Source organism: Shinella sp. NM-101 (assembly GCF_021401195.1).
GTDB lineage: Bacteria > Pseudomonadota > Alphaproteobacteria > Rhizobiales > Rhizobiaceae > Shinella.
The window spans coordinates 1-227682 of record NZ_JACBFT010000005.1 but is presented as its reverse complement, the minus strand read 5'-3'; the positions used below and the strand labels follow the sequence as shown (position 1 = coordinate 227682).

At 66.5% G+C, this 227682-nt stretch carries 204 protein-coding genes, 1 tRNA gene, 1 pseudogene and 3 riboswitches; of the genes and pseudogenes, 132 read left to right on the top strand and 74 right to left on the bottom strand.

Annotation, left to right across the window (positions count from 1 at the left end; all coding sequences use genetic code 11):
- Positions 1 to 79: 79 nt before the first annotated feature.
- Positions 80 to 300, top strand: a pseudogene (locus L0976_RS28775) (chloride channel protein); the annotation flags it as partial.
- 147 nt (positions 301 to 447) lie between these two features.
- Here L0976_RS28775 and L0976_RS12440 read toward each other — a convergent pair.
- Positions 448 to 3909, bottom strand: a complete 3462-nt coding sequence (locus L0976_RS12440) for an autotransporter outer membrane beta-barrel domain-containing protein (RefSeq protein ID WP_234187602.1) — start codon at positions 3907 to 3909, stop codon at positions 448 to 450.
- A gap of 382 nt (positions 3910 to 4291) precedes the next feature.
- Here L0976_RS12440 and L0976_RS12435 point away from each other — a divergent pair, with 382 nt between their 5' ends.
- The gene (locus tag L0976_RS12435; RefSeq protein ID WP_203316887.1) at positions 4292 to 5359 is read left to right on the top strand and encodes an AraC family transcriptional regulator; all 1068 of its coding nucleotides are present in this window, start codon (positions 4292 to 4294) and stop codon (positions 5357 to 5359) included.
- 61 nt (positions 5360 to 5420) lie between these two features.
- On the opposite strand, the gene L0976_RS12430 is transcribed toward L0976_RS12435, so the two are convergent.
- On the bottom strand, positions 5421 to 5963 hold the full coding sequence (locus tag L0976_RS12430; protein WP_234187600.1) for a GNAT family N-acetyltransferase: 543 nt from the start codon (positions 5961 to 5963) through the stop codon (positions 5421 to 5423).
- A 249-nt stretch (positions 5964 to 6212) separates the two neighbouring features.
- Here L0976_RS12430 and L0976_RS12425 point away from each other — a divergent pair, with 249 nt between their 5' ends.
- Positions 6213 to 7835 (top strand): ABC-F family ATP-binding cassette domain-containing protein, encoded by a 1623-nt coding sequence (locus L0976_RS12425; RefSeq protein WP_234187598.1) that lies wholly within the window; start codon positions 6213 to 6215, stop codon positions 7833 to 7835.
- A 24-nt stretch (positions 7836 to 7859) separates the two neighbouring features.
- Here the strand turns inward: L0976_RS12425 and L0976_RS12420 are convergent, their stop codons facing one another.
- A complete protein-coding gene (locus L0976_RS12420) occupies positions 7860 to 8261 on the bottom strand; it encodes a cupin domain-containing protein (RefSeq protein WP_203316884.1) in 402 nt (133 codons plus the stop codon).
- Between the two features lie 99 nt (positions 8262 to 8360).
- On the opposite strand from L0976_RS12420, the gene L0976_RS12415 reads away from it, so the two are divergent.
- On the top strand, positions 8361 to 9575 hold the full coding sequence (locus L0976_RS12415) for a TIGR03862 family flavoprotein (protein ID WP_234187596.1): 1215 nt from the start codon (positions 8361 to 8363) through the stop codon (positions 9573 to 9575).
- A gap of 5 nt (positions 9576 to 9580) precedes the next feature.
- Here the strand turns inward: L0976_RS12415 and L0976_RS12410 are convergent, their stop codons facing one another.
- Positions 9581 to 10366: an IclR family transcriptional regulator gene (locus L0976_RS12410; RefSeq protein WP_234187595.1), complete on the bottom strand. Its 786-nt coding sequence runs from the start codon at positions 10364 to 10366 to the stop codon at positions 9581 to 9583.
- Between the two features lie 223 nt (positions 10367 to 10589).
- On the opposite strand from L0976_RS12410, the gene L0976_RS12405 reads away from it, so the two are divergent.
- From L0976_RS12405 to L0976_RS12370, 8 genes are read left to right on the top strand one after another with little or no spacing between them, the layout of a single operon-like run.
- Positions 10590 to 11660 carry an ABC transporter substrate-binding protein gene (locus tag L0976_RS12405; protein ID WP_234187594.1) on the top strand — a complete coding sequence of 357 codons (1071 nt, stop codon included), beginning with the start codon at positions 10590 to 10592 and terminating at the stop codon, positions 11658 to 11660.
- Positions 11661 to 11679: 19 nt separating this feature from the next.
- Complete coding sequence (locus L0976_RS12400) at positions 11680 to 13188, top strand: sugar ABC transporter ATP-binding protein (protein WP_234187593.1); 1509 nt, start codon at positions 11680 to 11682, stop codon at positions 13186 to 13188.
- On the top strand, positions 13185 to 14150 hold the full coding sequence (locus L0976_RS12395) for an ABC transporter permease (RefSeq protein ID WP_234187592.1): 966 nt from the start codon (positions 13185 to 13187) through the stop codon (positions 14148 to 14150). The genes L0976_RS12400 and L0976_RS12395 overlap by 4 nt, the downstream gene beginning before the upstream one ends.
- Positions 14147 to 15088, top strand: coding sequence for an ABC transporter permease (locus L0976_RS12390; RefSeq protein ID WP_234187591.1), 942 nt, complete (start codon positions 14147 to 14149; stop codon positions 15086 to 15088). Before L0976_RS12395 ends, L0976_RS12390 begins: the two co-directional genes overlap by 4 nt.
- Positions 15085 to 16020 carry an amidohydrolase gene (locus L0976_RS12385; protein ID WP_234187589.1) on the top strand — a complete coding sequence of 312 codons (936 nt, stop codon included), beginning with the start codon at positions 15085 to 15087 and terminating at the stop codon, positions 16018 to 16020. The genes L0976_RS12390 and L0976_RS12385 overlap by 4 nt, the downstream gene beginning before the upstream one ends.
- Positions 16013 to 17323 (top strand): alanine racemase, encoded by a 1311-nt coding sequence (locus tag L0976_RS12380; protein WP_234187587.1) that lies wholly within the window; start codon positions 16013 to 16015, stop codon positions 17321 to 17323. Before L0976_RS12385 ends, L0976_RS12380 begins: the two co-directional genes overlap by 8 nt.
- A 38-nt stretch (positions 17324 to 17361) precedes the next feature.
- Positions 17362 to 17706 (top strand): RidA family protein, encoded by a 345-nt coding sequence (locus tag L0976_RS12375; protein WP_234187585.1) that lies wholly within the window; start codon positions 17362 to 17364, stop codon positions 17704 to 17706.
- Positions 17707 to 17736: 30 nt separating this feature from the next.
- Positions 17737 to 18750: a succinylglutamate desuccinylase/aspartoacylase family protein gene (locus tag L0976_RS12370; RefSeq protein WP_234187583.1), complete on the top strand. Its 1014-nt coding sequence runs from the start codon at positions 17737 to 17739 to the stop codon at positions 18748 to 18750.
- On the opposite strand, the gene L0976_RS12365 is transcribed toward L0976_RS12370, so the two are convergent.
- Positions 18740 to 19927 carry a hypothetical protein gene (locus L0976_RS12365; protein ID WP_234187581.1) on the bottom strand — a complete coding sequence of 396 codons (1188 nt, stop codon included), beginning with the start codon at positions 19925 to 19927 and terminating at the stop codon, positions 18740 to 18742. The genes L0976_RS12370 and L0976_RS12365 overlap by 11 nt on opposite strands.
- Positions 19928 to 20299: 372 nt before the next feature.
- On the opposite strand from L0976_RS12365, the gene purU reads away from it, so the two are divergent.
- Complete coding sequence (purU, locus tag L0976_RS12360) at positions 20300 to 21184, top strand: formyltetrahydrofolate deformylase (RefSeq protein WP_203316873.1); 885 nt, start codon at positions 20300 to 20302, stop codon at positions 21182 to 21184.
- A gap of 167 nt (positions 21185 to 21351) precedes the next feature.
- On the opposite strand, the gene L0976_RS12355 is transcribed toward purU, so the two are convergent.
- Together L0976_RS12355 and L0976_RS12350 are read right to left on the bottom strand one after the other, a co-directional pair.
- Positions 21352 to 22635: an FAD-binding oxidoreductase gene (locus L0976_RS12355; protein WP_234187580.1), complete on the bottom strand. Its 1284-nt coding sequence runs from the start codon at positions 22633 to 22635 to the stop codon at positions 21352 to 21354.
- A gap of 164 nt (positions 22636 to 22799) precedes the next feature.
- Positions 22800 to 23693, bottom strand: coding sequence for a LysR family transcriptional regulator (locus tag L0976_RS12350; protein WP_234187579.1), 894 nt, complete (start codon positions 23691 to 23693; stop codon positions 22800 to 22802).
- 116 nt (positions 23694 to 23809) lie between these two features.
- Here L0976_RS12350 and L0976_RS12345 point away from each other — a divergent pair, with 116 nt between their 5' ends.
- Genes L0976_RS12345 through L0976_RS12330 form a run of 4 tightly spaced genes read left to right on the top strand, consistent with a single transcriptional unit; the run spans position 23810 to position 29421 of the window.
- Positions 23810 to 25207, top strand: coding sequence for a VOC family protein (locus L0976_RS12345; RefSeq protein WP_234187577.1), 1398 nt, complete (start codon positions 23810 to 23812; stop codon positions 25205 to 25207).
- An 11-nt stretch (positions 25208 to 25218) separates the two neighbouring features.
- Positions 25219 to 26637, top strand: a complete 1419-nt coding sequence (locus L0976_RS12340; protein ID WP_234187575.1) for an FAD-binding oxidoreductase — start codon at positions 25219 to 25221, stop codon at positions 26635 to 26637.
- 21 nt (positions 26638 to 26658) lie between these two features.
- A complete protein-coding gene (locus L0976_RS12335; RefSeq protein WP_234187574.1) occupies positions 26659 to 28182 on the top strand; it encodes an aldehyde dehydrogenase family protein in 1524 nt (507 codons plus the stop codon).
- Positions 28183 to 28188: 6 nt separating this feature from the next.
- Complete coding sequence (locus tag L0976_RS12330; RefSeq protein ID WP_234187573.1) at positions 28189 to 29421, top strand: pyridoxal phosphate-dependent aminotransferase; 1233 nt, start codon at positions 28189 to 28191, stop codon at positions 29419 to 29421.
- 149 nt (positions 29422 to 29570) lie between these two features.
- Here L0976_RS12330 and L0976_RS12325 read toward each other — a convergent pair whose 3' ends face one another.
- Positions 29571 to 30671 (bottom strand): saccharopine dehydrogenase family protein, encoded by a 1101-nt coding sequence (locus L0976_RS12325; RefSeq protein WP_234187571.1) that lies wholly within the window; start codon positions 30669 to 30671, stop codon positions 29571 to 29573.
- Positions 30672 to 30784: 113 nt separating this feature from the next.
- Here L0976_RS12325 and L0976_RS12320 point away from each other — a divergent pair, with 113 nt between their 5' ends.
- Entirely contained in the window at positions 30785 to 31225 is a 441-nt protein-coding gene (locus L0976_RS12320; RefSeq protein ID WP_234187569.1) for an Lrp/AsnC family transcriptional regulator, read from the top strand.
- Between the two features lie 227 nt (positions 31226 to 31452).
- On the opposite strand, the gene L0976_RS12315 is transcribed toward L0976_RS12320, so the two are convergent.
- Together L0976_RS12315 and L0976_RS12310 are read right to left on the bottom strand one after the other, a co-directional pair.
- A complete protein-coding gene (locus L0976_RS12315; RefSeq protein WP_234187568.1) occupies positions 31453 to 32706 on the bottom strand; it encodes an FAD-binding oxidoreductase in 1254 nt (417 codons plus the stop codon).
- Positions 32707 to 32782: 76 nt separating this feature from the next.
- Complete coding sequence (locus L0976_RS12310) at positions 32783 to 33436, bottom strand: GntR family transcriptional regulator (protein ID WP_234187740.1); 654 nt, start codon at positions 33434 to 33436, stop codon at positions 32783 to 32785.
- A gap of 182 nt (positions 33437 to 33618) precedes the next feature.
- Between L0976_RS12310 and L0976_RS12305 the strand changes: the two genes are divergently transcribed.
- Together L0976_RS12305 and L0976_RS12300 are read left to right on the top strand one after the other, a co-directional pair.
- Positions 33619 to 34968, top strand: coding sequence for a glutamine synthetase family protein (locus L0976_RS12305; RefSeq protein WP_234187567.1), 1350 nt, complete (start codon positions 33619 to 33621; stop codon positions 34966 to 34968).
- Positions 34968 to 36272: an FAD-binding oxidoreductase gene (locus L0976_RS12300; protein WP_234187565.1), complete on the top strand. Its 1305-nt coding sequence runs from the start codon at positions 34968 to 34970 to the stop codon at positions 36270 to 36272. The genes L0976_RS12305 and L0976_RS12300 overlap by 1 nt, the downstream gene beginning before the upstream one ends.
- 63 nt (positions 36273 to 36335) lie before the next feature.
- On the opposite strand, the gene L0976_RS12295 is transcribed toward L0976_RS12300, so the two are convergent.
- Positions 36336 to 37535, bottom strand: a complete 1200-nt coding sequence (locus L0976_RS12295) for an MFS transporter (RefSeq protein WP_234187563.1) — start codon at positions 37533 to 37535, stop codon at positions 36336 to 36338.
- 106 nt (positions 37536 to 37641) lie between these two features.
- Between L0976_RS12295 and L0976_RS12290 the strand changes: the two genes are divergently transcribed.
- The 6 genes from L0976_RS12290 to L0976_RS12265 all read left to right on the top strand — a co-directional run bounded on the left by L0976_RS12290 (position 37642) and on the right by L0976_RS12265 (position 42809).
- On the top strand, positions 37642 to 38463 hold the full coding sequence (locus tag L0976_RS12290; protein ID WP_234187561.1) for a helix-turn-helix domain-containing protein: 822 nt from the start codon (positions 37642 to 37644) through the stop codon (positions 38461 to 38463).
- 132 nt (positions 38464 to 38595) lie between these two features.
- On the top strand, positions 38596 to 39369 hold the full coding sequence (cobF, locus tag L0976_RS12285) for a precorrin-6A synthase (deacetylating) (protein ID WP_234187559.1): 774 nt from the start codon (positions 38596 to 38598) through the stop codon (positions 39367 to 39369).
- On the top strand, positions 39366 to 40691 hold the full coding sequence (gene cobG, locus L0976_RS12280; protein ID WP_234187557.1) for a precorrin-3B synthase: 1326 nt from the start codon (positions 39366 to 39368) through the stop codon (positions 40689 to 40691). The genes cobF and cobG overlap by 4 nt, the downstream gene beginning before the upstream one ends.
- Positions 40688 to 41320: a precorrin-8X methylmutase gene (locus L0976_RS12275; protein WP_234187556.1), complete on the top strand. Its 633-nt coding sequence runs from the start codon at positions 40688 to 40690 to the stop codon at positions 41318 to 41320. The genes cobG and L0976_RS12275 overlap by 4 nt, the downstream gene beginning before the upstream one ends.
- Positions 41317 to 42048 carry a precorrin-2 C(20)-methyltransferase gene (locus L0976_RS12270; protein ID WP_203316856.1) on the top strand — a complete coding sequence of 244 codons (732 nt, stop codon included), beginning with the start codon at positions 41317 to 41319 and terminating at the stop codon, positions 42046 to 42048. Before L0976_RS12275 ends, L0976_RS12270 begins: the two co-directional genes overlap by 4 nt.
- A complete protein-coding gene (locus L0976_RS12265; protein WP_234187555.1) occupies positions 42045 to 42809 on the top strand; it encodes a precorrin-3B C(17)-methyltransferase in 765 nt (254 codons plus the stop codon). Before L0976_RS12270 ends, L0976_RS12265 begins: the two co-directional genes overlap by 4 nt.
- Here L0976_RS12265 and L0976_RS12260 read toward each other — a convergent pair.
- Positions 42773 to 43543 carry a cobalt-precorrin-6A reductase gene (locus L0976_RS12260; protein ID WP_234187553.1) on the bottom strand — a complete coding sequence of 257 codons (771 nt, stop codon included), beginning with the start codon at positions 43541 to 43543 and terminating at the stop codon, positions 42773 to 42775. The two genes, L0976_RS12265 and L0976_RS12260, sit on opposite strands and share 37 nt — an antisense overlap.
- On the opposite strand from L0976_RS12260, the gene cbiE reads away from it, so the two are divergent.
- Both cbiE and cobM read left to right on the top strand, forming a co-directional pair.
- Complete coding sequence (cbiE, locus tag L0976_RS12255; protein ID WP_234187551.1) at positions 43527 to 44795, top strand: precorrin-6y C5,15-methyltransferase (decarboxylating) subunit CbiE; 1269 nt, start codon at positions 43527 to 43529, stop codon at positions 44793 to 44795. The genes L0976_RS12260 and cbiE overlap by 17 nt on opposite strands.
- 2 nt (positions 44796 to 44797) lie before the next feature.
- Positions 44798 to 45559, top strand: a complete 762-nt coding sequence (gene cobM / locus L0976_RS12250; protein ID WP_203316853.1) for a precorrin-4 C(11)-methyltransferase — start codon at positions 44798 to 44800, stop codon at positions 45557 to 45559.
- Here the strand turns inward: cobM and L0976_RS12245 are convergent.
- Positions 45556 to 46449, bottom strand: coding sequence for a LysR substrate-binding domain-containing protein (locus L0976_RS12245; protein WP_370643647.1), 894 nt, complete (start codon positions 46447 to 46449; stop codon positions 45556 to 45558). The genes cobM and L0976_RS12245 overlap by 4 nt on opposite strands.
- Positions 46450 to 46524: 75 nt before the next feature.
- Here L0976_RS12245 and L0976_RS12240 point away from each other — a divergent pair, with 75 nt between their 5' ends.
- A complete protein-coding gene (locus L0976_RS12240; RefSeq protein ID WP_234187549.1) occupies positions 46525 to 47559 on the top strand; it encodes a YeiH family protein in 1035 nt (344 codons plus the stop codon).
- Positions 47560 to 47563: 4 nt separating this feature from the next.
- Here L0976_RS12240 and metH read toward each other — a convergent pair whose 3' ends face one another.
- Both metH and L0976_RS12230 read right to left on the bottom strand, forming a co-directional pair.
- Positions 47564 to 51355: a methionine synthase gene (metH, locus tag L0976_RS12235; RefSeq protein WP_234187548.1), complete on the bottom strand. Its 3792-nt coding sequence runs from the start codon at positions 51353 to 51355 to the stop codon at positions 47564 to 47566.
- Positions 51356 to 51438: 83 nt separating this feature from the next.
- Entirely contained in the window at positions 51439 to 51654 is a 216-nt protein-coding gene (locus tag L0976_RS12230; RefSeq protein ID WP_234187546.1) for a hypothetical protein, read from the bottom strand.
- Positions 51655 to 51747: 93 nt separating this feature from the next.
- A riboswitch (cobalamin riboswitch) is annotated at positions 51748 to 51967 on the bottom strand.
- A 405-nt stretch (positions 51968 to 52372) separates the two neighbouring features.
- On the opposite strand from L0976_RS12230, the gene L0976_RS12225 reads away from it, so the two are divergent.
- Together L0976_RS12225 and L0976_RS12220 are read left to right on the top strand one after the other, a co-directional pair.
- The gene (locus L0976_RS12225) at positions 52373 to 60859 is read left to right on the top strand and encodes a GH36-type glycosyl hydrolase domain-containing protein (protein ID WP_234187545.1); all 8487 of its coding nucleotides are present in this window, start codon (positions 52373 to 52375) and stop codon (positions 60857 to 60859) included.
- A 26-nt stretch (positions 60860 to 60885) separates the two neighbouring features.
- Positions 60886 to 62055, top strand: a complete 1170-nt coding sequence (locus L0976_RS12220; protein ID WP_234187544.1) for an OpgC family protein — start codon at positions 60886 to 60888, stop codon at positions 62053 to 62055.
- A 6-nt stretch (positions 62056 to 62061) separates the two neighbouring features.
- On the opposite strand, the gene L0976_RS12215 is transcribed toward L0976_RS12220, so the two are convergent.
- Positions 62062 to 63819 carry a glucan ABC transporter ATP-binding protein/ permease gene (locus tag L0976_RS12215; protein WP_203316847.1) on the bottom strand — a complete coding sequence of 586 codons (1758 nt, stop codon included), beginning with the start codon at positions 63817 to 63819 and terminating at the stop codon, positions 62062 to 62064.
- A 304-nt stretch (positions 63820 to 64123) separates the two neighbouring features.
- On the opposite strand from L0976_RS12215, the gene L0976_RS12210 reads away from it, so the two are divergent.
- The 3 genes from L0976_RS12210 (at position 64124) to L0976_RS12200 (ending at position 69116) form a co-directional block, all read left to right on the top strand.
- A complete protein-coding gene (locus L0976_RS12210; RefSeq protein ID WP_234187542.1) occupies positions 64124 to 64864 on the top strand; it encodes a LuxR family transcriptional regulator in 741 nt (246 codons plus the stop codon).
- Positions 64865 to 64978: 114 nt separating this feature from the next.
- A complete protein-coding gene (pyc, locus tag L0976_RS12205) occupies positions 64979 to 68437 on the top strand; it encodes a pyruvate carboxylase (protein ID WP_234187540.1) in 3459 nt (1152 codons plus the stop codon).
- Positions 68438 to 68564: 127 nt separating this feature from the next.
- Entirely contained in the window at positions 68565 to 69116 is a 552-nt protein-coding gene (locus tag L0976_RS12200) for a GNAT family N-acetyltransferase (protein WP_234187539.1), read from the top strand.
- An 88-nt stretch (positions 69117 to 69204) separates the two neighbouring features.
- On the opposite strand, the gene L0976_RS12195 is transcribed toward L0976_RS12200, so the two are convergent.
- The 9 genes from L0976_RS12195 to ccmA all read right to left on the bottom strand — a co-directional run bounded on the left by L0976_RS12195 (position 69205) and on the right by ccmA (position 77605).
- Positions 69205 to 70710: a M48 family metalloprotease gene (locus L0976_RS12195; protein ID WP_370643646.1), complete on the bottom strand. Its 1506-nt coding sequence runs from the start codon at positions 70708 to 70710 to the stop codon at positions 69205 to 69207.
- Positions 70711 to 70924: 214 nt separating this feature from the next.
- Entirely contained in the window at positions 70925 to 71644 is a 720-nt protein-coding gene (gene thiQ / locus L0976_RS12190) for a thiamine ABC transporter ATP-binding protein (RefSeq protein ID WP_234187538.1), read from the bottom strand.
- Positions 71637 to 73262, bottom strand: a complete 1626-nt coding sequence (gene thiP, locus L0976_RS12185; protein ID WP_234187537.1) for a thiamine/thiamine pyrophosphate ABC transporter permease — start codon at positions 73260 to 73262, stop codon at positions 71637 to 71639. Before thiP ends, thiQ begins: the two co-directional genes overlap by 8 nt.
- Before the next feature lies 1 nt (position 73263).
- On the bottom strand, positions 73264 to 74271 hold the full coding sequence (thiB, locus tag L0976_RS12180; protein ID WP_234187536.1) for a thiamine ABC transporter substrate binding subunit: 1008 nt from the start codon (positions 74269 to 74271) through the stop codon (positions 73264 to 73266).
- Positions 74272 to 74310: 39 nt separating this feature from the next.
- Positions 74311 to 74422: riboswitch (TPP riboswitch) on the bottom strand.
- A gap of 261 nt (positions 74423 to 74683) precedes the next feature.
- Positions 74684 to 75298, bottom strand: a complete 615-nt coding sequence (locus L0976_RS12175; RefSeq protein ID WP_234187535.1) for a DsbE family thiol:disulfide interchange protein — start codon at positions 75296 to 75298, stop codon at positions 74684 to 74686.
- Entirely contained in the window at positions 75295 to 75462 is a 168-nt protein-coding gene (ccmD, locus tag L0976_RS12170) for a heme exporter protein CcmD (protein ID WP_203316838.1), read from the bottom strand. Before ccmD ends, L0976_RS12175 begins: the two co-directional genes overlap by 4 nt.
- Complete coding sequence (locus L0976_RS12165; RefSeq protein WP_234187534.1) at positions 75459 to 76229, bottom strand: heme ABC transporter permease; 771 nt, start codon at positions 76227 to 76229, stop codon at positions 75459 to 75461. The genes ccmD and L0976_RS12165 overlap by 4 nt, the downstream gene beginning before the upstream one ends.
- A gap of 72 nt (positions 76230 to 76301) precedes the next feature.
- Positions 76302 to 76961 carry a heme exporter protein CcmB gene (gene ccmB / locus L0976_RS12160; protein ID WP_203316836.1) on the bottom strand — a complete coding sequence of 220 codons (660 nt, stop codon included), beginning with the start codon at positions 76959 to 76961 and terminating at the stop codon, positions 76302 to 76304.
- Positions 76958 to 77605, bottom strand: a complete 648-nt coding sequence (gene ccmA, locus L0976_RS12155) for a heme ABC exporter ATP-binding protein CcmA (protein ID WP_234187533.1) — start codon at positions 77603 to 77605, stop codon at positions 76958 to 76960. Before ccmA ends, ccmB begins: the two co-directional genes overlap by 4 nt.
- Before the next feature lie 266 nt (positions 77606 to 77871).
- Here ccmA and acnA point away from each other — a divergent pair, with 266 nt between their 5' ends.
- The 13 genes from acnA to L0976_RS12085 all read left to right on the top strand — a co-directional run bounded on the left by acnA (position 77872) and on the right by L0976_RS12085 (position 94216).
- Entirely contained in the window at positions 77872 to 80565 is a 2694-nt protein-coding gene (acnA, locus tag L0976_RS12150) for an aconitate hydratase AcnA (protein ID WP_234187532.1), read from the top strand.
- A gap of 161 nt (positions 80566 to 80726) precedes the next feature.
- Positions 80727 to 81482, top strand: a complete 756-nt coding sequence (locus L0976_RS12145) for a thioredoxin family protein (protein WP_203316833.1) — start codon at positions 80727 to 80729, stop codon at positions 81480 to 81482.
- A gap of 337 nt (positions 81483 to 81819) precedes the next feature.
- Positions 81820 to 82194 carry a DUF2794 domain-containing protein gene (locus L0976_RS12140; protein WP_203316832.1) on the top strand — a complete coding sequence of 125 codons (375 nt, stop codon included), beginning with the start codon at positions 81820 to 81822 and terminating at the stop codon, positions 82192 to 82194.
- A gap of 213 nt (positions 82195 to 82407) precedes the next feature.
- A complete protein-coding gene (locus L0976_RS12135) occupies positions 82408 to 83067 on the top strand; it encodes a thiamine diphosphokinase (protein ID WP_234187736.1) in 660 nt (219 codons plus the stop codon).
- 3 nt (positions 83068 to 83070) lie between these two features.
- On the top strand, positions 83071 to 84897 hold the full coding sequence (locus tag L0976_RS12130; protein WP_234187531.1) for an ABC-F family ATP-binding cassette domain-containing protein: 1827 nt from the start codon (positions 83071 to 83073) through the stop codon (positions 84895 to 84897).
- A 67-nt stretch (positions 84898 to 84964) separates the two neighbouring features.
- Positions 84965 to 85042: riboswitch (SAM riboswitch) on the top strand.
- Positions 85043 to 85101: 59 nt separating this feature from the next.
- Complete coding sequence (metA, locus tag L0976_RS12125; protein ID WP_203316830.1) at positions 85102 to 86025, top strand: homoserine O-succinyltransferase; 924 nt, start codon at positions 85102 to 85104, stop codon at positions 86023 to 86025.
- 3 nt (positions 86026 to 86028) lie between these two features.
- Positions 86029 to 86481: a GNAT family N-acetyltransferase gene (locus L0976_RS12120; protein ID WP_234187530.1), complete on the top strand. Its 453-nt coding sequence runs from the start codon at positions 86029 to 86031 to the stop codon at positions 86479 to 86481.
- A 90-nt stretch (positions 86482 to 86571) separates the two neighbouring features.
- On the top strand, positions 86572 to 87588 hold the full coding sequence (locus L0976_RS12115; protein WP_234187529.1) for an aldose epimerase family protein: 1017 nt from the start codon (positions 86572 to 86574) through the stop codon (positions 87586 to 87588).
- An 817-nt stretch (positions 87589 to 88405) separates the two neighbouring features.
- Complete coding sequence (locus tag L0976_RS12110; RefSeq protein WP_203316827.1) at positions 88406 to 89212, top strand: ABC transporter substrate-binding protein; 807 nt, start codon at positions 88406 to 88408, stop codon at positions 89210 to 89212.
- A 72-nt stretch (positions 89213 to 89284) separates the two neighbouring features.
- A complete protein-coding gene (locus L0976_RS28700; RefSeq protein ID WP_304951717.1) occupies positions 89285 to 90859 on the top strand; it encodes an amino acid ABC transporter permease/ATP-binding protein in 1575 nt (524 codons plus the stop codon).
- A gap of 22 nt (positions 90860 to 90881) precedes the next feature.
- Positions 90882 to 92189: an FAD-binding oxidoreductase gene (locus L0976_RS12095; RefSeq protein ID WP_234187528.1), complete on the top strand. Its 1308-nt coding sequence runs from the start codon at positions 90882 to 90884 to the stop codon at positions 92187 to 92189.
- A gap of 22 nt (positions 92190 to 92211) precedes the next feature.
- A complete protein-coding gene (locus L0976_RS12090; protein ID WP_234187526.1) occupies positions 92212 to 92835 on the top strand; it encodes a VOC family protein in 624 nt (207 codons plus the stop codon).
- Between the two features lie 49 nt (positions 92836 to 92884).
- Positions 92885 to 94216 carry an FAD-binding oxidoreductase gene (locus tag L0976_RS12085; protein WP_234187525.1) on the top strand — a complete coding sequence of 444 codons (1332 nt, stop codon included), beginning with the start codon at positions 92885 to 92887 and terminating at the stop codon, positions 94214 to 94216.
- On the opposite strand, the gene L0976_RS28770 is transcribed toward L0976_RS12085, so the two are convergent.
- The 3 genes from L0976_RS28770 to L0976_RS12070 all read right to left on the bottom strand — a co-directional run bounded on the left by L0976_RS28770 (position 94213) and on the right by L0976_RS12070 (position 96785).
- The gene (locus L0976_RS28770; protein ID WP_234187524.1) at positions 94213 to 94803 is read right to left on the bottom strand and encodes a CGNR zinc finger domain-containing protein; all 591 of its coding nucleotides are present in this window, start codon (positions 94801 to 94803) and stop codon (positions 94213 to 94215) included. The genes L0976_RS12085 and L0976_RS28770 overlap by 4 nt on opposite strands.
- Before the next feature lie 162 nt (positions 94804 to 94965).
- Complete coding sequence (locus tag L0976_RS12075) at positions 94966 to 95988, bottom strand: four-carbon acid sugar kinase family protein (protein WP_234187523.1); 1023 nt, start codon at positions 95986 to 95988, stop codon at positions 94966 to 94968.
- Complete coding sequence (locus L0976_RS12070) at positions 95985 to 96785, bottom strand: DeoR/GlpR family DNA-binding transcription regulator (protein ID WP_234187521.1); 801 nt, start codon at positions 96783 to 96785, stop codon at positions 95985 to 95987. Before L0976_RS12070 ends, L0976_RS12075 begins: the two co-directional genes overlap by 4 nt.
- Before the next feature lie 220 nt (positions 96786 to 97005).
- Between L0976_RS12070 and L0976_RS12065 the strand changes: the two genes are divergently transcribed.
- The 5 genes from L0976_RS12065 to aldA all read left to right on the top strand — a co-directional run bounded on the left by L0976_RS12065 (position 97006) and on the right by aldA (position 103138).
- Complete coding sequence (locus L0976_RS12065) at positions 97006 to 98070, top strand: ABC transporter substrate-binding protein (protein ID WP_234187520.1); 1065 nt, start codon at positions 97006 to 97008, stop codon at positions 98068 to 98070.
- A 61-nt stretch (positions 98071 to 98131) separates the two neighbouring features.
- Complete coding sequence (locus L0976_RS12060; RefSeq protein WP_234187519.1) at positions 98132 to 99616, top strand: sugar ABC transporter ATP-binding protein; 1485 nt, start codon at positions 98132 to 98134, stop codon at positions 99614 to 99616.
- Positions 99604 to 100581, top strand: a complete 978-nt coding sequence (locus tag L0976_RS12055) for an ABC transporter permease (protein ID WP_234187518.1) — start codon at positions 99604 to 99606, stop codon at positions 100579 to 100581. The genes L0976_RS12060 and L0976_RS12055 overlap by 13 nt, the downstream gene beginning before the upstream one ends.
- 8 nt (positions 100582 to 100589) lie before the next feature.
- Positions 100590 to 101630 (top strand): 4-hydroxythreonine-4-phosphate dehydrogenase PdxA, encoded by a 1041-nt coding sequence (gene pdxA, locus L0976_RS12050; RefSeq protein WP_234187517.1) that lies wholly within the window; start codon positions 100590 to 100592, stop codon positions 101628 to 101630.
- A 26-nt stretch (positions 101631 to 101656) separates the two neighbouring features.
- Entirely contained in the window at positions 101657 to 103138 is a 1482-nt protein-coding gene (gene aldA / locus L0976_RS12045; RefSeq protein ID WP_234187515.1) for an aldehyde dehydrogenase, read from the top strand.
- A gap of 886 nt (positions 103139 to 104024) precedes the next feature.
- Here the strand turns inward: aldA and L0976_RS12040 are convergent.
- Positions 104025 to 104099 (bottom strand) — tRNA-Gly (locus L0976_RS12040).
- 215 nt (positions 104100 to 104314) lie between these two features.
- On the opposite strand from L0976_RS12040, the gene L0976_RS12035 reads away from it, so the two are divergent.
- From L0976_RS12035 to L0976_RS12020, 4 genes are all read left to right on the top strand, one after another.
- On the top strand, positions 104315 to 104824 hold the full coding sequence (locus L0976_RS12035; RefSeq protein WP_203316814.1) for a prolyl-tRNA synthetase associated domain-containing protein: 510 nt from the start codon (positions 104315 to 104317) through the stop codon (positions 104822 to 104824).
- Positions 104825 to 104881: 57 nt separating this feature from the next.
- Positions 104882 to 105844 (top strand): thioredoxin, encoded by a 963-nt coding sequence (trxA, locus tag L0976_RS12030; RefSeq protein ID WP_234187513.1) that lies wholly within the window; start codon positions 104882 to 104884, stop codon positions 105842 to 105844.
- Positions 105845 to 105968: 124 nt separating this feature from the next.
- The gene (locus L0976_RS12025; protein WP_234187511.1) at positions 105969 to 106649 is read left to right on the top strand and encodes an LON peptidase substrate-binding domain-containing protein; all 681 of its coding nucleotides are present in this window, start codon (positions 105969 to 105971) and stop codon (positions 106647 to 106649) included.
- A gap of 9 nt (positions 106650 to 106658) precedes the next feature.
- On the top strand, positions 106659 to 106847 hold the full coding sequence (locus tag L0976_RS12020; RefSeq protein WP_203316812.1) for a Trm112 family protein: 189 nt from the start codon (positions 106659 to 106661) through the stop codon (positions 106845 to 106847).
- Positions 106848 to 107297: 450 nt separating this feature from the next.
- Here L0976_RS12020 and L0976_RS12015 read toward each other — a convergent pair whose 3' ends face one another.
- On the bottom strand, positions 107298 to 108518 hold the full coding sequence (locus L0976_RS12015; RefSeq protein WP_234187731.1) for a ubiquinone biosynthesis hydroxylase: 1221 nt from the start codon (positions 108516 to 108518) through the stop codon (positions 107298 to 107300).
- A gap of 109 nt (positions 108519 to 108627) precedes the next feature.
- Between L0976_RS12015 and tesB the strand changes: the two genes are divergently transcribed.
- The 6 genes from tesB (at position 108628) to L0976_RS11985 (ending at position 116104) form a co-directional block, all read left to right on the top strand.
- Positions 108628 to 109506 (top strand): acyl-CoA thioesterase II, encoded by an 879-nt coding sequence (gene tesB / locus L0976_RS12010; protein WP_203316811.1) that lies wholly within the window; start codon positions 108628 to 108630, stop codon positions 109504 to 109506.
- 229 nt (positions 109507 to 109735) lie between these two features.
- Positions 109736 to 110074: a P-II family nitrogen regulator gene (locus tag L0976_RS12005; protein ID WP_203316810.1), complete on the top strand. Its 339-nt coding sequence runs from the start codon at positions 109736 to 109738 to the stop codon at positions 110072 to 110074.
- Between the two features lie 29 nt (positions 110075 to 110103).
- Complete coding sequence (locus L0976_RS12000) at positions 110104 to 111465, top strand: ammonium transporter (protein ID WP_234187510.1); 1362 nt, start codon at positions 110104 to 110106, stop codon at positions 111463 to 111465.
- Positions 111466 to 111703: 238 nt separating this feature from the next.
- On the top strand, positions 111704 to 114376 hold the full coding sequence (locus tag L0976_RS11995) for a DNA translocase FtsK (RefSeq protein ID WP_234187509.1): 2673 nt from the start codon (positions 111704 to 111706) through the stop codon (positions 114374 to 114376).
- Between the two features lie 124 nt (positions 114377 to 114500).
- Positions 114501 to 115160: an outer membrane lipoprotein carrier protein LolA gene (locus tag L0976_RS11990; protein ID WP_234187508.1), complete on the top strand. Its 660-nt coding sequence runs from the start codon at positions 114501 to 114503 to the stop codon at positions 115158 to 115160.
- A 137-nt stretch (positions 115161 to 115297) separates the two neighbouring features.
- A complete protein-coding gene (locus L0976_RS11985; protein WP_234187506.1) occupies positions 115298 to 116104 on the top strand; it encodes an exodeoxyribonuclease III in 807 nt (268 codons plus the stop codon).
- A gap of 215 nt (positions 116105 to 116319) precedes the next feature.
- Here the strand turns inward: L0976_RS11985 and L0976_RS11980 are convergent, their stop codons facing one another.
- Positions 116320 to 116775: a cyclic nucleotide-binding domain-containing protein gene (locus L0976_RS11980; RefSeq protein WP_203316805.1), complete on the bottom strand. Its 456-nt coding sequence runs from the start codon at positions 116773 to 116775 to the stop codon at positions 116320 to 116322.
- A gap of 19 nt (positions 116776 to 116794) precedes the next feature.
- On the bottom strand, positions 116795 to 117478 hold the full coding sequence (locus tag L0976_RS11975; RefSeq protein WP_119257820.1) for a response regulator transcription factor: 684 nt from the start codon (positions 117476 to 117478) through the stop codon (positions 116795 to 116797).
- A 110-nt stretch (positions 117479 to 117588) separates the two neighbouring features.
- Between L0976_RS11975 and L0976_RS11970 the strand changes: the two genes are divergently transcribed.
- Together L0976_RS11970 and L0976_RS11965 are read left to right on the top strand one after the other, a co-directional pair.
- Positions 117589 to 118134: a L,D-transpeptidase gene (locus L0976_RS11970; RefSeq protein ID WP_234187504.1), complete on the top strand. Its 546-nt coding sequence runs from the start codon at positions 117589 to 117591 to the stop codon at positions 118132 to 118134.
- 108 nt (positions 118135 to 118242) lie between these two features.
- Positions 118243 to 119073, top strand: a complete 831-nt coding sequence (locus tag L0976_RS11965; RefSeq protein ID WP_234187502.1) for an aldo/keto reductase — start codon at positions 118243 to 118245, stop codon at positions 119071 to 119073.
- Between the two features lie 233 nt (positions 119074 to 119306).
- On the opposite strand, the gene L0976_RS11960 is transcribed toward L0976_RS11965, so the two are convergent.
- On the bottom strand, positions 119307 to 119819 hold the full coding sequence (locus tag L0976_RS11960; protein WP_234187500.1) for a histidine phosphatase family protein: 513 nt from the start codon (positions 119817 to 119819) through the stop codon (positions 119307 to 119309).
- Between L0976_RS11960 and L0976_RS11955 the strand changes: the two genes are divergently transcribed.
- Entirely contained in the window at positions 119818 to 119994 is a 177-nt protein-coding gene (locus L0976_RS11955; RefSeq protein WP_234187499.1) for a hypothetical protein, read from the top strand. The genes L0976_RS11960 and L0976_RS11955 overlap by 2 nt on opposite strands.
- A gap of 72 nt (positions 119995 to 120066) precedes the next feature.
- Here the strand turns inward: L0976_RS11955 and leuC are convergent, their stop codons facing one another.
- The 9 genes from leuC to ffh all read right to left on the bottom strand — a co-directional run bounded on the left by leuC (position 120067) and on the right by ffh (position 127988).
- Positions 120067 to 121476 carry a 3-isopropylmalate dehydratase large subunit gene (gene leuC / locus L0976_RS11950; RefSeq protein WP_234187497.1) on the bottom strand — a complete coding sequence of 470 codons (1410 nt, stop codon included), beginning with the start codon at positions 121474 to 121476 and terminating at the stop codon, positions 120067 to 120069.
- 246 nt (positions 121477 to 121722) lie between these two features.
- Positions 121723 to 122538, bottom strand: a complete 816-nt coding sequence (locus L0976_RS11945) for an amino acid ABC transporter permease (protein ID WP_234187496.1) — start codon at positions 122536 to 122538, stop codon at positions 121723 to 121725.
- Between the two features lie 9 nt (positions 122539 to 122547).
- Positions 122548 to 123345 carry a basic amino acid ABC transporter substrate-binding protein gene (locus tag L0976_RS11940; RefSeq protein ID WP_234187495.1) on the bottom strand — a complete coding sequence of 266 codons (798 nt, stop codon included), beginning with the start codon at positions 123343 to 123345 and terminating at the stop codon, positions 122548 to 122550.
- Between the two features lie 148 nt (positions 123346 to 123493).
- On the bottom strand, positions 123494 to 124012 hold the full coding sequence (rplS, locus tag L0976_RS11935; RefSeq protein ID WP_203316797.1) for a 50S ribosomal protein L19: 519 nt from the start codon (positions 124010 to 124012) through the stop codon (positions 123494 to 123496).
- Positions 124013 to 124331: 319 nt separating this feature from the next.
- On the bottom strand, positions 124332 to 125027 hold the full coding sequence (trmD, locus tag L0976_RS11930; RefSeq protein WP_234187494.1) for a tRNA (guanosine(37)-N1)-methyltransferase TrmD: 696 nt from the start codon (positions 125025 to 125027) through the stop codon (positions 124332 to 124334).
- 1 nt (position 125028) lies between these two features.
- Entirely contained in the window at positions 125029 to 125604 is a 576-nt protein-coding gene (gene rimM, locus L0976_RS11925) for a ribosome maturation factor RimM (protein ID WP_234187492.1), read from the bottom strand.
- A gap of 111 nt (positions 125605 to 125715) precedes the next feature.
- Positions 125716 to 126081: a 30S ribosomal protein S16 gene (rpsP, locus tag L0976_RS11920; protein ID WP_203316794.1), complete on the bottom strand. Its 366-nt coding sequence runs from the start codon at positions 126079 to 126081 to the stop codon at positions 125716 to 125718.
- Positions 126082 to 126112: 31 nt separating this feature from the next.
- Positions 126113 to 126433: a chorismate mutase gene (locus tag L0976_RS11915; RefSeq protein ID WP_203316793.1), complete on the bottom strand. Its 321-nt coding sequence runs from the start codon at positions 126431 to 126433 to the stop codon at positions 126113 to 126115.
- A gap of 10 nt (positions 126434 to 126443) precedes the next feature.
- On the bottom strand, positions 126444 to 127988 hold the full coding sequence (ffh, locus tag L0976_RS11910) for a signal recognition particle protein (protein WP_234187490.1): 1545 nt from the start codon (positions 127986 to 127988) through the stop codon (positions 126444 to 126446).
- Between the two features lie 368 nt (positions 127989 to 128356).
- Here ffh and dapF point away from each other — a divergent pair, with 368 nt between their 5' ends.
- From dapF to L0976_RS11890, 4 genes are all read left to right on the top strand, one after another.
- Positions 128357 to 129256 carry a diaminopimelate epimerase gene (gene dapF, locus L0976_RS11905; protein WP_234187489.1) on the top strand — a complete coding sequence of 300 codons (900 nt, stop codon included), beginning with the start codon at positions 128357 to 128359 and terminating at the stop codon, positions 129254 to 129256.
- The gene (gene mtaB / locus L0976_RS11900; protein ID WP_234187487.1) at positions 129253 to 130542 is read left to right on the top strand and encodes a tRNA (N(6)-L-threonylcarbamoyladenosine(37)-C(2))-methylthiotransferase MtaB; all 1290 of its coding nucleotides are present in this window, start codon (positions 129253 to 129255) and stop codon (positions 130540 to 130542) included. The genes dapF and mtaB overlap by 4 nt, the downstream gene beginning before the upstream one ends.
- 11 nt (positions 130543 to 130553) lie before the next feature.
- Positions 130554 to 132137, top strand: a complete 1584-nt coding sequence (gene ftsY, locus L0976_RS11895; RefSeq protein WP_234187485.1) for a signal recognition particle-docking protein FtsY — start codon at positions 130554 to 130556, stop codon at positions 132135 to 132137.
- 104 nt (positions 132138 to 132241) lie between these two features.
- The gene (locus L0976_RS11890; protein WP_370643651.1) at positions 132242 to 132892 is read left to right on the top strand and encodes a septation protein A; all 651 of its coding nucleotides are present in this window, start codon (positions 132242 to 132244) and stop codon (positions 132890 to 132892) included.
- Between the two features lie 3 nt (positions 132893 to 132895).
- Here L0976_RS11890 and L0976_RS11885 read toward each other — a convergent pair whose 3' ends face one another.
- The 8 genes from L0976_RS11885 to L0976_RS11850 all read right to left on the bottom strand — a co-directional run bounded on the left by L0976_RS11885 (position 132896) and on the right by L0976_RS11850 (position 141035).
- Entirely contained in the window at positions 132896 to 133756 is an 861-nt protein-coding gene (locus tag L0976_RS11885; RefSeq protein ID WP_234187483.1) for an RNA polymerase factor sigma-32, read from the bottom strand.
- Positions 133757 to 134087: 331 nt separating this feature from the next.
- The gene (locus L0976_RS11880; protein WP_234187482.1) at positions 134088 to 134657 is read right to left on the bottom strand and encodes a CarD family transcriptional regulator; all 570 of its coding nucleotides are present in this window, start codon (positions 134655 to 134657) and stop codon (positions 134088 to 134090) included.
- A 410-nt stretch (positions 134658 to 135067) separates the two neighbouring features.
- Complete coding sequence (gene fdxA, locus L0976_RS11875) at positions 135068 to 135406, bottom strand: ferredoxin FdxA (protein WP_203316785.1); 339 nt, start codon at positions 135404 to 135406, stop codon at positions 135068 to 135070.
- A gap of 190 nt (positions 135407 to 135596) precedes the next feature.
- Positions 135597 to 136016: an RNA-binding S4 domain-containing protein gene (locus tag L0976_RS11870; RefSeq protein WP_203316784.1), complete on the bottom strand. Its 420-nt coding sequence runs from the start codon at positions 136014 to 136016 to the stop codon at positions 135597 to 135599.
- Positions 136017 to 136020: 4 nt separating this feature from the next.
- Positions 136021 to 139062 carry a helicase-related protein gene (locus tag L0976_RS11865; protein WP_234187727.1) on the bottom strand — a complete coding sequence of 1014 codons (3042 nt, stop codon included), beginning with the start codon at positions 139060 to 139062 and terminating at the stop codon, positions 136021 to 136023.
- A gap of 245 nt (positions 139063 to 139307) precedes the next feature.
- Entirely contained in the window at positions 139308 to 139661 is a 354-nt protein-coding gene (locus L0976_RS11860) for a hypothetical protein (protein WP_234187481.1), read from the bottom strand.
- A 65-nt stretch (positions 139662 to 139726) separates the two neighbouring features.
- Positions 139727 to 140308 carry an RNA 2',3'-cyclic phosphodiesterase gene (thpR, locus tag L0976_RS11855; RefSeq protein WP_234187480.1) on the bottom strand — a complete coding sequence of 194 codons (582 nt, stop codon included), beginning with the start codon at positions 140306 to 140308 and terminating at the stop codon, positions 139727 to 139729.
- An 82-nt stretch (positions 140309 to 140390) separates the two neighbouring features.
- Complete coding sequence (locus L0976_RS11850; RefSeq protein ID WP_203316781.1) at positions 140391 to 141035, bottom strand: arylesterase; 645 nt, start codon at positions 141033 to 141035, stop codon at positions 140391 to 140393.
- Between the two features lie 59 nt (positions 141036 to 141094).
- Here L0976_RS11850 and L0976_RS11845 point away from each other — a divergent pair, with 59 nt between their 5' ends.
- The 6 genes from L0976_RS11845 to ispG all read left to right on the top strand — a co-directional run bounded on the left by L0976_RS11845 (position 141095) and on the right by ispG (position 148779).
- Positions 141095 to 141808, top strand: coding sequence for an ABC transporter ATP-binding protein (locus L0976_RS11845; protein WP_234187479.1), 714 nt, complete (start codon positions 141095 to 141097; stop codon positions 141806 to 141808).
- The gene (locus L0976_RS11840) at positions 141805 to 144357 is read left to right on the top strand and encodes an ABC transporter permease (protein WP_234187478.1); all 2553 of its coding nucleotides are present in this window, start codon (positions 141805 to 141807) and stop codon (positions 144355 to 144357) included. Before L0976_RS11845 ends, L0976_RS11840 begins: the two co-directional genes overlap by 4 nt.
- 187 nt (positions 144358 to 144544) lie before the next feature.
- Positions 144545 to 145288 (top strand): Bax inhibitor-1/YccA family protein, encoded by a 744-nt coding sequence (locus L0976_RS11835; RefSeq protein WP_203316778.1) that lies wholly within the window; start codon positions 144545 to 144547, stop codon positions 145286 to 145288.
- Positions 145289 to 145420: 132 nt separating this feature from the next.
- Complete coding sequence (locus L0976_RS11830) at positions 145421 to 146212, top strand: DeoR/GlpR family DNA-binding transcription regulator (protein WP_203316777.1); 792 nt, start codon at positions 145421 to 145423, stop codon at positions 146210 to 146212.
- A gap of 27 nt (positions 146213 to 146239) precedes the next feature.
- Positions 146240 to 147433: an MFS transporter gene (locus L0976_RS11825; RefSeq protein WP_234187476.1), complete on the top strand. Its 1194-nt coding sequence runs from the start codon at positions 146240 to 146242 to the stop codon at positions 147431 to 147433.
- Between the two features lie 92 nt (positions 147434 to 147525).
- Entirely contained in the window at positions 147526 to 148779 is a 1254-nt protein-coding gene (ispG, locus tag L0976_RS11820; protein WP_234187474.1) for a flavodoxin-dependent (E)-4-hydroxy-3-methylbut-2-enyl-diphosphate synthase, read from the top strand.
- On the opposite strand, the gene L0976_RS11815 is transcribed toward ispG, so the two are convergent.
- From L0976_RS11815 to L0976_RS11805, 3 genes are all read right to left on the bottom strand, one after another.
- Positions 148780 to 149424, bottom strand: coding sequence for a LysE family translocator (locus tag L0976_RS11815; protein ID WP_234187472.1), 645 nt, complete (start codon positions 149422 to 149424; stop codon positions 148780 to 148782).
- A 232-nt stretch (positions 149425 to 149656) separates the two neighbouring features.
- On the bottom strand, positions 149657 to 150712 hold the full coding sequence (gene hisC, locus L0976_RS11810) for a histidinol-phosphate transaminase (protein ID WP_234187471.1): 1056 nt from the start codon (positions 150710 to 150712) through the stop codon (positions 149657 to 149659).
- A gap of 4 nt (positions 150713 to 150716) precedes the next feature.
- Entirely contained in the window at positions 150717 to 151634 is a 918-nt protein-coding gene (locus L0976_RS11805) for a polyprenyl synthetase family protein (RefSeq protein ID WP_234187469.1), read from the bottom strand.
- A 136-nt stretch (positions 151635 to 151770) separates the two neighbouring features.
- On the opposite strand from L0976_RS11805, the gene mtgA reads away from it, so the two are divergent.
- From mtgA to L0976_RS11785, 4 genes are all read left to right on the top strand, one after another.
- Positions 151771 to 152517 carry a monofunctional biosynthetic peptidoglycan transglycosylase gene (mtgA, locus tag L0976_RS11800; protein ID WP_234187467.1) on the top strand — a complete coding sequence of 249 codons (747 nt, stop codon included), beginning with the start codon at positions 151771 to 151773 and terminating at the stop codon, positions 152515 to 152517.
- A gap of 70 nt (positions 152518 to 152587) precedes the next feature.
- On the top strand, positions 152588 to 153235 hold the full coding sequence (locus L0976_RS11795; protein WP_234187465.1) for a glutathione S-transferase family protein: 648 nt from the start codon (positions 152588 to 152590) through the stop codon (positions 153233 to 153235).
- A gap of 148 nt (positions 153236 to 153383) precedes the next feature.
- The gene (gene rpmF / locus L0976_RS11790; protein WP_203316769.1) at positions 153384 to 153569 is read left to right on the top strand and encodes a 50S ribosomal protein L32; all 186 of its coding nucleotides are present in this window, start codon (positions 153384 to 153386) and stop codon (positions 153567 to 153569) included.
- Between the two features lie 154 nt (positions 153570 to 153723).
- Complete coding sequence (locus L0976_RS11785) at positions 153724 to 154131, top strand: hypothetical protein (protein WP_234187463.1); 408 nt, start codon at positions 153724 to 153726, stop codon at positions 154129 to 154131.
- A 37-nt stretch (positions 154132 to 154168) separates the two neighbouring features.
- Here the strand turns inward: L0976_RS11785 and phaR are convergent, their stop codons facing one another.
- The gene (phaR, locus tag L0976_RS11780; RefSeq protein WP_203316767.1) at positions 154169 to 154747 is read right to left on the bottom strand and encodes a polyhydroxyalkanoate synthesis repressor PhaR; all 579 of its coding nucleotides are present in this window, start codon (positions 154745 to 154747) and stop codon (positions 154169 to 154171) included.
- A gap of 292 nt (positions 154748 to 155039) precedes the next feature.
- On the opposite strand from phaR, the gene L0976_RS11775 reads away from it, so the two are divergent.
- The 4 genes from L0976_RS11775 to L0976_RS11760 all read left to right on the top strand — a co-directional run bounded on the left by L0976_RS11775 (position 155040) and on the right by L0976_RS11760 (position 157877).
- On the top strand, positions 155040 to 156221 hold the full coding sequence (locus L0976_RS11775; protein ID WP_234187460.1) for an acetyl-CoA C-acetyltransferase: 1182 nt from the start codon (positions 155040 to 155042) through the stop codon (positions 156219 to 156221).
- Between the two features lie 89 nt (positions 156222 to 156310).
- The gene (locus L0976_RS11770; protein WP_234187459.1) at positions 156311 to 157036 is read left to right on the top strand and encodes a beta-ketoacyl-ACP reductase; all 726 of its coding nucleotides are present in this window, start codon (positions 156311 to 156313) and stop codon (positions 157034 to 157036) included.
- A gap of 70 nt (positions 157037 to 157106) precedes the next feature.
- Complete coding sequence (locus L0976_RS11765; protein ID WP_234187457.1) at positions 157107 to 157415, top strand: 4a-hydroxytetrahydrobiopterin dehydratase; 309 nt, start codon at positions 157107 to 157109, stop codon at positions 157413 to 157415.
- A 72-nt stretch (positions 157416 to 157487) separates the two neighbouring features.
- On the top strand, positions 157488 to 157877 hold the full coding sequence (locus tag L0976_RS11760) for a YkvA family protein (RefSeq protein WP_234187455.1): 390 nt from the start codon (positions 157488 to 157490) through the stop codon (positions 157875 to 157877).
- Positions 157878 to 157950: 73 nt separating this feature from the next.
- Here the strand turns inward: L0976_RS11760 and L0976_RS11755 are convergent, their stop codons facing one another.
- Positions 157951 to 158199: a hypothetical protein gene (locus tag L0976_RS11755; protein ID WP_234187453.1), complete on the bottom strand. Its 249-nt coding sequence runs from the start codon at positions 158197 to 158199 to the stop codon at positions 157951 to 157953.
- 70 nt (positions 158200 to 158269) lie between these two features.
- Between L0976_RS11755 and L0976_RS11750 the strand changes: the two genes are divergently transcribed.
- The gene (locus tag L0976_RS11750; RefSeq protein WP_203316762.1) at positions 158270 to 158773 is read left to right on the top strand and encodes an invasion associated locus B family protein; all 504 of its coding nucleotides are present in this window, start codon (positions 158270 to 158272) and stop codon (positions 158771 to 158773) included.
- 63 nt (positions 158774 to 158836) lie between these two features.
- On the opposite strand, the gene L0976_RS11745 is transcribed toward L0976_RS11750, so the two are convergent.
- On the bottom strand, positions 158837 to 160237 hold the full coding sequence (locus L0976_RS11745) for an MFS transporter (protein WP_234187451.1): 1401 nt from the start codon (positions 160235 to 160237) through the stop codon (positions 158837 to 158839).
- Between the two features lie 135 nt (positions 160238 to 160372).
- Here L0976_RS11745 and L0976_RS11740 point away from each other — a divergent pair, with 135 nt between their 5' ends.
- The 5 genes from L0976_RS11740 to L0976_RS11720 all read left to right on the top strand — a co-directional run bounded on the left by L0976_RS11740 (position 160373) and on the right by L0976_RS11720 (position 165714).
- The gene (locus tag L0976_RS11740) at positions 160373 to 161275 is read left to right on the top strand and encodes a LysR family transcriptional regulator (protein ID WP_234187450.1); all 903 of its coding nucleotides are present in this window, start codon (positions 160373 to 160375) and stop codon (positions 161273 to 161275) included.
- Positions 161276 to 161432: 157 nt separating this feature from the next.
- A complete protein-coding gene (gene rlmN, locus L0976_RS11735; protein ID WP_370643650.1) occupies positions 161433 to 162662 on the top strand; it encodes a 23S rRNA (adenine(2503)-C(2))-methyltransferase RlmN in 1230 nt (409 codons plus the stop codon).
- Positions 162663 to 162966: 304 nt separating this feature from the next.
- Entirely contained in the window at positions 162967 to 163920 is a 954-nt protein-coding gene (locus tag L0976_RS11730; protein WP_234187448.1) for an ABC transporter substrate-binding protein, read from the top strand.
- A 121-nt stretch (positions 163921 to 164041) separates the two neighbouring features.
- On the top strand, positions 164042 to 164920 hold the full coding sequence (locus tag L0976_RS11725) for an ABC transporter permease (protein WP_203316757.1): 879 nt from the start codon (positions 164042 to 164044) through the stop codon (positions 164918 to 164920).
- Positions 164920 to 165714, top strand: a complete 795-nt coding sequence (locus L0976_RS11720) for an ABC transporter ATP-binding protein (RefSeq protein ID WP_234187447.1) — start codon at positions 164920 to 164922, stop codon at positions 165712 to 165714. Before L0976_RS11725 ends, L0976_RS11720 begins: the two co-directional genes overlap by 1 nt.
- Before the next feature lie 48 nt (positions 165715 to 165762).
- On the opposite strand, the gene L0976_RS11715 is transcribed toward L0976_RS11720, so the two are convergent.
- Entirely contained in the window at positions 165763 to 166614 is an 852-nt protein-coding gene (locus L0976_RS11715) for an SDR family NAD(P)-dependent oxidoreductase (RefSeq protein WP_234187446.1), read from the bottom strand.
- Between the two features lie 183 nt (positions 166615 to 166797).
- Here L0976_RS11715 and L0976_RS11710 point away from each other — a divergent pair, with 183 nt between their 5' ends.
- Complete coding sequence (locus L0976_RS11710; protein WP_234187444.1) at positions 166798 to 168021, top strand: argininosuccinate synthase; 1224 nt, start codon at positions 166798 to 166800, stop codon at positions 168019 to 168021.
- 61 nt (positions 168022 to 168082) lie between these two features.
- On the opposite strand, the gene L0976_RS11705 is transcribed toward L0976_RS11710, so the two are convergent.
- Together L0976_RS11705 and L0976_RS11700 are read right to left on the bottom strand one after the other, a co-directional pair.
- Positions 168083 to 169300, bottom strand: coding sequence for a multidrug effflux MFS transporter (locus L0976_RS11705; protein WP_234187442.1), 1218 nt, complete (start codon positions 169298 to 169300; stop codon positions 168083 to 168085).
- A complete protein-coding gene (locus L0976_RS11700; RefSeq protein ID WP_234187440.1) occupies positions 169297 to 169782 on the bottom strand; it encodes a MarR family winged helix-turn-helix transcriptional regulator in 486 nt (161 codons plus the stop codon). Before L0976_RS11700 ends, L0976_RS11705 begins: the two co-directional genes overlap by 4 nt.
- Before the next feature lie 176 nt (positions 169783 to 169958).
- On the opposite strand from L0976_RS11700, the gene L0976_RS11695 reads away from it, so the two are divergent.
- Complete coding sequence (locus L0976_RS11695) at positions 169959 to 170600, top strand: LysE family translocator (RefSeq protein WP_234187439.1); 642 nt, start codon at positions 169959 to 169961, stop codon at positions 170598 to 170600.
- On the opposite strand, the gene L0976_RS11690 is transcribed toward L0976_RS11695, so the two are convergent.
- The gene (locus L0976_RS11690) at positions 170597 to 171985 is read right to left on the bottom strand and encodes a sensor histidine kinase (RefSeq protein ID WP_234187437.1); all 1389 of its coding nucleotides are present in this window, start codon (positions 171983 to 171985) and stop codon (positions 170597 to 170599) included. The genes L0976_RS11695 and L0976_RS11690 overlap by 4 nt on opposite strands.
- The gene (locus L0976_RS11685) at positions 171982 to 172656 is read right to left on the bottom strand and encodes a response regulator (protein ID WP_234187436.1); all 675 of its coding nucleotides are present in this window, start codon (positions 172654 to 172656) and stop codon (positions 171982 to 171984) included. The genes L0976_RS11690 and L0976_RS11685 overlap by 4 nt, the downstream gene beginning before the upstream one ends.
- A 77-nt stretch (positions 172657 to 172733) precedes the next feature.
- On the opposite strand from L0976_RS11685, the gene L0976_RS11680 reads away from it, so the two are divergent.
- From L0976_RS11680 to L0976_RS11660, 5 genes are all read left to right on the top strand, one after another.
- Positions 172734 to 173801 carry an ABC transporter substrate-binding protein gene (locus tag L0976_RS11680; RefSeq protein WP_234187433.1) on the top strand — a complete coding sequence of 356 codons (1068 nt, stop codon included), beginning with the start codon at positions 172734 to 172736 and terminating at the stop codon, positions 173799 to 173801.
- A gap of 210 nt (positions 173802 to 174011) precedes the next feature.
- Positions 174012 to 174956, top strand: coding sequence for a tripartite tricarboxylate transporter substrate binding protein (locus L0976_RS11675; protein ID WP_234187432.1), 945 nt, complete (start codon positions 174012 to 174014; stop codon positions 174954 to 174956).
- The gene (locus tag L0976_RS11670; RefSeq protein WP_234187431.1) at positions 174953 to 175441 is read left to right on the top strand and encodes a tripartite tricarboxylate transporter TctB family protein; all 489 of its coding nucleotides are present in this window, start codon (positions 174953 to 174955) and stop codon (positions 175439 to 175441) included. The genes L0976_RS11675 and L0976_RS11670 overlap by 4 nt, the downstream gene beginning before the upstream one ends.
- A 10-nt stretch (positions 175442 to 175451) precedes the next feature.
- A complete protein-coding gene (locus L0976_RS11665) occupies positions 175452 to 176969 on the top strand; it encodes a tripartite tricarboxylate transporter permease (RefSeq protein WP_203316745.1) in 1518 nt (505 codons plus the stop codon).
- Positions 176970 to 177122: 153 nt separating this feature from the next.
- On the top strand, positions 177123 to 177287 hold the full coding sequence (locus L0976_RS11660; RefSeq protein WP_234187430.1) for a hypothetical protein: 165 nt from the start codon (positions 177123 to 177125) through the stop codon (positions 177285 to 177287).
- A gap of 126 nt (positions 177288 to 177413) precedes the next feature.
- Here the strand turns inward: L0976_RS11660 and L0976_RS11655 are convergent, their stop codons facing one another.
- Entirely contained in the window at positions 177414 to 178520 is a 1107-nt protein-coding gene (locus tag L0976_RS11655) for a DUF475 domain-containing protein (protein ID WP_234187429.1), read from the bottom strand.
- A 382-nt stretch (positions 178521 to 178902) separates the two neighbouring features.
- Here L0976_RS11655 and L0976_RS11650 point away from each other — a divergent pair, with 382 nt between their 5' ends.
- The 4 genes from L0976_RS11650 (at position 178903) to L0976_RS11635 (ending at position 185508) form a co-directional block, all read left to right on the top strand.
- Complete coding sequence (locus L0976_RS11650; RefSeq protein WP_234187428.1) at positions 178903 to 180963, top strand: M3 family metallopeptidase; 2061 nt, start codon at positions 178903 to 178905, stop codon at positions 180961 to 180963.
- A 328-nt stretch (positions 180964 to 181291) separates the two neighbouring features.
- Positions 181292 to 182854 carry an alkaline phosphatase gene (locus L0976_RS11645; protein WP_234187427.1) on the top strand — a complete coding sequence of 521 codons (1563 nt, stop codon included), beginning with the start codon at positions 181292 to 181294 and terminating at the stop codon, positions 182852 to 182854.
- 116 nt (positions 182855 to 182970) lie between these two features.
- Positions 182971 to 184797, top strand: coding sequence for a translational GTPase TypA (gene typA, locus L0976_RS11640; RefSeq protein WP_234187426.1), 1827 nt, complete (start codon positions 182971 to 182973; stop codon positions 184795 to 184797).
- 204 nt (positions 184798 to 185001) lie between these two features.
- The gene (locus L0976_RS11635; RefSeq protein WP_203316740.1) at positions 185002 to 185508 is read left to right on the top strand and encodes a GNAT family N-acetyltransferase; all 507 of its coding nucleotides are present in this window, start codon (positions 185002 to 185004) and stop codon (positions 185506 to 185508) included.
- Between the two features lie 3 nt (positions 185509 to 185511).
- Here the strand turns inward: L0976_RS11635 and L0976_RS11630 are convergent, their stop codons facing one another.
- Complete coding sequence (locus L0976_RS11630) at positions 185512 to 186132, bottom strand: hypothetical protein (protein ID WP_234187425.1); 621 nt, start codon at positions 186130 to 186132, stop codon at positions 185512 to 185514.
- A gap of 134 nt (positions 186133 to 186266) precedes the next feature.
- Here L0976_RS11630 and ppa point away from each other — a divergent pair, with 134 nt between their 5' ends.
- On the top strand, positions 186267 to 186800 hold the full coding sequence (ppa, locus tag L0976_RS11625) for an inorganic diphosphatase (RefSeq protein WP_203316738.1): 534 nt from the start codon (positions 186267 to 186269) through the stop codon (positions 186798 to 186800).
- 106 nt (positions 186801 to 186906) lie between these two features.
- On the opposite strand, the gene L0976_RS11620 is transcribed toward ppa, so the two are convergent.
- The 8 genes from L0976_RS11620 to hemC form a co-directional block, all read right to left on the bottom strand.
- Positions 186907 to 187221 carry a DUF167 domain-containing protein gene (locus L0976_RS11620; protein ID WP_203316737.1) on the bottom strand — a complete coding sequence of 105 codons (315 nt, stop codon included), beginning with the start codon at positions 187219 to 187221 and terminating at the stop codon, positions 186907 to 186909.
- Positions 187218 to 187514 carry a YggT family protein gene (locus L0976_RS11615; RefSeq protein ID WP_203316736.1) on the bottom strand — a complete coding sequence of 99 codons (297 nt, stop codon included), beginning with the start codon at positions 187512 to 187514 and terminating at the stop codon, positions 187218 to 187220. The genes L0976_RS11620 and L0976_RS11615 overlap by 4 nt, the downstream gene beginning before the upstream one ends.
- A 103-nt stretch (positions 187515 to 187617) precedes the next feature.
- Positions 187618 to 188334 carry a glutamine amidotransferase gene (locus L0976_RS11610; protein ID WP_234187424.1) on the bottom strand — a complete coding sequence of 239 codons (717 nt, stop codon included), beginning with the start codon at positions 188332 to 188334 and terminating at the stop codon, positions 187618 to 187620.
- Positions 188335 to 188337: 3 nt separating this feature from the next.
- On the bottom strand, positions 188338 to 188823 hold the full coding sequence (locus L0976_RS11605; RefSeq protein WP_234187423.1) for a TerB family tellurite resistance protein: 486 nt from the start codon (positions 188821 to 188823) through the stop codon (positions 188338 to 188340).
- Positions 188824 to 188847: 24 nt separating this feature from the next.
- Entirely contained in the window at positions 188848 to 190458 is a 1611-nt protein-coding gene (locus L0976_RS11600; protein ID WP_234187422.1) for a heme biosynthesis protein HemY, read from the bottom strand.
- 11 nt (positions 190459 to 190469) lie between these two features.
- Entirely contained in the window at positions 190470 to 191717 is a 1248-nt protein-coding gene (locus tag L0976_RS11595; protein WP_234187421.1) for a COG4223 family protein, read from the bottom strand.
- A 97-nt stretch (positions 191718 to 191814) separates the two neighbouring features.
- The gene (locus L0976_RS11590) at positions 191815 to 192540 is read right to left on the bottom strand and encodes a uroporphyrinogen-III synthase (RefSeq protein WP_234187420.1); all 726 of its coding nucleotides are present in this window, start codon (positions 192538 to 192540) and stop codon (positions 191815 to 191817) included.
- Positions 192541 to 192542: 2 nt separating this feature from the next.
- Positions 192543 to 193472, bottom strand: a complete 930-nt coding sequence (hemC, locus tag L0976_RS11585; protein ID WP_234187419.1) for a hydroxymethylbilane synthase — start codon at positions 193470 to 193472, stop codon at positions 192543 to 192545.
- Between the two features lie 73 nt (positions 193473 to 193545).
- On the opposite strand from hemC, the gene tsaD reads away from it, so the two are divergent.
- The 5 genes from tsaD to L0976_RS11560 are packed head-to-tail and all read left to right on the top strand — an operon-like array spanning position 193546 to position 197079.
- Entirely contained in the window at positions 193546 to 194640 is a 1095-nt protein-coding gene (gene tsaD / locus L0976_RS11580; RefSeq protein WP_234187418.1) for a tRNA (adenosine(37)-N6)-threonylcarbamoyltransferase complex transferase subunit TsaD, read from the top strand.
- A gap of 2 nt (positions 194641 to 194642) precedes the next feature.
- Positions 194643 to 195623: an NAD(P)H-dependent glycerol-3-phosphate dehydrogenase gene (locus tag L0976_RS11575; RefSeq protein WP_234187725.1), complete on the top strand. Its 981-nt coding sequence runs from the start codon at positions 194643 to 194645 to the stop codon at positions 195621 to 195623.
- Between the two features lie 15 nt (positions 195624 to 195638).
- Positions 195639 to 195932, top strand: coding sequence for a YciI-like protein (locus L0976_RS11570; RefSeq protein ID WP_234187417.1), 294 nt, complete (start codon positions 195639 to 195641; stop codon positions 195930 to 195932).
- Between the two features lie 6 nt (positions 195933 to 195938).
- Entirely contained in the window at positions 195939 to 196370 is a 432-nt protein-coding gene (locus L0976_RS11565) for an EVE domain-containing protein (protein WP_203316727.1), read from the top strand.
- A 43-nt stretch (positions 196371 to 196413) separates the two neighbouring features.
- A complete protein-coding gene (locus L0976_RS11560; RefSeq protein WP_234187416.1) occupies positions 196414 to 197079 on the top strand; it encodes a methyltransferase in 666 nt (221 codons plus the stop codon).
- Between the two features lie 12 nt (positions 197080 to 197091).
- Here the strand turns inward: L0976_RS11560 and L0976_RS11555 are convergent, their stop codons facing one another.
- Positions 197092 to 197523 carry a hypothetical protein gene (locus L0976_RS11555; protein WP_234187415.1) on the bottom strand — a complete coding sequence of 144 codons (432 nt, stop codon included), beginning with the start codon at positions 197521 to 197523 and terminating at the stop codon, positions 197092 to 197094.
- A 299-nt stretch (positions 197524 to 197822) separates the two neighbouring features.
- Here L0976_RS11555 and sdhC point away from each other — a divergent pair, with 299 nt between their 5' ends.
- The 17 genes from sdhC to L0976_RS11470 all read left to right on the top strand — a co-directional run bounded on the left by sdhC (position 197823) and on the right by L0976_RS11470 (position 215309).
- Positions 197823 to 198215 (top strand): succinate dehydrogenase, cytochrome b556 subunit, encoded by a 393-nt coding sequence (gene sdhC, locus L0976_RS11550; RefSeq protein WP_234187414.1) that lies wholly within the window; start codon positions 197823 to 197825, stop codon positions 198213 to 198215.
- Between the two features lie 10 nt (positions 198216 to 198225).
- Positions 198226 to 198606, top strand: a complete 381-nt coding sequence (sdhD, locus tag L0976_RS11545) for a succinate dehydrogenase, hydrophobic membrane anchor protein (protein ID WP_203316723.1) — start codon at positions 198226 to 198228, stop codon at positions 198604 to 198606.
- A 6-nt stretch (positions 198607 to 198612) separates the two neighbouring features.
- Positions 198613 to 200454: a succinate dehydrogenase flavoprotein subunit gene (gene sdhA, locus L0976_RS11540; protein ID WP_234187413.1), complete on the top strand. Its 1842-nt coding sequence runs from the start codon at positions 198613 to 198615 to the stop codon at positions 200452 to 200454.
- Between the two features lie 18 nt (positions 200455 to 200472).
- Positions 200473 to 201252, top strand: coding sequence for a succinate dehydrogenase iron-sulfur subunit (locus L0976_RS11535; RefSeq protein ID WP_203316721.1), 780 nt, complete (start codon positions 200473 to 200475; stop codon positions 201250 to 201252).
- 141 nt (positions 201253 to 201393) lie between these two features.
- Positions 201394 to 201939 carry a protease inhibitor Inh/omp19 family protein gene (locus tag L0976_RS11530; protein ID WP_234187412.1) on the top strand — a complete coding sequence of 182 codons (546 nt, stop codon included), beginning with the start codon at positions 201394 to 201396 and terminating at the stop codon, positions 201937 to 201939.
- A 32-nt stretch (positions 201940 to 201971) separates the two neighbouring features.
- Positions 201972 to 203153, top strand: coding sequence for a cell division protein ZapE (gene zapE / locus L0976_RS11525; protein WP_234187411.1), 1182 nt, complete (start codon positions 201972 to 201974; stop codon positions 203151 to 203153).
- A 177-nt stretch (positions 203154 to 203330) separates the two neighbouring features.
- A complete protein-coding gene (gene mdh / locus L0976_RS11520) occupies positions 203331 to 204293 on the top strand; it encodes a malate dehydrogenase (protein ID WP_203316718.1) in 963 nt (320 codons plus the stop codon).
- Positions 204294 to 204309: 16 nt separating this feature from the next.
- Positions 204310 to 205503, top strand: coding sequence for an ADP-forming succinate--CoA ligase subunit beta (gene sucC / locus L0976_RS11515; RefSeq protein ID WP_203316717.1), 1194 nt, complete (start codon positions 204310 to 204312; stop codon positions 205501 to 205503).
- Between the two features lie 18 nt (positions 205504 to 205521).
- Positions 205522 to 206424, top strand: a complete 903-nt coding sequence (sucD, locus tag L0976_RS11510) for a succinate--CoA ligase subunit alpha (RefSeq protein WP_203316716.1) — start codon at positions 205522 to 205524, stop codon at positions 206422 to 206424.
- Positions 206425 to 206563: 139 nt separating this feature from the next.
- Entirely contained in the window at positions 206564 to 209560 is a 2997-nt protein-coding gene (locus tag L0976_RS11505) for a 2-oxoglutarate dehydrogenase E1 component (RefSeq protein ID WP_234187410.1), read from the top strand.
- A gap of 109 nt (positions 209561 to 209669) precedes the next feature.
- The gene (gene odhB, locus L0976_RS11500) at positions 209670 to 210896 is read left to right on the top strand and encodes a 2-oxoglutarate dehydrogenase complex dihydrolipoyllysine-residue succinyltransferase (RefSeq protein ID WP_234187409.1); all 1227 of its coding nucleotides are present in this window, start codon (positions 209670 to 209672) and stop codon (positions 210894 to 210896) included.
- Between the two features lie 75 nt (positions 210897 to 210971).
- Positions 210972 to 211397 (top strand): MAPEG family protein, encoded by a 426-nt coding sequence (locus L0976_RS11495; protein WP_234187408.1) that lies wholly within the window; start codon positions 210972 to 210974, stop codon positions 211395 to 211397.
- Between the two features lie 32 nt (positions 211398 to 211429).
- A complete protein-coding gene (locus tag L0976_RS11490) occupies positions 211430 to 212071 on the top strand; it encodes a LysE family translocator (protein WP_234187407.1) in 642 nt (213 codons plus the stop codon).
- Positions 212072 to 212074: 3 nt separating this feature from the next.
- Entirely contained in the window at positions 212075 to 212560 is a 486-nt protein-coding gene (locus tag L0976_RS11485; protein ID WP_234187406.1) for a hypothetical protein, read from the top strand.
- Positions 212557 to 213309, top strand: coding sequence for an SDR family oxidoreductase (locus tag L0976_RS11480; protein ID WP_234187405.1), 753 nt, complete (start codon positions 212557 to 212559; stop codon positions 213307 to 213309). Before L0976_RS11485 ends, L0976_RS11480 begins: the two co-directional genes overlap by 4 nt.
- Positions 213310 to 213332: 23 nt before the next feature.
- Positions 213333 to 214739 carry a dihydrolipoyl dehydrogenase gene (gene lpdA / locus L0976_RS11475; protein WP_234187404.1) on the top strand — a complete coding sequence of 469 codons (1407 nt, stop codon included), beginning with the start codon at positions 213333 to 213335 and terminating at the stop codon, positions 214737 to 214739.
- An 81-nt stretch (positions 214740 to 214820) separates the two neighbouring features.
- On the top strand, positions 214821 to 215309 hold the full coding sequence (locus L0976_RS11470; RefSeq protein WP_234187403.1) for a DUF2867 domain-containing protein: 489 nt from the start codon (positions 214821 to 214823) through the stop codon (positions 215307 to 215309).
- 3 nt (positions 215310 to 215312) lie between these two features.
- On the opposite strand, the gene L0976_RS11465 is transcribed toward L0976_RS11470, so the two are convergent.
- A complete protein-coding gene (locus tag L0976_RS11465) occupies positions 215313 to 216395 on the bottom strand; it encodes a TraB/GumN family protein (RefSeq protein WP_234187402.1) in 1083 nt (360 codons plus the stop codon).
- Between the two features lie 63 nt (positions 216396 to 216458).
- Complete coding sequence (locus L0976_RS11460) at positions 216459 to 217394, bottom strand: tyrosine recombinase XerC (protein WP_203316706.1); 936 nt, start codon at positions 217392 to 217394, stop codon at positions 216459 to 216461.
- Between the two features lie 149 nt (positions 217395 to 217543).
- Here L0976_RS11460 and L0976_RS11455 point away from each other — a divergent pair, with 149 nt between their 5' ends.
- From L0976_RS11455 to L0976_RS11415, 9 genes are all read left to right on the top strand, one after another.
- Positions 217544 to 218680: an AAA family ATPase gene (locus L0976_RS11455; protein WP_234187401.1), complete on the top strand. Its 1137-nt coding sequence runs from the start codon at positions 217544 to 217546 to the stop codon at positions 218678 to 218680.
- Between the two features lie 58 nt (positions 218681 to 218738).
- Complete coding sequence (locus L0976_RS11450; protein ID WP_234187400.1) at positions 218739 to 220943, top strand: primosomal protein N'; 2205 nt, start codon at positions 218739 to 218741, stop codon at positions 220941 to 220943.
- A gap of 104 nt (positions 220944 to 221047) precedes the next feature.
- Positions 221048 to 221431, top strand: a complete 384-nt coding sequence (locus tag L0976_RS11445) for a DUF4345 domain-containing protein (protein ID WP_234187399.1) — start codon at positions 221048 to 221050, stop codon at positions 221429 to 221431.
- A gap of 261 nt (positions 221432 to 221692) precedes the next feature.
- Positions 221693 to 222259, top strand: a complete 567-nt coding sequence (locus L0976_RS11440; RefSeq protein ID WP_203316702.1) for a F0F1 ATP synthase subunit delta — start codon at positions 221693 to 221695, stop codon at positions 222257 to 222259.
- The gene (gene atpA, locus L0976_RS11435) at positions 222259 to 223788 is read left to right on the top strand and encodes a F0F1 ATP synthase subunit alpha (RefSeq protein ID WP_203316701.1); all 1530 of its coding nucleotides are present in this window, start codon (positions 222259 to 222261) and stop codon (positions 223786 to 223788) included. The genes L0976_RS11440 and atpA overlap by 1 nt, the downstream gene beginning before the upstream one ends.
- A 115-nt stretch (positions 223789 to 223903) precedes the next feature.
- On the top strand, positions 223904 to 224785 hold the full coding sequence (locus L0976_RS11430; RefSeq protein WP_234187398.1) for a F0F1 ATP synthase subunit gamma: 882 nt from the start codon (positions 223904 to 223906) through the stop codon (positions 224783 to 224785).
- Between the two features lie 26 nt (positions 224786 to 224811).
- Complete coding sequence (atpD, locus tag L0976_RS11425; protein ID WP_234187397.1) at positions 224812 to 226404, top strand: F0F1 ATP synthase subunit beta; 1593 nt, start codon at positions 224812 to 224814, stop codon at positions 226402 to 226404.
- 70 nt (positions 226405 to 226474) lie between these two features.
- On the top strand, positions 226475 to 226882 hold the full coding sequence (locus tag L0976_RS11420; protein WP_234187396.1) for a F0F1 ATP synthase subunit epsilon: 408 nt from the start codon (positions 226475 to 226477) through the stop codon (positions 226880 to 226882).
- Positions 226883 to 227102: 220 nt separating this feature from the next.
- Positions 227103 to 227682 (top strand): sugar phosphate nucleotidyltransferase (locus L0976_RS11415; protein WP_234187395.1); only part of this gene is annotated, 580 nt, incomplete at its 3' end.

Sequence of the window (227682 nt, the reverse complement as noted above, 5' to 3'; positions counted from 1 at the left end):
CGTGTTCTCTCGGAAGCGTTTTCCGCTTGGGCGGTAGCGGGCCGTCTTGCGGTCTGGTGCAATCGCGGTTGGCGTGGCGAGCATCGCTCCTGGCGCAATCCTTGGGATGGCGACTACTTCTTCGGCGGCCTGCAAGGGCTGATGGCGGCGTTCGTTGTCGTTCTGGAGCGACCGTCGAGCGGTTGTGCCGATCGTGGCCGTGTCCATGATCGGCTATGTCGCGTTGCGAATTCTGTCGTCCTGTATCCTGGGCGGTCACGAGCCTTCATGGCGGCTGTGATCCGCATGCCTGCCAGGTGATGCAGGAGTGCCAAGGCGACCGACTTGGACTGCTGTCCCGAAGCGTTTCGCCGGGCAGAAACGGGTGCGGCGGCCCGGGGGGAGCCGCCGCTTTATCATCTGCCGCTCGCTTGGGTGGATGCGGGAGATGAACTTTCCGGGCTGCGGTCAGAACTTGACCGACAGCCGGACATTTCCGCCGATGGTGGCGACCTTTTCGGCAAAGTCGCTATAGACGGAAGCGTCGAGGTCGACCTTCCCGGCCAGCCTGCTCCTGACCCCGGCGGCAACCGAGCCGAAGAGGGCATCGGTCTTGCCGCTGGCTTCCGTGCCGAAGGCGGAGAGGCTGCGTTCGGCATGCGCCCACTTAACGCCGGTGCCCACGAAGCCCTGCATCGCCTCGCTGAGGTCGTGGATGTACCTCGCGGTCAGGCCAAGGGTCGCGATCCTGTTGTCCGACCCGTCGACGACGATGCCGGTGCTGTCGGTAAATCCATTGCCGTCGACGGTGCCGTAAGAGGCGAAGCTGCGCAGATCGAGATAGCCGTCGGCACCGGCGGGCATGACATAGCCGGCGGCGGCGGTGCCGGCGAAGGCGAGGGAGGATTGGTCGGCGGTGGAGGCGAAGATGGAGTTCGTCAGGTTTGCCTTCGCCCAGGATACGGCGCCGAGTGCGGTGGCGTAGAAGCCGGTGTCCGACGAATAGCGGACGTAGCCGCCGGCGAAATAGTTGTGCATCGAGGAGCTGCCCGTCGCCCAGTCGATGCCGGCATGGCCGATCCCGCCGAAGAGGCCCGCGGCGAACTGCCCGCAAGCTGCCCCGGAAACATCCGACAGGTCACGCTCGATGCCGAATGAAGCAGAGGCGCTCTGGCCGCTCGAGCCGCGGCCCGTCAGCAGGTTGCCATCGGTCTGCGTCCAGGCATTCAGCGCGTGTTGGCCATCGCAGCTCCGGTCTTCCGAGGTGCCGAAGCGGTTGGTGTTGAAGGCCGCCCGGTCGCCGATCGCGCCGGTCGCCCCGCCGCCGTTCAGGCCGCCCATTCCACCGATGCCGCCGATGCCGGAGAAGGCCGAAGCGGCGAAGGCGATCGCGCTGCCCGGCGAGACCGGATCCGACAGATCACCGCCGGCGAATGCGCCGAGGGTCGCACCGGTGAGGTTCGGCAGCCATTGCAGATAGACGCCGCCCATGCCGTCATCGACGAGGTGATAGGCCGTCGCGGCGCTGACGAGATCGCTTGTGCCGAAGATATAGTAGCTGGAGTCCGTGACGTGCCCGCCGGGAACGGGCGTCGCCACGCTGCCGCCGTTTGCCGCGATGAGGGCGACCGAACCCCACTTGCCGGTGGCATCGCCGTTCAGCGCGTTGATGTTGACGATCGTGCCGGCCGTCGGCGTTGCGATGCCCGAAACGACGATCGTGTCTGCCGTTCCCATCCCGTCCTCGGAAATGTCGGAACCGGCGGCGGCGTTGTTGGCCGCCGCCGCGTCGAAGTCGAAGGTGAACTGCGCCCCGGCCTCGGTCGCGAGGTTGACGACGGTCAGCGTGTCCAGCGCGCTCCTGGCATAGGACGGGCTCGCCAGACCAATGGCCGGGTTGCTGTAGCTCATGGTGACCAGGCCCGTCGCCGTGTTGAGGAAGCTTTCAAGGCCGTTGAAGGCGGTGTTGCCGCTGCGGATATAGATGGTGCCGGAATTGTTCAATGCGTCGTCGACATTGTTGAAGTCGTTGCCGCCGCTGCCCGCATACCACGAGCCCGAATTGTTGAAGGTCAACTGGCCGCCGTCCGCATCCACCTGGCCGATGATCGTGCCGGTGTTGTTGAGTACCGTGGCGCCGTTGTCGCTGAAGAAGGCGACCTCGTCCGTCGTGTAATCCGGCGCGCCGGTATCGGGCAGGTTGCGGATCGTGCCGGCGTTGTTGACGGTCGAGCCCCCGGTTCCCGAGAAGACGACCATGCCGAAATCGTCGCCGGCGACGGTTGCGGCCGAGCCGACGTCGATCTTCACCGTGCCGCTTCCGGCTGCCGTCGCCACGATGCCGCGGGTATCGGTTCCCGTGACGTCGTGGTCGACGGCGATCGTCACGGAACCGGTTCCGGTCGTGTAGGCTTCGATGCCGTCGTCCTTGCCGGAGATCGCGCCGAGGCTGGCCGTATCGCCGATGTTGATGTCGCCGTTTGCATCGGCATTGGCGTAGATGCCGTCGCCGGTGCTGGAGGTGATCCCCCCGCCGATGCCCTGGATGGAGATGTTGCCGAAGTCCGCATCGGCATAGATCGCCGTGGCGACGCCGCTGACGGTCGCCCCGCCCGTGCCGGCGATGCTGATGGCTCCGGTGTTTTCCGTATGCGCGTAGATGCCGTTGCCGGACGTGCCGGTGAAGGTGGCGTCGTGGAGGTCCATGACGATCCCTCCCTGTTGCGCGAAGGCTCCGATGGCCCGCTCGCCCGTCACGTCGGCCGCCTGGTCGATCGTCGTCACGCCGGTACCGTAGGAGGAGGCGACGATACCGTAGCCCGAGCTGACGTCGATCGCGCCATTGCCGCGGATCGTCACGCTGCCGTTTCCGGTCTCGGCGCTGGCGTAGATGCCGGCCTCGTCGACCGCCGTGATCGGGCCGTTGTCCAGGATGGACAGATCGCCGCCATTGCTCAGGGCGTAGATGCCCCAGCCGCGGCCGTCGATGGTGTCGAAGCCGGAGATTTCCACATCCCCGCCGTCGCTCTCCGCGCGGATGCCGACATCGTCGCCGACGACGGCCGAACCGGCGATGCCCGCAACGGCGATGCGGCCGGTCGTCGTATAGGCGTCGATGGCGTTCGTGTTGGTGGCCTCGACGGTGCCGCCGTCCACGGTAATGTTCATCGCGCCCTGTTCGCCGCGCGCATAGATGCCCATGTCGCGGGCCGTCACCCTGCCGGCCTTGATCGTCGTCGTACCCGTGCCGTTCGTGTAGGTCTCGATGCCGTCGTCGCCGCCGGTGACGGCGCCGATCGCGGTCGTCCCGCCGATATTTATATTGCCGCCGTCCTTGGCGTCGACATAGATGCCGTCGTCGGCCGAGCTTGCGTCGCCGACCTGCCCGATGCCCTGGATCGAGACATTGCCGTTGTTGCTGTCGATGTAGATCGAGCGGTTGTTGCCGACGATGGAGGAGAAGTTCGTGATCGAAACGTCGGGGCTTCCGCCGAAAATGGAGATGCCGTAATCGGCACCGTCGATCGTTCCGCTGCCCCCGCCGTCGATATTGACCGCGCCGTTCACGTCGATGATCTGGACTGCCGTGGCGCCGGTCGAGACATTGGCGCCTGTCGCCGTGACGTTCACGTCCGACGGGGCGGCCGTGTTGTCGTTGCTGTCGATCCCGATCGCCCAGCCCGTCGCGTTGATGTCGGCGGACGAATTGACGTCGATCGACCTGGTCGACGTAGCGTAGACCCCGTTGCCAGAGGCCGGCGTCGCCGGCGTTCCGATGGCGGTGTCGACGGTGATATCGATCGCTCCCGAATCATTGGCGACCGACACCTGCCCCGTGGTCGGACTGACGTAAGAGGCGCTCACGTCCGTTCCGCCGACCGTCACCGAATTGCCCGCCCAGGAGGGTGCGCCGGGCGAAATCGCGATCACGGCCAGCGCTACCGATGAAAGCCAGAACCTTCTGCGACGATTTGCTCCGAGGTCGCTATGCGCCAGCCGCCGAGTATTGGAAGTTCTCATTCTGAAGCCCCCTTGGACAACAAGTTCGTGCAAATCGTAGTTAAGGACTTGCAAATCAATAATGAGCTTTTAGTAACAATCAATGATTAATGGAAGTATAATATTACAAGTAACGTCTAATTTTTACATGTTAATGTTTCGGATATAGGAATTTTATATATCTAATCTGCGAACTTATTATGTAATGTCCTTGTTTTTATCTTTAAGTACTTCAATATTTAATATTACAGGACAGGAAAAGCAAAGTTTCAACATCTTGCGCACCTTGCGTTTCTGGGGCATTTGACAGTGCATGATCTCCAACGGAAGCTACATACGCGCCTGCGCGCTGATCGGCTTTGTCGAGCTTGCGAGGAAGCTCGGCGGTGATCCCGATTCGCTGCTTCTCGAGGCCGGCCTTTCCCCGTCCATCCTCAAGGACGTGGACATGCTGGTCTCGTTCCGGCGTTGCGCCATCCTGCTCGAGCTTTCCGCCCAGCGCCTCGGCAGGCCGTCCTTCGGGCTGGAATGGGCGATCGCGTCACAGCCGCATTTCCAGAACCTCGGCCCGCTCACCCTGCTCGAATTCGTGACGGCCGATTTTCGCGAATGGCTGGATCTCGGCCTTAGATCGCTCACCTACCACACCAATGCCTATGTGCTGCGGCAGGTCGAGCCGGACCGGCCGGGGGAGGTATGTTTCCGCTATACGTGCGATTCCTTCGCGCTGACATCGCGCCAGCAGACCGAGCATATATTCGCGCTCATCGTGATGCTCGCGCGCAAGGCCTGTAACAGGCCGGACGAACGTCCCTCGCTCATCCGTTTCAGCCACAAGAAGCCGGCCGATCTTTCCCTGCACGAGAACATCTTCCGCTGCCCGATCGAGTTCGACGCCGCCCATGACGAGTTCGTCTTCCCCGACGCGCTCCTCCAGCTCAGGACGAGCGGCAATTTCCGCCTGTTCCAGCCGCTGGTGAACCGCTTCATCCGTTACCGGATCGATCAACTGCCGGTCTACGACCAGTCGGCCACCGTAACCGTGGAGCTGACGATCCCGAGCGTCATCGGCACCGGCAACTGCAATATCGAGCTGGTTGCCGAAGCCCTGGGCACCAACGTCAAGCGGTTGCAGCGAACGCTGGCGAGCGAAAACACCAGCTTTTCCGAAATACTGGAAAAGGTGCGGCAGAACATGGCCCTGCGGCTGCTGACGGAATCCGATGCTCCGATCGAGCGGATCGCCGGACTGCTCGACTATTCGTCGACGCCGCCCTTCACGCTCGCCTTCAAGCGCTGGAAGGGGATGTCGCCGCTGCAGTATCGCAAGAAGGTGCGGTCGGGGCACAATGCGGCCAGCGCCGCCCTTGCGCGGACCTGAGGCAGGATATCCCCGCCGGGGTCGGCCGGCATTCGCATCGATCGCTCAGGAGACGGTGCGGTCAGGCGCTGGCCGCCTCCGGCTTCCACTCCCGGCGCAGAACGGCATATTGCATGGTGTTCTCATAGATCGGATTGCCGGCATCGTCGCTGGTGAACGAGACGAATTCCACGAACAGCCCTTCCTTGCGCATTCCCAGCCTTTCGCAGAGGCGTTGCGAGGGCGCGTTGTGGTCCTCGACATAGGCGTAGAGGCGGCGCGCGCCGCCTTTCTCGAAAAGATGGCGGAACAGGGCCCTTGCAGCTTCGAGCGCATAGCCGTGTCCGCCGAAATCGGGATTGAAATTCCAGCCGACCGAGAAAGTGTCGCTTTCGGCCACGGCGAAGAGGTCGCCGATGAGGCGGCCCGTGGCTTTCAGGCAGACGGCGATATGCTCGCCGTCCGCGCTTCTCTTCTCGGCCTCGGCTTCAGCTTCCTCCATGTCCGCCAGCCTGAGCGACAGGAAGCAACTGGCGCCGGGTTCACGCAGATAGGCAAGGAGGTCGGCGGCGTCATCCCTGCGGAAGGCCCTGAGAACGAGGCGATCGGTTTCGATGGGTTCCATTTTTCAGCACCTCGCAAGGAAAGGCCTTCCGGGGCGGCCGATCCTCGGCGCGCCCGTTTGCGATGGAATATCAGGGCGGAGAGGTTTGCAAGGGCGGCCGCCGCGAACGGGCGAGCACAGTTGCAGGTCGGCTCGCGTCGGTTTTTCCGCGAGCATTCCCCCTCTCGAAGACAATGCGGCCGGCGAAGCCGGTGGACTTCCTGCGGCGCGTCATGGCATAGGGCGCCGGACACGACGAGGCCTCCTTCCATGATCCGCATCGAGAATATCAGCAAGTCCAACAGCCACCGCATCCTCTTTATCGAGGCCTCCGCCGCGCTGAACCGCGGGGAGAAGATCGGGCTGGTCGGCCCGAACGGGGCGGGCAAGACGACGCTCTTCCGCATGATCACCGGGCGGGAGCTGCCGGACGAGGGGCAGGTTTCCGTCGAGAAGCACGTCTCCATCGGCTATTTCAGCCAGGATGTTGGCGAGATGGCGGGGCGCAGCGCGGTCACCGAGGTGATGGACGGGGCGGGGCCGGTGAGCTCCGTCGCGGCGGAGTTGCGCGAACTCGAGGCGGCAATGGTCGATCCCGACCGGCTGGACGAGATGGACGCGATCATCGAGCGCTACGGCGAGGTGCAGGCGCGCTACGAGGAGCTCGACGGCTACGGGCTGGAGAGCCGGGCGCGCGAGGTGCTGGCGGGCCTCAGCTTCAGCCAGGATATGATGGACGGCGATGTCGGCAAGCTCTCGGGCGGCTGGAAGATGCGCGTCGCGCTCGCCCGCATCCTGCTCATGCGGCCGGATGTCATGCTGCTCGACGAGCCGAGCAACCATCTCGACCTCGAAAGCCTGATCTGGCTGGAGCAGTTCCTCAAGGGCTATGACGGGGCGCTGCTGATGACCTCGCACGACCGCGAGTTCATGAACCGCATCGTCAACAAGATCATCGAGATCGATGCCGGCTCGCTGACCACCTATTCCGGCGACTACGGCTTCTACGAGCAGCAGCGCGCACAGAACGAGAAGCAGCAGCAGGCGCAGTTCGAGCGCCAGCAGGCGATGCTCGCCAAGGAGATCAAGTTCATCGAGCGCTTCAAGGCGCGCGCCTCGCATGCCGCGCAGGTGCAGAGCCGGGTGAAGAAGCTCGACAAGATCGAGCGCGTCGAGCCGCCGCGTCGGCGCCAGACGGTGATGTTCGAGTTCCAGCCGGCGCCGCGCTCGGGCGAAGACGTGGTCAGCCTCAAGAATGTCGGCAAGGCCTATGGCAGCCGGGCGATCTATCGGGATTTCACCTTCCTGGTCCGCCGCCGGGAACGCTGGTGCGTGATGGGCATCAACGGCGCGGGCAAGTCGACGCTGCTGAAGCTCGTCGCCGGTGCCGCGGCGCCCGATGCCGGCAGCGTGACGATCGGGGCGAGCGTCAAGGTCGGCTATTTCGCACAGCATGCGATGGATCTGCTCGACGGCGACCTGACCGTGTTCGAATGGCTGGAGGCGGAGTTTCCGCGGGCGGGGCAGGGGCCGCTTCGCACGCTGGCCGGCTGCTTCGGCTTTTCCGGCGACGACGTGGAGAAGAAGTGCCGGGTGCTGTCCGGCGGCGAGAAGGCGCGGCTCGTCATGGCGGCGATGCTGTTCGATCCGCCGAACTTCCTCATCCTCGACGAGCCGACCAACCATCTCGATCTCGACACCAAGGAGATGCTGATCAAGGCGCTGTCGGAATACGAGGGCACCATGCTCTTCGTCTCGCACGACCGCCATTTCCTCGGCGCGCTGTCGAACCGGGTGCTGGAGCTCAACGGCGACGATATCCACCAGTATCCGGGCGGCTATACCGAATATGTCGCCCAGACCGGGCACGAGGCGCCGGGCCTTTCCGGCTGAGGCACCTTCATCCGCGGGCTTGGGCTAGCCTTTGCCGAGATACTGTTCGTCCGTCACCGGTTCCAGCCAGGTCACCGGCGTGCCGTCCTGCGATTCGGCGATGGCCACATGGGTCATGGCGGTCCGGTCGGTGGCGCCGTGCCAGTGCTTTTCGCCCGGCGGGAACCAGACGACGTCGCCCGGGCGGATCTCCTCGACGGGTCCGCCCTCGCGCTGTGCCCAGCCGAGACCGGACGTGACGATGACGGTCTGGCCGAGCGGATGGGTGTGCCATGCGGTGCGGGCGCCCGGCTCGAAGGTGACGATCGCGCCGCCGGCACGGCCGGGCGCTTCGGCCTTGAAAGGCGTGTCGAGCCGCACGGTACCGGTGAAATAGGCGGCCGGGCCTGCCGTCGAGGGGCTGGTGCCGTTGCGCGTGATCTCCATGTCCGTCTCCTTGCTGTCTCGAACGAGCATACACCGGCTGGCGGAGCCGGCGGAGACGATTTATGAGGGCAGGGAAGGTTTTCAACGCGCGGGAACGAGATGGCAGGGCGGATCGGGATCGTCGGCGGCGGGCCGGCCGGGCTGATGGCGGCAGAGATGCTGTCCGCGCGGGGCCATGCCGTGACGGTGCTGGAGGCGATGCCGACGGTCGGGCGAAAGTTCCTGCTGGCCGGCAAGTCGGGCCTCAACATCACCCATTCCGAACCCTATGAGCGCTTCGCCATCCGTTTCGGCGCGGCGAACGGGCATCTGCGCGCGGCGCTCGATGCCTTCCCGCCGGACGATCTGCGGGATTGGGCATCCGGGCTCGGTACGCAGACCTTCGTCGGATCGTCCGGCCGGGTGTTTCCGACCGTGATGAAGGCCTCGCCCTTGCTGCGCGCCTGGCGGGCGCGGCTGGAAGGGCAGGGGGTCGATATCCGCGTGCGCCATCGCTGGACGGGCTTCGCGCCGGAAGGGCTGGCGGTCGGGACGCCCGGCGGCGCGGTGACGATGGCCTTCGATGCTGTCCTCCTGGCGCTCGGCGGGGCGAGCTGGCCGCGGCTCGGCTCGGATGCCGCCTGGGTCGGTGCGCTTGCGGAAAGGGGCGTCGATATCGCGCCCTTCCGGCCGGCCAATTGCGGTTTCGATGTCGATTGGCCCGCGTTCTTCGTGGAGAAATTCGCGGGCGCTCCGGTCAAGGGCGTCACGGCGCGCTCGGCGGCCGGGACGATCCCCGGCGAATTCGTCATCTCGGCCTCGGGCGTCGAGGGCAGCCTGATCTATGCCCATGCGGCAGCGCTGCGCGATGCGCTGGACGGGGCCGGGACGGCGATCCTGGCGCTCGATCTCGCGCCGGGCCGCACGGCGGAACGGCTGGCTGCGGATCTCGCGCGGCAGGGCGGCAAGGCGAGCTTTTCCACCCGGCTGCGCAAGGGCGCCGGGCTCGACGGGGTCAAGGCGGCGCTGCTGCGGGCCTGCGTTTCCGATGCGGCCGGGCTGGCTCCCGCAGCTCTGGCGGCGGCGATCAAGGCGGTGCCGCTCCGTCCCGTGCGCCCGCGGCCGATTGCCGAGGCGATCTCGTCGGCGGGCGGCGTGAGGTTCGACGCCATCGACGAGGGCTACATGCTCAAGGTGCTGCCCGGCGTCTTCGTCGCCGGCGAGATGATCGACTGGGAGGCGCCGACCGGCGGCTACCTGCTGACGGCGTGTCTTGCCACCGGCCGTGCGGCCGCGCTCGGGATGGATCGCTGGCTATCCAACCGGGACGGATAGGCGGGTCAGGCGCGTTTTGCCCGTGCCGGAACGTGGCTGAGGCCGGCGGCGGCGTCTCTCAGGCAGGCGAGGTAGCGGTCGCGATTGGCAAGGCCGTCGGCGCGCGGGGCGACGAGGCAGAGCGTCGCGGCGGCATGGCCTTCCTCGTCCATGACGGGCACGGCGAAGCAGTGGGTGAAACTGTCGACGATGCTGTTGAAGGTGAAGAAGCCTTCGGCCGCCGATTGCCGAACCTCCGCCAGGAACGCCTGCGGATCGAGCCATTCGCCACCCGGCAGGCGAAAATCCTCCGGGGGGATGAAGGCGAGGATCTCCGCATCCGTCATATGGGCGACCAGAAGCCGGCCCGAGGCGGTCCACGGGATCGGCACCGACTGGCCGATGTCCGTGGAGATGCGGAAGGGTCGTGCGCCCTCGCGCATGCGCACGACCGTGTATTTGTTGCCGTCCAGCATGCAGAACTGCGCGGTTTCGCGCGTCTCGTCGGCGAGCCGGTCGAGTGTTGCCTCGCATTCGCGGGTGAAGTCGAAATGGTTCTCGTAGGCCGCGCCGAGGAAATAGAGCTTGCGGCCGAGATAGACGCGGCCCTCGCCGCCGGTGAATTCCAGGATGCCGTTGCGCAAGAGGAGGTTCACCAGCTCGTAGACCGATGAGCGCGGCGCGCCGATCTGCGCGGCGATCTCGTTCGGCTTCAGCGGCTGGCGCTTCTGGCGCAGGAAATCGAGGATCTCGAAGGCCCGGTCGAGCCCCCGGGCGCGCTTGCCGCCTGCATCGTCCGCAATTGCATCCATTCGCGTGGGTCCCCGCTGTTCGTCGCGCCAGCTTGTCACGCCGGCCGCGACATCTGTCAATCCGCTCGTTTTCCGTCCCCGGCAGGGAAATTTTCATGCCCCTCTTGCGAGGCAGGAAAATGGGCATAAGATCGCGCCGTCCGGTATAAAGATCATATGTACATTATATTGGACATATACGGATGGCAAGCCCGTTCCTGCTGCCGCACAAAAGGGGATCGACATGAACATTTCCAAGCACCGCCCGTCCGCCTCGCTGCGCAGCCGCCTTCTCGCGGGTGCCGCTGCCGCCGCGGCTCTCCTCGTCTTTGGCGCCGGCACGGCGTCGGCCGCCGCCAACTGCATCAAGGGCGATCGCAAGGCGCCCTACACGATCGGCTGGGCCAACATCTATTCGGTGCCGACCTGGATGAAGCAGACCGAAGGCACGATTGCCGCCGAGGTCGAGACGCTGAAGAAGGACGGCCTCGTCAAGGACCTGATGATCACGGACGCGCAGGGCAACGCCCAGACGCAGATCCAGCACATCCAGTCGATGATCGACGCCAATGTCGACGCCATCGTCGTCATCGCCGGCTCGTCCAACGCGCTCGACCGCGTCATCTCGGATGCCTGCGACAAGGGCATCGCCGTCGTGAACTTCGACAGCCTCGTCAACACCGACAAGGTGACGGCGAAGATCAACACCGATTCCAACGAATGGGGCGCGGGCGCCGCCAAGTGGCTTGCCGACCAGCTCGGCGGCAAGGGCAGGATCATCGTCATGAACGGCCCGGCCGGCATCTCGGTCAGCGACGACCGCCGCAAGGGCGCCCAGCCGGTGCTCGACGCCAATCCGGGCCTCGAGATCATCACCGAGACGAACACCGAATATAACGTCGCCCCGGCGCAGGAAGCGATGACGAGCCTGCTCTTCGCCAATCCGGAGATCGACGGCGTGCTCTCGCTCGGCGGCGCGCTTTCGGCCGGTTCCGTCATGGCCTTCGACCGCCAGGGCCGCGAGCAGGTCCCGATCACCGGCGAGAATGCCCGCCAGTTCCTGGAACTGTGGAAGGAAAAGGGCCTGAAGGGCTGGGCGACGATGCAGCCGAACTGGCTCGGCGCGCTTTCCGTCTACACGGCCGTGCAGGCGCTGGAAGGCAAGGACGTTCCCGCCTTCATCAAGGTGCCGCTGCCGGTCATCGACGACAGCTCGATCGACAGCTACCTCGCCCGCGCCGACCAGTTCCCGGCCGACGGCTACATCTATTCGGATTACGACCAGGCGCTGTTCGACAAGCTGATCGCGCAGTAAAGCCGAAGAGGACGCCGTCATGACGGAATCAAGGCCCCTGCTGGAAGCCCGGCAGGTGTTCAAGGGATTTTTCGGCAATCCGGTTCTCAAGGGCGTCGATATCGCCCTTCTGCCGGGCAGGGTTCATGCCCTGCTCGGCGAGAACGGCGCGGGAAAATCCACGCTGATCAATCTGCTGTCCGGCGCTCTCCAGCCGGACAGCGGCACGATTTCCGTCGACGGCAAGCCGGTCGGGCGCTTCAGCCCGGCCGCCGCCCGCGCGGCCGGCATCGCCGTGGTGCAGCAGGAGCTGAGCCTGACGGCCGACCTGTCGATCGCCGAGAATATCGGCCTCGGCGCCTTCCCGCGCCGCTTCGGCCTCATCGATTATGCCGCGCTCCACCGCGGCGTGCGGGAGGTCTGCGACATGGTGGGTCTCACCGAGCCGCTCGACATGCCGGTCGCCGACCTCGCGCTCGGCCGCCGCCAGATGGTGGAGATCGCCAAGGCGCTCTTCCGCAAGCCCCGCGTGCTCATCCTCGACGAGCCGACCTCCTCGCTCTCCGCCCATGAGGCCGGCATCCTCGCCCGCCTCATCGAGACGCTGCGCGACCGCGGCACGGCGCTGCTCTATATCTCCCATCGCCTCAACGAGGTGCAGGCGCTCTGCTCCCACGTCACCGTGCTGAAGGATGGCGGCGTCACGGCCGACCAGTCGCTCGCCGGCATCGACGGGGAGGGGCTGGTGCGCCTCATGGTCGGCCGCGAGACGGGCGATCTCTTCCCGCCGCGCCGTGATCCCGCTCCCGGCGCGCTGCGCATCGGCGTCGAGGGCTTTTCCGCCGGCCTCGTGCGCGACATCGGCTTTTCCGCCCATGCGGGCGAGATCGTCGGCATCGGCGGCCTTGTCGGGCAGGGGCAGGAAGACCTGCTGCTCGGCCTCTATGGCGCGATCCCCGCAAGGGCCGACATGGCCGAGGTCTCGGGCAGGAACGGCCTGCCCATCCATGTCGAGGCGGCCAATGCGGCCGGCATCGTCTATGTGCCGGCCGACCGCAAGCACGAGGGGCTGGTGCTGCCGCATTCCATCGCCTCCAATCTCATCCTGCCCTCCCTCGGCCGGCTTGCGCGCGGGGGCCTGCGCGACAGGGCCGCGGAAACCGGGCTGATCGCCGATCTCGCCCGCCGGCTCACCATCAAGGGCGACGTCGCCCGTCCGGTGCAGGCGCTTTCGGGCGGCAACCAGCAGAAGGTGGCGCTCGCCAAGTGGCTGCCGCTCGACCCGTCCGTGCTGCTGCTCAACGATCCGACGCGCGGCGTCGACATCGAGACCAAGCGCGAGATCTACCTCATGCTGCGCGCCTTCGCCGCCGAGGGCCGGCTCGTCATCCTCGCAAGCTCCGATACGCCCGAGCTCGTGCATTTGTGCGACCGCGTCGTAGTGCTGCGCGAGGGCCGCGTCGCGGCGACGCTGTCGGGCGACGCCATCAGTGAAGAGGCCATCGTCGGCGCGGCCATGGGCATCGACAGAAAGGGAGCGGCCGCATGAGCGCTGTTTCATCCTCCGGCTGGCTCTACGGCGCCGTCCAGCGCCGCCGCAACCGCGGCCTCGGCGGTCTCTACCTCGTCGTCGCCGCCTTTCTCATTCTTTATGCCGTGCTCTTTCCGGGCATCCTTTCCGTCGGCGGCTTCTCCAAGTTCACGCAGAACTGGTTCCCGCTGGCGCTCGTCACCATGGCGCAGGCGCTCCTGATGCTGAACGGCGGCATCACGCTCGCCATCGGCCCGCTCGTCAGCCTCGGCGCGGTGATCGCCGCGACCACCATGGAGGGCGTCCTCGGCGTGCCGGGCGGCTTCCTCGCCGTCGCCTTCACCGGCCTTGCCATCGGCGCCGTCACCGGGGCCATCGTCGCGCATCTGCGCCTGCCGGCGATCATCGTGACGCTGGCCGGCTCCTTCATCATCACCGGCGTCGCGCTGATCCTCCTGCCGCGCCCGGGCGGCTTCATCCCGGACTGGCTCTCGACGACGCTCGCCGGCCACACGCCGGTCGCCTTCCTGCTGCTCGTCGCCGTCCTCGTGCTCTGGAAGGCGTTTCTGGCAACGCCGCTCGGCCTCGGCATCTATGCGGCGGGCGACAATCCCGTCGGCGCCTTCCGCTCCGGCGTTCCGGTCGAGCGGGTGAAGATCGTCTCCTTCGCGCTTTCCGGCCTGCTGGCGGCGCTGGCCGGCCTCTTCGTCGCGGCGCAGACCGGCTCGGGCGACCCGGTCATCGGCACGCCCTTCACGCTGAACTCGATTGCCGCGGCCGTGCTCGGCGGCGTCGGTTTCCTCGGCGGCAAGGGCACGATGCGCGGGGCGATCTGCGGCAGCCTGCTGCTCTCGGTCATGATCAACGTGATGTTCTTCCTCGGCTTCCCGCCCGTCGCGCAATATGTCGCGCAGGGCCTGATCATCGTCGGCGCCGTCGCGGTGCCGGAACTTCTCGGCGTCTGGAGGGCAAGGCGATGAATGCAGTGCGATCCCTGTTCCGCAACCCGCCGCTCCTGACCTTCGTGCTGGTGGCGCTCGTCTGGCTCGTCGCCGGCCTCACGCTGCGCGGCTTCGGCGCCTACGGGCACCTGCGCTACCTTCTGGAGCTTGCGGCCGTCATCGGCATCGCGGCGGCCGGCCAGACGCTCGTCATCCTGATGGGCGGCATCGACCTTTCGGTTGGCGCGGTCATCACCGTCACGGCGATCCTCCTGCCGTTGATCTCGCCCGCCTCAGACCCGACGGGCCTCGTCGGCATCGTCCTGGCGCTGGCGATTGCCGCCGGCATCGGCTTCCTCAACGGCGCGGGGGCGGCCTATCTCCGCGTGCCGCCGATCATCATGACGCTCGCCATGGCGACCTTCCTGCAAGGCCTGCTCGTCATCGTCGCCGGCGGCAGCGCGGTCACGGTCAGCAATCCGGCCGTCATCCTCCTCGGGCAGGCCCGGCCGCTCGGCGTTCCCGCCGGCGTGATCCTCTGGGTCGTCGTCTCGGCCGGCGTGCTGCTGCTCATCCACCGCATGCCCATCGGCGCGCGCTTCCTCGCCCTCGGGGCCAATCCGCTGGCGACGCGGCTTTCCGGCGTCAGCGTCACGCGCAACACGCTGATCCTTTATGCTCTCTCGGGCTTCTTCGCGGGCCTTGCCGGCATCCTGGTGCTCGGCATGAACCGGCAGGGCTATGTCGGCATCGGCGATCCCTATCTCCTGACGTCGATCGCGGCCGTCGTGCTCGGCGGCACTTCCATCCTCGGCGGGCGCGGCACCTATGCCGGCACCATTCCCGGCGCGATCCTGCTCGTCACCACGACGGCGCTGATCACGGTGGTCAATGCCTCGCCCGGCTGGCGCTCGATCATGTTCGGCACGCTGATCCTCGCGCTGCTGCTCATTTCCGGCCGCGAGGCGCGGCGATGAACATGCGCTACGGCGGGCCGGTCATCGACCCGCACCACCATCTCTGGGACCTGTCGCTCGGGCGTCATCCCTGGCTGGAAAGGGCGCGGGCGACCGGCGGCGAGATGGTCTATGGCAGCCTCGCGCCGATCCTGAAGGACTATGGCATCGCCGAATATCGCGCCGATGCCGCGCGGCAGGACATCGTCGCCACGGTGCATGTCGAGGCCGGCTGGTCGGACGCGCATCCGCTGGAGGAAAGCCGCTGGCTGGACGGGCTCGACCGCTCCTGCGGCACTGCGCGGCGCTATGTCGCCCGCGTTCCCCTCGACAGTCCCGATGTCCTTCGCCTGCTCGAAACGGAGGCGGCCAATCCGAACGTCGTCGGCATCCGCGATATCGTGAGCTGGCACCCGGAGCCGGCGAAAAGTTTTGCGCCTCGTCCGCATCGCATGGCCGACCCCGCCTGGCGCCGCGGCCTTGCCCATCTTGCCCGCCTCGGCCTTGTCTTCGACCTGATGCTCTATCCCTGGCAGATGGACGAGGCGGTCGATCTCGTGCGCGCCTTTCCCGACACGCTCTTCGTGCTCAACCATGCCGGCAGCCCGGCGGACCGGAGCGAGGCGGGCATGGCGTTCTGGAGGAGTGGCCTGCGGGCGCTCGGCCGCGAGCCGAACGTGCGGCTGAAGATCTCCGACCTCGTCGCCTATGACAACGACTGGACGCTCGAAAGCCTGCGGCCGGTCATCGAGCACGGGCTCGACTGCTTCGGGCCGGCGCGCGCGATGTTCGCCAGCGATTTCCCCGTGGCCGGCTTGCATGCCTCCTTCGACGAGGTCTACGCGGTCTTCCGCACCGTCGCCGCGCCTCTTTCGCTCGACGAGCAGCGCGCCCTTTTCTTCACGACCGCCAACGAGACCTACCGCCTCGGGATTAGAGAACACCATGTCTGACCTTCATGCCGCCACCGACAATCCGCTGGTCGACGACCGCATCCGCGGCTTTCCGCCGGGCCATGCGCCGCTTGCGCTCGATGCCCTTGGCAGGCAGGGCTGGAAGCCCTTCGACGGCAATATGGCGCTGCCGCTGATCTCGCTCGACCGGCAGGCCTTCGCCGCCAATGTCGACCTGATGATGGCCTATGTGAAAGGCCAGGGCGTCGAGATCGCCCCGCATGCCAAGACGCCGATGTCGACGGCGATTTCCGGCGCGCTGCTCGCCGCGGGCGCGTGGGGCACGACCGTCGCCGATATCCGCCAGGCCGCCGTGCTGCTCAAGGCCGGCCAGCGCCGGCTGCTGCTTGCCAACGAGATCGGCGGCCTTGCCGCCGCCCGCCGCCTCGCCGCGCTGCTCGCCGGCTATCCGACGGCCGAGGTGCATATTTTTGTCGATTCGCTCCCGCTGGCCGAGGCGCTGCGCACGGCCTGGCAGGAACGCGGCGACCTGCCGCCGCTCGGCCTCCTCGTCGAGTTCGGCGCCGGCCGTGCCGGTGCGCGCAGCGCCGAGGCCGTCGGGGCGATCCTCGACGCGATCCTTGCGGCGGAAACGCCAAACTTCCGGCTGACCGGCATCGCCGCCTATGAGGGCGCCGCCGCGACCGCCGATGCCAACGAGACGCTCAGCCGGATCGACGGCCTGATGCGGCTCACGGCGGATTTCCTGCCGAAGGTGCGCGCCGGTATCGGCAACGAACGGCCGCTCTTGGTGACGGCGGGCGGTTCGGTCTTCTTCGACCGGGTCGTCGCCGGGCTTTCCGCCGCCGTCAGGGCCGATCCCGATTGCCTGATGGTGCTGCGCTGCGGGGCGATCTTCTTCCACGACCACGGCATCTACGAGCGCGGCCTTGCCGGCCTCGATGCGCGCGGCGGCTTCCGTATCGGCGAGGAGACCGCGTCGGCCTCCGCCGGCTTCCAGCCGGCGCTCAGGGTCTGGGCGGAGGTGCTGTCGCGCCCCGAGCCGGGCCTTGCGATCTGCGGCATGGGCCTTCGCGACGTCGCCATCGACCAGGGCCTGCCGCGGCCGCTGGCGCTTTACCGGAACGGCGTGCGGCTTGGCGATTTCACCGGCGCCGAGGTGCTGCGCCTCAACGACCAGCACGCCTTCGTCGCCCTGCCGGGGGCAGGCGACGTTGCCGTCGGCGACGTTGTCGAGTTCGGCATCTCGCATCCCTGCACCTGCCTCGACCGGCACGCCATCCTCTACGGCCTCGACCCGGACCATACGGTGACGGCCGCCTATCTCACCAGCTTCGGCTGATCCTCCCCAAGCAAGCATAAAGAAAAGGAAAACACGCGATGATCCAGCGTTACCAGAAGGGTTCGCGCATGAGCCAGGCCGTCAGCTATGGCGGTCTCGTCTACATTGCCGGCCAGGTCGCCGAAGACCGCAAGGCCGGCATCGAAGCCCAGACGCAGGACGTGCTCGGCAAGATCGACGCCCTTCTGAAGGAAGCCGGCACGGATCGCTCGAAGCTCCTGGCCGTCAACGTCTTCCTGCCGGCGATCGTGGATTTCGATGCGATGAACGGCGTCTATGATGCGTGGATCGATCCGGTCAACCCGCCGGCCCGCGCCTGCGTCGAGGCCCGCCTTGCCGATCCCGACCTTCGCGTCGAGATGACCGCCGTCGCCGCCCTCTGAGGGCGGCCCCTGCCCGGACTGGAGACCCCCATGCACAGCGGACTTGTCAACCCGATCGATTTCGCGCTGGACGGCCGGCAGGCCGGGCATCTCGCCATTCCCTATTCGGTCGACCGCTCGCCCTATTACCAGATCCGCATCCCGATCCTGCGCCTGAAGAACGGCGCGGGACCGGGCCTTCTGCTGATGGCGGGCAATCACGGCGACGAATATGAGGGCGAGCTTCAGCTCGGGCGGCTGATGCGGCTTCTCGATGCCGCGAAGATCCGCGGCGCCGTCACCATCCTGCCGATGGCGAACCTGCCGGCGGTGATGGCGGCGAAGCGCTGCTCGCCCTTCGACGGCGGCAATCTCAACCGCGCCTTTCCGGGCGATCCCGCCGGCATGCCGACGGCGCGGCTGGCGCATTTCCTCGAGCACACGCTGTTCCCGCAACACGACGCGGTGCTCGACCTGCATTCCGGCGGCACCTCCATGGCGCATCTGGCCTGCACGCTCATCGAGCGGCAGGCCGATGCCGCGCGCTTCGAGCGCTCGCTCGACCTGATGCGGGCGATGGGCGCGGCCCATGCCTTCATCGCCGACAACGGACCGGCGGCGCCGACCTCGATGGGTGCGGCCGGCCGGGCCGGCACGATCGGCCTTTCCGGCGAATTCGGCGGCGGCGGAACGGTAACGCCGGACAGCATGGCCTTCACGGCGGCCGCCATCGACCGGCTGCTCCTGGCGCTCGGCATCGTCGAGAAGCCCGTCCTGTCGCGGCAGGCCCTGCCCGCGCCGCCCGCGCTTCAGCTTCTCTCGCTGTCGCGGCACAGCCAGGGCATCTATGCCAGCCGGCGCGGCTGGTTCGAGCCGGCCGTCGCGCTCGGCGCGCATGTCGCCGCCGGCGACCTTGCCGGCTGGTATCACGACCTGGAGCGGCTGGACGACGGCGAGGAGACGCTGCGCTTTGCCGAGGGCGGCATCGTCATCTCCCACCGGCTGCACACGGACAGTGAGGCCGGCGACTGCCTGATCCAGGTGGCCGAGCCGATCAGCGGCTGATCGCCGCCACCGCCTCGCCCACCCAGTCGAGGCGCCTGGCCGGAATGAGCCCGTAATTATAGAAATTGACGCCGTCGACGCCCGCTTCGACGGCGTTTTTCACGCGCGCCGTCAGGATGTCCGGGCCATCGACCTCGGGATAGAAGACGCGAAGGCCGAGCCCGAGGAACTTGTCCGGCCCGAGCAGCGCCCGGCCGGTGCGGATGACCTCGCCGACGGCCTCGGGCGTCATGTCGTAGCAGCAGAGGATCGCCCCGTCGCAGAGCCTGCCGACGGCGGCAAGATCGACGCCGCCGAGCCAGCCGTCCTTGAGGTCGATCAGCACGATGCGCGTCGCCGGGTCGGCGGCGGCCCTGATCTCGCCGATCAGGCTCGTCACCGGCTCGCTGCGCCAGGCAAGGAAGGCGTGAAGCTCGGGATGGGCGCGGAAGGCGTCGATGCCGGCCTCAGGGAAATCGGGGAACTGCCGCTCCGGCACGGCGCGTTCGCAAAGCTCGGCGATGAAGTGGGCGACAGTCTTGCGCGCGCCCTCCACCGGCACGCCGGCCTTTTCGGCCCGCGCGGTGCAATGGTCGCAGAAGCAGAGCGAGAGCAGGAAGTCGTCCTCGGCATTGAGGCCGACGCCGTCCTTCTCGTGGTGGTATTCATGGGCAAAGCCCATGAAGTTCGGGCTCTCCAGCTCCAGCATGTCGGGCTTGTGGTTCGTCGTGATGTCGCGGACGAGGGTCACGACATAGTCGCGCGCGGCGGGACTGGAGGGGCAGAGATTGTAGTAGTTGGCATTGCCGAAGGCGTTGCGGGTGACATGCCCGGGATGCAGCATGCCGAGGCGGCTGTTGTGCAGGCAGACCGTCCAGCAGGAGACCTTGAGGCCGGTCTGCGCCCGTGCCTTTGTCAGCGCTTCCAGCATGTCGCCGCGCTCGGCGACGTTCTGCGCCATGAGGGGGCGGATCGTCTTGTCCTGCCAGAGGCTTTCGTCCGGCCGGAAATAGACCGTGCCGTCCTCCGGGAAATAGGCCTTCTGCCGCGGGCTGCGCGGCTGCAGGAAGCGGCCGGCATGGTAGGAGGTGGCCATGCTGACCATGTTCAGCCCGGCGCGGCCGGCAAGGTCGGCGGCGAGCGCCTCCAGTCCCTGGTCCTGGATGTCCCAGGGATAGGTCCACATGGAAAGATGCATGGCGTGCTCCCGTCGAATCTGTCCATTTTATAGAACATGTGTCCATAATAGTGTCCAGATGGATTCTTGTCGGTGTCCCGGCCGTCTCGCATTTCTGAAAGAAAACGCCGGCTGCCTCCCTCAGGCGGGATCACCACAGGCCGGACGGCAGGGGCGAACGGGCGTCCGCAGCGGGCCGCTTGGCATTTTCGACGCATTGGATGTCGCGAACCGGAGGGATTCCTTGCAAGGGTCGGCGTAGCTTCTCGCCATTGCAGGGGCTTGCGCAGCCGCAGGCGGCCTGAAATATGCGTCGAGCCGCGAATGCGGCCGCATCAAAAGGGGATCGCCGTTGCCTGCCCGCAGCACCGGCCGAACGCGAGATTGAAACCGATGAAAAGCCACGTCCTGACCGTATCCTGCCAATCGACCCGCGGCATCGTCGCTGCGATCACCGGCTACCTCGCCGAGAAGGGGTGTTACATCTCCGATTCCTCGCAGTTCGACGACCTGGAAACGGGCCTGTTCTTCATGCGCCTGACCTTCCTGTCCCAGGAGGGCGTGTCGGAGGACGAGATCAAGTCGGGCTTCGCCCCGGTCGCCAAGAAATTCGCCATGACCTGGCGCTTCAACGACAGCGACGAGCGCATGAAGGTGCTGCTGATGGTCTCGCGCTTCGGCCATTGCCTCAACGACCTGCTCTACCGCTGGAAGATCGGCGCCCTGCCGATCGACATCGTCGGCGTCGTCTCCAACCACTTCGACTACCAGAAGGTCATCGTCAACCACGACATCCCCTTCCACCACATCAAGGTGACGAAGGACAACAAGCCGCAGGCCGAGGCGCGGCTGATGGAGGTGGTCGAGCAGTCCGGCGCGGAACTCATCGTGCTGGCCCGCTACATGCAGGTGCTGTCGGATGCCGTCTGCAAGAAGATGTCGGGGCGGATCATCAACATCCACCACTCGTTCCTGCCGTCCTTCAAGGGGGCGAACCCCTACAAGCAGGCCTTCGAGCGCGGCGTGAAGCTGATCGGCGCGACGGCGCACTACGTCACCGAGGACCTCGACGAGGGCCCGATCATCGAGCAGGACGTCGCGCGCATCACGCATGCGCAATCGGCCGAGGACTATGTCTCGATCGGCCGGGACGTCGAGAGTCAGGTGCTCGCCCGCGCGGTGCACGCCCACATCCATCACCGCGTCTTCATGAACGGCAACAAGACCATCGTCTTCCCGCCGAGCCCGGGAAGCTACGCTTCCGAGCGCATGGGCTGACAGGGCGCAAATGACAAAGGCCGGCGGAAACGCCGGCCTTTCTGTTCATGCGGAGCGGGGAGCGCTTAGAGCATTTCCGCTTTTCTTCGAATCGCGAAAATGCTCTATCCTTTTGTTTCTATGCAATTCCGGACGCAAAACCGCTGCGCACTTTTGCTGGAATTGCTCTAGAGGCGCGCGCCGGCGAAGTGGGCGATCTGGGCGCCGAGTTCGTAATAGCCTTCGCGCATCGAGCGGAAGGACTGGGCCTCGGGATCGGTGACCGGCAGGGGCAGGTCCATTTCGGCGATCTCGCCGGAGACGAGCTGGGCGAGGGTGCGGCCGAAGACGGTGCCGGGCGCGATGCCGCGGCCGTTATAGCCGGAAAAGCCGATGACGTTCTCGCCGAGGCGGTGGAAGCGCGGCAGGTTGTCCGCGGTCATGCCGATCTTGCCGTACCATTCGGCCTCGAAGGCGACGTCGCCGATGGCGGGGAACAGTTTCTTCAGGGCGCGGCGCGCCCACTCCTTGTGGATGACCGCGCCGGTGCCGCGCAGCGCCCCGACGCTGCCGAAGACCAGCCGGCCGCGCTTGTCGAAACGGAAGGAGGAAAGCACTTCCTTCGTGTCCCAGGCGCCCTGCCGTTCCGGCAGGATCTTCGCCTGCATCTCCGCCGACAGCGGCACGGTGGCGAAGTTGAAATAGGGAAGGTGCACGAGTTCGGCGCGCACCTCGCTCCACGGGGCGACCGTATAGGCATTGGTGGCGACCACCACCCAGTCCGCCGTCACGGAGCCGCGCGGGGTGTTGACCGTCCAGCGCTTTCCGGTCCGCTCGGCGCCCGTCACGGGGCTGCCGGTGAAGACATGAGCGCCGGCGGCGATGGCGGCGCGGGCAAGGCCGCGCGCATAGGCGAGCGGCTGGATCGTGCCGGCGCGCATGTCGAGCAGCGAGCCCGCATAGGCCTCGGTGCCGACCTTCGCGGCCGTTTCGGCAGCGTCGAGCAGGCGCACCGGCGCGCCGCGGCGCGCCCATTGCTCGGCGCGCTGCTTGAGTTCGTCGAAGCCGGACTGGCCGACGGCGCAATGCAGCGTGCCGGCCGGGTTGATCTCGCAGTCGATGGCGTGTTTCCCGACGAGGTCGAAGACGAGGCGCGGCGCATTGCCGAGAAGCTCCAGCAGGCGGCTGCCATAGAGGTCGCCGAGCACGCCGGGCAGTTCGTCGGGCATGACCCACATGCCGGCATTGACGAGACCGACATTGCGGCCCGAGCCGCCATAGCCGATTTCCGCGCCTTCCAGCAGGATCACCCGCGTGCCGCGCTCGGCAAGGTGCAGCGCGGTGGAAAAGCCGGTATAGCCGCCACCGACGATCACCACATCCGCCTCCGCCTTGCCGGAGAAAGCGGTGGTTTCGGGGGCCGGCGGAGCGGTCATCTCCCAGAGGCCATGGGAGCGCGGGTCGTTGAGCATGGTGGTCTGTCTTTTCGGAAGGAGGATGATCGTCGCACCATCGACGATGCGGTGTCATCACTAAAGCAAAAAATCAGAACCGGGTCATGCCTTGCCCGCATGAAGCGGATGAATTTGTTCCGGGCTGCGCGACGCCGGGCCGGCAGGTATCCTTGCCGGGCAGGTCAGGGCACCTGCCCGGCGATCCAGGCGCGAAAGGCCTGGCTCAGCGGGTTTTCCAGCTTTCCCTCCGGCACGACGAGATAATAGCTGTTCTCCGTCTCCATCGGCCGGTCGAAGACGACGGCGAGGCGGCCGTTCGCAAGCTCCTGCTCGATGAGGTATTTGGGCAGCAGCGCGAAGCCGAGGCCCGCGACGGCCGATTCGATCACCATGGAGAACTGGTCGAAACGGTGGCCGCGGTAGGCCGTGTCGGCGGATGCGCCGTTCAGCTCGAACCATTGCGCCCAGAGCTTGGGGCGCGTGGCAAGGTGCAGCAGCGGCGCCTGCTCCAGGTCCTTCGGCTCGCAGAGGTTCCAGGACTTCAGAAGCGCGGGGTTCGCGGCGGGAAGAATCTCCTCGCTGCACAGATAGGAGCAGGCCGCGCGCGCCCAGACGGGCTGGCCGTAATGGATCGCGAGGTCGAAATTCTCCTCGTCGAAATCGAACGGCGCCGAGCGGGAGGCGATGTTGATGATGGTGCCGGGATGTTCGGCGAGGAAGCCGGGAATGCGCGGGGTGAGCCATCGGCTGCCGAAGGTCGGCAGCGTGGCGATGGCGAGGCTGTGCTCGGAGGAGGCAGACGCCATGGCGCGCAGCATGGTCTCTTCCGTCTGGTGCAGCAGCTTGCGCACTTCCGGCAGGAAGCGCCGGCCGTCGTCGGACAGCACCACGCGCTGGCGCACGCGCTCGAAGAGCAGCACGCCGAGCTGCTCTTCGAGGTCCTTGATCTGTCGGCTGACGGCGCTCTGGGTGAGGTTCAACTCGTGCGCGGCCTGCGTGAAGCTGCCGTGGCGGGCAGCACATTCGAACGCCTGCAGCGTGGTGACGTCCGGGATCAGCCTGCGACTAAGCTTCATTCTTTCCTCGCATCAACATAGTCAGAACGGTCGCGATCGCGTTGAGAAACGATCCGGTATTATCCGTTTTGAGAATGAACAGGGCCTCCCACCCTTGTAAGATGAGACCGCTTCCCATGAAAGCAAATTCGTACATTTGCGCCGACGAGATCCGCTCGGATTTTTCCTCGGCCATGTCCGCCATGTATCGCGACGAGGTTCCAGCCTATGGCACGCTGATGTCGCTGGTCGCGGATGTGAACGAAGACACGCTCGCCGCCGACCCGCACCTGAAGGCGCGTCTCGACGCGACGGATTCGCTGGAGCGCATTTCCGAGGAGCGCCACGGCGCCATCCGCCTCGGCACGCCGGCAGAGCTTTCCATGATGCGCCGCGTCTTCGCCGTCATGGGCATGTTCCCGGTCGGCTACTACGATCTCTCCACGGCCGGCGTGCCGGTCCATTCCACCGCCTTCCGCCCGGTCGGCGCGGAAAGCCTCAGCCGTAACCCGTTCCGCGTCTTCACCTCGCTGCTGCGCCTCGACCTCGTCGCCGATGCCGCGCTGCGCGAAGAGGCGGCCGCTGTTCTGGCCGCGCGAAAGATCTTCACCGATGAGGCGGTCGCGCTGGTCGAAAAGGCCGAGCGTGACGGCGGTCTCGATGCGGCCGATGCCGCCCGCTTCGTCGCGCAAGTGCTGGAAACCTTCCGCTGGCACGACCACGCCATCGTCAGCGCCGACATGTACAGGCGCCTGCATGACGCACACCGCCTGGTCGCCGACGTCGTCTCCTTCAAGGGGCCGCACATCAACCATCTGACGCCGCGCACGCTCGACATCGACAAGGTGCAGGCGCGCATGCCGGAAGAGGGCATCGCCCCGAAGGCCGTCGTCGAGGGACCGCCGACCCGCAAATGCCCGATCCTCCTGCGCCAGACCTCGTTCAAGGCGCTGGAAGAGGCCGTCTCCTTCATCGGCGAGGACGGACGCTGGCAGGAGGGTTCGCACACCGCCCGCTTCGGCGAGACCGAGCAGCGCGGCGTGGCGCTGACGCCGAAGGGCCGCGCGCTCTACGACCGCCTGCTGAACGAGACGCGCGCCCGCGTGCGCCCGGCCGCCGACGGCTCCAATGCCGGCGAATACGAAGCGGCGCTCGCCGCCGTCTTCAAGGCCTTCCCGGACGACTGGGACGGCATCCGCAAGGCGGGCCTCGGCTATTTCCGCTATTCGCTGACGGAAAAGGGCAAGTCTGTCTCCGGCCGCAACGCCGATCTGGAAACCGCCATCGAAGCCGGCCTCATCCAGTTCGACCCGATCGTCTACGAGGACTTCCTGCCGGTCAGCGCCGCGGGCATCTTCCAGTCGAACCTCGGCGACGATGCGACGCAGGACTTCGTCGCCAGCCCCAACCAGGTGATGTTCGAGCGCGATCTCGGCGGCGCGGTGCTCGATGAATTCGCGCATTATGCCGGCATCCAGCGCGCCTCGCTTGAAATGTGCCTCGGCATCGTCAACATGGCGGCCGCCGCGGAATAATGGACGCCAGCATGATCGAGGCAGGGCATATCGAAGCGCTGAAAAGCCTCGTCGGTGAGAAGGGTCTTCTCACCGGGCCCGCCGACATGGCCGCATACGAGACCGGCGCGCGCTACGACAAGGGCCGCGCCGCCTTCGTCGCCCGCCCGGCGACGACCGCCGAGGTCTCCGCCGTCGTTTGCTACTGCGTGCGGAACGCCATCGCCCTCGTGCCGCAATCCGGCAATACCGGCCTCGTTTCCGGCTCGACGCCTGATGGCAGCGGCCGGCAGGGCATCCTCAGCCTCGACCGGCTGACTGCGCCCTTCGAACTGGACCGCGTCAACCGCACGGTGAAGGCAGGCGCGGGCCTGCGCCTTTCCGATCTCAACGGCAGGCTGGAGGAAACCGGCCTCTTCTTCCCCATCGACCTTGGCGCCGATCCGCGCCTCGGCGGCATGATCGCGACGAATACCGGTGGCTCGCGCTTCCTGCGCTACGGCGATGTTCGCCGCAACACGCTCGGCCTCACCGTCGTTCTCGCCGACGAGGCGGGCACTGTGCTCGACCTCTCGTCCGGCTTGCGCAAGAACAATACCGGCGTCGACTGGAAGCAGCTCTTCATCGGCACCTCCGGCGCCTTCGGCATCGTCACCGAATGCGTCTTGAACCTGGAGCCCGCACCGAAACAGTCGGCGACGGCGCTCCTCGTGCCGGCCTCGGAAGAACAGGTCGCGACCCTGCTGGTCGCCATGGAAGATGCGCTCGGCAGCTATCTTTCGGCCTTCGAGGGCATGTCCGGCAATGCCGTCCGCGCTGCGCTCGATCATGTGCCCTCGCTGCGCAATCCCTTCCAGGGTGGCATCGTGCCGGATTTCGTGATCCTTGCGGAAATCTCCCGCTCCACCCCGCCGCGCGAGGGCGAGCAGCCGCTCGACGCGGTGCTGGAAGAGGTGCTGGCCGCGATCTGGGAACGGGAGGACGCGCCGCTGGCCGACGCCTTCGTCGGCCCGCCGCACGAGATCTGGGCATTGCGCCATGCGCTGTCCGAGGGCGTGAAGCATAGCGGGCGATTGATCGCCTTCGATCTTGCCTTCCGCCGGGGTGACATCATGCCCTTCCTCGCCCATATGAAGGCGGAGATGCCTGATCACTTCGAGGATGTGACGATCTGCGACTTCGGCCATATCGGCGATGGCGGCGTGCACTTCAACCTCGTCGTCGCGAAGGACGATCCGCGGCTTGCCGATCCCGATTTCGAGGCGGACCTGCGCGAATGGGTCTTCACGGTCGCGGTCGAGCAGTTCGAGGGAAGCTTTTCCGCGGAGCATGCCATCGGCCGCAAGAACCAGGCCTTCTACGACAGATACACCCCGGACGAGATCCGCAGGCTTGCGGCCGGGTTGAAAACCATCACTTCGCCGGGCCCGCTCGGCACCATCACCTTCTGAGAGACAACAGGGAGATACCCGATGACGAAAGTCGACGTGAAAACCGAAACCGCAGCCCTTCTCGACAAGCTCGGCGTTGCTCGCGCCGCCTGGCAGGGCGGCGACATGGCCTCCTTCAGCCCCGTCAGCGGCGAGGAGATCGGCAAGCTGAAGACCGTTTCGGCCACTGACACCGACAAGGCCATCGACGCCGCCCATGAAGCCTTCAAGGCCTGGCGCCTCGTTCCGGCGCCCAAGCGCGGCGAGCTGGTCCGCCTGCTCGGCGAGGAGCTGCGCGCCGCCAAGGCCGATCTCGGCCGCCTCGTTTCCATCGAAGCCGGCAAGATCACCTCCGAGGGCCTCGGCGAAGTGCAGGAAATGATCGACATCTGCGATTTCGCCGTCGGTCTTTCCCGCCAGCTCTACGGCCTCACCATCGCCACCGAGCGCCCCGGCCACCGCATGATGGAAACCTGGCATCCGCTCGGCGTCGTCGGCATCATCTCGGCCTTCAACTTCCCGGTCGCCGTCTGGTCGTGGAACGCCGCTCTGGCGCTCGTCGCCGGCAACGCCATCGTCTGGAAGCCCTCGGAAAAGACCCCGCTGACGGCGCTAGCCTCGCAGGCCATCTTCGAGCGCGCGCTCGCCCGCTTCGGCGATGCGCCGGCGAACCTGTCGCAGGTCCTCATCGGCGACCGCGCCATCGGCGAAGCCCTCGTCGACAACCACAAGGTCGCGCTCGTCTCGGCCACCGGCTCCACCCGCATGGGCAAGGAAGTCGGCCCGCGCCTCGCCAAGCGCTTCGCCCGCTCGATCCTCGAGCTCGGCGGCAACAATGCCGGCATCGTCTGCCCGTCCGCCGACCTCGACATGGCGCTGCGCGCCATCGCCTTCGGCGCCATGGGCACCGCCGGCCAGCGCTGCACGACGCTGCGCCGCCTCTTCGTGCATGACAGCGTCTACGACCAGCTCGTTCCGCGCCTGAAGAAGGCCTATACCAGCGTTTCCGTCGGCAACCCGCTGGAGACCTCCGCCCTCGTCGGCCCGCTGGTCGACAAGCAGGCCTTCGACGGCATGCAGAAGGCGCTGGAAGCCGCCAAGGCCGAGGGCGGCATCGTCACCGGCGGCGAGCGCGTCACCGAAGCCGGCAAGGAAACGGCCTACTACGTCAAGCCCGCCATCGTCGAAATGCCGAAGCAGGCCGGCCCGGTCCTCGAAGAGACCTTCGCGCCGATCCTCTATGTCATGAAGTATTCCGACTTCGACAAGGCACTGGAAGACCATAACGCCGTTTCGGCCGGTCTCTCCTCGTCGATCTTCACGCTCAACGTCCAGGAAGCCGAGCGCTTCCTGTCGGCCGACGGTTCGGACTGCGGCATCGCCAATGTCAATATCGGCACCTCGGGCGCCGAGATCGGCGGCGCGTTCGGCGGCGAGAAGGAAACCGGTGGCGGCCGCGAATCCGGCTCCGACGCCTGGAAGGCCTATATGCGCCGCGCCACCAACACGGTGAACTATTCGAAGGCGCTGCCGCTCGCCCAGGGCGTCTCCTTCGATATCGAGTAAGCGGCCATGAACGACCAGACCAAGATCGAGGAGGCGGGCTTCACGCCCGCCTCGCGCATCGCCGCCATCGGTGTTTCGAAAATCCTGCAGATCGGCGCCCGCGCGAGCGCCATGAAGAAGGAAGGCCTGCCGGTCATCATCCTCGGTGCCGGCGAGCCCGACTTCGACACGCCCGACAACGTCAAGGCCGCCGCCAAGGCCGCCATCGACCGGGGCGATACCAAGTACACCGCGCTCGACGGCACGCCGGAGCTGAAGAAGGCGATCTGCGAAAAATTCCGCCGCGAGAACGGCGTCGATTACGCGATCGACGAAGTCACCGTCGCGACGGGCGCCAAGCAGATCCTCTTCAACGCCTTCATGGCGACGGTCGATCCGGGCGACGAGGTGATCATCCCGACGCCTTACTGGACGTCCTATTCCGATATCGTGGAGATCTGCGGCGGCGTGCCGGTTCTGATCCCCTGCGACGCGGAAGCCGGCTTCCGCCTGAAGGCCGAGCAGCTCGAAAAGGCGATCACGCCGAAGACCCGCTGGGTGCTCTTCAACTCGCCGTCCAACCCGTCTGGCGCCGCCTATAGCGAAGCCGACTACGGCCCGCTGCTCGACGTGCTGCTGCGCCATCCGCATGTCTGGCTGATGGTCGACGACATGTACGAGCACATCGTCTATGACGGCTTCAAATTCGTGACCCCGGTCGCCATCGAGCCGCGCCTGAAAAGCCGCGCGCTGACGATCAACGGCGTCTCGAAGGCCTATGCGATGACCGGCTGGCGCATCGGCTATGCCGGCGGCCCCAAGGCGCTGATCAAGGCCATGGCCGTGATCCAGAGCCAGGCGACCTCCTGCCCGTCGTCGGTCAGCCAGGCCGCCTCGGTCGAGGCGCTGAACGGTCCGCAGGACTTTTTGAAGGACCGCCAGGCGAGCTTCAAGCATCGCCGCGACCTCGTCGTCTCCGCGCTGAACGCCATTCCCGGCCTTGCCTGCCGAACGCCGGAGGGCGCGTTCTACACCTTCTCCGGCTGTGCCGGCGTGATCGGCAAGGTGACGCCGAAGGGCAAGTGCATCGAGGCGGACAGCGACTTCACGGACTACCTCCTCGAAGACGCCCACGTCGCCGTCGTCCCGGGCTCGGCCTTCGGCCTCTCGCCCTATTTCCGCATCTCCTACGCCACGTCGGAAGCGGAACTGACGGAAGCGCTGAAGCGGATCGCGGACGCCTGCGCGCGGCTTTCCTGATCTGCGCCATCAGTACGGTAAAAGAAAAGGGGCCTCGCAAGAGGCCCCATTTTTATCGTCCGCGCCTTTTGGCGTTCTCTCTTCCCCGCGGCCAGGCCACAGATGCGACAACGCCCCGGTTCCTGCCGGGGCGCTGAAAGGGGACAGGATCAGGCGGCGCGGGCGCCGTGGTGTTCCTGGGCGTAGTAATGGCCGAAGCGGTTGGCGAGGAAGGCGTCGAGGGCGATTTCTTCCTGGCGGACGAAGCCTTCGGCACGCAGCGAGCCATCGGCCAGCATGTCGAGCACGGCGCAGATCGAGCCGGCCGTCGTGATCTGGATGGCGGAATGCAGCACGCCGGCGACCGGGGCGCTGTAGACCTTGTTGGCGTAGGTTTCCTGGATCAGGCGGCCGCCCTTGCGGCCGGAAACGGTCACGAAGATGATGACGACGTCCTGCGTGGTGGTCGGCAGGGCGTTTTCGAAGATGTCCTTCAGGACTTCGCGACGGTGGCGCAGACCCAGGTCGTTCAGCAGCGCCTTCATGATGGCGGCGTGGCCCGGATAGCGGATCGTCTTGTAGTTCAGGGTGCGGACCTTGCCCTTCAGCGATTCGCAGAGCGTGCCGAGGCCGCCCGAGGTGTTGAAGGCCTCGTAGGTCACGCCGTCGAGCGAGAACTCCTCGCGCTCTTCAAGCGCCGGCACCTCGATCAGCGCGCCTTCGACGATGGCTTCGCAGGGCTCGATATATTCGTTGATGACGCCGTCCGTGCTCCAGGTCAGGTTGTAGTTGAGGGCGTTGGACGGGTACTGCGGCAGCGCGCCGACACGCATGCGCACGCTTTCGAGCGTGTCGAAGCGGCTGGCGAGGTCGTTGGCGACGATGGAGATGAAGCCCGGGGCGAGGCCGCACTGCGGGATGAAGGCCGTCTTGGCGTTGGCGGCGATGCGCTTGACCTGGCGGGTGGATTCGACGTCTTCCGTAAGGTCGAGATAGTGCACGCCGGCAGCGGCAGCGGCCTCGGCGATGGCGACGGTGAGGTGGTAGGGCGCGGCGGAGAGAACGGCGAACTTGCCGGTAAGCAGCGCCTTCATGGCGCCGGCGTCGGCGATGTCGACGACGGCGGTCGAAACGGCGGCGTGGCGCTCGATGGCGGCGAGCTGCTCGTCCGAGCGGTCGGCGACGGTGACGCGGTAGTCCCCGCTATGGGCCAGCATGCGCGCGATGGTCGAGCCGATCTTGCCTGCGCCGATGACGACGATGTCCTTCATGTTGATTTCCCTCCGGCATGAATTGATGCGTCTATTTTGAGGGCAGGACCTGTCGATTTAAAGCGCCGTATCTGGCATAATGCGTTATCGGTATCGGCAGAATGACGGTAAAAATGAGCATTTCGACGCTAGCCCTCAAGGATCGCGAGCTTCTCTCCATCCTCAGCGAGAACGCCCGCGAGCAGACCGCGACCATTGCCCGCAAGCTGGGCCTGTCGCGCACGACCGTGCAGGCGAAGATCGACCGGCTGGAGCGCGACGGGGTGATCGCCGGCTACGGCGTGAAGCTCTCCGACGCCTATGAGAGCGGCATGGTGAAGGCGCATGTGCTGATCACCATCGCGCCGAAGACGCTCGCGCGCATCACGACGGAGCTGCACGCCATCTCCGCCGTGCGCACGCTGCACTCGGTCAGCGGCAGTTTCGACCTCATCGCCGTGGTCGAGGCCGCGTCGATTGCGGAGCTGGACCACCTGATCGACCGCATCGGTGTCATCGACGGCGTGGAGCGCACGCTGTCCTCGATCATCCTGTCGACGCGGATCAGGCGGTAGGCGAGGGGTGTGGAGCGGATGACGGGGGGAGCGCTATCAAGAGGCTGTCATCGCTCAGCCGTCTCAGCCTACGATTTTCTGCATCCCCCTCTCCGTCGTCATCCTCGGGCTTGACCCGAGGATCCACCCACGCGGCAGGTGAGAGTTCGGGGTATGATCCTCGGGTCAAGCCCGAGGATGACGACGGTGGGTGCTGCCGGCGTCACCGTATCCAGGGGATACTCACTTCAAGCGATGAACCGCTCCGGCCGGTACGGCCCGATATTGATCGTCGTCCGCTCGCCGAGCATCTTCTCCGCCAGGACGCGGCCGGTGACGGGGCCGAGGGTCATGCCGTGGTGGGCGTGGCCGAAGGCGAACCAGAGGCCGGCGTGGCGCGGGGCCTTGCCGATGACCGGCATCATGTCCGGCGTGCAGGGGCGGGCGCCCATCCAGGGTTCCTCGTCGCGGCGTTCGGCGAGCGGGAAGAATTCGCGCGCCACCTTTTCGGCGCGGCGGAGCTGCACCGGCGTCTTGCGCGCGTCGCGCTTGGCAAATTCCGCGCCGGTGGTGAGGCGGATGCCGCGCAGCATGGGCGCGAGGAAATAGCCGCGCTCGGCGTCGAGCACCCAGTTGTTGAGCGTCGCGCCTTCCGCCGCGCCGTAGTGCATGTGATAGCCGCGCTTGACGGCGAGGGGGAAATGGTAGCCGAGCTTGCGCGTCACCGTATCGGCCCAGGGGCCGAGCGCCACGACGACGTCCTTCGCCTCCAGCGGGCCTTCGGGCGTCGCGATGCGCCAGCCCTCGCCTTCCAGCACATGCTCGATGGTTGCCGCATCGCCCGATTTCAGCGCACCGCCGAGCGACTGGAAATAGGCGAGATAGCGCTTCAGCAGGCTCTGCGGGTCGCGGATCGACCACGGGTCGGTCCAGCGCAGCCCGCCGGTCAGGTCTGCGCGGATATGCGGCTCGGCGGCGGCGACCTCGGCGGTCGTCAGCTTCTGGTGGTTGACGCCGAAATTGGCCGAGAGCTTTTCCGCCTCCGCATAGGCCGCGTCGCGCGTCTTCTCCGTGCGAAAGACCTTCATCCAGCCGTCCTTGCGGATGAGGTCGTCGGCGCCGGAGGCGGCGATCAGGTCGGCGTGCTCGCTGATCGAATGCTCGATGAGCGGGGCATAGAGATGGGCGATGCTCTGGTGCTGGCGGAAGCCGGAATGCCACCAGTAGCGGGCGAGGAAGGGGATGATGCCGGGGATCGCCGAGGGGTGGTAATGCGCGTCGATCGTGTTGTTCAGCGCGTAGCGGAAGAGCGCGCCGAAATCGTGCGGGAAGCCGTAGGGATAGACGCCCTCGCGCTGGATGAGGCCGGCATTGCCGTAGGAGGTCTCCTCGGCAACGCCCCGGCGGTCGACCAGCACCACCGACTTGCCGCGCCGCGCCAGATGGATCGCCGCCGAAATGCCGACAACGCCCGCGCCGAGAACAATGACATCCGTCTTCATCTTAATGCCCCAAGGGAGAATCTGCCGTGCCCATCAATGCATGGGCGTTTTGCGCAAGGCAACACCCCGCACGCGGCTACTGGCCGGCGAGCCGCAGCAGGTTCTCGATGGCCGCGCGCTCGAAGCCGCCGATGCCCTCAGAGATGTCGGCGCGGATCGCGGCGGCCACGGCGTCCTCGTCGCGCTTGCGCAGGGCCGCGATCGCCTCCTGGTGTCGGTCGACGACATAGAGCTGGGCGACGTGCTCCATGGCGATGCCGAGGAACGGGCCGAGCTGAAGCCAGACGCTCTCGACCATCGGCATGATCACCTGCTCGGGATTGGCGGTGTATAGCGTGCGATGGAATTCCTGGTTCAGCAGCAGCGCGGTCGCGTCGTCCTTGCGCGAGATCGCCTCGTCCTGCGCCTTGTCGATCTCGGCGAGACGGTCGATGCGGCGTTCGGTAATGTGCGGGACGGCGCGGCGGGCGGCGTGCTGCTCGAGGACGGCACGCAGCGAGATGAGCTCGCTGAACCGGTCCGCCGTCATGCGCGGCACCATGATGCGGCGGTTGTCGAGCACGCGCAGCGCGCCCTCGGAGGAAAGCCGCCGCAAGGCCTCGCGCACCGGCGTGGGGCTGCTCTCCATCGCCTCGGCGATGCCGCGGATGGTCAGCGCCTCGCCCGGCCGGATCGAGCCCACCATGATCGCCTGGCGCAGGCGCCGATGCGCATATTCATGCGTCGTCATGCCTTCCGGCCGCTCCAGCGGCTCAAGCGCCAAGTTGCCCAATCCATCCCTCCTGTGACAGGCTGTCGATTGCCATCCTATGCCTTGTGACAGGTTCTAGCAGCTTGACCCATGACAAAAAAGTGTGCATATCTTGAAAATGTGATCACAAAAATAATTATGTGATATGGAATGAGGGGATCATGACGCCGAACGACGATTCCGACTGGCTCATCAATGCCGACGGCGTGGAAAGCATCCAGGCCGTCGTCTGCGACCTCAACGGCATCCTGCGGGGCAAGCGCGTGCCCGTCGGGCAGGCGCAGAAGGTGCTGAAGGGCGGCATCCGCATGCCGCTTTCCATCGTCGGCGTCGACGTGTGGGGCGAGGACATCGTCGGCTCCAGCCACGTCTTCGCCTCGGGCGACATGGACGGCATCTGCGCGGCGACCGGCCGCGGCGCGCTGCCCGTGAGCTGGACGCTGAAGCCCTCCGCCGTCGTGCCGCTGTGGCTGTTCAAGGAGAGCGGCGAACCCTTCCTTGCCGATCCGCGCCAGGCGCTCGCCCATATCGTGCGGCAGTACAACGAACTCGGCCTTCGTCCCGTCGTCGCCTCGGAGATGGAATTCTACCTGATCGACGCCGAGCCCGACCATGCCGAGCCGCCGATCTCGCCCTATACCGGCAAGCGCCTCGATTCCGACGCGATCCTCTCCATCGACGAGCTCGACGACTTCGGCCAGTTCTTCTCCGACGTCTATGCGGAATGCGAGCGGCAGAACGTGCCGGCGGATTCGGCGGTGGCGGAAAACGGCATCGGCCAGTTCGAGATCAACCTCGTCCATTCCGACGATCCGCTGAAGGCGGCGGACGACGCGCTGTTCTTCAAGCGCATCATCAAGGGCGTCGCGCGCAAGCATGGCTTTGCCGCCACCTTCATGGCCAAGCCCTACGGCATGCGCTCGGGCAGCGGCATGCACATGCATTTCTCGGTGATCGACGAGGACGGCAACAACGTCTTCGACGACGGCACGCCCGAGGGGTCGGCGATCATGAAGCATGCCGTGGCGGGCCTGACGCGCGGAATGGCGGAATCGACCCTGCTCTTCGCCCCGCACTACAATTCCTACCGGCGCCTCCGCCCCGATACCCACGCCCCGACCTCGATCTCCTGGGGCTACGAGAACCGCACCGCGGCGATCCGCATCCCCGGAGGCGACAACAAGGCGCGGCGCATCGAGCACCGCGTCGCCGGCGCCGATGCCAACCCCTATCTGGTCATGGCCGGCATCCTCGGGGCCGCCCTTGTCGGCATCCGCAACAAATGGGAGCCGCCGAAGCCCGTTTCGGGCCGGGCCTATCTCTCGCAACTGCCGCGCATCCCCAGCGAATGGGGCTCGGCCGTGACCGCCTTCGAGAACGGCTCGATCATCTCGGAAATCTTCGACCAGGACCTCCGCTCCATGATGATCGCCTGCAAGCGGCAGGAAATCGCCGGTTTTGCCGAACAGGTCACCGACTTCGAATTCAGCGCCTATCTGGAAATCGTCTGATGGCCAACAAAGCTTCCTATGCCGGCAACGGCGCCTATCCCGACAGCTACTACGCCGCTTCCCGCAACATCATCCGCACGCCGAAGGTGCTGGAGGGCGCGGTCACGGCCGACGTCGCCGTGCTCGGCGCCGGCTATTCCGGTCTTTCCACCGCCATCCACCTCGCCGAAAAGGGCTACAAGGTCGTGATGGTGGAAGGCGCGGGCATCGGCTGGGGCGCCTCCGGGCGCAATGGCGGCCAGGTCGTCAACGGCCTCAATGCCAGCCTCGACACGATCAAGCGCCGCTACGGCGACCAGGCCGGCGCCTTCGTCGGCAGCCTGGTGCAGGAAGGCGGCAGGATCATCCGCCGTCTCGTCTCGCAATACGAGATCGACTGCGACCTGAAGAACGGCAGCATCTACGCCGCCTACACGCCCGCCCACATGAAGGAGCTGGAGCACAAGAAGGCGCTGTGGAAGAGCTACGGCATGGACGACCACCAGATGCTGGACAAGGCAGCCATGCGAAAGCTGGTGGACACCGACGCCTATATCGGCGGCATGCTGGACACGACCGGCGGCCACTTGCATCCGCTCAACCTCACCCTCGGCGAGGCGAAGGCACTGGAGACGCTCGGCGGCGTGATCTACGAGCAGTCGCCCGTCATCCGCGTCGAGCACGAGGCGGAAAAGCCCGTCATCCATACGGAAAAGGGGAGCGTCACGGCTAATGTCGCCGTGCTCTGCGGCAATGCCTATCTCGGCCACGTCGTGCCGAAGCTCGTCTCGCGCGTCATGCCGGTCTCGACGCAGATGATCGCCACCGAACCGCTCGGCGCGCGCGCCGACGCGCTGATCCCGAGCGACATGTGCGTGGAGGACGTGCGCTACATCCTCGATTATTTCCGTCTTTCGGCCGACAAGCGCATGATCTTCGGCGGCGGCACCGTCTATGGCGGCACCGATCCGGCGGATGTGCGCGCCAAGATCCGGCCGAACATGGAAAAGGTCTTCCCGTCGCTCAAGGGCGTGAAGATCGACTATGCCTGGAGCGGCAATTTCGCGCTTTCCTTCTCGCGCGTGCCGCAGATGGGCAAGATCGGCAAAAACACCTATTTCGCCCATGGCTACAGCGGCCACGGCGTCACCGGCTCGCATCTCTTCGGCAGGATCCTCAGCGAGGCGATCGACGGCGACCTGTCGCGCTTCAGCCAGTTCGAGAAGCTGCCGTGGATCCCCTTCCCCGGCGGGCGCATGTTCCGCGCGCAATATTCCACCATCGGCTCCTGGTGGTATCAGTTCAAGGACGCCTTCGGGCTCTGACAACGCCGCCCGAAACGAAAACGCCCGGCTCTCGCCGGGCGTTTGCTTTTGAGGTGGGGGGTTTCAGTGCTTTGCCGGCAGGCGCGGCAGGAAGATGGTGAGGATGCCGAGGAGCGGCATGTAGGAGCAGATCTTGTAGACGAACTCGATGCCGTGGCTGTCGGCGACGCCGCCGAGCAGGGCCGCGCCGAGGCCGCCCGCGCCGAAGGCGAAGCCGAAGAAGATGCCGGCGATCATGCCGACGCGGCCCGGTATCAGTTCCTGCGCGAAGACGACGATGGCGGAGAAGGCCGACGAGAAGATCAGGCCGATCAGCACCGTCAGCACACCCGTCCAGAAGAGGTTCGCATAGGGCAGCATCAGCGCGAACGGGATGACGCCGAGGATCGAGAACCAGATGACGAAGCGCGTGCCGAGCCGGTCGCCGATCGGGCCGCCCATGAAGACGCCGAGCGCGGAAGCGCCGAGGAAGAGGAACAGCATGAGCTGCGCCTGCTGCACGTCGAGGCCGAAGCGGTCGATCGTATAGAAGGTGAAGTAGCTGGAAATGCTGGCGAGATAGGCGTTCTTCGTCGTCGTCAGGAGGACGAGGACGGCCAGCGCCCAGGCGACCCTGCCGCGCGGCAGCGGCAGCGCGCGGCTGGCGGCCGGGCGGCCGGCCGCAAGGCGGCGCTCGCCGGCATACCAGTTGCCGACCCAGGTGAGGATGACCATGCCGAGAAGGGCGACCGCCGAGAACCAGGCGACGCTCGACTGGCCGAAGGGCAGCACGATGAAGGCGGCCAGCAGCGGGCCGAGCGCCGTGCCGGCATTGCCGCCGACCTGGAACATCGACTGTGCCAGGCCGTGCCGCCCGCCGGAGGCGAGGCGCGCGACGCGCGACGATTCCGGGTGGAAGATCGCCGAGCCGAGGCCGATCAGGCAGGCACCGAGGACGAGCACCGGGAAGGAATGCGCATAGGCGAGCATGATCAGCCCGACGAAGGTGCTGCCCATGCCGACCGGCAGCGAGAAGGGCATCGGCCAGCGGTCCGTCACGATGCCGACGGCCGGCTGCAGCAGCGAGGCCGTCACCTGGAAGGCCATGGTCAAAAGGCCGATCTGCACGAAGTCGAGCGCATAGTTCTCCTTGAGGAGCGGATAGAGCGACGTCAGCAGCGACTGCATGATGTCGTTCAGCATGTGGCACGCGCTGACGGCGACGATGATGGAATAGGTGGCAGTGGCAGCGCCGCGCGGCGCCGCGGGAACGACAGTCGACATATGGGCCTCGAAATGAACCGCCAGCTTGGCGTTTTTGCTGAAATACAAGTATTGCCGGCGGCCTGCTTTTGTGGTGAGGTCCATTTCTTACGCGATTGGGCCAAAGATGGAAAAACTCAACGCCGCACGGCTGAAAGCGCTGGATGCCGACCACATCAGCAACCTCGCCCGCATGGAGCAGTCGAACGAGGACATTCTCGTCCACAGCTCGGAGATTCCGGGTGGCTATATCGTGCCGCGGCACCGTCATCGCCGCACGCAGTTCCTCTGCGTCTTCTCGGGCGTCGTGCTGGTGGCGACCGATCGCGGCCGCTGGATGATCCCGCCCGGCCATGCCCTGCTCATTCCCCGCGGGCTGGAGCATTCCGTCGAGATGTACAGCGATGTCAGCATGCGTTCGGTCTATATCTATTCGCCGGTCGGAAGGGCGGCCTCGCTGGAGCCGACCGTCCTGGAGGTGACGGACCTCGCGCGCCAGCTCATCGCCGAGGCCGTGCGCAAGGGCGCGCTGGCGGAGGAGCATGCGCGGGCGGAGCTGATCATGGCGCTCCTCATCGACGAGATCGGCCGCCTGCCGGAGCGCCGGCTGGGCCTGCCCTTTCCGGTGAGCGGCCGGCTTGCCGGCCTCTGCCGGGACTTCGTCGACCAGCCATCGCCCACGGCGAAGATCGACGACTGGGCAAGGCGGCTCAACATGAGCCGGCGCACCTTCACGCGCTTCTTCCGGCAGGAAATGGGCATCAGCTTCGTCACCTGGCGCCAGCAGGCCTGCCTCTTCGCCTGCCTGCCGCGCCTTGCCGCCGGAGAACCGGTGACGCGCGTCGCCCTCGATGCCGGCTATGAGAGCGTGCCGGCCTTCACCACCATGTTCAAGCGCATGTTGGGCGCCTCGCCGCGCGCCTACCTGACGAGCCGCAAGGCCGCGTGAGCCCGCGTCTCAAAAAGACCGGCAAAGGACGCGATCCGGGGACTGTTTTCCGCCGGCATTTGGGATTAGGAAAGGGTGCGGGACCCAAGTCGGGCCGCGAACCGGGAGCGCCAGCCGCACGGGAGACGGACGTTGAGAAAGATACTGGTCATCGGGATCGGCGCGGGCAATCCCGAGCACATGACCGTTCAGGCCATCAAGGCGCTGAACCGGGCGGATGTGCTGCTCATCCCGACCAAGGGCACGGAAAAGGCCTACCTTGCCGAGGTGCGCCGCGAGATCTGCGACCGTTTCCTCGAAAACCCCGCCTGCCGCATCCTCGACTATGCCGTGCCGGTGCGCCGCGCCGACGGGTCCTACGAGGACGGCGTCCACGACTGGCACCGCGCCATCGCCGGCATCTACGAGCGCACGCTGCTTGACGAGCTCGGCGAGGACCAGGCGCTCGGTCTCCTCGTCTGGGGCGATCCGATGCTCTACGACAGCACGCTGCGGATCGTCGGGCATGTGCGCACCGCCGGCCGCGTCGCCTTCGAGACGGAGGTCATTCCCGGCATCACCAGCGTGCAGGCGCTGTGCGCGGGTCACGGCATCGCACTCAACCGCATCGGCCTGCCCGTCGAGATCACCACCGGCCGCCGCCTTGCCGAGGGCTGGCCGCAATCTTCCCGCGATGCGCTCGTCATGCTCGACGGCGTGCAGGCCTTCCGCACGGTAACGGACCCTGAAGCGGAGATCTGGTGGGGCGCCTATCTCGGCACGCCGCACGAAATCCTCCTCTCCGGCCGGCTCGCCGACATGGCCGAGACCATCACGCAAACCCGGGCCAAGGCGCGCGCGGAGCACGGCTGGATCATGGACACCTACCTGATCCGCCGCCCGGCCGGCGAGGAGGACGCGGCATGACGGCCTTCACACCGGACACCCTGCGCCGCGGCGCCTGCCCGTCGCTTTCCGCGCCGATGCAGACCGGCGACGGCCTGCTCGTGCGCCTGCGCCCGGCCGCTGCGGCGTTGACGGGCGAAGACCTGCTCGCGCTTGCCGGCCTCGCCCGCGAACACGGCAACGGCCTCATCGAGATCACCGCCCGCGGCAATCTCCAGCTTCGCGGCCTGACGGAGGCCTCGGTGCCGCGCCTTGCCGCCGGGCTTTCCGCCGCCGGCATCGTGCCGCAGACGGGTGTCGCCATCGAGATCCCGCCGCTGTCCGGCATCGATCCCTCCGAGACCGCCGATGCGACGCCTGTCGCCAATGATCTGCGCAAGGCCATCGCGGCGGCATCGCTCGCGCTTGCGCCAAAGCTTGCTATCGTCGTCGATGGCGGCGGCGTGCTTTCCCTTGCCGACATGGTCGCCGATATTCGGCTCGATGCGCTGGCCGATGGTTCGGCATGGCGGCTTTCGGTCGGCGGCGACCGGCAGACGGCGCGGCCGGTCGCGGTGCTTGCGGCGGATCGCGTCATCGATGGCGCGATGGCCGTTGTTTCTGCCCTTGCCGCGCTCGGCTCGGCCGCCCGGGGGCGCGATCTCGACGCTGCGGCGCTTGCCGCACGGTTCGGCACTGTTTCGCAACCCGCCGCCGAGGATGCTGTTTCGCACCATCCGCTCGGCATTCACCGCATCTTCGGGGAAAGCCTGCTCGGCGTTGCGCCCGCCTATGGCCAGGTGCATGCCGACAGGCTTGCCGCCCTCGTCAAGGGCCTTGCCGCCTGCGGCGCTTTCGAATTCCGCCTCGCACCGCACCGGACGCTTCTGGTGCGCGGCCTTTCCGAAGACGCGCTTGTGGCTGCGCAGGCCTGTGCGGTCCGCGAAGGCTTCTGGTGCACGCAGACCGCCCCCGGCCGGGCCGTTTCGATCTGCGCCGGTGCCGCCGGATGCGCCTCGGCGCGCTTCGATACCCATGCGGCGGCCGACGCCGTGGTGGCGGCGGCGGGAGGCCTGCTGGACGGCTCGATCGACGTGCACATTTCCGGCTGCCCGAAGGGCTGCGCCCATCCGGCGCGCGCCGCCGTCACACTATGCGGCACGGCCGCCGGCGTCGGTCTCGTCCTTGGGGGACGGGCAAGCGACGCCCCTGCCGCCACGCTGCCTGCCGGCGACCTCAAGCCGGCGATCCAGCGCCTCGGCACCCTCCTCAGCGCGCGCCGCATGGAGGGCGAGACGGCGAGGAACCTTCTCGACCGCACGGCGCCCGCTACACTCGTTTCCGCATATCAAGGCCAGCAATGACACAGTACGACTACATCAAGGATGGTACGGCCATCTATGAGAAATCCTTCGCGATCATCCGCGCCGAGGCGGATCTTTCGCGCTTCTCCGAGGCGGAAGCCGATGTCGCCGTGCGGATGATCCATGCCGCCGGCCTCGTCGAGGCGGCGGCGCATTTCGTCTTCTCGCCGGACTTCGTGGGCGCGGCCCGCGCCGCGCTTCAGGCCGGCGCGCCGATCTTCTGCGATGCCGAAATGGTCGCCCGCGGCGTCACCGCCGCCCGCCTGCCGGCGGAGAACGACGTGATCTGCACGCTGCGCGATCCGCGCACGCCAGACATCGCCAGGGAGATCGGCAACAGCCGCTCGGCCGCCGCCATTCGCCTCTGGCTGGAGCGCATGGCCGGCTCGGTCGTCGCCATCGGCAATGCGCCGACGGCCCTCTTCTACCTGCTCGAACTCCTGCGCGACGGCGCGCCGAAGCCGGCGGCGATCCTCGGCATGCCGGTCGGATTCGTCGGCGCGGCGGAATCGAAGGACGCGCTGGCGGAGAATGCCTACGGCGTGCCCTTTGCCATCGTCCGCGGCCGCCTCGGCGGCAGCGCCATGACGGCCGCCGCCCTCAATTCGCTGGCAAGGCCGGGAGTATGACCATGACGGGACGACTTTACGGCGTGGGCACCGGCCCGGGCGACCCGGAACTCCTGACGCTGAAGGCCGTGCGCGCCATCGGCGAGGCCGATGTGCTTGCCTACTTCGCCAAGGCCGGCCGGCCGGGCAACGGGCGCACCATCGTCGAGGGCCTGCTCAAGCCGGGCATGGTCGAGCTTCCGCTCTACTATCCCGTCACGGTCGAGATCGAGAAGGAGCACGACGACTACAAGAGCCAGATCACGGCCTTCTATGACGCCTCCGCCGCGGCGGTCGCCGAGCATCTTGGCGCCGGCCGCACGGTCGCGATCCTGTCCGAAGGCGACCCGATGTTCTACGGCTCCTACATGCACCTGCATGTGCGCCTTGCCGGCCGCTTCCCGACGGAGGTCATTCCCGGCATCACCGCCATGTCCGGCTGCTGGTCGCTCTCCGGCCTGCCGATCGTGCAGGGCGACGACGTGCTCTCCGTCCTGCCGGGCACGATGGGCGAGGAGCAATTGTCGCGCCGGCTGGTGGATACCCAGGCGGCCGTGATCATGAAGGTCGGCCGCAACCTGCCGAAGATCCGCCGGGCGCTTTCCAGTGCCGGCCGGCTCGGCGAAGCGGTCTATGTCGAGCGCGGCACCACGCCGGCCGGCAAGTCCATGCGTCTCTCGGAAAAGCTCGACGATACCGCGCCCTATTTCTCGCTGGTGCTCGTGCCCGGCTGGAGTGGCCGTTCATGACCGGCCGGCTGTATGTGATCGGCACCGGCCCCGGCAATCCGGACCAGATGACGCCCGAGGCGCGTCGCGCGGTCGAGGCCTCGGCCGAGTTCTTTGGCTATTTTCCCTATATCGACCGGCTGAATCTCCGGCCGGACCAGGTCAAGGTCGCCTCGGACAACCGCGAGGAGCTGAACCGCGCCGAGGCGGCGCTGGCGCGGGCCGCGGCGGGCGTGACTGTCTGCGTCGTCTCGGGCGGCGATCCCGGCGTCTTCGCCATGGCCGCGGCGGTCTGCGAGGCCATCGATGCCGGGCCGGAGGAGTGGAAGTCCGTCGATCTCGTCGTGGTGCCCGGCGTCACCGCCATGCTGGCGGTTGCCGCCCGCATCGGCGCGCCGCTCGGCCACGATTTCTGCGCCATCTCGCTCTCCGACAACCTGAAGCCCTGGGAAATCATCGAGAAGCGGCTGAGCATGGTCGCAGAGGCCGGCCTCGTCATCGCGCTCTACAACCCGATCAGCAAGGCGCGGCCGTGGCAGCTCGGCAAGGCCTTCGAGATATTGAGGGAAGTCCTGCCGGCGCAAACGCCGGTCATCTTCGGCCGTGCCGCGGGCCGGCCGGACGAGCGCATGCTGGTGATGCCGCTCGGCGGAGCCGAGGCCGAGCGCGCCGACATGGCGACCTGCGTCGTCATCGGCTCGCCGGAGACCCGCGTCATCGCGCGCCCGGGCCTGCCGGACCTCGTCTACACGCCCCGCTTCCTGAAGGCGCCGAGCAGATGATCGGCGAGCCGCAACGCCTCCCCGACCGTCCCGGCGCGGTGGCCATCGTCCGCTGCCGCCCGTTCGACCAGAACGACCGGCAGGCCGAGGATGCGCGCGGCGACGATCTTTCCCTGCGTGGCCTCGCCGCCGGAATTCTTGCTGACGATGACCTCGATGCGGCGGTCCTGCAGCAATTCCACCTCCGCCTCGACGGCGAAGGGGCCGCGCGCGAGCAGGTATTCCACATCGGGCGCATCCAGCGGCGGGGTGACCGGATCGACGCTGCGCACGAGATAGCGATGCTGCGGGGCGGCGTCGAAGGCCTTTGCCTCCTGCCGGCCGATGGCGAGGAAGACGCGGCGCGGCTCTTCGCCCAGCGCCGCGACGGCCCCGGCGATCGAGGCGACGCGCGTCCAGCGGTCGCCCTGCGTCTCCTCCCAGCCGAGGCGTTCCAGCCGCAGCAGGGGAATGCCGGCGGCGTGGCTCGCAGCGCGGGCATTGGCGGAAATCTGCCTTGCGAAGGGGTGGGTCGCGTCGATGAGGAGATCGACGGCCTCCTCGTGGAGATAGGCGGCAAGTCCTTCGACGCCGCCGAAGCCGCCGCTGCGCACCGGGACGGGCTGCGGCGCGGGGTCGAGCGTGCGGCCGGCGAGCGACAGCGTGACGTCGAGATCGGCCCGTCCGGCAAGCCGGGCCGCAAGGTCGCGGGCCTCCGTCGTTCCGCCCAGTATGAGGATGCGTCCCTTGTCCACGCCTGATCCAGCTCCCTTGCCCGCCCCGTGGCTCACCATCGTCGGTATCGGCGAGGACGGTCTAGCCGGTCTCGGCGACGAGGCCAAGTCTGCCATCGCCGCAGCCGAACTCATCTTCGGCGGCGCGCGGCATCTGGAGCTTGCCGATGCGGCGATCCGCGGCGAACGGCACGCCTGGCTCAGCCCCTTCGAGCGCTCCGTCGAGGCGGTGCTGGCGGCGCGGGGGCGTCCCGTCGTGGTGCTCGCCTCGGGCGATCCCTTCTTCTACGGCGTCGGCGTCACGCTCTCGCGCCGTATCGCGCGGGTGGAAATGCGCGTCTTCCCCGCGCCCTCCTCCTTCAGCCTCGCCGCCTCGCGCATGGGCTGGGCGCTGCAGGATACGGCCTGCGTCTCCCTGCACGGCCGCCCCATCGACCTCATCCGCCCGCATCTCCATCCCGGCAGCCGTATCCTCGCGCTCACCTCGGACAGTGGCGGCCCGGCCGCGCTCGCGGCCTTGCTGGCCGAAAGCGGATTCGGCGCATCGCAGCTTACCGTGCTGGAGGCGCTTGGCGGTGGGCGGGAGCGGGTGAGCAGCCATCGGGCCGACCGTCTTGCGCTTGCGCTTGCGGATGCGGACATGCTGAATGTCTGCGCCGTGGAGGTCGCGGCCGGCGAGGGGGCGCGCATCCTCGCCTATACGCCGGGGCTCGATGACAGTCTTTTCGAGCATGACGGCCAGATCACCAAGCGCGAGGTTCGCGCGCTGACGCTCTCGGCGCTCGCGCCCCGGCGCGGCGAGCTTTTGTGGGACATCGGCGCGGGCTCCGGCTCCATCGGCATCGAGTGGATGCTGGCCGATCCCTCGCTGCGCGCCGTCGCCGTCGAGGGAACCCCGGAGCGTGCCGCCCGCATTCGCCGGAATGCGCGAGGCTTCGGCGTGCCGGGGCTTTCCGTCGTGGAGGGCACCGCGCCTGGCGCGCTGGCCGGGCTTGCCGCTCCCGACGCCGTCTTCATCGGCGGCGGCGGCAGCGAGGCGGGCGTGATGGCCGCGGCGCTTGCGGGGCTCAAGCCCGGCGGACGGCTCGTCGCCAATGCGGTGACGACGGAAATGGAAGCGGTGCTTCTCGCCCATCACGCCCGGCTCGGCGGGTCGCTCATCCGCATCGACATCGCGCGGGCTTCGCCCGTGGGGCGGATGACCGGCTGGCGGCCGGCCATGCCGGTGACGCAATGGAGCTGGGTGAAGCCGGCTAAACATATCGAGGAATGACAATGACCGTTCACTTCATCGGCGCCGGCCCGGGTGCCGCCGACCTCATCACCGTCCGCGGCCGCGACCTCATCGGCAGGTGCCCGGTCTGCCTCTATGCCGGTTCCATCGTCTCGCCGGAACTGCTGCAATATTGCCCGCCCGGCGCGCGCATCGTCGATACGGCGCCGATGTCGCTGGACGAGATCGAGGCGGAGTATGTCCGCGCCGCCACGGCCGGCGAGGACGTGGCGCGGCTGCATTCCGGCGACCTCTCGGTCTGGAGTGCCGTCGCCGAACAGATCCGCCGGCTGGAGACGCACGGCATCGCCTATACGATGACGCCGGGCGTGCCCTCCTTCGCCGCCGCCGCCGCCGCGCTCGGCCGCGAGCTGACCATCCCGGCCGTCGCGCAGAGCCTCGTGCTCACCCGCGTTTCCGGCCGGGCCTCGCCCATGCCGAACCGCGAGACGCTGGAAGGGTTCGGCGCGACGGGGGCGACGCTCGCCATCCATCTCGCCATCCACGCCCTCGACAAGGTGGTCGAGGACCTGACGCCGCTCTATGGAGCCGACTGCCCGGTCGCCATCGTGGTCAAGGCCTCCTGGCCGGACGAGCGGATCGTGCGCGGCACGCTCGCCGACATTGCCGCAAGGGTCGCGCAAGAGCCCATCGAGCGAACCGCGCTGATCTTCGTCGGCCGCACGCTTTCCGCGGCGGATTTTCGCGAGAGCTCGCTCTACGATCCCGCCTACCAGCGCCGCTTCCGCGGCCGCGGCGACTAGGGCCGGCCGGCATCCGGCCTTGCCGTTCGGTCCCCAAGCAATGCCTCGAAGGCGAGCGCGGCCCTGGAGCGGTAGCGCTCCTTGTGCCGCACTAGGCGGAAGGCGCGCTCGGGCAGCTCGAATGCAACGGGCACGAGCCGGCCCGCCGCCAGATCGTCCCGCACCACATATTCCGAAACGGCCGTCAGCGCGTCGCCCGCCAGCACGGCGCTGCGCACCGCCTCGTTGGAAGGCAGCGACAGGGCTATCTCCAGTGCCGTTTCGTCCAGCACCGAGGTTAGCGCGCTGCGCGTGCCGGAGCCGGGTTCGCGCAGCACCCAGCGGGCGCCCGTCATCTCCTGCGGCGTGACCGGCCGGCCGGCGAGCGGGTGGCCGGCCGGCGCGACGACGAGTACCCGGTCGCGGGCGACGATGCGCTGCGACAGGGCCGGGTGGTTCACGTCACCCTCGACGATCCCCAGCTCCGCCCGTCCCTCCAGAACGGCCTCGGCCGCCTGCTCGGTATTGCCGCCCGTCATGCGGATTCCGATGGCCGGGTAGGCTTCATGGAAGCGCATCAGGAACGGCGGCAGCCAGTAGCCGCCGACCGTCTGGCTCGCGGCGATGGCGAGCATGCCGCGCCTGAGGCCGCCGATCTCGGTGAGGAAAAGGTCCGCGCTCGTCGCGCGCGCCAGCGTCGCCTTGGCCTCCGGCAGGAAGGCAAGGCCTGCCTCCGTCAGCTCGATCCGCCGGCCCGTGCGGTGGAAGAGGGCGATGCCGTAGCGCTCCTCCAGCACGCGGATCGCCGAACTTGTGGCCGACGGCGTGAGGTGCAGCGCCTCGGCGGCGCGGGTGAGGTGCTCGCGCTCCGCCACGGCGACGAAGATGCGGAGCTGCTCCAGCGTCATCATTGTTCGATCCAATCGAATGAAATGTCAGATATTTGCCGATGGATCGAATATTTTTTCAAGCGCATTGATCTTCGCATGGAAAAAATAACCAGGAAACATCCGATCCGTGGAATTCGCGCACTGGTGCCGGGCGTCGTCCTCTCGGTGCTGGTCTCCGGCCTCGCCGTCGTCGCGGAGTGGCTGGAAGTGCGGCTGACGGGCGGTGCGTGGATCGAGGCGCTGGTGCTGGCGATCCTCGTCGGCGCCGTCGTCCGCCTCTTGCTTCGCCGCTCGGAGCGCTTCGATCCGGGCATCGCCTTTTCGGCGAAGTACTTCCTGGAGATCGCCATCGTGCTGCTCGGCGCGAGCGTCAGCGCGGCGGCGATCAGGGGCATGGGCCTGCCGCTGGTCGGGGCCATCGCGGTGGTGGTGGCCGCGGTCCTGACCGCCAGCTACGGGATCGGCCGGGGGCTCGGGCTGTCGCGCCGCGTCGCGCTGCTGGTTGCCTGCGGCAATTCCATCTGCGGCAATTCCGCGATCGCCGCCACGGCGCCGGTGATCCGCGCGGATGCGGAGGATGTCGCCTCCTCCATCGCCTTCACCGCCGTCCTCGGCATGGTGACGGTGCTGCTCCTGCCGGCGCTCGTGCCGCTGCTCGGCCTGTCGGCGACGGGCTATGGCGTGATGGCGGGCATGACGGTCTATGCGGTGCCGCAGGTCTTGGCCGCCACCGCCCCGGTCTCCGCCCTCAGCATCCAGATCGGCACCTTCGTCAAGCTGGTGCGCGTGCTGATGCTCGGGCCGGTCGTCTTCGTGCTGTCGCTTGTCTCCGGCACGGCGGGCGGCCGCCGGCCGGCGCTGCACCTGATGGTGCCGTGGTTCATCCTCGGCTTCCTCGCCCTGCTTGGCGCGCGCAGCTTCGGCCTCATCGAGGCGGGACTGGCGGAGACGATGGGCAAGGCCGCCACCGTGCTGACCATCCTCTCCATGGCCGCGCTCGGCCTCGGCATCGACGTCAGGCGCGTCCTGCGCGCCGGGCCGCGGGTGACAGTGGCGGTCGTGCTCTCGCTCGGCCTGCTGGTCGCCGCCAGCTACGCCATGGTGCTGCTGCTCAACCTCGCGACGGCCTGAGGCCTCAGGCCGCGTTTTCCCGCACGGTGGTCGGCACGTAGTTGAGCACGGGGCCGAGCCAGCGCTCCACCTCCGGGACCGCCATGTCCTTGCGACGCGCATAGTCCTCCACCTGGTCGCGCTCCACCTTGGCGACGCCGAAATAGTAGCTTTCGGGCGAGGCGATGTAGAGGCCGGAGACGGAGGAGCCGGGCCACATGGCATAGCTTTCCGTCAGGGTCACGCCGATTTCCCTTTCCGCGTCGAGCAGGCGGAAAAGCGTCGTCTTTTCCGTGTGGTCCGGCTGGGCGGGATAGCCCGGCGCGGGGCGGATGCCGGCATAGGGCTCGCCGATCAGCTCGCCGGGCGAGAAGGTCTCGTCGGCCGCATAGCCCCACAATTCCTTGCGGACAACTTCGTGCATGCGCTCGGCGAAGGCTTCGGCGAAGCGGTCGGCCAGCGCCTTGACGAGGATCGAGTTGTAGTCGTCGTTCGCCCGCTCGAAGCGCTCGGCGATGGCGATCTCACCGATGCCGGCCGTCACGACGAAGCCGCCGAGATAATCCTTCCGGCCGCTGTCGACGGGCGCGACGAAGTCGGAGAGCGCCACGTTCGGCCGGCCGTCGCGCTTGGAGAGCTGCTGGCGGAGCGTGAAGAAGGTGGCGAGCTCCTTGCCCCGCGCCTCGTCGGTGAAGAGGCGGATGTCGTCGCCGACGGTGCCGGCCGGCCAGAAGCCGACGACGGCCTTCGGCGTGAACCACTTTTCCGCGATGATCTTCTCCAGCATCGCCTGCGCGTCGGCGAAGAGCTGGCGGGCGGCGACGCCCTGCTTCTCGTCGTCGAGGATCTTCGGATAGACGCCCTTCAGTTCCCAGGTCTGGAAGAAGGGCGTCCAGTCGATGTAGCGGGCAAGCTCGGCAAGGTCCCAATCCTGGAAGACGCGGGTGCCGAGGAAGGACGGTGTCTTCGGTTCATAGGCCGACCAGTCGGCCCGGAAGGCATTTTCCCGGGCCCGGGCGAGGGGAAGGCGCTGCTTTTCCGCTTCGCTGCGCGCATGGGCATCGGCCACCTTGCGGTATTCCGCCTTCAGCGTCTCGACATAGCCGGGCTTCATCTCCGCCGACAGCAGGCTGCCGACGACGCCGACGGCGCGGCTCGCGTCCGTGACGTAGACGGTCTGGCCACGCTCGTAGCGCGGGTGGATCTTCACCGCCGTATGCACGCGGCTCGTCGTCGCCCCGCCGATGAGGAGGGGGATGTCGAAACCCTCGCGCTCCATCTCGGCGGCGACATGCACCATCTCGTCGAGCGAGGGGGTGATGAGGCCGGAAAGGCCGATGATGTCGACCTTCTCCGCCTTTGCCGTCTCGAGGATCTTCGTCGCCGGCACCATCACGCCGAGGTCGATGATCTCGTAATTGTTGCAGGCGAGCACGACGCCGACGATGTTCTTGCCGATGTCGTGCACGTCGCCCTTGACGGTCGCCATCAGGATCTTGCCGGCGCTCTCGCGTTCCCCGCTGCCGCCGTTGGCGCGCTTTTCCGCCTCCATGTAGGGCAGCAGCACGGCGACGGCCTGCTTCATCACGCGGGCCGATTTCACGACCTGCGGGAGGAACATCTTGCCCGCGCCGAAGAGGTCGCCGACGACGTTCATGCCGGCCATCAGCGGGCCTTCGATGACGTGCAGCGGGCGCTCGGCATTCTGCCGCGCCTCCTCCGTGTCGATCTCCACGAATTCGGTGATGCCGTTGACGAGCGCGTGTTCCAGCCGCTTCTCCACCGGCCAGTCGCGCCAGGCAAGGTCCCGTTCCTTCGCTTCCTTGCCGGCCGCGCCCTTGAAGCGCTCGGCGATGTCAAGCATGCGCTCGGTGGCGGTGCCGCCGGCTTTCGGCGCGCGGTTCAGCACCACGTCCTCACAGGCCTCGCGCAGCTCGGGCTCGATCGTATCGTAGACGGCGAGCTGGCCGGCGTTCACGATGCCCATGTCCATGCCCGCCTGGATGGCGTGGTAGAGGAACACGGCGTGCATCGCCTCACGCACCGGCTCGTTGCCGCGGAAGGAGAAGGAGAGGTTGGAGACGCCGCCGGAGATGTGGACGTGGGGCAGGCTCGCGGTGATCTCGGCAGTCGCCTCGATGAAGTCGACGCCGTAATTGTCGTGCTCCTCGATGCCGGTGGCGACGGCGAAGATATTGGGGTCGAAGACGATGTCCTCGGGGGCAAGGCCGGCGACCTCGGTCAGGAGCTTGTAGGCGCGGGTGCAGATCTCCACCTTGCGCACCTTCGTATCGGCCTGGCCTTTCTCGTCGAAGGCCATGACGACGACGGCGGCGCCATAGGCGCGCACGAGCTTCGCGTGGTGCAGGAAGGCCTCCTCGCCCTCCTTCAGCGAGATCGAGTTGACCAGCGGCTTGCCCTGCACGCATTTCAGGCCCGCCTCTATCACCTCCCATTTCGACGAATCGATCATGACGGGCACGCGGGCAATGTCGGGCTCGGCGGCAATGAGGTTGAGATATTCCGTCATCGCCTTGGCGGAATCGATGAGGCCCTCGTCCATGTTGATGTCGATGATCTGCGCGCCGTTCGCTACCTGGTCGCGCGCGACGTCGAGCGCGGCCGCGTAGTCGCCGGCCGTGATCAGCTTGCGGAATTTCGCCGAGCCGGTGACGTTGGTGCGCTCGCCGACGTTCACGAAGGGGATGGCCTCGGTCAGCGTGAAGGGTTCGAGGCCGGAAAGGCGCATGTGGCGGGGAATGTCGGGGATTTCGCGCGGCCTGTGGCGGGCTGCGGCCCCGGCGATGGCGCGGATGTGGTCCGGCGTCGAGCCGCAGCAGCCGCCAACCACGTTGACGAGGCCGTCGCGCATGAAGCCCTCGATCTGCGCGGCCATCTCCTCGGGGCTCTCGTCATACTGGCCGAAGGCGTTCGGCAGGCCGGCATTCGGGTAGGCGCAGACGAAGGTCTGCGCGACGGAGGCGATTTCGGCGAGATGGGCGCGCATCGCATTGGCGCCGAGCGCGCAGTTGAGGCCGATGGAGAAGGGGGCGGCATGGCGCACCGAGTTCCAGAAGGCCTCGGGCGTCTGGCCGGAGAGCGTGCGGCCGGACAGGTCGGTGATCGTGCCCGAGATCATGATCGGCAGCTCGATGCCCTTTTCCTCGAACACTTCGCGCGTGGCGAAGATCGCGGCCTTGGCGTTCAGCGTGTCGAAGATCGTCTCGATGAGGATGATGTCGGCGCCGCCGTCGACGAGGCCGCGCACCTGATCGGCATAGGCGAGCCTCAGGTCGTCGAAGGTGACGGCACGGTAGCCGGGATTGTTGACGTCGGGCGAGATGGAGGCGGTGCGGTTGGTCGGGCCGAGCGCGCCGGCGACGAAGCGGCGCCTGCCGTCCTTCTCCTGCGCCCTCAGGCCGGCGCGGCGGGCAAGGCGCGCGCCGTCGCGGTTCAGCTCATAGACCATGTCCTCCATGCCGTAGTCGGCCTGGGCGATCGACGTGGAGGAGAAGGTGTTGGTCTCGAGGATGTCGGCGCCGGCGAGCGCATAGCGGTAGTGGATGTCCTCGATCGCGCCCGGCTGGGTCAGCGTCAGCAGGTCGTTGTTGCCCTGCTGGTGGCAGGCGCAGTCGCCGAAGCGTGTTCCCCGGAAATCCTCCTCCACCAGCTTCAGCGTCTGGATTTCCGTGCCCATCGCGCCGTCGAGCACGAGGATACGCTGGCGGGCGGCGGCTTCGAGGGCGGCGCGGATCTCGCTTCCGTCCCGTTTCGGCAGTTCGGGGCCGAACAGGGTATCCAGGTGAGAATTGGCCATGGCGAAGCCCTCCGGTGCGCAACATATCACGCCGGAATTCACATAAACGTATCTTTATGTCAATATGTCTTTATGCGATTGACCTAGTGCAGCGGCCCGTTCGCGCCGGCGAGCGAGGCGAACAGGGCCTTGAGCCGTGCGATGTCCGGATCGGGGTTTTCATAGCGGGAAAGCTTCTGCACCTCCTTCAGCGCCTCGACCGCGAGGTCCGCGCCGCGCGGCTGCCAGAGCAGCCAGGAGATGAAGACGGATTCCGGCTTCCCGTTGCCGGAAGGCTGGTTTTCGATGAATAGAGACATTTCTTCCCCAATCGGAATTGGGGGATGGCCGGACGCACGCTGCTGGAATTCGCCGACGGCGAGCAAGCGCACCCTTGGGACACCCCGCCCATGGACGTTACGAACTGTCGGGGCAGGTCTCCTGGCTTGCGGGTCGTCGCTTCTGCCGCGCCTTCCCGGTGCTTTCGCGCCAGTGGCATCGATCGACAGCAGCTCGCCGTTCACAGTTGCGGGGGCAGCGCCGGCCTTGGCGCTCCTTTCGGAGCATCGCACCGGCTTCCCTCTTAGCCTCCGGCCGTTTTCGACTCGGAAGACCCTGACGCCGGCAGACTGGCGCCACGGGCCGGCCAAGTCAATGGCGTGCCTTATCGAGAGAGGCCGGGAACTTTTGTTGTCCCCGCGCATTTCCGCTTCCGCCTGCATCCTGTTCAGGCTCGCCCCGTCGGGGAGGGGCGATTCACCAAAACCGCAGATGAGGGCTTCATGCTGCGCCGTCCGGTCCTGTTGACATGTTGCAAGTCTCTGTCCTTACGGCTAAAAAATGCCGTTTTCATGCACCACGCGGCCAGGATGCCCATCAGCGTGTCGCTTGAGCCATATCGATCCGTGAGGCGCCATGAGGGCGCGGTCCGGTGTCATGGCTGACCGCGGCGCCGAGAAGAAGCCTGTCCGCGAAAAACCCTCCGGCGCCAAGGCCGCCGCCGGATGGCTCAACATGGCCGGATCCAGAATCAGAAACATGCCCCTTCAAAATACGCCGCAAGCCCCGCGCGATGCCGACGCAAAGCAGATCGACTACAACGATTCGATCCGCGCCACCTATCTGACGCTGGAGGAGCTCGCCGCATGCGGCGAGGCGCTCGCGCACGACAGGACCGTGTCCCTGCCGGGCTACCAGCCCTTCGAGTTCCGCCCCCGGCACAAGGAGAACGAGAAGGAGATCTTCCGCGTCTACCAGGCGACGGCCAAGGACGTGGAGGCCGGCGCGCAGATCACCCCCGCCGCCGAATGGCTGCTCGACAACTACTACGTCATCGAGGAGGCGATCCAGGAGGTCCGGCGCGACTTCCCCCGGCGCTTCCTGCGCCAGCTTCCGACCATGGAGGTCGACGGACAGGCGATCCCGCGCACCTTGGCGCTCGCCTGGCTCTATGTCGCCCATACGCACAGCAGCATCTCCGAGGAGAGCCTGACGGCCTTCGTCCAGGGCTTCCAGAAGGTCGACGCGCTGAAGATCGGCGAATTGTGGGCGCTGCCCTCCTTCGTCCGCTTCGTGCTGCTGGAAAACCTCCGGCGCATTTCCAGCCGCGTCGAGCGCTCGCGCAAGATGCGCTTCAAGGCGAACGAGGTGGCCGACGAGCTGATCCGCCTCAACGATCCGGAGAAGGGCATCGCGTATCTGCGCTCGATGGAGAGCTTCGTCGAGGACAACACCTTCGTCATCCAGCTCCTCTACCGCCTGCGCGACGGCCTGCAGGCCTCCGGCGCGGTGCTCCAGTGGCTGGAGCGCAAGATCGAGAGCCGCGGCAGCGACCTGGAAGAGCTGATCGTGGCGGAGAACAACCGCCTTTCCTCGGGCAATGTCACGATGAGCTCGCTCATCAAGAGCCTGCGCACGGTGGACGACACGGAATGGCCTGTCTGGTTCGAGAGCGTCAGCCGCCTCGACGAGGCGCTGCGCCAGCGTTCGGACTACAGCGACCTCGATTTCGGCTCGCGCAACAAGTACCGCAACACGATCGAGCGCTTCGCACGCCGGTCCGGCAAGACCGAGCTCGAGGTCACCGAGACGGCGCTTGCCATGACGGCGGAAGACGCCGCCGCCCATGCCGACGACCCGGACTACGAGGCCAATGTCGGCGCCTTCCTCGTCGGCAAGAAGCGCAAGCTCCTCGAAAGGCGCATCGGCTACCGCCCCTCGCTCGTCCAGCGCATCGTGCGCCTCACCCGCAAGCTGGACTGGTTCGCCATTGCCGGCCCGAACATCGCCCTGACGCTGCTTGCGATGGTCGCGGTCTATTATTTCCTCGACCAGCTCGACATTCCGAACGGCGCATGGCTGATCATGCTCGTCCTCTTCGCGCTGCCGGCCTCGGAAGGTGCGACGGGCCTCTTCAACACGCTGGTGACGTTCTTCGTCACGCCGTCCCGGCTCGTCGGCTATGAATTCAAGGACGGCATTCCCGAGGATGCGCGCACGCTTCTCGTGGTGCCCTGTCTCATTTCCAAGCGCGACCATGTCGACGAGCTCGTGCGCAACCTCGAGGTCCATTACCTCGCCAATCCGCGCGGCGAGATCTATTTCGCCCTCATCAGCGACTGGGCCGACAGCCCGTCCGAGGAGACGCCCGCCGACCTCGAGGTCCTCGACTATGCCAAGCGCGAGATCGCCGCGCTTTCCGCCCGCTATGCCTATGACGGGCGCATGCGCTTCTACCTCCTGCACCGCCGCCGCCTCTACAATCCGTCGGAAGGCGTGTGGATGGGCTGGGAGCGCAAGCGCGGCAAGCTGCACGAGCTGAACCTGCTCCTGCGCGGCGACGGCGACACGACCTTCCTGCCGGGCGCCAATGTCGTGCCGGCGGGCGTCAAATACGTCATGACGCTCGATTCCGACACGCGCCTGATGCGCGACGCGGTGACCAAGCTCGTCGGCAAGATGCACCATCCGATCAACCGCCCCGTCATCGACGAGGCGACGGGCGAGGTCGTCGCCGGCTACGCCATCCTCCAGCCGCGCGTCACGCCGTCGCTGACGACGGGCAAGGAGGCGTCCACCTTCCAGCGCATCTTCTCCGCCGACCGCGGCATCGATCCCTATGTCTTCACGGTTTCCGACGTCTACCAGGACCTCGTGGGCGAGGGCACCTTCACCGGCAAGGGCCTCTACCATGTCGACGCCTTCGAGGCGGCGGTGAAGGGGCGGATCGGCGAGAACGCGGTGCTCAGCCACGACCTGCTCGAAGGCTCGCTCGCCCGCTGCGCGCTGGTGACGGACCTCGAACTCGTCGAGGACTTCCCGACCCGCTACGGCGTCGAGACGTCGCGCCAGCATCGCTGGGCACGCGGCGACTGGCAGCTCCTGCCCTATCTCTTCAGCCCGTCGAGCGGCATTTCCATGCTCGGCCGCTGGAAGATGTACGACAACCTGCGCCGCAGCCTCATCCCGATCGGCTGGCTCGTCGCCTCCGTCATGGGCTGGTACTACATGGAGCCGCGCCAGGCGCTCGTCTGGCAGCTCGTGCTGATCTTCCTGCTCTTCGTCGCCCCGACGCTGTCGCTGATCTCCGGCATCATGCCGCGCCGCAACGACATCGTGGCGCGCGCCCATGTCCACCGCGTCTTCTCCGACATCCGCGCGGCCAATGCGCAGGTGGCCCTGCGCATCGCCTTCATCGCCCATTCGGCGGCGCTGATGGCCGATGCGATCGTGCGCTCGCTCTACCGCACCTTCGTCAGCCGCCGGCTGATGCTGGAATGGCGCACGGCCGCGCAGGCCGACAGCGCGGCGCGCGGCGGCATCCTCGCCCATTACAAGTCGATGTGGCAGGCCCCGGCGCTGGCCGTTCTCTCCGTGGCGCTCGCCATGGTCTCGAAGACGGGCCTGCCCTTCATCGGCGTTCCCTTCGCCCTCGTCTGGATGCTTTCGCCCGTCATCGCCTGGTATGTCAGCCAGACGGCCGAGACCGAGGACCAGCTCGTCGTGTCCGACCACGTCTCGGCCGAGCTGCGCAAGTTCGCCCGGCGCACATGGCGCTACTTCGAGGAGTTCGTCACCGCCGAGCAGCATTTCCTGCCGCCGGACAATTTCCAGGAAACGCCGCAGCCGGTGCTCGCAGAGCGGACTTCGCCCACCAATATCGGCGTCTACCTGCTCTCGGTCATCTCGGCGCGCGATTTCGGCTGGGTCAGCTTCGAGGAAACGGTCCGCCGCCTCGAGCAGACCATCTCAACCGTCGACGGCATGCCGAAATACCGCGGCCACCTCTTCAACTGGTATCGCACCAACACACTGGAAACGCTCGGCCCGCGCTATGTCTCGGCGGTCGACAGCGGCAACCTCGCCGGCCACCTTATCGCCGTCTCCTCCATGTGCCGCGAATGGGCCGAAGCCCCCTCGGCACATCTCCAGGGCAGCCTCGACGGCATCGGCGACGTCGCCTCGATCCTCTCGGAGACGCTGAAGCAGCTTCCGGACGACCGCAAGACCGTGCGTCCGCTGCGCCGTCTCATCAAGGAGCGCATCGACGGCTTCCACAACGCGCTCGCCGCCGTCAAGCGCGAGCACGAATTCGCCTCCATCCGCGTCATCAACCTTGCGGTGCTGGCGCGCGACGTCAACAAGCTCATCGTCAACCTCGACCACGAGATCAAGTCGGCGCAGAGCGGAGAGGTCGTGCACTGGGCGGGCGCGCTGGTCTCGACCTGCGAGGCGCATATCGCCGACAGCGTCTTCGACCTCGGCAGCATCGAGGCGCTGCGCGACCGGCTCGTCGTGCTGCGCGACCGGGCGCGCGACATCGCCTTCTCGATGGATTTCGGCTTCCTGTTCCGCCCGGAGAGGCGCCTCCTGTCCATCGGCTACCGCGTCGAGACGAACGAGCTGGACGAAGCCTGCTACGACCTGCTCGCCTCCGAAGCCCGCCTTACCAGCCTTTTTGCCATCGCCAAGGGGGATTTGCCCACCGAGCACTGGTACAAGCTCGGCCGGCCGGTCGTTCCGGTCGGCTCGCGCGGGGCGCTCATCTCCTGGTCGGGCTCGATGTTCGAATACCTCATGCCCCCGCTCGTCATGCAGGAGCGCCAGGGCGGCATCCTCAACCAGACCAACAACCTGGTGGTTGTCGAGCAGATGAACCACGGCCGCCGCCTCGGCACGCCCTGGGGCATCTCGGAGGCGGCCTTCAACGCCCGCGACCACGAGCTGACCTACCAGTACACCAATTTCGGCGTGCCGACGCTCGGCCTCAAGCGCGGCCTCGGGCAGAACGCCGTCATCGCGCCCTATGCCTCGCTGCTCGCCACGCAATATGCCCCGAAGGCGGCGCTGGAGAACCTCGAGCGGCTGCGCAAGCTCGGCGCGCTCGGCGTCTACGGCTTCCACGACGCCGTCGACTTCACGCCGACCCGCGTGCCGGAGGGCAAGACCTGCGCCGTCGTGCGCAACTACATGGCGCACCACCACGGCATGTCGATCGCCGCCGTCGCCAATGTCGTCTTCAACGGCGCGCTGCGCGAACGTTTCCATTCGGATCCCGTGATCGAGGCGGCCGAGCTGCTGCTGCAGGAAAAGGCGCCGCGCGACATTCCGGTCATCAACGCCAAGCGCGAGCCGGAGACCGTCGGCAGCACGCAGGCCGACCTGCTGCGCCCGGAAATCCGCATCTTCAAGGATCCGGTCGCGCGCGAGCGCGAGGCCGTGTTCCTGTCGAACGGGCACTATTCCGTGATGCTGACGGCGACGGGCGCGGGCTATTCGCGCTGGAACGGCCAGGCCGTCACCCGCTGGAAGCCCGATCCGACGGAAGACCGCTGGGGCTCCTTCCTCTTCCTGCGCGACACGGCGACGAACGAATGGTGGTCCGCCACCGCCGAGCCGAAGCGCATCGAGGGCGAGGAGACGAAGACGCAGTTCGGCGACGACAAGGCGGAATTCCTCAAGACCGTCGGCACGCTGACGAGCGAGGTCGAGTGCATCGTCGCCACCGAGCACGATGCCGAAGGCCGCCGCCTGACGCTGCTCAACACGGGCACCGAGGACCGCTTCATCGAGGTGACCTCCTACATGGAGCCGGTCATCTCGACCGACGATGCCGACAGCGCCCACCCGCTCTTCTCGAAGATGTTCATCCGCACCGAGATCGGCAAGCGCGGCGACGTCGTGCGCGCGGAGCGGCGCAAGCGCCACCCGAACGAACCGGACATGGCGATCGCCCATCTCATCGTCGACAATGCCGGTCCCTCGCGCCGCACCGAGATCGAGACGGACCGCCGCCGCTTCATCGGCCGCGGCCGCTCGCTGGCGACGGCCGCCGCCTTCGACCCCGGCGCGCAGCTCTCCGGCACGGACGGCTTCACGCTCGATCCGGTCATCGCGCTGCGCCGCGTCGTGCGCGTTCCGGCCGGCAAGAAGGTCAAGGTGATCTTCTGGACCATCGCGGCGCCGAGCCGGGCCGAAGTTGACGCGGCCGTCGACCGCTACCGCCACCCGGACAGCTTCAACCACGAGATGATCCATGCCTGGACGCGCTCGCAGGTGCATATGCGCCATGTCGGCGTGACCTCGCAGGAGGCGGCGAGCTTCCAGACGCTCGGCCGCTACCTTACCTATCCCGACATGCACCTGCGTGCCGATGCCGGCACGATCCAGGCGGGGCTCGCCCCGCAGTCCTCGCTCTGGCCGCTGGCCATTTCCGGCGACTTCCCGATCTTCGTCGTGCGCATCAACGACGAGATCGACCTCGACGTCGCCCGCGAGGCGCTGCGCGCGCAGGAATATCTGCGCCACCGCGGCGTGACGGCAGACCTCGTGATCCTCAACGAGCGCGCCACCTCCTATGCGCAGGACATGCAGCACACGCTCGACCAGATGTGCGAGAACCTGCGCATGCGCGGCCAGTCCGACGGCGTGCGCCAGCATGTCTTCACGGTGCGCCGCGACCTGATGGAGGTTTCCACCTGGCAGGCGTTGCTGGCGACCGCCCGCGCCGTCTTCCACGCGCGCAACGGCTCGCTTGCCGACCAGATCGCCCGCACCGTCTCGCTCTTCGCACCGCCGCGCGGCGAGGAGGAGGGGAAGGCGGAAACGCCGCTGCCGAAGCTTGCCGCGCCGGACGGTGCGCCTGTCGCGATCGACGGCGATGGCCTGTCCTTCTGGAACGGCTTCGGCGGCTTCAACGAGGACCGCCGCGAATATGCCGTGCGGCTGCGCGGCGGCGAAGCCACGCCCCAGCCGTGGATCAACGTAATCGCCAACCGCGAGTTCGGCTTCCATGTCTCGGCGGAGGGCGCCGGCTTCACCTGGAGCCGCAATTCGCGCGACTTCCAGTTGACGCCCTGGACCAACGATCCCGTCGTCAACCGCCCCGGCGAAGCCTTCTACGTGCGGGACCGCGACCGCGGCACGGTGATGACGCCCTTTGCCGCTCTTTCGCGCAAGTCCTCGGTCAAGTTCGAGACCTGGCACGGCCTCGGCTACACCGCCTTCAGAAGCTGGGAGGACGGCATCGAGCTCGACCTCGTGCAGACGGTCGATCCCGAGGATCCGGTCAAGTATTCGCGCCTCGTCGTGAAGAATACCGGCGACACGGCGCGCAGCCTCTCGGTCTACGGCTATGTCGAATGGGTGCTGGGCAACAATCCCGCCCGGACCGCGCCCTTCGTGCTGACCAGCCACGACGAGGAGAGTGGCGCACTGCTCGCCACCAATCCCTACAGCCTCGATTTCGCCGGCCGGACCAGCTTCTTCGCCGTCGATGCGCCGCTTGCGGGCTTCACCGCGCGCCGGCGCGACTTCATCGGCCGCACCGGCGACGTCGGGCTGCCGGCAGCGCTTGCGACGGGGCAGGCGCTTTCCGGCAATACCGACGGCATCGGCGACCCCTGCGCGGCGCTTGCCGTCGACATCACGCTGAAGCCCGGTGAAAAGCGCGCGCTCGTCTTCGTGCTCGGCGACACGGCCGATGCCGACAGCGCCCGGGCGCTCGCCGACAAGAGCCGCGCGGCGGATTTCGATACCGTCATGGCGTCGGTCCGCACCTTCTGGGAGGGCTTCACCGGCACGTTGCAGGTCAAGACGCCGGATGCGGCGCTCGACCGGATGGTCAACGACTGGCTGCCCTACCAGGCGCTCGGCTGCCGCATCATGGCGCGCTCGGCCTTCTACCAGGCGAGCGGGGCCTATGGTTTCCGCGACCAGTTGCAGGATACGCTCGCCTTCGTGCTGCATCGCCCGGAGCTTGCCCGCGGGCAGATCCTCAATGCGGCCCGGCGCCAGTTCGTCGAGGGCGACGTGCAGCACTGGTGGCTGCCGGATACCGGTGCCGGCGTGCGCACGACGATCTCGGACGACGTCGTCTGGCTCGCCCATGCGGTGGAATACTATTGCCGGGCCACCGGCGACCATGGCGTGCTCGACGAGACGCTCGCCTTCATCGAGGGCCCGCCGCTCGCCGAAGGGCAGCACGATTCCTTCTTCAGGCCGGGCCGCTCGCCCGAGGAGGCGTCGCTCTACGACCATTGCGCCCGCGCACTCGACCTTGCGCTCCGGCGCACCGGCGAGAACGGCCTGCCGCTCATCCTGGGCGGTGACTGGAACGACGGCATGAACCGCGTCGGCGAGGCCGGCCGCGGCACCAGCGTCTGGCTCGGCTGGCTCCTTGCCGGCACGTTGCGGGGCTTCGTACCGATCGCCCGCGCGCGCGGCGACCACGGCCGCGCCGATGCCTGGGAAGGCCATCTCGGCCGCCTCGGGCAAGCGCTGGAAACCGCCGGCTGGGACGGCGGCTATTATCGCCGCGGCTACTACGACGACGGCACGCCGCTCGGCTCCTCGGAAAGCGCGGAATGCCGCATCGATTCCATCGCACAGAGCTGGAGCGTGCTGTCCGGCGAGGGGGATGAGGCGCGGTCGCGCCGGGCGATGGATGCCGTCCTTGCCGAACTCGTCGACCGGGAAAACGGCATCATCCGCCTGTTCACCCCGCCGCTCGCCGAGACCCCGCAGGATCCCGGCTACATCAAGGCCTATCCGCCCGGCGTGCGCGAGAACGGCGGCCAGTATACCCATGCGGCGACCTGGGTCGTGCTGGCGCTCGCGCGCCAGGGCCGGGGCGACGACGCCTATGCCTGCTTCGACCTCCTCAATCCGATCCGGCACGCGCTCGATCGGGACGGCGCAGAGCGCTACCGCGTCGAGCCCTATGTCGTGGCGGCCGACGTCTACGGGGTGGGCGAGCGCACCGGGCAGGGCGGCTGGAGCTGGTATACGGGCTCGGCCGGCTGGCTCTACCGCGCGGCCGTCGAGGGCATCCTCGGCATCCGCAAGGAGAACGGCCGCCTCTTCGTCGAGCCGGCCCTGCCGGCCGCGTGGAGCGGCTACACCGCGACGCTCGTGCTCGACGGGAAGAAGCTCTCCATCCGCGTCGACCGCGCGGATGACGGCGGATGGCAGGCGACCGTGAACGGCATCGTCATCAAATCTTCAAACGAGGGCTATTTGCTCTGATCCACCTATGTGAATCAGAGCGTATCATGACAGACAAGACCAGACCGGCAGGCGCCGTGCCGCGCGAACGCGACACGCGCCTCGACGTCTTCCGCGCCCTCGCGCTCCTGACGATCTTCGTCAACCACGTCCCGGGCCAGTACCTGGAGCACCTGACGCACAAGAATTTCGGCTTTTCCGATTCGGCCGAGGCCTTCGTGCTGATCTCCGGCATGTCCGTCGGGCTCGCCTACGGGTCGCGTTTCGCCGTCGGCGAGCGGCTGGCCGTGACGCTGCGCATCCTGCGCCGGGCGCTGACGCTCTATGTCGCCCATATCATGACGAGCATCATCACCTTCGCCATCTTCGCGGGCGGGGCGCTGTGGTTCGCCCGGCCGGACCTGCTGTCGGAAATCAACCTGCGCGCGGTCGTCGACCGCACCGACGAGGGCGTCGTCAGCATGGTGCTGCTCGGCCACCAGTTCGGCTACAACAACATCCTGTCCATGTATGCCGCGCTCTTCCTGATGCTTCCGGGCTTCCTCTGGCTCTACCGGCGAAGCGCCCGCCTGCTCCTTGCCGTCTCCGGCACGATCTGGCTCTGTGCCGGCATCTGGCGGATCGCGCCGTCGAATTTCCTCGACGACGGCTACTGGTTCCTCAACCCGCTCTCATGGCAGTTCCTGTTCGTCATCGGCTTCGTCGGCGTGCTGCGGGCAAGGACGAAGGGTTTTCCGCGCAGCCCTGTTCTGCTTGCGCTTTCGGCGGCCTATCTCGTCGTCTCGATGTTCTGGGTGGTGTTCTCCTGGTGGAGCATCGACTTGTCCTACGGATTGCCCGCCGTCCTGACCGGCTTCGACAAGACGTTCCTGTCGGCCACCCGGCTCCTGCATGTGCTGGCCGGCGCCTATCTCGTGGCGACGATCCCGGCCCTGTCGACCTGGGCGGCGCTGCCCCTGTCGCATCCGCTGGTGGCCGTCGGCCGGCATTCGCTGGCCGTCTTCATCTTCGGCACGATCCTCGCCATGGCCGGGCAGGTGCTGATGTTCGTCACCGGGAAGAACCCGGTGCTCGGCACGCTCTACGTGATCCTCGGCATCGCGCTGCACTTTGCCTATGCGCGCTATCTCGACTGGCAGGCAACCGTCATCGCGAATGCAAAACGGCAGGGCCTGCAGGCCCTGCCGGTCAAAGGCGGCGATCCGCGCAAGCGGTGACGTCGCTCAGGCAGCCGTGTGGCTCTTGCGCACGTCGTCATCCGTCAGGATGCCGCTCGCTCTCAGGAGCGCGGCGAAGCGACCGTTGCTCTGGCTGAGGTCGTTGAACGTGCCCAGCTCGGCGACCTGGCCGTGATCCATGAAGACGACGAGGTCGGCCTCGCGCACCGTCGACAGGCGGTGGGCGATGATGAAGGTCGTGCGGTTGCGGCGCAGCGAATCGATCGCCGCCTTGACGCGCGCCTCCGTCTCCACGTCCAGCGCGCTGGTCGCCTCGTCGAGCACGAGGATGGGCGCGTTCTTCAGGATGGCGCGGGCAATGGCGATGCGCTGGCGCTCGCCGCCGGAAAGCCGGTTGCCGCGCTCGCCGACATGCGTGTCGTAGCCGCTCTGGCGCGAGGCGATGAAGTCGTTCGCCGCCGCCGCCTCCGCCGCCGCGACGATCTCCTCGTGCGTCGCGCCCTCGCGGCCGAGACGGATATTGTCGGAGATCGAGCGGTTGAGCAGGCCCGCATCCTGGAAGACGGTTGCGATCGAGCGGCGCAGCGACTTGCGCGTCACCGTGGAGATGTCGATGCCGTCGATGAGGATCTGGCCGGATTGCGGCTCGTAGACCCGCTGGAGCAGATTGACGAGCGTTGTCTTGCCGGCGCCCGTCGGGCCGACGATGGCGACGGTCTGGCCCGCCTCCACCGTGAAGGAGACGTCGCGCACGCCCTGCGTGGCATTGGCGAAGTCGAAGCCGACATTGCGGAACTCGACCTTGCCCTTCACCTCGCCGAGCTCGCCGGCACCGACTGGTTCCTCGCGTTCCTTCACGGCGTCTTCGAGCGTGAAGAAGTCTTCCAGCTTGGCGCGCGCCTCGAAGATCTGCGTGGCGAAGGCCTTCATCTGGTCGAGGCGCCCGATCAGCAGGCCGGCAAAGCCGATGAAGGCGATGACGTCGCCGACCCGGATCTCGCCGCGCTGCACCAGAACCGTGCCGATGACGAGGATCGTCATCATGGAGATCGTGGACGCGATGCGGTTGAGGGCGCTTGCGAGCGCCCACCAGTCGAGCACCGGGAACTGCGCATTGATCAGCCGTTCGGCAAAGCGCTTCAATTCGCGCGTCTCGGCCTCGATACGGTTGTAGCTGTGCACGACGGAGACGTTGCTGATCGAGTCCGAGACGTGGGAGAAGACCGTGTGATAGTGGTTCTCCACCGAGGCCTGGCCTTCGCGGGTGCGGTTCATCACCACCTTGCCGATGACGACGTAGAGCGCGCCAAGGACGACGAGTACCAGCGACAGGCGATAGTCCATCGCAAAGGCCGTCGGGATCAGCAGGACGAGCGCGACGGCGGTGGCAAGGTGCGTGCGCATGAATTCCAGCCAGAGGCCGAACAGCGTCTCGCAGGCGCGCAGCAGCGTGTGCAGCGCGTTCGAGGTGCCGCGCTGGCTGTGCCAGGACAGCGGCATGGAGATGATGCGTCCGAAGGCCTCCGTCAGGAGGCTCGCGCGGCGGCCATGGGCCAGCCGGTCCGCCTCGCGCGCGACGAGCACGTAGGCGATGGTGTTGAACAGGCCGAAGCCTGCCCACATCAGGAGCATCGGCGTGACGTCGCCCTTGCTGGAGATGGCGTCGATGATGCGGCCGAACAGGATCGGTTCGGCGATGGTGATCACCGCAAGAACGATATTGGCGGCCACCACCAGGCCGACGCGAAGCTTGTAAGTACCGAGATAGCTGAGGGCTCGTGCATAGACCTGAAACAAAGACACGGCAATGGGGCCTTTCCGGCGATACCTGTTGTGCGGTGCAGCGAGTGCACCTTCAGTCCCTTCGCTGCGGGTATTAATCAGCGGAAGAGGCAAAAGTTCTTCCGGGTCAAGCAAATTTCGTGACCGGGTTGAAATCTTGCGTGATTTTGTGAACTCAACCCGCTCACGCATGCAAAACGATTGATTTCCAACATGCGATCCTGCCAATTGTAAGGCAGGGAATGCGAGTGGAGCGCTTGGGCCGGTTGTCGGTCGGGTTCAGCTTTATCAGTTGGTTAAACGAAGCCAGACAAGCGCGGGGCACATGAAGATCAACTTGCTGGTGCAATTCCTTGCACTGATCGACGAGTTGCGCGGCCGGGACGAGACGACGGCCGAGTTCGAGCGCCTGCTGGCGCTTTACGGTTTCGATTATTACGGGCTCATCAAGGCGCTGCGGCCCGTGGAGGGGCCCGAGAACCTGCTCCTTGCCGGCCACTGGCCGGTGGGCTGGCCGGAAACCTATCTGCGCAAGCGCTACATGCACGTCGATCCGACCGTGCGCTATCTCGGCTATGCGCAGGCGGGGTTTCGCTGGCGCGACACGCTCGGCGCCTTCCGTGCGAGCCCGCACCGCAAGCGCATGGAGCGCATGATGGTGGATGCGCGTCACAACGGGCTGGAGGACGGCTACATGTTTCCCGTCCACGGCCGGCGCGGGCTCATCGGCAGCCTCAGCCTCGGCGGCAGGCCGGTCGACCTGGAAGGCGTCGAGGTGGCGCTTTTCGAGGGCATCGCCCGGCGGCTCTACTGGAAGCTCGTCCAGGCGGCCGATCCGGACACGGCCGCACGCCTTTCGGCCGTCGTCGATGTCGAGCTGACGCGCCGGGAGATGGAGGCGCTGAGCCTGCTGGCCGAGGGCATGACCTCGCACGACATCGGCCGCGTCCTCGGCATCTCCAGCCACACCGTCGACTGGTACATGAACGGCATCCAGGAGAAGCTCGGCGCGCGCAACCGGCACCACGCGATCGCCATCGCTTTCAGGCTCGGCCTGGTTTCCTGACGGCGCAAATCTTTCGCCCGATGACGAAAGCAAAATTGAACTTTGGAAATTACCCGCTAATAATCCCTTCGCGGGTGCAGCATTTCCCGCGTCCAAGTCATTGAGGAGCTCGACTTGCCCATTTCCAAGATCCTTGTCGCCAACCGTTCAGAAATCGCCATCCGCGTGTTCCGCGCGGCCAATGAACTGGGGCTGAAAACGGTCGCGATATGGGCGGAGGAGGACAAACTGGCGCTGCACCGCTTCAAGGCGGACGAAAGCTACCAGATCGGCCGCGGCTCCCATCTTGCGCGCGACCTCGGCCCGATCGAGAGCTATCTTTCCATCGACGAGGTGATCCGTGTCGCCAAGCTCTCGGGCGCCGACGCGATCCATCCCGGCTACGGCCTTCTGTCTGAAAGCCCCGAATTCGTCGATGCTTGCGATGCCGCCGGCATCACCTTCATCGGCCCGCGGCCGGATACGATGCGCCAGCTCGGCAACAAGGTCGCCGCGCGCAACCTCGCCATTTCCGTCGGCGTGCCGGTCGTGCCCGCCACCGATCCGCTGCCGGACGACGAGACGGAAATCCACCGGCTTGCCGCCGAGATCGGCTATCCCGTCATGCTCAAGGCATCCTGGGGCGGCGGCGGACGCGGCATGCGCGCCATCCGCGACCCGAAGGACCTGATCCGCGAGGTGACGGAAGCCAAGCGCGAGGCCAAGGCCGCCTTCGGCAAGGACGAGGTCTATCTGGAAAAGCTCGTCGAGCGCGCCCGCCACGTCGAAAGCCAGGTCCTCGGCGACACCCACGGCAATGTCGTGCATCTCTTCGAGCGTGACTGTTCGGTCCAGCGCCGCAACCAGAAGGTCGTCGAACGCGCGCCGGCTCCGTATCTCAGCGAGGCCCAGCGCCAGGAACTGGCCGCCTATTCCATCAAGATCGCCAAGGCGACGAACTATGTCGGCGCCGGTACGGTCGAATACCTGATGGATATGGACTCGGGCAAGTTCTACTTCATCGAGGTGAACCCGCGCATCCAGGTCGAGCATACCGTCACCGAGGTCGTGACCGGCATCGACATCGTGAAAGCCCAGATCCACATCCTCGACGGCCATGCCATCGGCACACCGGAATCGGGCGTGCCCGCGCAGGCGGACATCCGCCTCAACGGCCACGCGCTCCAGTGCCGCATCACCACGGAAGATCCCGAGCAGAACTTCATCCCGGACTACGGCCGCATCACCGGCTATCGCTCGGCCTCGGGCTTCGGCATCCGCCTCGACGGCGGCACGGCCTATCCGGGGGCGGTAATCACCCGCTTCTACGATCCGCTGCTCGTCAAGGTCACCGCCTGGGCGCCGAGCCCGCTGGAGGCGATCAACCGCATGGACCGGGCGCTGCGCGAGTTCCGCATCCGCGGCGTCGCGACCAACCTCACCTTCCTCGAGGCGATCATCAGCCACGAGAAGTTCCGCGACAATTCCTACACCACACGCTTCATCGACACCACGCCGGAGCTCTTCCAGCAGGTCAAGCGCCAGGACCGCGCCACCAAGCTGCTCACCTATCTCGCCGACGTCACCGTCAACGGCCATCCGGAGGCCAAGGGCCGGCCGAAGCCGCCGGCCGACGTCGCCCGGCCCGTCGTGCCCTTCATCGAGGGCGAGATCGCCCCCGGTACCAAGCAGAAGCTGGACGAACTCGGGCCGAAGAAGTTCGCCGAATGGGTGCGCGGCGAGAACCAGGTCTTCCTGACGGACACGACCATGCGCGACGCGCACCAGTCGCTACTCGCCACCCGGATGCGCACGCATGACATCGCGCGTGTCGCCGGCACCTATGCCCGCGCCCTGCCGCAGCTCTTCTCGCTGGAATGCTGGGGCGGCGCCACCTTCGACGTCTCCATGCGCTTCCTGACGGAAGACCCATGGGACCGCCTTGCCCGCATTCGCGAGGACGCGCCGAACCTGCTGCTGCAGATGCTGCTGCGCGGGGCGAACGGCGTCGGCTACAAGAACTATCCCGACAATGTCGTGAAGTATTTCGTGCGCCAGGCGGCCAAAGGCGGCATCGACGTCTTCCGCGTTTTCGACTGCCTCAACTGGGTCGACAACATGCGCGTCTCGATGGACGCCGTCGCCGAGGAGAACAAGATCTGCGAGGCGGCGATCTGCTATACCGGCGACCTCCTGAATTCGGCCCGCCCGAAATACGACCTCAAGTACTACACCGCCCTTGCGGGCGAACTGGAAAAGGCCGGCGCGCACATGATCGCGGTGAAGGACATGGCGGGCCTGCTGAAGCCCGCCGCCGCACGCGTGCTCTTCAGGGCGCTGCGCGAGGCGACGGACCTGCCGATCCATTTCCACACCCACGACACCTCGGGCATTGCCGCCGCCACGGTGCTCGCCGCCGTCGAATCCGGCGTCGACGTGGTCGATGCGGCGATGGATGCGCTCTCCGGCAACACGTCGCAGCCGTGCCTCGGCTCGATCGTCGAGGCACTGAAGGGCTCGGAACGCGATCCCGGCCTCGATCCCGAATGGATCCGCCGCATCTCCTTCTACTGGGAGGCGGTGCGCTTCCAGTATGCCGCCTTCGAAAGCGACCTCAAGGGGCCGGCTTCCGAAGTCTATCTGCATGAAATGCCGGGCGGCCAGTTCACCAACCTCAAGGAACAGGCCCGCTCGCTCGGCCTGGAAACCAAGTGGCACCGCGTCGCGCAGGCCTATGCCGACGCCAACCAGATGTTCGGCGACATCGTCAAGGTGACGCCGTCCTCCAAGGTGGTGGGCGACATGGCGCTGATGATGGTCAGCCAGGACCTCACGGTCGCCGATGTCGAGAATCCGGGCAAGGACATCGCCTTCCCTGAATCGGTCGTCTCGATGCTGAAGGGCGATCTCGGCCAGCCCCCGGGCGGCTGGCCGGCCGGCCTGCAGAAGAAGGCGCTGAAGGGCGAGCAGCCCTATACCGCGGTGCCGGGCTCGCTGCTGCCGCCGGCCGATCTTAATGCCGAGCGGAAGGCCATCGAGGACAAGCTGGAGCGCAAGGTCGACGACTTCGAGTTCGCCTCCTACCTCATGTATCCCAAGGTCTTCACCGACTATGCGCTCGCCGCCGACCTGTACGGCCCGGTCAGCGTGCTGCCGACGCCGGCCTATTTCTACGGCCTGGCGCCCGGCGAGGAGCTGCAGCCGGAGCTGGAAAAGGGCGTTTCCCTCGTCATCCTGCACCAGGCGAAAAGCGAGCCGGATGCGCAGGGCATGGTCAAGGTGTTCTTCGAGCTCAACGGCCAGCCGCGCCTCATCAAGGTGCCGGATCGCAACCGCGCCGCCACCTCGGCCGTGCGCCGCAAGGCCGATGCCGGAAACGCCGCCCATCTCGGCGCGCCGATGCCGGGCGTCATCTCCACGGTCTCGGTCTCGGCCGGCCAGGCGGTCAAGGCCGGCGACGTACTGCTGTCCATCGAGGCGATGAAGATGGAGACGGCGCTGCATGCGGAGAAGGACGGCATGATCTCGGAAGTCCTCGTCAAGGCCGGCGACCAGATCGACGCGAAGGACCTTCTCATCGTCTACGGCGCCTGACCGGACCGACGGCGGAAAGCATGGCAGGGGATGGGGGATGGCCCCGTCCCCTCTTTATGCTTGCCTTTCGGGCGATTCCGGCCGCAAAACGCTGCGCATCCCGTCGCAACCGTTCCTGCAGGCATCCATGAGCTTCGTCATCCGCACCGCCGTGCCCGGCGACATCGCCGCCTTTACCGAAATCTACCGGGAATCCGTGCTGAACGGCGTGGCGAGCTACGAGATCGACCCGCCGTCGCTCGACGAGATGGCGGCACGGTTCGAGGCTATCGCTGGCAAGGGCTATCCCTATATCGTGGCCGTCGAGCAGACCGGCCTCATCCTCGGCTATGCCTATGCCTCCGCCTTCCGCACGCGCCCGGCCTATCGCTGGCTGGTGGAGGACTCGGTCTATCTCGCGCCGGACGCACGCGGCAAGGGCGTCGGCAAGGCGCTGCTGGCGGAGCTCATCCGCCGCTGCACGACTCTCGGCTTCCGCCAGATGGTCGCCGTCATCGGCGGCGCGCACCCGGCCTCCATCGCCGTGCACGCCGCCGCCGGCTTCGAACACAGCGGCCGCATGACCGCAACCGGCTTCAAGCACGGACGCTGGCTCGACACCGTCTTCATGCAGCGCCCGCTTGGCGAGGGCGCCCAAACCGAGCCGCCGGCGACGGATTATCCGGCGACGATGGCGTAGGCCGGGAAGGCGGGCCGGGGTTCGCACAGGCGGGCTCGGCGCGGAAATCCACGGAAGCATCCCGCCTTCGAACGAGAGGCGGCCGGAATCACTCGGCGATGATCTTGAACTTCTCGCCGGGCTTGACCGTGCTCGTCGCGGTCATGGCATTGATCAGCCGGAAGAGGTCGAGCTTGCGGTCGGTGCCCATCATGCGGCCGGCAAGCGAGGCGACGGTGTCGCCCGGGCGGGCCGTGACGACGCGCACGCGCAGCGGTTTCAGCGAGGCCGTTTCCGCTGCCGTCAGCTTGCGGAACGAGCCCTTGAGGATCGCCGCCGTCGGCTCCAGCGCCTTGGATCCTGCCGGCACGGCGGTCAGGAAGCGGTAGATCTGGCTGTCGATGCGCACCACGGTGACGTCGAATTCCCAGCGGTCGGCGGCGGCCCGGGCGGTGGCGCCCGGCAGGCCGTTGATCGTGATGGGCCGGATGGTCTCGGGCTTGAGGCCCGTCACCCAGCCGCTCGAGATGTAGTTGACGAGGTCCTGGCCGCGGCTGTCGGCGACGCCGTCGAAGCGGATGGCGACGTCGCCGGGACCGGTCGCCAGGACCGCATCGGCCTTGTTGTCGATCTGGAAGCCTTCCGGCACGTCGAAGCGGATGCCGAGCTTGCCGTGCAGGAAGGTCTCGCCGCGCACATAGCCCTCTTCCGGCGCATCGCCGTAGAGCAGGCCGTCGATGCCGGCGAGGTAGTAGTCGCGGCCGCGGTCGCCGATCGTGCCCTCCGCCCCGAAGGCGCGGGCGTGCAGGCGCGCAAGCTCGACGCGCTGCGGCGCGTTCGGGTGGCTCGACAGGAAGTCGAGGCTCTGGTCGGCGTCGGGATCGACCGCGGTGAAGCGGGCATAGGCGGCCATGGAATCGAGGAAGCGCGCCGCGGCATAGGGATCGTAGCCCGCCTCGCCCAGCATGCGCACGCCGATGACGTCGGCCTGGAGCTCCTGGTTGCGCGAGAAGGCGGCAAGGCGCAGCTTGCCGCGCGCCAGCGCCTGCTTGCCGGCGATGTTGCTGGACAGCACCTCGGCGACGACGCGGCTCGCGATGACCTCGGCCTCTTCCTTCTTCTGCCGCTCGATGCCGTGGTTGGCGGTGACGTGCGCCATTTCATGCGACAGCACGGCGGCCACTTCCGAGGCGTCGTTGGCGAGCGCCAGCAGGCCGCGCGTCACATAGAGATAGCCGCCCGGCAGCGCGAAGGCGTTGATGGCCGGGGAATTCAGGATGGTGATGCGGTAGGACTGGTTCGGGTTTTCCGAAACGGCCGTCAGCGCGCCGGTGATGCGGGCGACGAGCCGCTCCGTCTTGGCGTCCTTGTATTCGCCGCCGTAGCTCGCCACGATGCGCGGATGCTCGCGGGCGCCCATCTGGGCGCGCGGATCGTTCTTCTGCACCTCTTCGACGATCTGCGGGTTGGAAGAGGGCGAGACCGTCGGCTCATAGCTCTGCTCGATGAGGGACTGGCAGCCGGCCAGCAGCGTGCCGGCAAACAGCAGGGCCGCGACGGGCCTTGCGACCCCGCGTCCGGATACCGTTGCAGCTTCCTGCGTTGCCTTCGCCATGTCTCTTGCCCAAGCCCCTTGATGGGTCCGCGCCCGTGCCACAGCCCTCGGCTGCGGTGCGAACGCGCATCGTCGCGCCTTCGAACGGATGAGATAGACGCGCCATACCCGGCCGGCAACTCCCGATTCGACAAACGGTTTTCCTGTGGCTCCGGTGACACAGGGGGGCGACCAAATTGTGGCGCCCCGCCCCGCCAAATCGCCCCTCCCCTCGCTAAATGCCGGAACGGCCGAGGAATTTTGCAACGGCAGGTGGATCGTTGCGTGCAAGGAAATCCGCCGCCGGTACATCGAGGAGGATCGAGCCGGCCTCCAGGAACAGCACCCGCTCGGCAAGGCGGCTGATGTCCTCGGGCTGGTGGGTGATGAAGAGGAGCGTGCTCTTCGTCTCGGCATGAAGCTCCGCGATGAGCCGCGCCATGTCCGCCCGCATGGCCGGATCGAGCGCGGCGAAGGGCTCGTCGAGCAGCAGGATCGGCCGGCGGCGCACCAGCGCGCGGGCGAGCGCCACGCGCTGCCGCTCGCCGCCGGAAAGCGAGCCCGGCAGGCGCTTTTCGTAGCCGGCAAGGCCGACGCGGGCGAGCGCGGCGCCGATCGCCTCACGGCCCGCCGCATCCAGCCTCAGGCCCGGATCGATGCCGAGGCCGATATTGTCGGCGGCGGAAAGGTGGGCGAAGAGGTTGTTGTCCTGGAAGACGACGGAGACCGGCCGCTCCGCCGGATCGCGGCCGGCCATGTCCTTGCCGAACAGCGCGACGCTGCCGCTTGCCGGCCTCTCGAAGCCGGCGATGACGTTGAAGAGCGTCGACTTGCCGGCGCCCGAGGGGCCGGCGACGGCGACGGCGGCCCCTGCCGGAATGGCGCAGTCGAAGGCGAGGCGCTTTTGCGCGAAGCGCACGGTGACGTCGGCAAGGGAAATGGCGGGATCAGGCATCGGAGCCGGGTCTTTCGGTTTGGCGATCAGTGGCGGTCGAGGGCAGCGTCAGCAGCAGGCACAGCACGCCGAGGATCAGCGCGATGCCCGCGGCATCGGCCGTGCGGTAGCTCGCCATGCGGGAATAGAGCAGCCAGGGCAGCGTGACGAAGCCCTCCGCGCCGAAGATGGCGACGGCGCCGAGATCGCCGAGCGACAGCGCCATGGCGAAGGCGAAGGCGGTGAGGAAGGGTTTCTTCAGCGCCGGCCAGTCGATGCGCAGGAAGCGCCGCCAGCCGGTGACGCCGAGGCTGAGCGCGAGGCGCGCGGTGCGGGAAAGATGCGTGCGATAGGCGGGCTCCAGCACGCGGATGACGAAGGGCAGCGCCATCAGCGCGTTGAGCACGGTGACGACGAAGGGCGCGAAGCGGCCCGTCTCGCCGAAGGTGCGCAGCATCAGGAACCAGCCGGTGGCAACGACGACCGGCGGCACCAGCAGGATCAGCGAGCCGACCGCCGGCAGCGCGCGGCCCATCAGCCGCGTCGCCGCCCCGCCGTCGCCGCTTTCGGCAAGGCGCGGCACCAGCACGACGGGAAGGGCGACGGCAAGGCTGAGGGCGGCGGAGGCGAGCGAGATGGCAAGGCTGGTGGCGAGCGCGCGGTGGAGCTGCGCATCGGCCGCCAGCCGGCCGAAATCGGCGGCAAGGCCGGAGACGAGGGTGGCGGCGAGCGGGGCGGCGGTGAAGAGCGTGAAGAGGAGGATGACGAGGCCATCCGGAACGCGCCGCCGGCGGCCGTCGAAGCGGCGGATGGCGCGGCCGGCGGTCATGCCTTCCTCCGGCGGGCGGCCGAAGAGCGAGATGAGCCAGAGCAGCGCCGCCGTCACGGCGATCTGCAGGAAGGCGAGCAGCACGGCGCGCTGGGGATCGAAATCGAAGCGCAGCGCCTGGTAGATCGCGACCTCGATGGTGGTAGCCGCCGGCCCGCCGCCGAGGGTGAGCACGATGGTGAAGCTCGTCGCGCAGAGCATGAAGACGAGGCCGGCGATGCCGGGCAGCACGCGGCGGATGACCGGCCATTCGATGAGCCGGAAGACCGCGCCGGAACCCATGCCGAGATTGGCCGAGGACAGCCAGTATTCCGGCGGGATGCGGTCGAGCGCGGCGAGCAGGAAGCGCGCGGCGAGCGGCAGGTTGAAGAAGACATGGGCGATGAGGATGCCGGCAAGCCCGTAGACACTAACCGGGCTTTCGAGGCCGGCAAGGCGCAGGAGATCGTTGACGACGCCCTGCCGCCCCCAGATTCCGACGACGCCGAGCGCGGCGACCAGCGCCGGCAGGCCGAGCGGCACGACGGAGAGGCGGACGATCCAGACGCGGCCGGGAAAAGTTCGTTGCCGGGCAAGCGCCCGGGCGACAGGGATGGCGAGCAGGATGGAAAGCAGCGTCGAAAGCGCCGCCTGCACCAGCGTGAACCGCGCGACGCGGCCGATATAGGCATCGAGGAGCGGCGCGCCACTGCCGCCGCCCGCATGGGCGAGCAGCAGGGCGGTCGCCGCGCCGACAAAGAGCAGCACGCCGCCGAGGGCAAGGCCCCCGGCGATGTCCAGCGTCCGTCGTTCGGCGCGGGCGAAGATCATGCTACTTGGCACTCATCGCGCCGAGCCATTCGTCGATCCAGGCCTTGCGGTTCGCCGCGACCTCGTCCGACGACATCAGGAAGGTCTTTTCCGGCTTCACCAGCGCGTCGAAGGCGGCCGGCAGCGGATCGCGGGTCCTGGCGGCCGGCATCATCCAGTTGGTTTCCGGGATGATCGACTGGAAATCCGGCCCCGTCATGAAGGTGAGGAACTGCCGGGCGAGGTCCTTGTCATGGGAGGTGCGTGTCAGGCCGGCGACCTCGATCTGGATGTAATGGCCCTCGGAGAAGGCGGCGGCCTTGTAGCGCTCGGTATTCTCGGCGATCACATGATAGGCCGGCGAGGTCGTGTAGGAGAGCACCATCGGCGCCTCGCCCTTGGTGAAGAGGCCATAGGCTTCCGACCAGCCGGGGGTGACGGTCAGCACGCGGTCCTTGAGCTTGGCCCAGGCTTCCGCCGACTTGTCGCCATAGACGGACTTCACCCAGAGCAGCAGGCCGAGGCCGGGCGTCGAGGTGCGCGGGTCCTCGATGACGATCTTCTCCGACGGGTCGCCCTCGACCAGCTCCTTGAGGCTTGCCGGCGGGGTCTTCAGCGCCTCCGTGTCGTAGACGACGGCGAAGTGGCCGTAGTCGTAAGGCAGGAACGTATCGTCGGAGAAGCCGCCGGGAACTGTGAGGCCTTCCGGCTTCAGGCCGTGCGGTTCGAAGAGGCCGGTCGCCTTGGCTTCCGAGATCAGGTTGGTGTCGAGGCCGAGCACCACATCGGCCTTCGTGCCCTCGCCTTCCAGCTTGAGGCGGGTCAGCAGTTCCACGCCGTCGGCGACGCCGACCCATTCGACCTTGCAGCCGCAGGTCTTCTCGAAGATCTCCTTGACCTTCGGCCCCGGGCCCCATTCGGCAACGAAGCTCTCATAGGTGTAGACGGTCAGCGTCTTTTCCTGTGCGAAGGCAGGAAAGGCCAACGATACGGCGAGCGCCGTGATGGAAGAAAGAAATGCCGTGCGCATCAGCGCCTCCTTGTCTGGTCACAAACGGGAATAGGGCGCTGGATTGAGCCGTCTAATCCCTCCGCCGGTACGAGCCGGATCAGGTTCTTCGGGTTGGCGAACGCCTCTCAGCCGGCAGGTCGGAACCTGCGGGGCACCCCGTTAGAGCGGAAGAAGGCATAATCCCGTGCGCTTCGGCGCGCAAGGGGTGGCGGCGGAAACCGTGCGGCATCTTGCGCGGCGGCGGTCGTGCAGCGGGGCTGCCCGTCACCTTGAGCCTTTCCCCGCAAGCGGGGAGGGGACTTGCCCAGCGCATCGTTGCGGGTTCAGGAAAACGGCGCGGCATATCCCCTTCGCCGCGCAGCCAAGGAGCAAGTGGCCGGCAGGCCGGATGAGGGGCGAACGCTTCCGCGATTGCCCTAGGTCATGGAGATCAGCCGCCCGCAGCGGGCGTCCCGAGCGCCTTCTCGATCGCCGGATAGAGCCCATCTTTCAAACTCTTGTCATCGAACGGACCGACCCGCTTGTAGAGGATCGTGCCATCAGGCCCGACGAGGTAGGATTCCGGGATGCCGTAGACGCCCCAGTCGATCGCCATCTTGCCGACGGGATCGAGGCCGATGGCCGAGAAAGGATTGCCGAGCTCGCCGAGGAAGCGCAGCGCATTCTCGCTGCCGTCCTTGTAGTTGACGCCGACGACCGTGATGCGCGGGTCCTTCGACAGCGCCAGGATGACCGGGTGTTCCTGCCGGCAGGGCACGCACCAGGAGGCCCAGAAATTGACGAGCGTCAGCTTGCCCGCGGCCGTTTGCGCCGTCAGCGCCGGCACAGGCGTGCCGTCCTTCGTGGCGCCGGCGAGCGGTTCGAGGTCGCGGAAGGGCGCCTTGGTGCCGATCAGCGCGGAGGGGATTTCCGAGATGTCGCGGCCGGAATTGAGCTGCGTCCAGAAGATCAGTGCAAGGCCGAGGAAGATCGCGAGCGGCAGCGCGGCAAGGATCAGGCGCGTGCGCTTGCCCGCGTCCCCGGCATTGCCCTCGTTCTCGCTCATCGTGCGTCCTCGCTGCGCGCGGAGCGGCGGCGGATGCCGGCGGCTTCGAGCTGCTCCAGCTCGCGGCGTCGGCCGCGGTGGTCGATGAAGACCCAGAGCACGAGGCCGAGCGTGACGGCGAAGGCCGAGACATAGGATGCGGTGACGTAGAAGGCGTGGCTCATGCGGCGCCTCCCGCGCGGCCGGCGGCACGGGCGGCGTGTCGCCGCAGCACCGCGATGCGCCGGCGCAGGATCTCGTTGCGCATGGCAAGGATGTGCAGCGTGAAGAACAGCATGGTGAAGGCGACGGCCATGACGAGCAGCGGCCAGAGGAATTCCGGGTCGATGGTCGGGCCGTCCATGCGGATGACGCTCGCCGGCTGGTGCAGCGTGTTCCACCACTCGACCGAGAACTTGATGATCGGGATGTTGACGAAGCCGACGAGGATCAGCACCGCGCTGACCTTGGCGGCGCGCGTCGGGTCGTCCATGGCGCGGCCGAGGGCGATCAGGCCGAGATACATCAGGAACAGCACGAAGACGGAGGTCAGCCGCGCATCCCATACCCACCATGTGCCCCACATCGGCTTGCCCCAGAGCGAGCCGGTGATGAGCGCGACGAGCGTGAAGCAGGCGCCGATGGGGGCGGCCGCCTTGGCCGAGACGTCGGCGAGCGGATGGCGCCAGACGAGCGTGCCGAGCGCGGAGAGCGCCATGACCGAATAGCACATCATCGAGAGCCAGGCCGTCGGCACATGCACATACATGATGCGCACCGTCTCGCCCTGCTGGTAGTCACCCGTCGTCGCGAAGGAGAGGTAGAGCCCGACCGCAAAGAGACAGAGCGTCAGCCCGGCAAGCCACGGCCAGACGATGGCGACCAGCGCCAGGAACCGCGTGGGGTTGGCGAGGTCGGTGAATTTGCGGATGGCAAGGCTCGGTTCGCTCATGATGGTTCTTTAACGCGGAAGCACCCGGTCTTCAATTGATCTGCCGCAATCGCCTTCTGTCAATTTGACGCGTCAGTCGCTGGAAAGGCGAAGGGCCGCGGCCGCCGCGACCGGGCCGATGACGGCAAAGAACAGGTTGAGTGCGACAAGAATGAGGAAGGGCGGCAGGAAGGGGGCGGGATCCTGGATCGCCGCATAGACCGCGCTCACCCCGAAGATCAGCACGGGAATGGCGAGCGGCAGCACGAGGATGGAGACGAGCAGGCCGCCGCGCGGCAGCGCCACGGCCACCGCCGCGCCCGCCGCGCCGATGAAGGTGATGGCGGGCGTGCCGGCCAGAAGGGTCAGCGTCGTCGCGCCGATGGCCGTCTCGTCCATGTTCATGAAGAGGCCGAGCAGCGGCGAGGCGAGGACGAGCGGCAGGCCGGTCGCGATCCAGTGGGCGAGGCACTTGACGAAGACCGTCAGCACCAGCGGCGTCTCCTGCATGAGGAGAAGATCGAGCGAGCCGTCCTCGCGCTCGGCCTGGAACAGCCTGTCGAGGCCGAGGAGGGAGGCGAGCAGCGCGCCGATCCACAGGATGGCGGGGCCGATGCGGGCGAGGAGATTGAGATCCGGCCCCACGCCGAAGGGAATGACGGCGACGACCGTCATGAAGAAGAGGACGCCGACCAGTGCGCCGCCGCCGGCGCGCACGGAGAGTTTCACGTCGCGGAGGAGGAGGGAGATCATGCCCACTCTCCCGCATAGGAGGCAGGCTCGAAGCCCTTCATGTGCAGTTCCTTCACGTCCTCCAGCCCGAGCGGCTGGTGCGTTGCGGCAAGCGCGATGCCGCCGCGGGAAAGGTGGGCGTTGACGAGGCCGGCGAACATGGTCTCGGCGGCGGCGTCGAGGGCCGCGGTCGGCTCGTCGAGGATCCAGACCGGGCGCCAGGAAACGAGGAGCTTGGCCATGGCCATGCGGCGCTGCTGGCCGGCCGAGAGATAGCCGAAGGGAAGGTGGGCGATGCTGCCGAGGCCGACCGCCTCGACCGCTTCGTTGACCGAAACGCCCGTGCCGCCGGCAAGGTCGCCGAAGAAGGTTTTCCAGAAGGAAAGGTTCTCCTCGACGGTGAGTTCCCGCTTCATCGCGTTGCGGTGGCCGAGATAGTGCGCGGCCTCGCCGAGCCGCCCGACCGGTTGCGCTGCAGCAAGGAGTTCCGCGGTCCCCGAATGGGCCGGCAGGAGGCCCGCCAGGACACGCAGCAGCGTGGACTTGCCGGAGCCGTTCGGCCCCTTGACGACAAGCGCTTCACCGCCATCGATTTCAAAGGAAATATCTTGGAAAATCAGGTCCTCGCCGCGTCTGGCGCTCAATGCTTCGGCGACGAGCCGCATGTCACTTCACTTTCCCTTTACGACCTTGGTCGCAATGCAAAAAAATTGTCCCGATTTACCGCCGGGCAGTCTGGATCGTTTCTTAGAAATTATCTATAACGCCCGCAACACGCCAGCGGTCGGCGTGAATTTCATCCAAGCGCCGAACACGGGAATGATTTCCGCGTACGGACAGCGGAAATGACCGCACCCGCATCCCATACGCGCTAAACGCGCACGGGCGTTCGTACGTCAGCTTTCTGGCGCCAGACGAGACGGGGTAAAAGATGTCCAAGTCCCTGGATAGTTTCAATTGTCGTTCGGTCCTTACGGTCAACGGCACCGACTATGTGTATTACAGCCTTCCGAAGGCCGAAGCGAACGGCCTTGCCGGCGTCTCGAAGCTGCCCTACTCGATGAAGGTGCTTCTTGAGAACCTGCTGCGCTTCGAGGACGGCCGCTCGGTCACCAAGGAGCACATCCTTTCCGTCGCCGAATGGCTGACGAACAAGGGCACGGTCGAAAACGAGATCGCCTATCGCCCGGCGCGCGTTCTGATGCAGGACTTCACCGGCGTTCCCGCCGTGGTCGACCTTGCGGCGATGCGCGACGCGATGGTCTCTCTTGGCGGCGACCCGGAGAAGATCAACCCGCTCGTGCCCGTCGATCTCGTCATCGACCACTCGGTCATCGTCGACGAATTCGGCACGCCGACCGCCTTTGCCCGCAACGTCGAGCTGGAATACCAGCGCAACGGCGAGCGCTACCGCTTCCTCAAGTGGGGACAGCAGGCGTTCAAGAACTTCCGCGTCGTTCCCCCGGGCACCGGCATCTGTCACCAGGTCAATCTGGAATATCTGGGCCAGACGGTTTGGACCAAGGAAGAAGACGGCGAGATCGTCGCCTACCCGGATACCTGTGTCGGCACGGACAGCCACACGACCATGATCAACGGCCTCGGCGTTCTCGGCTGGGGCGTGGGCGGCATCGAGGCGGAAGCCGCCATGCTCGGCCAGCCGGTCTCCATGCTTCTGCCCGAGGTCATCGGCTTCAAGCTGACCGGCAAGCTCAAGGAAGGCGTCACGGCGACCGACCTCGTGCTGATGGTCGTACAGATGCTGCGCAAGAAGGGCGTCGTCTCCAAGTTCGTCGAATTCTTCGGCCCCGGCCTCGACAACATGACGCTCGCCGACCGCGCGACGATCGGCAACATGGGCCCGGAATACGGCGCGACCTGCGGCTTCTTCCCGGTCGACGGCGAGACCGTCAACTACCTCACCATGTCCGGCCGCGAAGAGCAGCGCATCGCCCTCGTCGAAGCCTATTCGAAGGCTCAAGGGATGTGGCGTGACGGCGACGGCTCCGACCTCGTCTTCACCGACACGCTCGAACTCGACCTCGGCGACGTGGTTCCGGCCATGGCCGGCCCGAAGCGCCCGGAAGGCCGCATCCCGCTCGAAAACATCGCCTCCGGCTTCGCCGCGTCGATGGACAACGACTACAAGAAGCCCGGCCAGCTTGCGAACCGCTACGCGGTCGAGGGCACGGACTACGACCTTGGCCATGGCGACGTCGCCATCGCCGCCATCACGTCGTGCACCAACACGTCCAACCCGTCGGTCCTCATCGCCGCCGGCCTTCTCGCCCGCAACGCGGTCGCCAGGGGCCTGAAGACGAAGCCCTGGGTCAAGACGTCGCTGGCGCCGGGATCGCAGGTCGTCGGCGAATATCTCGCCAAGTCGGGCCTGCAGGCCGACCTCGACAAGCTCGGCTTCAACCTCGTCGGCTTCGGCTGCACGACCTGCATCGGCAATTCCGGCCCGCTGCCGGCGCCGATCTCCAAGACGATCAACGACAAGGGCCTGATCGCCGCCGGCGTCCTCTCGGGCAACCGCAACTTCGAAGGCCGCATCTCGCCGGACGTGCAGGCGAACTACCTCGCCTCCCCGCCGCTCGTCGTCGCCTATGCGCTCGCAGGTTCGGTCCAGAAGAATCTCACCAGCGAGCCGCTCGGCGAGGACCAGGACGGCAATCCGGTCTACCTCAAGGACATCTGGCCGACCTCGCAGGAAATTCAGGAGTTCATCCTGAAATACGTCACCCGCGCGCTCTATGCCGCCAAATATGCCGACGTCTTCAAGGGCGACGAGAACTGGCAGGCCGTGCAGGTGCCGGCGGGACAGACCTACGCCTGGGACGACCAGTCGACCTATGTGCAGAACCCGCCCTACTTCGTCGGCATGGGCAAGACCGGCTCGGGCCTCAAGAACATCGAGGGCGCGCGCGTCCTCGGCCTCTTCGGCGACAAGATCACCACCGACCACATCTCGCCTGCCGGCTCGATCAAGGCGGCCTCGCCGGCCGGCGCGTATCTTACGGGTCACGGCGTCGCGGTGGCGGACTTCAACCAGTACGGCACGCGCCGCGGCAACCATGAAGTCATGATGCGCGGCACCTTCGCCAATATCCGCATCCGCAACCACATGCTCGGCCCGAACGGCAAGGAAGGCGGCTACACGATCCACTATCCGACCAAGGAAGAGATGTCGATCTACGACGCGGCCATGAAGTACAAGGCCGAGGGCGTTCCGCTCGTCATCTTCGCCGGCGTCGAATACGGCAACGGCTCCTCGCGCGACTGGGCGGCCAAGGGCACCAACCTTCTCGGCGTCAAGGCCGTGATCGCACAGTCCTTCGAGCGCATCCACCGCTCCAACCTCGTCGGCATGGGCGTCGTGCCCTTCGTCTTCGAGGACGGCACGACCTGGGCCTCGCTGGACCTCAAGGGCGACGAGATCGTCACGATCGAGGGCCTGGAAGGCGACATCAAGCCGCGCGAGAAGAAGATCGCCAGGATCACCTATTCCGACGGCACGGTGAAGGAGGTTCCGCTCCTCTGCCGCATCGATACGCTGGACGAGGTCACCTACATGAACAACGGCGGCATCCTGCAGACCGTTCTGCGCGACCTCGCAGCCTGAGCGGGTTCAGCCCGAGAAACGAAGTGCCGGGGCCGAAAGCCCCGGCATCTTTCGTTTTCGGCCGGAAAAATCTCACTCCATCGTGACTTCCTGTTGAAGCGGCAAGGGCGTAAGACGGGCCCGAAAGGCTGGCCATGGCCGGCGCTCCATTGGGAATGACCATGCCGAGACCGCACATACCGGAATGTCTGGCGATCCTGCTGGCGCTCGGGGCCGGCGCCGCCCATGCGCAGGACGCGGGCGCGCCGAAGGGCGTCGTCGAGCTTTTCACCAGCCAGGGCTGCTCCTCGTGCCCGCCCGCCGACAAGGCGCTCGAAACGCTGGCGCGCGAAGGCAAGGTCGTCGCCCTTTCCTATCACGTCGACTACTGGAACTATCTCGGCTGGACGGACACGCTCGCCTCGAAGGACAATACCGATCGGCAATATGCCTATGCCCGCATGTTCGGCCGCAACGGCGTCTACACGCCGCAGGCCGTGCTGAACGGCCGCGAGCACATCAACGGCGCCGACATAACAGGCATCCGCGCGCGCATCGCCTCCATGCCGGATGAGGGCAAGGGGCTGAAGGTGCCGGTCGACGTGGAGGTGAAGAACGACGAGCTGCGCATCCGCGTGGGCCCGGGCGAGGGCAAGGCCAACATCGTCATCGCCTATTTCGAGCAGGAACGCACGATCGACATCGACAAGGGCGAGAACCGCGGCAAGACGGTGAACTACTGGCACTCCGTGACGGACATGGAAACGATCGGCATGTGGGAAGGCAAGGAGACCAACCTGGTGCTTCCCGCCGACATGCTGAAGAAGAAAAAGAAGGCCGGCGGCTGCGCCGTGCTGATCCAGCGCATGAAGAGCGCCGACACGCCCGGCGCCATCCTCGGCGCGAGGGTGCTGACGGGCGAGCGCGCTTCCCGCTGAGCAAACCTCCCCGATGGGGAGGTCCGGTCCGGCTTCTTCGAGGGGCTGGGGCTTGAGGGTTCGAAGAAACACGAACCGGACCGGGACGAAGCTGCCGGCAACGGAATACAGGGCAGCCTCGACAGACGCTTGCCATACCAGACCGGCTTCCCGCACAGGCAGCCGGCCGGCATGGCGGCGACGGGCGAACTCTCTCCTTTAATTCGGGCTTCTGTTTGTCTGAAATGCGGCGATACGGATTTTTGCGAAAACGCATGCCCTGCCCCCTCCGCCTTGCATTTCGGCGCCGGTCAGGCACACTGTCACCGTGCCGTCACAGACGAGGTGCGGAGATTCGATGACCGATCAGCCGGATTTGCAGGCGCCCAACGTGGTGGTCGACCTCAGGGAATACCGGGACAGCAGGGACCCGCTGCCGGTGACCTTCCATCGCCGGGAACTCGATGCGATCCTCTGGGTCTACGGTCGCATGGTCGGCGAGGGTGAGTGGCGCGACTACGCCATCGACCACCTGCGCGACAGGGCGGTCTTCTCCGTCTTCAAGCGCTCCGGCGAAATGCCGCTCTACCGCATCGAGAAGAACCCGAAGCTCGCCGCCAAGCAGGGTGCCTACAGCGTCATCAACCAGCACGGCACCATCCTCAAGCGGGGCCACGAGCTGAAGCAGGTGCTGAAGGTCTTCGACAAGGTGCTCCGTCTCGTCGAGACGTAAGGCTTCCGTCTCGCGATCCCCGCCCGCCGCCGCTGTCCCGGGGTTAACCCGAGGATCCGCCGCCCGGCACACCCTTGCTTTCCTAGGGAGCATCCGGCATTTGCCCGAGCGGGAGCCGCGCGCGGACGAATGCGCCATGTGCCGTCCGCCGGTTCCGGCCGCCAAAATCTTTCCCTTTCCCGGAAACATGCGCTAAGGGCATCAGCCATGACCATGCCGGCAACCACAGACCAGACCTTCGTCGTCCTCCTCGGCGGCGCGCTCACCGTGACGCCGCGTCTTCGCGCGGACATGGCCGGCGCGCGCGTCGTGGCGGCGGATGGCGGCATGCGGCACGCGGCCTGCCTCGGTGTCACGCCGGAACTGTGGGTCGGCGATTTCGATTCCACCCCGCCCGAACTCATCGCTGCCTGGCCGGATGTCGAGCGGCAGCCCTGGCCGGCCGCCAAGAACGAGACGGACGGTGCCATCGCGGTCTCCGCCGCCGCCGAACGGGGTGCGCGCAGGATCGTCCTTGCCGGCGCGCTCGGCGGCGAGCGCAGCGATCACGCCATGATGCACCTCGTCCATGCCGTCTTCCTGGAGGAGGAGGGCTTTTCCATCAAGCTCACCTCGGGCGAGGAGGAGGCGTGGCCGCTGCTGCCGGGCACGCGCGAGATCGACCTGCCGAAGCACAGCCTCTTCTCCGTCCTCGGCCTTTCGCCGCTCTCCGGCCTCTTCATCGACAACGTGCGCTATCCTCTCGCCGATTTCTCGCTGCCCTTCGGCTCGTCCCGCACCATCTCCAATGTCGCGGAAGGCCCGATCCGCCTTTCGCTCGCCTCCGGCCGCGCGCTCCTCATCGCCCGGCCCTATGACTTTTCAGGAGCCTGACCCTTGGCACCGCCCATTCTCAAACTCGACGACATCTTCCTCAGCTTCGGCGGCACGCCGCTGCTGTCAGGCGCGAGCCTGCAGGTGGAGCCGGGCGAGCGCATCTGCCTCGTCGGCCGCAACGGTTCCGGCAAGTCGACGCTGATGAAGATCGCCGCCGGGCTTGCCGAGGCGCAGTCGGGCGAGGTCTTCCGCCATCCCTCCGCGACGATCCGCTACCTGCACCAAGCCCCCGATTTCGACGGCTACGACACCGTCGCCGCCTATGCCGAGGCGGGCCTCGGCCCGAGCGACGACCCTTACCGCGTCACCTATCTCCTCGAACATCTCGGCCTTTCCGGCAACGAGGACCCGAAGTCGCTTTCGGGCGGCGAGGCGCGCCGGGCGGCGCTCGCCCGCGTCATGGCGCCGGAGCCGGACATCCTGCTCCTCGACGAGCCGACCAACCATCTCGACCTTCCCACCATCGAATGGCTGGAAGGCGAGCTGCAATCGACCCGCTCGGCCCTCGTCGTCATCTCGCACGACCGCCGCTTCCTGGAAAAAGTCTCCAACGCCACCGTCTGGCTCGACCGCGGCCAGTCGCGCCGTCTCAATCGCGGCTTTGCCCATTTTGAGGCCTGGCGCGACGAGGTGCTGGAGGCCGAGGAGCTGGAACAGCACAAGCTCGGCAAGGCCATTGAGCGCGAGGAGCACTGGCTGCGCTACGGCGTGACGGCCCGGCGCAAGCGCAACATGCGCCGCCTCGGCGCGCTGCACGACCTGCGCGCCCGCTACCGCGGCCACAAGGGCCCGCAGGGCAGCGTGCAGGCGAGCGCCTCCGACGCGCAGGAATCCGGCAAGCTGGTCATCGAGGCGGAGAAGATCACCAAGAGCTACGGCGAGCGCACCATCGTCGCGCCCTTCTCGATCCGTGTCCACCGCGGCGACTGCATCGGCCTCGTCGGCCCCAACGGCGCCGGCAAGACGACGCTGCTGAAGATGCTGACCGGTGAACTCGCGCCCGACAGCGGCTCGGTCAAGCTCGGCACGAACCTGGAAATCGCCACGCTCGACCAGCGCCGCGAGGACCTGAACCTCGACGACACGCTCGCCCACTACCTCACGGACGGGCGCGGCGAGACGCTCCTGGTCAATGGCGAGCAGCGTCATGTCACCGGCTACATGAAGGAATTCCTGTTCCAGCCGGAACAGGCCCGCACTCCCATCCGCAACCTGTCGGGCGGCGAGCGTGCCCGGCTGATGCTGGCCCGCATCCTCTCGCGCCCGACGAACCTGCTCATCCTCGACGAGCCGACCAACGACCTCGACATCGAGACGCTGGACCTCTTGCAGGAACTCGTCACGGGCTTTGCCGGCACGGTCCTCCTCGTCAGCCACGACCGCGACTTCCTCGACCGCACCGTCACCTCCACCATCGCGCCGGCCGATCCGGAAAACCCGGATGGACGCTGGATCGAATATGCCGGCGGCTACACGGACATGATGGCCCAGCGCCGCGGCGCGATCGAGGAGAAGCGCAAGGCGGAAAAGGCCGAGAAGGCGAAGGTTGCCGATACGCCCTCCGCCGGTCCCACGGACGGCAGGGGCAAGGCAAAACTCTCCTACAAGCAGAAATTCACCCTCGAAAACCTGCCGAAGGAGATGGAGAAGGCGGAGAAGGAGATCGCCGCCCGCGAGGCGAAGATGGCCGATCCGAACCTCTTCGCCAAGGACCCCGCCACCTTCAATCGGCTCGCCGCCGAGATGGAGACGCTGCGCGACGGCCTGACGAAGATGGAAGAGGAATGGCTGGAGCTGGAAATGCTGCGCGAGGAGCTGGAGGGCTGAGGAGCCTCGTCCCGCCCGCCGCCGGCAGAAAGCTGCCGGATTGATTCGCGCGCGCAGGAGCGTTATCTAGGAACCTCGTGGTGATTTGGCCGGCCGGCTTGCAGCCACGTTAAACAAGTCGCTAAAGGGCCGCGCGAGGAAGAGCCTTACGTGGACCGGTTGCGACATCGTTGCGGCCGGTTTTGTTTTGGATCGAGTTGAAACATGCCCATCAAGATTCCTGATACGCTCCCTGCCTTCCAGACCCTCGTCGACGAGGGTGTGCGGGTGATGACCGAAACGGTGGCGATCCGGCAGGACATCCGCCCGCTGCAGATCGGGCTGCTCAACCTCATGCCGAACAAGATCAAGACGGAAGTGCAGATGGCGCGCCTCGTCGGCGCCTCGCCGCTGCAGGTCGAGCTGTCGCTGGTGCGCGTCGGCGGCCACCGCGCCAAGAATACGTCGGAAGACCATCTGCTCGCCTTCTACGATACGTGGGAGGAGGTGAAGCACCGCAAGTTCGACGGCTTCATCATCACCGGCGCGCCGGTGGAGACCCTCGACTACGAGGACGTCACCTACTGGGACGAGATGAAGCAGATCCTCGACTGGACGAAGACCAATGTCCATTCGACGCTCAATGTCTGCTGGGGCGCCATGGCGGCGATCTATCATTTCCACGGCGTGCCCAAGCGCACGCTGGAGGAGAAGGCCTTCGGCGTCTACCGCCACCACAACCGGAAGCCCTCGTCGGTCTATCTCAACGGCTTCTCGGACAATTTCGAGGTTCCCGTCTCGCGCTGGACGGAAATCCGCATCGAGGACATCCGCGCGGTGCCGGAACTCGACATCCTGCTCGATTCCGACGAGACGGGCGTCTGCCTCGTGCAGGAGAAGGCGGGCAACCGGCTCTACATCTTCAACCACGTCGAATATGATTCGACCTCGCTCGCCGAGGAATATTTCCGCGACGTCTCGGCCGGCGTGCCGATCAAGCTGCCGAAGAACTATTTCCCGCACAACGATCCGTCGCTGCCGCCGCAGAACCGCTGGCGCGGCCACGCGCACCTGCTGTTCGGCAACTGGATCAACGAGATCTACCAGACCACGCCCTACGACCTTGAAGAAATCGGAACGGGAGCCTGACCCATGAGCCGCATCGTCATTCGCCCCCTGCATGAAGACGATGAAGGCGAATGGCGGCGCCTGTGGACCGCCTATCTCGCCTTCTACGAGACGGTGCTGCCGGATGAAATCTTCGCCAGCACCTTCGCCCGGCTGACCGGCGTGGCGGCGGAAGGCGAATATCGCGGCCTCCTCGCCACGCTCGACGGCAGGCCCGTCGGCCTTGCGCATTACCTCTTCCACCGTTCCTGCTGGACCATCGGCAACATCTGCTACCTGCAGGATCTCTATGCCGACCCCGAGGTGCGCGGCAGCGGCATCGGCCGGGCGCTGATCGAGGGCGTCTATGCCAAGGCGAAGGAAGCAGGCGCGCCGGAGGTCTACTGGATGACGCAGGAATTCAACGCCACCGCCCGCCGTCTCTACGATCGCATCGCCGACAAGACGCCCTTCATCGTCTATCAGAAGACCTTCTGAAGGCGGCTAAAAAGTATGATTTTTTAGTTGCGGGCCTGCGGGAATCGCAGCAGGCTGGCAGCGCAAGTTCGCTGGCGAGGAGACAGAGGCGTGGATGCAGGAAATGAAATCTTCGGGCGCCTCGAAAAGGGCGGGGCGGTCGAGCGCATCGCGATCTCCGGTGGCGGGCTGACGGCGCATGTGCTGACCTTCGGCGCCATCATCCAGGACCTCAGGCTTGCGGGGCACGATGCTCCGCTCGTGCTGGGTTTCGAGGATCTCGCCTCCTATCTCGACCATTCCCCCTATTTCGGCGCGACGCCGGGCCGCTGCGCCAACCGCATCGGCGGCGGCCGGTTCTCCATCGACGGCATTGCCTACCAACTCGAATGCAACGAGCGCGGCGTGACGCACCTGCACGGCGGCAGCGACGGAACCGGCCGGCAGACCTGGCAGGTCGCGCAGCAGGGCGCGGATTTCGTCACCCTGACGCTGACCGATCCGGCCGGCCGCGCCGGCTATCCCGGCAATTGCGCCATCGCCTGCACCTACCGGCTACCCGGCGACGGCGTGTTCTCCGTGACCTACGAGGCGACGACGGATGCGCCGACGCCCGTCAACCTCTGCCAGCACAGCTATTTCATCCTCGACGGCAGCGCCGACGCGCTCGGCCACGACATCCGCCTTGCCGCCGATCACTACCTGCCCGTCGACGAGAACCTCATCCCGACCGGCGAGATCCGCCCGGTCGCCGGCACGCCTTTCGACCTCACAGGCTGGACGCCGATGCGCCGCCAGGTCGAGCCGGGCGGCGTCGCCTTCGACCACAATTTCTGCCTCTCGCGGGAGCGGCAGGCAAAGCGGCCGGTGGGTGCGGTGCGCAGCCCCCTCTCCGGCATCTCGCTCGAGGTCCTGACCACCGAACCCGGCGTGCAGCTCTATACGGGCGCGAAGGTGAACCCACCCGCCCCCGGCCTCGGCGGCCGCCGCTACGGCCCCTTCGCCGGCTTCTGCCTGGAAACCCAGGTCTGGCCGGACGCCGTCAACCACGAGAACTTTCCGCCCGCGGTGCTGCGGCCGGGCGAGACCTTGCGGCAGGAAACGGACTACATCTTCCGCCGCGCATGAGCGTGCTCGGCCCGCGTAGTCAGGACAAGGCTGGCCCCCACCATCCTCGCGGATGACCATGCCGGTACTTCAAGGTGGTCGGAAGATCGCGAGCCCACTGCGCGAGCGGCAGCCGCATTGCGATCGAGAAGCTCGGAAAAAGATGCTCGCGACTGAGATGGAGGGTGAGCATCCCACCGGCCTCGCCGCCATCCGCTTCCTGCTGACCGGCTCCTGTACGGGGGCTTGGATTGAAACGTGCCCGGCTGGCCGAGGATGCGGGTGCGATCCGCATTCCCGACCCCAGCGATGTGCGACCCGTATTATCATCGGGTTGGCGGCCGAGTTGCTTCTGGCCAAGTCCAGCCGATGATCAAGCGTGGCCCGTGCTCTCGGAGAATTTAAGAGGGTGAACTGCTCGTCCGTCAGGCGCGGAGGACCTGTCCTGCTCGGCTTGACGTCCTCCGGGCCTTCGCGTCGGAGCTTTTGCCGATGCTACATCCATGGCGGCCTCATCTTCGCTGCGGCGACTTGCGAACCAGCCGGTGGCAGGATCGCGTGACATAAGAACCGCTTCCGCTGCTTCGAGGGTCTCACTGCGCTGACCGCCGGATAGTTCGACCGCGTCACCATGAAGGACGATGCGCCACTTCCGGCTCCTGCATGCGTCGGGCTTTTCCGGTGGATTTTCAGGCCATGCAGGACCGCGAAAACGACATCGGAATGTAATTATCAATTATTGACACACTAATTACAAATGCTAACGTCGGGATGGCTCGCACGGCCGAGGCCGTGATCGCAGCAGCCACCGCACGCCATCAAAAAGGGGAATACGCACATGGCAAGCAATGGACTCCTTCGTCTCGCAGCCGGCACGATCCTGGTCGCCTGGTCCGGCCAGGCTCTCGCTCAGGGCACGGATCTGGAACTGAACAATCCCGGCACGCTGTCCGTCTGCGTTACCGATGCGAATGCGCCGATGTCGTCGGTCATCGATGGCGAAATGCAGGGTTACGAAGTGTCCTTCACGAAGGACATCGCCCGGCGGCTGGACCTGAAGGCGGAATACCGCATCTCCGTCTTCGAGGGCATCTTCGCGGCGGTCGCCAACCATGTCTGCGATATCTCGGCCGGCTCGCACTCCATCACGATCCCGCGCAAGGAGATCATCAATTTCTCCAGCCCGCATTTCGTCGGTTCCTACACGATCCTGACGCCCTCGGATTCGGGCATCAAGGACGAGGCAGGCCTTGCCGGCAAGCGTCTCGGCGTCATCGCCGCGAGCATCCAGGAAACCTATGCCAACGAGACCTACAAGGATACGCAGATCGTTCCGTTCCCGGATTCAGCCGCGCTCCTCATCTCGCTGCAGTCCGGCCAGGTCGACACGGCCTTCTTCGACGGCGGGCTGGCGGCGACCTATGTCGCGTCCTCGCAGCGTCCGCTCTCGGTCGTGGTCTCCATCCCCAACGACGACCAGCCGGCCGGCATCGGCGTGGCCAAGGATCGCCCGAACCTGCTGGCCGCCGTCAACAAGGCGATCGCCGACATGATCGAGGACGGCACCTACGCGAAGATCTACAAGGAATGGGTCGGGGAAAGCGTTCCCACGCTGCCCGGCCCGGACTTCATGCCGACCCGCTGATCCTCGCATTACGACGGCCACGCCCGCGCGGGGCCGTCGTACGATACGATGCCCGTTCCCGCAGGAGACCACATGTCAGGGATTCTCGATACATTCTTCAATCTCTCCTACATGTTGCAGGTGGTCCCCGATATCCTGCGCGTCGGCTACTACAACACCCTCACCATCTCCCTCTATTCGACGATCATCGGCATCATCATCGGCGCGCCCCTGTCGCTGATGGCGATCTCGCAGGTGACGGTCGTGCGCGTCGCCGCCAAGGTCTATATCGATATCTTCCGCGGCCTGCCTGCCATCGTCACGATCTTCATCGTCGGGCAGGGCCTGCCCTTCGCCGGTTTCCGGCCCTTCGGGCAGAATCCCTATCCCTACGGCATCATCGCGATCAGCATCGTCGCCAGCGCCTATATCGCGGAAATATTGCGCGCCGGCATCCAGAGCGTCGACAGGGGCCAGACGGAAGCGGCCCGCTCGCTCGGGCTCGACAAGCACCGCACGATGTACCGCGTGATCTTCCCGCAGGGCATCCGCCGGGTCATTCCCGCGCTGACCAACCAGTTCATCAACATCATCAAGGATTCGAGCCTGATCTTCGTGCTCGGCCTGATGGTGAGCGAGCGCGAGCTCTATCGCATCGGCCAAGACATTTCCCAGCGCACCGGCAACCTGTCGCCGCTGGTCGCCGTCGGTATCGCCTATCTCGTCATCACCGTCCCGATGACGCATCTGGTGAACTATCTTGACAAGGAAATGCGCAACGGCCGGCCCGTCCTGCCCGCGGCATTGCGCGCGTTCTTCGCCCGCAGGCGGCAGGCGGAGGCCGCCGCCCCCGCCGTCGAAAGCGCGGAAACGCCGGCTCTACCGGTATCACAGGCGGCGCGCCGGACTGCCGCTGCCGGCGAGGTGCTGGTGGAGGCGAAGGACCTGACGGTCGATTTCGGCCATTTCCGCGCCCTCGACCATGTCAGCTTCGAGATCAGGACCGGCGAGGTCGTGTGCGTGATCGGACCGTCCGGCTCGGGCAAGTCCACGCTGCTGCGCTGCATCAACGGGCTCCAGCCGGTGGATGGGGGCACGCTTGACATCTTCGGCCAGCCCTTCCCGACCAGGGAGGGACCGCTGAATGCCCTGCGCGCCGATGTCGGCATGGTGTTCCAGAGCTTCAACCTGTTCCCGCACATGTCGGCCCTCAGCAACGTCATGTTCGCACTGGAGCAGGTCCGCCATATCGACCACGAGCAGGCCCGGCAGATCGCCATCCGCGCGCTCCGCAGCGTGGGTCTCGGGGAGAAGCTGGATTCGCTGCCCGCCCGCCTGTCGGGCGGCCAGCAGCAGCGTGTCGCCATCGCCCGGTCGCTCGCCATGAGCCCGAGGATCATGCTCTTCGACGAGGCGACATCCGCGCTCGACCCGGAACTGGTCAAGGGCGTGCTGGAGATCATGGAAAGCCTCGCCCGCCGCCCCTCCGCGGATGGCAGCCCCATGACCATGGCGGTCGTCACGCACGAGATGGGCTTTGCCCGCCGCGTCGCCGACCGCGTCGTCTTCATGGACCAGGGCCGCATCATCGAGCAGGGCACGCCGTCGGAGATTTTCGACAATCCGAAGTCCGATCGCCTGAAACTGTTCCTCGATCAGATCCTCTGATCGCTCCCGCCGGAAAGAGAAAATGTCATCCAAACAACTGAAGCGTGTTGATGTCGCAATCGTCGGCGGAGGCATCATCGGATGCGCCATCGCCTGGTATCTGAGCGGCAGGGGCCTTTCCGTCGGCGTCTACGAGAAGGGGCGGATCGCGGGCGAGCAATCGGGCAAGAATTCCGGCTTCGTGCGCAAGCAGGGCCGCGACCGCCGCGAAATGCCGCTCATCAAGCGCAGCCTCGATCTGTGGAACCGCATCGACGCGGAGATCGGCGACGTCACCGGCTTCCGCGCCAGCGGCATCATCGCGCTCGCCTCCGACGAGGACAAGCTCGGCCGGATGCGCGACTGGCTGGAGATCGCGCGCGAATTCGACGTGGACAGCACGCTTGTCGCCTCGTCCGGCATCCGGTCCATCAATCCCGGCCTGCAGGCGTCGTTCCTCGGCGGCCTCTACACGCCGAGCGACGCCCGGGCCGAGCCCAGCCTCGCCGCCCCAGCCATCGCGCGGGCGCTGGCCCGCAAGGGCGCCGATGTCAGGGAAAACTGCCTGGTCGAGGGGCTGCTCATGCAGGCCGGCAAGGTGGCGGGGATCGTCACCGAGCAGGGCGAGGTGCGCGCGGAAACGGTCGTCGTCGCTGCGGGGCTATGGAGTGGTGTCTTCCTGCGCCGCTACGGAATTTCCGTTCCGCAGGTGGACCTGCGCGTTTCGGTGGGCCGCACCGCGCCGTTCGATCATGGAATCGCCCTGCCGACCATTTTCGACAAGGCGCTCGTGCGGCCGCGCCACGACGGAGGCCTCACCATCGCGCCCGGCCTGCAGGGGCCGCTCGATTATGACGCGGCGTTCCGCAGCCTGCGCTACGCGCCGCGCTATGTCCGCACGCTGTTTGCAAGCCGCGAGGGCACGCGCGTCAATATCGGCCGCCATTTCTGGGACGACGGCAGGATGGTGAGCGCCTATCTCTCCGGCGCGCCCGACCGCTACGAGGCCCTGCGCGTCCCGCAGGTTCCGGCCAATGACGGCGTGCTCGAAAGCAGCCGCGCGGCCGCGAAGGCCGCCTTCGGCATCACCGAGGACATGGCGCTTGTCGAGACATGGGCCTGTCGTATCGACATCACGCCGGATGGCGTGCCGGTTCTCGACCAGGTGAGTGATCGCGGCAATCTGGTGATCGCGACCGGCATGAGCGGCCACGGCTTCGGCATATCGCTGGGCGTGGGCGATACGCTCGCGGAGCTGATCGACACCGGCGCGACGACGATCCCGCTCGAGCCCTTCCGCCTGCAGCGGTTCCGCGAGCGCTTCTTCGCCGCCCCGCAAAACGTCCTGTGACGCTACCGATCTGGAGAAAGACATGAAACTTGACCATTTCGCCTGGTCCGCTCCCTCGCTTGACGATGCCGTCGACGCTGTGGAAGCCTGGAGCGGCGTCCGCGCCGCGCCCGGCGGCTCGCATCCGGGCATGGGAACGCGCAACGCGCTGCTGTCGCTGGCCGATGGCCTCTATCTCGCCATCGACGCGCCCGATCCCGACCAGCCGTTGATCGGCAACGGGGCACGCATGGCCGCCCAGCCCGGCTATCACCTGGACCTGTTCGTCGTGTCGACGGACGACATCCATGCGGCGAAGGCTGTTCTGGAGAACTTCGGCCTGTCCGCCGAAATCCGCGCCGGCAGCCGCCGGACGCTGCGCGGCGAGATGCTGGAATGGCGTTATCTCGCCGTCGAGCCGACGCGCTTCGGCATCGCATTGCCGCTCGTCTCGCAATGGGATACGCCCAATCACCCCTCCGCCGAAGCGCCGAAAGGGTGCAGCCTGGAGCGTTTCGTGGTCGCTCATCCGCTATGCGACGAGATCCGGCCCCTTTACGAGGCCCTCGGTCTCGATATTCCGGTCGTCCTGGCCGAGCGGTCGGAGCTGCGGGTGACGCTGCGCGGGCGGCACGGTGCTTTCGACCTGCCCTCTCACTCCGTCTGACGGGCACGCCCGGATTTCGATCAACCGCCGGAAAGATGAAAGCGCCTCGATGCCCGGACCCTATGTCGTGCCTGTCCACGGAGATGCCGAACTGCCGAGGGAGGTGGACGTCGTCGTGATCGGCGGCGGGATCATCGGTACGTCGACGGCGCTGGAGCTCGCGGATATGGGTCTGCGCGTGGCGCTCTGCGAGAAGGGCGCCATCGGGCACGAGCAGTCCAGCCGGAACTGGGGATGGGTGCGCATCTCGATGCGCGACCCGCGCGAGGTGCCGCTGATGGCCGAGGCGCTGCGGATCTGGGAGACGCTGGGCCAGCGCACCGGCCGGGACCTTGGATATCGCCGCGCCGGCATCGTCTTCACCTGCGCGAGCGAGGCGGAATGCGCAGCGAACGAGCGCTGGAGCCGCAATCTCGACGGCTATCCGTTCCGGTCCCGCCTGCTGAGCGCCGCCGGGCTGCGCGAGATGTTTCCCGGCTGGAACATGGCTCTCAAGGGCGGTCTTCATACAGCCATCGACGGAAGGGCGGAGCCGCAGAGAGCAGCGCCCGCCATCGCCGAAGCCGCGCGTGCAAGAGGCGCGGCGGTACTGAGCGAATGCGCCGTGCGCGGCATCGAAACCGCCGCCGGCGCCGTCAGCGGCGTCGTCACCGAGCGCGGGCCCATCGCCTGCAAGGCCGTGGTGCTGGCCGGCGGGGCGTGGTCGAACCTGTTTGCCGGCACGCTCGGCCTCCACCTGCCGCAGTTGAAGGTCCTCAATTCGGTGCTGCGCACCGAGCCGCTGGAGGGCGGGCCGGGGCCGGCGGTCTGGGGCGACGATTTCGCGCTACGCCGGCGCGAGGACGGCGGCTACACGGTCGCCTCCGGCCATGGCAACATCGTCGATATCGTGCCGAAGGCCTTTCGCTATGCGCTCGATTTCCTGCCCGCCTATCGCAAGGAGTGGCGCGCGCTGGCCTTCCGCTTCGGATGGCGCTTCCTCGACGAGGCGCGCATCCCCAATCGCTGGGCGCTGGACGAGCCGAGCCCCTTCGAATATTGCCGCGTGCTCGATCCGAAACCGTCCGTCAGGATGGTGGACACCGCGCTTGCCAGGCTGAAGGCGGCCTATCCGGTGTTCGAAAAGGCGAAGGTCGCGCAGCGCTGGGCGGGCTATATCGATGTCACGCCGGATGCTATCCCCGTCATATCCAGGGTCGACAGCCTTCCCGGCTTTCACATCGCCACGGGCTTTTCGGGCCACGGCTTCGGCATCGGGCCGGGCGCCGGCAGGCTGATGGCCGATATCGTCACCGGCCGCACGCCGATCGTCGATCCGCACGAGTTCCGCCTGTCCCGCTTCACGGACGGCTCGAAGATCGAATTGCTGACCGGGTTCTAGCCCTGCAGCGCCGGTTTCAGCGACCGGGCGCGGAAATGGGCGACATGCGCGCGGTTGCCGCAGGTCTTCACGTCGCAATAGGCCTTGGAGGAATTGCGCGTCGTATCGACGAAGACCTTGCTGCAGGTGATGGCCTTGCAGGTCTTGAGGCGGGCGGCTTCCTCATGCACGATCAGCGACATGATGGACATGGCGGCATTCGAGCGGGTGCGCCCGCCGAACGAGAAGTCCTCGTCGAAATAATGGATGTGCCAGCCGAAGCCGCCGTGGTTCTTGATGCGGGGCGAGAAGCGGATCTTTTCGAGAACCCTGTTGGAGAAATCCGCGAGGTCATCCGCCTGCATGGAAAAGATGATGCGGAACTCGTCGGCCAGCCGCAACAGGTCGTCGCGGTCGGTATCAGTGATCGCCGGCTTGTAGGTGATGCCGTAGCGGTCGATCAGGTCGCCTATCCAGGATTTGCTGAGTTTTTCCGGGGTTTCCCCCATATTGACGATCTCGGCGATCAGGGAAAGATCACGCACAACCTCGGCAGGGACCATCTTCCAGACTTTCAACATGCCTACGCGGATGAGAACCGACGTCACGGACATCGATCCGTAAACGGCGCCGACGCCGCGATTCGACCATAACAGATCGTCGTCCGAACATTAAGGGCATAAATATCCGGCCGCAAGACACGAGGTAAACGCCCGCCTCTTGCGTTCGATGCCGGCCGGGGGCCGGTTTTCCGTCGGCGGGCGCCCCGCCTATGGCTCTCCGTGCCGCGATGCCAGCCGGGAGAGAAGATCCGTATCGCCGAAGCCGCCGGACTTCGACAAGATGGTGACGCCATCCCAGCGTCCGCCCCGGATGCGCGAGACCGGAACACCGGTCGCCGCCTCGCCGATGCAGTCCAGAACCTCCGCCCCCGTTGCCTCAAGGACGACCGAAAGCGTATCGCCGCCGGTGACGAGGAGCGACGCTGCGTCCGCGGCGCCGAGATCGACGTCCGGCAGGTGCCGGCGTACCAGGGCATGCGTCTCGGCGGCGCTGGCGGCGGTGAAGGCCGGCGCGAGCAGCCGGGCGAGACCTTCGCCGCCCGGTCCTTCGGCAACCGTGCTGTCCGCGATTGCGCGCTCGACCTGCGTGCGCGTCACGGGATGGCGGGTGCCGACGATCACGCAGCGCAGCGGGGGGAACGGGGCCGGCACGCGTGCGCCCGCAAGGGCCGCGGCAAGCCCGCCCGTGCCGACCCACAACGTCCGCTCCGCCGCGGGTGCCAGCCGCAGGCGGGCCACATGCGCGCGCAACGTTTCCTGCCGCTCGGCGTCGATGATGGTGAGGACGGGGCCGAGTGGGCCAAGGGCCTGCCGGAAATCCGGCCCGACGGATACGGGCGCGCCCGCGCCGTCGACCCTGTATTGCCGGCCATCGCGGGTGATGCGTCCCATTTCGGGATAGGCGGGAGCGAAGACGCAGGCGGAAAAGCCGCCCGCTTCGAGCGCCGCCAGGGTTTCGGCGAAGGGATGGCCGCGCATCACGCTGTCGATCTTCTTGAACCAGAGGGTATCCGGGCTCTCCGCGCCGAAGGCGTGCACTGCGGCCGCGACGGCCGCCACCGCCTGCGCTTCCTCCATGTCGCGTGATTCCGTGCTGACGGCGACCCGCTCTCCCGCTGGCAGCGGCTGGCCGGGAACGGCGATCCGCACCGGGGCGTCCGCGTCCGCGAAGGCGCAGCCGCTGTCGAGCGCGCCGGTGAGATCATCGGCAATGAGCCGCAGTCGGCTCACGCCACGCCCCTCAGACCGGCCGGCGCGCTTTCGACGGTCTCGACCGGAACGCCGAGCGCGCGGATGACGGCGGCATGCTCGGGCGGCAGCTTGTCGTCGGTTATGACGAGATGGACGTCGACCAGCCGGCCGAAGGTGCAGAACGAGGTGCTGAAGAACTTGCCGCTGTCGGCGAGCAGCACGATGCGGTCGGCGGCGCGCAGGATAGTGCTCTTGATCTCCGCCAGCTCGATCGACGTGTCGGAAAGAGTCTCGCCGGTCAGCGCATGCGTGCCGATGAAGGCGATGTCGGCGCGCAGCCGCGACAGCGTCTGCATCGCGCCGGCCCCGAGCAGCGTCGAGGAGCCGGGCCGCACATAACCGCCCGTGACGGTCGTATGGATGGCGGCGTTGCCGGACAGCATCGAGCCGATGGCGAGATCGTTTGTGACGGCGGTGAAGGGTACGTTGCGCTCGCGCGCAGATGCGGCGGCGGCTGCCGTCGTGGTGCCGCTGTCGAAGATCACCGTCTGGCCGGGCTGGATCATGGCGGCGGCGCGGCGGCCGATGGCCTGCTTCTCGGCGCTGGCGATGGCCGAGGCGATCTCCGGCGAAGGCTCCAGCATCTTCAGAGCGGCGGGCTCCAGCAGCGCGCCGCCGTGCGTGCGCTGCAAGAGGCCGGTCTCGCACAGATATTCGACGTCGCGGCGCAGGGTGGAAAGCGAGATGGTGAGCGTCTCGGCCATGTCGCGCAGCGACGCCGCATGCTCGGTGCGCAGCAGCTCGATGATACGGGCACGTCGTTTGGCGGGCAGCATGCGGCGGGAATCCTCCTTGTTGCCGCGAGGGTAGGGAGTGATGCCCCGCTTCGTCAAGATATTCCAAAAAATTCCAGAAAGAATCCAAAAGATGTCAAATAGAGCTTGCCGGACTGAAAAAACTTGATAGCTTTTGGGTGCATATTGAGGGCGGAAGGGCATGATGCCGGTATCGGCGCACGCCAGATTCCGTCAGGGAGATCAAGGTGGAGGAGAGAGAATGAGATCGTTTCTCAAGTCGATGGCGGCTGGCCTGATGCTGGCGGCCGCAGCCATCGTCGCGCCGGCCCAGGCCGCGGACGAGCCGACAATCGGCGTGGTCGTGCCGACGCTGGACGCGCAGTTCTGGAATTCCTATGTCGACTTCATGAAGAAGGGTGCGGGCGAACTTGGCGTCGACCTCGTCGTGCTCAATGCCGACAACAAGCCCGACCAGATGATCAAGAGCCTGGAAGACCTGGTGGCGCAGGGCGTTGACGGCATCATCTTCACGCCCTACTGGGCGACGGCCGTGCCCGGCCTGACGCTCGCCGCGCAGAGCAACATCCCGGTCATCCTGACCGATACCTATGCCGATTTCGCGCCGCAGTCGGAGCAGTTCCCGAACTATATCGCCTTCATCGGCCCGAGCGACCGCGATGCCGGCAAGCAGATGGCCGAGGCGCTCTTCGCCGCGCTTGAGCCGGCTTCCGACGGCAAGAAATATATCGCCGTCGTCAACGGCACCGCCGGCACCTCGGTCGCCATCGATCGCCGGGCCGGCCTGCAGGATGCGCTCGATGCCCATCCGGAGGTCACGGTTGTCGGCGAGGTCGACGGCAATTTCGTGCGCGACACCTCGCAGACGGTGTTCGAAAGCCTCTGGCAGGGCAATCCCAACGTCCAGGGCGTCTGGGCCGCGAACGGCGGCACGGCGACGGGCGTCATGGCGGCCATCACCGGCGCGGGCAAGGTGCCCGGCAAGGACATCATCGTCGTCGGCATGGACCTCAACCCCGAGAATATCGATGCGGTGGAGGCTGGCCAGCTTCTCTTCGATATCGGCGGCCATTGGCTTCAGGGCGGCTTCGCGCTGGTGACGATGTACGACTTCCTGAACGATCACAAGGTTCCGGCCGATAAGGCGAACATCAAGCTCGAACTCCTGCCGCTGACGCAGGACCGCGTGGCACAGTTCAAGGCCGATTTCCCGGGCGGCGTTCCCGTCTACGACTTCAAGGCGCACTCGCAGACCTATAACAAGGATGCCGAGAGCGCCGTCTTCGAAATGAAGTACAGCAAGTAAAGCCTGCCGGGGAGGAGGGCGCCCGCCGCTCTCCTCCCGCTTCGGCCGGCCGGGAGGCTTCATGCTATCCGCCCGCGACATTTCCAAGAATTTCGGTGCTTCCAGGGCCCTGTCGGGCGTCTCCGTCGATTTCAGCCGCGGCGAGGTGGTCTCGCTCGTCGGCGAGAACGGTGCGGGAAAGTCGACCCTGCTCAAGGCGCTCGCCGCCGTCTTTCCCTGGGATACGGGAACCGTCACGCTGGAGGGCGCGCCCTATGCGCCCAGGAGCCTTGCCGAGGCGGAAGCCCGGGGCGTGGCGCTGGTCTTCCAGGAACTCAACGTCAACCGTTCGCTCACCGTCGCCGAGAATGTCATGCTCGGCCGGCTTCGCACCTACCGCCGCTTCGGCCTCGTCGACTGGAAACGCCTGAAAGCGGATGCGCAGGCGATCCTCGACCGGCTGGACTCCGGCATTTCCGTCTCGGCCGACATCGACAGCCTCGATCTCGGCCAGTTGAAGATAATCGAGGTGGCGCGCGCGCTCGCCGCGAATCCGCGCTTCGTCTTCTTCGACGAATCGACGGCCTTCCTCAACAACCGCGAGGCGCACCGGCTGCTGGCGGTAATCCGCAACCTGCGGGAACAGGACCACGGCGTCGCCTTCGTCTCCCATCACCTCAACGAGGTCTTCGACATTTCCGACCGGCTGGTGGTGCTGAAGGACGGCGCGCTCGTCGGCAGCTTCGATGCGGCCGGCATGGGCGAGGGCCGCCTGCACGAACTGATGGTCGGGCGCGAATTCGACGGCGGCATCTTCCCGCCCGCCTCCGCGCCGGCGCAAGGGGAGGTTCCCGCCGAGCTCGCCTTCGAGGAGGTCGTCACGCGCTCCGGCCTTGGCCCGGTCTCGCTTGCGGTGCCGGCCGGGCGGATCGTCGGCATCGGCGGCCTCAAGGGTTCGGGCGGCGATGCCATGCTGGCGGCGGTCATGGGCGCCGAGCCGGTCCTGTCGGGGACCATGCGCTTCGGCGGGCAGCCGTTCCGCCCGGGCGATCCGCGCGACGCCTGGCGGCAGGGCATCGCCTATGTGCCGGGCGACCGCACCGGCGAGGGCCTGATCCCGGAATTCCCCATCGAGGAGAACCTGACGATGGCGGTGCGCCCAAGGACGGCGGGCGGGCTTGTCGACCGGACCGCGGGACGCCGCGTGGCCGACGAGATGATCGCGCGGCTGCGCATCAAGACGGCGGCCCGCGATGCGGCGACCTCGTCGCTTTCCGGCGGCAACATGCAGAAGGTGGTGCTCGGCAAGTGCCTCGCCACCCGGCCGCGCATGCTGCTGCTCAACAATCCCACGCGCGGCGTGGATGTCGGCGCCAAGGCGGAGATCTACCGCCTCATGCGCGAGCTTACCGGCGAGGGCATGACGATCCTCATGGTGACGGAAGACCTCGCCGAGCTGATCGGCGTGGCCGACGAGATCGTTGTCACGCGCCGGGGGGCGATCTCGCATCGCTTCGCGCCCGGCGCAAGGCCCTCTGAGGAGGAGGTTGTAAAGTGGATGATGTAGCAAAAAACCCGGTCGTGGCATCCGCGGGCGCAAGGCGCCTGCCCGGCATCCGGGACCTGTTTCCCGTCCTGCTGCTTGCCGCGCTCTGCGTCATCTTCGCCCTCCTGTCCGACCGTTTCCTCACCGTCGGCAATGGCCTCATCGTGCTGCAGCAGAGCACGGTGCTGCTGGTGGCGGCGCTGGCGATGACCTTCGTCATCGTCAACGGCTCCATCGACCTGTCGGTCGGTTCCACCGTCGCGCTGAGCGCCCTTGCGGCTGCCGCCGCCTCGGGCAGCATGGGGGCCTTCGCCATCGTGCCGGCGGTGCTGGTGGGCTTTGCCTGCGGGCTCCTCAACGGCGCGCTCTTCGCCTATGGCAAGATCCCCTCCTTCATCGTCACGCTCGGAACGCTGGTGATCTATCGCGGCGTCGTGCTGCTCTATACGCGCGGCGCTCCGGTCTCGATCTCCGATCCCGGCTTCCTGCAGGTCTATGCGTCGCGCAGCTTCGGCCTTCCCCATTCCGTGCTGATCGCGCTTGCCGCGCTCGCCGTGGTGGCGGTCGTCTTCAACCATACGGTCTTCGGCCGCGAGGTGCGTGCCGTCGGCGGCGGCGAGCGGGTGGCGCTCCTGAGCGGCATTCCCGTCAACCGGGTGAAGCTCGGCGTCTTCGTCCTGTGCGGTACCCTTTGCGGCCTTGCCGGCCTGTTGCAGGCCGCGCGCACCATGGCCGCGACGGCGCAGCTCGCCCAGGGCCTGGAGCTCGACGTGATCGCGGCGGTGGTCGTCGGCGGCACGCCGCTCACCGGCGGCATCGGCCGTATCCGCGGCACGGTGCTGGGCGTGATGATCATCGCGATCCTGTCCAACGGCATGAACATGATCGGCATGGACCCCTACCTGCAGAACATCATCAAGGGCGCGGTGCTGATCGCCGCCGTCTTCCTGACGATCGACCGCTCGAAGATCCTGATAATCAAGTGAGAGACACAATGGACAGAAGAACCATAGCCGTCACGGTCGGTGACCCCGCCGGCATCGGCCCGGAGATATGCATCAAGGCGCTGGATGCCTTCGCCGGACGGCTGGAGCAGGGCGATCTGCGGTTGCTGCTGGTGGGCGACGCGGGCACGCTGCAGGAGACCGCCCGCCGCCTCGGCGCGACCGCGCCGCCGGTCATCTCCGTGGACGGGATCGCGGATGCCCCGCCGGCGGCGATCCTGCCCACGACGCCGCTTTCCCATCCCGTCGAGATCGGCCGCGTCAGCGCCGCCTGCGGCCAGCAGGCCTATGAGGCGGTGCGCATCGCCGTCGAGCAGGCGCTTGCCGGCACCGTCACCGCCATCGTCACCGCCCCGCTCAGCAAGGAGGCGCTGCATCTCGCCGGCCACGACTATGCCGGCCATACCGAGCTTCTCGCCGACCTCACCGGCGTCCGCGACAGCGTGATGATGCTGGCGCACGGCAATTTCCGGGTGACCCATGTCTCCACCCATTGCGCATTGGAGGACGTGCCGAAGAAGGCGACGCCGCAGCGCATCGGCCGGGTCATCGATCTCACGCATCAAACGTTGCGGGCGCTCGGCATCGCCGAGCCGCGCATCGCCGTTGCCGCGCTCAATCCCCATGCCGGCGAGGGCGGCATCTTCGGACGGCACGACATCGATATCACCGCGCCGCTGGTGGAGGAGTACCGGGCGCGTGGCCTGAAGGTGGAGGGGCCGGTGCCGGGCGACACGGTCTTCGTCAAGCTGCGCGCCGGCCAGTACGACGCCGTCGTCGCCATGTATCACGACCAGGGGCATATCCCGGTCAAGCTGCTCGGCTTCGGCGTCGACACGGCGACCGGCCAGTGGACGGCGCTGAGCGGCGTCAACGTCACGCTCGGCCTTCCGATCATCCGCACCTCGGTCGACCACGGCACGGCCTTCGACATCGCCGGCACGGGCAAGGCGCAGGCGAGCAGCCTGCTGGAGGCGATCGACTACGCGCTCGACCTTGCCCGCCCGGCCGCCCACCAAGCCGTCGCATGAGCGACACCAGTTCCAGGGAGAATGCAATGAGCGACAATCCGAAGACGATGCTGATCGACGGGCGCCGGGTCGAGGGCCGCGGCGATTCCCGCGAGGTCTTCAACCCGACCAACGGCAAGGTGCTCGCCGTGGTCGGCGAAGCGAGCCGGGAGCAGGCCCATGAGGCGCTGGCCGCCGCGCGCAAGGCCCAGCCCGCCTGGGCGGCGATGGCCCCGCTCGAAAGGGCGGCGATCATGCAGCGCATCGCCGCGCTGATCACCGAGAATGCCGAGGAACTGGCGCGCATCGTCGTCCAGGAGCAGGGCAAGCCCATCCTGGAGGCGCGCGGCGAGATCGGCGGCGCGGCCGGCTTCTTCTCCTACTATGCGGAATTCGCCCGCCGCATCCAGGGCGAGATCCTGCCCTCGGATGCGCGCGGCGAGCAAATCTGGATCCAGCGCGTGCCGGTCGGCGTCGTCGCGGCGATCATCCCGTGGAACTATCCGGCCGCGCTTGTCAGCCGCAAGGTCGCCCCGTCGATGATCGCGGGCAACACCATCGTCCTGAAGCCGCATGAGGAGACGCCGCTCTCGGCGCTCTATATGGCGGGCCTGTTCGAGAAGGCCGGCGTGCCGGCGGGCGTCGTCAACATCGTCACGGGCAGCGGCGCGGAGATCGGCGAGGCGCTGACCTCGCATCCCGATGTCAACCTCATCACCATGACCGGCAGCGTGCCGACCGGCAAGCGCATCATGGCGACGGCCTCGGCCAATCTCGTGCCCGTGTCGCTGGAACTCGGCGGCAAGGCTCCCTTCATCGTCATGGACGATGCCGATATCGACCTTGCCGTCCGCTCCGCCGTCACCTCGCGCTACATGAATTGCGGCCAGGTCTGCATCTGCAACGAGCGCACGCTGGTGCATCAACGCGTCTACGACCAGTTCGTGGAGAAGTTCGTCGCCGCGAGCCGCTCGCTGCGCCTCGGCGATCCGCTATCCGAGCAGACGGATCTCGGCCCGAAGGTTTCCGCGCGGGAGCTGGAGAAGGTCGAGCGCATCGTGGAAGAGGCGATCGGCGCGGGCGCCGAGGCCGTGCTGAAGGGTGGCCGCCCGGACACGCCGCCCGTTGCCGGCGGCTACTGGCTGACGCCGACGGTGCTGACCGGCGTGGAGCCGGCCATGCCGATCATGCGCGACGAGATCTTCGGCCCGGTCGTGCCGATCATGAAGGTCGCCGATTTCGAAGAGGCGCTGGCCGTCGCCAACGACAGCCGCTACGGCCTGTCGGCCTATCTCTTCACCAACGATTTCAGCAGGATCATGCGCGCCGTCAACGACGTGAATTTCGGCGAGGTCTATATCAACCGCGTCGGTCCGGAATCGCTGCAGGGCTTCCACAATGGCTACCGCAACAGCGGGCTGGGCGGCGACGACGGCGTCCACGGCCTCGAAGCCTTCCTGCGCAAGAAGACCGTCTACGCCAACTATTCCGGCACATCGCCCGTCGGCCTCATGCCGTATGGCGGGTAGTGTCAGGAGGGGTCCGCCGTCGGAAGGTTTCCTCCGCCTGGCAATTCACGGCGAACCCGGCCACGCTCGCTTCGTTTTGCGGGTCGATCAACATGAAGGCGATCCGCGCAAGGTCTCGGGTTTCGCCATGGATTCGGCATTGCAGCCCGAGGACGCGGGCCATGTCCGTTGCGACGACGCCGGGCAGATCACCGATGAAGGATGCCGTGGGTCTCCCTCATCGGCGATCTGATGTCTTCAATCCCGATTACCGTCTTCGGGATTTGGATGTCGGCATGCACAGATGTTCGTCAACCAGGTGAAGAATCTGGCGAGCCTGACGATCTCCTCACTCCGCCCTATCCCGTAGCCGTTCTGAAGATACAGGCGCTTTCCAAAGCAGGTGCGGAATATCGCCTGTGACATGAAGCAGATCGATCAGGCCTTCAGCCAGAAATACACCAAAGTCCCCATGTCCGCGTTGAACGGGTAAGTCTTGGTGTGCGTGCGATCGTACTATCAGAACATGGTTGACGGTTTGCAGGACGTCATGCGTGTCCATGCCACCGCGGTCGGCAATATCGATACTAACCGACCGAGATGTCGCGGCTTGTAGGCGCAAGCAGAGGGCTCAGACGACACAGACCAGCAATCGGACCCTCGCGCTTCAGGGCCAGCCGCTCGTCGTTGTTGCCGCCAATGGCAGCATGCAGACGACACTCGCGGCCGAAGAGGGCCGCGAGTGTCCCGAGCAAGTAGATCCATACCCTCGTCTATGTCGAAGCCGTAAATTGGTAACCCGTGTGTAACCGCGACCTTTCCAGCCGCTCTCGCTCCTCGTGATTTCAACCACGCCGGAAAACACAAAAGCCCCGGCGAACCGAGGCTTCGAAAACTTTGGAGAGAATGGAGCGGGTGAAGCGATTCGAACGCTCGACCCCAACCTTGGCAAGGTTGTGCTCTACCCCTGAGCTACACCCGCTCATCGTCGACGGCCTGGGGTAGTCGGTGGCCGAAGGTCGCTACGTTGCGGCGACGGGCGCTATATGGCCCAAGCCATTTTCAAATGCAACAGGGAAATGTCGGATTTTGCCGAAAAAATTGCGGCGTCTTCCAAAGCGCCGGTTTCTCAGGAGGTTGCGCCGGGGCGGGCGAAGCCCTATCAGCGGACGGTGCAATTCTTGGTGGGAACGCGACATGACCGATATGCAGCCGAAGACGGACAAGGACCTCTTTCAGTTTCTCGACGGACTGGGCATCGCCCATGCGACGAAGGAGCATGCGCCCGTCTTCACCGTCGCCGAATCGGTGGCGCTGCGCGACGAGATTCCGGGCGGCCACACGAAGAACCTCTTCGTCAAGGACAAGAAGGACAACTACTTCCTGATGACGGTCGAGGAACATGCGACGGTGGACCTGAAGACCGTTCATTCCGTGATCGGCGCGGCAAGCCGCGTGTCCTTCGGCAGGCCGGAAAAGCTGATGGAATATCTCGGCGTCATCCCCGGCGCCGTCACGGCCTTCGGCGTGTTCAACGACACGGGGAAGAACGTGAAGATCATCATCGACGAAGACCTGATGGCCTACGATACGCTCAACTGCCATCCGCTGCGCAACGATGCGACGACCTCCATCGGCTCGAAGGACCTGCTGCGCTTCATCGAGGCGACGGGACACGAGCCGCTTGTCTTGAAAGTCACGGCCTGACATACGATTTTGTGCGCAGACAGACGTTGACGGCGCTTTGCGCCACAGGAGAGACCCATGAGTGCAAGCGACAACCCCTATGCATCGTCCTATGGCGGACAGATGAACGTTTCGGCGAGCTATGGCGGGGCGGCACCGGCGGATGACCTGGTCAAGGACACGACCACGGCGAATTTCTCGCGCGACGTGCTCGAGGCCTCGCGTCAGCAGCCGGTCCTCGTCGATTTCTGGGCGCCGTGGTGCGGCCCCTGCAAGCAGCTCCAGCCGATCATCGAGAAGGTCGTGCGCGAGGGGGCGGGTCGCGTCAAGCTGGTCAAGCTGAACATCGACGACCATCCCTCCATTCCCGGCCAGCTCGGCATCCAGTCCATTCCCGCCGTCATCGCCTTCGTCGCCGGCCGGCCGGTGGACGGCTTCATGGGGGCCGTGCCGGAAAGCCAGGTCCGCGCGTTCATCGACAAGGTCGCCGGCCCCGCCGACGTGGATGAGAAGGCCGAGATGGAGGCGCTGCTTTCCGAGGCGAGGACGCGGTTCGACGCGGGCGATCTTGCCGGCGCCGCCGATCTCTACGGCGCCCTGCTGCAGGCCGATCCGGAGAACGCCGCGGCGCTTGCCGGCATCGCCGAATGCATGATCGCCGTCGGACAGCCGGAAAACGCCCGGCAGGCGCTCGCCAACCTGCCGGAAGCCGTCGCTGCCGATCCGGCCATCGCCGCGGTCGCCAAAAAGCTCGACCAGATCGAGGAGGCGCGCAAGCTCGGCGATCCCTCTGCGCTGGAACACACGCTGGCGCTCAATCCGGACGACCACGCCGCGCGGCTGAACCTTGCGAAGATCCGCAACGTGGAGGGCGACCGCCAGGCGGCGGCCGACCATCTTCTCCATATCATGAAGCACGACCGCGCCTTCGAGAACGACGGCGCGCGCCGCGAGCTGCTGCAGTTCTTCGAGGTCTGGGGCCCCAAGGATCCGGCGACGATCGCCGCCCGCCGCAAGCTGTCGTCGATCCTGTTTTCCTGAGCTTTTTTCCGGCCGGCGAAGCGGTGTCCCTTGAGAAACGCCGCGCCTACCCCACATTCGGGGAAGGCGCGATGGTGAGGGGCAAAGGATGTTGCGCGGCGCCGCGAAATGGGAAGGCAATGCCATGCAGGTGGGAAATGCGCGTTATCTGAAGCCGGCGGACCTGCCCGAGGCCATCCCCGTCTTTCCGCTGACGGGTGCATTGCTCCTGCCCGGCGGCCAGCTCCCGCTCAACATCTTCGAGCCGCGCTATCTCGCCATGTTCGACGACGCGCTCGCCTCGCACCGGCTGATCGGCATGGTGCAGCCCGTCTTCGGCGAGCACCGCGTGGACGAGACGGCAGGCGACACGCCGTCGCTCTGCCAGGTCGGCTGCCTCGGCCGTATCACCTCCTTCGCCGAGACCGGCGACGGGCGCTACATCGTCTCGCTCACCGGCATCTGCCGCTACCGGCTGCTGGAGGAGGTGCGCGGCGGCAAGTCCTATCGCAGCTTCCGCATCGCGCCCTTCATCACGGACCTCTCGGTCAGCGACGACGAGCAGAGCGTTGACCGCGAGGCGCTGCTCGCCGCCTTCCGGGCCTATCTGGAGGCCAACAAGCTGGAAGCGGACTGGGAGAGTGTCGAGCGCGCCAGCAACATGACGCTCGTCAATTCCATGGCGATGATTTCGCCCTACGGGCCGGCGGAAAAGCAGGCGCTGCTGGAGGCGCCCGATCTCAAGACGCGGGCGGAAACGCTGATCGCGATCACCGAAATCGTGCTGGCGCGCAGTTACGGCGATGTCGACACGCGGCTGCAATAGGACCTGCCAATGGATGCCAGCACCAGCCGCGTCGATCCGAAGCTGCTCGAACTCCTCGTCTGCCCGCTGACCAAGGGGCGGCTGACCTATGACGCGAAGGCCGGCGAACTGGTGTCCGAGAAGGCGAAGCTCGCCTACCCGATCCGCGACGGGATTCCGATCATGCTGATCTCGGAGGCGCGGGAGATCAAGGACTGAGGCGAGGGACACTCTCGCCATACACTCACAAACCTCTCCTTCGTCATGGTCGGGCTTGACCCGACCATCCACTCTCCGAGTGCCGCGTGGCTGTCCGCGGATCGAGGATATCGACCGCTTCCTTGCCGATGTCGCAGCCGACGAAGGTCTGGTGTATCGTCATGGGGCCTGCTCCTGTGTGCGAGGCCTGTGGCGACAGCCTCATGCAACTGTTCAGGTTGATGTGCGAAGCGGGAAGGGACCAGGCCACGCTGCGGCCTTCCGTCACCAACGGCGGCCGGGATCCTCTCGGCCGCGTCCCGCAACCATCCGACAACAGAGCGAACACATAGGATGATCCTCGGGTCGAGCCCGAGGATGACGTCGGTGGGTGGGGCGCCGGTGCGGGCACGGCGCAAGACCGGGCGCGCCGTCCTTTTTAGAGGGCAGGCCTCCTGCGGCTGGCGCCTCTCAGATCGGCTGGCCCACCAGCATGCGCGGATGGCCGCCGCCGGAGGTGCCCTCGGCCTGGCGGATGAAGAAGGATTTGAGGCCCGGCAGGCGGTCGACGACGCCGAGGCCGAGGTCGCGCAGCACGCGCAGCGGCGTGACGTCGTTGGAGAAGAGGCGGTTCAGCACGTCGGTGGTCATGCCCATCCGCACCGTGTCGAAGCGGCGCCAGGTCTCGTAGCGCTCCAGCACCGAGACGGCGCCGATGTCGAGGCCGAGGCGGTCTGCTTCCACGATGGTTTCGGCCAGCGCCGCGACGTCCTTGAAGCCGAGATTGAGGCCCTGGCCGGAAATCGGATGGATGCCGTGCGCGGCATCGCCCGCAAGGGCAAAGCGCGGGGCGACGAAGGCGCGGGCGAGCGTCAGGCCGAGCGGGAAGGCGCGGCGACCGTCGACCACCTTCAGCGCGCCCAGCTTGTGGCCGAAGCGGCGTTCCAGCTCCTCCTCGAAGACGAGGTCGTCGCTCGCAACGAGGCGGCGGGCGTCTTCCGTGCGCTCGGTCCAGACCAGCGAGGAGCGGTTGCCGGTGAGCGGCAGCGTGGCGAAGGGGCCGGCGGGCAGGAAGTGCTCCTCCGCCGTGCCCTCGTGCGGGCGCTCGTGCTGGACGGTGGTGACGATGCCGGACTGGCCGTAGTCGAAGCGCACCGTCTTGATGCCGGCCATGTCGCGCAGCTTCGAGCGGACGCCGTCGCAGGCGACAAGGAGGCGCGTGTGGCGCTCCGTGCCGTCGGAAAGGCTGACGGCGGTGGAATGCTGGCCGGTGGCGAAGCCTTCCACGGCGGTCGACCAGCGGATCGTCACGCCAAGGGCTTCCGCCTGCTGGAGGAGGGCGCCGGTGATGGCGCGGTTCGGCACCATATGGGCGAAGGGCTGGCCGTCGTCGCCGGAGCCCGCGCCCTCGAAGGTGAGGAAGACGGGGCGGACGGGATCGGCCGTGCGCGAATCGGTGATGACCATGCGGCGGATCGGCTCGGCCTCGGGCTCGATCCCGTCCCAGATGCCGAGCACGTCGAGGAGGTTGCGCGCGGCGGCGACGATGGCGAAGGCGCGCTCGTCCTTGCGCCAGGCATGATCCGGCGCGCCGTCCACCACCTGGACGGCGAGGTGCGGCGCGGCCTTCTTGACGGCGACGGCCAGCGACAGGCCGACATAGCCGCCGCCGGCGACGAGCACATCGAGCATCTGGGCTTCGGTCATGGGGCCTCCTCGGCGCTTGAGGTCTTCGTTCCCCCTATATAGAGGAGGAGGAACCGCTTTCCTACCTCGGGTCCAGCTTGGGAGCCACGTCCAAATGTCGCGCCAGAATCCCGCCATGCATAGCCTTCTCGAAACGCTCGACCTCGAGCGGCTGGAAATGCGCCTGTTCCGCGGCAAGAGCCCGCAGGTCGGCTGGCAGCGGGTGTTCGGCGGCCAGGTGGTCGGCCAGGCGCTCGTCGCCGCCACGCGCACGGTGGAGGAGGAGAACCGCTTCGTGCATTCGCTGCATGCCTATTTCGTGCGGCCGGGCGATCCTTCGGTGCCCATCATCTACGAGGTGGAGAACATCCGCGACGGCGGCTCCTTCGCCACGCGCCGCGTCGTCGCCATCCAGCACGACAAGCCGATCTACCTGATGACGGCGTCCTTCCAGGACGAGGAGGACGGCTTCGACCACCAGGCGCCGATGCCCGACGTGCCGCCGCCGGAAAAGCTGCTCGGCGAGGCGGAGCTGAAGGAGCAGTTCATGGCCGCCGCGTCGCCGCATATCCGCGCCTACTGGGAGCGCCCGCGGCCGATCGAGCTGCGGCCCGTTTCGCTCGCGCATTATCTTTCGACGGAGAAGCTGGAGCCGCACCAGGACATCTGGGTGCGCACGACCGGGCCGGTGCCGGCCGAGCGGCATCTCCAGGCGGCGGTGCTCGCCTATCTCTCCGACATGACGCTGCTCGATACCTCGCTCTTCGCGCATGGCACATCGGTGCTCGACCGCTCGCTGCAGGTGGCGAGCCTCGATCACGCCATGTGGTTCCACCGCCCGCCCGTTCTCGACGACTGGCTGCTCTACAGCCAGGACAGTCCCTCGGCCTTCGGCGGGCGCGGCATGACGCGCGGTGGAATTTTCACCCGCTCCGGCACGCTCATTGCCTCCGTCGCCCAGGAAGGGCTGATTCGGAAAAAGGCAACTGGCTAAAATTTACGCTTCTTCCAGTTAAGGGCTATTTTTTAGGCAATTGCTGTGGCCATTTTTTGCGCCGCAGCGCGATTTCCATTTTTATCCATTTTATTTCAATTGGTTAGATTGCGCGCTCGAATCTGGCACGCCCCTTGAATGTGTAGCTCCCAGTCGTTGTGGACATGTCGTTGCCAACGGCAAGGAGAGCGGCCCCGGCTGGGGACAAGCACGAAGGATGGGAAACCAGATGAAAATCGTAATGGCCATTATCAAGCCGTTCAAACTCGACGAGGTGCGCGAAGCCCTCACCGCCGTCGGCATCCAGGGCCTGACCGTGACCGAGGTGAAGGGTTACGGGCGCCAGAAGGGGCATACGGAAATCTACCGCGGCACCGAATATGCCGTCAGCTTCCTGCCGAAACTGAAGATCGAGATCGCCGTGCCCGTCGACGTCGCCGACAAGGCCGTCGAAGCGATCGCCTCGGCCGCCAAGACCGGCCAGATCGGCGACGGCAAGATCTTCGTCTACTCCATCGACCATGCCGTGCGCATCCGCACCGGCGAAACCGATTCCGAAGCCCTTTAAGCAAACGGCCTGTCAGGGAGCATTCTTAAATGTCGTCCAATTCGATTATCAACACACTTACCCGCGTCGGTATCGCTGCGACCGGCCTTTTGGCACCAGTGGCAGCCTTTGCCCAGGAAGCAACGGAAACGGCAACCGAGGCGGCACCGGCCGCAGCCGCGGCCGTGGTCAATTCCGGCGATACGGCCTGGATGCTGACCTCCACCGTCCTCGTGCTCTTCATGATCCTGCCGGGCCTCGCCCTGTTCTACGGCGGCCTCGTGCGCAGCAAGAACATGCTGTCCGTCCTCATGCAGTGCCTCGTCGTCTCCGCCGCGATCATGATCGTCTGGGTCGTCTACGGCTACAGCCTCGCCTTCTCCAACGGCGGCGGCCTCAACACCTTCGTCGGCGGCTTCGAAAAGCTGTTCCTTGCCGGCGTGACGCCGGACAGCGTCTCCGGCTCCATCCCGGAATACGTCTTCATCGCCTTCCAGATGACCTTCGCCTGCATCACGCCGGCGCTGATCGTCGGCGCCTTCGCCGAGCGCATCAAGTTCTCGGCCGTCGTGCTCTTCTGCATCCTCTGGGTCACCTTCGTCTACTTCCCGATGGCCCACATGGTCTGGTCGGGTGACGGCGCCCTGATGTGGGACTGGGGTGCGATCGACTTCGCAGGCGGCACCGTGGTCCACATCAATGCCGGCGTGGCCGGTCTCGTCGGCGCGCTCATGGTCGGCAAGCGTACCGGCTTCGGCAAGGACATGATGGCCCCGCATTCCATGACGCTCACCATGGTCGGCGCGTCGATGCTCTGGGTCGGCTGGTACGGCTTCAATGCGGGTTCGGCCGCCGCCGCCAATGGCGTGGCCGGTCTCGCCATGATCAACACCTTCACCGCAACGGCCGGTGCGGTCGTCGCCTGGTGCGTCATCGAAACCGTCGCCCGCGGCAAGGCCTCCATGCTGGGCGCGGCCTCCGGCGTCATCGCCGGCCTCGTCGCCGTCACGCCCGCTGCCGGCGCCGTCGGCCCGGTCGGCGCGATCGTCCTCGGCGCGATCGCCTCGGCGCTCTGCTACTTCTTCGTCTCCGTCGTGAAGAACAAGTTCGGCTATGACGACACCGCGGATGTCTTCGGCGTGCACGGCGTCGGCGGCATCGTCGGCGCCATCGGCTCGGGCATCTTCGCCGCGACCTCGCTGGGCGGCGTCGGCTATGCCGAAGGCATCACGATGGGCGCCCAGGTCTGGATCCAGATCAAGTCGGTCATCGTCACCATCCTGTGGTGCGGCATCGGCTCGGCGATCCTCTACAAGATCGTCGACATGATCATCGGCCTGCGCGTCACCGTCGAGGCCGAGCGCGAGGGTCTCGACCTCTCGTCCCACGGCGAAGCGGCCTACCACTCCTGAAGCGTTTCGCGGCGGCCCGGCGGGCCGCCGCACAACAGCCCGTCGCGGTCATGGGAAACCATGCCGCTCCTGGCCCGGACCTCGGTCCGGGCCCTTTTTCGTTTAGCGGGCAGAAACGAGGGCGCGGCACCGCATGGTTAACATGCCATTAAGGCTTCCTTCGTAGGGTTCGCAGTCAGGCACATCCGCGAATCATGCGGGTCGTTGCGATTTCCTTGTGTGGGCACGGGCTGGAACCATGAGCAGAAGCATTTCGGCAGGGCTGGACAACCGTCACGACCGTTTCGTTCTGTCGGCATTCGTCTTGCGGCAGATACAGGTCCTCGTCGGCCTCGGCATTTTCCTCGCCATCGCACTCGCCATCGCCGCGCTCTCCACCTGGAACGTCTCCGACCCCAGCCTCTCCTATGCCTCCAGCGGCGAGCCGAAGAACATCCTCGGCTATCCGGGCGCCGTCTTCGCCGATCTCTTCATGCAGTTCTTCGGGCTTGCCAGCGTCATCGCGCTGCTGCCGGTCGTCGCCTGGGGCATCGCGATGATCAGCGGCCGGCGCTTCCACCGCATACCCCAGCGGGCCGCTGCCTGGCTCGGCGGCGCGATCCTCGCCTCCGCCGCGCTCGCCTGCGTGCCCGGCCCGGTGACCTGGCCGCTGCCGACCGGCCTCGGCGGCGTCTTCGGCGACATGATCCTGCGCTTCCCCGCCCTCTTCACCGGCGCTTATCCCACCGGCATGTTCGCCACCGTCCTCGGCTGCATCATCGCGGTGCCCGCCGTCTGGCTGATGGTGTTCAGCGCCGGCCTCGTCGGCGCCGCCCCGGCCGATGACGAGGACGACTTCACGCCCGTGCAGGCGCAGAGCCGCAGCCGCGCCGTCGCCGGGGAAGACGACGAGGACGAGGAGCGCGAAGGCCCGCTCACCGTGCTTGCCGGCGCTGCGGCCCATGCCTGGTACACCGGCCAGGCGCGTATTCGCCGCATCTTCGGCCTTTCGAACCAGCGCCGAAAGGCACGCGGCATCGAGCAGCCCTACGATTTCAACGAGGACGAGTTCGGCACGCTCAACGAACCGGTGCGTGCCCGCGCTGCAAACCGCACGGCCGAGCGCGTCGAGCCTTCCATGGACGGCCGCCGCGCCGTTTCCGCCCAGCCCATCGCGCTTGACGACGACGACCTTCCTTTCGACACGGACGACGGGCCGCTTGCCCGGCCGAGCGGCATCCTGCAGGACGAGGATGCCGACGACATCGCCGCCGACTGGGCGCCGCGCCATGCGCCGGCCCGCCAGGCGGCGCCCGCCCCCGGTGCCCGCGTCGTCGCGCCCGCCGCCCGGCCGAAGCCGGGACAGCGCGCCGACCGCGAGGCGCAGACCTCCTTCGTCGGTCCCGATGGCTTCCAGCTTCCGCCGATCCACCTGCTCACCGAGCCGAAGGGCCAGGTGCGCGACGCGACGCTTTCGGCCGACGCGCTGGAGCAGAACGCCCGCATGCTGGAAGGCGTGCTGGAGGATTTCGGCGTCAAGGGCGAGATCATCCATGTACGTCCAGGCCCGGTCGTCACGCTCTACGAGCTGGAGCCGGCGCCCGGCATCAAGTCCTCCCGCGTCATCGGCCTTGCCGACGACATCGCCCGCTCGATGAGCGCGATCGCCGCGCGCGTCGCCGTCGTGCCGGGCCGCAACGCCATCGGCATCGAGCTGCCGAACCAGAGCCGCGAGACCGTCTTCCTGCGCGAGCTCATCGCCAGCCGCGATTTCGAGACCTCGAAGGCCCGCCTTGCCATGGCGCTCGGCAAGACGATCGGCGGCGAGCCGGTCATTACCGACATCGCCAAGATGCCGCACCTGCTCGTTGCCGGCACCACCGGCTCGGGCAAGTCGGTCGCCATCAACACCATGATCCTTTCGCTGCTCTACCGCCTCAAGCCGGAACAGTGCCGCCTGATCATGATCGACCCGAAGATGCTGGAACTCTCCGTCTATGACGGCATCCCGCATCTCCTCTCCCCCGTCGTCACCGATCCGAAGAAGGCCGTCGTCGCCCTCAAGTGGACGGTGCGCGAGATGGAGGAGCGCTACAAGAAGATGTCGAAGATCGGCGTGCGCAACATCGACGGCTTCAACAGCCGCGTCGAGCAGGCGCTCGCCAAGGGCGAGACGATCACCCGCACCGTGCAGACCGGCTTCGACCGCCAGACCGGCGAGGCGGTCTACGAGACGGAGGAATTCGACCTCCAGCCGATGCCCTATATCGTCGTCATCATCGACGAGATGGCCGACCTGATGATGGTCGCCGGCAAGGATATCGAAGGCGCCGTGCAGCGGCTCGCCCAGATGGCGCGCGCCGCCGGCATCCATGTCATCATGGCGACGCAGCGTCCCTCGGTCGACGTCATCACCGGCACGATCAAGGCGAACTTCCCGACGCGCATCTCCTTCCAGGTGACCTCGAAGATCGACAGCCGCACCATCCTCGGCGAGCAGGGCGCCGAACAGCTCCTCGGCATGGGCGACATGCTCTACATGGCCGGCGGCGGGCGGATCCAGCGCGTGCACGGGCCGTTCGTCTCCGACCACGAGGTCGAGGCCGTCGTGGCGCATCTGAAGACTCAAGGGTCGCCGCAATATCTCGACGCCATCACCGAGGACGACGACGAGGACGGCGAGGGCGGCGGCGGGCCGGCCGGCACCGCGAACCTCGACGATTCGGACGATCCCTATGACCAGGCGGTGGCCGTGGTGCTGCGCGACGGCAAGGCCTCCACCTCCTATATCCAGCGCCGCCTCGGCATCGGCTACAACCGCGCCGCCTCGCTGATCGAGCGCATGGAGAAGGAGGGCCTGATCGGCCCCGCCAACCACGCCGGCAAGCGCGAGATCCTCGTGCCGACGGAAGATGAAATTTCGGGACGATGACCGGGAACGCGCGGCCTTCTGCGGCGTTTCCGCCGGCAAGTCCCGCGCCAAATCTGCGGCCCGCGGCCCGCGCCATTATGGCGCCGCGTTTGGCTCGCATGACAAACGCATGAAGGAGACCGATATGACCCGATCCGCAAAAGGCCGCGCGACCGCCTCCATGACTCGCCGCGGCTTCACCAGCCTCGTGGCCGTCGCGCTCGCAGCCGGCCTTTCGGTGCTTTCCCCCGTCGAGGCTTCCGCGCAGGCGAGCGGCACCGCGCAGAAGATCGCCGACCACTTCGCCTCGGTGAAGACCATGATGGGCGAATTCGTGCAGTTCGGCCCGCGCGGCGAGCAGACCGGCGGCAAGTTCTATATCGACCGTCCCGGCAAGATCCGCTTCAACTACGAGGATCCCTCACCGATGCGCGTGATCGCCGACGGCAAGTCGGTCGTCATCGGCAACCGCAAGCTCAAGACCTGGGACATCTACCCGCTCTCCAAGACGCCGCTGAACCTCCTGCTCGGCAACAGGATCGACCTTTCCACCAAGATGGTGCGCGGCGTGAAGGAGGAGGCGGACCTGACGACGATCGTGCTCGGCGACAAGAACATGTTCGGCGATTCGACCATCACCATGATGTTCGACCCCAAGACCTATGACCTGCGCCAGTGGACGATCACAGACGCGCAGGGCAAGGATACCTCCGTGATGATCTTCAACGTCAAGACCGGCGTGCCGCTCGACGACAAGGTCTTCGCGATCCCCTACGACGAGATCCGCAACCGCGGTGCCCGGTGATTCCAGCGCGCTTGCGCCTGGAAGCTTCCATTTTTCGCCCGCCGTTGCCGTAAAACCGCTGCAAGCTTTCGCGCAACGTGCTTTAAGACACCCCGACCGGCCCGGACGACGGGCCGGACGATTTTTCGGGGACTGGCATGGCACTTTCGATCGCGACCTGGAACATAAACTCCGTGCGGCTGCGCATGCCGCTCGTCGAGCATTTCCTCAAGACCTATTCGCCTGACGTCCTGTGCTTGCAGGAGACGAAGTGCCCGAACGGCCAGTTTCCCTCCAAGCCGCTGAAGGCGCTCGGCTACGAACATATCGTCATGCATGGCCAGAAGGGCTATCACGGCGTCGCCACCGTCTCCCGCCTGCCGCTGACGGAACTCGTCGAGCGGCGCGACTATTGCGGCGTCGGCGATGCGCGGCATGTCTCGGTGGTCTTCCACCACCGCGGCAAGTCGATCCGCCTGCACAATTTCTATGTGCCGGCCGGCGGCGACGAGCCGGATCGCGCGGTCAACCCGAAATTCGGCCACAAGCTCGATTTCATCGAGGAGATGAAACTGCTGCACGCGGAAGCGGAGGCCGGCATCTCCTCCATCCTCGTCGGCGACCTCAACATCGCGCCGCTGGAGCATGACGTCTGGTCGCACAAGCAGCTCCTGAAGATCGTCAGCCACACGCCCATCGAGACCGAAGGCCTGATCGACGTGATGACGAAGGGCGCCTGGGTGGACCTGATGCGCCGCAAGGTGCCGGCGGAGGAAAAGCTCTATACGTGGTGGAGCTACCGCTCGGCCGACTGGCAGGCCGCCAACAAGGGCCGCCGCCTCGACCACATCTGGTCCTCCGCCGACCTCGATCCGCACCTCACCGGCATTTCGGTGATCCGCGAGGCCCGCGGCTGGGAACGGCCGTCCGACCATGTGCCGGTCATCGCGGAATTCGATTTCTGAGGGTGATTGCGGGAGTAGCATCCTTGCCGCAACGATAGTCGCTTGCGGATGCTGCCCCTCATCCGGCCTTGCCGGCCACCTTCTCCTTGGCTGCGGGGGGAAGGGGATATGCCGCGCCGTTTTCCCCAATCAGCAACCGTTCGTGGGGCACGTCCCCTCTCCCCGCTTGCGGGAGAGGGTTAGGGTGAGGGGCCAATCCAGCCCGCTGCGGAGCTTCAGGCAAACCGCCCCGCCAGCCCCCGCATCCGGGTGATCATCGCCGCAAGGTTCTCGCGGATGCGCGCATCGACCAGCACGGCGACGTCAGGATATTCCTCCAGCATGCGGCGGAAGAGCGGGCGGTTGATGCGGATGACCTCGCTGTCCTCCAGCGCCACCGCCGTATATTTCCGCTCGACGGCGGAGATCATCGCGAGCTCGGAGAGCAGCGTGCCGGCCGTGGCCGTGCCCTCCTCGCGCATCGTGCCGTCGCGAAGCGTCGCGGTCAGCAGGAACGACCCGTCGGCGACGACGAAGCCGCAGTCGGCCGAGGTGCCTTCGCGAAACAGCGTCTGCCCCTCCACCAGCCGCCGGCGCTCGGCGCCGAAGGCCATCAGCCGCAGCTTGTCGTCGGAAAGACCGGCGAAGAGCGGCACGCGGGAGAGAAGGGCGATGTCGTCGCTGAGAGCCACGTCGGGCGCTCCTTACTGATTACGGTACGATCTTGTACCCGCCGTTCTCTGTCACGAGAATCTCCGCATTGGAAGGGTCCCGCTCGATCTTCTGGCGAAGACGATAGACATGGGTCTCCAGCGTATGGGTCGTGACGCCGGAATTGTAGCCCCAGACCTCTTCGAGAAGCACGTCGCGCGTCACCACCTTCTGGTCGGCGCGGTAGAGATAGCGGATGATCGCCGCCTCCTTCTCGGTGAGGCGGATCTTCTGGCCATTCTCCAGCGTCAGCAGCTTCTGGCCGGGCTTGAACGTATAGGGGCCGACGGTGAAGGTGGCGTCCTCGCTGCTCTCGTGCTGGCGGAGCTGCGCGCGGATGCGCGCGAGCAGCACGGCGAAGCGGAAGGGCTTGGTCACATAATCGTTGGCGCCGGCTTCCAGGCCAAGGATCGTGTCAGAATCGGTGTCGTGGCCCGTCAGCATGATGATCGGCGCCTTGAAGCCACCCTTGCGCAAGAGCTTCACCGCCTCGCGGCCATCCATGTCGGGCAGGCCGACATCCATGATGAGTAGGTCGATCTGGTTGCTGCGCGCCGTCTGGATGCCCTTGCCGGCGGTTGTTTCCTCGAGCGTCGCGAATTCCTCGTAGAGCGAAAGCTGCTCGACGAGCGTCTCGCGAAGATCGTTGTCGTCGTCGACAAGAAGGATGGTGCGGGATGTCATGCTTTACCTCTCGGCATTCCTCTGGAAAGTAAGGGAACTGGCGCTTTTGGCAAGCCCGCCTGTGGCTTAGCCGATCAGGTTGCCGCATGGCGCGAATATGGCGGACGGAAATGAACCGGATCACATCTCCTGAACATTGCGTGAAGACGATCCTCGTGCGCCCCGCGCCGGGCAGCAAGACCCGCGCCATCGTGCAGGTGGGGCCGCCGCGCATTCCCGCCGCCATCGGCCGCTCGGGCCGCACGAGCCGCAAGCGAGAGGGGGACGGCGCGACCCCCATCGCGGCGATGCCGCTCCTTTCCGGCTTTACGCGCGGCGACCGCCTCTCCCTGCCGAGGACCGCGCTTCCGATGAAGCGCATCCGCCCGTCCATGCTCTGGTGCGATGAACCGAAGCATCCGAGCTACAACAGGCCCGTCGACGCACCCTTCAGGCCGAGCCACGAGGAACTGGCGCGCAAGGACGAACTCTACGACATCTGCCTCGTGCTCGACTGGAACGTGACCACGCGCAGGCGCAATGCCGGCTCGGCTATCTTCTTCCACCTCATCCGCCCCGGCTACGAGCCGACGGCGGGGTGTGTCGCCATCGCCCGGCGCGACATGCTGCGCATCCTTCCCTATCTCCGGCGGGGAACCGTCCTCCGTGTTCTTTGAAATGACGTGTGGCGCGCCTATATCAGCCTCGACCGTCGCCGGGCTGCAAGGCGCCACGGGAAGCCCTTCGGGTTCAAGCACGCCATCCCTTTTCATGGAGACATTCTGATGAGCGAACAACCGACAATCCTGTTTCACGACGGCAACAGCATTCCCCAGGTCGGCCTCGGCGTCTGGCAGACCCCGAACGAGACGGCCGTGACCGCCGTCAAGGCGGCGCTCGCCACCGGCTACCGCCATGTCGACACGGCGGCGATCTACGAGAACGAGGAAGGCGTCGGCGAGGGCATCCGCGCCTCCGGCGTCGCCCGCTCCGAAATCTTCCTCACGACGAAGCTCTGGAATTCCGATCAGGGTTACGACGCGACGCTGAAGGCCTTCGATGCCAGCCTCAAGCGCCTCGGCACCGACTATGTCGACCTCTACCTCATCCACTGGCCGGCGCCGAAGCGCGACCAGTATGTGGCGACCTGGAAGGCCTTCATCCAGCTCCAGAAGGAAGGCCGCGCCCGCTCCATCGGCGTCTCCAACTTCTATCCCGAGCACCTTCAGCGCCTGATCGACGAAACGGGCGTGACCCCCGTCATCAACCAGATCGAGCTGCATCCGGACTTCCCGCAGAAGGAGGCCCGCGCCTATCACGACAAGCACCGCATCGTCACCCAGTCCTGGAGCCCGCTCGGCCAGGGCACGCTGCTGGAAAACCCGGTCGTCGCCAGGGTCGCGGCAAAACACGGCCGCACGCCCGCGCAGGTCATCACCCGCTGGCACATCGACAACGGGCTGGTGGTCATCCCGAAATCGGTGACGCCCTCGCGTATCGCCGAGAACTTCAAGGTCTTCGACTTCAAGCTCGACGACGAGGACATGGCGACCTTCGCGACGCTGGAAAAGGACGGCAGGCGCATCGGGCCGGACCCGATGACGGCGACGTTCTGAGGCGGCAAAAGGAGAGACCTTGGCCACCCTTCAGGCTGCTGACAAAGTGTGAAAACCTCTCTTCCGTCATGCTCGGGCCTGTCCCGAGCATCTGCAACGTCTCGATTTTTCAATGCGTTGGCGGATCCTCGGCACAAGGCCGAGGATGACGGCGGCGGGTGACGCGAGGTTTGCAAACAAGCTGAAGGTGGCCTTGGCCAATCTTTCCATCATGTCTGAGACGTCCATGTCTTTTAGGGGAGCGTCTTCGGCGTGATGAAGGATTCGAGGCGGCCCTTGCCGGGTCCGGCTTCGACCCAGCGCTCGATGTCCAGTGCAATCACGGCAAGACCAGCCGTTGGGAATTTCATCCTTAGCCGGCTAATCGCATCGGCATCCCCGAAAGGCGCAAGCAGCCTTGCCAGTTCTTCGAAGCCGGGATTGTGGCCGATGACGAGCAGCCATTCGCTTTCCGCCGATGCGTCATGGATCGCCGAGAGGATGGCCTCGGGCTCGGCCTCGTAGATCGACGGCACCGTGCGGGCGCGGCATGGCTTCGCGAGCGCCGGTTCCACCAGCGCCCATGTCTCCTGCGTGCGCCGTGCGGAGGAGATCAACACGAAATCCGGCTGGAGGCCCGCCGCGGCCATGTAGGCGCCCATGCGGGGAGCGTCGCGTCGGCCGCGGTCGGCGAGGGGGCGGTCGTGGTCGGGGATGCCGTCCGGCCAGGCGGACTTGGCGTGGCGGAGCAGGAGAAGTTGCTTCATGGGTGTTCTCCTCAAAGGAAAAGGCCGGGAGCACGCTCCCGGCCTCAGACTGCTGACCAAGTGTGAAACCCTCTCTTCCGTCATGCTCGGGCCTGTCCCGAGCATCCACAACGTCTCGATTTCCAATACGTTCGCGGATCCTCGGCACAAGGCCGAGGATGACGGCGGTGGGTGAGGCGAGGTTTGTCAACAAACTGACGCCGGGAGCGTACTCCCGGCCTTCCAGCATATCGGCAAACGCCTGGGCTTACTGCCAGTCGCGAATATCCACGAAATGACCGGCAATGGCGGCGGCGGCGGCCATGGCGGGGGAGACGAGGTGGGTGCGGCCCTTGAAGCCCTGGCGGCCCTCGAAGTTGCGGTTCGAGGTGGAGGCGCAGCGCTCGCCCGGCTTCAGGCGGTCGTCGTTCATGGCAAGGCACATGGAGCAGCCCGGCTCGCGCCAGTCGAAGCCGGCTTCCTTGAAGATCCTGTCGAGGCCTTCCCGCTCGGCCTGCTCCTTCACGAGGCCGGAGCCCGGGACGATCATGGCATCGACGGTGGAGGCCACCTTCTTGCCCTCGACGACGGCGGCAACGGCGCGGAGGTCCTCGATGCGGCCGTTGGTGCACGAGCCGATGAAGACGCGGTCGATGGCGATGTCGGTGATCTTCGTGCCCGGCTTCAGGCCCATATAGTCAAGGGCGCGCCACTTGGACGACCGCTTGGTCTCGTCCTCGATATCGTCCGGGTTCGGCACGACGCCCTCAACGGAGACGACGTCTTCCGGCGAGGAGCCCCAGGAAACGATCGGCGGCAGGTTGGCGGCATCCAGCACGACGACGCGGTCGAAATGCGCACCGTCTTCCGTGTAAAGCGTCTTCCAGTATTCGAGCGCCATTTCCAGCGCCTTGCCCTTCGGCGCGCGCGGCTTGTCCTTGATGTATTCGAAGGTCGTCTCGTCCGGCGCGATGAGGCCGGCGCGCGCGCCGCCCTCGATCGTCATGTTGCAGATCGTCATGCGGCCTTCCATCGACAGCGAGCGGATCGCTTCGCCGGCGAACTCGATGACGTGGCCGGTGCCGCCGGCCGTGCCGATCTCGCCGATGATGGCGAGGATGATGTCCTTGGCCGTCACGCCTTCGGGAAGCTTCCCGTCGACGCGCACCAGCATGTTCTTCGCCTTCTTCTGGATCAGCGTCTGGGTGGCCAGAACGTGTTCCACCTCGGACGTGCCGATGCCGTGCGCCAGCGCGCCGAAGGCGCCGTGCGTGGAGGTGTGGCTGTCGCCGCAGACGATGGTCATGCCGGGCAGGGTAAAGCCCTGTTCGGGGCCGACGATGTGCACGATGCCCTGGCGGACATCCTTTTCCGAATAGTATTCGACGCCGAATTCCGCGGCATTGTTGGCGAGCGCCTCGACCTGGATGCGGCTCTCCTCGTTCTTGATGCCCTGGTGGCGATCCGGCGAGGTGGGGACGTTATGGTCGACGACGGCGAGCGTCTTCTCCGGCGCGCGGACCTTGCGGCCGGCCATGCGCAGGCCTTCGAAAGCCTGGGGAGACGTCACTTCGTGAACGAGGTGACGGTCGATGTAGAGAAGACAGGTGCCGTCTTCCTGGCGGCTGACGATGTGGTCGTCGAAAATCTTGTCGTAGAGGGTACGGGGTGCGCTCATGGCTCTTCATCCGCTGGCATGTTGATGGGGTCTGGAAGTCCGCAGCGCGTGGCTGGCGGGATCGCGTGTATCAGAACAGGCGATCAGGATAGGCGGCTGATGAGCGCCCCGAACACACGCGCAAAGAAGCGTGCCGGCAGGCGCTTGTGATCCTGCAGCACGACGACATGCTTTTCCGTGCATCCGAACTTGGATTCCATGAACCCGCATATAGCGATTTTTGCGCGTTTCGGCAATTGCGAAGAATCAAGGCGCGATGCCGCGCCGCAGCCGCTTTTCCAGCGCCCGGAGCGCCAGCGAAAGGCCGATGGTCAGGAAGAGATAGACATAGGCGACGATGGAGTAGGTTTCGAAGAAGCGGAAGGAGCCGGAGGCGTAGACCTTGCCCATCTGCGTGATGTCGGCGACGCCGAGCACGGAGACGAGCGAGGAGTCCTTCACCATCGCCACGAAGTCATTGCCGAGCGGCGGAAGGATGACGCGGATCGCCTGCGGGAAGACGACGAGGCGGAAGCGCTGGAAGCGCGAGAGGCCAAGGGCCTTGGCCGCCTCGACCTGCCCCTTGTCGACGGACTGGATGCCCGCGCGAAAAACCTCGGCGATGAAGGCGGAATAGCCGATCATCAGCGCGATGATCGCCCGCCACATCAGGGAAAGGTCGCGGACCTGCACGGGTTCCATGAAGCCGGCGGAAACCAGCGGACCGACGATGAAATTGATGATCGCCACGAGCGCCGGGGCGCCGACGAAGGCGATATAGAACAGGAGCACGAGGATCGGCACGCCACGGATCACCTCCGTGTAGAAGCGCGCGACCTGGCGCAGCACCTTGCTTTCGGAGAGCGCCATCAGCGCGACGCCAAGGCCGAGCACGGTGGCGAGCAGGAAGGCGACGAGAGTCACGAAGATCGTGACCCACAATCCCTTCAGCACCACGCCGAAAACCTGGCGGTAGAGATCGTTCGCGACGATGACGCCGGCAAGCGCCAGCGCGACGACGGCGAGAGCGACCAGCCACCAGGGATAGTCGCCCTTCGCCGCACCGGGGGAAACGGGAGCCATGGCCGCCCGTTACTCTCCCATCTTGTAGTCGAGGAACCACTTCTTGTTGAGCGCGTCCACCGTACCGTCGGCCTTCAGCGCGGCGATCGCCGCGTTGACCGGGGCGACGAGGTCGGAGCCCTTCGGGAAGATGAAGCCGAAATCCTCCGTGCCGAGCGGTTCACCGACCACCTTGAGCTTGCCGCCCGAGGCATCGACATAGCCCTTGGCCGCGACGCTGTCGGTCAGGACGAGATCGACGTCGCCGGCCTGCAGCGCCTGTACGGTCGCGCCGAAGGTCTCGAACAGCTTGATGCGTGGGTTCTGCTCGTTGCCGTCGAGGATCTCGTAGACGGCGGTGTAGAAGGGCGAAGTGCCCGGCTGGGCGGCGATCAGACCGTCCTTGAGCGCGGCGAAGCTCTTGGCGTCGGAAAAGCGGCTCTCGTCGGCGCGCACCAGCATGAACTGCTGCGAGCGCATGTAGGGATCGGAGAAGTCGACCTTCTCCTTGCGGTCGTCCTTGATGGTGATGCCGGTCATGCCGATATTGTACTGGTTGTCGGAGACGGCCTGGATCATCGCGTCCCAGGAAGTGTTCTGGTACTCGACCTTGAAGTTCAGGCGCTTGGCGATCTCGTTCATCGCGTCATATTCCCAGCCGATCTGCTCGCCGCTCTTGGGATCGACGAATTGCAGCGGCGGATAGGCGTTTTCCGTGACGACGACGACGGTCTTGCCGCCGAGGTCGGGAAGGTCCGAGGCAAAGGCGATGGCGGGCATGAGGGCGGCGGCGGCAAGGCCTGCAAGAACGGCGCGGCGGGAAAACATCGAAATATGCTCCTGGATTGTGGCGGCGAAACACTGTCACAGGTGCAGGGCGGCAGGCAAGCATGCCGCTTGCGCGCAAAGGCTTTTCCGTAAAACAAAAAGCCGCCGGCAGGCGCCGACGGCTTTCATGACTTGATGCGCGGCCGGATTATTCGGCGGCGGCTTCCGCAGCCTTTGCGGCTTCGGCAGCTTCAGCGGCGGCCTTCTCGGCGGCGAGCGCCTGGGCGGCTGCGACCTTCTCGGCTTCCAGACGTGCCTTTTCCTCGGCGATTGCCTGGCGCTCGGCGTCGTTCAGCTTGCGGGCGCGCGTGCCGGTGTTCTCGACGATACGGGCCGACTTGCCGCGACGATCGCGCAGGTAGTAGAGCTTGGCGCGACGGACCTTGCCGCGGCGCACGACGTCGACGCTTTCGACGAGCGGCGAGTAGATCGGGAAGACGCGCTCGACGCCTTCGCCGTAGGAAATCTTGCGAACGGTGAAGCTCTCGTTGATGCCGCCGCCGGAACGGGCGATGCAGACGCCTTCATAGGCCTGCACGCGGGTACGGGTGCCTTCCGTGACGCGCACGTTGACGCGGACGGTGTCGCCCGGGGAGAATTCCGGGAGCTGGCGCTTGGCTTCGATCTTGGCGGCCTGTTCGGCTTCGAGCTGCTGGATGATGTTCATCGGTCTAACCTTCGGTTCTTCTGAAACAGCCAGAGCGCTCGACGGTGGCCTTCGAGGTCATGCCTCTCGGGTTGGTCCGTTGCCGGACGGAGCGGATTCGCCATTCTTTGCTTGCAGGTCGGCTGGGTAATCCCAAATCCGTGCGGGCCAATACACCAAACGAGGCGGCTTGTCATCCCCTGCGGCCAAAGAATCGACCGCAGGAGGGCGACCGCCGACCCTCCGACACGCCACTGGTGCCACGGTGAAGGAGGTGCGCGCGACCTGACGGGTGCGTCAGGTACCCCGGGGCGGTCCGTGGTCCCTCGGTTGCGGTCTGTTACTTCGTGTCCGGCTGATCGGAGAGAAGATCCGGCCGGCGCTCGCGCGTCAGCGTCTCGGCCTCCTCGCGGCGCCATCTGTCGATGGCCGCGTGGTTGCCGGAGGTCAGCACGCCGGGGATCTCCATGCCTTCGAAGACCTGCGGGCGCGTATAGTGCGGGTGCTCCAGCAGCCCGCCCTCGAAGCTCTCGTGCTCGCCGGACAGCGCATTGCCCATGACGCCGGGCAGGATGCGAACGATGGCGTCCAGCAGGATCATCGCCGCCGGCTCGCCGCCGGAGAGGATATAGTCGCCGATGGAGACCTCCTCGAGCTGCCGCCCGTCGATGACGCGCTGGTCGACGCCCTCGAAACGGCCGCAGACGATGATCGCGCCCTCGCCCGCAGCAAGTTCGCGCACGCGCTTCTGCGTCAGCGGTTTTCCGCGCGGGCTCATCAGCAGGCGCGGGCGGTCGTCGCCCGCGGAGGCATGGTCGATGGCTTTGGCCAGCACGTCCGGCTTCAGCACCATGCCCGCCCCGCCGCCGGCCGGCGTGTCGTCGACGGTGCGGTGGCGGTCGGTGGTGAAATCGCGGATCTGCACGCAGTCGAGCGCCCAGTCGCCGCGTGCCAGCGCCTTGCCGGAGAGGGACTGGCCGAGAAAGCCCGGAAACATCTCCGGATAGAGCGTCAGGACGGTGGCGCGGAAAGCCACGTCACTCTCCCTCGCCCTGCGGCGGGCGGCGACGGCGGCTGCCGGGACCTTCGTTGCCCTCGTCCTCAAGGCCGGCAGCGACGGCGTCGATCAAGAGGCGTCCGCCTTCGACGTCGATCTCCAGCACGGCGGCCTCGGAGAAGGGAATGAGCACGGGGCGCTTGCCCGGCCCCTTGAGTTCGAGCAGATCGCCCGCGCCGAAATCGAAGATGCCGGTGACGGTGCCGTGGCTGCGGCCGGCCGTATCGACGGCCTCCAGCCCTTCGAGGTCGGCATAGAAGAATTCGTCCTCGTCCAGCTCCTCGTCCGGCAGGTTGTCGCGCTCGATATAGAGGTCGAGGCCGTTCAGCGCCTCGGCGGCGTTGCGGTCGTTGATGCCGCGGAAGCGCACGACGACGACGTTCTTCGCCTCGCGCACCTCCAGCACCTCGAAGGACCGGCCGTCCTCGGTGTGCAGGTGCCCGTAATCGCCGATGGCGGTCGGGTCGATGGTGTAGGATTTCACTCGGACCTCGCCGCGCAGGCCCTGCGCCGCGCCGACGCTGCCTATGAGGACGGGATTTTCCAGTTTCGCCATGGTTCGGTTCCGTGTGGTCTTGCAAAGCCTCTTACGACGTTCGCGCCGGTGGGCCAAACGAAAACGGGCGGCATGAAGCACGCCGCCCGTCCCCATAAAAGTCGCGGCAGATTATTCGCCGGCGGCGGCAGCAGCGGCGTCTTCTTCCTTCTGCTTCTTCTCGGCAGCGCGCTCGAGAGCCTTCTTGCCCGGCTTTGCCTTGTCCGGGTTGCTGCGGGCTTCGCGCTTCAGGACGCCGGCTTCGTCGAGGAAGCGGGCGACGCGGTCGGTCGGCTGGGCGCCCTTGGCGAGCCATTCCTTGGCGCGGTCGGCGTCGATCTGGACGCGATTGGCGTCGTCCTTGCCGAGCATCGGGTTCCAGGCGCCGAGCTTCTCCAGGAAGCGGCCGTCACGCGGCGAACGGGCGTCGGCGACGACGATCTGGTAGTAGGGGCGCTTCTTGGAACCGCCGCGGGCGAGACGAATCTTCAGGGACATGTCATTTCTCCTTGGGTAGATGGGCCGCTTTTCAAGCGGTGTGGTTTGCGCCGCCATGTTCGGCGGCAATGGCTTCATGATGCCGGATCACCTCACGGATGATGAAGTTCAGGAACTTCTCCGCGAAATCCGGATCCAGATTGGCATCCTTCGCCAGGCGGCGAAGGCGTTCGATCTGGTATTCCTCGCGCGCCGGATCGGCCGGCGGCAGTTCATGCGTCGCCTTCAGCACGCCCACCGCCTTGGTGCAGCGGAAGCGCTCGGCGAGCATATGCACAAGGGCAGCGTCGATATTGTCGATCGACTGCCGGTATTCCCCCAGTTGCTGCCTGACCTTCGGATCGATCGTCATGCGGCGTTCCTCACTTCTTCTTCGGCAGGCCGGGCAGGCCAGGAAGGCCGCCGCCGAGACCGGGCAGGCGGAGACCGCCGCTGCCGCCGAGGCCCGGCAGGCTGCCCGGCTTGATGCCGGCCGCTTCCGCCTGCTTGGCGAGCGCCTCGAGCTGCTTGGGGTCCATGCCGGAAAGATCGGGCATGCCGCCGCCAAGGCCGCCGAGGCCCATCTTGCCGGCAAGGCCGCCCATCATCTGCTTCATCATGCCGCCCTTCTTGCCGCCCATCATCTTCATCATGTCCGCCATCTGGCGATGCATCTTCAGAAGCTTGTTGATGTCGGAGGCGTCGGTGCCGGAGCCGGCGGCGATGCGCTTCTTGCGGGAGTGCTTGAGCATGTCCGGATTGGCGCGCTCGGCCTTGGTCATCGAGTTGATGATGGCGATCTGGCGGCCGAAGAGCTTGTCGTCGAGGCCGGCGGCGGACATCTTGTCCTTCATGCCGGCCATGCCGGGCATCATGCCCATGATGCCGCCCATGCCGCCCATCTTCTGCATCTGGCGAAGCTGGTCGGCAAGGTCGTTGAGGTCGAACTTGCCCTTGGCCATCTTGGCGGCCATCGCGGCCGCCTTCTCGGCGTCGATATTCTCCGCCGCCTTCTCGACGAGCGAGACGATGTCGCCCATGCCGAGGATGCGGTCCGCAACGCGGCGGGGATGGAATTCCTCCAGCTCGCCCATCTTCTCGCCGACGCCGATCAGCTTGATCGGCTTGCCGGTGACGGCGCGCATGGAAAGGGCCGCACCGCCGCGGCCGTCGCCGTCCATGCGGGTGAGCACGAGGCCGGTGATGCCGACGCGATCGTCGAAGTTGCGGGCGAGGTTGACGGCGTCCTGGCCGGTCAGCGCGTCGGCGACGAGCAGGATCTCGTGCGGATCGGACTTCCGCTTGATCTCCGCCATCTCGATCATCAGCGGTTCGTCGATATGGGTGCGGCCGGCGGTGTCGAGGATGACGACGTCATGGCCGCCGAGCTTGGCGGCCTGCACGGCGCGGGCGGCGATATCGGTCGGCGACTGGCCGGCGATGACCGGCAGCGTGTCGATCCCCGTCTGCACGCCGAGCTGGCGAAGCTGCTCCTGCGCGGCCGGGCGGCGCGTGTCGAGCGAGGCCATCAGGACCTTCTTCTTCTCGCGCGTCTTCAGCCGGTTGGCGATCTTGCCCGACGTCGTGGTCTTGCCCGAGCCCTGCAGGCCGACCATCATGATGACGACGGGGGCGCTAGCGTTGAGGTCGATGGAAACGCCCTCGGAGCCGAGCATGGAGACCAGTTCGTCATGGACGAGCTTGACCACCATCTGGCCGGGCTTGATCGACTTCAGGATTTCCGCGCCGACGGCCTTTTCGCGCACCGCATCCGTGAAGGAGCGCACCACTTCCAGCGCCACGTCCGCTTCCAGCAGCGCACGGCGGACCTCGCGCAGCGCCGCCGAGACATCGGCCTCGGAAAGCGCGCCACGGCCTGTCAGTCCATTCAGAATGGAGCCAAGGCGGTCCTGGAGTGTTTCAAACATCACGTCTTCCTTCTTGTTTCCGCGTCACGCGGAAACGTCGGTGCAATCGGCGTCAAAAACAAGACGCAAAGCCAAAAAGCACCCGAGGGCGCATCGCGCTGTCGGGTGTTGACCTCCGGGATCTGTTTATACCGCAATGGGTCCCGGTCGGCGGCTTCAAGCAGTCTCACTTGTCGCAGATGCGCGGCTTAAACAGGAACAAGGCCGGAAAGTCAAGGATTGGAGTCCCGCGAATCCTTCGCGCGCCAAGAATTCGGCAGCGGCACAGGCAGGAATCGAAGACTCCGTCTGGTAATCGAGGCCTGTTTGCGCCATATACGCGCAAGAAATCAAAGACTCCACGCCGGGTCTTTACAGGAACATCCGACATGGCCGCTGAAGTGCAATTCGCCCGTATGAACGGACTGGGAAACATGATCCTCGTCGTGGACATGCGCGGCCGCGCCGATGCCGTGACGCCGGCGGCGGCCATCGCGCTCAATGCCGATCCCGCCACCCGCTTCGACCAGATCATGGCGGTCCACGATCCGAAGGTCGACGGCACGGACGCCTTCATCGACATCATCAATTGCGACGGGTCGAGGGCCCAGGCCTGCGGCAACGGCACGCGCTGCGTCGTGCAGGCGCTCGGCGCCGAGACGGGCCGCAAGGCCTTCACCTTCCAGACGGTCGCCGGCATCCTCAACGCCACCGAGAACGGGGACGGTACGATCTCCGTCGACATGGGCAAGCCCGTCTTCGAATGGAACCGTATTCCGCTCGCCGAGGAATTCTTTGACACGAGCCGCATCGAATTGCAGATCGGGCCGATCGACGCGCCGATCCTGCATTCGCCCGCCGTCATGTCGATGGGCAATCCGCACGCCGTCTTCTGGGTCGACCGCGATCCGATGAGCTTCGATCTCGACCGCTTCGGCCCACTGCTCGAAAACCATCCGATGTTCCCGGAAAGGGCCAATATCACGCTGGCGCATGTGACGTCCCCGTCCTCGATGACGACGCGTACCTGGGAGCGCGGCGCGGGCCTGACGCTCGCCTGCGGCTCGGCCGCCTGCTCGGCCGGCGTTTCCGGGGCGCGCACCGGCCGGACGGGCCGAAAGGTTGCGATCACGGTCGCCAGCAGCCCGAACCGCGGCACGCTGACCATCGAGTGGCGCGAGGACGACCATGTCGTGATGACGGGACCGGCCGAATGGGAATGGTCGGGCACGCTCGATCCCTCGACCGGCGCCTTCCGCCGCGACGAGACCGGGGCGGCCGCCCTTTGAGCGGGGTCGAGGTCATAACCTTCGGCTGTCGGCTCAACACCTATGAATCGGAAGTGATGCGCGCCGAGGCCGAGAAGGCGGGGCTGAACAATGCCGTGCTGGTGAACACCTGCGCCGTCACCGGCGAGGCCGTGCGCCAGGCCCGGCAGGCGATCCGCCGCGCCCGGCGCGACAATCCCCATGCCCGCATCATCGTCACCGGCTGCGCGGCGCAGACGGAAAGCGCCACCTTTGCCGGCATGCCGGAGGTGGACGCCGTGCTCGGCAACGAGGAGAAGCTGAAAAGCGCCTCCTACCGGGCACTGCCGGATTTCGGCGTCTCGGCGGAGGAGAAGCTTCGCGTCAACGACATCATGAGCGTGCGCGAGACCGCGCCGCAGATGGTGAAGCTGATCGACGGCCATGTGCGCGCCTTCGTGCAGGTGCAGAACGGCTGCGACCACCGCTGCACCTTCTGCATCATCCCCTATGGCCGCGGCAATTCCCGCTCCGTGCCGATGGGCGCGGTGGTCGATCAGGCGCGAAAGCTCGTCGAGAGCGGCTATTGCGAGATCGTGCTGACGGGCGTGGACGCGACGAGCTACGGCGCGGACCTGCCCGGAAAGCCGAGCCTCGGCCTGCTCGCCAGGACGCTTTTGAAACAGGTGCCCGAAATCCGGCGCCTCAGGCTCTCCTCCATCGACAGCATCGAGGCGGACGACCATCTCTGGGATCTCATCGCCGATGAGCCGCGCTTCATGCCGCACCTGCATCTTTCCCTCCAGCACGGCGACGACCTGATCCTCAAGCGCATGAAGCGCCGCCATTCGAGCGCCGATGCGCGGGATTTTTGCGCGCGGGTGCGGGCGGCCCGGCCGGATGCCAGCTTCGGCGCGGACATGATCGCCGGCTTTCCGACGGAGACGGAGGAGATGTTCGCCAACGCGGCGCGGCTTGCGGACGACTGCGGCATCGCCCATCTCCACGTCTTTCCCTACAGCCCGCGTCCCGGCACGCCCGCAGCCCGCATGCCGCAGCTCGACCGCGCGCTCGTCAAGGATCGCGCCGCCCGGCTGCGGGAGACTGGAAAACGGCTGCACGAGACCCATCTCGTTTCGATGATCGGCAGACAAGAGACGATCCTCGTGGAGAACAACGGCCTCGCCCATACGGAAAACTTCACGCTCGTCGATGCCGCGGGGCTGAGGCCGCGCGATCTTGTGCCGGTAACGATCACCGGACACAATGGAAGACACCTGACGATGCGGCCCCTTATCGCGGCTGGCGCCGCCTCCCTTCGCAACTAGCGGATACCTTCATGGCTCTCGGCTTCATCAAGAAGATCTTCACTTTCGGAAAAGACACCGCCGCCGAACCAAAGCCGGAGGCGGAAGCGCCCGTTGCCGAGCAGCAGGTGGTAGAGACGCCTGCCGCCGAACCGGACGTCATCGACCAGTCGGCCGTCGAGCCCGCGCCAGAAGAGCCTGCGCCGGAAGAGACCGCTTCGGAGGAAACCGCGGAAATCCCCGCCGCCCCTGCCGAGGAGGACGAGGACCGCGACCCGTTGCTCGATGAGGCGGAGGCCGTCAATCCGGAAGCGGACTACCATATTCCGGAAGACGTCGAACCGGAGATCTACCCGCTTCCCCACGCACCGACCCCGCCGGTCGCCGAAGAGCCGGCTGAAGCGGAGCCCGTGAGCGAACCGGCCGAAGAGGTCGTCGCGGAGCCTGAAGCCGAGGCGGCAGAAGAGGCCGTCGAGGAGGAACCGGCCGCGCCGGTCGAAGAATTCGCCGCGCCCGAAGAAGAAGAGATCGCCGCCATCGAAGCGCAATCGGAAGAGAATGCGCCGGACGACATCGACCCCGTTCTCGAAGAGGCCCTCCGCGCTGAAAAGCCGGCCGACACCCCCGCCTTGCCGAAGGGCTTTGCCACGACCGCGAAGGCGCCCGTCGAGGAAGCCGCGCCCGTGGCGCAGCCGAAGCGCACCTGGTTCCAGCGCCTGCGCGAGGGCCTTGCCCGCACCTCCTCGCAGCTCACCGGCCAGATCACCAGCCTCTTCACCAAGCGCAAGCTCGACGACGACACGCTGCAGGACCTCGAGGACCTGCTGATCCAGGCCGACCTCGGCGTGGAGACGGCGCTGCGCATCACCGACACGCTCGCCTCCGAGCGCTACGGCAAGGACGTGACCGGCGCGGACGTCTCGCGCATCATGTCGGCGGAGATCACCAAGGTTCTCGAACCCGTGGCGAAACCGCTGGAGCTCGACCTCAGCCACAAGCCGCATGTCATCCTCGTCGTCGGCGTCAACGGGACTGGCAAGACGACGACCATCGGCAAGCTCGCGGCGAAACTCTCCGGCGCGGGCCTCAAGGTGATGCTGGCGGCCGGCGACACGTTCCGCGCCGCCGCCATCGAGCAGCTCAAGATCTGGGCGGATCGCACCGGGTCGGACATCGTTTCCTCCAAGCTCGGCGCCGATGCGGCGGGGCTTGCCTATGAGGCCTATGAGCAGGCCAAGCTGAAGAAGAGCGACGTCCTCATCGTCGACACGGCCGGCCGCCTCCAGAACAAGGCCGAGCTGATGGCGGAGCTGGAGAAGATCGTGCGCGTCCTCGGCAAGCTCGATCCCGACGCCCCGCATACCGTGCTCCAGACGCTCGACGCGACCACCGGCCAGAACGCGATGAACCAGGTCGAGATTTTCCGCAACGTCGCGGGCGTCTCGGGCCTGATCATGACAAAATTGGACGGTACGGCCCGCGGCGGCATCCTTGTGGCGATTGCGGCAAAACACAAGCTGCCGGTCTATTTCATCGGTGTCGGCGAAGGGGTCGACGATCTCGAACCCTTCGAGGCCAAGGATTTCGCGGAAGCGATCGCAGGAGTTGGAGCATGAGTGACGAGGAGCGAGCAAAAGGGAATAAATCGGGTTTTGACCGGCTCGTCGAGGGCACGGCAAAGCTAGAACCCCATCCCGTGCGAGGCGTCGTTGTTCAAGAAATAGAAAACCAGCGGGATTGGGATCGCAAGGCGGTGGAGGCTAAAGTCAGTCCCCTCCTCAAGATGGTGCTTGAGCTCGGACCGCTCGTCGTCTTCTTCTTCGCCAATTCGCGCGGCGAATGGCTGGCCTCGCATTTTCCGGTGCTGGCCGAGATGGGCGGGCCGATCTTCATCGCGACCGGCCTCTTCATGGCCGCGACCGCCATCGCGCTCGTCGTCTCGTGGATCCTGACGCGCACCCTGCCGATGATGCCGCTGATCTCGGGCATCGTCGTCTTCGTCTTCGGCGCGCTGACGCTCTGGCTGCAGAACGACACCTTCATCAAGATGAAGCCGACCATCGTCAACACGCTGTTCGGCGCGATCCTGCTCGGTGGACTGCTGTTCGGCAAGTCGCTGCTCGGCTACGTCTTCCACGCCGCCTTCAAGCTGACGGACGAGGGCTGGCGCAAGCTGACGCTGCGCTGGGGCCTGTTCTTCCTCTTCCTTGCGGTGATGAACGAAGTGGTCTGGCGCTCGTTCTCGACGGACTTCTGGGTGGCGTTCAAGGTCTGGGGCACGATGCCCATCACCATCCTCTTCACGCTCTCGCAGATGCCGCTGATCATGCGCCATTCGGCCGAGCCGACGGAAGAGGGCAGGGCGCCCTGATCCTCATGCGTGGGCAAAATCCATCGTCTTGCTGATCAGCACGGCCTTCAGCTTTTCCAGCGCCCGATTCTCGATCTGGCGGACGCGTTCCTTGGAGATGCCGAGGAGCGTGCCGAGCTCTTCGAGCGTGGCGCCGTTCTCGGCAAGGCGGCGGGCGCGGATGATCTTCATCTCGCGCTCGTTGAGCTGGTCGAGCGCCGAATGAAGCCAATGGCGCCGCCGCTCGCCGTCGATGCTGCCTTCGGCCTGCTCGTCGGGGAGGGGAGCGTCGCTGGTGAGGAATTCGAGTCGGTTCGAGCCCTCGCCGTCGGCGGAGGAGATGGGGGCCTGGAGCGAGATGTCGGACGAGGAGAGGCGGGCGTCCATGGTGCGCACATCGGCGGTGCTGACGCCGATCGTGGCGGCGATTTCCTGGTGCATGGCCTCGCTCGTCAGGTATGTATCGCCGCGGGCAAGCCGGGCGCGCAGTCGGCGCAGGTTGAAGAACAGCGCCTTCTGGGCCGAACTGGTGCCGCCGCGCACGATTGACCAGTTGCGCAGCACGTAATCCTGGATCGAGGCGCGGATCCACCAGCTTGCATAGGTGGAGAAGCGGACCTGCCGTTCCGGCTCGAAGCGGGCGGCAGCTTCCAGAAGGCCGATATAGCCCTCCTGCACGAGATCGCCGAGCGGCAGGCCGAAGTTGCGGAACTTGCCGGCCATCGAGACGACGAGGCGCATATGGGCCATGGCGATGCGGTTGCGGGCTTCCTGATCCTTGTCGTCCTTCCACGCGTGGGCGAGTGCCTGTTCCTCCTCCCGTTCGAGATAGGGAGCGGACATTGCGAGCTTGATCATGCGGCGGTCTGCGGTCGTCGTAGCCATGGCGGGTCTCTCCACGTAAGCCGAACCGGCGCAGGGGATGTCCTGCGCCCCTGAGAACGACGCGATCCCTTGGGACCGGGCCGTGCTTGCCTTCCACGGTCGTTCCCGCAAAGCCGCAAGGCACTTTGCGCGACCCGTGTCGACGATGACGTTTCAGGAGAGCCTACGGATCGCTCGAAAGCCGCTTTCGAGAAAATAAAGTGGCTACGCCACCCGTCGCCGCCCGGAGCCGGTCGTCTTCGGGGTGCCAAACGGTTGCGCTGCAAAAAAGTTCCACAAAAAAACCCGGCCGTCGCCGGCCGGGCTTTAAATTTCGACGGTGCGCCCTAGATCAGGCGGCTTCGTCCTGGGACTCGTCTTCGTCGATGGACTTGCCGCGCTTGGGACCCTTGGCAAGGTTCGTCTCGACGAGGCGGACGGCCTCGGTTTCCGACATCTTGTTGACGGCGGCGATTTCGCGGGCCATCCGGTCGAGGGCGGCTTCATAGAGTTGGCGCTCGGAATAGGACTGTTCCGGCTGGTTCTCGGCGCGGTAGAGGTCACGGACCACTTCGGCGATCGAGATCAGGTCGCCCGAATTGATCTTGGCATCGTATTCCTGTGCGCGGCGCGACCACATGGTGCGCTTCACGCGGGCCTTGCCCTGGACAACCTTCAGCGCGCGTTCGACGAAATCGGTCTCCGACAGTTTGCGCATGCCGATGGAAACGGCCTTGGCAACCGGCACCTTGAGGCGCATCTTGTCCTTCTCGAAGTCGATGACAAAGAGCTCGAGCTTCATGCCGGCGACTTCCTGCTCCTCGATGGCGACGATCTGGCCGACACCGTGAGCGGGGTAGACGATCGACTCGCCGGTCTTGAAGCCCTGGCGCGTGGAAGATTTCTTCTGCTGGGTCGTCATTCTATTCAAATACTCCCTGTTACGCTCCCGGCGACAGCCGGGGTGGGTCGGGGACCCGGGAAAGACGGGGGCACCTTGAGGTGTCACCACTCTGGTCCGTCCGCCATGCGCAAAAATACCCCCTTGCGACGCAATCACTTTTCGAGCAACCGGAGTTGCCTATGGGAGGTGAGCGACGTTGAGGGATCGTTTGCTTTCGTGGTGGTGCTCGGGCATACGAAATGCCGCGATTTGGATCAGTATCCAGACCCTATCACAAAAAAGTGCCGAAATCAATAATTTGCTTCGCATGGGTCATCAAGCCTGTCCCATCGCCTTTCGGCGGGAGCACGCTTTTTTTCCCCAGCTTCGCCTGCCGCCTTCGCGCGGCGGGAGTGGTGTCCGGACGTCACGGCCCGGCCGCAGACGCCTCAGTCGCCCTGGCCGGGATTGGGCGAGAAGTACTGTTCGTACTTGCCTTCCACGCCGTCCATTTCCTTGGCTTCCGGCATCGCATCGCGCTTGACCGTGATGTTCGGCCAGATCGACGCGAAGTCCGAATTGATCTTCAGCCACTTGTCGAGCCCCGGCTCGGTATCGGGCTTGATCGCCTCGGCAGGACATTCCGGTTCGCAGACGCCGCAGTCGATGCATTCGTCGGGGTGGATGACGAGGAAGTTCTCGCCCTCGTAGAAGCAGTCGACGGGGCAAACTTCCACACAGTCCGTGTACTTGCAGCGGATGCAGTTGTCGGTCACGACATACGTCATGATTCACTCCAGAATCGTCATAAGGCGGCGGAGACGGGGCCGTCCGGCGCCGCAGGACCTGTCACGCAGTCGGCTGCCGGAAGGAAGAGGGCCGCGCTCGCGCAGGCTGTCCGGTGGCTGAGGTAAAGGCTTTGCGGGCGCTTTGCAAGCGTAATACATGCGCTACCGGATGCGCGCGAGGTATAGAATTCTAATCCTCGGCGTCGCCGGGAAAACCGTGCAGCCGATCGGTTTCCCGCCGTTGCCGCTTCGTCGGGCGCCCGGCGCCGCGTTCGCGCGTCGCCTGCGCAAAAAGATTGCGTTCCTCGCGGGGCGGCGGGGGCGGCGTCATGTCGCGGTAGAGAAGCCGTGCTTCCTCATAGGGGCCGCGGCGTTCGCCGGGCTGGAGCACCTGCACGACCATGTCGTGCCGGTCGAGCGAGAGGACGACGACGTCGCCGGCACGCACGGCATGGGAAGGCTGGCGGATACTCACGCCGTTGACGCTGACATCGCCTGATACGACCGACCTTGCCGCCAGCGAGCGCGACTTGAGCAGCCGCGCGAAGAACAGCCACTTGTCGATGCGCTGTCGCGCCTGACCTGCCGGCTGTTCCTCGTCGCGCGCCATCAGCCTACTTTTTCATCTGCTCCTTGAGCGCCGCGAGCTTGGCGAAGGGCGAATCCGGGTCGATCGGCTTTTCCTTGCGGGGCGGCCGGGCCTCGAACTTCGCCTGCTGCGGCTTGCCGCCGCGCTCGTTGCGCTCGCCGCGGTCCGGGCGGTTGCCGCCCTGCGGCTTTCCGTCGCGGCCCTTCTGGTCCGGACGACCGCCACGGCCGCCTTCGCGCCGTTCGCCGCGCTCGCCGGCCTGCTGGCCGCGATTGCGTTCACCGCCGCGGCGTTCGCCCTGGCCCTGACGGTCACCCTGGCGCTCGCCGCCATGGCGGTGACCCTGGCGCTGGTTGTCGTGGCGCGAACCCGGGCGCCAGAGAAGAACCGGCTTGGCTTCCGCCGGTTCGCCATCGGCAGCCGCTTCGGCGGCGGCCGGTGCCTCGGCAACGGGTACTGCGGCCTCTGCCGGCTCGGCGACCGGGACCTGTTCGGCGGCAGCGGCGGGCGCCTCGGCCTCGCCTTCCGCCGCATCGGCGTCGTGCTCGTCGGACGTTTCCGTTGGCGTCTCGGCCGGGGTTTCGGAGCCGGCTTCGGCCGCGGTCGGTGCCTGCGCGGCGAGGAAGGCGGCGGCCTCCTCGGCCTTCACGCTGTCGGCGCGGTAGCCGAGGCCCTTGAGGATCTCTTCCATGTCGTCAGGCGTCGCGCCGAGGATGGAGAGCATGGCGGTGGTCGCCGTGAAGCGGCGGCCGTCATAGGCGCCGTCCGGGCGCGGCGTGCCGGGCTTCCACTGCAGGAGCGGACGGATGAGGTCGGCGAGACGCTCGAGGATGTCGATGCGCACGGCGCGCTTGCCGAGGAAGCGGAAGCCGGCGAGCTTGTAGAAGGCGCGCTCGAAGGCCGGATCGGTGACGACCGAGGTGCGGCCGGCGGCCAGCACCGGAATGAGGTCGCCGTAGCCCGGCTTGTCGAGGCCGTCGTTCTTCAGCGCCCAGAGCAGCGTGATGAGTTCGGCCGGGGCGGGCTTCAACAGCGCCGGCATGAAGATGTGGTAGGCGCCGAAGCGGATGCCGTGCTTGCGCATGGAGGCGCGGGCGTCCTGGTCGAGCGCCTTGACGTCGTCGGCGACGTCGCGGCGGAAGAGCACGCCGAGGTTCTCGACGAGCTGGAAGGCGAGGCCCTTGGCAAGGCCCTGCAGGTCTTCGGCGCGCGAGAGATCGTCGAGCGGCTTGAGCACGGTCGCGATGTGGTGATTGACGAAGCGCTCGACGCGGGCGGCGACGTGGTCGCGGGCGTTGCCCGTCAACTGCTCGTCGGACAGCAGGATGACGCGCGGGCGCATGACGTGGTCGGAGGCGGCGAGGCGCGCGACGGGATCGCCGAGCCAGCGCACGGTGCCGTCCGAGCCGAGGGCGAGATCGGCATTGCCGGCCGCATGCAGGCGCGCGGCACGGGCTTCGAACTCCAGCGCGAGCGCCTTCTGCGCGGCCGCCTGCACGGCCTTCGCGTCGGGTCCTTCCGTTCCGGCGACGAGCGTGAACCGGAAACCGGCCAACTGCCCGACATGATGTCCTTCCACGAAGACATCGCCATTCACACTGATTTCAGCTTCCAGCATCGCATTCTCTCTCAGGCGCTTCATGAGCACAGATGTCCTGCGATCAACAAAGCGTTTCGTCAACCGTTCATGTAGCGCATCGGACAATCGGTCTTCGATTTCCCGCGTCTTTTCCTGCCAGTGTGTCGGATCGGCAAGCCATCCGGGCCGATTCGACACATAGGTCCACGTCCTTATCTGCGCGATTCGTGCCGAAAGCGTGTCGATTTCGCCGTCGGTCCGGTCGGCGCGGCGGACCTGGTCCGCCATGAAGTCCTCGTTGACCGTGCCGCGCTTGACGAGGTCCGCATAGAGCGTCGAGATGAGGTCGGCGTGCTGGGCGGGGGCGATGCGGCGATAGTCGGGAAGCGCGCAGGCCTCCCAGAGCTTTTCGACGCGCTCCGGCGTGGTGGCCAGCTCGCGGATGTCGGGGTAGCGCGACAGATGCTCCAGTGCCTGCTGGTCGACCGCCGGCAGCGCCCGCGTCAGGCCACCGATGGGCGGCGGCGCGTCGAGCGACTGGCGGAGCGATTGCAGCGAGGCATAGTCGAAGCGGGGGGTGCGCCATTGCAGCACCCTGACGGGATCGAAGTGATGCGTCTCGATGCGCTGGACCAGTTCGTCGTCGAAGGGATCGACGCGGCCGGTCACGCCGAAGGTGCCGTCGCGCATGTGCCGGCCCGCGCGACCGGCGATCTGGGCGAGTTCCGCCGGGTTGAGGTTGCGGAACTGGTAGCCGTCGAACTTGCGGTCCTGCGCGAAGGCGACGTGGTCCACGTCGAGATTGAGGCCCATGCCGATGGCGTCGGTGGCGACGAGATATTCGACGTCGCCCTCCTGGTAGAGCGCGACCTGCGCGTTGCGGGTGCGCGGCGAGAGCGCGCCGAGCACGACCGCGGCCCCGCCGCGCTGGCGGCGGATGAGCTCGGCGATGGCATAGACCTCGTCGGCCGAGAAGGCGACGATGGCGGTGCGCTGCGGCAGGCGGGTGATCTTCTTCGAGCCGGAATAGAAGAGCTGCGACAGGCGCGGCCGCTCGACGACATGGATGCCGGGCAGGAGCTGCTCGAGGATCGGCTTCATGGTGGCGGCGCCGAGCAGCAGCGTCTCGTCGCGGCCCCTCAGATGCAGAACCCGGTCGGTGAAGATGTGGCCGCGTTCGAGGTCGCCGGCAAGCTGCACCTCGTCGATGGCGACGAAGGAAGCCCGCGTCTCGCGCGGCATCGCCTCCACCGTGCAGACGGAGAAGCGCGCCATATGCGGCGTGATCTTCTCCTCGCCGGTGACGAGCGCGACATTGTGCTGGCCGACCTTCTCGACGAGGCGCGTATAGACCTCGCGCGCCAAGAGGCGCAGAGGCAGGCCGATGATGCCCGTCTCATGTGCCACCATGCGTTCGATTGCGTAGTGGGTCTTGCCCGTATTGGTCGGGCCGAGCACCGCGGTCACGCCGCGGCCGCTCAGGATCATGGGTGCTTGCGACAAGACATGCCCCGGCAGGTTTCAGTTTCGGCTCACAGATGCCCATCGGGGCGGCCGATGGCAAGGGGGGAGGCGAAATAGGACGGTTTTCCCGGTGCTTTCCCCACCGCCGGGAACAGGGCGCGAACGAAACGGAGACGAATCAATGACTCCGGATGATTCAGGGTTTGTTCTTTATACCAGTTGGACGCAATCGTCGGAGTTACTGGACATCGAATCGCAAGCTGGTTGCACTACAGACAGGCAACCGGGCCTGCTGCCGCAAAGGCAGCATAGCTGGCACCGCTCAATCCCAGGGTGAGGATCACCCCATGCCAGGCGAGCACGAGCTTCGGATCGACGCGGACCTTGGCATCGAACAGGCTCATGATCAGAGCGATGGGACTTACTACCGCGATCGCGATGACGGTGAACTGAAGCGGCGGCAGGAAAAAGAGCAGGAGATGCCAGCAGTTCGAGGCCTTGAGCGGGCCCATATCCGCATAGGCAGCGCCGCCGAGTGCCAACCAGAACAAGGTATGAAGAGCCAGCAGCGGCCACTTGTATCGCCGCAGCCATCCGCCTCGATTATTACCTTCGGCTGCCATGTCTTCCCAGCTTCAGCAAGACGCCGGATTGGGTTGGCCTAAAAGCCGATGCTTCGGCAACCCGATCACGCCGGATGGTCGTGCAAATCCGCCCCGTCCCAGCCGCCGCCCATCTCATAAAGCGGAAACACTTCTTCCGTCAGATACGGCCCGCCGCCGACCGATTCCTTCGAGGACATCAGCACGAAGCGGTTCACGGTGAAGGGGGCGGTGTGGAAGTTGCCGCGGCCGGAGAGGTAATGGGCGACGTCCTCGGTGCGGGCGTTGCGCAGGCGGGCGAGCGTGACATGCGGGGTGAACTTGCGCGGATCGGCGGGAAGGCCGAGGCGCTGGCAGATGCGCTCGATCTCGCCCTGCAGCGCGTACATTTCCGGCGCCTGCGTGACCCCGGCGAAGACCGAATGCGGTTTCTTCGAGCCGAAGGAGCCGAGGCCGGAGAGCGCGAGCTGGAATTCCGGGCGCTCGATGCGGTCGAGCCGGTCGACCACCTCGTCGGCAGTGCGGCCGTCGATGTCACCGATGAAGCGCAGGGTGATGTGGAAATTCTCGACATCGATCCAGCGGGCTCCGGGAAGTCCGCCTCTCAGGAGCGAGAGGCTCATCGCCGCGTTGCGCGGCACTTCGAGGGCGACGAAAAGTCTCGGCATGGCGACTTCTCCCTGCTGGAATGTAGCATCAGCGAATCACGCAACCGGTTTTTGCGCAACCCTAATTTCGCACCCGCGATAACTACTCCCCTGTCTTGATCGACCCGAGGAAGGTCTCGACCGCGGGCAGAATGGACCGGACCATGGCGTCCACGCCCTCGGTATTCGGATGCATGCCGTCGTCGAGCTGGAGATCCGCCTTCGTCACGACCCCTTCGAGGAAGAAGGGATAAAGGGGAACGCCGTGCTTTTCCGACAGGCGCCTGTAGATGCCGTTGAAGCGCTCGGCATAGTCCGCGCCCATGTTCGGCGGGGCCAGCATGCCGGCGAGAAGCACCGCGATGCCGCGCTCCTTGAGGCGCGTCAGCATCGCGTCGAGGTTCTTTTCCGTCTGGTCCGGCGGAATGCCGCGCAGCGCGTCGTTGGCGCCGAGTTCTAGGATGACGCCCTGGGTTCCCTCGGGGATCGACCAGTCGAGGCGGGCAAGGCCGCCCGACGTCGTGTCGCCGGAAACGCCGGCATTGGCGATCTCGACCGCATGGCCCTTCGCCCTGAGGGCCGCCTCCAGCTTCACCGGGAAGGCATCGGCGGCGGGAAGCTGGTAGCCGGCCATCAGGCTGTCGCCGAAGCCCACGAGCCGCACCGGTTCGGCCCGGGCGATGCCGGCGGATAACAAAGCTGTGATTGCAAGTGAGGCGAAAAATCCGAGCGCCGCTTTAAACGACATGATGCTGATCCTAGATTGCTGACATTCCAGTCTTTTCCTTACATATAGGGCAGAATTCCTTGGCCAAAACCATCATCGATCTCAAAAAAGCCGATCTCACCCTCGGCCGGGCGGCCGCCTCCGTGCATGTGCTGAAGGGGATCGACCTTGTCATCGATGCGGGTGAATCGGTCGGCATCGTCGGGCCGTCGGGCTCCGGCAAGTCGACGCTGCTGATGGTTCTGGCCGGCCTCGAGCGGCTGGACGGCGGCGAGATCCATATCGACGGGGCCGCCCTGCACGCGATGAACGAGGACCGGGTGGCCGATTTCCGCGGCCGCAATATCGGCATCGTCTTCCAGTCCTTCCACCTCATTCCCAACATGACGGCGCTGGAAAACGTCGCGGTGCCGCTGGAGCTCGCCAATGTGCGGGACGCGTTCGACATCGCGCGGCGCGAGCTGGAGGCCGTCGGGCTCGGCGAGCGCCTGTCGCACTATCCAGGCCAGCTCTCGGGCGGCGAGCAGCAGCGCGTCGCCATCGCCCGGGCGCTCGCGCCGTCGCCGAAGCTCCTGATCGCCGACGAACCGACCGGCAACCTCGACACGGAGACCGGCCGCCAGATCGCCGACCTCCTCTTCTCAAAACAGGCCGAGCGCGGCACGACGCTGGTGCTGGTGACGCACGACCCGGCGCTCGCCGCCCGCTGCGGCCGGCAGGTCGCCATGCGTTCCGGCGAGATCGTCTCGGGCGCCGCGCCGCTTCGCGCGCCTGCCGAAGCGGTGCCGGCATGAGGGTCGGCGCGATCCTCCGGCAGGTTCCGCTCGCCCTTCGCCTTGCGCTGCGCGAGATGCGCGGCGGCCTGAAGGGATTCTACATCTTCCTCGCCTGCATCGCGCTCGGCACGGCGGCGATCGCCGGCGTCAACTCGGTGTCGAGCGCCATCACCGAGGCGATCGCCTCGCAGGGCCAGACGCTGCTGGCCGGCGACGTGCGCTTCGAGTTGCGCAACCGTTTCGCGACGCCCGAGGAGCTGAAATATTTCGAGGGCCTCGGTGACGTCTCGCTGTCGACGGGGCTGCGCTCCATGGTGCGCCTGCCCGACGGTTCCGACCAGACGCTGGTGGAGGCCAAGGGCGTCGACGGCGCCTATCCGCTCTACGGCACGCTGGAGACCGAGCCGCAAAAGCCGGCCGCGGCACTCTTCGCCAGGGAGGGCGATGCCTATGGCGCCGTCGTCGCGCCGCTGCTGCTCGACCGGCTCGGCGTTGCCGTCGGCGACGAGATCCTGCTCGGCACGGCGAAAATCCGGATAGCGGCGACGCTGACGCGCGAGCCGGATGCCGTTTCGGAAGGCTTCGGTTTCGCCCCGCGCCTGCTTCTGTCGGAAGAGGCCCTGAAAGCGAGCGGCCTCGTGCAGACGGGCAGCCTCGTCGAAAACGCCTACCGCATCCGTATATCCGATCCCGGCATCCTGCCCGCGACGATCCGGGCGGATGCGAACAAGGCCTTCCCCACCGCCGGCTGGTCGATCCGCACCGCCGACAGCGCTGCGCCGGCGCTTACCGCCAACATCACCCGCTTCTCGCAGTTCCTGACGCTGGTCGGCCTGACGGCGCTGATCGTCGGCGGTGTGGGCGTTGCCAATGCCGTGCGGGCCTATCTCGATTCCAAGCGCTCCGTGATCGCCACCTTCAAGTGCCTCGGGGCGCCCGCCTCGCTGGTGGCCCTCGTCTATCTCGCGCAGATCGCGCTGATCGCGGCTGTCGGCATCGCCATCGGGCTCGCCTTCGGCGCGCTGATGCCCGTCGTGGCGATGCGGTTCCTGGACGGTGTCCTGCCGGTGCCGGCCGAGGCGGCGGTCTATCCGTCCGCCCTGCTGCTCGCCGCCGTCTTCGGCCTGCTGACCGCGCTCGCCTTCGCCGTCATGCCGCTCGGCCATGCCCGCGAGGTGCCGGCGACGGCGCTCTTCCGCGAGCAGGGCTTCGAGGCGGGCCGCCTGCCGGGCTGGCCCTATGTGCTGGGTGCGGCGGTCTTCCTCGCGGCGCTCGCGGGACTTGCCGTCTACACGGCCTATGACCGCTATATCGCGCTCGTCTTCCTCGGGGCCATCGCCTTCGCCTTCGTCGTGCTGCGCGCCGTCGCCATGCTGATCACGGCGCTGGCGAAGCGCAGCCCGCGGGTCAATTCGCCGGCGCTCAGGCTCGCCGTCGGCAATATCCACCGGCCGGGGGCCTTGACCTCCTCCGTCGTGCTGTCGCTCGGCCTCGGCCTTGCGCTCCTCGTCACGCTGACGCTGATCGACGGGAACCTGCGCCGCGAACTGACCGGCAACCTGCCGGAGCGGGCGCCGAATTTCTTCTTCGTCGACATCCAGGGCAGCGAGCTCGACGGGTTCCGCGACGTGCTGAAGGCGAACATGCCGGAGGGCAAGATCATCGAGGTGCCGATGCTGCGCGGCCGGGTGATGGAGCTCAACGGCGTGGACGTGGCGAAGGTCGCGGTGCCGCCGGAAGGCCAGTGGGTGCTGCGCGGCGACCGCGGCATCACCTATGCCAGGAACGTGCCGGAAAATTCGACGCTTTCGGAAGGTGCGTGGTGGCCGGAGGACTATTCCGGCGAGCCGCTCGTCTCCTTCTCGGCGGAGGAAGGCCGCGAGCTCGGCCTCAAGATCGGCGACACGGTGACCGTCAACGTGCTCGGCCGCAACATCACCGCGCGCATCGCCAATTTCCGCAATGTCGAGTGGGAATCGCTGTCGATCAACTTCGTCATGGTGTTCTCGCCGAACACCTTTGCCGGCGCGCCGCACGCCTGGCTCGCCACGGTCATCGACCCGTCCGCGACGGCGCCGCAGGAGGCGGCGACGCTCAAGGCCATCACCAATGCCTATCCGACCGTCACCAGCGTGCGCGTCAAGGATGCGCTCGACGTCATCAACGAACTCGTCGGCCAGCTCGCCACCGCGATCCGCGCGGCCGCGGCGGTGGCGCTCGTCGCCTCGATCCTCGTGCTTGCCGGGGCGCTCGCCGCCGGCAACCGGGCGCGCGTGCACGACGCTGTCGTGCTGAAGACGCTCGGCGCGACGCGGACGACGCTGATCCGGGCCTTCAGCTACGAATACCTGATGCTGGGGCTGGCGACCGCGGTCTTCGCGCTCTTTGCCGGGGGCATGGCCGCCTGGTTCGTGGTGAGCCGCATCATGAAGCTGCCGTCGAGCTTCCTGCCCGACGTCGCCGTCATGACCGTCGCGACCGCGCTCGTCATGACCGTCGGCATCGGCCTTGCCGGCACCTGGCGCATCCTGGGGCAGAAGGCCGCGCCCGTGCTGCGCGAGCTTTGAAAAACGGCAGGCCCGCGGCCTCGCCGTGGTTGCGGGTCTTGTGCGAACCACAATTCATGCTCATATTTACGTCAGGCAAGCTGGAGCCCCGCAGCGGCTGCCCGGACCCGTCACGCCCGAAGGATCGGCGCGGACAGACGGGTGCCCGACACCGTATACTCCAGGGGGCTTGAACCAAGAGGACAACATGGCTGATCTCCGCAACTACCAGACCCGGACGGCGAATACCGGCACCCAGGCCGGCGCCGTCATAGACGAGGGCCTGCGCGCCTACATGCTCCGGGTCTACAACCTGATGGCGCTGGGTCTTGCGATCACCGGCCTCGTGGCGTTCTTCGCCTCCCAGGCCGCGTTTTCCGGCGGCCAACTCACGGCTTTCGGGCAGGCGATCTATCTCAGCCCGCTGAAATGGGTCGTGATGCTCGCGCCGCTCGCGCTGGTCTTCTTCCTGAGCTTCCGCATCCACACGATGAGCGTATCGGCCGCGCAGGCGACCTTCTGGGTCTATGCGGGCCTGATGGGCCTGTCGCTGTCGTCGATCTTCCTGATTTACACCGGCGCAAGCATCGCGCAGACCTTCTTCGTCTCGGCCGCCGCCTTCGGCGCGCTGTCGCTCTACGGCTACACGACGAAGCGTAACCTCTCCGCGATCGGCTCGTTCCTGATCATGGGCCTCTTCGGCCTGATCATCGCCTCGCTCGTCAACCTGTTCCTGCAGTCCTCGGCGCTCGACTTCGCGATCTCCGCGATCGGTGTCCTGGTCTTTGCAGGCCTGACGGCCTGGGATACGCAGAAGATCAAGGAAATGTACTTCGAAGCCGACGACGTCGCCGTGGCCGGCCGCAAGGCCATCATGGGCGCGCTGACGCTCTACCTCGACTTCATCAACCTCTTCCTGTTCCTGCTGCGCTTCCTCGGCAACCGCGATTGACGTGAAAGCAGGGCCGGATGGCTCGATTGCAAGGACCCCGCCGGAGACGGCGGGGTTTTTGTTTTGCGGCGTGCCGGCATGCTTTCCCCTTCATTGACGTTCTTGCCCATTCATGCGCATTGTCGCGCAATCATGCATGATTTGGCTTTCAAGGTGTCGGGACAGGATCTTCTTCTCGGAGAGCGGCAGGCGCTCATCCGCGCGCGGCTCGACCGTTCGGGGCGGGTCATCGCGGCGGAACTGGCGCAGGCCTTCGGCGTGTCGGAAGACACGATCCGGCGGGACCTGCGCGAGATGGCAGCGTCCGGCCTCTGCCGCCGGGTCTATGGCGGGGCGCTCCGGCTTTCCCCGGCGCCGGCCTCGATCGGCGAGCGCATGGCCGTGGGCGGCGAGCGCAAGGCGGCGCTGGCGCGGGCAGCCGCGACGCTCGTTCCGCCGGGCGCCACCGTCTTTCTCGACGCCGGCAGCACCAGCCTCGCGCTCGCCTATGCGTTGCCCGCCGGCGGCGGCCTGACCGTCGCCACCAATGCGCCGGCCATCGCGGCGGCCCTTCTGGAGCGCGACATCGCGACGATCCAGCTCGGCGGGCTGATCGATGCCCGCCTGGGCGCGGTGATCGGCGCCAAGGCGCTGCGCGATGCCGAGGCCCTGCGCCCCGATGTCCTCGTGCTCGGCGCCTGCGGCATCGATCCCGAGGCAGGCGTGACCGCCGAGCGCTTCGAGGATGCCGAATTCAAGCGCTTCATCGCCTCGCGCAGCCGCACCGTCATGGCGGTGGCGACCAACGACAGGCTTTCCACCGCCGCTCCCTATTCGGTCGTGCCGCTCTCCCGCGTGGCACATGCCGTGATCGAAGCGGACGCGGACGAAGCGGCGGCCGCGGCGCTGGCAGCGGCCGGCATCCGAATCCTGCAGGCCGGCTGAGCCCGCGCATCTTTCAACGGATCTCCCATGACGACGCCTGAAAACGCCCTTGCCGGCAAATCCTTCGCCCGGACCGGCTTCCCGCCGACGCGGCTCGCCGTGTCCGGCCTCTTCCTCCTGAACGGCACCTTCGCCGGCGCCTGGGCGCCGAAGATCCCGGAATTCGCAGCCCGCCTCGGGCTGACGGAGGCCGGCCTCGGCCTGATGATCATGTGCTTCGGCATCGGCTCGCTCGTCCTGATGCCGATCGCCGGCGTGCTGATCGCCCATTTTGGCACGACGCGCACGGTCAAGGGCGCGACGATCCTCTTCCTCACCACCATGTTGCTGCTGTCGGTCGCGCCGACGATCCCGCTCGGCGCCATCGCCATCTTCCTCTTCGGCGGGCTGATGGGCGGCATGGACGTCGCCATGAACGGCAATGCCGTGGAGGTGGAGAAATCCATGCGCCGGGCGATCATGTCGTCCTGCCATGCCTTCTGGAGCCTCGGTGCCTTCATCGGCGCGACGACCGGCGGCTTCCTCATGGAGGCGCTCGGGGTGACGGGCCATGCCGTGCTGCTCACCGTCGCCGGGGCGGCGATGCTGGTCCTCGTCTGGCCTCGCATCCTGCACGATGCGCCCCATCCGAGCGAGGAGCGCCGGAAGGCGCGCCTGCCGCTGACGCCGCTGCCCTGGCTGATCGGCCTGATGGCGCTGTTCTGCATGGTGCCGGAAGGGGCGATCCTCGACTGGGGCGCGCTCTACATGCGCAACGAGCTCGGCGCGTCGCTGGCCCTTTCGGGCTTCGCCTTCGGCACCTTCTCGCTGACCATGGCCGTCATGCGCTTTGCCGGCGACCATGTGCGCGACCGTTTAGGCGCGGTGAAGACGCTGCGCTTGTGCACGGTCATGGCGATCCTCGGCATGGTGGTGGCCGGCACGGCGCCGAATGCCTATGTGGCGATGGCGGGTTTCGCGCTCTGCGGTGTCGGCATTTCCAACATGGTGCCCATCGCCTTCTCCGCCGCCGGCAACCTGCCGGGCTACGCGCAGGGCGTGGCGCTGTCGGTCGCGACGGTCATGGGCTATTCCGGCTCGCTCTTCGCGCCCTCGGTCATCGGCTTCATTGCCGAGCATGTGGGCTTCGCGATGATCTTCACGCTCCTGCCGGTCCTCTTCATCGTCGTGCTGGCGCTCTCGCACCATGCGGTGCATGCGGACGTGCGCGAGCGGCACTGAAATCGCCCTGCCGGTTGACAAGCCACATTTCCTGATCCACCTGAGGGCAAAGACCGCGCCCGCGCGGCCGCTTTCGAGCAAGAGGCTCCAAAATGTCCTTTTCCTTCGATTTTGAACCGAAGCCGCGGCGCGTGTCCGTCGGCGTCGATGTCGGCGGCGTGCTCGTCGGCGGCGGCGCCCCCGTCGTCGTGCAGTCGATGACCAATACGGACACGGCCGATATCGACGCGACGGTGGCGCAGGTCGCCGCCCTTCACAAGGCGGGTTCCGAGATCGTGCGCATCACGGTCGATCGCGACGAGAGCGCGGCGGCGGTGCCGAAGATCCGCGAGCGGCTGCTGAGACTCGGCCTGGACGTGCCGCTCGTCGGCGACTTCCACTATATCGGCCACAAGCTGCTGGCCGATCATCCGGCCTGCGCCGAGGCGCTGGCGAAATACCGCATCAATCCCGGCAATGTCGGCTTCAAGGACAAGAAGGACCGCCAGTTCGCCGCCATCGTCGAGACGGCGATCCGCCACGACAAGCCGGTGCGCATCGGCGTCAACTGGGGCTCGCTCGACCAGGAGCTTTTGACCCGGCTGATGGACGAGAACCAGGACAGGGGTTTCCCGCTCACCGCCCAGCAGGTGATGCGCGAGGCGATCTGCCAGTCGGCACTGCTTTCGGCCGAGCTTGCCGAGGAGATCGGCCTTGCGCGCGATCACATCATCCTGTCGGCCAAGGTCTCCAACGTGCAGGACCTCATCGCGGTCTATGCGATGCTGTCGGCCCGCTCCGACCATGCGCTGCATCTCGGCCTGACGGAGGCCGGCATGGGCACCAAGGGCGTCGTCGCCTCGTCGGCCTCGCTCGGCATCCTCATGCAGCAGGGCATCGGCGACACGATCCGCATCTCGCTGACGCCGGAGCCCGGCGGCGACCGCACCCGCGAGGTGCAGGTGGCGCAGGAGTTGCTGCAGGTCATGGGCTTCCGCCAGTTCATTCCCGTCGTCGCCGCATGTCCCGGCTGCGGGCGCACGACCTCGACGGTCTTCCAGGAACTGGCGCAGAAGATCCAGGACGACATCCGCAAGAACATGCCGGTCTGGCGCGAGAAATATCCGGGTGTCGAGGGCCTCAAGGTCGCCGTCATGGGCTGCATCGTCAACGGGCCGGGCGAGAGCAAGCACGCCGATATCGGCATCTCGCTGCCGGGCACGGGCGAGCTTCCCATCGCCCCCGTCTATGTCGACGGCAAGAAGGCGATGACGCTGCGCGGTACCGACATTGCCGGCGAATTCGAGGCGCTGGTCAACGACTATATCGAGAAGCGCTACGGCACGGGGCAGGCGGCGGCCGAATAGCTACAGGCGTGTCGTCAGCAGCTTGAAGCCGGCAAGGGCGAAGAAGGCGGCCATCACGCCCTCGATGCCGCGGCGTGCCTTCAGGTAGGCGCGATGGACCGGGCCGAGCGAGAAGACCAGCGCGAAGCCGAGGAAGACGCAGATCCCGATTGCCATGCAGCCGGCGATGAACGTTGCCATGACGCCGCCCGGCGCGCCCGGCGGCATGCCGAGCGACGTGAGCATGATCCAGGCGAAGATCGCCTTGGGGTTGGTCAGGTGGATGCCGAGGCCCTTGAGATAATACCGCCGCGGCGACAGCGCCGGCATGGCGACCATGCGGGCGTGGTGGCTTTCGTCGCTCCGGCACGCGGAACGCCAGGCATTCCATGCCAGCCACAGCAGATAGCAGCCGCCGACGAGCTTCAGCACGACAATCGCCTCGCCATAGGTGCGGATGAGGGCCGAAAGTCCCGACGCAGTCAGGATCGCCCAGATATAGGAGCCCGTCAGCACGCCGAAAGCGAGCGCGACGCCTGCCTGCCGGCCGCGACTGACCGAGGTCGCGATGATGGCGAGGATCGCCGGACCCGGCGAGGCCGTGGCGATGAGATAGGCCGTCCAGGCGACGGCGAGCTGGGGCAGGTAGGGCGTGAGATCGGTCATGGGGCCACCGGTGAGCGTCGGTGGACGATAGCCGAAGGCTTTTTCCGCTCCAAGCGGGAGAATTGCACCACATGTCCCCCACACCTTTCCTTCTCCCCGAGGGGAGAAGGAAAGGTGTGGGGGCGCTACTGCCTTTACGCCGACGACGAGGGGAGAAAAGAGGGCGCTGCCATCCCTTTCCCCCAACGGGAAGACGGTCCCGGCAGGGAGATGAGTGCGAAGCTCCGAAGCCTCAGACGATCTCTTCGAGCGCCGCCACCAGCCGGTCGCATTCCTCCGGCGTGCCGATGGTGATGCGCAGGAAATCCGAGATGCGGGGTTTTGCGAAGTGGCGCACCAGCACGGCGCGCTCGCGCAGGCTCTTGGCGAGGGCCTCGCCGCTGTGGTCCGGGTGGCGGGCGAAGACAAAGTTCGCCTGCGAGGGCAATACCTCGAAACCGCGCTGGCGCAGCGCGCCGGCGACGCGCTCGCGCGATTCGATCACCTTGCCGCGCGTCTCGTCGAACCATGCGCGGTCGTCGATGGCCGCGGTCGCGCCGGCCTGGGCGACGCGGTCGAGCGGATAGGAGTTGAAGCTGTCCTTGACGCGCTCCAGCGCATCGATCAGCGGGCGCTGGCCGATGGCGTAGCCGACGCGCAGGCCCGCCAGCGAGCGGGACTTGGAGAGCGTGTGGACGACGAGGAGGTTGTCGTATTTCTTCGTCAGCGGGATCGCGCTCTCGCCGCCGAAATCGATATAGGCCTCGTCGATCACCACCGGCTGGTCCGGATGCGCGGCGACCAGCCTCTCGATGGCGGCGAGCGGCAGGCCGATGCCGGTCGGGGCATTCGGGTTCGGCAGGATGATCGCACCGGCGGGGCGGTCGTAGTCCGCAAGGTCGATGGTGAAATCGTCCTTCAGGGGGACTTCCTCCGACGTGATGCCGAAGAGGCGGCAATAGGTCGGGTAGAAGCTGTAGGTGATGTCGGGGTAAAGCAGCGGCTTCTCATGCTTGAGAAGCGCGACGAAGGCATGCGCCAGCACCTCGTCCGAGCCGTTGCCGACGAAGACCTCGTCGGCTTCCACGCCGTAAAAGCGGGCGATGGACTGGCGCAGCGCCAGTGCGCCCGGATCGGGGTAGAGCTTCAGGCTGTCGGCGACGGCGCCCCTCATGGCGGCGATGGCTTTCGGCGAGGGGCCGTAGGGGTTTTCGTTGGTGTTGAGCTTGGTGAGGTTTTGGATGCGCGGCTGCTCGCCTGCGACATAGGGCTTGAGCGTGGCGACGATCGGCGACCAGAATTTGCTCATGACGTCAGTTCCTGCGATTGGCGATGAAATGGGCGGTCTCGACGAGGATGCCGGCCCGATGGCTGAACGGCGCAAGAAGCGCCTCGGCCTCCGTCACGAGTTCCTTCAGGCGATGTTCCGCCCATGCCTGGCCGCGGCGGGAGACGAGCGTCGCCTTGCCGCGTTCGGCGTCCTTGCCGGTCGCCTTGCCCATGGTCTTCGCATCGGCGGTGAGGTCGAGCAGGTCGTCGGCGATCTGGAAGGCGAGGCCTACCGTCTCGCCGTAGCGGCGCAGCGTGGCGCGGTCCTCCGCCGAGGCGCCGGCGACGATGGCGCCGGCCTCGCAGGCGAAGCGCAGCAGCGCGCCGGTCTTCATCGCCTGCAGCGTGACGATGCCGTCCTCGTCGGGAGCCTCTTTCTCGGCCGCGAGGTCGAGTCCCTGGCCGCCCACCATGCCGCCGATGCCGGCGGCGCGCGACAGCGCCAGCACCAGCGCCGTCCTGGTGGCGTCGGGCAGGCGCGTCTCGGGCGCGGCGACGATGTCGAAGGCGAGCGTCAGCAGGCCGTCGCCGGCAAGGATGGCGGCGGCCTCGTCGAAGGCGATGTGCACGGTCGGCTGGCCGCGGCGCAGGTCGTCGTCGTCCATCGCCGGCAGGTCGTCGTGCACGAGCGAGTAGCAGTGGATGCATTCGAGCGCTGCCCCGACGCGCAGCGCCGCCTCGCGCTCCACGTTCGGAAAGAGCGCGGCCGTCTCGATGACGAGGAAGGGACGCAGCCGCTTGCCGCCGTTGAGCACGCCGTGGCGCATGGCGGCCAGCAGCCGTTCGGGACGCGCGATCTCGTCCGTCCGGACGTCGGCCGAAAGCAGGCTGGCGAGCAGAGCTTCCACCGCCTCGGCATTGCTTTTCAGAAGGGTCCGGAATTCAAGGTGACGTTCGCTCATGGCCGCTCTTTGGCATGGGCTCCCCGCCGAAGCAACGGGAATGCCGGGACGGCGGCAAAGAATCGCGGCGCGGCGCTGGTTTTTGAAGAGCCGGAACGGTATGAAGGCGCAACGACGGAAGGATGGGCGCCGGCTCTTGGACATCGTACCGGAAACACGGACAGACATGGAGGTGGAGACCGGCGGGAGGGGCGGCTGGATGAGCCGGCTTAGCCGGAACTGGCGGCGTCTCGTTCTCGCCGTGCTGGCCTTGCTGGCGCTGCCCTATGCGCTGATCCTCGTCTATACGGCCGGGTTCGTCCACCCGGTTTCCACGCTCATGCTGCGCGACCTCGTGCTTTTGCGCGGCTACGATCGGCAATGGGTGGCGTTCGAGGATATTTCGCCCAATCTGGTGCAGGCGGTGATGATGTCCGAGGACGGGCAGTTCTGCCGCCATTCCGGCGTCGACTGGGGCGAGATGCGGGCCGTCGTCAACGAGGCGCTGGCCGGCGAGCAGACGCGCGGGGCGAGTACCATCCCCATGCAGACGGCCAAGAACCTCTTCCTGTGGAACGGCCGCTCCTTCCTGCGCAAGGCGATGGAGGTGCCGCTGGCGGTGACCGCGGATTTCGTCTGGAGCAAGCGGCGGCTGATGGAGATCTATCTCAACATCGCCGAATGGGGACCGGGCATCTACGGCATCGAGGCGGCGGCGCAGCATCATTTCAACGTGCCGGCCGCAAAGCTCTCGCGCCGGCAGGCCTCGCTTCTGGCCGTCTCGCTGCCCAATCCCTACGAGCGCAATGCCGGCAAGCCGGGGCGCGGCCTGCAGCGGCTGGCGCATCTGATCGAGCGGCGTTCGAGCCGCTCCGGCGAATATATCAGATGCCTTTATGAGTGAGTTCAGACCTTTTCATTGGCGCTTTTCGCTGTGAGCACCTAGGGTCCGGCTCCCCGCACGGAGCATCCGCATGTCAGACCTCATCCTCTATGTCGGCAACAAGAACTATTCCTCCTGGTCGTTCCGGCCATGGATCGCCATGGCGGCGGCCGGCGTCCCGTTCACGGATCGGGTGATCCCCTTCGATTTTGCCGCCGGCAACCCGGAAATCCGCAAGGTCTCGCCGACCGGCCGGGTGCCGCTGCTGCAGCACGGCGACGTCAGGGTATGGGAATCGCTCGCCATCATCGAATATGTCGCCGAGCTCTTTCCCGATGCCGGCCTCTGGCCGAAGGACCGCGCGGCACGCGCCGAGGCGCGGGCGATCTCGATGGAGATGCTCTCGGGCTTCCGGGCGCTGCGCAACGCCTGCCCGATGAACATCCGCCGCAAGCCGGGCGGGATCGACCTGCCCGAGGGCGTGACCGACGACGTCGCACGTATCGAGGCGATCTGGAAATCGGCGCTTGCGCGCTCCGGCGGACCGTTCCTGTTCGGCGGCTTCTCGGCGGCGGACGCCATGTATGCGCCTGTCGTCAACCGCCTGGAGATCTATTGCCTGACCGCGAACGACACGGTACGAGGCTACATGGAACGCATGAAAGCGCATCCGGCCTGGCAGGAATGGCAGGCGGCCGCCCTTGCCGAACCGTGGATCGTACCGGAAGACGAGGCCTGAGTGGCGGAATCGAAAAAATCCGGCCGGGGACTGGTCAAGCAGGGTTTTGCCATGTATAAGCCCGCCAAATTTCCGAGATAAAGACATGTCTTTGTCGGCCATTCGGTGGCCTCGCGGATGTGTTCGCCCGATAAGTGGAGTTAGTCAAATGGCTGTACCGAAAAGAAAAACGACCCCGTCCAAGCGCGGTATGCGCCGTTCCGCAGACGCTCTGAAGGGTTCGACCTATATCGAAGACAAGAACTCGGGCGAACTGCGCCGTCCGCACCACATCGACCTGAAGACCGGCATGTATCGCGGTCGCCAGGTCCTGACGCCGAAGGAAAGCGCATAATCCGCGTTTCCGGCATCAGCCGAGATCGAGGCCCGGGAAACCGGGCCTTTTCTTTTGCGCCCCTTCCGCGGGTGACGTTTTCTCGAGCCGATTCTTCGGCTAAGACGACCGGACGGGCTGGCGACACCGCACAGCCATAGGAGACCGTCGCGCCATGCTTCTGGCCATACCGCTGCTGATCGTTCCCTTCGCCCTCTACAACCTCGCCATGACGGGGCTGTTCGGCGATGGAGGCGTCGCTGTGCTCGACAGCGAGGTGATGGCGGTCAACATGCTGTCCGGCACGACCTGGACCATGGCCTTCGGCGACCTGCTCATCCTGGTCGCGCTGGTGCTGCTCTTCGTGGAAATCCTGAAGGCCACGCGGCCGGGCTCGCGGGCGCTCCTCGACCACATGCTCTCGATGGTGCTGTTCGTGGTGTTCCTGGTCGAGTTCCTGCTGGTGCAGGGCGCGGCGACGCAGATCTTCTTCATCCTGATGACGATCTGCTTCATCGACGTCATCGCCGGGTTCGCCGTCTCGATCCGCACGGCAAGCCGCGACGTTTCGATCGGGCTCTAAGGTCCCCCGCGGGAGATCGCCCCGCCGACCCGCTTCGTCAGCTCAGGTTGTCGAGCTTGGTCTGGAGTGCGCGCAACTGCTCCTTCAGTTCGTCGAGATCCTTCGCCTCGGCCTTGCGGGGCTCCTTCGCGGGCGCGGCGTTCGCGAAGGGCGAGAACATCTTCATCGCCTGCTGGAACATTTCCGTATTGCGGCGCACCGTCTCCTCGACGAGCTGCATCGGCACCTGCAGGTTCTTGCCGAGCGGGGTGTCGCCGAAGGTCTTGTCGATCTGCTCGCGCATCTGGGCCTGCTGTTCGGTGAAGGCCTGCATCGAATGCTCGAGATAGCTCGGCACGACCATCTGCATCTGGTCGCCGTAATAGGAGATGAGCTGGCGCAGGAAGGAGATGGGCAGCAGCGTGTTGCCGGTCTTGGATTCCTGCTCGAAGATGATCTGCGTCAGCACCGAATGGGTGATGTCCTCGCCGGACTTGGCGTCCTGCACGGTGAAGTCCTCGCCCTTCTTCACCATGACCGCGAGATCGTCGAGTGTGACATAGGTGCTCGTGCCGGTGTTGTAGAGGCGGCGGTTCGCGTATTTCTTGATGACGATCTGACCGTCGTTCCTGGCCATTAGGGTCTCCTCATCCCCGTGTTCCTGTTTCTTTTTTGGTTCCGGGGAGTATCGGCAAAAAGCAGCGCGCTGACAATCGAATTGTGCGATGCGGCGGGTGATGCTGCGCAACATGGATTTTCATGCTGCACGCCCCGTCGATGAAATTTTAGCGGCACCGGATATCCCGTTTGACTCTCCTGCCTCGCTTTGCCAGTTTTGATTTCGGGAGAACCGCCGGGCTCGCGCCGTTCGTGCGCCGGACCCGGTTCCAAGGCCGGCCGTCAGGCCGTCAGAACTGAGGAATCATACCATGAGCACCCCGTCCATCGTCATCGCCAGCGCCGCCCGCACCGCGGTCGGCTCCTTCAACGGAGCCTTCGCCAACACGCCCGCCCACGAACTCGGGGCGGCGGTCATCTCGGCGGCTCTGGAGCGCGCGGGTGTTGCGGCGGGCGAGGTGAACGAGGTGATCCTCGGCCAGGTGCTGCCGGCCGGCGAGGGCCAGAACCCGGCCCGCCAGGCCGCCATGAAGGCCGGCCTGCCGCAGGAAGCCACCGCCTGGGGCATGAACCAGCTCTGCGGTTCGGGCCTGCGCGCCGTCGCGCTCGGCATGCAGCAGATCGCCACCGGGGATGCGAACATCATCGTCGCCGGCGGCATGGAATCCATGTCCATGGCGCCGCATTGCGCGCATCTTCGCGGCGGCGTGAAGATGGGCGACTTCAAGATGATCGACACGATGATCAAGGACGGCCTGACGGACGCCTTCTACGGCTACCACATGGGCATCACCGCCGAGAACGTCGCCAAGCAGTGGCAGCTTTCGCGCGAGGAGCAGGACACCTTCGCCGTTTCCTCGCAGAACAAGGCCGAGGCCGCCCAGAAGGAAGGCCGCTTCAGGGACGAGATCGTTCCCTTCATCGTCAAGACCCGCAAGGGCGACGTGACGGTCGATGCCGACGAATATATCCGCCACGGCGCGACGCTGGATTCCATGGCCAAGCTGCGCCCGGCCTTCGACAAGGAGGGCACGGTCACGGCGGCGAACGCCTCCGGTCTCAACGACGGCGCGGCCGCCGCCCTCCTCATGAGCGAAGCGGAAGCCTCGCGCCGGGGTATCCAGCCGCTCGCCCGCATCGTCTCCTGGGCGACGGCCGGCGTCGATCCGAAGATCATGGGCACGGGCCCGATCCCGGCCTCCCGCAAGGCGCTCGAAAGGGCCGGCTGGAAGATCGGCGACCTCGACCTCGTCGAGGCCAACGAAGCCTTCGCGGCCCAGGCCTGCGCCGTCAACAAGGATCTCGGCTGGGATCCTTCGATCGTCAACGTCAACGGGGGCGCCATCGCCATCGGTCATCCGATCGGCGCGTCCGGTGCGCGCATCCTCAACACGCTCCTCTTCGAGATGAAGCGCCGCGGCGCCTCGAAGGGCCTTGCCACGCTCTGCATCGGCGGCGGCATGGGCGTGGCGATGTGCGTCGAGCGCATGTAAGCATCGTCTTGCAAGCTGCTTTGCCATGACCTGCCGCCCGGCAGGGCGACGGGTCGACTCGAAAAACAATAGCGAGGGGAGTGAGCCACATGAGCAGGGTAGCATTGGTAACGGGAGGATCGCGGGGCATCGGCGCAGCCATTTCGGTTGCGCTGAAGGCCGCCGGATACAAGGTCGCCGCGAACTATGCCGGCAACGACGAGGCCGCCAACGCCTTCAAGGCGGAAACCGGCATCCCGGTCTACAAATGGGACGTCTCGAGCTACGAGTCCTGTGTCGAAGGCATCGGCCGTGTGGAGGCGGATCTCGGGCCGGTCGATATTCTCGTCAACAACGCGGGCATCACCCGTGACGCGATGTTCCACAAGATGACGCCGGACCAATGGGGCGCGGTGATCAACACCAACCTCACCGGCCTCTTCAACATGACCCATCCGGTCTGGTCCGGCATGCGCGACCGCGGCTTCGGCCGCGTCGTCAACATCTCCTCGATCAACGGGCAGAAGGGCCAGATGGGCCAGGCGAACTATTCGGCCGCCAAGGCCGGCGACCTCGGCTTCACCAAGGCGCTCGCCCAGGAGGGGGCGGCCAAGGGCATCACGGTCAACGCCATCTGCCCGGGCTATATCGGTACGGAAATGGTGCGCGCCATTCCCGAAAAGGTGCTGAACGAGCGGATCATACCGCAGATCCCCGTCGGGCGCCTCGGCGAGCCGGAGGAGATCGCCCGCATCGTGGTCTTCCTCGCCTCCGACGATGCCGGCTTCATCACCGGATCGACCATCTCGGCGAACGGCGGCCAGTTCTTCGTGTGAGGCGGAAGCGCAAAACGGAACACGGCGCCTCCGGGCGCCGTTTCCATGTCTGTGAGAAGGAGAGGGCGCCATGAAGCAGGAAAAACTGGACGAAGAGGCGATCCGCGAGGCGCTGGCAGCCCTCGACGGCTGGAGCCGTTCGCGGGACGGCATCGCCATCGAGAAAAGCTACAGGTTCAAGTCCTTCCGCGAGGCGTTCGGCTTCATGACCGAGGGCGCGCTCGCGGCGGAGAAGTTCAACCATCATCCCGAATGGTTCAACGTCTACAACCGCGTCGACGTGCGGCTGACCAATCACGATGCGGGCGGGCTGACCGCGCTCGACGTCAAGCTGGCGGGTGCGATGGAGGCGGCGGCGGCCCTTCGCACGAAGAGTTGAAGGGATGTGAAGGCATTCCCATATGAATTGCGCCGGGCTGTGCCGGCGTCGCCACCCGAGGGAGGCCCCTGAATGGACGATGTGAAGATCGGTGAAATCCTTCTGCCCGGAGACGAGGCCGAACAGCAACGCCAGAGCGCGCGCGTGAAGAAGCGGTTCTGGCCGGTTCTCCGGCGTGCGATGCGCTATGTGCCGTTCTCCCGCGATCTCGTCGCATCCTACTATTGCGCGCTCGATCCGCGCACGCCGACCAGGGTTCGCGGCATCCTGCTGGCGGCGCTCGCCTATTTCGTGCTGCCGCTCGACGGCATTCCGGATTTCTTCGTGCTGGTCGGCTTTTCCGACGACATCGCCGTGCTGACGGCGGCTTTCGCGGCGATCCGCGGCCATATCCGCCCCGACCATTATGCCGCCGCCGACAAGGCGCTTGCGGAGGAGCCGGACCTGCAACCCGTCGGTTGAGCGGGCCGGCGCGGATTCGGGTCAAATTCTTGCCCTATTCCTTGTGCCTTTAGGCATTTCGACGGGTTCTATCTCACCAAGCGGGAACCGGGCACGCCCGCCTTTGCACGATTTCAGCAGAGTTGCGCAACGGTTTGCGTATGGAGTTGCGCCGGCAACGGAACGGGCATTTTTGCGGCTGATTGAAAGGCTGCGGAAGGCAGCGGCGGATTTCGGCGCGGTCCTGTCCCGGTGCGGCGCGGAAGACCCACGGAAAATGCGTATGTGTTGACGGTTTGGTAACCTGAATTAAGTCAAAATAAATCAAATCATCATCATGCATGGCCGAAACCGGCGTGGCAGGCACCTGCCTTCGGCCGGCAAATCACTGGCAAGACAACCGGCAGGAAAACATGTTCGTAAGAAAGCTCGCAACCGCACTCGCCCTCGTCTTCGCGACCGCAGGCGTTGCCTCGGCGCAGACGCCGACGCGCATTCAGCAGTTCAATGCCTGGGGCGCCTATTCCTACCAGGCGAACGGCGGCAAGGTCTGCTACGTCCTTTCCGTTCCCAAGGAGAAGAACCCCGCCGGCGTCGACCATGGCGACGTGTTCTTCCTCGTCTCGCAGCGTCCGGGCCAGAATATCAGCTACGAGCCGCAGGCGATGATGGGCTATCCGCTGCAGGAGAACTCCAAGGTCAATGTCGTGATCGACAACCGCACCTTCGTCATGTTCACCAAGGGCAATTCGGCCTGGGTGGAGAACGCCGCCGAGGAGCCGGCGCTCGTCGCGGCCATGAAGGGCGGCAAGTCCATGACGGTGCAGGCCAAGTCGCGCCGCGGCACCGGCACCTCCTATTCCTATTCGCTCTCCGGCATCTCGGCGGCGCTGAAGCAGATCGAGGGCTGCCGCTGAGGCATCCCAGCCAATCGCAGCAAAAGGGCCGGCATCACGCCGGCCCTTTTCTTTTGCCGGCCTTCAGGCCGCATTGCGCCTGAGGCCGAGGGCCGCGAGGACGAGCGCCGCCAGCACCAGGACAGCGGCGACCGCGAAGGTTGCCTGCATGCCCGCGGCGACGGCTGCGGCGTTGGCGACCGTCGTATCCTTCGTTCCGGCGGCCAGCGTGAAGATCGCCCCCATCAGCGACGCGCCGGTGATGAGGCCGAGATTGCGCGACAGATTGAGCAGGCCCGAGGTGACGCCGCGCCGGTCCGCCGGAACGCCCGTCATGACCGCCGCATTGTTGGCGGCCTGGAAAAGCTGGTAGCCCGGCGTGAGCACGACGATGGCGGCGATATAGCCCGCAAGGCCGAAAAGGGCGGACAGCAGGGAAAGGCCCATGGCGCCCGCCGTCATCGCGGCAAGGCCGGCGAGGGCCATCGGCGCTGCGCCAAGCCGGTCCACCATGCGCCCGGCGATAACGCCGCTCGCCATCGAAACGAAGGGGCCGATGGCCATGACGAGGCCGACGCCCGCCGGGCCGAGGCCGACGGTGCGGGCAAGATAGAACGGGCCGACGACCAGCGTCGCCATCATCACCGTCGCGACCAGCACGTTGGCGGTGAGGCTGGCGCGAAAGCCATGGCGTCTCAGGGCGGCAGGGCGGATCAGCGGAAAGGCGGCCTTGCGCTGCCGGATGACGAAGAGCACGCCGCCGATGGCAGCGGCGGCCAGCAGGGCGGCATTCCGCGGGTCGAGCGTTTCCTGCCCCGCGGTCATGGCCAGCGCATAGGCCGTCAGGCTTGCGGCGAGCAGCCCCGCGCCCGGGAGATCGAACCGGCCGGCCTTCGTCGCCGTGCTGTCCATCGGCAGGAACCGGTGGACGAGGGCGAAGGCGGCAAGGCCGAAGGGGACGGCGACCAGGAACGCCGCCGGCCAGCCGAAGCCGGCGATCAGCAGGCCGCCGAGCGAGGGGCCGAGCGCTGTGCCCACGGCCGACATGGTGCCGAAGAGGCCCATGACGCTGCCGATCCGCTCCCTCGGCACGGTCTCGCTGGCGAAGGCCATGGCGAGCGCCATCATGGCGGCGGCGCCGAGGCCCTGCGCGGCGCGGGCGGCGACGAGGAAGGGCAATGAGGGCGCAAGACCGCAAAGCGCGGAGGCGGCGGTGAAGAGCGCCAGCCCGGCAAGCAGCAGCCGGCGGCGGCCGAGAATGTCGCCGAGCCCGCCGATGCCGACAATCAGCACCGTGCTTGCCAGGAGATAGGCGAGCACCACCCACTGGACCTCGCGGAAGGGCGCGGAAAAAGCCTCCGCCAGGGTCGGCAGGGCGACATTGGCGATGCTGGTGCCGAGCGAGGAAAGCAGCAGCGAGAGCGAGAGGCCGGCAAGCGCTCCGGCCGTGTTCCGCTTGACTGTCAGGGTTTGTGCATCGGCCATGGCCTGCTCCTCGGTTCGGGTTCGTTCTTCCCGGCAGATAATCCTTCGGCAGGCATGGCGGAATGCGCATCGCTTGCACTTCATTCGTGCGTTCGACGCCATGCCGTTTTTTCGCGGGCGTGGTAGGATCGCGCCATGACCCGGCCCGATCTCAACCTCCTCGTCACGCTCGACGTGCTTCTAGCTGAAGGCAGCGTCGCGCGTGCGGCGCGGCGGCTGCGGCTCAGCCCCTCGGCGATGAGCCGGGCGCTCGCCCGCCTTCGCGAGGTGACCGGCGACCCGTTGCTGGTGCGCGCCGGGCGCGGTCTCGTGCCGACGCCGCGGGCCGTGGAACTGCGGGGGGAGGCCGGGCGGGTCGTGGAAGAGGCGCAAGCCCTGCTCCGCCCGGCCGACAGGCTCGACCTGAAAAGCCTCGTGCGGACCTTCACCCTGCGCAACCGGGAAGGCTTCGTCGAAACCTTCGGCGTGGCGCTGCTGGCGCGCATCGCGCGGGAAGCGCCCGGCGTGCGGCTGCGTTTCGTGCCCAAGCCCGACAAGGAGAGCACGCCGCTGCGCGATGGGGCGGTGGACCTGGAAACCGGCGTGATCGGCGGCGCTACGGGACCGGAGGTGCGGGCGCAGGCGCTGTTCCGCGACTGCTTCGTCGGCGTCGTGCGGCCGGGGCATCCGCTTCTCGATGCGCCGCTGACGCCGGAGCGGTATGCCGGTGGCGAGCATGTACTGGTGTCCCGGCGCGGGCGCAATGCGGGTCCCGTGGATGCGGCGCTGGAGCGGATCGGGCTGAAGCGCACCATCGCCGTCACCGTTTCGAGCTTTTCCGAGGCGCTGGTTCTGGCGCGGAATTCCGACCTGATCGCCGAGGTGCCGGAGCGCTATACGATGCGGCTTGCGCAGGGCATGGCGCGTTTTGCCCTGCCGGTCGAGCTGCCGGAGCACACGGTTTCCCTGCTCTGGCACCCGCGCATGGACGCCGATCCGGCGCATCGCTGGCTGAGGGCCTGCCTGCGGGAGGTCTGCGCGGAGCGGCAAGGCAGGTGACTTTGCGCCGGAACAATGCTAAAGGGCCCGCAACTGGGCCTCCGCCGCACCTGTCGGCGCCGAAGGGCCCGCTGAACTTCAGTCGAGCATGGACCGCTTGCGGCGCAGGAAGCCTGCGCGGGCGCTCCCTGTTCTTGAGGATGACGCGATGGCAAGCATGGACTTTCTCAATACGGCCGCGCCCGTCAAGGCGCCGGTCGTCCGCAACATCCCGGCCGCCGAAAAGCCGACGCTGATCGGCCTTTCGCGCGAGGAGATGGGCCGCGCGCTCGTCGGGAAGGGCGTCGCCGAGCGGCAGGTGAAGATGCGCGTCAGCCAGCTCTGGCACTGGCTCTATGTGCGCGGCGTCTCCGATTTCGACGACATGACGAATGTCTCCAAGGACATGCGCGAGATGCTGAAGACGCATTTCACCATCGCCCGTCCCGAGATCGTCGACGAGCAGATCTCCAGCGACGGCACGCGCAAGTGGCTGCTGCGCTTTCCCGCGCGCGGCGCCGGCCGCCCGGTCGAGATCGAGACGGTCTACATTCCCGAGGAGGGCCGCGGCACGCTCTGCATCTCCAGCCAGGTCGGCTGCACGCTCACCTGTTCCTTCTGCCACACCGGCACGCAGAAGCTGGTGCGCAACCTGACGGCCGAGGAAATCCTCTCGCAGCTTCTGCTCGCCCGCGACCGGCTCGGCGACTTCCCGGACCGCGACACGCCGGCCGGCGCCATCGTGCCGGCTGAGGGGCGCAAGGTCTCCAACATCGTCATGATGGGCATGGGCGAGCCGCTCTACAATTTCGAGAGCGTGAAGACGGCGCTGCTGATCGCCACCGACGGCGACGGCCTGTCGCTCTCCAAGCGGCGCGTCACGCTGTCGACCTCCGGCATCGTGCCGGAAATCTACCGCACCGGCTCGGAGATCGGCGTCATGCTGGCGATTTCGCTCCATGCCGTGCGCGACGAGCTGCGCGACATGCTGGTGCCGATCAACAAGAAATATCCGCTGAAGGAGCTGCTCGAGGCCTGCCGCGCCTATCCGAGCCTGTCGAACGCGCGGCGCATCACCTTCGAATATGTGATGCTGAAGGACGTCAACGACACGCTGGAGGACGCCAAGCTGCTCGTCCAGCTCCTCAAGGGCATTCCGGCGAAGATCAACCTCATCCCCTTCAATCCCTGGCCGGGCACGAACTACCAGTGTTCGGACTGGGAGCAGATCGAGCGCTTCGCCGACTTCATCAACCAGGCCGGCTATGCCTCGCCGATCCGCACCCCGCGCGGCCGCGACATCCTCGCCGCCTGCGGCCAGCTGAAGTCCGAATCCGAGCGCATGCGCAAGGTCGAGCGCATGGCCTTCGAGGCCATGATGATCGTCGGGCACGGCGAGGACGACTGAGGACTTTCCGTCTTCAGTCCCTTCGGGGATTTTCCCTGCAAAAAGAGGCTGCCCGACAGCTTTGCCCCATCCGCCGCGCCATCCTCGGCCCTGAGCCGAGGATCCACTTGACGCCCGCGACATGGATGCTCGTGTCGGGCCCGCGCATGACGAAGGAGAGGGGAGTGGGCATGGCGGTCCGCCCTCGTCTTGGGGCGAAAGGCCGCCCATCAGAAAATATGATCGGCCCAACCGATTCCGAGAATTGATTTGAACGGCCGTTTTGCCTAGAAACGGCGTAAAATCATTCTAGGGAGGACCCTTCATGCGCCATATCCTGCTCGCCGCCGTTGCAACGCTCGCGCTTGCGCTGCCCGCCAAGGCCGAAGACGTCACGGTTGCCGTCACCGCCATCGTCGAACATCCCGCGCTCGACGCCGCCCGCGACGGCGTGAAGGAAGCGCTGGAGGCCGCCGGCTACAAGGAAGGCGAGAACCTCAAGTTCATCTACGAGTCGGCGCAGGGCAACCCCGCAACCGCCGCGCAGATCGCCCGCCAGTTCGTCGGCGAAAACCCCAGCGTCATCGTGCCGATCTCCACGCCCTCGGCCCAGGCCGTCGTTTCCGCGACGAAGGACATTCCGGTCGTCTTCACCGCCGTTTCCGATCCGCTCGGCGCGCAGCTCGTCAAGGACATGGACAAGCCGGGCGGCAACGTCACCGGCCTTTCCGACATGTCGCCGGTCGCCGAGCACCTGGCGCTGATCAAGGAAATCCTGCCCGAGGCCAAGACCATCGGCTTCCTCTACAATTCGGGTGAGGCGAACTCCGTCTCGCTGCTCGCCGTCCTGAAGGAAGAAGCCGGGAAGGCCGGCCTGACGGTGGTCGAATCCGCTGCCACCAAGTCCGCCGAAGTGCAGGGCGCCGCCCGCGCGCTGGTCGGCCGCGCCGACGCGATCTACATCCCGACGGACAACACGATCATCTCCGCCCTCGAAGGCGCGGTCGCCGTTGCCGTGGAGGCCAAGCTGCCGCTCTTCACCGCCGACACGGATTCCGTCTCGCGCGGCGCCATCGCGGCGCTCGGCTTCAACTACAAGGATGTCGGCCGCCAGACGGGTGAAGTCGTCGTGCGCATCCTCAAGGGCGAAAACCCCGGCGACATCGCGGTGAAGGTCGCCGCCGGCACCGACCTCGTCGTCAACAAGGGCGCCGCCGCCAAGATGGGCGTCACCCTTCCGGAAGCCGTCGTCGGCCGCGCGACCCGCGTGATCGACTGATCCGGGGTTCCCGGAACATCGCCAACCGGAATCAACCGCTGCCGGACGCCTGGCAGCGGTTGATCCGTTAGAAAGGCCCATCCGCGCTAGGCGGAAGGGGAACCAAGGAAAGCCGAGAGCCGTGAGCCTGATTGCCTTCTGGGGTGCCGTCGAACTGGGGCTGGTCTATGCCTTCGTCGCGATCGGCGTTTACCTTGCCTTCCGCGTGCTGGATTTTCCGGACCTCACCGTGGACGGGTCGTTTCCGTTGGGCGCGGCCGTCACGGCCGTGCTGATCATCGCCGGCCTCAACCCCTGGCTCGCCGCCGCCGTCGCCATGGTGGCGGGCGCGGTCGCCGGCCTCGTGACGGCCATGCTGAACGTGCGCTTCCGCATCCTCAACCTGCTCGCCTCGATCCTCACCATGATCGCGCTCTTCTCGGTGAACCTGCGCGTCATGGGCAAGCCGAATGTCGCGCTCATCAATGCCGACACGATGATCAGCCCGTTCTTCGGCCTCGGCCTCAGGGACTTCTACGTGCGCCCGCTCTTCGTCGGCATCCTCGTCGTCGTCGCCGTCATCGTCGTCTGGCGGTTCCTCGAAAGCGATGCCGGCCTTTCCATGCGCGCGACGGGGGCGAATGCCCGCATGGCCCGCGCGCAGGGCGTCAACACCAACAAGCAGATCTATCTCGGCATCGCGCTCTCCAACGCGCTGGTCGCCCTCGGCGGTGCGCTCTTCGCGCAGACCAACGGCTTCGCCGACGTGACATCCGGCGTCGGCACCATCGTCGTCGGCCTTGCCGCCGTCATCATCGGCGAGACGCTGTTCGGCGCGCGCGGGATCCTGATGGCGCTGATCGGCTGCGTCATCGGCTCGATCCTCTACCGCATCGCCATCCAGCTCGCGCTCTCCTCGGACGTGCTCGGCCTGCAGGCCTCGGACCTCAACTTCGTGACGGCCCTGCTCGTCACCGTGGCGCTCGTGCTGCCGCGCCTTCGCCGCGGGGGAGCCGCCTGATGATCTCCGTTTCCGATATCAAGGTCGTCTTCGGCAAGGGCACGCCGCTGCAAAAGCAGGCGCTGAACGGCGTCAGCCTCACCATTGAGCAAGGCCAGTTCGTCACCGTCATCGGCTCGAACGGTGCCGGCAAGTCGACGCTGCTCGGGGTTCTCGCCGGCGACGTCATCGCCAGCGAGGGCCAGGTGAAGATCGGCACGACGGACGTCACCCGCCAGGGCACCGCCGCGCGCGCCGGCCGCGTCGCCCGCGTCTTCCAGGACCCGCTGACCGGCAGTTGCGGCGCGCTCTCCATTGAGGAGAACCTTGCGCTCGCCGCCCGGCGCGGCGAACGGCGCGGCCTCGCTGCGGCCCTCGGGCCGCAGCGCCGCGCGCATTTTCGCGAGCGCATCGCCGAGCTCAATCTCGGGCTCGAGAACCGCATGCGCGACCGGATGGATCTTCTGTCCGGCGGCCAGCGGCAGGCGGTCTCGCTCGTCATGGCGACGCTCGCCGGCTCCGACGTGCTGCTGCTCGACGAGCACACCGCCGCACTCGACCCGGGCATGGCCGAATTCATCATGACCCTCACGCAGAAGATCGTCTCCGAGCGCAAGCTGACGACGCTGATGGTGACGCATTCGATGCGCCAGGCGCTCGACTACGGCCACCGCACCGTCATGCTGCACGGCGGCGAGATCGTGCTCGACGTCGCCGGCGACAATCGCAAGACCCTCCAGGTCGAGGACCTGATCGCCATGTTCCGCAAGATGCGCGGCCAGACGCTCGACGACGACGCCTTGCTGATCGGCTGACATCCCGGATCCGCCCGCAGTCCTGCGGGCGGTTTCCGGTCGTTGCCCTCAAGGCCGTTCGACGAAGGCCTTGAACTTCTCCGCATAATCCGGATGCCAGCGCGAGAGCGGCGGGCGGTTCTCGATGATATCGCCCATCGCCCAGGCCATGCGGCGCTCGTCGAGGGCGCGGGCGACGTCGTTGTCCGGGCAAAGAATATAGAAGTCGCCGCGCGCAAGGCTTTCCAGCATGAAGTCGACGGTCTGGGCCGGCGTCCAGGCGGCGTCGGGCTTTTCCGTGCGCTCGCCCCGCGTCAGGGCGGTGAAGACGAAGCCGGGGATCAGCAGATGGGCGGAGATCCTCGCCCCCGCCGTGTTGCGCAATTCGTGCTGGAGGGCTTCGGTGAAGGCCTTCACGCCGGCTTTCGAGACATTGTAGGCCGGATTGCCGGGCGGCGTGGTGATGCCCTGCTTGGAGCCGGTATTGATGATGAGGCCCGGCTCGCCATGGGCCAGCATGTTCGGGCCGAAGACCTGCGTGCCGTGGATGACGCCCATCAGGTTGACCGCGAGGATATGGTCCCAGTTGGCCTCGGCGCTGAAGATGGAGGTGTCCGGCTGGATGCCGGCATTGTTCATCAGCACATGCACGCGGCCGAAGCGTTGGAGGACCGCGCGTTCCAGCGCTTCCAGCTCGTGCCGATGGGCGACGTCGGTCTCGACGGCCATGACATTCGCCTCGCCGGCGATGGCTTCGAGTTCGGCGCGCGCCTCGCCGAGCTGGTCGGGGTTGCGGTCGGCGAGCGCCACGCACATGCCGGCCTCGGCGAAGCGCCTTGCGGCGGCAAGGCCGATGCCCGAGGCGCCGCCGGTGACGACCGCGACATTGGCGGCCTTGATGATGTCCTTGAGATCGGTCATGGGATCACCCCTTCATGGTCCACAGAGGCCGAATATGGGGTCTCCTGCGGCCGGATCAAACCCGGCGTGCGGCACGATGCGTCGGGGCCCACCCTTGCGCCGCGCGCCAATCTCGCTAAAAGTGCCGCGACAATGGGCTTTCGCGGGTTTGCCGCAGCCCTTCATGCAACGGACCTCATCATCATGGCATCACATAAAGACGTGAAGAAAGTCGTGCTCGCCTATTCCGGCGGCCTCGATACCTCGATCATCCTGAAGTGGCTTCAGACGGAACTCGGCGCGGAAGTCGTGACCTTCACGGCCGACCTCGGCCAGGGCGAGGAGCTGGAGCCGGCCCGCAGGAAGGCCGAGATGCTCGGCATCAAGGAGATCTTCATCGAGGACGTGCGCGAGGAATTCGTGCGCGATTTCGTCTTCCCGATGTTCCGCGCCAATGCGGTCTATGAGGGCGTCTACCTGCTCGGCACCTCGATTGCCCGCCCGCTGATCTCCAAGCATCTCATCGAGATCGCCGCCAAGACCGGCGCCGACGCCATCGCGCATGGCGCAACCGGCAAGGGCAACGACCAGGTCCGCTTCGAGCTTTCCGCCTATGCGCTGAACCCGGACATCAAGATCATCGCGCCGTGGCGCGACTGGGCGTTCAAGAGCCGCACGCATCTGCTCGAATTCGCCGAGCAGCACCAGATCCCGGTCGCCAAGGACAAGAAGGGCGAAGCGCCGTTCTCGGTCGATGCGAACCTCCTGCACTCCTCCTCCGAGGGCAAGGTGCTGGAAGACCCGGCCGTCGAGGCGCCCGAATACGTGCATATGCGCACCATCTCGCCGGAAACGGCGCCCGACAAGGCGACCGTCATCAAGGTCGGCTTCGAGCGGGGCGACGCCGTCTCGATCAACGGCGTGCGCATGTCGCCGGCGACGATCCTGGCGACGCTCAACAACTACGGCCGCGACAACGGCATCGGCCGCCTCGACTTGGTGGAAAACCGCTTCGTCGGCATGAAGTCGCGCGGCGTCTACGAGACGCCCGGCGGCACGATCCTGCTCGCCGCGCACCGCGCCATCGAGAGCATCACGCTCGACCGCGGCGCCGCCCACCTCAAGGACGAGCTGATGCCGCGCTATGCCGAGCTCATCTATTACGGCTTCTGGTTCTCGCCGGAGCGCGAGATGCTGCAGGCCGCGATCGACCGGAGCCAGGAGCATGTCGAGGGCGAAGTGACGCTGAAGCTCTACAAGGGCAATGTCATGGTCACCGGCCGCGAATCGCCGAAGTCGCTCTATTCCGACAAGCTGGTCACCTTCGAGGACGACCAGGGCGCCTACGACCAGAAGGACGCGGCCGGCTTCATCAAGCTGAACGCATTGCGCCTGCGCACGCTCGCCGCCCGCAACAAGCGCGGCTGAGCGATCCGCACCCGGATGAAAAGCCCGCTGCCGGAAACGGCGGCGGGCTTTCTGCGTCCGCCTATTCCGCCGGCTCCGTCACGAGCTGCGCGTCGCGGCTGCAGATCGCGCGATACCAGGCGTAGGAGAGGATCGCGATGAGGCCCATCGAGGGGATGATGGTGCCGAAGGCGAAGAGGGGCAGGCCGATGGCGGCGGCGATCAGGCCGGCGAGGAAGCCGGCGCCCATCTGGATGAAGCCCATGGCGGCGGAGGCCGAGCCGGCGATGTGCGGGAAGGGTTCCAGGGCTGCCGTCATCATGTAGGGCATGACGAAGGCGATGCCGAAGGCATAGATGCCGACGGGACCCATGACGCTGAGGAAGGTCGGCGTGACGAGGTGCGAGGCGAGCGCGATCAGGATGCTGGCGAGGCCGATGAAGGCAAGGCCCGGCAGGACGATGCGGGCCGGCGCCATCCGGCGCATCAGCAGGCGCACGACGACGGTTCCCGCGAAGAAGAAGCCCGACTGCATGAGCATGCCGACGCCGAACTGGGTGGGCGTCAGGCCGACCCGATCGATCAGCACGAAGGGCAGCATGGTCGCCTGGCCGTAGAGCGCGCCGACGGCCCCGGCCATGACGAGCGTGGCGGAGACGAAGCGGCTGCTGGCCGCAAGCGCGCCGTAGCCGCGCAGGATGGGGCCGACATGCCCCTTGGCGGGGTCCGGCGTGGTCGTCTCGGCCATGCAGAAATAGACCGTGCCGCAGGCGGCGAGCGCGAAGCCGACCATCAGGAAGAAGATCGACTGCCAGCCGAACAGGCCGAGGAAGAAGCCGCCAAGCGTCGGCGAGACGGCGGGGCCGATGGCGAGCATCATGCCCACCATGTTCATGATCCGCGCGGCCTCGGTGCCGGTGAACTGGTCGCGCACGATGGCGCGCGAGACCGTCATGCCGACGGAGGCGCCGATGCCCTGAACGAGCCGGCCGGCCAGCAGCATGCCGACGCTCGGCGCGAAGGCGGCCATCAGGCTGCCGGCGAGGTAGACGGTCATGAAGATCAGCGTCGTCCGGCGCCGCCCGAGCACGTCCGACATGGTGCCGGAGACGAGCTGGGCGATGGCGAAGCCCGCGAAATAGAGCGAGAGCGTCAGCTTGATCGCCGATTCCGTGGAGGAGAAGGCGTTGACGAGCTGCGGCATGGCGGGCGTGTAGAGTGCCATGGAGATCGGGCCAAGGGCGACGAGGAAGGCGCTGATGATGCTCGTGCGGCGCTCGCTCATGCGCGGGCGCGTCATCGGCCGGCCTCCTTGGCGAGCGCGAGGGCGGCGCTGTCTTCCTCCAGGGCGGCAAGGTTGGCGCGCAGCCGCTTCATGCGCTCGCGCATCAGGGCGAGGTCTTCCTCGCCGATGCCGCTCGTGACCAGTTGCATCAGTTCGATCTGCTCGATGCGGATACTGGTGATGATGTCGGCGGCCGCCGGTGTCGTATGGATCAGCTTGGCGCGGCGGTCGGCCGGATCCGGGCGGCGCTCGATGAAGCCGAGGCTCTGGAGGCGGTCGAGATAGGTGGAGAGCGTCATCGGCTCGATGCCCATGTGCTGGGCGATCTCGAGCTGGCGGCTGCCCTCCAGCGTGGCGATGCGCACGAGCGTGCGGGCCTCGCCGGGCGTGAGGCCGAGACCGGCGGTGACGATGCGCCGCTCGAAAGCGCTGCGCAACATGCGGGCAACGTCGATGAGGACGAAGCCGAGGGCATCGGGATCGGGGCGGAGGGACATGATCGCTTTCTGCATTATCGTAAGTCTAGCTTACTATGGCGGGCGAGAATGGACAACCGTCAAGCGCGGCGGCAATGCGTGGCCGGACTGCGACGCCAAAAAAATGCCTGCGGCTCCACCTTGACGATAGCGTCCGCGCGGACTGAAACTCGCCGCACGTTTCACGGGGATTTCAGATGACCGGTTCCATGCTCTTCGGCGCCTTCATGGCGGCCCTGCTCTATGTGCTCATCCCCGGCCCGGCGTTCCTCGCCCTGCTCGGCATCGGCGCCGGGCAGGGGCGCAAGGCGGGCGCGCTCTTTCTCGGCGGGCATCTTGCCGGCGACATGGTCTGGTCGACCCTCGCGCTCGTCGCCATCGTCGGGGCCAAGACCATCGGCACCACGGTGTTCGACGTCCTGGGCCTCTTCTGCGGCTTCTATCTCGCCTGGCTCGGCTGGTCGGCGCTGAGGGCGGGCAAGCGCTCGGACGGTTCGGCCATGCTGGCGGTCGAGCGGCCGCTGCGCCGCGGCCTGATCTTCGGCCTCACCAATCCCAAGGGCTATCCCGTGGCGCTCGCGACCTTCACGGCGCTGCTCGCGAGCTCCTCGAACGCGCTGGACTTCGAGGCGCTGCCCTTCCTGCTCAGCGCCTCGCTCGTCGGCTTCCTGCTGGCGGATGCGGTTCTCGTCGTGATCATCGGCGCGAGCCTGGTGCGCCGGTTCTACCGCCGCCACGAGCTCGCCATCGTGCGCATGTCGGGCGTGCTCTTCATGGGCTTTGCCGTGCAGGCCATCTGGCACGCCGCGCCCGGCCTTCTCGGCTGGCGCAAGCCCTAGCCGGCGGCGGGGAAGCGGATCGCCACGCGAAGCCCGCGGCCGGCCGGGCCGCTTTCCAGCGTCATCGCCGCGTCGAACAGCGCGGCGATCTCCTCGACGATGGGCAGGCCGAGGCCCATGCCGGGCGCATCGCGATGCTCGCCGCGTGAAAATCGCTGGCGCGCGAGCGTGCGGCGGCCCGGCGGGATGCCGGGGCCGTTGTCCTCGACCGTCAGGCGCACCGCATCCCTTCCCTGCCGCACGCTCACCGTCACCTCCGCGCCGCGCCCGGCATAGGCGATGGCGTTCTCCACGAGGTTGCGCAGCAATTCGCCGAAGAGCAGCGGCTCGACGCGGGCGAAGGCCGGGCCGTCGCCTTCGTAGCCGAGGTCGATGCCGGCCTCTGCGGCGGCGGGCACGCGGTCGGCGGTGAGCTGCTGGGCGAGCGCGGCGATGTCGACGGCGGCGAGTTTCTGCGGTTCGTTGGAGCCGGCGGCGTCGATCTTCGCCATCAGCAGGAGCTGGGCGAGGATGCGCTCGGCATGGGCGACGGCGGCGTCGCCCTTGCGCGCGGCCTCGTGTGCCTCCTCCAGCGTCGTCGCGCGGCCCGCCAGCGCGAGCTGGGTGCGGATGATGGCGAGCGGCGTGCGCAGCTGGTGGCTGGCATTGCCGGAGAAGTGGCGCAGCGCATCCAGCGCCGATTGCAGGCGCACCATGAAGGAATTGACCGTGTCGACGAGGCCCTGCACCTCGCTCGGCGCGCGCTGCTCGATGGGGTGCAGGTCGTTCGGGCTGCGCTCGGCGATGGCGTCGCCGAGCCGATAGAGCGGGCGTAGCGAGACGGTGACGGCGATCCAGACGATGGCGGCCGCGCCGGCGATCATCATGGCAAGGCGCAGCGCCGAGCGCAGGAGGATCGTCTGCGTCAACTGGCGGCGGGCGATGGTGGTTTCGGCGACGGTCACGGCGAAGGGCACGGAATTGATGCCGGTGGAGGCGGAGCGCTGGAGCACGGCGATGCGGATCGGTTCGCCGCGGAAGGTCGCATCCGCAAAACCGATCGACCGGCCGCCCATCTCGGCGATGGTCGGCAGGGTCTGGTAGCCGGTGATGAAGCGGCCGGGCGGGCCGTCGACGCGGTAGAAGACGCGGTCCTGCGCGGCCGAGGTCAGCATTTCCAGCGCGACATAGGGGATGTCGACCTCCAGCGCGCCGTTTTCCGTCACCACGACGCGTTCGGCGATGGCGAGCGCCGAGCCGGCCAGCACGCGGTCGGAGACGTTGTTCGCCGTCGTCACCGCCTCGTTATAGGTGTCGACGAGGGCGACGACGCCGATCACCGCCGTCGAGACGAGCAGCCAGAGGAGGAGGCGGCGGCGGAGCGAGGCGGCGGGAAGGAGCGTCAAGCGGCCGCCGCCTTGTCGAGATAGTAGCCGATGCCGCGGGCGGTGCGCACGGTGAGGCCGTGCGGGGCGAGGCGTTTCCTGAGCCGGCTGACATATTGTTCGATGGCATTGGCCGACAGGTCGTCGTCGAAGGCGGCGAGCGACTGCATGATGGCTTCCTTGGCGACCACCTTGCCGGCGCGCATGAAGAGGATTTCGAGGAGGCCGAGCTCGCGGGCGGGAATGTCGAGCGGCACGCCCTCGGCCGAGAAGGTGCGGGAATTGAGGTCGAGCGCGATGCCGCCGAAGGCGATGGCGGAGGAGCGCAGCCCCGCCTGCCGGCGCAGCAGCATGCGCACGCGCGCCTCGAATTCGGAGATGTCGAAGGGCTTGATCATGTAGTCGTCGGCGCCGAGATCGAGGCCGCGCACCCGCTCTTCCGGCGCGCCGCGCGCCGTCAGGATCAGGACGGCCGCCTTGCTGGAGCGGGCGCGCATGGCGCGCAGCACGTCGAGCCCGTCCATTTCCGGCAGCGTCAGGTCGAGGATCACGAGGTCGAAATTCTCCGAGGCGATGGCCGCGTCGGCGGAGGCGCCGTCGCGCACCACGTCCACGGCATGGCCGGTGCCCTTGAGGATGGCGGAAAGGCCGTCCGCCAGGGCTTCGTTGTCCTCGACCAGTAGTATGCGCACGTCTTCGTCCTCCCACGGCGAATTTAGCGGCGGCGGGCGCTCTTGTGAACGGGCGTCCGCTTTGGCAAGGTCATGCGATGCGTCTTGTCCTCATCGTTCTTGCGCTTCTGGCGGCCTCTTCGCCCGCCCTTGCCGAGCCGGCCTTCTTCGCGGCGCGCGACGGCAATGCGGACGCGCCCGTCCTCCTCGTCTATTCCTCGCTCGACGAGCCGCTCGCCCGGCCGATGATCGAGGGTTTCCAGAAGGCCAATCCGGACGTGGCGGTGCGCTACGAGGAGATGCTGACCGGCGAGGTGCACGACCGCATCGTCAGCGAGACGGATGCCGGGCGGAAGACCGCCGATTTCGCCTTCTCCTCGGCGATGGACCTGCAGGTCAAGCTCAGCAACGACGGCTATGCGCAGCGCAGCGACCTGCCGATGAGCGAGCGCTGGCCGCAATGGGCCAACTGGCGCAACACCGCCTATGCGCTGACCTTCGAGCCCGCCGTCTTCGTCTATCACAAGCCGAGCTTTAAGGGTGAGAAGCCGCCGGCCTCGCGCGCCGAGTTCGTCGACTATCTCAAGCGGCAGGGCGAGAAGGTCCATGGCCGCATCGGCACCTACGACATTGAGCGCTCCGGCGTCGGCTTCCTCTTCATGGCGCGCGACCAGGAGCAGTTCGGCGATATCTGGACCGTGATCCAGGCGATGGGCGCGGCGGGCGTGAAGCTCTATTCGACCAGCTCGGCGATCCTGGAGCGCGTCGCCGACGGGCGCTTCGTGCTCGGCTACAACATTCTCGGCTCCTATGCGGCGGACTGGGCCTCGCGGCACCCGGATGTCGGGATCGTGCTGCCGAAGGACTATACCGTCGTCATGTCGCGCATCGGGCTGGTGCCGCAGGCCGCCGCCTCGCCGGAGCTCGGCCGGCGGTATCTCGCCTTCTTCATGTCGAAGGAGGGGCAGGAGATCCTGTCGCGCGAATTGCAGATCGCCGCCGTCAGCCCCGAGGTCTCGGGCTCCAACACGGCACGCACGATGAACGCGCTGCTCGGCGCGCAGCTGAAGCCGGTGCCGGTCAGCCCCGGCCTGATGGTCTATCTCGACCAGGTCAAGCGCGCCCGGCTGATCGCGCGCTGGAACGAGGTCCTGCGCAACCAGTAGCCGACCGTTCCGCCGCCATGTCAGGTAGATGACAGCTTTCTGTGATCGCTTGGAGGTCTTCATCGTCCGTGGAGGCGGACGGAAGACCGGGAGGAGAATTCTGCCGCAGCCGCGCCCGCCGAAAGGCGGCCCGCGCCGTCATGGCGGCTCTGTCCTCCCGCCACAGGCAACGATGCGCGGGTGAGCCCGCGCCTGACGGAGGACAGACCCTTGAAACATTTCTTCCTGGCATCCCTGATCGCCGGCGCCATGGCGCTTCCGGCCTTCGCCGCGGATTATTCGATCATCGCGCCCGCCGGCCCCGGCGGCGGCTGGGACCAGACGGCCCGGTCGATCCAGACGGTCCTTCAGGACGAGAAGATCGCCGGCAGCGTGCAGGTGGTCAACGTTCCGGGCGCCGGCGGCACGATCGGCCTTGCCCAGTTCGCCAGCCAGAATTCCGGCAACCCGAATGCCCTCATCGTCGGCGGCTACGTGATGGTCGGTGCGATCCTCACCAACCAGTCGCCGGTCACCCTGAAGGACGTGACGCCCATCGCGCGGCTTACCGGCGAATACGAGGCGATCGTCGTTCCGGCCGCCTCGCCGATCCAGACCATGGAAGACCTCGTCACGGCGCTGAAGGCCGATCCCGGCGCGGTCTCCTGGGCGGGCGGCTCGGCCGGCGGCACGGACCACATCACGGCCGGCCTCATCGCCAAGGCGGCGGGCGTCGACCCGACCAAAATCAACTATGTCGCCTATGCCGGCGGCGGCGAGGCGCTTGCCGCGATCCTCGGCAACCAGGTGACGGCGGGCATTTCCGGCTACGGCGAGTTCGAGGCCCAGGTGAAGGCCGGCACGCTGCGCCTGATCGCCATTTCCAGCGGCGAGCGTATCGAGGGCATCGACGCGCCGACCATCAAGGAAAGCGGCCTCGACGTCGTGGTCGAGAACTGGCGCATGATCGCCGCCGCGCCCGGCCTTTCGGACGATGAGGTCGCCTCGATCGACGGCGACATCGAGAAGATGGTGACCTCCGCCTCCTGGAAGGACGTCCTGAAGACCAAGGGCTGGCAGGACACCTATCTCGCCGGCGATGCCTTCAAGGAGCAGCTCGACAAGGATGTCGCCGCGACGGAAAGCATCCTCAAGGATATCGGGCTCGTCAAATGAGCGAGGTTCCCTCCTCCCGCCAAACGCGCCGCCCCGACAGGGCGGCGCTGGTCATCGCCCCCGTCCTCCTCGTCCTTGCCGGCATCATCTGGTGGGATGCCGGGCGGCTTGCGGAGATGACCAACTATTCGCGCATCGGCCCGTCGACGGTGCCGCATGTCATCGCCCTCGGGCTGGCGCTGCTCGCCGTCTGGACGGGCTTCGAGGCCTGGCGCGGCGATTTCCCGGAGCGCGAGCCCGTCGAGGTGCAGCCGGTCGTCTGGATCGTCGCGGGGCTTGCCGGGCAGATGCTGCTGCTCAAGACGGCGGGCTTTTCCATCGCCACTGGCGTGCTGTTCGCGCTGACCGCCTTCGGCTTCGGCCGGCGCAAGCTCTGGATCTCCCTGCCCGTCGGCATCGCCATCAGCTTCGTCGTCTTCATCATCTTCGGCCGCTTCCTGCAACTCTCGCTACCCGCGGGGCTGCTCGAGCACCTGTTCTTCTGAGGAGCTGACGATGAATACATTCGAATTCCTGATGCAGGGCCTCGTCATCGCCGCCCAGCCGATGAACCTGCTCTATGCGCTGATCGGCGTCACGCTCGGCACGGCCGTCGGCGTGCTGCCGGGCATCGGGCCGGCGCTCACGGTGGCGCTGCTCCTGCCCGTCACCTACAAGCTCGATCCGGCGGGCTCGCTCATCATGTTCGCCGGCATCTATTACGGCGGCATGTATGGCGGCTCGACGACCTCGATCCTGCTCAACACGCCGGGCGAAAGCGCCTCCGTCGTCACCGCGCTCGAGGGCAACAAGATGGCCCGGGCCGGGCGCGGCGGGCCGGCGCTCGCCACAGCCGCGATCGGCTCCTTCGTCGCCGGCCTCATCGCCACGCTCGGCCTTGCCTTCATCGCGCCCTTCGTCGTGAAGTTCGCGCTCTCCTTCGGGCCGCGCGAATATTTCGCGCTGATGGTGCTCGCCTTCGTGACCGTCTCGGCGGCCTTCGGCGATTCGACGCTGCGCGGGCTGACGGCGCTCTTCGTCGGCCTCGGCCTTGCCATCATCGGCATCGACCAGCAGACCGGGCAGGCGCGGCTTTCCTTCGGCATTCCCGACCTTCTCGACGGCATCGAGGTGACGACGCTCGCCGTCGCCATGTTCGCCATCGGCGAGACGCTCTACGTCGCCTGCCAGGGCGACCGCATCCCCGAGAAGGTGGAGGCGGTGAAGGGCTCGGTCTGGATGAACGCGCAGGACTGGGCGCGCTCGTGGAAGCCGTGGCTGCGCGGCACCGCCATCGGCTTTCCCATCGGCGCGATGCCGGCCGGCGGCGCCGACATCGCCAGCTTCCTCTCCTATTCGGCGGAAAAGCAGTTCTCCGCCCACAAGGACGAGTTCGGCAAGGGCGCCATCGAGGGCGTGGCGGGGCCGGAGGCGGCCAACAACGCGTCGGCCGCCGGCACGCTCGTGCCGCTGCTCTCGCTCGGCCTGCCGACGACGGCGACGGCGGCCATCATGCTCGCCGGCTTCCAGCAATACGGCCTCCAGCCGGGCCCGCTCCTGTTCGCGACCAATCCGCAGCTCGTCTGGGGCCTCATCGCCAGCCTGCTCATCGCCAATTTCATGCTGCTGGTGCTGAACCTGCCGCTGATCGGCCTGTGGGTGAAGCTGCTGACGATCCCCAAGCCCTGGCTCTATGCCGGCATCCTGCTGTTTGCCACGCTCGGCACCATCGGAGCCAATCCGTCGGTCTTCGAGCTCGGCATGCTGCTGGTCTTCGGCCTGCTGGGCTTTGCCATGCGGCTCTTCGGCTATCCGATCGCACCCGTCGTGGTGGGGCTCATCCTCGGGCCGATGGCGGAGCAGCAGCTGCGCCGGGCGCTCGCCATCAGCCAGGGCGACGTGACGGCGCTCTTCATGTCGCCCATCGCCGCCGTGCTGTTCGGCCTCGCCTTCCTCGCCGTCATCGTCCCGCTCATCCTGCGGGCGCGCGGCAAGGGCGAAGTCCTTTCGCAGTTCGCCGCCAACGAAGACTGACGTTCTTCTTGGACGATCGGAAATATTGTAGGCCGGAAACCTCGTTTCCGGCCTGCATCCGTTGCATGGCTGGGCTGAGATTCCGTCGCTTGTACTTTCGGGCATGAAGCATCATCTTCCATCCGTAAGCTAGAACAGAAAGCGAGCATTCCAATGACCTCCCTCCGCAACTCCTTCGCCCTGGGCTTCTTCGGCCGGGCCTTTGCCGTACTGAGCGCTGCCCATGCAGCCGCCGCGGCCGTAGAGGGGCACCGCCGCCCGAAGGAACGCGACCTGAAGACCCTCGGCATCAACCCCGCCGATTTCCCGCGCGTCTGACGCGGGAGAGGGAATTCCCTGAATGAAAAGGCCCGCCGGTCGGAAGATCGGCGGGCCTTCTGTATTTGGGACTGCGTTCGTCTTGGGAATAGCGAGCCGGCCGCTTTCGGCGGCCGGCCGCAGGTGTCAGGCGTTCTTGCCGAGGCCGCCCGCCACATGGTCGGCCTCGCGGCGCTCCAGCGCCTGTTCGCGCCGGTTGTGGCGGATCGAGGACCAGAGCGAGATGCCGATGAGCGTCGCGCCGCCAAGGCCGGTGATGACCTCGGGAATGTGCACCAGCGTCTGGCAGTACATCACCACCGACAGGATCAGGATCGCGTAGAACGCGCCGTGCTCCAGGTAGCGGTATTCGGCGAGCGTGCCCTTTTCCACCAGCATGATGGTCATCGAGCGCACATACATGGCGCCGATGCCGAGGCCGATGGCGATGATGAAAAGGTTCTGCGTCAGCGCGAAGGCGCCGATCACGCCGTCGAAGGAGAAGCTGGCATCGAGCACTTCGAGATAGATGAAGGCGCCGAGGCCGCCCTTGGCCGCTTCCGACATCGCCTTCTGCGAGGCGTCGAGCAGGCCCCCGACGACTTCCACCGCAAGGAAGGTGAGAAGGCCGTAGACCGCGGCATGCACGAAGGTATTGGCCGCCTCGCCCTCCAGAAGGTTGGAGAAGACCAGGATCAGCGCGAGGACGAAGGCGATCTCGATGCCCTTGACGGTCGCCGAGCGCGCCATGTGCTTCTCGATGAAGCCGATCCAGTGCACGTCCTTCTCATGGTTAAAGAAGTAGGTGAGGCCAACCATCATCAGGAAGGTGCCGCCGAAGGCCGCGATGGGCAGGTGTGCATCGTTCATGATGCGGGCATATTCCTGCGGCTCGCGGGCCGCGAGGACCAGCGCCTCGATCGGGCCGATCTTCGCCGCGATGACGACGATGAGCAGCGGGAAGACAATGCGCATGCCGAAGACGGCGATGACGATGCCCCAGGTCAGGAACCGGTGCTGCCAGACCGGCGTCATGTCCTTGAGCTTGTTGGCATTCACGATCGCATTGTCGAAGGAAAGCGAGATTTCCAGCACCGCTAGGACCGCGCAGATGAAGAAGACGGTCGCCATGCCGGCGAGCGTGCCTTCCGTCTGCCAGCCGAGCCAGGCGCCGAGCGCGAGGCCGACGACGGTGAAGATGAAGGCCCATTTGAGATAGGAGAGGGTGGATTTGCCTTCGCCGTTGCCGATCATGACAGCGCCTCCATGCGGGTGGAGGTACGGGAAGTGAGATTGCGCGTGCCACGACGGGCATGCGGGTGAGGCATGGTCAGGATGTTCATGTGCGTATGAATCCGCCGGCTGATTGCTGGCGGTACCGACATCACGAGAGCGCCGTAAAAACTCTCGCCAGAGGGGCCCGGCACCAGGGTTCACCGCGGCTACCGATGTCAAAAGGCCGCGGGTACGGCATTGTTGTCTCCGAAGTCGCCGTCCGCGTCAAGTGGCAGCGTTGCCGCACCGGCCTGAACGCGGCGAAGCGCATTCGGTTCCCCTAATTTGCGCCGGCGCCCTGTACCAAGGGGCATGTCCGTTCCTATATTCGCCGAACGTTGATTTGCTGGAAGGACGACCCATGACCGAAATGCGCATCGATCCTGCTCTTGTCGAGTGGAGCGGCCCGGGCGGCTTGCCGCGTTTCGACCTCGTCAGGGACGAGGCCTTCGCGGAAAGCTTCGATGCGGCACTGGCGGCCCACGAGGCCGAGATCGATGCGATCGCCAACGATCCGGAAGCCCCCACCTTCGAGAACACCGTCGTCGCGCTGGAGATCGCCGGCGATGCGCTGTCGCGTGTCTCGGCGCTCTTCTGGAGCCGCGCCGGGGCCAATACCAACGACACGATCCAGGCCCTGGAACGCGACATCGCGCCAAAAATGTCGCGGCATTATTCGAAGATCGGCACCAATGCCGCGCTCTTCAAGCGCATCGATGCGCTGTGGGCGAGCCGTGCCGGGCTGAACCTCTCGCTGGAGCAGGTGCGCGTCCTGGAGCGGCACTGGAAGGGCTTCGTGAAATCGGGCGCCAAGCTCGAAAAATCCGGGCAGGAACGGCTTTCGGCGATCAACGAGCGGCTCGCCGGCCTCGGCGCGAAATTCGGCCAGAACGTGCTCGCCGACGAGAAGAACTGGGCGCTCGTCCTCGACGAGGGCGAGGCGCTCGACGGTCTGCCGGACTTCTTGAAGGACGCCATGGCGGCGGCGGCGCGCGAGCGCGGCGAGGACGGGCGCTACGCCGTCACCCTGTCGCGCTCGATCATCGAGCCGTTCCTCACCTTCTCGACCCGCCGCGACCTGCGCGAGCAGGCGTTCCGGGCCTGGGTGGCGCGCGGCGAGAATGCCGGCGAGACGGACAATCGCGGCATCGTCAAGGAAACGCTGGCGCTGCGGGCGGAAAAAGCCGGGCTGCTCGGCTACGGGAATTTCGCGGCCCTAAAGCTCGACAACACCATGGCCAAGACGCCGGAGGCGGTGAACGGGCTCCTGATGCAGGTCTGGGAAAAGGCCGTGGCGCGGGCGCGCGAGGAGGAGGCGGAGCTTGCCGCGCTGATCGCCGGGGAAGGCCGCAACCACGAGGTCATGCCCTGGGATTGGCGCTATTACGCGGAAAAGCTGCGCGCGAAAAAATTCAATTTCTCCGAGGCGGAGCTGAAGCCCTATCTCCAGCTCGAAAAGGTCATCGAGGCCTGCTTCGACGTCGCCGAACGGCTCTTCGGCATCCGCGCCATCGAGCAGAAGGGCGTGCCGGTCTATCATCCTGACGTGCGGGTCTTCGATATCCGCGACCGGGAGGACAGGCTGGTCGCCATGTTCCTCGGCGATTATTTCGCGCGCTCCTCCAAGCGTTCCGGCGCATGGATGAGCTCCTACCAGAGCCAGCATCGCCTGCCGCTGCCGAACGGCACGGTCGGGGAGCTGCCGATCATCTACAATGTCTGCAATTTCGCCAAGCCCGCGGAAGGCAAGCCCGCGCTGCTGTCGCTCGACGATGCGCGCACGCTCTTCCACGAGTTCGGCCATGCGCTGCACGGCATGCTCTCCAACGTCACCTATCCCTCCGTCTCGGGCACGGGCGTCTCGCGCGATTTCGTGGAACTGCCCTCGCAGCTCTACGAGCACTGGCTGACGGTGCCGGAAGTGCTGACGCGCTATGCCGTGCATTACCGGACGGGCGAGGCGATGCCGCAGGCGCTGCTCGACAAGGTGCTGGCCGCCCGCACCTTCAATTCGGGCTTCGCGACGGTGGAATTCACCTCCTCGGCGCTGGTCGACATGGCGTTCCATACGCGCGGCGCCGTCGAGGACCCGATGGCGGTGCAGGCGGAGGTGCTGGAGACGATCGGCCTGCCGGCGTCCATCGTCATGCGCCACGCGACGCCGCACTTCCAGCATGTCTTCTCGGGCGACGGCTATTCGGCCGGCTACTATTCCTACATGTGGTCGGAAGTGCTCGACGCCGACGCCTTCTCCGCCTTCACGGAAACGGGCGACGCCTTCAATCCCGTCATGGCGGAGCGGCTGAAGACCTACATCTACTCCGTCGGCGGCTCGGTCGACCCGGAGGACGCCTACAAAGCCTTCCGCGGCAAGCTGCCGAGTCCCGAGGCCATGCTGGAGAAGAAGGGGCTGGCGGCCTGAGCCGGCGCCTGGCGCTTGCTCTGCCTTGCCCTTTCTCTGCCTTGCACGACTTCTGCCGTGACCATGCCTTTCCACCGACGTCATCCTCGGGCTTGACCCGAGGATCCGCGGCGGCACCCGAGCATGGATGGTCGGTTCAGGCCGGACCATGACGAAGGAGAGGGGAGCGGGCTGCGGATAGGCCGGATAGAGCGCGGCATGCATGAACACGCACTTCGTCATCCTCCCGTCACCAAAGCTTGGGTGAAACGTCATCGTCCCGTTACCGGACTGACATGCCGGAGACTCATGGTCTGCCCGTCTTTTCGCGGGCTGGGCCGGAGGTGGCATGGCGATCGTTCCCGAGGCGCTGACGCGGCGCTCATTTCTGCTGACGGCGGGCGCCGGCGCGCTGGCCACGTCCTCGGCGCTGGCGGTTCCCTATTATGCGCGGCGCCATGGCAGCCCTGCCTTCTCGCATGGCGTCCAGTCCGGCGACGTGGATTGCTCGTCGGGCGTCGTCTGGGCGCGGGTCGACCGGCCGGCGGAGGTGACGCTTGAATATGCGACCACCGACAGCTTCATCGACGCGATGCGGGTGCCGTTGCAGACGGCGACGGCGGCCTCGGACAATACGGTCAAGGCGATGCTGCAGGGGCTGCTGCCGGACCAGGACACCTTCTACCGCTTCACGGCGAGCGATCCCTATTCCAGCCATCTCGTCTCCGAGCCCATCGTCGGGCGCTTCCGCACCGCGCCGATGCGCAGGCGGTCGGTGCGCTTCGTCTGGTCGGGCGATACGGCGGGGCAGGGCTGGGGCATCGATGAGGTCGGCATGAAGACCTATTCGACCATGCTGCGCCACGAGCCGGACTTCTTCATCCATTCGGGCGATACGGTCTATGCAGACGGGCCGATCCCGGACGAGATCAGGCTGCGCGACGGCGGCGTCTGGAAGAACCGCATCGTGACCGACGAGAAGCGCGACGTGGCGCGCACGCTGGAGGAATTCCGCGGTCAGTGGAAATACAACCTCCTCGACGACCACCTGCTTTCCTTCAACACGCAATGCCCGACCTTCTTCCAGTGGGACGACCATGAGGTGCTGAACAACTGGTCGGCATCGAGCGACCTTTCCGGCGATCGGCGCTATCCGGAAAAGGAGATCGGTGTCTACGAGGCACGGGCGCGGCGGGCCTTCCACGAGATGACGCCGATCCGCTATTTTCCGACCGAACCCGGCCGCATCTTCCGAAAGGTCGCCTACGGGCCGTTGCTCGACGTGTTCTTCGTGGACCTGCGCTCCTACCGCAGCCCCAACCGGGGCGGCACGGAAAACGGCCTCTTCGGCTGGCGCCAGGCGGACTGGCTGCGCCGGGAGCTTGCGGCCTCCCGCGCCATCTGGAAGGTGATCGCCTGCGACATGCCGCTCGGTCTCGTCATCTGGGACGATTATGCCAACCGCCTCGGCTACGAGGGCGTGGCGGACGGGCTCAACGGTCCGCCGGCGGCGCGCGAGCGGGAGATCGCCGACCTCCTCTCCTTCATGCGCGACAATGCGGTCCACAATGTCGTCTGGCTGACGGCGGACGTGCATTACACGGCCGCCCATCACTATGATCCTTCCCGGGCGAAATTCCAGGAATTCGATCCGTTCTGGGAGTTCGTCTCCGGGCCGCTGCACTCCGGCACCTACGGGCCGCACCCGCTCGACATGACCTTCGGGCCGGAGGTTCGCTTCATCAAATCCGCCGCCGGGGGCGTCGACAGCAACCTGCCGCCCTCCGCCGGCCTGCAATTCTTCGGCCTCGTCGACATCAACGGGGCGAGCGAGGAGATGACCGTGCGGCTGATGGACCGGGAGGACCGGGAGCTCTGGCGCGTGGTGCTGCCGCCGGTCCGCTCGTCGTGAGGCAACAGAGTTGCGGCCCGCCCCTTTCGCATTTGCGGAAAAACATGTATGAGCCCGGCCATTGAAGACGGCGCCCTCGTTTTGCGCGCGCCCCTGAACCTCAGAGATTACAACCTATGTCCATCCGCAATATCGCGATCATCGCGCACGTCGACCATGGCAAGACCACGCTCGTCGACGAGCTTCTCAAGCAGTCCGGCTCGTTCCGTGAAAACCAGCGCGTCGCCGAACGCGTCATGGACTCCAACGACATCGAAAAGGAACGCGGCATCACCATCCTCGCCAAGGCCACTTCGGTCGAATGGAAGGGCGTGCGCATCAACATCGTCGACACGCCCGGCCACGCCGATTTCGGCGGCGAAGTGGAGCGCATCCTCTCGATGGTGGACGGCGCCATCGTTCTCGTCGATTCGTCGGAAGGCCCGATGCCGCAGACCAAGTTCGTGGTCGGCAAGGCGCTCAAGGTCGGCCTGAAGCCGATCGTCGCCATCAACAAGATCGACCGTCCGGACGGCCGCCACGAGGAAGTGCTGAACGAGGTCTTCGACCTCTTCGCCAATCTCGACGCCACGGACGAACAGCTCGACTTCCCGATCCTCTACGGTTCGGGCCGCAACGGCTGGATGAACGTCAACCCGGAAGGCCCGCAGGACGAGGGCATGGCCCCGCTGCTCGACCTCGTGCTCAAGCACGTGCCCGAGCCGACGGTCGCCGAAGGCCCGTTCCGCATGATCGGCACGATCCTCGAGGCCAACCCCTTCCTCGGCCGCATCATCACCGGTCGCATCTATTCCGGCTCGATCAAGCCGAACCAGTCCGTCAAGGTCCTCGGCCAGGACGGCCAGCTCATCGAGAACGGCCGTATCTCGAAGATCCTCGCCTTCCGCGGCATCGAGCGCACGGCGATCGAAGAGGCCCATGCGGGCGACATCGTCGCCATCGCGGGCCTGACCAAGGGCACCGTCGCCGACACGTTCTGCGATCCGTCGATCACCGAAGCCCTTAAGGCCCAGCCGATCGACCCGCCGACCGTCACCATGTCCTTCATCGTCAACGATTCGCCGCTCGCCGGCACCGAGGGCGACAAGGTCACGAGCCGCGTCATCCGCGACCGCCTGTTCAAGGAGGCCGAAGGCAACGTGGCGCTGAAGATCGAGGAATCGGGCGACAAGGATTCGTTCTTCGTCTCCGGCCGCGGCGAACTGCAGCTCGCCGTCCTCATCGAGACCATGCGCCGCGAAGGCTTCGAGCTTGCCGTGTCGCGTCCGCGCGTCGTCATGCACAAGGACGAGAACGGCCAGCTCCTGGAGCCGATCGAGGAAGTCGTCATCGACGTGGATGAAGAGCATTCCGGCGTCGTCGTGCAGAAGATGTCGGAGCGCAAGGCCGAGATGGTCGAGCTGCGTCCGTCCGGCGGCAACCGCGTCCGCCTCGTCTTCTTCGCCCCGACCCGCGGCCTCATCGGCTACCAGTCGGAGCTTCTGACGGACACGCGCGGCACGGCGATCATGAACCGCCTGTTCCACGACTACCAGCCCTACAAGGGCGAGATCGGCGGCCGCGTCAACGGCGTGCTGCTGTCCAACGAAGCGGGCGAGGCCGTCGCCTATGCGCTCTTCAACCTGGAAGACCGCGGCCCGATGGTCATCGATGCGGGCGAGAAGGTCTATGCCGGCATGATCGTCGGCATCCACACGCGCGACAACGACCTCGAAGTGAATGTGCTGAAGGGCAAGAAGCTCACCAACATCCGCGCCGCCGGCAAGGACGAAGCCGTCCGCCTGACGCCGCCGATCAAGATGACGCTGGAGCGCGCGCTCTCATGGATCCAGGACGACGAACTCGTCGAGGTGACGCCGAAGTCGATCCGCCTGCGCAAGCTCTATCTCGACCCGAACGACCGCAAGCGATTCGAAAAGCAGCGCTCCGCCGGCGCCGCGTAAACCGCGCCTCCCGATATGAGACAAAGTGCGACCCCGGCCCTGTGCCGGGGTTTTTCATGTGTGTGCCATCGTTTTACGGCTTGTGACGTTTGTTAAAAAAGCGTTAACTTTTCGAGGTGTCGTCCGGAACTCGCCTGTGGGCAAAGGAAGCCTCCGCCCGTTGCGGGATTCCGGTGGGATCGATGCCGGAATATGAGTCGTGTTATGAAGACACTGTCGATCGATGTGCGGCGCGCCGAGCCGCAGGACGCGCGGGCGATATCCGAGACGCATCGCGTGTCGTGGCTGCAGGCCTATGGCGGCCTCATCCCGCACAGGCCGCTCAACCAGATGGTCGACCGGCGGGACGAGACCTGGTGGCGCAAGGCGACGCGGGGTCCCGCGACGCTCCTGGTGGTCGACGTCGCCGGCACGGTGGCCGGCTATGCCACGCTCGGGCTCAACCGCGCCCGCGCGCTGCCGCAGGAAGGCGAGATCTACGAAATCTACCTGCGTCCCGAATACCAGGGCATCGGCCTCGGCCGCCTGCTCTTCGGCGAGGCGCGTCGCCTCCTCAAGTCGCTCGGCTGCAACGGCATGATCGTCTGGTGCCTCGAGGACAGCGAGCATGCCTATCGTTTCTTCCGCTCGTCCGGCGGATGCGACATTGCCGAGGGCATGGAGAATTTCGGCGAGAAGGAACTGAAGAAGATCGGCTTCGTCTGGCCCTGAGGGCTATTCCTTCGCGGCTTGCGGCAGGTGGCGCATCGGTTCGCCTGCCAGCGCGCCGCGCTCTCCCTGCCATTGCGGCTCGTCCTTGCCGCAGCTGAAGGACGCGGCCTTCCCGTCGGCGAGCGTGCGGGCGAGCGCGTTGGCGCCCCCGTTCTCCAGTGCGTCGACATAGCCGACGACACAGCTTGTCGGGTTCCCCACGGTCGCCACCGTCGAGACGACGAGGATCTCGCCGTAGCGCGTATCGGTGTCGGATGTCGTCTCCGGATCGGAAACGAACCAGCGCACGATGGTCGCGAAGGGCGCGCCGGCTGCATCGAGCCGCCATTCGATCTTCGCGCTGGTGTGGTTGAAGGGGCCGAAACTTTCGAAGGCCTCGTCGAGCCAGGCCTTGCCGATCGGGCCATAGGTCTGGCTCTGGCGCAGGTCGCTCTCCTTGAAATAGACCGCGAAATCCTTGTAGCCGGCGCATTCCAGCGTCACGCTCGCGCCTTCCTCCTGCTGCAGGAGCGTTTTGCAGGCATCGAGATCGCGGTCGCTATAGGTGCTCTCGTTGGCCTGCGCGGGCGCGGCGGCGGTAAAGGCGGCGAGGCTGGCGATGAAAAGGCAACGGCTCGGGTGCATGGTCATCCTCCGGTCAAGATGTAGACGGCATATGCCGGCGGTCTATTCGGGTGAGGCGAAAGTCATGTTGCGCTGCAATGGGATTCGCATTAGGACACCCGCAAATCAACCCATTGCATTTCAAGGGGACACCCATGCGTATCGATGCGATTTCCGTTGGCAAGAACCCGCCTGATGACGTGAACGTCATTGTCGAGGTGCCCGTCGGCGGCCACCCGATCAAGTACGAGATGGACAAGGAGGCCGGCGCGCTCGTCGTCGACCGCTTCCTCTATACGCCGATGACCTATCCGGGCAATTACGGCTTCGTGCCGCACACGCTCTCGGAAGACGGCGACCCGATCGACGTCCTCATCGCCAACACCCGCCCGCTCGTTCCGGGCTGCGTCATCAACGTGCGCCCGATCGGCGTCATGGTGATGGAAGACGACGGCGGCAAGGACGAGAAGATCATCGCCGTGCCGGTGCCGAAGCTGACGCGCCGCTACGACAAGATCGAGAACTATACGGACCTGCCGGACATCACGCTGAAGCAGATCGAGCACTTCTTCGAGCACTACAAGGATCTGGAGCCCGGCAAGTGGGTGAAGATCGCCGGCTGGCAGGATGTCACCGTCGCCAAGAGGATGATCCTCGAGGCGGTCGAGCGCTACAACAAGTCCAAATAACCGGATGGAGCGTTTCCGCTTTTCTTCGAATCGCGAAAACGCTCCATCCTTTTGTTTCTACGCAATTCCGGACGCAAAACCGCTGCGCACTTTTGCTGGAATTGCTCTAGCGCGGCACCGCGCTTTCGAGCCTTGAAACGATATCCTCCGGGTCGCCCTCGATCCGGAGGATTTTCTTTCTCTGGGTATCGCCGGAAACGAGGCTGACGGCGGACCTGGCGACGCCGGCCGCCCTGGCGACCAGCACGATCAATGCCTTGTTGGCCTTGCCCTTGTCCGGCGGATCGCTGACGCGTGCCTTCAGGTGGCTTGCGCCGTCCGCGCCCGTTTCCCATCCGTCGATGTTATCGCGCCCGCCGTTCGGGGTCAGCCGCACGGTCAGGCGCACATGGTCGCCATGGCGGGTGAGCGCCGGCGTCACGGCGCCAGGAGCGCGGGTGCCACCACGGTGCGGACGATCTGCTCGAGGAAGAACAGGATGACGAGCACGACGAGCGGCGACAGGTCGACGCCGCCGAAGTTCGGCAGGACGCGGCGGATCGGGCGATAGATCGGTTCGGTCAACTGGTAGAGCGAGCGGCCGATGGTGGCGATGACCTGATTGTTCGCGTTGATGACGTTGAAGGCGTAGAGCCAGGAGAAGATCGCCGAGGCGATCACCAGGAACCACGCGATATTGATGATGAACAACAGGGTGTTGATGACCGCTATCATGGACGACTCCAATTGGTTTCGTGCTGACATGTAGCCATTGCATGCCCAGCCAGCAAGGCCGCGCGCCTTGCGGTGCCGCAACATGTTTAATGCGGGCGCGCGTTCATGTCTCGTGGAAGATGCGGTCGAGGAAGGATGTCATCCACATCCTGAGCGCCGCATCGTGCAGGAGGCGGCCGTCGAGATGGAGGCGGCCGGCCTGCGCGCCGGGCAGTTCGAAGCGATGCGCGCCGCGCACGACCCAGCGGTGCATCATGGCGAGCGTCAGCTCCCCGTGGAACTGGATGCCCCAGGCGTTGTCGCCATAGCGGAAGGCCTGGTTCTCGTAATGGTGGCCGGTGGCGAGCAGGGTCGCGCCGGAGGGAAGGTCGAAGCCCTCGCGGTGGAACTGGTAGACCATCTCCGGCCAGGCCATCAGCGTCGCGCCCGCCTCGGTCGCCCGCAGCGGATACCAGCCGATCTCCGCCCAGCCGTCCGCGTGGCCGGTGACCGTGCCGCCAAGGGTCTTCACCAGCATCTGCGCCCCGAGGCAGATGCCGAGGAAGGGCCGGTTCTCCCCGAGCGGCACCGAAAGCCAATCGATCTCCCGGCGTATGTAGGGCTCGTCGTCGTTGGCGCTCATCGGCCCGCCGAAGACGACGGCGCCGGCGTGATGGTCGAGCGTGTCGGGCAGCGGATCGCCGAGCACCGGACGGCGGATGTCCAGCGCAAGGCCCATCGCCTGAAGGATCTGGCCGACGCGCCCGGGGCTGGACGTTTCCTGGTGCAGCACGACGAGGACGGGACGCGGGCGGTGCGGCTTTGGGGAAAGGTCCAGCATGGCTCAGCCTTCGTCGGGTTCCTCGCGGTTCGTCGCCGCGCCGACCCTCTCGGCCACCTCCTGCCGCTTCATGATGCGCTCGCGGCCCGAGACGCCGAGAAGGTCGGCGATGCGCCAGATGGCGTGGTCCTCCATCTCGCTGCGCTCGCCATCGGCATAGACGATCTCCCAGAGAAGGCCGATGAGGGCGATGCGCTGGTCTTCCGAAAGCTGGCGCTTCAGCTCCGAGGTGAAGCGGAAGAAGTCGATCGCCTCGTTCTCGGCATCGGTGCCGGCGGCGACGAGCGCGTCGAGTTCGGCCTCGTCCACGCCGTAGAACTCCTTGAAGCGGGCGCGTAGCGCCTTCTTCTCGACATCCAGCACCTTGCCGTCCGCCTCCATCACCTGGATGCAGAGCGCCATGACGACGACCCGCGGGTCATCGGTGGCAAAGGTCGGCCGGTCGCCGCCGGAAAGGCTCGCAAGAAAGTGCTGCAAGCGTTCGAACATAGATTCTCGCCCCGTTCCCCGAACTCAGAACAATCGGAAACCGCTCGTGCCGTCGCGCTTGGCGACGGCGTCTTCCTTGACGCCCGGATCGTCAGGCAGGCCGTAGAAGGGGCGTTCCTCCTCCTTCTGGCTTGCGGCGTCCGCCTTTGCCTGCTCCGGCATCGTCGCGATCTTGACCGGCGCGGGCTCGGTCACCGCGGCCACCACGACCGGCCTTGCGGCCTCCGCCTTCTCTTCCTTGACGACCTGCTCGGCCCTGGCGGGATTCGTCGCGATGGCGAGCGGCGGCAGGGTGCGGATGGCCTCGTCGACGGCGCCGGCCGAGCCGTCCTCGATCGGCCCCTGCAACTCGCTGACCGGGGTTTTCCATTCGAAGGCGTCGAGACGGCCGGTGACGGGCGAGACGGCGCGCCATTCCGGCGCGGTGATGCCGTCGGCCGTCCAGGCGGGATCGCGCGGGGCCTTCAGCGCCTGGTTCATCCAGTGGCGGATGCGGCCCTGGTCGCCGGTCTCGGCGTCCTCGATGTCGGCCAGCAGCAGGAAGGCGCTTTCGCGCGGGGAGAGGCGGGCGGCCGCCTCGGCCTTGGCGCGGGCAAGGGCAAAGTCGCGCGCCTCCAGCGCGGCCTCGGCGACGGCGTAGAGCGCCTCGGCATTGTTCGGCCGCATCGCCTCCAGCTTTTCCGCCCGCTTCAGGCGGTCCGTCGCCGAATCGCCGCTGCGGGCGCGGACATAGAGCCGTGCCACGTCGCCGTGCGCGGTCGCCTTCCAGAGCCTTTCGAGGATGGCGGCAGCCTTGCGCAGGTTGTCCTCGCGCAGATACGCCTTCGCCTCGATGAGCCCGGCAGGCACGAAATTCTCGTCGAGCTTCAGCGCCTGGTGGGCATCTTCGCGCGCGCCCTTGGGATCGGCATCGAGCCTGTCGGCGGCGCGGGCGGTGAGGAGCACCGCCTTGCGGCGGGCATGGGCCTTCTTTTCCTCGGCCGAGCCGGAGCGGCCGTCGCCGAGGAGCTTCAGCGCCTCGTCCCAGTCGCCGGCCTCGGAGCGGTATTCGAGCGCGGCTTCCGTCGCCCAGGGAAGCTGCGGGGCCTTTTCGGCGGCGCGTTCGGCATATTGCCGGGCGGCTTCGCTGGCGCCGAGGCGGCGGGCTTCGAGATAGAGGCCGCGCAGGCCGAGTTCCCGCGTTTCCGGATCGTCGGCCATCAGCTCGAATTTCCGGCGGGCGTCGTCATAGCGGCCCTCGATCATTGCCGCCTGCGCTTCCAGGAGGTGGATGAGCGGCTCCTGGTCGGCGCTGAGGAGGCCCTTGGTGCGTGTCAGCATCTTGCGCGCGCCGGCGGCATCGCCGGCGCCGGCGGCGATCAGGCCGGTCGACAGGGCCTGGTAGCCGCGGTCGCGCTTGCGGGCACGGAAATAGCGCTGGATCGAGTGCGGCGAGGTCCAGACCACGCGCACCAGCCACCAACAGAACATGACGGCGGCGATCAGCGATACCACGAGCGTCGCGGCCACCATGAGGCTCATGTCGGCGCGCTGGCCCTGCCAGATGACGGAGAGTTCACCGGGACGGTCGGCAAGCCAGGCAAAGCCGGCGGCAAGCGCGAGGACGAAGAGGACGAAGACCAGAATGCGAACCATGAAGTCTCTCCTCAGCCCTGGTTGCCGGTGGCGGTGGTCGTGCCGTTGAGGGCGCCGGACACCGCCGCGCCGACCAGCTCCTCGACGCTGACGCGCGCATCCAGCCTGCGCTTGTAGTCCGCCGCCGCGGCCTGGCCCGGCTGCGGCAGGGTCTGCCATTCGATATCAGCGCCCTTGAAGTCGCCGTTCTGCAGCTTGTTCTCGATGCGGGCGACGACGGCCTCGGGCGTATCGCCCTCCACGCTGCCGACCGGGCGGACGCGGATCGCCGAGGCGGCGCTCGACATCAGGCGGTTGAAGATGCCCTGGTCTCCCTCGGGCTGATGCACGGCGTCGAGGATGGCGTCGGCCGTCGGCTGGAAATCGCGCACGAGGTCGGCGCGCGAGGGCACGCCGATGGCCGCATGTTCGCGCAGGCCCGCGATGGACGGATCGTCCGGCGCGACGCTGGCGAAGGCCTCCAGCTCGGCGAGGTAGGGGCCGCCTCGGTCGATGGCGGTCTTCAGCGCGCTTGCGGCCACGGCACGGGCCATCGCGATGTCGCTGCGCGGCTCGTCGAGCTTCTGCTCGGCGGCGGCGATGCGTTCGGTGAGCTGGCTTTCCGTCGTGCTGACCGCCTCGCTGGTGCGGCCAACGGCCTCGCGCAGCGCGGCGAGCTCCGTCGTCAGCCGGGCGACGTCCCCTTCCAGCCTGCCGACGGATTCCGGGTCCGCACCGGGCGTGCCGCTGTTTTCGCCTGCCGATTTTTCCAGCGCGGCAAGGCGGGTCTCGATCGGCTGCAGATCGACGGGGGGTGCCGCGGTGGTCTCGGCGAGCCGGGCCTTCAAGGCCTCGACCTCGCCCGAAAGCGTGGCGACGGCACTGCTTTCCTCTGCCCTGTCCGGGCCGGGCGCGGGCAGGTAGCCGCCATATTGCAGGCTTCCAGCGCCGAGCAGCGCGATGAGGCCGCCGAGAATGCCGGCGGCGAGCGGGCCGGCATTGCCGCGATGTGGGGGCGTGGGAGGTTCGGTGCGGGCGGGTTCCTCATAGGTTGCGCGGGCCGGTTCGATCGGCTCCTGCTTCTGCGCGTCGGCATCGGGCTCGGCCGTGGTGGCTTCCGGCGCGCCCGCTTCGGCGGTTTCGGGTGCGGAGGCCTCGGCCCCGGCCTTTTCCCCGGCGGCGATCGCCTCGTTGCTGGCAGAGGCGGGGACGGGCTCGAGATCGATCGTCACGGGCTCGTCGCCGGCCTTCTTTCGACGGGACGGGGTTTCCGGTTCCATGGCGACCTCCTCGCGTTCATGTGCATTGCACTAAACGTAGACAGGGATGGCTGGGAGGGAAAGACCCTTGCGGAAATTTCGCCGTCGATGCCTGCATTTAGAGCAACGCCAGCAGGCTTTCCTCGCTGGGTGCCGCCGCGATGGCGACGTGCGCGGCAAAGCGCTCCGGCACGGCCGCCGCGACATTTGCGCTCATGCAGAGCAGGCGCAGGGCGGTAAAGCGGCCGGGCGCCTCGGCAAGGGGCGCAAGAGCGAAGAAGGCGCGGGCGCTTTCCCGCGAATAGAGCAGCACGGCATCCGGCACCGGTTGCAGCAGGGCCGCGTCGACCGCGGTGCCGGATGGGGCGAGCGGCACCATGCGGTAGCCTTCCACGGTGCGAAACGGAATGCCGGCCTCCGCCAGCCGGCTTTCGAAGCCCGGACCGCGCGGATTGCCGGCGAGATAGAGGAGGGGATGCGGCAGCGGTCCGTTTGCGCGCAGATGCTCCGCGATCAGCCCTGCAAGGCTCTCGCCGTCGCCGGCCGCGCTCAGGACATGGGCGAAGCCCGCATCGCGCATGGCCCATGCGGTCGCCTTTCCGACGGCGAAGACGGCGGTCGCCCGGTCAGCGGCGGGGGCGCCGCCGATCCTTTCGAACAGGCGGGCCATTTCCGCGCTTGTGACGGCGATGGCGCCATGGGGCTGCGCCAGGGCGGCCTTCACGGCATCGACGGCATGCTCGGCCTTCGAGAGCGGCAGGCGCACGGCCTCGTGTCCGAGCGCCGCGAGCCGTTCGGCGGTGCGTGCCGCCGCGGTCTCGGGACGCAGGACGAGGACACGCATGGTCAGGTCCAGCTTTCGAAGAAATCCGCTCCCGCCATGGCGCGGATATCCTCGCCCGCCTTTTCGCCGAGGGCGGCGGCATCGGCGGCCGGACCGCTCGTCTCGATCTCGTGGAAGCGGCTGCCGTCCGGCGTGAGGATCGTGCCGCGGAAGCGCAGGTGATCGCCCTCGACGGTGGCATAGCCGGCGATGGGCGTGCGACAGGAGCCGTCGAGCGTGGCGAGGAAGCCGCGCTCGCAGGCGACGGCCGCATGGGTCGGCCGGTCGTCGATGGCGGACAGCAGGCCGTTCACCCGGTCGTCGCCGATGCGGCTCTCGACGCAGATCGCGCCCTGCGCGGGGGCCGGCGGGAAGGTGATCGGATCGAGGATCTCCGTCGGCACGTCGAGCTTGCCGAGGCGCTTCAGGCCGGCATAGGCGAGCAGCGTCGCATCGGCCTTTCCTTCGGCGAGCTTGCCGAGGCGGGTATCCACCTGCCCGCGGAAGACGATGACATTGAGGTCCGGCCGAAGGCGGCGGATGAGGGCCTGGCGGCGCAGCGAGGCCGAGCCGACGGTCGCGCCCTGCGGCAGGTCGAGGAGGCGCTTTGCCGCGCGGCCGATGAAGGCGTCGCGGATGTCCTCGCGCGGCAGGAAGGCCGAGAGGTGCAGGCCCTCCGGCAGCTTCGTCGGCATATCCTTGGAGGAGTGCACGGCAAGGTCCAGCGCGCCGGAGGAAAGCTGCGCCTCGATCTCCTCGGTGAACAGGCCCTTGCCGCCGATCAGCGCCAGCGAGCGGTCGGTGATGCGGTCGCCGGTGGTCGAGAGCACGACGATCTCGAACATCGCCTCCGGCAGGCCGTGCGCCGCCATCAGGCGCGAACGGGTCTCGTAGGCCTGGGCGAGCGCCAGCGGGCTGCCACGGGTGCCGATCCTGAAAGGTTTTGTTTGCATCCGCCTTGATCCATTGTTACCGGGATGTCTCGTAACCGGCTTTAGAGCCGCCCGCAATCGATCCTAGTGCTTCATGTCGCCCCACCTGACCATTCTCGGCATCGAAACGAGCTGCGACGAGACCGCCGCGTCGGTCGTCGCGCGCGATGCCGACGGAAAGGGCGAGATCCTCGGCGAGGTCGTGCTCAGCCAGCTCGAAGAGCACAGCGCCTATGGCGGCGTGGTGCCGGAGATCGCGGCGCGCGCCCATGTCGAGGCGCTGGACAGCCTGATCTCCGAGGCGCTGCTGCGCGCCGGCCGTTCCCTCGACGATGTCGACGCCATCGCCGCGACGAGCGGGCCGGGGCTAATCGGCGGGCTCATCGTCGGGCTGATGACCGGCAAGGCGATCGCGCGGGCGACCGGCAAGCCGCTCTATGCGGTCAACCATCTGGAAGGCCATGCGCTGACGGCGCGGCTGACGGACGGGCTCTCCTTCCCCTATCTCATGCTGCTGGTTTCCGGCGGCCATACCCAGCTCGTGCTGGTGCGCGGCGTCGACGATTACGAGCGCTGGGGCACGACCATCGACGACGCGCTCGGCGAGGCCTTCGACAAGACGGCCAAGCTCCTCGGCCTGCCCTATCCCGGCGGCCCGGCGGTGGAGCGCATGGCGAAGACCGGCAATCCCGAGCGCTTCACCTTCCCGCGCCCGCTCGTCGGCGAGGCGCGGCTCGATTTCTCCTTCTCAGGCCTCAAGACGGCGGTGCGCCAGGCGGCGCAGTCCATCGAGCCGGTGACGGACCAGGACATCGCCGATATCTGCGCCTCCTTCCAGCGCGCCGTCTCGCGCACCCTGAAGGATCGCATCGGCCGCGGGCTGGAGCGGTTCCGCACGCTCTATCCCGATGCCGAAACGCCGGCGCTCGTCGTTGCCGGCGGCGTGGCGGCGAATGCGGAGCTGCGCGCGACGCTGCAGGCGCTCTGCGACAAGAACAGGTTTCGCTTCGTCGCGCCGCCGCTGGCGCTGTGCACCGACAATGCCTCGATGATCGCTTGGGCAGGGCTGGAGCGCATGGCGGCCGGCTTTGCGCCTGATGATCTCTCGGTCGCGCCGCGCTCGCGCTGGCCGCTCGACCGCGATGCGGCGACGGTTCTCGGATCGGGCAAGCGGGGAGCCAAGGCATGAGCATCAGCCGCAAGATCGCCGTGGTCGGCGCGGGTGCTTTCGGCACGGCGCTGGCAAGCGTGGCGGCCGCCAGTGGCGGCGACGTCACGCTGATCGGCCGCGACGCGGTTTCCGTCGCGGCCATGCAGGCCACCCGCCGCAATGAAAAGGCGCTGCCGGGCATCGAACTGCCGGCTTCGCTTGCCTATAGCGCGGATGCGGAAGCCATGCGCGGCGCCGGCATCGTGCTCTTCGCCATGCCCTCGCAGGCGCAGCGGGCGGCGGCGCGGTCGCTGGCGCCGCTTCTTGCGCCGGGCACGGCCGTCGTCATCTGCGCCAAGGGCATGGAGAAGGGCACCGGGCGGCTCCTCACCGAGGTGCTGGAAGAGGAATTGCCCGGCCGCGAGGTCGCGGTGCTCTCCGGCCCCGGCTTCGCCGCCGATATCGCCAAAGGCCTGCCGACGGCGATGGTGATCGCCGCGCGCACGGCGGAGACCGGCGCCGCGCTGGCGCAGGCGCTCTCCGGGCCGACCTTCCGGCTCTATCCTTCGACGGACCGCATCGGCGTGCAACTCGGCGGCGCGCTCAAGAATGTGCTGGCGATAGCCTGCGGCATCATCGAGGGCGCCGAGCTTGGCGATTCCGCCCGCGCGGCGCTGATTTCGCGCGGGCTTGCGGAGCTGTCGCGCTTCGTCGAGGCGCATGGCGGGGAGGGCATCACGGTGACGGGGCTTTCCGGCCTCGGCGACCTCGTGCTCACCGGCACCAGCCATCAGTCGCGCAACCTGCGCTTCGGCATCGCGCTCGGTCGGCACGGCACTGCCGCCGGCTGGTCCGGCGACCTTGTGGAAGGCGCCTTCGCCGCATCGGTCGCCTCTGGAGTCGCCGCCGAAAAGGGCATCGACATGCCGATCACCGACGCCGTCGCCCGCATCGTCGACGGCACGCTCGACGTGAAGACCGCCATCGGGCAGCTCATGACGCGCCCGATCACCCAGGAATAAGGAAGGGACAGCCGCATGCATTTCGCATTTCTCTGCAAGGACAAGCCCGGTGCGCTCCAGGTGCGTCTCGACACGCGCCCCGAACATCTCGCCTATCTCAACGCGCTCAATGCGGACGGCAAGCTCGGCTTTGCCGGCCCCTTCCTCGGCGACGACGGCAAGCCGACCGGCAGCCTCGTCGTGGTGAAGGCCGAGACCATCGAGGACGCGCGGCGGATCGCGGCCGACGATCCCTATGCCAGGGCCGGTCTCTTCGCCGACGTCGAGGTGAAGGCCTGGAACTGGGTCTTCAACAATCCGGAGGCGTAAGACCCGATGGCATACTGGCTCTACAAGTCCGAACCCTTCAAGTTCTCCTGGGAAAAGCTCAAGTCGAAGGGCGAGGCCGGCGAGGAATGGGACGGCGTGCGCAACTACCAGGCACGCAACAACATGCGGGCCATGAAGATCGGCGACAAGGGCTTCTTCTACCACTCCAACGAGGGGCTCGAAGTCGTCGGCATCACGGAAGTCTGCGCCCTGGCGCATCCGGATTCGACCGCCGGCGAGGATCCGCGCTGGGAATGCGTCGACATTCGCGCGGTGCGCGACATGCCGAAGCCCGTGACCCTCAAGGACATCAAGGCCAATCCGAAGCTCGCCGACATGTCGCTCGTCACCTCCATGCGCCTTTCGGTGCAGCCGGTGACGGAGGAGGAGTGGATCGAGGTCTGCCGCATGGGCGGCCTCGACAACCCGCCGCGCTGATGGCTTCCGCTTTGCGTACCGCCTTCTCCGGAGCGGTGCTTTCGTGAAGACGGATCCCGAAGTCTTCATTCGCGGCAATACGGACGTGCTGTCGCCGCCGCATGTGCCGGAGGTGAAGCTGAGGCTCGCCACCGAGGCGCACGATCTCTGGCTGAAGACGGAGGAGGAACTGGAAGCGATCGGCCTGCCGCCGCCCTTCTGGGCCTTCGCCTGGGCGGGCGGGCAGGGGCTTGCCCGGCATGTGCTCGATCATCCGGCGCTGGTGGCGGGCAAGACGGTGCTCGATTTTGCCAGCGGCTCCGGCCTTGTCGGCATTGCCGCACGGATGGCGGGTGCCTCGGCGGTGGTGGCGGCGGATATCGATCCCTGGAGTGAAACGGCGGTCCGGCTGAATGCAGCTCTCAACGGCGTTGTGCTCGACCATGCCGGCGAGGATCTCGTCGGCCGCGACGGGGGCTGGGAGGTGATCCTTGCCGGCGACGTCTTTTACGACCGGGGCTTTGCCGATGTGCTGATCCCCTGGTTCTCGGCGCTCGCCGCGCGCGGCGCGACGGTGCTGGTCGGCGATCCCGGCCGCGCCTATTGCCCGCGCGAGCGCATGGAGGCGCTCGCCACCTATACGGTGCCGGTAACCCGGGCGCTGGAGGACAGCGAGGTCAAGAAGACGACGGTCTGGCGTTTCCGGGCCGACCCGGCAAGCGGGCGATAAGGCCCCGCGCCATCAGGAGCCCGGCCGGATGACGCAGACGCCGGCTTCCCACGAGCAGCCGTTCCGGCCCGGCGTCACGGTGATGACCTTCGGCCCGCCTGCCCGGCGCTTCACCGGGCGGTCGTACCGCTCGATCACGCCGTTGTCGTCGACATAGAAGTAGATGCTGCTGCCGAGGCTGCGATAGGCGGTGATCGCCCCGCTGTAGAAGCTGTCGTTCTCGCGCTGGAACCCGCGGTCGCTTCTGCCGTGGCGAAGCCGTGTGCCGAGCCAGCCGCCATGGGCTTCCGGCTCCAGCGTCGGCAGCTTCTTGAGCCGGGAATGGTGGCCGTGACGATGGGGATGCCAGCCGTCGCGGGCGTCGGCGAGCGTCATGCCGCCTGCGACGAGCACGACCGCCAGCCCTAAGACTTTGGTCGCACGGAGCGCCGATAACAGAGTCATTCTGTCCTGCCTTCCGGGTTACGCTTAACAAATCGTTAACGGAAAGATGGGGCAGAAAGACGCGAAAGTCACGGATTTCGCTGCAATTTCGGTGGTTTTGGTTAACGCCCGCGGAGCGTATGGGAGCCGGCCGGAGGGACAGGGCGTCTAATCGATTAAATTCATTTTGCACCGCAAGAAGGCTTGTGGTTCCGCTTTCCGGTGATTAAACGTCGCCATCACTGCATTGTGCACAACATACTGCAATTCCGGAGAAAATTTGTCCAGATTTTGGCTCTCCGGGGTTCCGTGAGGTTCAGATGGCGAATGTCACTCGAAGCCGGCCGCTCTCGCCGCATCTCCAGGTCTACAAACCGATCCCGACGATGGTCATGTCCATCGTGCACCGCATCACCGGCATGGCGCTCTATTTCGGCACCGTCCTCGTCGCCTGGTGGCTGATCGCGGCGGCGACGGGCGAGGTCTATTTCGACTGGGTGAGCTGGTTCTTCGGCACCTGGATCGGCCGCCTCGTGCTCTTCGGCTATACCTGGGCGTTGATGCACCACATGCTCGGGGGCCTTCGCCACTTCATGTGGGATATGGGCCGCGGATACGAGAAGCATTTTTCCACCCGGCTCGCCCTTCTGACCCCGGTCGTCTCCGTCGCCCTGACGGTGCTGATCTGGATCGCCGGCACCCTGGCCCGCTGAGGAGACACCCATGGACATGCGCACGCCCCTCGGCAAGGTTCGCGGCCTCGGCTCGGCAAAGGACGGCACGGAGCATTTCTGGCGCCAGCGCCTGACTGCCGTCGCCAACGTGCCGCTGATGCTGTTCTTCGTCGGCTTCCTGATCTGCTACAACGGCGCGTCCTACGCGGAGGTGACGGCGGCTCTGTCGCATCCCATCGTCGCCGTCCTCATGGGCCTCGTCGTCATTTCCGGCCTCATCCACATGAAGCTCGGCATGCAGGTCGTCATCGAGGACTATGTGCATGCGGAGGGCGTGAAGATCGGCCTTCTCATGCTCAACACCTTCTTCGCGATCCTGGTCGGCGGGCTCTGTCTCTTCGCCGTCCTCAAAATCGCCTTCGCAGGATAATCCATCATGGCAGCGATCTCCTCCCCGGCGGCCAACGGCAAGGCCTATACCTATGTGGACCACTCCTTCGACGTGATCGTCGTCGGCGCCGGCGGCGCGGGCCTGCGCGCCACGCTCGGCATGGCCGAGCAGGGCCTCAAGACGGCCTGCATCACCAAGGTCTTCCCGACGCGCTCGCACACCGTCGCCGCGCAGGGCGGCATCGCCGCCTCGCTGAAGAACATGACGCCGGATTCGTGGCAGTGGCACCTCTACGACACCGTCAAGGGTTCCGACTGGCTCGGCGACGTCGACGCCATGCAGTATCTCGTCATGGAAGCGCCGAAGGCGGTCTATGAACTGGAGCATTACGGCGTGCCCTTCTCGCGCAACGCGGAAGGCAAGATCTACCAGCGCCCGTTCGGCGGCCACATGCAGAACTACGGCGAAGGCCCGCCGGTGCAGCGCACCTGCGCCGCCGCCGACCGGACCGGCCACGCGATCCTCCACACGCTCTACGGCCAGTCGCTGCGCAACAATGCGGAATTCTTCATCGAGTATTTCGCGCTCGACCTGATCATGTCGGCCGACGGGCGCTGCACCGGCGTCGTCGCCTGGAACCTCGACGACGGCACGATCCACCGCTTCGCCGCCAAGATGGTGGTGCTGGCGACCGGCGGCTACGGCCGTGCCTATTTCTCCGCCACCTCGGCGCATACCTGCACGGGCGACGGCGGCGGCATGATCGCGCGCGCCGGCCTGCCGCTGCAGGACATGGAATTCGTGCAGTTCCACCCGACCGGCATCTACGGCGCGGGCTGCCTCATCACCGAAGGCGCGCGCGGCGAGGGCGGCTATCTCGTCAATTCCGAGGGCGAGCGCTTCATGGAACGCTATGCGCCGTCGGCCAAGGACCTTGCCTCGCGCGACGTCGTCTCGCGCTGCATGACGATGGAAATCCGCGAAGGCCGCGGCGTCGGCAAGAACAAGGACCACATCTTCCTGCATCTCGACCATCTCGACCCGGCCGTGCTGCACGAGCGCCTGCCGGGCATTTCCGAGAGCGCGAAGATCTTCGCCGGCGTCGACGTGACGCGCGAGCCGATCCCGGTCCTGCCGACCGTCCACTACAACATGGGCGGCATTCCCACGAACTACTGGGGCGAGGTGCTGAACGCCGACAGCCAGAACCCCGAGCGCATCGCGCCCGGCCTGATGGCGGTGGGGGAAGCCGGCTGTGCCTCGGTGCACGGCGCCAACCGCCTCGGCTCCAACTCGCTGATCGACCTCGTGGTCTTCGGCCGTGCCGCCGCCATCCGCGCCGGCCAGGTCATCGACCGCAACGAGGCGATCCCGGCGCTCGACATCGCCGCCTGCGACAGGATCATGGACCGCTTCGACCGCCTCAGGAACGCCAATGGCAGCACGCCGACAGCGATCCTGCGCGACAAGATGCAGCGCACCATGCAGGAAGACGCCGCCGTGTTCCGCACGCAGGAATCGCTGGAAAGCGGCTGCAAGCGCATGACGGAGATCTGGAAGGAAATGCCGGACATCAAGGTCACCGACCGCTCAATGATCTGGAACTCCGACCTCGTCGAGACGCTGGAGCTGGAAAACCTGATGGCCAACGCCATCACGACCGTCTACGGCGCCGAGGCCCGCAAGGAAAGCCGCGGCTCGCATGCCCGCGAGGACTATGCTACCGGCCCGCTCGGCGGCCGCGACGACGTCAACTGGCGCAAGCACACGCTCGCCTGGGTCAACGAGGCGGGCGAGGTGACGCTCGACTACCGCCCGGTGCATACCGACCTCATCGCCGACGGGATCGATCCCAAGAAGATCGAGCCCAAGGCCCGCGTCTACTGAGCCCGAGGAGAACAGGACATGGTTGAACTCGCTCTCCCGAAGAACTCGCAGATGACCGAAGGCAAGGTCTGGCCGAAGCCGGCCGGGGCCGCGAACACCCGCGAGTTCCGCATCTACCGCTGGAACCCGGACGACGGGAAGAACCCGTCCATCGACACGTTCTACATCGATGTCGACGATTGCGGCCCGATGGTTCTCGACGCCCTGCTCTACATCAAGAACAAGATCGACCCGACGCTGACGCTGCGCCGCTCCTGCCGCGAAGGCATCTGCGGCTCCTGCGCCATGAACATCGACGGCACCAACACGCTCGCCTGCACCAAGGGCATGGACGAAGTGAAGGGGACCGTGAAGGTCTATCCGTTGCCGCACATGCCTGTGGTCAAGGACCTCGTTCCGGACCTTACCAACTTCTACGCCCAGCACCGCTCCATCGAGCCGTGGCTGAAAACCGTGTCGCCGACGCCGGCCAAGGAATGGAAGCAGAGCCATGAGGATCGCCTCAAGCTCGACGGGCTCTACGAGTGCATCCTGTGCGCCTGCTGCTCGACCTCCTGTCCGAGCTACTGGTGGAACGGCGACCGCTATCTCGGCCCGGCCGTCCTGCTGCAGGCCTATCGCTGGCTGATCGACAGCCGCGACGAGGCCACGGGCGAACGCCTCGACAACCTGGAAGACCCCTTCCGCCTCTATCGCTGCCACACGATCATGAATTGCGCCCAGTCCTGCCCGAAGGGCCTCAATCCGGCCAAGGCGATCGGCGAAATCAAGAAGATGCTGGTCGAGCGCCGTCTCTGACCTACATGATCACCGTTCATGAAACGTGAGAAGGCGGCCCGGACTATCGGGCCGTTTCATCTTGATTCGTGCGAGCGATTCACGTTAATTCGGCGTAAATTGCTGCATGGCAGCAGTATCGGGCAGAATTGGAGTATCGAGATGCGGATTCACCATGCGGCGGGCGGACTGATGATGGCGCTTGCACTTGCCGGTTGCCAGCGCACCGGGTCGATGGACAGCGTCAATACGCAGCCGAACATCGCGCCGCTCCAGGCCCAGCCGATCGGCTCGGTCTCCTCGAGCCAGCTTCCCGACCCGACCACCAGCACGAGCGGCGGCCAGTTCCCGGACAAGCCGGGCACTGATACCGCGATGGCGACCGGCACCGGCGTCGGCACGGGCGATACGGCGGCCGCCAGCGCCCTCGACGTGAAGAAGGAAGGCATGGTCGGCAACTGGCGCGTCTCCAACGGCCCGTCCTCCTGCGACATGTTCCTGACGCTCACCAATCTCGGCGGCGGTTCGCGCGGCGGCACGCGCGGCTGCGCGGGCGAACTGACGACGATGGGCTCCTGGGAAGTCGCCGGCAAGCAGGTCGTCCTGAAGGATCGCAACGGCAATGCGATCGCCCGCCTCTACAAGACGGCCGATTCCCGCTTCGACGGTTCGACCAATTCGGGCCAGCCTGTCAGCCTCTCGCGCTGATCCCTTCCTCGGATACCGGATAAATACCGCCCATGGGCAAGGACTGGGACCGGGTCTCGACGCATCCGGAACACGGCGTTTCGGACAGGCTGCAGGCCCTCGTGGCGAGCGGCGCGCTGAAGCCGGACCCCGCGCAGCGGGCAATGGCGGCGCGTTTCGACCGCCTGCTCGGCGAGGTCCATGCCCAGCGCCCGGCCCGCAAGTCGAGCGCGCTCGGCTGGCTCTTCGCCTCCCGCAAGCCCGAGAGCGTCAGCGCCCCGAAGGGGCTCTACATCCATGGCGGCGTCGGGCGCGGCAAGACCATGCTGATGGACCTGTTCTTCGATCTTGCGCCCGTCAAGCGCAAGCGCCGGGCCCATTTCCACGAGTTCATGACGGATGTGCACGAGCGCATCCACAAGCACCGCCAGAAGCTGAAGGCGGGCGAGACGACGCAGGCCGATCCCGTGCCGCCGGTCGCCGCCAGCCTCATCGAGGAGGCGCGGCTGCTCTGCTTCGACGAATTCTCCGTGACCGACATCGCCGATGCGATGATCCTGTCGCGTCTCTTCGGCGAATTGTTCCGGCGCGGCTGCATCCTGGTCGCGACCTCCAATGTCGAGCCGGACGACCTCTACAGGGATGGTCTCAACCGCAGCCTCTTCCTGCCCTTCGTCGAACTCCTGAAACGGCATGTCGAGATCGTGCCGCTGGACTCGATGACGGATTACCGCATGGAGAAGGACAGCGGCCTGCCGGTCTTCCGTTACCCGCTCGGCGAGGATGCCGACATGGCGATGGATGCGGCCTGGCGGCGGGAGACGGCGGGCATGCCGACCGGCCCGCGCACGATCTCCTTCCGTGGCCGGAGCATCGCGGTGCCGCAGGCGGCGGGACGCATCGCGCGCTTCTCCTTCGCCGATCTGTGCGAGCGGCCGCTGGGCGCGGCCGATTACCTGGAGATCCTCGCGCATTTCGACACGCTGTTCGTCGACCACATTCCTCTGCTGGGAGCGGAGAAGCGCAACGAGACGAAGCGGTTCATCAATCTCGTCGATACGATCTACGATCATCGGGCGCGGCTTTTCGCGTCCGCGGCGGCGGCGCCGGAGAACCTGCTGGTGACCCGGAAGGGCACGGAGGGCTTCGAATTCGACCGCACGGTCTCGCGCCTCATCGAGATCCGCAGCACGGAATATCTTGCCGATCATCAGGTGCGATACGGCGAAAAATGACGGAAGCGTGACGAGAATTCTTACCTTTACGTAAGAATTTTTGCATCTAACCGATTGAAATTCCTCAGTCCAAAAGTATGTATTGAATATTTAACCCAGGAAGCGTAAGCCCTTGCGCCGAAAGGTCCCGCAATCGCGACATTGGGGGCCTGTTGATCGGAGCAAGAGGAAGCTTTCATGGCCCGCAAGAAGATCGCACTTATTGGTTCTGGAATGATCGGTGGCACGCTGGCGCATCTGGCCGGCCTGAAGGAACTGGGCGACATCGTCCTCTTCGACATCGCCGACGGCGTTCCGCAGGGCAAGGGCCTCGACATCGCCCAGTCCTCGCCGGTCGAAGGCTTCAACGCCTCGCTGACGGGCGCCAGCGACTATGCCGCCATCGAAGGCGCCGATGTCTGCATCGTCACCGCCGGCGTCGCCCGCAAGCCGGGCATGAGCCGCGACGACCTGCTCGGCATCAACCTCAAGGTCATGGAACAGGTCGGCGCCGGCATCAAGAAATACGCTCCGAACGCCTTCGTCATCTGCATCACCAACCCGCTCGACGCCATGGTCTGGGCGCTGCAGAAGTTCTCCGGCCTGCCGAAGAACATGGTCGTCGGCATGGCCGGCGTGCTGGACTCGGCCCGCTTCCGCCTCTTCCTCTCCGAGGAATTCAAGGTTTCCGTCCAGGACGTCACGGCGTTCGTTCTCGGTGGCCACGGCGACACGATGGTGCCGCTCGCCCGCTACTCGACCGTCGCCGGCATCCCGCTGACCGACCTCGTCAAGATGGGCTGGGTCACCAAGGAGCGCCTTGAAGAGATCATCCAGCGCACCCGTGACGGCGGCGCCGAGATCGTCAGCCTCCTGAAGACCGGCTCGGCCTACTACGCCCCGGCCGCTTCCGCCATCGAGATGGCCGAATCCTACCTCAAGGACAAGAAGCGCGTCCTGCCCTGCGCGGCCTTCCTTTCCGGCCAGTACGGCGTGAAGGACATGTATGTCGGCGTTCCGACCGTGATCGGCGCCGGCGGCGTCGAGCGCATCGTCGAGATCGACCTCAACAAGGCCGAGCAGGAAGCCTTCGACAAGTCGGTCGGCGCCGTTGCCGGTCTCTGCGAGGCCTGCATCAACATCGCTCCCGCCCTGAAGTAATCCGAGGATTTTCCCGATGAACATTCATGAATACCAGGCCAAGGCTCTCTTGAAGAGCTACGGCGCGCCGGTCGCCGAGGGCGTCGCGATCTTCTCCGCGGACGAGGCGGAGGCGGCTGCCAAGTCGCTCCCCGGCCCGCTCTACGTGGTCAAGAGCCAGATCCACGCCGGCGGCCGCGGCAAGGGCAAGTTTAGGGAACTCGGCCCCGACGCCAAGGGCGGCGTGCGCCTTTCCAAAAGCGTCGAGGAAGTCGTCGCCAACGTCAAGGAGATGCTCGGCAACACGCTCGTCACCGCGCAGACCGGCGAAGCCGGCAAGCAGGTGAACCGCCTCTATATCGAGGACGGCGCCGACATCGACCGTGAGCTCTATCTCTCGCTGCTCGTCGACCGCTCCGTCGGCAAGATCGCCTTCGTCGTCTCGACTGAAGGCGGCATGGACATCGAGGCCGTCGCGCATGACACGCCGGAAAAGATCGTCACCGTGGCGATCGACCCGGAAGCCGGCGTCACCGCTGCGGACCTTGCCAAGCTCACCTCCGCGCTCAAGCTCGAAGGCGAAGCCAAGGCCGACGGCGAGAAGCTGTTCCCGATCCTCTACAAGGCCTTCGTCGAGAAGGACATGAGCCTTCTGGAGATCAACCCGCTGATCGTCATGAAGAACGGCCGCGTGCGCGTTCTCGACGCCAAGGTCTCCTTCGACGGCAATGCGCTGTTCCGCCACGACGACATCAAGGCGCTGCGCGACGAGACCGAAGAGGACGCCAAGGAAATCGAGGCCTCCAAGTGGGACCTCGCCTATGTGGCGCTCGACGGCAATATCGGCTGCATGGTCAACGGCGCGGGCCTTGCCATGGCGACGATGGACATCATCAAGCTCTACGGCAAGGAGCCGGCGAACTTCTGCGACGTCGGCGGCGGCGCCGGCAAGGAGAAGGTGGCGGCTGCCTTCAAGATCATCACGGCCGACCCGAAGGTCGAGGGCATCCTCGTCAACATCTTCGGCGGCATCATGAAGTGCGATGTCATCGCCGAGGGTGTCGTTGCGGCCGTGCAGGAAGTCGGCCTCAAGGTTCCGCTGGTCGTTCGCCTCGAAGGCACGAATGTCGAGCTTGGCAAGAAGATCCTGAACGAATCGGGCCTGGCGATCACCGCCGCCGACGATCTGGACGACGCCGCCAAGAAGATCGTCGCCGCGATCAACGGCTAACTGAAGGACCCAGACCTCATGTCGATTCTCGTCAACAAGAACACCAAGGTCCTCGTTCAGGGCCTGACCGGCAAGACCGGCTCCTTCCACACCGAACAGGCGCTCGCCTATTACGGCACGCAGATGGTCGGCGGCATCCACCCGAAGAAGGGCGGCGAAACCTGGACCGGCTCCAAGGGCGAAACCCTGCCGATCTTCGCCTCCGTCGCCGAAGGCAAGGAAAAGACCGGCGCGGACGCATCCGTGATCTACGTTCCGCCGGCCGGCGCCGCGGACGCGATCATCGAGGCGATCGAAGCGGAAATCCCGTTCATCACCTGCATCACCGAGGGCATCCCGGTTGCCGACATGGTGCGCGTCAAGGCCCGCCTCGACCGCTCCTCCTCGCGCCTGCTCGGCCCGAACTGCCCCGGCATCCTGACGCCGGAAGAATGCAAGATCGGCATCATGCCGGGCTCGATCTTCCGCAAGGGCTCGGTCGGCATCGTCTCGCGCTCCGGCACGCTGACCTATGAAGCCGTCTTCCAGACGTCCAACGAAGGCCTCGGCCAGACGACGGCCGTCGGCATCGGCGGCGACCCGGTCAAGGGCACCGAGTTCATCGACGTGCTGGAGATGTTCCTGGCCGACGACGCCACGACCTCGATCATCATGATCGGCGAAATCGGCGGCTCGGCCGAGGAAGATGCGGCGCAGTTCCTCATCGACGAGGCCAAGAAGGGCCGCAAGAAGCCGATGGCCGGCTTCATCGCGGGCCGCACGGCCCCGAAGGGCCGCACCATGGGCCATGCCGGCGCTGTCGTTTCCGGCGGCAAGGGCGATGCGGAATCCAAGATTTCTGCGATGGAGGCGGCGGGTATCCGCGTTTCGCCTTCGCCGGCGCGCCTCGGCAAGACGCTCGTCGAAGTCCTCAAGGGCTGAACAAACCGAAAAGGGTGGGCCGGCTGAAAATGCCGGCCGATCCGTCTCTTCCCGGTGCGACATCGGCGCCGGGCGGCAAGCCGGGAAAGCCCGGTCAACACGATCGTTCGGGAGGCGGGCGCGGCGCCCGCAAGACACCATGGCACGGCAAGACGTCAACGAACAATTCCTGGCCACGTCCTTCCTCGACGGGGCGAACGCAGCCTATATCGAACAGCTCTACGCCAGCTACGAGGCGGATCCCGCCTCCGTCGGCGAGGAATGGCAGGCCTTCTTCAAGGCCCTCGAGGACCAGCCCTCCGACGTGATCAAGGCGGCCCGGGGCGCCTCGTGGAAGCGCGCGAACTGGCCGATCGCCGCCAACGGCGAACTCGTCTCGGCGCTCGACGGCAACTGGGGCGTGGTCGAGAAGGTTCTCGAAAAGAAGGTGCAGGCGAAGGCCGAGGCCGTCGCCGCGCAGACCGGCACGCCGGTCAACCAGGCCGACGTCAACCAGGCGACCCGCGATTCGGTGCGCGCCATCATGATGATCCGCGCCTACCGCGCCCGCGGCCACCTGCACGCCAAGCTCGACCCGCTCGGCATCGCCGCCCCGGTCGAGGATTATCACGAGCTCTCCCCCTCGAACTACGGTTTCGAGGAGAAGGATCTCGACCGCAAGATCTTCATCGACAACGTGCTCGGCCTCGAATACGCGACCGTTCGCGAGATGGTCGAAATCCTCGAGCGCACCTATTGCTCGACCATCGGCGTCGAGTTCATGCACATCTCCAACCCGGAAGAGAAGGGCTGGATCCAGGAGCGCATCGAAGGCCCGGACAAGGGCGTCGACTTCACCGTCGAAGGCAAGAAGGCGATCCTGCAGAAGCTGATCGAGGCGGAAGGCTTCGAGCAGTTCATCGACGTCAAGTACAAGGGCACCAAGCGCTTCGGCCTCGACGGCGGCGAAGCGCTGATCCCGGCGCTGGAGCAGATCATCAAGCGCGGCGGCCAGATGGGCCTGAAGGAAATCGTGCTCGGCATGGCGCATCGCGGCCGCCTCAATGTCCTCACCAACGTGATGGCCAAGCCCCACCGCGCCGTGTTCCACGAGTTCAAGGGCGGCTCCTACGCGCCTGACGAAGTGGAAGGCTCGGGCGACGTGAAGTACCATCTCGGCGCCTCCTCGGACCGCGAGTTCGACGGCAACAAGGTGCACCTGTCGCTGACCGCCAACCCCTCGCATCTGGAGATCGTCAACCCGGTCGTCATGGGCAAGGCCCGCGCCAAGCAGGACCAGATGGCGACCGTCTTCGAGGGCGACATCATTCCGCTGCGCGAGCGCGCCAAGGTCATGCCGCTCTTGCTGCACGGCGATGCGGCTTTCGCAGGCCAGGGCGTGGTTGCCGAAATCCTCGGCCTTTCGGGCCTGCGCGGCCACCGCGTCGCCGGCACGGTGCATGTCATCATCAACAACCAGATCGGCTTCACCACGAACCCGGCCTTCTCGCGCTCCTCGCCCTATCCGTCGGATGTGGCGAAGATGATCGAGGCGCCGATCTTCCATGTGAACGGCGACGACCCGGAAGCGGTGGTCTATGCCGCGAAGGTCGCGACCGAATTCCGCATGAAGTTCCACAAGCCGGTTGTGCTTGATATCTTCTGCTACCGTCGCTTCGGCCATAACGAGGGCGACGAGCCGGCGTTCACGCAGCCGAAGATGTATAAGGCGATCCGCGCCCACAAGACGGTCGTCAACCTCTACGGCGCGCGCCTGATCGCCGAGGGCGTCATCAGCGAGGGCGAGTTCGAGAAGATGAAGGCCGACTGGCGCGCCAACCTCGAAACCGAATTCGAGATCGGCCAGTCCTACAAGCCGAACAAGGCCGACTGGCTGGACGGCGTGTGGTCGGGCCTGCGCTCGGCCGACAACCAGGACGAACAGCGCCGCGGCAAGACCTCGGTGCCGATGAAGCAGCTGAAAGAGATCGGCCGCAAGATCGCGACGATCCCGGAAGGCTTCCACGCCCACAAGACCATCCAGCGGTTCATGGACAACCGCATGCAGATGGTCGAGACGGGCGAGGGCATCGACTGGGCGATGGGCGAGGCGCTCGCCTTCGGCACGCTCTGCGTCGAGGGTACGAAGATCCGCCTGTCCGGCCAGGACTGCGAACGCGGCACCTTCTCGCAGCGCCATTCGGTTCTCTACGACCAGGAGACCGAGGACCGCTATATCCCGCTCGCCAACCTCTCGCCGACGCAGGCGCGCTACGAGGTCATCAACTCGATGCTCTCGGAAGAGGCGGTGCTCGGCTTCGAATACGGCTACTCGCTGGCCCGCCCGAATGCGCTCACCCTCTGGGAAGCCCAGTTCGGCGACTTCGCCAACGGCGCGCAGGTCATCTTCGACCAGTTCATCTCGTCGGGCGAACGCAAGTGGCTGCGCATGTCGGGCCTCGTGTGCCTCCTGCCGCACGGCTATGAAGGGCAGGGGCCGGAGCACTCCTCCGCCCGCCTCGAACGCTTCCTGCAGCTCTGCGCGGAAGACAACATGCAGGTCGCCAATGTCACGACGCCGGCGAACTACTTCCACATCCTGCGCCGCCAGGTGAAGCGCGACTTCCGCAAGCCGCTGATCATGATGACGCCGAAGTCGCTGCTGCGCCACAAGCGCGCCGTCTCCTCGCTGTCGGAAATGGCGGGCGAAAGCTCGTTCCACCGCCTCTTGTGGGACGACGCCGAAGTGATCAAGGACGGCCCGATCAAGCTCCAGAAGGATGCCAAGATCCGCCGCGTCGTGATGTGCTCGGGCAAGGTCTATTACGACCTTCTGGAAGAGCGCGAGAAGCGGGGCATCGACGATGTCTATCTCCTGCGCCTGGAACAGCTCTATCCGTTCCCGGCCAAGGCGCTGATCAACGAGCTGTCGCGCTTCCGCAACGCCGAGATGGTCTGGTGCCAGGAAGAGCCCAAGAACATGGGTGCCTGGGCCTTCATCGATCCCTATCTGGAATGGGTGCTGGCGCATATCGACGCCAAGTACCAGCGCGTGCGCTATACCGGCCGTCCGGCCGCCGCCTCGCCGGCGACGGGCCTGATGTCCAAGCATCTCGCGCAGCTTGCCGCCTTCCTCGAGGACGCGCTGGGCGGCTAAGCCGCCCGGTTAACCTTTTTGTTTATCGCAATTCCGAACGGAAAACCGCTTCACACTTTTCCTGGAATTGCTAACCACGACAAAGACACGAACGAACGGAACTCAACTCATGGCTACCGAAATCCGCGTCCCGACTTTGGGCGAATCCGTCAGCGAAGCGACCGTCGGCACCTGGTTCAAGAAGGTCGGCGACGCCATCAAGGCCGACGAGCCGCTCTGTGAACTGGAAACCGACAAGGTGACGATCGAAGTGCCGGCCCCGGCCTCGGGCGTCCTGTCGGAAATCACCGCCAATGCCGGCGATACCGTCGAGCCGGGCGGCCTGCTCGGCCAGATCGCCGAGGGTGCTTCCGCGGGTGCGGCGGCTCCCGCTGCCGCCGAGAAGGCCGCTGCGGCCGCTCCCGCTGCCGAGGCCAAGCCCGCTGCCGGCGCGTCCTCCATGCCGCCGGCTCCGGCCGCCGCCAAGCTGCTCGCCGAAAACAACATCGCGGCCGATCAGGTCGACGGTTCCGGCAAGCGCGGCCAGGTGCTGAAGGGCGATGTCATCGCCGCCGTCGCCAAGGGCATCACGGCCTCCGCCGCTGCCGCCGAGCCGGTCAAGGCTGCCGCCCGCCCGGCCTCTTCGGAAGCAGACGCGCCGCGCGAGGAACGCGTGAAGATGACGCGCCTGCGCCAGACCATCGCAAGGCGCCTCAAGGATGCGCAGAACACCGCCGCCATGCTGACCACCTACAACGAGGTGGACATGAAGGCCGTGATGGACCTGCGCAGCCGCTACAAGGACATCTTCGAGAAGAAGCACGGCGTGAAGCTCGGCTTCATGGGCTTCTTCACCAAGGCCGTCACGCACGCGCTGAAGGAACTGCCGGCCGTCAACGCCGAGATCGACGGCAACGACATCATCTACAAGAACTATTGCCATGTCGGCGTCGCCGTCGGCACGGACAAGGGCCTCGTGGTCCCGGTCGTGCGCGATGCCGACCAGATGTCGATCGCCGAGATCGAGAAGGAAATCGGCCGCCTCGGCAAGCTCGCCCGTGACGGCGCGCTGTCGATGGCCGACATGCAGGGCGGCACCTTCACCATCTCCAACGGCGGCGTCTACGGCTCGCTGATGTCCTCGCCGATCCTCAACGCCCCGCAGTCGGGCATCCTCGGCATGCACAAGATCCAGGAGCGCCCGGTCGTCGGCGGCGGCCAGATCGTCATCCGTCCGATGATGTATCTGGCGCTGTCCTACGACCACCGCATGGTCGACGGCAAGGAAGCCGTGACCTTCCTGGTGCGCGTCAAGGAAAGCCTGGAAGACCCGGAACGCCTCGTTCTCGATCTCTGATCGTTCGCGAGACAGAGGCCGCCCCGCAACCGGGGCGGCCTTCGACCGAGCCAGAAGCCAGGAAGCGCAATCGCCATGGACCTGTCCTCCCTTTCCGCATCGCCTTTCCTGCCGATGGTCGGCTGGAGCGCCGTCCTCCTCGCCGTCCATGTCATGCTGCAGGCCTTCACGACGAGCGCGGAGGCCGCAAGGACGCTGGGCGCCTCTTGGAACCCCGGGCCGCGCGACGTGGACTTTACGCCTTCGGGCAAGATCGCCGGCCGCGCCGCGCGGGCATCCGGCAATTTCCGCGAGACCTATCCGGCCTTCGTCGCGCTGGCGCTGGCGCTCGCGCTGAAGGGCGATGCCTCCGGCTGGGGCATCGGCGGCGCCTGGTTGTGGTTTGCCTGCCGTATCGTCTACATTCCGCTCTATCTGGCTGGCGTTCCCTATGTCCGCTCGCTGGCATGGGTCGGCTCGATGCTGGGCCTTGCCGCGATGTTCGTGGCGCTGGTCTCTTGACGGCGGCTTGCGCCTGAAACGGAGCAGATGCGATGCATCCCTATCTCTTCGAACTCGCTTCCCTGATGGCGATCTTCGCCTTCGCCATCGTCTCGCCCGGCGCGGATCTCGCCATGGTCATGCGGCAGTCCATCGTGCAGGGAAGGCGGGCGGCGATCGTCACGTCCTTCGGCATCGGCGCGGCGCTGATGCTGCATGTCACCTATACGATCCTCGGGCTCGGCCTCATCATCTCGCAGTCGATCTACCTCTTCAACATCGTGAAGTGGTGCGGCGTCGCCTATCTCGTCTATATCGGCATCAAGGCGCTGCGCGCCGGCAAGGCCGATCTTTCCGTCGAGGCGATGGGCGGCGAGGAGGACAGGGGCCGTCAGACGGCGCTGCGCGCCTTCGGCCTCGGCTTCCTTGCCAATGCGCTCAATCCCAAGGCCGTCTTCTTCTTCCTGTCGATCTTCTCGACGGTCGTCGGCGCCCATACGCCGATCGCCGTCAAGTTCGGCTACGGCCTCGTCATGGCGACCTGCCTCATCGTCTGGTTCGTCGGCGTCTCGCTGTTCATGACGACGCCGAGGATGCGGGCCGCCTTCTCGCGCATGAGCCAGTGGATCGACCGCACGAGCGGCCTCGTCTTCATCGCGCTCGGCATCAAGCTCGCCACGGAAAAGGCCCACTGAGGAATGCGCGCCGCCCTCGTCCTTGCCGGATTGCTCGCCGCGACCGCCGCCTCTGCGGCGGAATGCCGGCAGGAGCATGCGGTCTATGCGGATCGCGACGGGGGCTATGAGCTGGCCTTCGAACCCGTCGGTTCCGACGCCGCGGTGACCACGCATCATTTCAAGCTGAAGATACTGGCCAGTGATACGGTGCTCGACGGCATCGTCATGCCGGGCGATCCGGCGCGCTCGAACGGCATGGTCATGCACGATTGCCCCGAGGGCGATTCCACGGGCGAGGAGATCGCCGCCTGCACCGTCTGGGAAGGCGTGATCTATGCCCTCGACGGCGGCGATGCCGCGCTCCTGCCGGAAGAGGGCAAGCCGGCGGCCGAAACCCTGCTTCTTTCCGGCTTCGGATCGTCGCTGCGCTATTCGAAACTCTGGGACGAGGGCAAGGCGAGCGCCGTGCCGTGGGACGTCTTCAAGCGGAAGGGATGCAAGGCATGAGCGAGGCGCCCGTTCTTCTCGTCACCGGCGGCAGCCGCGGTATCGGTGCCAGCGTCTGCCGCATGGCGGGCGCGGCCGGCTGGCAGGTCGCGGTGAACTACGTTTCCAATGTCGCGGCGGCCGAGGCGGTGGTGGCGGAGATCCGCGATGCCGGCGGCTCGGCAATCCCCGTTCAGGGCGATGTCGGCAGCGAGCTTGGCCTTGCCAATATCTTCTCGACCATCGACGGCACTTTCGGCCGGCTGGACGGCCTTGTGAACAATGCGGGCATCGTCGCCACGCCGCAGCGCGTCGACGAGATGTCCGCCGAGCGGCTGGAGCGCATGTTCGCCGTCAACGTCATGGGTTCGATCCGCTGCGCGCAGGAAGCCGTGCGCCGCATGTCGACGCGCCATGGCGGAGAGGGCGGTTCCATCGTCAATGTCTCGTCCGTCGCCGCGCAGCTCGGCGGGGCGGGGCAATATGTCGACTACGCCGCCAGCAAGGGCGCCATCGAGAGCTTCACCATCGGCCTTGCCCGCGAAGTCGCGGCGGAGGGCGTCCGGGTCAATCTCGTGCGCCCCGGCATCATCGACACCGATATCCATGCTTCCGGCGGCCTGCCGGACCGGGCGCGCGACATGGCCTCGCTCATCCCGATGCAGCGGCCGGGCACGGCCGACGAGGTCGCCCATTCCATTCTCTATCTTCTCTCCGACGCGGCATCCTATGTGACGGGTGCCGCCCTCAACGTCAGCGGCGGCCGCTAGGCCCCGCGCAGGAAGGACTTGCCATGGCATATGATCTCATCGTTATTGGTTCCGGCCCCGGCGGCTATGTCTGCGCCATCAAGGCGGCCCAGCTCGGCCTGAAGGTCGCGGTCGTCGAGAAGCGCGCGACCTATGGCGGCACGTGTCTCAATATCGGCTGCATCCCCTCCAAGGCGCTGCTGCACGCCTCCGAGACCTACAGCCACGCCGCACACGGCATGGAGGCGCTCGGCATCGAGGGCGTGAAGCCCACGCTGAACCTGTCGAAGATGATGGCGCACAAGGATGCGACCGTGAAGTCGAATGTCGACGGCGTCGCCTTCCTCTTCAAGAAGAACAAGATCGACGGCATCCAGGGCACCGGCAAGGTGCTCGGCGCCGGCAAGGTCTCCGTCACCAGCGACAAGGGCGAGGAGCAGGTCCTGGAGACGAAGAACATCGTGATCGCCACGGGGTCGGACGTCGCGGGCATTCCGGGCGTTCCGGTCGAGATCGACGAGAAGGTCATCGTCTCCTCGACGGGTGGCATCGCGCTCGACAAGGTGCCGGGCCATCTGGTGGTCGTCGGCGGCGGCGTCATCGGCCTGGAGCTCGGCTCGGTCTGGGCCCGTCTCGGCGCCAAGGTCACGGTCGTCGAATATCTCGACGCCATCCTCGGCGGCATGGACGGCGAGGTCTCCAAGCAGTTCCAGCGCATGCTCGCCAAGCAGGGCATGGACTTCAAGCTCGGCGCCAAGGTGACGGGCGTTACGAAGTCCGGTTCGGGCGCCAAGGTGACCTTCGAGCCGGTCAAGGGGGGCGATGCCACCACCATCGACGCCGACGTCGTGCTCATCGCCACCGGCCGCAAGCCCTACACGGAAGGCCTCGGCCTCAAGGAAGCCGGCGTCGCGCTCGATAGCCGCGGCCGCGTCGAGATCGACAAGCACTTCCAGACGAACGTCCCCGGCATCTACGCCATCGGCGATGTCGTGCGCGGCCCGATGCTCGCCCACAAGGCGGAGGACGAGGGCGTCGCCGTCGCCGAGATCCTTGCCGGCCAGGCCGGCCATGTGAACTACGACGTCATTCCGGGCGTCGTCTACACCCAGCCGGAAGTCGCCTCCGTCGGCAAGACGGAAGAGGAGCTGAAGGCCGCCGGCATCGCCTACAAGGTCGGCAAGTTCCCCTTCACCGCCAACGGCCGCGCCCGCGCCATGCTGGCGACGGACGGCTTCGTGAAGGTGCTGGCCGACAAGGAGACGGACCGCGTTCTCGGCGTCCACATCGTCGGCTTCGGCGCCGGCGAGATGATCCACGAGGCGGCCGTCCTCATGGAATTCGGCGGCTCCTCCGAAGACCTCGGCCGCACCTGCCACGCGCACCCGACCATGTCGGAAGCCGTCAAGGAAGCCGCGCTCGCGACCTTCGCCAAGCCGATCCATATGTGATCGCATCAGGCGGCTGCGACAACCGGCCGCCTGTCTTCCCCGCGCGAACCGGCGCAGCATGGAGGGCCGAAAGGAGGCCTCATGTCGCCCGTGTCGAGACCCGTCTCGCTTCCCCATCCGCTTCTTCCCGCCGCCGACTGGGCGGATCGTTTCACGCTGGGCCTTCCCGTCGAGGGCCTGACGGCGCGGGAGGCTGCGCGGCTGGCGCTGGAACATCCGCCGGGCTGGGTGCGAGGGCTGATGACGCTGCGCAATGCGCTGGTGGCGCCCTTCGGGCTCAAGGGGGCGGCGGAAAGGGTGACGACCTCCAGGACGGAGATCGGCGGCTTTCCGGTGGTGAGCGCCAGCGACGACCGGGTCGTGCTCGGCTTCGACGACCGGCATCTCGATTTCCGCATCGTCATCGACGTGCGGCAGGACCGGCCGAGCGGCCAGACCCTGAGCGTGATGACGCTCGTCCACCGCAACAACCTGCTCGGGCGGCTTTACCTCGCGGTTGTCATGCCGTTCCACAAGCTCATCGTGCGCCGGATGCTGTCGAGCATCGGCGAGCGGGTCTGCCGGCGCTGAGGGTCAGTTCGCGGCCGTCACGGTGAAGCCCTGCTTGCGCAAAAGCTCGATCACGCCTTCCGGGCCTGCGAGATGCAGCGCGCCGACGGCCATGAAGACATTGCCTTGCGCCAGGATCGGCGCGGCGCGCGTCGCCATGACGTGGTTGCGGTCGATGATGATGCGCTGCTCGAAATCGGCATTGGCCTTCGCATCCTCGGTCGTCTCGGGCGCGGCGGCGCGCATCATCGGCATGATCATGCCGGTGTCGCCGGCAAGATAGAGCTGGCTCATCGTCTCGATGACGTCCTCCAGCCTGTCGCCGAGGGCGACCGTCTGGACAAGGCCCTGGACCTGCGGCTCGACCGGCAGGGAATCGAGGGCGGAAATCTGTTCTATGAGCGTCTCGAGGCCCTTCAGGGTCTTGCCCTCGGCAATGGCGTCCTTGGCGAGGTGCTGGTCGAGGAAGGCGGCGCCCGCCGTCTTGCGGGCGATCTCGCAGGCCGGCAGCGCGACGAAGCTGGCGATCATCCAAGGCTTCATGCGGCTGACGGCGGCGAGCGACAGGCCACGGCTCTTCAGGCCCTCGGTCAGCTTTGCCGTATCCTCCTTGTCGAGGAAGTCGGTGATGGATCTGCCGTCGGTGAACATGGTGAGGTCGGGGCGGGCCATGATCGTCGCGCCGGCCTTCTTCTCGTCGGCGATCTCGTCGGATTCGACAACGACGGTCGCGGCCGCGGCATAGGCGGCACGGGCGGCTTCCGGCATGGCGAGCACGCGCGGATCCGTCACATGCATGGTGCCGAGCAGCCAGGAGGGTGGCTTGCCGTCCTTCTCGATCTTCCAGAAGATGCCCTTGCCGTTCGGCAGGGCATCGGCCTCGGCGCGCAGCTTCGCATAGCCGGCGGGGTCGTCCTTCTCGTACTGCACGAGCAGATTTTCGCCGCCGCAGGCCGGGGGCTCCTGCGCATGCGCGGGGGAAAGCGCGGCCAGGACCAGGAGGAAGGAGAGGGCGAAGAGGACGTTGATCGCGGCCAGAAACCGGAGGCCGGCATCGGCGAGCCGATCGGCGAGCGCCAGGCGGCTCTTGTGAAGAAGGACTGTCATGGCCGAACTCCCTGCATGTCGGGCAGACCCTAGCCTTCGTCCTCCTCATAATCTCTTAACGGATCAGGCGCGGGGATGGGCGCGGTCGTAGATTTCGAGAAGGCGCGCCGAATCGACGCCGGTATAGACCTGCGTGGTGGAAAGGCTGGCGTGGCCGAGCAGTTCCTGGATGGTGCGCAGATCCCCGCCGCCGGCCAGCAGATGCGTGGCGAAGGAGTGGCGCAGCGCATGGGGCGTCGCGCTGTCCGGCAGGCCGAGCGCACCGCGCAGCTTCTGCATCTCGCGCTGGATGATGGCGGGCTGCAGCGGTCCGCCGCGCGCGCCGCGGAAGAGCGGCCCGTCGTCCGGGAGGGGGAAGGGGCAGAGCTTGATATAGTCCTCGACGCCCGTGCGGGCCGGCGCGATGAGCGGCACGATGCGCATCTTGCCGCCCTTGCCGGCGATGCGGAGCGACGTGGGGCTGCCCGAGAAATCGGCCGGGGTCAGCGACAGGGCCTCGGAGATGCGCAGGCCGCAGCCATAGAGGAGGGCAAGGACCGCGGCGTTGCGCACGCGGATCCAGGGTTCCTCGGCCAGTTGCTCACGGGCATCGACGACGGCGATGGCCTGCCGGTCCGAAAGCGGCTTGGGCAGGGACTTGGGCTGCTTCGGCGAGCGCACGGCGGCAGCGCCGGCCGCATTGGCAAGCCCCTTGCGTTCGAGGTGGCGCAGGAAGGAGCGCAGGCCCGCAAGGCCGCGGCCGAGGGTGCGGGCACCCGCGCCGTCGCGGCGGCGGGCGGCGAGGAAGCCGCGCAGGTCCGCCGGGCGCAGGGCCCCGATGTCCTTGAGGCGGGCAGGAGCGGCGAGATGGCCGGTGAGGAAGGCGAGGAACTGGCGCGTGTCGCGCTCGTAGGCTTCCAGCGTGTTACCGGAAAGCCGGCGCTCCTCGGCAAGCGCGGCAAGCCAGCCCTGCCGCTCGGCCATGAGCGCCGGATCGGCGATGATGAGAAGTTCTGTCATGTCCTGCCTCCGGCGTTCGGGACAGGATGGGCGATCCATGGCTAAGGAATTGCTAACGTTTGGCGCCGGGGCTGGGCAAGAGGTGCCGCCTTCCTCTAGACACGGTGGCTTGTATAGAGAGAGTTTCCGTTTCGAATCCGGGTAAGCGCATGCTGCTTCGTTCCATGTCCGCCGAAAACTACCGGTCGCTCCGCTCGATCCGCATGGATCTCGGGCGGGTGAACCTGTTCGTCGGCGAGAACGGGGCCGGCAAGTCCAACCTCTACCGTTCCCTGCAACTGGTGCAGGCGGCGGTGCGCGGCACCTTCGCGCACGAGATCGCGGCGGAGGGCGGCATGGCCTCGGCGCTGTGGACGGGCAGGCGGCGGGCGAACGAGCCGGTGCGCATCCGCCTGGAGACGGAACTGCTCGACGAGGACCGGGCGATCACCTTCCGCTACCGGGTCGAGGCGGGGTTGCGCCCGCCGAAGGCGGCGGCCGGCTTCGCCTTCGAGCCGCAGGTCAAGGCCGAGGAGCTTTCCATCGAGACCGGACGCCGGCCGGTGACGGTGATGAAGCGCGCCGGGCCGGGGATCATGGTCCGGGACGAGACCGGGCGCATGGTCGAGCATCCCGAGCAGGCCTTGACGTCGGAAACGGCCGTCGCGCTGCTCGGCGATGCCGGGCACTATCCCGAGATCGGCACATTCCGCCGGGCCGTCTCGCAATGGCGTTTCTTCCATGGTTTCCGCTCGGATCGCGATTCGGCCTTGCGCCAGCCCTGCCTCGCCGTCACCGCACCGCTGCTCGACGAGGACGGCGCCAACATGGCGGCGGTCTTCGCGACGCTCGCCTGGACACGGCAGGATACCATCGATCTCGACCGGGCCGTCGGGGATGCCTTCGGCGGGGCGAAGCTTTCCGTGCCGGAACCGGAGGCGTTCGCCTCCTACGGCCTCACCTTTCCGCAGTTTCCGCAGCGTGTTTTCCAGCCGCGCGAGCTTTCCGACGGGCAGATCCGCTTCCTCGCGCTTGCCGCCGCGCTGCTTTCCTACCGCACGCCACCGCTGATCGCGCTCAACGAGCCGGAGGCGAGCCTCCACCCGGACATGCTGCCGCCGCTCGCTGAAATGATCGCGCGTGCCGCCGGGGATAGCCAGCTCTGGATCGTCACCCATTCCGAGCGGTTGGCACAGGAGGTGGAGGCACGCTGCGGCGTCAGGGCGAAGCGCGTCGTGCGCCATGACGGGGCGACCTGGATCGACGGCATGCGGCTCACCGGCGAAATGGCCGAGGACGACGAATGAGCCGGTCGGCGATCTTTGCGGTTTTCTTCGCAGGGCGGCGGGGGCATCTTCGCGGGCGATGAGCAGCGATTCGACCAACCTTTTCGGGGAGAAACTCTTTCCGCGTACCGTGCCCGTGATGGTGCCGGTGCCGACGCCTGCGCCCTATTCCTACACGGTGCCCGAAGGCATGGCGGTCGAGCCGGGCTCGATCGTGCAGGTGCCGCTCGGCCCGCGGCTGGTGCCGGGTGTCGTCTGGGACGGCGGCGACGAGGGCAGGGTCGATCCGAAGAAGCTGCGCCCCATCGAGAAGGTCTTCGACTGCCCGCCGCTTTCGAAGGAGATGCGCGATTTCCTCGACTGGGTCTCCGCCTATACCGTCACGCCGCCGGGCCTCGTCGCCCGCATGGCGCTGCGCGCGCCGGCCGCCTTCGATCCCGAACCGATGATCGAGGGCCTGCGCTTCACCGGCCACCGGCCGGAGCGGCTGACGAGCGCGCGCGAGCGCGTATTGGAAATGGTCGAGGACGGCATACCCTGGACCCGGTCGGGCCTTGCCCATGCCTCCGGCACCTCGACGAGCGTCGTCGACGGGCTGGTGAAGCAGGGCAGTTTCGAGACCGTCTTCCTGCCGCCCCCGCCGGTGGTGGCCGCGCCCGATCCCGATTATGTCGCCCCGCGGCTCGAAGGGCCGCAGACGGAGAGCGCGGCCGATCTGGTCGAGAGCGTCCGCAAGGGCGTCTTCTCGGTTTCGCTTATCGACGGCATTACCGGTTCGGGCAAGACGGAAGTGTATTTCGAGGCCATCGCCGAGACGCTGCGGCGCGGCCGACAGGTGCTGATCCTGCTGCCGGAGATCGCGCTGACGGCGAGTTTCCTGGAGCGCTTCCAGGATCGTTTCGGCGCGAAGCCCGCCGAGTGGCATTCCGATCTCGCCCCGCGCATCCGCGAAAAGGTCTGGCGGCAGGTGACGACGGGGGACGTGCGGGTGGTGGCCGGCGCGCGCTCGGCGCTGTTCCTGCCCTTCGAAAATCTCGGCCTCGTCATCGTCGACGAGGAGCACGACCCGGCCTACAAGCAGGAAGACCGCGTCTTCTACAATGCCCGCGACATGGCGGTGGTGCGGGCGCGCATCGGCGATTTCCCGGCCGTGCTCGTCTCCGCGACGCCCTCGGTCGAAAGCCGGGTCAACAGCGAGGTCGGGCGCTACCGCAAGCTGCACCTGCCGACGCGCTACGGCGATGCGGCGCTGCCGGACCTGCATCTCATCGACATGCGGCGCCATCCGCCGGCGCGCGGCGGCTTTCTTTCGCCGATCCTCCTGCGCGGCATTGCCCGCACCATCGAGAAGGAGGAGCAGGCGCTGCTCTTCCTCAACCGGCGCGGCTATGCGCCGTTGACGCTCTGCCGGGTCTGCGGCCATCGCTTCCAATGCCCGCAATGCTCGAGCTGGCTGGTGGAGCACCGGTTCCGCGGGCAGATCCAGTGCCATCACTGCGGCTATGCCGAGCGCACGCCCGAGGCCTGCCCGGAATGCGGCACCTTCGATCATCTCGCGGCCTGCGGTCCGGGCGTCGAGCGCATCGCGGAGGAAGTGGAGCGGCATTTTCCCGAAGCGCGGACCATCGTGCTCTCCTCCGACCTCATGGGCGTCAAGCGCCTGAGGCTGGAGCTGGAGGCGATCGCGCGAGGCGAGGCGGATATCGTCATCGGCACGCAGCTCGTCGCCAAGGGGCACAATTTCCCGCTGATGTCGCTGGTCGGGGTGGTGGACGCCGATCTCGGCCTTTCCAATGGCGATCCGCGCGCGGCGGAGCGGACGTTCCAGCTTCTCTCGCAGGTGACGGGCCGCGCCGGGCGCTCGGGCCTCAAGAGCCACGGCCTCATCCAGACCTACCAGCCGGCCCATCCCGTCATGCAGGCCATCGTCTCGGGCGATGCCGAGGCCTTCTACGACCGGGAGATCGGCGAGCGGGAAAAGGCGCTGCTGCCGCCGTTCGGGCGGCTCGCCTCGGTCATCGTCTCGGCCGACAGCCGCGGCGAGGCGGAAGCGCATGCGCGGGGGCTGCGGCAGGCCGCGCCCCATGTCGACGGCATCTCGATCCTCGGCCCGGCGGAGGCGCCGCTGGCGCTGGTGCGGGGCCGCCATCGCTTCCGCCTTCTCGTCCATGGCCGGCGGGGCAGCGACATGCAGACCTTCCTGCGCACCATGCTGGCGAACGGGCCCAGGGAGCGGGCCTCGCTCCAGGTCCAGCTCGATATCGACCCGCAGAGCTTCCTGTGAGGCGCAAGGTTAACAAAGAGTTGTGCGAACTGGCCCCGCGCGCTTCTGCGTGCCGGACACCTGTGCGATAGAAAAGCTGCGGCAATCGACGGGAGAGGCGCCAGATGGAATTCTACATCCCCACCGAGACGGGTGAACTCCTGGCGTTCCTGGCGGCCATCGTCACCGGGCTTTTCGGCCTCTTCGCGCTCTTCGCCCCCGGCACGGCATTGAAATTCGCCGGGCTCCAGCCGAAGGAGGGCAGCCGCGAGGCCTATGCCTTCGCCCGGTCGGCGGGCGGCTTTCATGCGGGGCTTGCGATCGTGGCGCTAATGATGGCGCAGAGCTGGATCTACATGGCCATTGGCGGGGGCTTTGCGCTGGCCGCCTTCGGCCGCATCCTCTCCCTGATGTCGGACCGGTCCTTCTCGCTGAAGAACCTCCTCGCGCTTCTCGTGCAGGCGGTGCTCGCCGCCCTGCCGCTCGGCTATGCCTTCGGCTTCATCTGAGCGGAAAATCGGCGGCGAACGTTCATAAGCGCGAGAACATAGTGCGCGCAGTCAACTTTTGCCCCGACTGTGGCCGACTTATGGCGCATTCCTGCGTCCGGCGTGTTGCGAGTCCGGGTTTCGTATGCTAGACGAACCGCGAAATTCAGAAAAAGCGGGCGCAAAAGCCTGCGGGAACTGAAGATTACCGCAACGATTTCAGGTGGTTAGGACCGTGGCTTCGCTACTGCCCTGCTTCTTGAATGAAAAGAAGAGAAGCTTGTGCCCGTGGCAGACACATCCCAGCTTGTTTCCGGTGTTGCAGAAAGATACGCGTCCTCGCTTTTCGAACTCGCGCTGGAAGCTGGCTCCGTCGCCGGCGTCGGTGCCGATCTCGACCGTTTCCAGGCCCTGATCGACGAAAGCAACGACCTCAAGCGGCTGATCGTCAGCCCCGTCTTCTCCGCCGAAGATCAGACCAAGGCCATTTCCGCCATTGCCGCAAAGGCCGGCATCACGGGCCTCGTGGCGAACTTCCTCAAGGTGGTTGCGTCAAATCGCCGCCTCTTCGCCGTTCCCGGCATGATCAAGGCATACCGCGTCATCGCGGCCCGCGCCCGCGGCGAAATCACGGCCGACGTCACCTCGGCCCATGCGCTGACCGCAGCGCAGGAAAACGAATTGAAGGCGGCGCTGAAAGGCGTCACCGGCAAAGACGTGGCGGTTGCCGTCACCGTGGACCCGTCCATTCTCGGTGGTCTGATCGTCAAGGTGGGATCGCGCCAGATCGACACGTCCCTTCGCACCAAACTCTCTACTCTTAAGCTTGCACTGAAAGAGGTCGGCTGATGGATATCCGCGCCGCGGAAATTTCCGCAATTCTCAAAGATCAGATCAAAAACTTCGGCAAAGAGGCGGAAGTCTCGGAAGTCGGCCAGGTGCTCTCCGTCGGTGACGGCATCGCCCGCGTCTACGGCCTCGACAATGTCCAGGCCGGTGAAATGGTGGAGTTCCCCGGCGGCATCCGCGGCATGGCGCTGAACCTGGAAAGCGACAATGTCGGCGTCGTTATCTTCGGTTCGGACCGTGACATCAAGGAAGGCGACACCGTCAAGCGGACCGGCGCCATCGTTGACGTTCCGGTCGGTCCGGAACTGCTCGGCCGCGTCGTCGACGCGCTCGGCAACCCGATCGACGGCAAGGGCCCGATCAACGCCACCAGGCGCGCCCGCGTCGACGTCAAGGCCCCCGGCATCATCCCGCGCAAGTCGGTTCATGAGCCGATGTCGACCGGCCTCAAGGCCATCGACGCCCTCATCCCGGTCGGCCGCGGCCAGCGCGAGCTCGTCATCGGCGACCGCCAGACCGGCAAGACCGCCATCATCCTGGACACGATCCTGAACCAGAAGGCGATCCACGACAACGGCCCTGACGGCGACAAGCTGTACTGCGTCTACGTCGCCATCGGCCAGAAGCGTTCGACCGTCGCTCAGTTCGTGAAGGTCCTCGAAGAGCGCGGCGCTCTCCCGTACTCGATCATCGTTGCCGCAACGGCTTCCGACCCGGCGCCGATGCAGTATCTCGCACCGTTCGCCGGCTGCGCGATGGGCGAATATTTCCGTGACAACGGCCAGCACGCCCTCATCGGCTACGACGACCTTTCCAAGCAGGCCGTCTCCTACCGCCAGATGTCGCTGCTGCTGCGCCGCCCGCCGGGCCGCGAAGCCTATCCGGGCGACGTCTTCTACCTGCACTCCCGCCTTCTCGAGCGCGCTGCAAAGCTCAACGACGAGATGGGCGCCGGTTCGCTGACGGCCCTGCCGGTCATCGAAACCCAGGGCAACGACGTTTCGGCCTTCATCCCGACCAACGTGATCTCGATCACCGACGGCCAGATCTTCCTTGAAACGGACCTGTTCTACCAGGGTATCCGCCCGGCCGTTAACGTCGGCCTGTCGGTTTCCCGCGTGGGTTCGTCCGCACAGATCAAGGCGATGAAGCAGGTCGCCGGCTCGATCAAGGGCGAGCTTGCCCAGTATCGCGAAATGGCAGCCTTCGCCCAGTTCGGCTCGGACCTCGACGCCGCGACGCAGCGCCTGCTCAACCGCGGTGCACGCCTGACCGAACTCCTGAAGCAGCCGCAGTTCTCGCCGCTGAAGACGGAAGAGCAGGTCGTGGTGATCTTCGCCGGCGTCAACGGCTACCTCGACAAGATCGCCGTTGCCCAGGTCGGCAAGTTCGAGCAGGGCCTGCTCGGCTACATGCGTTCCGAGGGCAAGGCTATCCTCGATACGATCCGCACCGACAAGGCCATCAGCGACGACACGAAGGGCAAGCTCAAGGCTGCTCTCGACGCCTTCGCCAAGACCTTCGGCTGAGCCGACGGTTCAAGCCCTGCGCGCTGACAGGCGCGCAGGCGCCCCGAACTTTGGATTTGACGCATGATCCGACCCGGGAGCATCTCGGGGGATCGTGTTACAGGACGGAAAACGGATGCCTTCACTTAAGGATCTGAAAAACCGGATCGCCTCCGTCAAGGCGACGCAGAAGATCACCAAGGCGATGAAGATGGTCGCCGCGGCGAAGCTTCGGCGTGCCCAGGAAGCGGCCGAGGCCGCCCGGCCCTATTCGCAGCGCATGAGCGCCGTTCTCGCCAACATTGCCCAGGCTGTCGGCCAGGACGATTCGGCGCCGCGCCTGATGACCGGCACGGGCAAGGACCAGGTTCACCTGCTCGTCGTCTGCACGGCCGAACGCGGCCTGTGCGGCGGCTTCAACTCGCAGATCGCGCGTCTGGCGCGTGACCATGTCCGCAAGCTTCTGGCGAGCGGCAAGACGGTCAAGATCATCTGCGTGGGCAAGAAGGGCTTCGATATCCTGCGCCGCGAATTCGCTTCGCTGATCATCGACCGCGTCGACCTGCGCGAAGTCAAGCGCATCGGCTTCTCCAATGCCGACGAGATCGGCCGCAAGGTCATCGGTCTCTTCGAGCAGGGCGAATTCGACGTCTGCACGCTGTTCTATTCCGAGTTCAAGTCGGTCATCGCGCAGATCCCGACCGCGCTCCAGCTCATCCCGGCCTCCGCTCCCGCGGTCGCTGCCGAGACGACCGGCGCAACGGCGATCTACGACTACGAGCCGGACGCCAGCGCGATCCTCGGCGACCTCATCCCGCGCAACATTTCGGTTCAGATCTTCCGGGCGCTGCTCGAGAACGTCGCCGGCGAAATGGGCGCCAAGATGAGCGCCATGGACAACGCGACCCGCAATGCCGGTGAGATGATCAACAAGCTGACGCTCAACTACAACCGTCAGCGCCAGGCTCAGATCACCAAGGAACTCATCGAAATCATCTCGGGCGCCGAAGCGCTCTAAGGACCAGGACAAAGAGGGTAAGAGATATGGCTAAGGCAGCTACCCCGAAGGACACCGCAGCGGCGAAGAAGCCGGCTGCGAGCAAGACGGTAACGGCGACGGCTCCGGCCGCAGCGGTAACCAAGGCTCCGGCCGCTGCCGCCAAGGCAAAGGCACCGGCCGCGAAGACCGCTGCGACCAAGGCGGCGGCTCCGGTCGCAGCCGTCGCGACCGGTCGCGTTACCCAGGTTATCGGCGCCGTCGTCGACGTCGCCTTCGACGGCGACCTGCCGCTTATCCTGAACGCGCTGGAAACCGACAACAACGGCAACCGCCTCGTTCTCGAAGTCGCCCAGCACCTCGGCGAGAACACCGTCCGCACGATCGCCATGGACTCGACCGAAGGTCTCGTCCGCGGCCAGCCGGTCGCCGACACGGGCGCCCCGATCTCCGTTCCGGTCGGCGACGAGACCCTCGGCCGCATCATGAACGTCATCGGCGAGCCGGTCGACGAAGCCGGCCCGCTCGTCACCAAGGCTAAGCGCGCCATCCACCAGGACGCTCCGGCCTATGTCGAGCAGTCCACCGAAGCGCAGATCCTCGTCACCGGCATCAAGGTCGTCGACCTTCTCGCGCCCTATGCGAAGGGCGGCAAGATCGGCCTCTTCGGCGGCGCAGGCGTCGGCAAGACCGTTCTCATCATGGAACTGATCAACAACGTCGCCAAGGCGCACGGTGGTTACTCGGTGTTCGCAGGCGTGGGTGAGCGTACCCGCGAAGGCAACGACCTTTACCACGAAATGATCGAATCGGGCGTGAACAAGCTCGGCGGCGGCGAAGGCTCCAAGGCCGCCCTCGTCTATGGCCAGATGAACGAACCGCCAGGCGCCCGCGCCCGCGTCGCCCTGACGGGCCTGACCATCGCAGAAGACTTCCGCGACAAGGGCCAGGACGTTCTGTTCTTCGTCGACAACATCTTCCGCTTCACGCAGGCAGGCTCGGAAGTGTCGGCCCTGCTCGGCCGTATCCCGTCGGCCGTGGGCTACCAGCCGACGCTCGCCACCGACATGGGCCAGATGCAGGAACGCATCACCACCACGACCAAGGGCTCGATCACCTCGGTCCAGGCCATCTACGTTCCCGCCGACGACTTGACCGACCCCGCGCCGGCAACCTCGTTCGCCCACCTCGACGCCACGACCGTTCTGTCGCGCTCGATCGCCGAAAAGGGCATCTACCCGGCCGTCGACCCGCTCGACTCGACCTCGCGCATGCTTGACCCGATGGTTGTCGGCGAAGAGCACTACGAAGTCGCCCGCAAGGTCCAGACGACCCTGCAGCGCTACAAGGCCCTGCAGGACATCATCGCCATCCTCGGCATGGACGAACTGTCGGAAGACGACAAGCTGGCCGTTGCCCGCGCCCGCAAGATCGAGCGCTTCCTGTCCCAGCCGTTCTTCGTGGCCGAAGTCTTCACCGGTTCGCCGGGCAAGCTCGTCGCCCTCGAAGACACGATCAAGGGCTTCAAGGGCCTCGTCAACGGCGAGTACGACCACCTTCCGGAAGCCGCCTTCTACATGGTCGGCTCCATGGAAGAAGCCGTCGAGAAGGCCAAGAAGCTGGCTGCCGAAGCCGCTTGACGATTGTCGGGCGCCCGCAGCGGGCGCCCTTCTCTTCCCGGCCGTATGAAATCAGAAGAAGTGAATGGTCATGGCTGACAGTTTCAACTTTGAACTCGTTTCCCCCGAGCGCCTGCTGGTTTCCGGCAACGTCAGCGAAGTCGTCATCCCGGCGACCGAGGGCGAGATGACCGTCATGGCCAACCATGCGCCGACCATGACGACGATCAAGCCGGGCATCGTCACCGTGAAGACGGCGGACGGCAAGAAGGACCGCTACGTGGTCTTCGGCGGTTTCGCCGACATCGTCCCGACCGGCTGCACGCTGCTCGCCGAATCGGCCGTCCATGTCGACGACTTCAACAGCGAGGACATCACGCGCCGCATCGAGACTGCCCGCAAGGAACTCGACCATGCGAAGTCGGACGACCAGAAATACGGCATCGAGACCTATCTGGCGGAACTGACGACGCTGCAGGGCATCGTCATGCCGGCCTGATACCGGGCACGCCGACCGCGACAACGAACCCGCCTCCGGCGGGTTTTTTGTTGCCCGCCCCCGCGCCCGGCCGACAACATCCTCTTTACCTTACCGGCGAGAATAAGCCCGGTTCTCGCGGCAACCGCGCGGCGATTTCCTGTTTCTTTACGGGACGGATCGAGATTGTGCCGATATGTGCCGGACGCCATGAGGGCGGGCTTGATACAGGATGGAATGGATGAGCATGAAGATCGTACCCGTGATCATGGCCGGCGGCAAAGGCACGCGACTTTGGCCGCTGTCGCGCGCCTCGGCGCCCAAGCAGTTCCTGGAGTTCCTCGGCGAGACGACGCTCTTCCAGAAGTCGCTGGCGCGCGTTGCCGACAAGGCGCTCTACGCCCCGCCCGTCGTCGTCACCAACAACGACTTCCGCTTCCTCGTCGCCGAGCAGGCCCGCGCCGCCGGCGTCGATCTCACCGCCATCCTGCTCGAGCCCGTCGCGCGCAACACCGCCCCGGCCCTTGCCGCCGCCGCGACCCTCGTCGCCCGCCTCCACGGCAACGAGGCGATCATGCAGGTGCTTGCCTCCGACCACGAGATCGACGCCGACGACACCTATCTCGACTGCATCGCCAAGGCCGCGAGCGCCGCCCGCGCCGGCCGCCTCGTCACCTTCGGCATCACCCCGACCGAGCCGGCCACCGGCTACGGCTATATCGAGACCGGCGAGGACCTCGGCAACGGCGCCCATGCGGTGCGCCGCTTCGTCGAGAAGCCCGACCGCGAGACCGCCGCCGCCATGCTGGAGACCGGCGGCT

Excerpts from the sequence above, each read along its gene's own strand:
- L0976_RS12425 (WP_234187598.1), top strand. The coding sequence starts at position 6,213 with ATGATCCGCATCGAGAATATCAGCAAGTCCAACAGCCACCGCATCCTC.
- L0976_RS12330 (WP_234187573.1), top strand. The coding sequence starts at position 28,189 with ATGAACGACCAGACCAAGATCGAGGAGGCGGGCTTCACGCCCGCCTCG.
- L0976_RS12390 (WP_234187591.1), top strand. The coding sequence starts at position 14,147 with ATGAATGCAGTGCGATCCCTGTTCCGCAACCCGCCGCTCCTGACCTTC.
- dapF (WP_234187489.1), top strand. The coding sequence starts at position 128,357 with ATGGCCGCTGAAGTGCAATTCGCCCGTATGAACGGACTGGGAAACATG.
- L0976_RS11945 (WP_234187496.1), bottom strand. The coding sequence starts at position 122,538 with ATGGCTCCCGTTTCCCCCGGTGCGGCGAAGGGCGACTATCCCTGGTGG.
- leuC (WP_234187497.1), bottom strand. The coding sequence starts at position 121,476 with ATGAGCGCACCCCGTACCCTCTACGACAAGATTTTCGACGACCACATC.
- rpsP (WP_203316794.1), bottom strand. The coding sequence starts at position 126,081 with ATGTCCCTGAAGATTCGTCTCGCCCGCGGCGGTTCCAAGAAGCGCCCC.
- L0976_RS12420 (WP_203316884.1), bottom strand. The coding sequence starts at position 8,261 with ATGGAGATCACGCGCAACGGCACCAGCCCCTCGACGGCAGGCCCGGCC.
- L0976_RS11495 (WP_234187408.1), top strand. The coding sequence starts at position 210,972 with ATGGACCTGTCCTCCCTTTCCGCATCGCCTTTCCTGCCGATGGTCGGC.
- L0976_RS12415 (WP_234187596.1), top strand. The coding sequence starts at position 8,361 with ATGGCAGGGCGGATCGGGATCGTCGGCGGCGGGCCGGCCGGGCTGATG.
- L0976_RS11600 (WP_234187422.1), bottom strand. The coding sequence starts at position 190,458 with ATGGTTCGCATTCTGGTCTTCGTCCTCTTCGTCCTCGCGCTTGCCGCC.
- L0976_RS12145 (WP_203316833.1), top strand. The coding sequence starts at position 80,727 with ATGCCGAGACCGCACATACCGGAATGTCTGGCGATCCTGCTGGCGCTC.
- L0976_RS11730 (WP_234187448.1), top strand. The coding sequence starts at position 162,967 with ATGCGCCATATCCTGCTCGCCGCCGTTGCAACGCTCGCGCTTGCGCTG.
- L0976_RS12370 (WP_234187583.1), top strand. The coding sequence starts at position 17,737 with ATGCACAGCGGACTTGTCAACCCGATCGATTTCGCGCTGGACGGCCGG.
- thiB (WP_234187536.1), bottom strand. The coding sequence starts at position 74,271 with ATGCGCACGGCATTTCTTTCTTCCATCACGGCGCTCGCCGTATCGTTG.
- L0976_RS11665 (WP_203316745.1), top strand. The coding sequence starts at position 175,452 with ATGAATACATTCGAATTCCTGATGCAGGGCCTCGTCATCGCCGCCCAG.
- rplS (WP_203316797.1), bottom strand. The coding sequence starts at position 124,012 with ATGAACATCATCCAGCAGCTCGAAGCCGAACAGGCCGCCAAGATCGAA.
- aldA (WP_234187515.1), top strand. The coding sequence starts at position 101,657 with ATGAGCGACAATCCGAAGACGATGCTGATCGACGGGCGCCGGGTCGAG.
- L0976_RS11450 (WP_234187400.1), top strand. The coding sequence starts at position 218,739 with ATGAGCAGCGATTCGACCAACCTTTTCGGGGAGAAACTCTTTCCGCGT.
- L0976_RS12290 (WP_234187561.1), top strand. The coding sequence starts at position 37,642 with ATGGAAAAACTCAACGCCGCACGGCTGAAAGCGCTGGATGCCGACCAC.
- L0976_RS11645 (WP_234187427.1), top strand. The coding sequence starts at position 181,292 with ATGGCGATCGTTCCCGAGGCGCTGACGCGGCGCTCATTTCTGCTGACG.
- L0976_RS11840 (WP_234187478.1), top strand. The coding sequence starts at position 141,805 with ATGAGGGTCGGCGCGATCCTCCGGCAGGTTCCGCTCGCCCTTCGCCTT.
- mdh (WP_203316718.1), top strand. The coding sequence starts at position 203,331 with ATGGCCCGCAAGAAGATCGCACTTATTGGTTCTGGAATGATCGGTGGC.
- L0976_RS12175 (WP_234187535.1), bottom strand. The coding sequence starts at position 75,298 with ATGAGCGAGAACGAGGGCAATGCCGGGGACGCGGGCAAGCGCACGCGC.
- ftsY (WP_234187485.1), top strand. The coding sequence starts at position 130,554 with ATGGCTCTCGGCTTCATCAAGAAGATCTTCACTTTCGGAAAAGACACC.
- L0976_RS11960 (WP_234187500.1), bottom strand. The coding sequence starts at position 119,819 with ATGAAGCAACTTCTCCTGCTCCGCCACGCCAAGTCCGCCTGGCCGGAC.
- tesB (WP_203316811.1), top strand. The coding sequence starts at position 108,628 with ATGTCGCGCCAGAATCCCGCCATGCATAGCCTTCTCGAAACGCTCGAC.
- L0976_RS12405 (WP_234187594.1), top strand. The coding sequence starts at position 10,590 with ATGAACATTTCCAAGCACCGCCCGTCCGCCTCGCTGCGCAGCCGCCTT.
- L0976_RS12265 (WP_234187555.1), top strand. The coding sequence starts at position 42,045 with ATGACCGGCCGGCTGTATGTGATCGGCACCGGCCCCGGCAATCCGGAC.
- L0976_RS11705 (WP_234187442.1), bottom strand. The coding sequence starts at position 169,300 with ATGACGCGCCCGCGCATGAGCGAGCGCCGCACGAGCATCATCAGCGCC.
- L0976_RS12230 (WP_234187546.1), bottom strand. The coding sequence starts at position 51,654 with ATGTCTCTATTCATCGAAAACCAGCCTTCCGGCAACGGGAAGCCGGAA.
- L0976_RS11445 (WP_234187399.1), top strand. The coding sequence starts at position 221,048 with ATGGAATTCTACATCCCCACCGAGACGGGTGAACTCCTGGCGTTCCTG.
- hemC (WP_234187419.1), bottom strand. The coding sequence starts at position 193,472 with ATGCAAACAAAACCTTTCAGGATCGGCACCCGTGGCAGCCCGCTGGCG.
- sdhD (WP_203316723.1), top strand. The coding sequence starts at position 198,226 with ATGGACATGCGCACGCCCCTCGGCAAGGTTCGCGGCCTCGGCTCGGCA.
- L0976_RS12090 (WP_234187526.1), top strand. The coding sequence starts at position 92,212 with ATGAAACTTGACCATTTCGCCTGGTCCGCTCCCTCGCTTGACGATGCC.
- L0976_RS12300 (WP_234187565.1), top strand. The coding sequence starts at position 34,968 with ATGGCCAACAAAGCTTCCTATGCCGGCAACGGCGCCTATCCCGACAGC.
- L0976_RS12355 (WP_234187580.1), bottom strand. The coding sequence starts at position 22,635 with ATGCTCAACGACCCGCGCTCCCATGGCCTCTGGGAGATGACCGCTCCG.
- purU (WP_203316873.1), top strand. The coding sequence starts at position 20,300 with ATGAAAAGCCACGTCCTGACCGTATCCTGCCAATCGACCCGCGGCATC.
- ccmD (WP_203316838.1), bottom strand. The coding sequence starts at position 75,462 with ATGAGCCACGCCTTCTACGTCACCGCATCCTATGTCTCGGCCTTCGCC.
- tsaD (WP_234187418.1), top strand. The coding sequence starts at position 193,546 with ATGTCGCCCCACCTGACCATTCTCGGCATCGAAACGAGCTGCGACGAG.
- atpD (WP_234187397.1), top strand. The coding sequence starts at position 224,812 with ATGGCTAAGGCAGCTACCCCGAAGGACACCGCAGCGGCGAAGAAGCCG.
- L0976_RS28700 (WP_304951717.1), top strand. The coding sequence starts at position 89,285 with ATGTCAGGGATTCTCGATACATTCTTCAATCTCTCCTACATGTTGCAG.
- L0976_RS12020 (WP_203316812.1), top strand. The coding sequence starts at position 106,659 with ATGGATGCCAGCACCAGCCGCGTCGATCCGAAGCTGCTCGAACTCCTC.
- L0976_RS12085 (WP_234187525.1), top strand. The coding sequence starts at position 92,885 with ATGCCCGGACCCTATGTCGTGCCTGTCCACGGAGATGCCGAACTGCCG.
- L0976_RS11825 (WP_234187476.1), top strand. The coding sequence starts at position 146,240 with ATGACGACGCCTGAAAACGCCCTTGCCGGCAAATCCTTCGCCCGGACC.
- L0976_RS12385 (WP_234187589.1), top strand. The coding sequence starts at position 15,085 with ATGAACATGCGCTACGGCGGGCCGGTCATCGACCCGCACCACCATCTC.
- L0976_RS11745 (WP_234187451.1), bottom strand. The coding sequence starts at position 160,237 with ATGGCCGATGCACAAACCCTGACAGTCAAGCGGAACACGGCCGGAGCG.
- L0976_RS12270 (WP_203316856.1), top strand. The coding sequence starts at position 41,317 with ATGACCATGACGGGACGACTTTACGGCGTGGGCACCGGCCCGGGCGAC.
- L0976_RS11480 (WP_234187405.1), top strand. The coding sequence starts at position 212,557 with ATGAGCGAGGCGCCCGTTCTTCTCGTCACCGGCGGCAGCCGCGGTATC.
- L0976_RS11835 (WP_203316778.1), top strand. The coding sequence starts at position 144,545 with ATGGCTGATCTCCGCAACTACCAGACCCGGACGGCGAATACCGGCACC.
- L0976_RS11970 (WP_234187504.1), top strand. The coding sequence starts at position 117,589 with ATGAACCGGATCACATCTCCTGAACATTGCGTGAAGACGATCCTCGTG.
- L0976_RS11655 (WP_234187429.1), bottom strand. The coding sequence starts at position 178,520 with ATGATCGGCAACGGCGAAGGCAAATCCACCCTCTCCTATCTCAAATGG.
- sucC (WP_203316717.1), top strand. The coding sequence starts at position 204,310 with ATGAACATTCATGAATACCAGGCCAAGGCTCTCTTGAAGAGCTACGGC.
- L0976_RS11915 (WP_203316793.1), bottom strand. The coding sequence starts at position 126,433 with ATGACGATCGATCCGAAGGTCAGGCAGCAACTGGGGGAATACCGGCAG.
- ispG (WP_234187474.1), top strand. The coding sequence starts at position 147,526 with ATGTCCTTTTCCTTCGATTTTGAACCGAAGCCGCGGCGCGTGTCCGTC.
- L0976_RS11990 (WP_234187508.1), top strand. The coding sequence starts at position 114,501 with ATGACCCGATCCGCAAAAGGCCGCGCGACCGCCTCCATGACTCGCCGC.
- L0976_RS11555 (WP_234187415.1), bottom strand. The coding sequence starts at position 197,523 with ATGACTCTGTTATCGGCGCTCCGTGCGACCAAAGTCTTAGGGCTGGCG.
- L0976_RS12395 (WP_234187592.1), top strand. The coding sequence starts at position 13,185 with ATGAGCGCTGTTTCATCCTCCGGCTGGCTCTACGGCGCCGTCCAGCGC.
- L0976_RS11850 (WP_203316781.1), bottom strand. The coding sequence starts at position 141,035 with ATGTCGTTTAAAGCGGCGCTCGGATTTTTCGCCTCACTTGCAATCACA.
- L0976_RS12320 (WP_234187569.1), top strand. The coding sequence starts at position 30,785 with ATGAGCATTTCGACGCTAGCCCTCAAGGATCGCGAGCTTCTCTCCATC.
- odhB (WP_234187409.1), top strand. The coding sequence starts at position 209,670 with ATGGCTACCGAAATCCGCGTCCCGACTTTGGGCGAATCCGTCAGCGAA.
- L0976_RS11720 (WP_234187447.1), top strand. The coding sequence starts at position 164,920 with ATGATCTCCGTTTCCGATATCAAGGTCGTCTTCGGCAAGGGCACGCCG.
- cobM (WP_203316853.1), top strand. The coding sequence starts at position 44,798 with ATGACCGTTCACTTCATCGGCGCCGGCCCGGGTGCCGCCGACCTCATC.
- L0976_RS11460 (WP_203316706.1), bottom strand. The coding sequence starts at position 217,394 with ATGACAGAACTTCTCATCATCGCCGATCCGGCGCTCATGGCCGAGCGG.
- L0976_RS11565 (WP_203316727.1), top strand. The coding sequence starts at position 195,939 with ATGGCATACTGGCTCTACAAGTCCGAACCCTTCAAGTTCTCCTGGGAA.
- thiP (WP_234187537.1), bottom strand. The coding sequence starts at position 73,262 with ATGATCTTCGCCCGCGCCGAACGACGGACGCTGGACATCGCCGGGGGC.
- lpdA (WP_234187404.1), top strand. The coding sequence starts at position 213,333 with ATGGCATATGATCTCATCGTTATTGGTTCCGGCCCCGGCGGCTATGTC.
- L0976_RS12065 (WP_234187520.1), top strand. The coding sequence starts at position 97,006 with ATGAGATCGTTTCTCAAGTCGATGGCGGCTGGCCTGATGCTGGCGGCC.
- L0976_RS12200 (WP_234187539.1), top strand. The coding sequence starts at position 68,565 with ATGAGCTTCGTCATCCGCACCGCCGTGCCCGGCGACATCGCCGCCTTT.
- L0976_RS11695 (WP_234187439.1), top strand. The coding sequence starts at position 169,959 with ATGACCGGTTCCATGCTCTTCGGCGCCTTCATGGCGGCCCTGCTCTAT.
- rlmN (WP_370643650.1), top strand. The coding sequence starts at position 161,433 with ATGGACTTTCTCAATACGGCCGCGCCCGTCAAGGCGCCGGTCGTCCGC.
- sdhC (WP_234187414.1), top strand. The coding sequence starts at position 197,823 with ATGGCGAATGTCACTCGAAGCCGGCCGCTCTCGCCGCATCTCCAGGTC.
- L0976_RS12240 (WP_234187549.1), top strand. The coding sequence starts at position 46,525 with ATGGAAAAAATAACCAGGAAACATCCGATCCGTGGAATTCGCGCACTG.
- L0976_RS12365 (WP_234187581.1), bottom strand. The coding sequence starts at position 19,927 with ATGCATCTTTCCATGTGGACCTATCCCTGGGACATCCAGGACCAGGGA.
- ccmB (WP_203316836.1), bottom strand. The coding sequence starts at position 76,961 with ATGATCTCCCTCCTCCTCCGCGACGTGAAACTCTCCGTGCGCGCCGGC.
- L0976_RS12070 (WP_234187521.1), bottom strand. The coding sequence starts at position 96,785 with ATGCTGCCCGCCAAACGACGTGCCCGTATCATCGAGCTGCTGCGCACC.
- L0976_RS11615 (WP_203316736.1), bottom strand. The coding sequence starts at position 187,514 with ATGATAGCGGTCATCAACACCCTGTTGTTCATCATCAATATCGCGTGG.
- hisC (WP_234187471.1), bottom strand. The coding sequence starts at position 150,712 with ATGAGCAAATTCTGGTCGCCGATCGTCGCCACGCTCAAGCCCTATGTC.
- L0976_RS12005 (WP_203316810.1), top strand. The coding sequence starts at position 109,736 with ATGAAAATCGTAATGGCCATTATCAAGCCGTTCAAACTCGACGAGGTG.
- L0976_RS11605 (WP_234187423.1), bottom strand. The coding sequence starts at position 188,823 with ATGTTCGAACGCTTGCAGCACTTTCTTGCGAGCCTTTCCGGCGGCGAC.
- acnA (WP_234187532.1), top strand. The coding sequence starts at position 77,872 with ATGTCCAAGTCCCTGGATAGTTTCAATTGTCGTTCGGTCCTTACGGTC.
- L0976_RS11965 (WP_234187502.1), top strand. The coding sequence starts at position 118,243 with ATGAGCGAACAACCGACAATCCTGTTTCACGACGGCAACAGCATTCCC.
- L0976_RS11795 (WP_234187465.1), top strand. The coding sequence starts at position 152,588 with ATGTCAGACCTCATCCTCTATGTCGGCAACAAGAACTATTCCTCCTGG.
- metH (WP_234187548.1), bottom strand. The coding sequence starts at position 51,355 with ATGGCCAATTCTCACCTGGATACCCTGTTCGGCCCCGAACTGCCGAAA.
- L0976_RS12325 (WP_234187571.1), bottom strand. The coding sequence starts at position 30,671 with ATGAAGGACATCGTCGTCATCGGCGCAGGCAAGATCGGCTCGACCATC.
- L0976_RS12245 (WP_370643647.1), bottom strand. The coding sequence starts at position 46,449 with ATGATGACGCTGGAGCAGCTCCGCATCTTCGTCGCCGTGGCGGAGCGC.
- L0976_RS11430 (WP_234187398.1), top strand. The coding sequence starts at position 223,904 with ATGCCTTCACTTAAGGATCTGAAAAACCGGATCGCCTCCGTCAAGGCG.
- L0976_RS11535 (WP_203316721.1), top strand. The coding sequence starts at position 200,473 with ATGGTTGAACTCGCTCTCCCGAAGAACTCGCAGATGACCGAAGGCAAG.
- L0976_RS12015 (WP_234187731.1), bottom strand. The coding sequence starts at position 108,518 with ATGCTCGATGTGCTCGTCGCCGGCGGCGGCTATGTCGGCCTGTCGCTG.
- L0976_RS11765 (WP_234187457.1), top strand. The coding sequence starts at position 157,107 with ATGAAGCAGGAAAAACTGGACGAAGAGGCGATCCGCGAGGCGCTGGCA.
- L0976_RS11940 (WP_234187495.1), bottom strand. The coding sequence starts at position 123,345 with ATGTTTTCCCGCCGCGCCGTTCTTGCAGGCCTTGCCGCCGCCGCCCTC.
- ccmA (WP_234187533.1), bottom strand. The coding sequence starts at position 77,605 with ATGCGGCTCGTCGCCGAAGCATTGAGCGCCAGACGCGGCGAGGACCTG.
- L0976_RS11670 (WP_234187431.1), top strand. The coding sequence starts at position 174,953 with ATGAGCGAGGTTCCCTCCTCCCGCCAAACGCGCCGCCCCGACAGGGCG.
- L0976_RS12315 (WP_234187568.1), bottom strand. The coding sequence starts at position 32,706 with ATGAAGACGGATGTCATTGTTCTCGGCGCGGGCGTTGTCGGCATTTCG.
- L0976_RS11775 (WP_234187460.1), top strand. The coding sequence starts at position 155,040 with ATGAGCACCCCGTCCATCGTCATCGCCAGCGCCGCCCGCACCGCGGTC.
- L0976_RS11740 (WP_234187450.1), top strand. The coding sequence starts at position 160,373 with ATGACCCGGCCCGATCTCAACCTCCTCGTCACGCTCGACGTGCTTCTA.
- L0976_RS11975 (WP_119257820.1), bottom strand. The coding sequence starts at position 117,478 with ATGACATCCCGCACCATCCTTCTTGTCGACGACGACAACGATCTTCGC.
- phaR (WP_203316767.1), bottom strand. The coding sequence starts at position 154,747 with ATGGCCAGGAACGACGGTCAGATCGTCATCAAGAAATACGCGAACCGC.
- pdxA (WP_234187517.1), top strand. The coding sequence starts at position 100,590 with ATGGACAGAAGAACCATAGCCGTCACGGTCGGTGACCCCGCCGGCATC.
- L0976_RS11880 (WP_234187482.1), bottom strand. The coding sequence starts at position 134,657 with ATGACGACCCAGCAGAAGAAATCTTCCACGCGCCAGGGCTTCAAGACC.
- L0976_RS12305 (WP_234187567.1), top strand. The coding sequence starts at position 33,619 with ATGACGCCGAACGACGATTCCGACTGGCTCATCAATGCCGACGGCGTG.
- L0976_RS11490 (WP_234187407.1), top strand. The coding sequence starts at position 211,430 with ATGCATCCCTATCTCTTCGAACTCGCTTCCCTGATGGCGATCTTCGCC.
- thpR (WP_234187480.1), bottom strand. The coding sequence starts at position 140,308 with ATGCCGAGACTTTTCGTCGCCCTCGAAGTGCCGCGCAACGCGGCGATG.
- L0976_RS12380 (WP_234187587.1), top strand. The coding sequence starts at position 16,013 with ATGTCTGACCTTCATGCCGCCACCGACAATCCGCTGGTCGACGACCGC.
- L0976_RS12120 (WP_234187530.1), top strand. The coding sequence starts at position 86,029 with ATGAGCCGCATCGTCATTCGCCCCCTGCATGAAGACGATGAAGGCGAA.
- L0976_RS12430 (WP_234187600.1), bottom strand. The coding sequence starts at position 5,963 with ATGGAACCCATCGAAACCGATCGCCTCGTTCTCAGGGCCTTCCGCAGG.
- sucD (WP_203316716.1), top strand. The coding sequence starts at position 205,522 with ATGTCGATTCTCGTCAACAAGAACACCAAGGTCCTCGTTCAGGGCCTG.
- L0976_RS11570 (WP_234187417.1), top strand. The coding sequence starts at position 195,639 with ATGCATTTCGCATTTCTCTGCAAGGACAAGCCCGGTGCGCTCCAGGTG.
- L0976_RS11830 (WP_203316777.1), top strand. The coding sequence starts at position 145,421 with ATGCATGATTTGGCTTTCAAGGTGTCGGGACAGGATCTTCTTCTCGGA.
- L0976_RS11660 (WP_234187430.1), top strand. The coding sequence starts at position 177,123 with ATGACCTCCCTCCGCAACTCCTTCGCCCTGGGCTTCTTCGGCCGGGCC.
- trxA (WP_234187513.1), top strand. The coding sequence starts at position 104,882 with ATGAGTGCAAGCGACAACCCCTATGCATCGTCCTATGGCGGACAGATG.
- L0976_RS12210 (WP_234187542.1), top strand. The coding sequence starts at position 64,124 with ATGAAGATCAACTTGCTGGTGCAATTCCTTGCACTGATCGACGAGTTG.
- L0976_RS12165 (WP_234187534.1), bottom strand. The coding sequence starts at position 76,229 with ATGAGCGAACCGAGCCTTGCCATCCGCAAATTCACCGACCTCGCCAAC.
- L0976_RS11760 (WP_234187455.1), top strand. The coding sequence starts at position 157,488 with ATGGACGATGTGAAGATCGGTGAAATCCTTCTGCCCGGAGACGAGGCC.
- fdxA (WP_203316785.1), bottom strand. The coding sequence starts at position 135,406 with ATGACGTATGTCGTGACCGACAACTGCATCCGCTGCAAGTACACGGAC.
- L0976_RS12435 (WP_203316887.1), top strand. The coding sequence starts at position 4,292 with ATGATCTCCAACGGAAGCTACATACGCGCCTGCGCGCTGATCGGCTTT.
- L0976_RS11860 (WP_234187481.1), bottom strand. The coding sequence starts at position 139,661 with ATGGCAGCCGAAGGTAATAATCGAGGCGGATGGCTGCGGCGATACAAG.
- L0976_RS11455 (WP_234187401.1), top strand. The coding sequence starts at position 217,544 with ATGCTGCTTCGTTCCATGTCCGCCGAAAACTACCGGTCGCTCCGCTCG.
- sdhA (WP_234187413.1), top strand. The coding sequence starts at position 198,613 with ATGGCAGCGATCTCCTCCCCGGCGGCCAACGGCAAGGCCTATACCTAT.
- L0976_RS11785 (WP_234187463.1), top strand. The coding sequence starts at position 153,724 with ATGCTTCTGGCCATACCGCTGCTGATCGTTCCCTTCGCCCTCTACAAC.
- L0976_RS11885 (WP_234187483.1), bottom strand. The coding sequence starts at position 133,756 with ATGGCTACGACGACCGCAGACCGCCGCATGATCAAGCTCGCAATGTCC.
- L0976_RS11770 (WP_234187459.1), top strand. The coding sequence starts at position 156,311 with ATGAGCAGGGTAGCATTGGTAACGGGAGGATCGCGGGGCATCGGCGCA.
- L0976_RS11610 (WP_234187424.1), bottom strand. The coding sequence starts at position 188,334 with ATGCTGGACCTTTCCCCAAAGCCGCACCGCCCGCGTCCCGTCCTCGTC.
- L0976_RS11590 (WP_234187420.1), bottom strand. The coding sequence starts at position 192,540 with ATGCGTGTCCTCGTCCTGCGTCCCGAGACCGCGGCGGCACGCACCGCC.
- L0976_RS11630 (WP_234187425.1), bottom strand. The coding sequence starts at position 186,132 with ATGCACCCGAGCCGTTGCCTTTTCATCGCCAGCCTCGCCGCCTTTACC.
- L0976_RS12340 (WP_234187575.1), top strand. The coding sequence starts at position 25,219 with ATGATCGAGGCAGGGCATATCGAAGCGCTGAAAAGCCTCGTCGGTGAG.
- L0976_RS12335 (WP_234187574.1), top strand. The coding sequence starts at position 26,659 with ATGACGAAAGTCGACGTGAAAACCGAAACCGCAGCCCTTCTCGACAAG.
- L0976_RS11680 (WP_234187433.1), top strand. The coding sequence starts at position 172,734 with ATGCGTCTTGTCCTCATCGTTCTTGCGCTTCTGGCGGCCTCTTCGCCC.
- L0976_RS12295 (WP_234187563.1), bottom strand. The coding sequence starts at position 37,535 with ATGTCGACTGTCGTTCCCGCGGCGCCGCGCGGCGCTGCCACTGCCACC.
- typA (WP_234187426.1), top strand. The coding sequence starts at position 182,971 with ATGTCCATCCGCAATATCGCGATCATCGCGCACGTCGACCATGGCAAG.
- L0976_RS11470 (WP_234187403.1), top strand. The coding sequence starts at position 214,821 with ATGTCGCCCGTGTCGAGACCCGTCTCGCTTCCCCATCCGCTTCTTCCC.
- ppa (WP_203316738.1), top strand. The coding sequence starts at position 186,267 with ATGCGTATCGATGCGATTTCCGTTGGCAAGAACCCGCCTGATGACGTG.
- thiQ (WP_234187538.1), bottom strand. The coding sequence starts at position 71,644 with ATGCCTGATCCCGCCATTTCCCTTGCCGACGTCACCGTGCGCTTCGCG.
- ffh (WP_234187490.1), bottom strand. The coding sequence starts at position 127,988 with ATGTTTGAAACACTCCAGGACCGCCTTGGCTCCATTCTGAATGGACTG.
- L0976_RS11995 (WP_234187509.1), top strand. The coding sequence starts at position 111,704 with ATGAGCAGAAGCATTTCGGCAGGGCTGGACAACCGTCACGACCGTTTC.
- L0976_RS12225 (WP_234187545.1), top strand. The coding sequence starts at position 52,373 with ATGCCCCTTCAAAATACGCCGCAAGCCCCGCGCGATGCCGACGCAAAG.
- rimM (WP_234187492.1), bottom strand. The coding sequence starts at position 125,604 with ATGGCGAAACTGGAAAATCCCGTCCTCATAGGCAGCGTCGGCGCGGCG.
- L0976_RS12310 (WP_234187740.1), bottom strand. The coding sequence starts at position 33,436 with ATGACGACGCATGAATATGCGCATCGGCGCCTGCGCCAGGCGATCATG.
- L0976_RS12060 (WP_234187519.1), top strand. The coding sequence starts at position 98,132 with ATGCTATCCGCCCGCGACATTTCCAAGAATTTCGGTGCTTCCAGGGCC.
- L0976_RS11650 (WP_234187428.1), top strand. The coding sequence starts at position 178,903 with ATGACCGAAATGCGCATCGATCCTGCTCTTGTCGAGTGGAGCGGCCCG.
- L0976_RS11530 (WP_234187412.1), top strand. The coding sequence starts at position 201,394 with ATGCGGATTCACCATGCGGCGGGCGGACTGATGATGGCGCTTGCACTT.
- L0976_RS11715 (WP_234187446.1), bottom strand. The coding sequence starts at position 166,614 with ATGACCGATCTCAAGGACATCATCAAGGCCGCCAATGTCGCGGTCGTC.
- L0976_RS11635 (WP_203316740.1), top strand. The coding sequence starts at position 185,002 with ATGAAGACACTGTCGATCGATGTGCGGCGCGCCGAGCCGCAGGACGCG.
- L0976_RS12025 (WP_234187511.1), top strand. The coding sequence starts at position 105,969 with ATGCAGGTGGGAAATGCGCGTTATCTGAAGCCGGCGGACCTGCCCGAG.
- zapE (WP_234187411.1), top strand. The coding sequence starts at position 201,972 with ATGGGCAAGGACTGGGACCGGGTCTCGACGCATCCGGAACACGGCGTT.
- L0976_RS12140 (WP_203316832.1), top strand. The coding sequence starts at position 81,820 with ATGACCGATCAGCCGGATTTGCAGGCGCCCAACGTGGTGGTCGACCTC.
- L0976_RS12400 (WP_234187593.1), top strand. The coding sequence starts at position 11,680 with ATGACGGAATCAAGGCCCCTGCTGGAAGCCCGGCAGGTGTTCAAGGGA.
- L0976_RS11465 (WP_234187402.1), bottom strand. The coding sequence starts at position 216,395 with ATGACAGTCCTTCTTCACAAGAGCCGCCTGGCGCTCGCCGATCGGCTC.
- L0976_RS12035 (WP_203316814.1), top strand. The coding sequence starts at position 104,315 with ATGACCGATATGCAGCCGAAGACGGACAAGGACCTCTTTCAGTTTCTC.
- L0976_RS11700 (WP_234187440.1), bottom strand. The coding sequence starts at position 169,782 with ATGTCCCTCCGCCCCGATCCCGATGCCCTCGGCTTCGTCCTCATCGAC.
- L0976_RS12275 (WP_234187556.1), top strand. The coding sequence starts at position 40,688 with ATGACACAGTACGACTACATCAAGGATGGTACGGCCATCTATGAGAAA.
- rpmF (WP_203316769.1), top strand. The coding sequence starts at position 153,384 with ATGGCTGTACCGAAAAGAAAAACGACCCCGTCCAAGCGCGGTATGCGC.
- atpA (WP_203316701.1), top strand. The coding sequence starts at position 222,259 with ATGGATATCCGCGCCGCGGAAATTTCCGCAATTCTCAAAGATCAGATC.
- L0976_RS12135 (WP_234187736.1), top strand. The coding sequence starts at position 82,408 with ATGCCGGCAACCACAGACCAGACCTTCGTCGTCCTCCTCGGCGGCGCG.
- L0976_RS12345 (WP_234187577.1), top strand. The coding sequence starts at position 23,810 with ATGAAAGCAAATTCGTACATTTGCGCCGACGAGATCCGCTCGGATTTT.
- L0976_RS12095 (WP_234187528.1), top strand. The coding sequence starts at position 90,882 with ATGTCATCCAAACAACTGAAGCGTGTTGATGTCGCAATCGTCGGCGGA.
- L0976_RS11750 (WP_203316762.1), top strand. The coding sequence starts at position 158,270 with ATGTTCGTAAGAAAGCTCGCAACCGCACTCGCCCTCGTCTTCGCGACC.
- L0976_RS12110 (WP_203316827.1), top strand. The coding sequence starts at position 88,406 with ATGGCAAGCAATGGACTCCTTCGTCTCGCAGCCGGCACGATCCTGGTC.
- L0976_RS12000 (WP_234187510.1), top strand. The coding sequence starts at position 110,104 with ATGTCGTCCAATTCGATTATCAACACACTTACCCGCGTCGGTATCGCT.
- L0976_RS12350 (WP_234187579.1), bottom strand. The coding sequence starts at position 23,693 with ATGAAGCTTAGTCGCAGGCTGATCCCGGACGTCACCACGCTGCAGGCG.
- metA (WP_203316830.1), top strand. The coding sequence starts at position 85,102 with ATGCCCATCAAGATTCCTGATACGCTCCCTGCCTTCCAGACCCTCGTC.
- L0976_RS11805 (WP_234187469.1), bottom strand. The coding sequence starts at position 151,634 with ATGAGCGAACGTCACCTTGAATTCCGGACCCTTCTGAAAAGCAATGCC.
- L0976_RS11815 (WP_234187472.1), bottom strand. The coding sequence starts at position 149,424 with ATGACCGATCTCACGCCCTACCTGCCCCAGCTCGCCGTCGCCTGGACG.
- cobG (WP_234187557.1), top strand. The coding sequence starts at position 39,366 with ATGACGGCCTTCACACCGGACACCCTGCGCCGCGGCGCCTGCCCGTCG.
- cbiE (WP_234187551.1), top strand. The coding sequence starts at position 43,527 with ATGCGTCCCTTGTCCACGCCTGATCCAGCTCCCTTGCCCGCCCCGTGG.
- L0976_RS11955 (WP_234187499.1), top strand. The coding sequence starts at position 119,818 with ATGGGTGTTCTCCTCAAAGGAAAAGGCCGGGAGCACGCTCCCGGCCTC.
- L0976_RS11870 (WP_203316784.1), bottom strand. The coding sequence starts at position 136,016 with ATGGCGCGCGACGAGGAACAGCCGGCAGGTCAGGCGCGACAGCGCATC.
- L0976_RS11710 (WP_234187444.1), top strand. The coding sequence starts at position 166,798 with ATGGCATCACATAAAGACGTGAAGAAAGTCGTGCTCGCCTATTCCGGC.
- L0976_RS11420 (WP_234187396.1), top strand. The coding sequence starts at position 226,475 with ATGGCTGACAGTTTCAACTTTGAACTCGTTTCCCCCGAGCGCCTGCTG.
- L0976_RS11485 (WP_234187406.1), top strand. The coding sequence starts at position 212,075 with ATGCGCGCCGCCCTCGTCCTTGCCGGATTGCTCGCCGCGACCGCCGCC.
- L0976_RS12220 (WP_234187544.1), top strand. The coding sequence starts at position 60,886 with ATGACAGACAAGACCAGACCGGCAGGCGCCGTGCCGCGCGAACGCGAC.
- L0976_RS12410 (WP_234187595.1), bottom strand. The coding sequence starts at position 10,366 with ATGGATGCAATTGCGGACGATGCAGGCGGCAAGCGCGCCCGGGGGCTC.
- L0976_RS11505 (WP_234187410.1), top strand. The coding sequence starts at position 206,564 with ATGGCACGGCAAGACGTCAACGAACAATTCCTGGCCACGTCCTTCCTC.
- L0976_RS12195 (WP_370643646.1), bottom strand. The coding sequence starts at position 70,710 with ATGGCGAAGGCAACGCAGGAAGCTGCAACGGTATCCGGACGCGGGGTC.
- L0976_RS11595 (WP_234187421.1), bottom strand. The coding sequence starts at position 191,717 with ATGGAACCGGAAACCCCGTCCCGTCGAAAGAAGGCCGGCGACGAGCCC.
- L0976_RS11985 (WP_234187506.1), top strand. The coding sequence starts at position 115,298 with ATGGCACTTTCGATCGCGACCTGGAACATAAACTCCGTGCGGCTGCGC.
- L0976_RS11865 (WP_234187727.1), bottom strand. The coding sequence starts at position 139,062 with ATGATCCTGAGCGGCCGCGGCGTGACCGCGGTGCTCGGCCCGACCAAT.
- L0976_RS11755 (WP_234187453.1), bottom strand. The coding sequence starts at position 158,199 with ATGCATGATGATGATTTGATTTATTTTGACTTAATTCAGGTTACCAAA.
- L0976_RS12375 (WP_234187585.1), top strand. The coding sequence starts at position 17,362 with ATGATCCAGCGTTACCAGAAGGGTTCGCGCATGAGCCAGGCCGTCAGC.